213 protein-coding genes and 1 riboswitch (2 of these 214 running past the window's edge) are annotated in these 227811 nt (G+C 65.6%); of the genes, 80 read left to right on the top strand and 133 right to left on the bottom strand.

Annotation, left to right across the window (positions count from 1 at the left end):
- Nucleotides 1–327, bottom strand: partial view of an anthranilate phosphoribosyltransferase gene (gene trpD / locus AC6CHP_RS05785; protein ID WP_377192124.1) — the 5' portion only. Its footprint begins 729 nt before the window's first position; 327 of the gene's 1056 nt are visible here — the first part of the coding sequence; it begins with the start codon at nucleotides 325–327; the stop codon falls past the left edge of the window.
- A 148-nt stretch (nucleotides 328–475) separates the two neighbouring features.
- On the opposite strand from trpD, the gene ctaE reads away from it, so the two are divergent.
- From ctaE to qcrB, 4 genes are all read left to right on the top strand, one after another.
- The gene (gene ctaE, locus AC6CHP_RS05790) at nucleotides 476–1114 is read left to right on the top strand and encodes an aa3-type cytochrome oxidase subunit III (RefSeq protein ID WP_188729654.1); all 639 of its coding nucleotides are present in this window, start codon (nucleotides 476–478) and stop codon (nucleotides 1112–1114) included.
- Nucleotides 1115–1200: 86 nt separating this feature from the next.
- On the top strand, nucleotides 1201–1989 hold the full coding sequence (gene qcrC / locus AC6CHP_RS05795; protein ID WP_104190054.1) for a cytochrome bc1 complex diheme cytochrome c subunit: 789 nt from the start codon (nucleotides 1201–1203) through the stop codon (nucleotides 1987–1989).
- A gap of 96 nt (nucleotides 1990–2085) precedes the next feature.
- Complete coding sequence (qcrA, locus tag AC6CHP_RS05800) at nucleotides 2086–3159, top strand: cytochrome bc1 complex Rieske iron-sulfur subunit (protein ID WP_377192126.1); 1074 nt, start codon at nucleotides 2086–2088, stop codon at nucleotides 3157–3159.
- Nucleotides 3137–4807: a cytochrome bc1 complex cytochrome b subunit gene (qcrB, locus tag AC6CHP_RS05805; protein ID WP_104190056.1), complete on the top strand. Its 1671-nt coding sequence runs from the start codon at nucleotides 3137–3139 to the stop codon at nucleotides 4805–4807. The genes qcrA and qcrB overlap by 23 nt, the downstream gene beginning before the upstream one ends.
- Before the next feature lie 110 nt (nucleotides 4808–4917).
- Here qcrB and AC6CHP_RS05810 read toward each other — a convergent pair whose 3' ends face one another.
- Nucleotides 4918–5688: a GntR family transcriptional regulator gene (locus AC6CHP_RS05810; RefSeq protein WP_498228529.1), complete on the bottom strand. Its 771-nt coding sequence runs from the start codon at nucleotides 5686–5688 to the stop codon at nucleotides 4918–4920.
- A gap of 162 nt (nucleotides 5689–5850) precedes the next feature.
- Here AC6CHP_RS05810 and AC6CHP_RS05815 point away from each other — a divergent pair, with 162 nt between their 5' ends.
- Nucleotides 5851–6144: an HPr family phosphocarrier protein gene (locus tag AC6CHP_RS05815; RefSeq protein ID WP_188729646.1), complete on the top strand. Its 294-nt coding sequence runs from the start codon at nucleotides 5851–5853 to the stop codon at nucleotides 6142–6144.
- An 84-nt stretch (nucleotides 6145–6228) separates the two neighbouring features.
- Here AC6CHP_RS05815 and AC6CHP_RS05820 read toward each other — a convergent pair whose 3' ends face one another.
- The 5 genes from AC6CHP_RS05820 to AC6CHP_RS05840 form a co-directional block, all read right to left on the bottom strand.
- The gene (locus AC6CHP_RS05820; RefSeq protein ID WP_066275919.1) at nucleotides 6229–6630 is read right to left on the bottom strand and encodes a cytochrome c oxidase subunit 4; all 402 of its coding nucleotides are present in this window, start codon (nucleotides 6628–6630) and stop codon (nucleotides 6229–6231) included.
- A 2-nt stretch (nucleotides 6631–6632) separates the two neighbouring features.
- Nucleotides 6633–8354: an aa3-type cytochrome oxidase subunit I gene (gene ctaD / locus AC6CHP_RS05825; RefSeq protein WP_377192128.1), complete on the bottom strand. Its 1722-nt coding sequence runs from the start codon at nucleotides 8352–8354 to the stop codon at nucleotides 6633–6635.
- 10 nt (nucleotides 8355–8364) lie between these two features.
- Nucleotides 8365–9237: an aa3-type cytochrome oxidase subunit II gene (gene ctaC, locus AC6CHP_RS05830; protein ID WP_188729642.1), complete on the bottom strand. Its 873-nt coding sequence runs from the start codon at nucleotides 9235–9237 to the stop codon at nucleotides 8365–8367.
- 186 nt (nucleotides 9238–9423) lie between these two features.
- The gene (locus tag AC6CHP_RS05835) at nucleotides 9424–9813 is read right to left on the bottom strand and encodes a HesB/IscA family protein (RefSeq protein WP_066275924.1); all 390 of its coding nucleotides are present in this window, start codon (nucleotides 9811–9813) and stop codon (nucleotides 9424–9426) included.
- Between the two features lie 205 nt (nucleotides 9814–10018).
- Nucleotides 10019–11461 (bottom strand): dipeptidase, encoded by a 1443-nt coding sequence (locus AC6CHP_RS05840; protein WP_498228532.1) that lies wholly within the window; start codon nucleotides 11459–11461, stop codon nucleotides 10019–10021.
- Between the two features lie 93 nt (nucleotides 11462–11554).
- Here AC6CHP_RS05840 and AC6CHP_RS05845 point away from each other — a divergent pair, with 93 nt between their 5' ends.
- Entirely contained in the window at nucleotides 11555–12157 is a 603-nt protein-coding gene (locus AC6CHP_RS05845; protein ID WP_066275932.1) for a DUF3043 domain-containing protein, read from the top strand.
- Nucleotides 12158–12245: 88 nt separating this feature from the next.
- Here the strand turns inward: AC6CHP_RS05845 and AC6CHP_RS05850 are convergent, their stop codons facing one another.
- Entirely contained in the window at nucleotides 12246–13316 is a 1071-nt protein-coding gene (locus AC6CHP_RS05850; protein WP_498228534.1) for a quinone-dependent dihydroorotate dehydrogenase, read from the bottom strand.
- Between the two features lie 74 nt (nucleotides 13317–13390).
- Here AC6CHP_RS05850 and AC6CHP_RS05855 point away from each other — a divergent pair, with 74 nt between their 5' ends.
- Nucleotides 13391–14392: an alpha/beta hydrolase gene (locus tag AC6CHP_RS05855; protein WP_188729635.1), complete on the top strand. Its 1002-nt coding sequence runs from the start codon at nucleotides 13391–13393 to the stop codon at nucleotides 14390–14392.
- Nucleotides 14389–15420, top strand: coding sequence for an alpha/beta hydrolase (locus AC6CHP_RS05860; protein WP_498228536.1), 1032 nt, complete (start codon nucleotides 14389–14391; stop codon nucleotides 15418–15420). Before AC6CHP_RS05855 ends, AC6CHP_RS05860 begins: the two co-directional genes overlap by 4 nt.
- Before the next feature lie 50 nt (nucleotides 15421–15470).
- On the opposite strand, the gene AC6CHP_RS05865 is transcribed toward AC6CHP_RS05860, so the two are convergent.
- From AC6CHP_RS05865 to leuA, 3 genes are all read right to left on the bottom strand, one after another.
- Nucleotides 15471–16298: an isoprenyl transferase gene (locus tag AC6CHP_RS05865; RefSeq protein ID WP_104185887.1), complete on the bottom strand. Its 828-nt coding sequence runs from the start codon at nucleotides 16296–16298 to the stop codon at nucleotides 15471–15473.
- A gap of 2 nt (nucleotides 16299–16300) precedes the next feature.
- Entirely contained in the window at nucleotides 16301–17053 is a 753-nt protein-coding gene (recO, locus tag AC6CHP_RS05870) for a DNA repair protein RecO (protein ID WP_188729629.1), read from the bottom strand.
- 132 nt (nucleotides 17054–17185) lie between these two features.
- Complete coding sequence (gene leuA / locus AC6CHP_RS05875; RefSeq protein WP_188729627.1) at nucleotides 17186–18925, bottom strand: 2-isopropylmalate synthase; 1740 nt, start codon at nucleotides 18923–18925, stop codon at nucleotides 17186–17188.
- Nucleotides 18926–19177: 252 nt separating this feature from the next.
- On the opposite strand from leuA, the gene AC6CHP_RS05880 reads away from it, so the two are divergent.
- Nucleotides 19178–21130: a M13 family metallopeptidase gene (locus tag AC6CHP_RS05880; RefSeq protein WP_498228538.1), complete on the top strand. Its 1953-nt coding sequence runs from the start codon at nucleotides 19178–19180 to the stop codon at nucleotides 21128–21130.
- 86 nt (nucleotides 21131–21216) lie between these two features.
- On the opposite strand, the gene AC6CHP_RS05885 is transcribed toward AC6CHP_RS05880, so the two are convergent.
- The 5 genes from AC6CHP_RS05885 to AC6CHP_RS05905 form a co-directional block, all read right to left on the bottom strand.
- Nucleotides 21217–22668 carry an LCP family protein gene (locus tag AC6CHP_RS05885; protein ID WP_498228837.1) on the bottom strand — a complete coding sequence of 484 codons (1452 nt, stop codon included), beginning with the start codon at nucleotides 22666–22668 and terminating at the stop codon, nucleotides 21217–21219.
- Between the two features lie 216 nt (nucleotides 22669–22884).
- Nucleotides 22885–23844, bottom strand: a complete 960-nt coding sequence (era, locus tag AC6CHP_RS05890; protein ID WP_377192140.1) for a GTPase Era — start codon at nucleotides 23842–23844, stop codon at nucleotides 22885–22887.
- Nucleotides 23828–25159 carry a hemolysin family protein gene (locus AC6CHP_RS05895; protein WP_188729621.1) on the bottom strand — a complete coding sequence of 444 codons (1332 nt, stop codon included), beginning with the start codon at nucleotides 25157–25159 and terminating at the stop codon, nucleotides 23828–23830. Before AC6CHP_RS05895 ends, era begins: the two co-directional genes overlap by 17 nt.
- Entirely contained in the window at nucleotides 25156–25629 is a 474-nt protein-coding gene (gene ybeY / locus AC6CHP_RS05900) for an rRNA maturation RNase YbeY (RefSeq protein ID WP_174174373.1), read from the bottom strand. Before ybeY ends, AC6CHP_RS05895 begins: the two co-directional genes overlap by 4 nt.
- Nucleotides 25626–26714: a PhoH family protein gene (locus AC6CHP_RS05905; RefSeq protein WP_188729619.1), complete on the bottom strand. Its 1089-nt coding sequence runs from the start codon at nucleotides 26712–26714 to the stop codon at nucleotides 25626–25628. Before AC6CHP_RS05905 ends, ybeY begins: the two co-directional genes overlap by 4 nt.
- Before the next feature lie 369 nt (nucleotides 26715–27083).
- Here AC6CHP_RS05905 and AC6CHP_RS05910 point away from each other — a divergent pair, with 369 nt between their 5' ends.
- On the top strand, nucleotides 27084–28031 hold the full coding sequence (locus tag AC6CHP_RS05910) for a GerMN domain-containing protein (RefSeq protein ID WP_498228541.1): 948 nt from the start codon (nucleotides 27084–27086) through the stop codon (nucleotides 28029–28031).
- Nucleotides 28032–28058: 27 nt separating this feature from the next.
- On the opposite strand, the gene AC6CHP_RS05915 is transcribed toward AC6CHP_RS05910, so the two are convergent.
- From AC6CHP_RS05915 to hrcA, 3 genes are all read right to left on the bottom strand, one after another.
- The gene (locus tag AC6CHP_RS05915) at nucleotides 28059–28838 is read right to left on the bottom strand and encodes a 16S rRNA (uracil(1498)-N(3))-methyltransferase (protein ID WP_427117053.1); all 780 of its coding nucleotides are present in this window, start codon (nucleotides 28836–28838) and stop codon (nucleotides 28059–28061) included.
- Nucleotides 28839–28840: 2 nt separating this feature from the next.
- Nucleotides 28841–29968, bottom strand: a complete 1128-nt coding sequence (dnaJ, locus tag AC6CHP_RS05920; protein WP_188729614.1) for a molecular chaperone DnaJ — start codon at nucleotides 29966–29968, stop codon at nucleotides 28841–28843.
- 81 nt (nucleotides 29969–30049) lie between these two features.
- Entirely contained in the window at nucleotides 30050–31063 is a 1014-nt protein-coding gene (gene hrcA / locus AC6CHP_RS05925) for a heat-inducible transcriptional repressor HrcA (protein ID WP_377192148.1), read from the bottom strand.
- A 176-nt stretch (nucleotides 31064–31239) separates the two neighbouring features.
- Between hrcA and AC6CHP_RS05930 the strand changes: the two genes are divergently transcribed.
- Both AC6CHP_RS05930 and AC6CHP_RS05935 read left to right on the top strand, forming a co-directional pair.
- A complete protein-coding gene (locus AC6CHP_RS05930; protein ID WP_188729610.1) occupies nucleotides 31240–32088 on the top strand; it encodes a DUF3097 family protein in 849 nt (282 codons plus the stop codon).
- Nucleotides 32089–32242: 154 nt separating this feature from the next.
- Nucleotides 32243–32662 carry a DUF4870 domain-containing protein gene (locus tag AC6CHP_RS05935; RefSeq protein ID WP_188729608.1) on the top strand — a complete coding sequence of 140 codons (420 nt, stop codon included), beginning with the start codon at nucleotides 32243–32245 and terminating at the stop codon, nucleotides 32660–32662.
- 182 nt (nucleotides 32663–32844) lie between these two features.
- On the opposite strand, the gene hemW is transcribed toward AC6CHP_RS05935, so the two are convergent.
- Nucleotides 32845–34074 carry a radical SAM family heme chaperone HemW gene (gene hemW, locus AC6CHP_RS05940; protein ID WP_498228544.1) on the bottom strand — a complete coding sequence of 410 codons (1230 nt, stop codon included), beginning with the start codon at nucleotides 34072–34074 and terminating at the stop codon, nucleotides 32845–32847.
- A gap of 36 nt (nucleotides 34075–34110) precedes the next feature.
- Complete coding sequence (gene lepA / locus AC6CHP_RS05945; RefSeq protein ID WP_498228545.1) at nucleotides 34111–35964, bottom strand: translation elongation factor 4; 1854 nt, start codon at nucleotides 35962–35964, stop codon at nucleotides 34111–34113.
- 178 nt (nucleotides 35965–36142) lie between these two features.
- On the opposite strand from lepA, the gene AC6CHP_RS05950 reads away from it, so the two are divergent.
- Complete coding sequence (locus AC6CHP_RS05950; protein WP_498228547.1) at nucleotides 36143–36703, top strand: type II toxin-antitoxin system PemK/MazF family toxin; 561 nt, start codon at nucleotides 36143–36145, stop codon at nucleotides 36701–36703.
- A gap of 169 nt (nucleotides 36704–36872) precedes the next feature.
- Nucleotides 36873–37133 (top strand): 30S ribosomal protein S20, encoded by a 261-nt coding sequence (gene rpsT / locus AC6CHP_RS05955; RefSeq protein WP_011692086.1) that lies wholly within the window; start codon nucleotides 36873–36875, stop codon nucleotides 37131–37133.
- Nucleotides 37134–37325: 192 nt separating this feature from the next.
- Here the strand turns inward: rpsT and holA are convergent, their stop codons facing one another.
- From holA to AC6CHP_RS05975, 4 genes are all read right to left on the bottom strand, one after another.
- Nucleotides 37326–38342 carry a DNA polymerase III subunit delta gene (gene holA / locus AC6CHP_RS05960; protein ID WP_427117047.1) on the bottom strand — a complete coding sequence of 339 codons (1017 nt, stop codon included), beginning with the start codon at nucleotides 38340–38342 and terminating at the stop codon, nucleotides 37326–37328.
- Nucleotides 38276–40393 carry a ComEC/Rec2 family competence protein gene (locus AC6CHP_RS05965; RefSeq protein WP_498228549.1) on the bottom strand — a complete coding sequence of 706 codons (2118 nt, stop codon included), beginning with the start codon at nucleotides 40391–40393 and terminating at the stop codon, nucleotides 38276–38278. The genes holA and AC6CHP_RS05965 overlap by 67 nt, the downstream gene beginning before the upstream one ends.
- A 25-nt stretch (nucleotides 40394–40418) precedes the next feature.
- Entirely contained in the window at nucleotides 40419–41342 is a 924-nt protein-coding gene (locus tag AC6CHP_RS05970; RefSeq protein ID WP_498228551.1) for a ComEA family DNA-binding protein, read from the bottom strand.
- Between the two features lie 397 nt (nucleotides 41343–41739).
- Nucleotides 41740–42120: a hypothetical protein gene (locus AC6CHP_RS05975; RefSeq protein WP_498228553.1), complete on the bottom strand. Its 381-nt coding sequence runs from the start codon at nucleotides 42118–42120 to the stop codon at nucleotides 41740–41742.
- A gap of 237 nt (nucleotides 42121–42357) precedes the next feature.
- On the opposite strand from AC6CHP_RS05975, the gene AC6CHP_RS05980 reads away from it, so the two are divergent.
- The gene (locus AC6CHP_RS05980) at nucleotides 42358–42960 is read left to right on the top strand and encodes a nucleotidyltransferase domain-containing protein (protein WP_498228555.1); all 603 of its coding nucleotides are present in this window, start codon (nucleotides 42358–42360) and stop codon (nucleotides 42958–42960) included.
- A 60-nt stretch (nucleotides 42961–43020) separates the two neighbouring features.
- Here the strand turns inward: AC6CHP_RS05980 and AC6CHP_RS05985 are convergent, their stop codons facing one another.
- From AC6CHP_RS05985 to AC6CHP_RS06005, 5 genes are all read right to left on the bottom strand, one after another.
- Nucleotides 43021–44016 (bottom strand): DegV family protein, encoded by a 996-nt coding sequence (locus tag AC6CHP_RS05985; protein ID WP_498228557.1) that lies wholly within the window; start codon nucleotides 44014–44016, stop codon nucleotides 43021–43023.
- A gap of 56 nt (nucleotides 44017–44072) precedes the next feature.
- Entirely contained in the window at nucleotides 44073–46604 is a 2532-nt protein-coding gene (gene leuS, locus AC6CHP_RS05990) for a leucine--tRNA ligase (RefSeq protein ID WP_498228559.1), read from the bottom strand.
- Nucleotides 46605–46940: 336 nt separating this feature from the next.
- Nucleotides 46941–48455, bottom strand: coding sequence for a glycerol kinase GlpK (gene glpK / locus AC6CHP_RS05995; RefSeq protein ID WP_174174340.1), 1515 nt, complete (start codon nucleotides 48453–48455; stop codon nucleotides 46941–46943).
- Nucleotides 48456–48505: 50 nt separating this feature from the next.
- Nucleotides 48506–49255, bottom strand: a complete 750-nt coding sequence (locus AC6CHP_RS06000; protein ID WP_188729588.1) for an MIP/aquaporin family protein — start codon at nucleotides 49253–49255, stop codon at nucleotides 48506–48508.
- Between the two features lie 89 nt (nucleotides 49256–49344).
- A complete protein-coding gene (locus AC6CHP_RS06005; RefSeq protein WP_498228560.1) occupies nucleotides 49345–51174 on the bottom strand; it encodes a glycerol-3-phosphate dehydrogenase/oxidase in 1830 nt (609 codons plus the stop codon).
- Nucleotides 51175–51300: 126 nt separating this feature from the next.
- On the opposite strand from AC6CHP_RS06005, the gene AC6CHP_RS06010 reads away from it, so the two are divergent.
- From AC6CHP_RS06010 to AC6CHP_RS06025, 4 genes are read left to right on the top strand one after another with little or no spacing between them, the layout of a single operon-like run.
- Complete coding sequence (locus AC6CHP_RS06010) at nucleotides 51301–52275, top strand: sugar-binding transcriptional regulator (protein ID WP_188729583.1); 975 nt, start codon at nucleotides 51301–51303, stop codon at nucleotides 52273–52275.
- Between the two features lie 10 nt (nucleotides 52276–52285).
- Nucleotides 52286–53155, top strand: coding sequence for an aldo/keto reductase (locus AC6CHP_RS06015; RefSeq protein ID WP_188729581.1), 870 nt, complete (start codon nucleotides 52286–52288; stop codon nucleotides 53153–53155).
- Between the two features lie 10 nt (nucleotides 53156–53165).
- Nucleotides 53166–54092: an alpha/beta fold hydrolase gene (locus AC6CHP_RS06020; RefSeq protein WP_427117010.1), complete on the top strand. Its 927-nt coding sequence runs from the start codon at nucleotides 53166–53168 to the stop codon at nucleotides 54090–54092.
- Entirely contained in the window at nucleotides 54089–55171 is a 1083-nt protein-coding gene (locus tag AC6CHP_RS06025; protein ID WP_498228563.1) for a glycosyltransferase family 4 protein, read from the top strand. Before AC6CHP_RS06020 ends, AC6CHP_RS06025 begins: the two co-directional genes overlap by 4 nt.
- Nucleotides 55172–55180: 9 nt before the next feature.
- Here AC6CHP_RS06025 and AC6CHP_RS06030 read toward each other — a convergent pair whose 3' ends face one another.
- The 13 genes from AC6CHP_RS06030 to pyrR all read right to left on the bottom strand — a co-directional run bounded on the left by AC6CHP_RS06030 (nucleotide 55181) and on the right by pyrR (nucleotide 70364).
- Entirely contained in the window at nucleotides 55181–57289 is a 2109-nt protein-coding gene (locus AC6CHP_RS06030) for a primosomal protein N' (protein WP_498228564.1), read from the bottom strand.
- A gap of 181 nt (nucleotides 57290–57470) precedes the next feature.
- The gene (metK, locus tag AC6CHP_RS06035; protein WP_498228566.1) at nucleotides 57471–58706 is read right to left on the bottom strand and encodes a methionine adenosyltransferase; all 1236 of its coding nucleotides are present in this window, start codon (nucleotides 58704–58706) and stop codon (nucleotides 57471–57473) included.
- A gap of 86 nt (nucleotides 58707–58792) precedes the next feature.
- Nucleotides 58793–60034 (bottom strand): bifunctional phosphopantothenoylcysteine decarboxylase/phosphopantothenate--cysteine ligase CoaBC, encoded by a 1242-nt coding sequence (gene coaBC, locus AC6CHP_RS06040; RefSeq protein WP_498228568.1) that lies wholly within the window; start codon nucleotides 60032–60034, stop codon nucleotides 58793–58795.
- Between the two features lie 38 nt (nucleotides 60035–60072).
- Nucleotides 60073–60333: a DNA-directed RNA polymerase subunit omega gene (gene rpoZ / locus AC6CHP_RS06045; RefSeq protein ID WP_003800778.1), complete on the bottom strand. Its 261-nt coding sequence runs from the start codon at nucleotides 60331–60333 to the stop codon at nucleotides 60073–60075.
- A 15-nt stretch (nucleotides 60334–60348) separates the two neighbouring features.
- Nucleotides 60349–60945 carry a guanylate kinase gene (gene gmk / locus AC6CHP_RS06050; protein ID WP_104185918.1) on the bottom strand — a complete coding sequence of 199 codons (597 nt, stop codon included), beginning with the start codon at nucleotides 60943–60945 and terminating at the stop codon, nucleotides 60349–60351.
- 44 nt (nucleotides 60946–60989) lie between these two features.
- A complete protein-coding gene (gene mihF, locus AC6CHP_RS06055) occupies nucleotides 60990–61307 on the bottom strand; it encodes an integration host factor, actinobacterial type (protein ID WP_174174766.1) in 318 nt (105 codons plus the stop codon).
- Between the two features lie 110 nt (nucleotides 61308–61417).
- A complete protein-coding gene (gene pyrF / locus AC6CHP_RS06060; protein WP_498228570.1) occupies nucleotides 61418–62290 on the bottom strand; it encodes an orotidine-5'-phosphate decarboxylase in 873 nt (290 codons plus the stop codon).
- A complete protein-coding gene (gene carB, locus AC6CHP_RS06065) occupies nucleotides 62283–65597 on the bottom strand; it encodes a carbamoyl-phosphate synthase large subunit (protein WP_427117001.1) in 3315 nt (1104 codons plus the stop codon). The genes pyrF and carB overlap by 8 nt, the downstream gene beginning before the upstream one ends.
- On the bottom strand, nucleotides 65597–66883 hold the full coding sequence (gene carA / locus AC6CHP_RS06070; RefSeq protein ID WP_498228572.1) for a glutamine-hydrolyzing carbamoyl-phosphate synthase small subunit: 1287 nt from the start codon (nucleotides 66881–66883) through the stop codon (nucleotides 65597–65599). The genes carB and carA overlap by 1 nt, the downstream gene beginning before the upstream one ends.
- Before the next feature lie 4 nt (nucleotides 66884–66887).
- The gene (locus AC6CHP_RS06075; protein WP_498228573.1) at nucleotides 66888–67406 is read right to left on the bottom strand and encodes a PH-like domain-containing protein; all 519 of its coding nucleotides are present in this window, start codon (nucleotides 67404–67406) and stop codon (nucleotides 66888–66890) included.
- Nucleotides 67406–68755, bottom strand: coding sequence for a dihydroorotase (locus AC6CHP_RS06080; protein ID WP_427116999.1), 1350 nt, complete (start codon nucleotides 68753–68755; stop codon nucleotides 67406–67408). The genes AC6CHP_RS06075 and AC6CHP_RS06080 overlap by 1 nt, the downstream gene beginning before the upstream one ends.
- Complete coding sequence (locus AC6CHP_RS06085; protein WP_188729561.1) at nucleotides 68755–69780, bottom strand: aspartate carbamoyltransferase catalytic subunit; 1026 nt, start codon at nucleotides 69778–69780, stop codon at nucleotides 68755–68757. The genes AC6CHP_RS06080 and AC6CHP_RS06085 overlap by 1 nt, the downstream gene beginning before the upstream one ends.
- Nucleotides 69777–70364, bottom strand: coding sequence for a bifunctional pyr operon transcriptional regulator/uracil phosphoribosyltransferase PyrR (pyrR, locus tag AC6CHP_RS06090; protein ID WP_498228576.1), 588 nt, complete (start codon nucleotides 70362–70364; stop codon nucleotides 69777–69779). The genes AC6CHP_RS06085 and pyrR overlap by 4 nt, the downstream gene beginning before the upstream one ends.
- Nucleotides 70365–70541: 177 nt before the next feature.
- Here pyrR and AC6CHP_RS06095 point away from each other — a divergent pair, with 177 nt between their 5' ends.
- Entirely contained in the window at nucleotides 70542–71819 is a 1278-nt protein-coding gene (locus AC6CHP_RS06095) for a PrsW family intramembrane metalloprotease (RefSeq protein WP_498228578.1), read from the top strand.
- A 100-nt stretch (nucleotides 71820–71919) separates the two neighbouring features.
- On the opposite strand, the gene nusB is transcribed toward AC6CHP_RS06095, so the two are convergent.
- The 14 genes from nusB to AC6CHP_RS06165 all read right to left on the bottom strand — a co-directional run bounded on the left by nusB (nucleotide 71920) and on the right by AC6CHP_RS06165 (nucleotide 85386).
- The gene (gene nusB, locus AC6CHP_RS06100; RefSeq protein WP_066276198.1) at nucleotides 71920–72330 is read right to left on the bottom strand and encodes a transcription antitermination factor NusB; all 411 of its coding nucleotides are present in this window, start codon (nucleotides 72328–72330) and stop codon (nucleotides 71920–71922) included.
- A complete protein-coding gene (gene efp / locus AC6CHP_RS06105) occupies nucleotides 72330–72893 on the bottom strand; it encodes an elongation factor P (protein ID WP_066276200.1) in 564 nt (187 codons plus the stop codon). The genes nusB and efp overlap by 1 nt, the downstream gene beginning before the upstream one ends.
- A 190-nt stretch (nucleotides 72894–73083) precedes the next feature.
- Complete coding sequence (locus AC6CHP_RS06110; RefSeq protein ID WP_427116997.1) at nucleotides 73084–73602, bottom strand: tetratricopeptide repeat protein; 519 nt, start codon at nucleotides 73600–73602, stop codon at nucleotides 73084–73086.
- The gene (aroB, locus tag AC6CHP_RS06115; RefSeq protein WP_104185929.1) at nucleotides 73602–74693 is read right to left on the bottom strand and encodes a 3-dehydroquinate synthase; all 1092 of its coding nucleotides are present in this window, start codon (nucleotides 74691–74693) and stop codon (nucleotides 73602–73604) included. Before aroB ends, AC6CHP_RS06110 begins: the two co-directional genes overlap by 1 nt.
- On the bottom strand, nucleotides 74690–75256 hold the full coding sequence (locus tag AC6CHP_RS06120; RefSeq protein WP_188729558.1) for a shikimate kinase: 567 nt from the start codon (nucleotides 75254–75256) through the stop codon (nucleotides 74690–74692). Before AC6CHP_RS06120 ends, aroB begins: the two co-directional genes overlap by 4 nt.
- Entirely contained in the window at nucleotides 75257–76456 is a 1200-nt protein-coding gene (gene aroC / locus AC6CHP_RS06125; protein ID WP_427116995.1) for a chorismate synthase, read from the bottom strand. It lies immediately after the preceding gene.
- Nucleotides 76457–76482: 26 nt separating this feature from the next.
- The gene (locus AC6CHP_RS06130; protein WP_427116993.1) at nucleotides 76483–77343 is read right to left on the bottom strand and encodes a shikimate dehydrogenase; all 861 of its coding nucleotides are present in this window, start codon (nucleotides 77341–77343) and stop codon (nucleotides 76483–76485) included.
- A complete protein-coding gene (gene mltG, locus AC6CHP_RS06135) occupies nucleotides 77340–78962 on the bottom strand; it encodes an endolytic transglycosylase MltG (RefSeq protein ID WP_498228582.1) in 1623 nt (540 codons plus the stop codon). The genes AC6CHP_RS06130 and mltG overlap by 4 nt, the downstream gene beginning before the upstream one ends.
- Entirely contained in the window at nucleotides 78959–79555 is a 597-nt protein-coding gene (gene ruvX / locus AC6CHP_RS06140; RefSeq protein WP_498228583.1) for a Holliday junction resolvase RuvX, read from the bottom strand. Before ruvX ends, mltG begins: the two co-directional genes overlap by 4 nt.
- Before the next feature lie 7 nt (nucleotides 79556–79562).
- On the bottom strand, nucleotides 79563–82241 hold the full coding sequence (gene alaS / locus AC6CHP_RS06145; RefSeq protein ID WP_498228585.1) for an alanine--tRNA ligase: 2679 nt from the start codon (nucleotides 82239–82241) through the stop codon (nucleotides 79563–79565).
- 148 nt (nucleotides 82242–82389) lie between these two features.
- Complete coding sequence (locus tag AC6CHP_RS06150; RefSeq protein WP_229666262.1) at nucleotides 82390–82632, bottom strand: hypothetical protein; 243 nt, start codon at nucleotides 82630–82632, stop codon at nucleotides 82390–82392.
- A gap of 16 nt (nucleotides 82633–82648) precedes the next feature.
- Nucleotides 82649–83023: a DUF948 domain-containing protein gene (locus AC6CHP_RS06155; RefSeq protein ID WP_104185937.1), complete on the bottom strand. Its 375-nt coding sequence runs from the start codon at nucleotides 83021–83023 to the stop codon at nucleotides 82649–82651.
- A 146-nt stretch (nucleotides 83024–83169) separates the two neighbouring features.
- Nucleotides 83170–83796, bottom strand: a complete 627-nt coding sequence (gene rpsD / locus AC6CHP_RS06160) for a 30S ribosomal protein S4 (RefSeq protein WP_104185938.1) — start codon at nucleotides 83794–83796, stop codon at nucleotides 83170–83172.
- A gap of 171 nt (nucleotides 83797–83967) precedes the next feature.
- Nucleotides 83968–85386 (bottom strand): replication-associated recombination protein A, encoded by a 1419-nt coding sequence (locus AC6CHP_RS06165; RefSeq protein ID WP_498228588.1) that lies wholly within the window; start codon nucleotides 85384–85386, stop codon nucleotides 83968–83970.
- A 70-nt stretch (nucleotides 85387–85456) separates the two neighbouring features.
- On the opposite strand from AC6CHP_RS06165, the gene AC6CHP_RS06170 reads away from it, so the two are divergent.
- Nucleotides 85457–86125: an acVLRF1 family peptidyl-tRNA hydrolase gene (locus tag AC6CHP_RS06170; RefSeq protein WP_427116985.1), complete on the top strand. Its 669-nt coding sequence runs from the start codon at nucleotides 85457–85459 to the stop codon at nucleotides 86123–86125.
- Here the strand turns inward: AC6CHP_RS06170 and AC6CHP_RS06175 are convergent, their stop codons facing one another.
- Together AC6CHP_RS06175 and aspS are read right to left on the bottom strand one after the other, a co-directional pair.
- Entirely contained in the window at nucleotides 86126–86908 is a 783-nt protein-coding gene (locus tag AC6CHP_RS06175) for a GNAT family N-acetyltransferase (RefSeq protein ID WP_498228590.1), read from the bottom strand. It abuts the gene before it with no gap.
- Nucleotides 86909–86981: 73 nt separating this feature from the next.
- Nucleotides 86982–88763, bottom strand: a complete 1782-nt coding sequence (gene aspS, locus AC6CHP_RS06180) for an aspartate--tRNA ligase (protein ID WP_498228592.1) — start codon at nucleotides 88761–88763, stop codon at nucleotides 86982–86984.
- Nucleotides 88764–88872: 109 nt separating this feature from the next.
- Between aspS and AC6CHP_RS06185 the strand changes: the two genes are divergently transcribed.
- Nucleotides 88873–90123, top strand: a complete 1251-nt coding sequence (locus AC6CHP_RS06185; protein WP_498228594.1) for an APC family permease — start codon at nucleotides 88873–88875, stop codon at nucleotides 90121–90123.
- A 119-nt stretch (nucleotides 90124–90242) separates the two neighbouring features.
- Here AC6CHP_RS06185 and hisS read toward each other — a convergent pair whose 3' ends face one another.
- Nucleotides 90243–91607 (bottom strand): histidine--tRNA ligase, encoded by a 1365-nt coding sequence (hisS, locus tag AC6CHP_RS06190; protein ID WP_427116978.1) that lies wholly within the window; start codon nucleotides 91605–91607, stop codon nucleotides 90243–90245.
- A 233-nt stretch (nucleotides 91608–91840) separates the two neighbouring features.
- On the opposite strand from hisS, the gene AC6CHP_RS06195 reads away from it, so the two are divergent.
- The 3 genes from AC6CHP_RS06195 (at nucleotide 91841) to AC6CHP_RS06205 (ending at nucleotide 95189) form a co-directional block, all read left to right on the top strand.
- The gene (locus AC6CHP_RS06195; protein ID WP_427116976.1) at nucleotides 91841–92665 is read left to right on the top strand and encodes a peptidylprolyl isomerase; all 825 of its coding nucleotides are present in this window, start codon (nucleotides 91841–91843) and stop codon (nucleotides 92663–92665) included.
- A gap of 67 nt (nucleotides 92666–92732) precedes the next feature.
- Nucleotides 92733–94337, top strand: a complete 1605-nt coding sequence (locus AC6CHP_RS06200) for a DUF349 domain-containing protein (protein ID WP_498228596.1) — start codon at nucleotides 92733–92735, stop codon at nucleotides 94335–94337.
- A 123-nt stretch (nucleotides 94338–94460) separates the two neighbouring features.
- Nucleotides 94461–95189 (top strand): type IV toxin-antitoxin system AbiEi family antitoxin, encoded by a 729-nt coding sequence (locus tag AC6CHP_RS06205; RefSeq protein WP_188729530.1) that lies wholly within the window; start codon nucleotides 94461–94463, stop codon nucleotides 95187–95189.
- Here AC6CHP_RS06205 and AC6CHP_RS06210 read toward each other — a convergent pair.
- The 9 genes from AC6CHP_RS06210 to pdxT all read right to left on the bottom strand — a co-directional run bounded on the left by AC6CHP_RS06210 (nucleotide 95070) and on the right by pdxT (nucleotide 105037).
- The gene (locus AC6CHP_RS06210; RefSeq protein WP_174181106.1) at nucleotides 95070–97463 is read right to left on the bottom strand and encodes a RelA/SpoT family protein; all 2394 of its coding nucleotides are present in this window, start codon (nucleotides 97461–97463) and stop codon (nucleotides 95070–95072) included. The two genes, AC6CHP_RS06205 and AC6CHP_RS06210, sit on opposite strands and share 120 nt — an antisense overlap.
- 135 nt (nucleotides 97464–97598) lie before the next feature.
- A complete protein-coding gene (secF, locus tag AC6CHP_RS06215; RefSeq protein WP_188729529.1) occupies nucleotides 97599–98627 on the bottom strand; it encodes a protein translocase subunit SecF in 1029 nt (342 codons plus the stop codon).
- The gene (secD, locus tag AC6CHP_RS06220) at nucleotides 98627–100384 is read right to left on the bottom strand and encodes a protein translocase subunit SecD (RefSeq protein ID WP_104185949.1); all 1758 of its coding nucleotides are present in this window, start codon (nucleotides 100382–100384) and stop codon (nucleotides 98627–98629) included. Before secD ends, secF begins: the two co-directional genes overlap by 1 nt.
- A gap of 100 nt (nucleotides 100385–100484) precedes the next feature.
- Nucleotides 100485–100877, bottom strand: coding sequence for a preprotein translocase subunit YajC (gene yajC, locus AC6CHP_RS06225; protein ID WP_104186120.1), 393 nt, complete (start codon nucleotides 100875–100877; stop codon nucleotides 100485–100487).
- A gap of 288 nt (nucleotides 100878–101165) precedes the next feature.
- Nucleotides 101166–102221: a Holliday junction branch migration DNA helicase RuvB gene (gene ruvB, locus AC6CHP_RS06230; protein WP_174181112.1), complete on the bottom strand. Its 1056-nt coding sequence runs from the start codon at nucleotides 102219–102221 to the stop codon at nucleotides 101166–101168.
- Nucleotides 102214–102858, bottom strand: a complete 645-nt coding sequence (gene ruvA, locus AC6CHP_RS06235; RefSeq protein ID WP_174181114.1) for a Holliday junction branch migration protein RuvA — start codon at nucleotides 102856–102858, stop codon at nucleotides 102214–102216. Before ruvA ends, ruvB begins: the two co-directional genes overlap by 8 nt.
- A 90-nt stretch (nucleotides 102859–102948) precedes the next feature.
- Nucleotides 102949–103536 (bottom strand): crossover junction endodeoxyribonuclease RuvC, encoded by a 588-nt coding sequence (gene ruvC, locus AC6CHP_RS06240; RefSeq protein WP_188729528.1) that lies wholly within the window; start codon nucleotides 103534–103536, stop codon nucleotides 102949–102951.
- Nucleotides 103537–103567: 31 nt separating this feature from the next.
- A complete protein-coding gene (locus AC6CHP_RS06245; RefSeq protein ID WP_104185953.1) occupies nucleotides 103568–104323 on the bottom strand; it encodes a YebC/PmpR family DNA-binding transcriptional regulator in 756 nt (251 codons plus the stop codon).
- A 3-nt stretch (nucleotides 104324–104326) separates the two neighbouring features.
- Complete coding sequence (gene pdxT / locus AC6CHP_RS06250; protein WP_498228601.1) at nucleotides 104327–105037, bottom strand: pyridoxal 5'-phosphate synthase glutaminase subunit PdxT; 711 nt, start codon at nucleotides 105035–105037, stop codon at nucleotides 104327–104329.
- Between the two features lie 89 nt (nucleotides 105038–105126).
- Here pdxT and AC6CHP_RS06255 point away from each other — a divergent pair, with 89 nt between their 5' ends.
- From AC6CHP_RS06255 to AC6CHP_RS06265, 3 genes are all read left to right on the top strand, one after another.
- Nucleotides 105127–106419 (top strand): Mur ligase family protein, encoded by a 1293-nt coding sequence (locus AC6CHP_RS06255; protein WP_188729526.1) that lies wholly within the window; start codon nucleotides 105127–105129, stop codon nucleotides 106417–106419.
- Nucleotides 106416–107177, top strand: coding sequence for a type 1 glutamine amidotransferase (locus tag AC6CHP_RS06260; protein ID WP_188729525.1), 762 nt, complete (start codon nucleotides 106416–106418; stop codon nucleotides 107175–107177). Before AC6CHP_RS06255 ends, AC6CHP_RS06260 begins: the two co-directional genes overlap by 4 nt.
- Nucleotides 107178–107398: 221 nt before the next feature.
- Nucleotides 107399–109411, top strand: coding sequence for a M3 family metallopeptidase (locus tag AC6CHP_RS06265; protein ID WP_498228604.1), 2013 nt, complete (start codon nucleotides 107399–107401; stop codon nucleotides 109409–109411).
- A gap of 267 nt (nucleotides 109412–109678) precedes the next feature.
- Here the strand turns inward: AC6CHP_RS06265 and pdxS are convergent, their stop codons facing one another.
- The 6 genes from pdxS to AC6CHP_RS06295 all read right to left on the bottom strand — a co-directional run bounded on the left by pdxS (nucleotide 109679) and on the right by AC6CHP_RS06295 (nucleotide 117915).
- Nucleotides 109679–110605: a pyridoxal 5'-phosphate synthase lyase subunit PdxS gene (gene pdxS / locus AC6CHP_RS06270; RefSeq protein WP_190612426.1), complete on the bottom strand. Its 927-nt coding sequence runs from the start codon at nucleotides 110603–110605 to the stop codon at nucleotides 109679–109681.
- A gap of 145 nt (nucleotides 110606–110750) precedes the next feature.
- Nucleotides 110751–111374 carry a phosphatidylinositol phosphate synthase gene (gene pgsA / locus AC6CHP_RS06275; RefSeq protein ID WP_188729522.1) on the bottom strand — a complete coding sequence of 208 codons (624 nt, stop codon included), beginning with the start codon at nucleotides 111372–111374 and terminating at the stop codon, nucleotides 110751–110753.
- A complete protein-coding gene (locus tag AC6CHP_RS06280; protein ID WP_174181130.1) occupies nucleotides 111364–111951 on the bottom strand; it encodes an HIT family protein in 588 nt (195 codons plus the stop codon). Before AC6CHP_RS06280 ends, pgsA begins: the two co-directional genes overlap by 11 nt.
- Nucleotides 111952–111968: 17 nt before the next feature.
- Entirely contained in the window at nucleotides 111969–113978 is a 2010-nt protein-coding gene (gene thrS, locus AC6CHP_RS06285) for a threonine--tRNA ligase (RefSeq protein WP_188808815.1), read from the bottom strand.
- A gap of 116 nt (nucleotides 113979–114094) precedes the next feature.
- A complete protein-coding gene (locus AC6CHP_RS06290) occupies nucleotides 114095–117583 on the bottom strand; it encodes a DNA polymerase III subunit alpha (protein WP_498228607.1) in 3489 nt (1162 codons plus the stop codon).
- Nucleotides 117580–117915, bottom strand: a complete 336-nt coding sequence (locus AC6CHP_RS06295; RefSeq protein WP_427116963.1) for a DUF6504 family protein — start codon at nucleotides 117913–117915, stop codon at nucleotides 117580–117582. Before AC6CHP_RS06295 ends, AC6CHP_RS06290 begins: the two co-directional genes overlap by 4 nt.
- Before the next feature lie 161 nt (nucleotides 117916–118076).
- On the opposite strand from AC6CHP_RS06295, the gene AC6CHP_RS06300 reads away from it, so the two are divergent.
- Entirely contained in the window at nucleotides 118077–118466 is a 390-nt protein-coding gene (locus AC6CHP_RS06300) for a hypothetical protein (RefSeq protein WP_188729515.1), read from the top strand.
- A 20-nt stretch (nucleotides 118467–118486) separates the two neighbouring features.
- Here the strand turns inward: AC6CHP_RS06300 and AC6CHP_RS06305 are convergent, their stop codons facing one another.
- Nucleotides 118487–118807: a chorismate mutase gene (locus AC6CHP_RS06305; protein WP_066276294.1), complete on the bottom strand. Its 321-nt coding sequence runs from the start codon at nucleotides 118805–118807 to the stop codon at nucleotides 118487–118489.
- A 19-nt stretch (nucleotides 118808–118826) separates the two neighbouring features.
- On the opposite strand from AC6CHP_RS06305, the gene AC6CHP_RS06310 reads away from it, so the two are divergent.
- A complete protein-coding gene (locus AC6CHP_RS06310) occupies nucleotides 118827–119249 on the top strand; it encodes a VOC family protein (RefSeq protein WP_104185965.1) in 423 nt (140 codons plus the stop codon).
- 42 nt (nucleotides 119250–119291) lie between these two features.
- Here AC6CHP_RS06310 and AC6CHP_RS06315 read toward each other — a convergent pair whose 3' ends face one another.
- The gene (locus AC6CHP_RS06315; RefSeq protein ID WP_498228610.1) at nucleotides 119292–120053 is read right to left on the bottom strand and encodes an SOS response-associated peptidase; all 762 of its coding nucleotides are present in this window, start codon (nucleotides 120051–120053) and stop codon (nucleotides 119292–119294) included.
- A gap of 129 nt (nucleotides 120054–120182) precedes the next feature.
- Here AC6CHP_RS06315 and AC6CHP_RS06320 point away from each other — a divergent pair, with 129 nt between their 5' ends.
- On the top strand, nucleotides 120183–120440 hold the full coding sequence (locus tag AC6CHP_RS06320; protein ID WP_066276302.1) for a mycoredoxin: 258 nt from the start codon (nucleotides 120183–120185) through the stop codon (nucleotides 120438–120440).
- 132 nt (nucleotides 120441–120572) lie between these two features.
- Here AC6CHP_RS06320 and AC6CHP_RS06325 read toward each other — a convergent pair whose 3' ends face one another.
- Nucleotides 120573–121346, bottom strand: coding sequence for a lipoate--protein ligase family protein (locus AC6CHP_RS06325; protein ID WP_498228612.1), 774 nt, complete (start codon nucleotides 121344–121346; stop codon nucleotides 120573–120575).
- Between AC6CHP_RS06325 and AC6CHP_RS06330 the strand changes: the two genes are divergently transcribed.
- The gene (locus tag AC6CHP_RS06330; RefSeq protein WP_104185968.1) at nucleotides 121339–121731 is read left to right on the top strand and encodes a DUF2177 family protein; all 393 of its coding nucleotides are present in this window, start codon (nucleotides 121339–121341) and stop codon (nucleotides 121729–121731) included. The genes AC6CHP_RS06325 and AC6CHP_RS06330 overlap by 8 nt on opposite strands.
- A 49-nt stretch (nucleotides 121732–121780) precedes the next feature.
- Here the strand turns inward: AC6CHP_RS06330 and AC6CHP_RS06335 are convergent, their stop codons facing one another.
- The 3 genes from AC6CHP_RS06335 to AC6CHP_RS06345 form a co-directional block, all read right to left on the bottom strand.
- Complete coding sequence (locus AC6CHP_RS06335; RefSeq protein ID WP_498228614.1) at nucleotides 121781–123493, bottom strand: ABC1 kinase family protein; 1713 nt, start codon at nucleotides 123491–123493, stop codon at nucleotides 121781–121783.
- A 5-nt stretch (nucleotides 123494–123498) separates the two neighbouring features.
- A complete protein-coding gene (locus AC6CHP_RS06340) occupies nucleotides 123499–124038 on the bottom strand; it encodes a PadR family transcriptional regulator (RefSeq protein WP_188729508.1) in 540 nt (179 codons plus the stop codon).
- A gap of 785 nt (nucleotides 124039–124823) precedes the next feature.
- Nucleotides 124824–125627, bottom strand: a complete 804-nt coding sequence (locus AC6CHP_RS06345; RefSeq protein ID WP_188729506.1) for a thioesterase family protein — start codon at nucleotides 125625–125627, stop codon at nucleotides 124824–124826.
- Between the two features lie 184 nt (nucleotides 125628–125811).
- Here AC6CHP_RS06345 and AC6CHP_RS06350 point away from each other — a divergent pair, with 184 nt between their 5' ends.
- On the top strand, nucleotides 125812–126489 hold the full coding sequence (locus tag AC6CHP_RS06350; RefSeq protein WP_104185974.1) for an endonuclease/exonuclease/phosphatase family protein: 678 nt from the start codon (nucleotides 125812–125814) through the stop codon (nucleotides 126487–126489).
- On the opposite strand, the gene AC6CHP_RS06355 is transcribed toward AC6CHP_RS06350, so the two are convergent.
- Nucleotides 126486–126989, bottom strand: a complete 504-nt coding sequence (locus AC6CHP_RS06355; RefSeq protein ID WP_498228617.1) for an NUDIX domain-containing protein — start codon at nucleotides 126987–126989, stop codon at nucleotides 126486–126488. The two genes, AC6CHP_RS06350 and AC6CHP_RS06355, sit on opposite strands and share 4 nt — an antisense overlap.
- A gap of 55 nt (nucleotides 126990–127044) precedes the next feature.
- A complete protein-coding gene (locus AC6CHP_RS06360; protein WP_174181159.1) occupies nucleotides 127045–127242 on the bottom strand; it encodes a DUF1918 domain-containing protein in 198 nt (65 codons plus the stop codon).
- Nucleotides 127243–127380: 138 nt separating this feature from the next.
- Between AC6CHP_RS06360 and AC6CHP_RS06365 the strand changes: the two genes are divergently transcribed.
- Entirely contained in the window at nucleotides 127381–127887 is a 507-nt protein-coding gene (locus AC6CHP_RS06365; RefSeq protein ID WP_377195743.1) for a metallophosphoesterase family protein, read from the top strand.
- Between the two features lie 87 nt (nucleotides 127888–127974).
- Nucleotides 127975–128868 (top strand): glucose 1-dehydrogenase, encoded by an 894-nt coding sequence (locus tag AC6CHP_RS06370; protein ID WP_174181163.1) that lies wholly within the window; start codon nucleotides 127975–127977, stop codon nucleotides 128866–128868.
- 84 nt (nucleotides 128869–128952) lie between these two features.
- Here the strand turns inward: AC6CHP_RS06370 and AC6CHP_RS06375 are convergent, their stop codons facing one another.
- The 5 genes from AC6CHP_RS06375 to AC6CHP_RS06395 form a co-directional block, all read right to left on the bottom strand.
- Complete coding sequence (locus AC6CHP_RS06375) at nucleotides 128953–129396, bottom strand: DUF1810 domain-containing protein (RefSeq protein ID WP_188729500.1); 444 nt, start codon at nucleotides 129394–129396, stop codon at nucleotides 128953–128955.
- Nucleotides 129380–129949: a DNA alkylation repair protein gene (locus AC6CHP_RS06380; protein WP_188729498.1), complete on the bottom strand. Its 570-nt coding sequence runs from the start codon at nucleotides 129947–129949 to the stop codon at nucleotides 129380–129382. The genes AC6CHP_RS06375 and AC6CHP_RS06380 overlap by 17 nt, the downstream gene beginning before the upstream one ends.
- Nucleotides 129946–130305, bottom strand: coding sequence for a TraR/DksA family transcriptional regulator (locus AC6CHP_RS06385; protein WP_104185980.1), 360 nt, complete (start codon nucleotides 130303–130305; stop codon nucleotides 129946–129948). Before AC6CHP_RS06385 ends, AC6CHP_RS06380 begins: the two co-directional genes overlap by 4 nt.
- 19 nt (nucleotides 130306–130324) lie before the next feature.
- A complete protein-coding gene (locus AC6CHP_RS06390; RefSeq protein WP_498228622.1) occupies nucleotides 130325–131659 on the bottom strand; it encodes an aggregation-promoting factor C-terminal-like domain-containing protein in 1335 nt (444 codons plus the stop codon).
- Between the two features lie 106 nt (nucleotides 131660–131765).
- A complete protein-coding gene (locus tag AC6CHP_RS06395) occupies nucleotides 131766–132749 on the bottom strand; it encodes a dienelactone hydrolase family protein (RefSeq protein WP_188729494.1) in 984 nt (327 codons plus the stop codon).
- A 298-nt stretch (nucleotides 132750–133047) separates the two neighbouring features.
- Nucleotides 133048–133217, top strand: a riboswitch (cyclic di-AMP (ydaO/yuaA leader).
- A 3-nt stretch (nucleotides 133218–133220) separates the two neighbouring features.
- On the opposite strand from AC6CHP_RS06395, the gene AC6CHP_RS06400 reads away from it, so the two are divergent.
- Nucleotides 133221–134063 carry a LysM peptidoglycan-binding domain-containing protein gene (locus AC6CHP_RS06400; RefSeq protein WP_498228624.1) on the top strand — a complete coding sequence of 281 codons (843 nt, stop codon included), beginning with the start codon at nucleotides 133221–133223 and terminating at the stop codon, nucleotides 134061–134063.
- 143 nt (nucleotides 134064–134206) lie between these two features.
- On the opposite strand, the gene AC6CHP_RS06405 is transcribed toward AC6CHP_RS06400, so the two are convergent.
- The 4 genes from AC6CHP_RS06405 to AC6CHP_RS06420 all read right to left on the bottom strand — a co-directional run bounded on the left by AC6CHP_RS06405 (nucleotide 134207) and on the right by AC6CHP_RS06420 (nucleotide 138345).
- Nucleotides 134207–135682 (bottom strand): protein adenylyltransferase SelO, encoded by a 1476-nt coding sequence (locus AC6CHP_RS06405; RefSeq protein WP_498228626.1) that lies wholly within the window; start codon nucleotides 135680–135682, stop codon nucleotides 134207–134209.
- Nucleotides 135679–137121, bottom strand: coding sequence for an APC family permease (locus AC6CHP_RS06410; RefSeq protein WP_427116942.1), 1443 nt, complete (start codon nucleotides 137119–137121; stop codon nucleotides 135679–135681). The genes AC6CHP_RS06405 and AC6CHP_RS06410 overlap by 4 nt, the downstream gene beginning before the upstream one ends.
- A complete protein-coding gene (locus AC6CHP_RS06415) occupies nucleotides 137118–138095 on the bottom strand; it encodes a ribonuclease Z (RefSeq protein ID WP_427116940.1) in 978 nt (325 codons plus the stop codon). Before AC6CHP_RS06415 ends, AC6CHP_RS06410 begins: the two co-directional genes overlap by 4 nt.
- A 67-nt stretch (nucleotides 138096–138162) precedes the next feature.
- Nucleotides 138163–138345 (bottom strand): hypothetical protein, encoded by a 183-nt coding sequence (locus AC6CHP_RS06420; protein ID WP_188808790.1) that lies wholly within the window; start codon nucleotides 138343–138345, stop codon nucleotides 138163–138165.
- A 248-nt stretch (nucleotides 138346–138593) separates the two neighbouring features.
- Here AC6CHP_RS06420 and AC6CHP_RS06425 point away from each other — a divergent pair, with 248 nt between their 5' ends.
- Complete coding sequence (locus tag AC6CHP_RS06425) at nucleotides 138594–139796, top strand: globin domain-containing protein (RefSeq protein WP_498228629.1); 1203 nt, start codon at nucleotides 138594–138596, stop codon at nucleotides 139794–139796.
- 26 nt (nucleotides 139797–139822) lie between these two features.
- Here the strand turns inward: AC6CHP_RS06425 and AC6CHP_RS06430 are convergent, their stop codons facing one another.
- Together AC6CHP_RS06430 and AC6CHP_RS06435 are read right to left on the bottom strand one after the other, a co-directional pair.
- Nucleotides 139823–140074 carry an SHOCT domain-containing protein gene (locus AC6CHP_RS06430; RefSeq protein WP_498228839.1) on the bottom strand — a complete coding sequence of 84 codons (252 nt, stop codon included), beginning with the start codon at nucleotides 140072–140074 and terminating at the stop codon, nucleotides 139823–139825.
- A gap of 120 nt (nucleotides 140075–140194) precedes the next feature.
- A complete protein-coding gene (locus tag AC6CHP_RS06435) occupies nucleotides 140195–140488 on the bottom strand; it encodes a hypothetical protein (RefSeq protein ID WP_427116937.1) in 294 nt (97 codons plus the stop codon).
- 238 nt (nucleotides 140489–140726) lie between these two features.
- Between AC6CHP_RS06435 and AC6CHP_RS06440 the strand changes: the two genes are divergently transcribed.
- From AC6CHP_RS06440 to AC6CHP_RS06465, 6 genes are all read left to right on the top strand, one after another.
- Nucleotides 140727–141593 carry a universal stress protein gene (locus AC6CHP_RS06440; RefSeq protein WP_498228632.1) on the top strand — a complete coding sequence of 289 codons (867 nt, stop codon included), beginning with the start codon at nucleotides 140727–140729 and terminating at the stop codon, nucleotides 141591–141593.
- Between the two features lie 58 nt (nucleotides 141594–141651).
- Nucleotides 141652–143352: a DUF4389 domain-containing protein gene (locus tag AC6CHP_RS06445; protein WP_498228634.1), complete on the top strand. Its 1701-nt coding sequence runs from the start codon at nucleotides 141652–141654 to the stop codon at nucleotides 143350–143352.
- Between the two features lie 97 nt (nucleotides 143353–143449).
- The gene (locus AC6CHP_RS06450; protein ID WP_377194603.1) at nucleotides 143450–143899 is read left to right on the top strand and encodes a universal stress protein; all 450 of its coding nucleotides are present in this window, start codon (nucleotides 143450–143452) and stop codon (nucleotides 143897–143899) included.
- A 50-nt stretch (nucleotides 143900–143949) separates the two neighbouring features.
- Entirely contained in the window at nucleotides 143950–144981 is a 1032-nt protein-coding gene (locus AC6CHP_RS06455; protein ID WP_498228636.1) for a polysaccharide deacetylase family protein, read from the top strand.
- 17 nt (nucleotides 144982–144998) lie between these two features.
- Nucleotides 144999–147806 (top strand): HAD-IC family P-type ATPase, encoded by a 2808-nt coding sequence (locus AC6CHP_RS06460; protein WP_498228638.1) that lies wholly within the window; start codon nucleotides 144999–145001, stop codon nucleotides 147804–147806.
- A 270-nt stretch (nucleotides 147807–148076) separates the two neighbouring features.
- Nucleotides 148077–148607, top strand: coding sequence for a hemerythrin domain-containing protein (locus tag AC6CHP_RS06465; protein WP_498228640.1), 531 nt, complete (start codon nucleotides 148077–148079; stop codon nucleotides 148605–148607).
- Between the two features lie 10 nt (nucleotides 148608–148617).
- Here the strand turns inward: AC6CHP_RS06465 and AC6CHP_RS06470 are convergent, their stop codons facing one another.
- Nucleotides 148618–149100 (bottom strand): universal stress protein, encoded by a 483-nt coding sequence (locus AC6CHP_RS06470; RefSeq protein ID WP_188729475.1) that lies wholly within the window; start codon nucleotides 149098–149100, stop codon nucleotides 148618–148620.
- Nucleotides 149101–149422: 322 nt separating this feature from the next.
- Here AC6CHP_RS06470 and AC6CHP_RS06475 point away from each other — a divergent pair, with 322 nt between their 5' ends.
- Nucleotides 149423–150046 (top strand): response regulator, encoded by a 624-nt coding sequence (locus tag AC6CHP_RS06475; protein ID WP_188729474.1) that lies wholly within the window; start codon nucleotides 149423–149425, stop codon nucleotides 150044–150046.
- Nucleotides 150047–150112: 66 nt separating this feature from the next.
- Here the strand turns inward: AC6CHP_RS06475 and AC6CHP_RS06480 are convergent, their stop codons facing one another.
- The gene (locus tag AC6CHP_RS06480) at nucleotides 150113–151792 is read right to left on the bottom strand and encodes a GAF domain-containing sensor histidine kinase (RefSeq protein WP_188729472.1); all 1680 of its coding nucleotides are present in this window, start codon (nucleotides 151790–151792) and stop codon (nucleotides 150113–150115) included.
- 252 nt (nucleotides 151793–152044) lie between these two features.
- Between AC6CHP_RS06480 and AC6CHP_RS06485 the strand changes: the two genes are divergently transcribed.
- The 5 genes from AC6CHP_RS06485 to AC6CHP_RS06505 all read left to right on the top strand — a co-directional run bounded on the left by AC6CHP_RS06485 (nucleotide 152045) and on the right by AC6CHP_RS06505 (nucleotide 157525).
- Nucleotides 152045–152506, top strand: a complete 462-nt coding sequence (locus AC6CHP_RS06485; RefSeq protein WP_104185997.1) for a pyridoxamine 5'-phosphate oxidase family protein — start codon at nucleotides 152045–152047, stop codon at nucleotides 152504–152506.
- 55 nt (nucleotides 152507–152561) lie between these two features.
- Nucleotides 152562–153437 carry a universal stress protein gene (locus tag AC6CHP_RS06490; protein WP_188729468.1) on the top strand — a complete coding sequence of 292 codons (876 nt, stop codon included), beginning with the start codon at nucleotides 152562–152564 and terminating at the stop codon, nucleotides 153435–153437.
- A gap of 24 nt (nucleotides 153438–153461) precedes the next feature.
- Nucleotides 153462–155906, top strand: coding sequence for an HAD-IC family P-type ATPase (locus AC6CHP_RS06495; protein ID WP_498228644.1), 2445 nt, complete (start codon nucleotides 153462–153464; stop codon nucleotides 155904–155906).
- Between the two features lie 78 nt (nucleotides 155907–155984).
- Complete coding sequence (locus AC6CHP_RS06500; protein WP_498228646.1) at nucleotides 155985–156998, top strand: zinc-dependent alcohol dehydrogenase family protein; 1014 nt, start codon at nucleotides 155985–155987, stop codon at nucleotides 156996–156998.
- 104 nt (nucleotides 156999–157102) lie between these two features.
- A complete protein-coding gene (locus AC6CHP_RS06505; RefSeq protein ID WP_188729462.1) occupies nucleotides 157103–157525 on the top strand; it encodes an Hsp20/alpha crystallin family protein in 423 nt (140 codons plus the stop codon).
- A 95-nt stretch (nucleotides 157526–157620) separates the two neighbouring features.
- Here the strand turns inward: AC6CHP_RS06505 and AC6CHP_RS06510 are convergent, their stop codons facing one another.
- The 7 genes from AC6CHP_RS06510 to AC6CHP_RS06540 all read right to left on the bottom strand — a co-directional run bounded on the left by AC6CHP_RS06510 (nucleotide 157621) and on the right by AC6CHP_RS06540 (nucleotide 169993).
- The gene (locus tag AC6CHP_RS06510; protein ID WP_498228648.1) at nucleotides 157621–158646 is read right to left on the bottom strand and encodes an ATP-dependent 6-phosphofructokinase; all 1026 of its coding nucleotides are present in this window, start codon (nucleotides 158644–158646) and stop codon (nucleotides 157621–157623) included.
- On the bottom strand, nucleotides 158643–161879 hold the full coding sequence (locus AC6CHP_RS06515) for an HAD-IA family hydrolase (RefSeq protein WP_498228650.1): 3237 nt from the start codon (nucleotides 161877–161879) through the stop codon (nucleotides 158643–158645). Before AC6CHP_RS06515 ends, AC6CHP_RS06510 begins: the two co-directional genes overlap by 4 nt.
- A 42-nt stretch (nucleotides 161880–161921) precedes the next feature.
- Nucleotides 161922–164336 carry a phosphoenolpyruvate synthase gene (gene ppsA, locus AC6CHP_RS06520; protein WP_498228652.1) on the bottom strand — a complete coding sequence of 805 codons (2415 nt, stop codon included), beginning with the start codon at nucleotides 164334–164336 and terminating at the stop codon, nucleotides 161922–161924.
- A 140-nt stretch (nucleotides 164337–164476) separates the two neighbouring features.
- Nucleotides 164477–167026: a cation-translocating P-type ATPase gene (locus AC6CHP_RS06525; RefSeq protein ID WP_498228654.1), complete on the bottom strand. Its 2550-nt coding sequence runs from the start codon at nucleotides 167024–167026 to the stop codon at nucleotides 164477–164479.
- On the bottom strand, nucleotides 167023–167487 hold the full coding sequence (locus AC6CHP_RS06530) for a universal stress protein (RefSeq protein ID WP_498228656.1): 465 nt from the start codon (nucleotides 167485–167487) through the stop codon (nucleotides 167023–167025). Before AC6CHP_RS06530 ends, AC6CHP_RS06525 begins: the two co-directional genes overlap by 4 nt.
- Before the next feature lie 66 nt (nucleotides 167488–167553).
- On the bottom strand, nucleotides 167554–169374 hold the full coding sequence (locus tag AC6CHP_RS06535; RefSeq protein WP_498228841.1) for a heavy metal translocating P-type ATPase: 1821 nt from the start codon (nucleotides 169372–169374) through the stop codon (nucleotides 167554–167556).
- A 136-nt stretch (nucleotides 169375–169510) separates the two neighbouring features.
- Nucleotides 169511–169993: a pyridoxamine 5'-phosphate oxidase family protein gene (locus AC6CHP_RS06540; RefSeq protein WP_498228658.1), complete on the bottom strand. Its 483-nt coding sequence runs from the start codon at nucleotides 169991–169993 to the stop codon at nucleotides 169511–169513.
- Nucleotides 169994–170134: 141 nt separating this feature from the next.
- Between AC6CHP_RS06540 and AC6CHP_RS06545 the strand changes: the two genes are divergently transcribed.
- The 4 genes from AC6CHP_RS06545 (at nucleotide 170135) to AC6CHP_RS06560 (ending at nucleotide 172155) form a co-directional block, all read left to right on the top strand.
- Nucleotides 170135–170605, top strand: a complete 471-nt coding sequence (locus AC6CHP_RS06545) for a pyridoxamine 5'-phosphate oxidase family protein (RefSeq protein WP_188729448.1) — start codon at nucleotides 170135–170137, stop codon at nucleotides 170603–170605.
- Nucleotides 170606–170619: 14 nt separating this feature from the next.
- Nucleotides 170620–170991, top strand: a complete 372-nt coding sequence (locus AC6CHP_RS06550) for a DUF5655 domain-containing protein (protein WP_498228660.1) — start codon at nucleotides 170620–170622, stop codon at nucleotides 170989–170991.
- A gap of 88 nt (nucleotides 170992–171079) precedes the next feature.
- Nucleotides 171080–171550: a GyrI-like domain-containing protein gene (locus AC6CHP_RS06555; protein WP_498228662.1), complete on the top strand. Its 471-nt coding sequence runs from the start codon at nucleotides 171080–171082 to the stop codon at nucleotides 171548–171550.
- A gap of 23 nt (nucleotides 171551–171573) precedes the next feature.
- Complete coding sequence (locus AC6CHP_RS06560; RefSeq protein WP_498228664.1) at nucleotides 171574–172155, top strand: flavodoxin domain-containing protein; 582 nt, start codon at nucleotides 171574–171576, stop codon at nucleotides 172153–172155.
- Here AC6CHP_RS06560 and AC6CHP_RS06565 read toward each other — a convergent pair.
- Nucleotides 172152–172619, bottom strand: coding sequence for a DUF1003 domain-containing protein (locus tag AC6CHP_RS06565; protein ID WP_498228666.1), 468 nt, complete (start codon nucleotides 172617–172619; stop codon nucleotides 172152–172154). The genes AC6CHP_RS06560 and AC6CHP_RS06565 overlap by 4 nt on opposite strands.
- Before the next feature lie 174 nt (nucleotides 172620–172793).
- Between AC6CHP_RS06565 and AC6CHP_RS06570 the strand changes: the two genes are divergently transcribed.
- From AC6CHP_RS06570 to AC6CHP_RS06585, 4 genes are read left to right on the top strand one after another with little or no spacing between them, the layout of a single operon-like run.
- Complete coding sequence (locus AC6CHP_RS06570; protein WP_188729442.1) at nucleotides 172794–173066, top strand: YegP family protein; 273 nt, start codon at nucleotides 172794–172796, stop codon at nucleotides 173064–173066.
- 15 nt (nucleotides 173067–173081) lie between these two features.
- Nucleotides 173082–174044, top strand: coding sequence for an ABC transporter ATP-binding protein (locus AC6CHP_RS06575; protein WP_498228668.1), 963 nt, complete (start codon nucleotides 173082–173084; stop codon nucleotides 174042–174044).
- Nucleotides 174045–174063: 19 nt separating this feature from the next.
- Entirely contained in the window at nucleotides 174064–175218 is a 1155-nt protein-coding gene (locus AC6CHP_RS06580) for an ABC transporter permease (protein WP_498228670.1), read from the top strand.
- On the top strand, nucleotides 175215–176381 hold the full coding sequence (locus AC6CHP_RS06585; RefSeq protein ID WP_498228672.1) for an ABC transporter permease: 1167 nt from the start codon (nucleotides 175215–175217) through the stop codon (nucleotides 176379–176381). Before AC6CHP_RS06580 ends, AC6CHP_RS06585 begins: the two co-directional genes overlap by 4 nt.
- 49 nt (nucleotides 176382–176430) lie before the next feature.
- Here AC6CHP_RS06585 and AC6CHP_RS06590 read toward each other — a convergent pair whose 3' ends face one another.
- Nucleotides 176431–177891, bottom strand: a complete 1461-nt coding sequence (locus AC6CHP_RS06590) for a DUF5129 domain-containing protein (protein ID WP_498228843.1) — start codon at nucleotides 177889–177891, stop codon at nucleotides 176431–176433.
- Nucleotides 177892–177919: 28 nt separating this feature from the next.
- Nucleotides 177920–178690 carry an SDR family NAD(P)-dependent oxidoreductase gene (locus tag AC6CHP_RS06595; protein WP_498228674.1) on the bottom strand — a complete coding sequence of 257 codons (771 nt, stop codon included), beginning with the start codon at nucleotides 178688–178690 and terminating at the stop codon, nucleotides 177920–177922.
- A 154-nt stretch (nucleotides 178691–178844) separates the two neighbouring features.
- Between AC6CHP_RS06595 and AC6CHP_RS06600 the strand changes: the two genes are divergently transcribed.
- The 6 genes from AC6CHP_RS06600 (at nucleotide 178845) to AC6CHP_RS06625 (ending at nucleotide 183119) form a co-directional block, all read left to right on the top strand.
- A complete protein-coding gene (locus tag AC6CHP_RS06600; RefSeq protein WP_498228676.1) occupies nucleotides 178845–179717 on the top strand; it encodes a universal stress protein in 873 nt (290 codons plus the stop codon).
- A 41-nt stretch (nucleotides 179718–179758) separates the two neighbouring features.
- On the top strand, nucleotides 179759–180196 hold the full coding sequence (locus AC6CHP_RS06605) for a VOC family protein (RefSeq protein ID WP_498228678.1): 438 nt from the start codon (nucleotides 179759–179761) through the stop codon (nucleotides 180194–180196).
- Nucleotides 180197–180324: 128 nt separating this feature from the next.
- The gene (locus tag AC6CHP_RS06610; RefSeq protein WP_498228680.1) at nucleotides 180325–181380 is read left to right on the top strand and encodes a zinc-dependent alcohol dehydrogenase family protein; all 1056 of its coding nucleotides are present in this window, start codon (nucleotides 180325–180327) and stop codon (nucleotides 181378–181380) included.
- Nucleotides 181381–181453: 73 nt separating this feature from the next.
- Nucleotides 181454–181984 (top strand): hypothetical protein, encoded by a 531-nt coding sequence (locus AC6CHP_RS06615; RefSeq protein WP_498228682.1) that lies wholly within the window; start codon nucleotides 181454–181456, stop codon nucleotides 181982–181984.
- A complete protein-coding gene (locus AC6CHP_RS06620) occupies nucleotides 181981–182175 on the top strand; it encodes a hypothetical protein (RefSeq protein ID WP_188729425.1) in 195 nt (64 codons plus the stop codon). Before AC6CHP_RS06615 ends, AC6CHP_RS06620 begins: the two co-directional genes overlap by 4 nt.
- A 56-nt stretch (nucleotides 182176–182231) precedes the next feature.
- On the top strand, nucleotides 182232–183119 hold the full coding sequence (locus AC6CHP_RS06625; protein WP_498228684.1) for an HNH endonuclease: 888 nt from the start codon (nucleotides 182232–182234) through the stop codon (nucleotides 183117–183119).
- Here AC6CHP_RS06625 and AC6CHP_RS06630 read toward each other — a convergent pair.
- The gene (locus tag AC6CHP_RS06630; RefSeq protein WP_498228686.1) at nucleotides 183116–183838 is read right to left on the bottom strand and encodes a Pr6Pr family membrane protein; all 723 of its coding nucleotides are present in this window, start codon (nucleotides 183836–183838) and stop codon (nucleotides 183116–183118) included. The genes AC6CHP_RS06625 and AC6CHP_RS06630 overlap by 4 nt on opposite strands.
- 53 nt (nucleotides 183839–183891) lie before the next feature.
- Nucleotides 183892–184386 (bottom strand): hypothetical protein, encoded by a 495-nt coding sequence (locus AC6CHP_RS06635; protein ID WP_498228688.1) that lies wholly within the window; start codon nucleotides 184384–184386, stop codon nucleotides 183892–183894.
- Between the two features lie 238 nt (nucleotides 184387–184624).
- On the opposite strand from AC6CHP_RS06635, the gene AC6CHP_RS06640 reads away from it, so the two are divergent.
- From AC6CHP_RS06640 to AC6CHP_RS06660, 5 genes are all read left to right on the top strand, one after another.
- Nucleotides 184625–185647 (top strand): LacI family DNA-binding transcriptional regulator, encoded by a 1023-nt coding sequence (locus AC6CHP_RS06640; protein ID WP_498228690.1) that lies wholly within the window; start codon nucleotides 184625–184627, stop codon nucleotides 185645–185647.
- A 146-nt stretch (nucleotides 185648–185793) separates the two neighbouring features.
- Nucleotides 185794–187089, top strand: coding sequence for an extracellular solute-binding protein (locus tag AC6CHP_RS06645; protein WP_104186022.1), 1296 nt, complete (start codon nucleotides 185794–185796; stop codon nucleotides 187087–187089).
- A gap of 82 nt (nucleotides 187090–187171) precedes the next feature.
- Nucleotides 187172–188134, top strand: coding sequence for a carbohydrate ABC transporter permease (locus tag AC6CHP_RS06650; RefSeq protein ID WP_188729416.1), 963 nt, complete (start codon nucleotides 187172–187174; stop codon nucleotides 188132–188134).
- Nucleotides 188135–188180: 46 nt separating this feature from the next.
- Nucleotides 188181–189023, top strand: coding sequence for a carbohydrate ABC transporter permease (locus AC6CHP_RS06655; RefSeq protein ID WP_498228845.1), 843 nt, complete (start codon nucleotides 188181–188183; stop codon nucleotides 189021–189023).
- A gap of 2 nt (nucleotides 189024–189025) precedes the next feature.
- The gene (locus AC6CHP_RS06660) at nucleotides 189026–190576 is read left to right on the top strand and encodes a glycoside hydrolase family 32 protein (RefSeq protein ID WP_498228693.1); all 1551 of its coding nucleotides are present in this window, start codon (nucleotides 189026–189028) and stop codon (nucleotides 190574–190576) included.
- 38 nt (nucleotides 190577–190614) lie between these two features.
- On the opposite strand, the gene AC6CHP_RS06665 is transcribed toward AC6CHP_RS06660, so the two are convergent.
- Nucleotides 190615–191778 carry an alpha/beta hydrolase family protein gene (locus tag AC6CHP_RS06665; RefSeq protein WP_498228695.1) on the bottom strand — a complete coding sequence of 388 codons (1164 nt, stop codon included), beginning with the start codon at nucleotides 191776–191778 and terminating at the stop codon, nucleotides 190615–190617.
- A 118-nt stretch (nucleotides 191779–191896) separates the two neighbouring features.
- Between AC6CHP_RS06665 and AC6CHP_RS06670 the strand changes: the two genes are divergently transcribed.
- Complete coding sequence (locus AC6CHP_RS06670; RefSeq protein WP_498228697.1) at nucleotides 191897–193489, top strand: HNH endonuclease signature motif containing protein; 1593 nt, start codon at nucleotides 191897–191899, stop codon at nucleotides 193487–193489.
- A 140-nt stretch (nucleotides 193490–193629) separates the two neighbouring features.
- On the opposite strand, the gene AC6CHP_RS06675 is transcribed toward AC6CHP_RS06670, so the two are convergent.
- The 3 genes from AC6CHP_RS06675 to AC6CHP_RS06685 form a co-directional block, all read right to left on the bottom strand.
- Complete coding sequence (locus tag AC6CHP_RS06675; RefSeq protein WP_498228699.1) at nucleotides 193630–194094, bottom strand: SRPBCC family protein; 465 nt, start codon at nucleotides 194092–194094, stop codon at nucleotides 193630–193632.
- 197 nt (nucleotides 194095–194291) lie between these two features.
- Nucleotides 194292–195113 (bottom strand): nuclease-related domain-containing protein, encoded by an 822-nt coding sequence (locus AC6CHP_RS06680; protein ID WP_498228701.1) that lies wholly within the window; start codon nucleotides 195111–195113, stop codon nucleotides 194292–194294.
- Nucleotides 195114–195290: 177 nt separating this feature from the next.
- Nucleotides 195291–196112 carry a hypothetical protein gene (locus AC6CHP_RS06685; protein ID WP_498228703.1) on the bottom strand — a complete coding sequence of 274 codons (822 nt, stop codon included), beginning with the start codon at nucleotides 196110–196112 and terminating at the stop codon, nucleotides 195291–195293.
- 641 nt (nucleotides 196113–196753) lie between these two features.
- On the opposite strand from AC6CHP_RS06685, the gene AC6CHP_RS06690 reads away from it, so the two are divergent.
- Nucleotides 196754–197272 (top strand): hypothetical protein, encoded by a 519-nt coding sequence (locus AC6CHP_RS06690; RefSeq protein ID WP_318266463.1) that lies wholly within the window; start codon nucleotides 196754–196756, stop codon nucleotides 197270–197272.
- Here the strand turns inward: AC6CHP_RS06690 and AC6CHP_RS06695 are convergent.
- Together AC6CHP_RS06695 and AC6CHP_RS06700 are read right to left on the bottom strand one after the other, a co-directional pair.
- Nucleotides 197265–198131 (bottom strand): hypothetical protein, encoded by an 867-nt coding sequence (locus AC6CHP_RS06695; RefSeq protein WP_188729402.1) that lies wholly within the window; start codon nucleotides 198129–198131, stop codon nucleotides 197265–197267. The two genes, AC6CHP_RS06690 and AC6CHP_RS06695, sit on opposite strands and share 8 nt — an antisense overlap.
- On the bottom strand, nucleotides 198115–199881 hold the full coding sequence (locus AC6CHP_RS06700) for an NAD(P)/FAD-dependent oxidoreductase (RefSeq protein ID WP_498228705.1): 1767 nt from the start codon (nucleotides 199879–199881) through the stop codon (nucleotides 198115–198117). The genes AC6CHP_RS06695 and AC6CHP_RS06700 overlap by 17 nt, the downstream gene beginning before the upstream one ends.
- Nucleotides 199882–200035: 154 nt before the next feature.
- Between AC6CHP_RS06700 and AC6CHP_RS06705 the strand changes: the two genes are divergently transcribed.
- From AC6CHP_RS06705 to AC6CHP_RS06715, 3 genes are all read left to right on the top strand, one after another.
- Complete coding sequence (locus AC6CHP_RS06705; protein ID WP_498228847.1) at nucleotides 200036–200416, top strand: UBP-type zinc finger domain-containing protein; 381 nt, start codon at nucleotides 200036–200038, stop codon at nucleotides 200414–200416.
- Nucleotides 200417–200503: 87 nt separating this feature from the next.
- Nucleotides 200504–201709, top strand: a complete 1206-nt coding sequence (locus AC6CHP_RS06710) for a cytochrome P450 (RefSeq protein ID WP_498228707.1) — start codon at nucleotides 200504–200506, stop codon at nucleotides 201707–201709.
- A 141-nt stretch (nucleotides 201710–201850) separates the two neighbouring features.
- Nucleotides 201851–202255 carry a hypothetical protein gene (locus AC6CHP_RS06715; RefSeq protein WP_498228709.1) on the top strand — a complete coding sequence of 135 codons (405 nt, stop codon included), beginning with the start codon at nucleotides 201851–201853 and terminating at the stop codon, nucleotides 202253–202255.
- 74 nt (nucleotides 202256–202329) lie between these two features.
- On the opposite strand, the gene AC6CHP_RS06720 is transcribed toward AC6CHP_RS06715, so the two are convergent.
- A complete protein-coding gene (locus AC6CHP_RS06720; protein ID WP_229675296.1) occupies nucleotides 202330–202491 on the bottom strand; it encodes a hypothetical protein in 162 nt (53 codons plus the stop codon).
- A gap of 426 nt (nucleotides 202492–202917) precedes the next feature.
- Here AC6CHP_RS06720 and AC6CHP_RS06725 point away from each other — a divergent pair, with 426 nt between their 5' ends.
- From AC6CHP_RS06725 to AC6CHP_RS06740, 4 genes are all read left to right on the top strand, one after another.
- Entirely contained in the window at nucleotides 202918–203352 is a 435-nt protein-coding gene (locus AC6CHP_RS06725; protein ID WP_498228711.1) for a hypothetical protein, read from the top strand.
- A 143-nt stretch (nucleotides 203353–203495) separates the two neighbouring features.
- A complete protein-coding gene (locus tag AC6CHP_RS06730; RefSeq protein ID WP_174180232.1) occupies nucleotides 203496–204188 on the top strand; it encodes a histidine phosphatase family protein in 693 nt (230 codons plus the stop codon).
- A 24-nt stretch (nucleotides 204189–204212) separates the two neighbouring features.
- Nucleotides 204213–204767, top strand: a complete 555-nt coding sequence (locus AC6CHP_RS06735; RefSeq protein WP_498228713.1) for a DUF3090 domain-containing protein — start codon at nucleotides 204213–204215, stop codon at nucleotides 204765–204767.
- Nucleotides 204767–205534, top strand: coding sequence for an SCO1664 family protein (locus tag AC6CHP_RS06740; protein ID WP_498228715.1), 768 nt, complete (start codon nucleotides 204767–204769; stop codon nucleotides 205532–205534). The genes AC6CHP_RS06735 and AC6CHP_RS06740 overlap by 1 nt, the downstream gene beginning before the upstream one ends.
- A 642-nt stretch (nucleotides 205535–206176) precedes the next feature.
- Here AC6CHP_RS06740 and AC6CHP_RS06745 read toward each other — a convergent pair.
- From AC6CHP_RS06745 to AC6CHP_RS06780, 8 genes are all read right to left on the bottom strand, one after another.
- On the bottom strand, nucleotides 206177–207043 hold the full coding sequence (locus tag AC6CHP_RS06745) for a DUF6414 family protein (protein ID WP_498228717.1): 867 nt from the start codon (nucleotides 207041–207043) through the stop codon (nucleotides 206177–206179).
- A gap of 174 nt (nucleotides 207044–207217) precedes the next feature.
- Nucleotides 207218–208192 carry a class 1b ribonucleoside-diphosphate reductase subunit beta gene (gene nrdF, locus AC6CHP_RS06750; RefSeq protein ID WP_013601219.1) on the bottom strand — a complete coding sequence of 325 codons (975 nt, stop codon included), beginning with the start codon at nucleotides 208190–208192 and terminating at the stop codon, nucleotides 207218–207220.
- A 90-nt stretch (nucleotides 208193–208282) separates the two neighbouring features.
- Nucleotides 208283–210403 carry a class 1b ribonucleoside-diphosphate reductase subunit alpha gene (gene nrdE, locus AC6CHP_RS06755; protein ID WP_498228719.1) on the bottom strand — a complete coding sequence of 707 codons (2121 nt, stop codon included), beginning with the start codon at nucleotides 210401–210403 and terminating at the stop codon, nucleotides 208283–208285.
- Between the two features lie 20 nt (nucleotides 210404–210423).
- Entirely contained in the window at nucleotides 210424–210876 is a 453-nt protein-coding gene (nrdI, locus tag AC6CHP_RS06760) for a class Ib ribonucleoside-diphosphate reductase assembly flavoprotein NrdI (RefSeq protein WP_174180307.1), read from the bottom strand.
- A gap of 88 nt (nucleotides 210877–210964) precedes the next feature.
- Nucleotides 210965–211210, bottom strand: coding sequence for a glutaredoxin-like protein NrdH (gene nrdH / locus AC6CHP_RS06765; RefSeq protein WP_066276552.1), 246 nt, complete (start codon nucleotides 211208–211210; stop codon nucleotides 210965–210967).
- Between the two features lie 369 nt (nucleotides 211211–211579).
- Nucleotides 211580–212965, bottom strand: coding sequence for a class I SAM-dependent methyltransferase (locus tag AC6CHP_RS06770; RefSeq protein WP_498228721.1), 1386 nt, complete (start codon nucleotides 212963–212965; stop codon nucleotides 211580–211582).
- On the bottom strand, nucleotides 212962–213693 hold the full coding sequence (locus AC6CHP_RS06775; RefSeq protein WP_498228723.1) for a DUF1365 domain-containing protein: 732 nt from the start codon (nucleotides 213691–213693) through the stop codon (nucleotides 212962–212964). Before AC6CHP_RS06775 ends, AC6CHP_RS06770 begins: the two co-directional genes overlap by 4 nt.
- Entirely contained in the window at nucleotides 213690–215090 is a 1401-nt protein-coding gene (locus AC6CHP_RS06780) for an NAD(P)/FAD-dependent oxidoreductase (protein WP_498228725.1), read from the bottom strand. Before AC6CHP_RS06780 ends, AC6CHP_RS06775 begins: the two co-directional genes overlap by 4 nt.
- Before the next feature lie 119 nt (nucleotides 215091–215209).
- Between AC6CHP_RS06780 and AC6CHP_RS06785 the strand changes: the two genes are divergently transcribed.
- Nucleotides 215210–216127: a LysR family transcriptional regulator gene (locus tag AC6CHP_RS06785; protein ID WP_104186045.1), complete on the top strand. Its 918-nt coding sequence runs from the start codon at nucleotides 215210–215212 to the stop codon at nucleotides 216125–216127.
- A 45-nt stretch (nucleotides 216128–216172) separates the two neighbouring features.
- The gene (locus tag AC6CHP_RS06790; RefSeq protein ID WP_104186131.1) at nucleotides 216173–216679 is read left to right on the top strand and encodes a DUF2004 domain-containing protein; all 507 of its coding nucleotides are present in this window, start codon (nucleotides 216173–216175) and stop codon (nucleotides 216677–216679) included.
- Nucleotides 216680–216757: 78 nt separating this feature from the next.
- Here the strand turns inward: AC6CHP_RS06790 and metE are convergent, their stop codons facing one another.
- The 8 genes from metE to AC6CHP_RS06830 form a co-directional block, all read right to left on the bottom strand.
- Nucleotides 216758–219100 carry a 5-methyltetrahydropteroyltriglutamate--homocysteine S-methyltransferase gene (gene metE, locus AC6CHP_RS06795; protein ID WP_498228728.1) on the bottom strand — a complete coding sequence of 781 codons (2343 nt, stop codon included), beginning with the start codon at nucleotides 219098–219100 and terminating at the stop codon, nucleotides 216758–216760.
- A gap of 66 nt (nucleotides 219101–219166) precedes the next feature.
- Entirely contained in the window at nucleotides 219167–220129 is a 963-nt protein-coding gene (locus AC6CHP_RS06800) for a methylenetetrahydrofolate reductase (RefSeq protein ID WP_498228730.1), read from the bottom strand.
- A 323-nt stretch (nucleotides 220130–220452) separates the two neighbouring features.
- The gene (locus tag AC6CHP_RS06805; RefSeq protein ID WP_498228732.1) at nucleotides 220453–221232 is read right to left on the bottom strand and encodes a hypothetical protein; all 780 of its coding nucleotides are present in this window, start codon (nucleotides 221230–221232) and stop codon (nucleotides 220453–220455) included.
- Nucleotides 221229–222377, bottom strand: coding sequence for a VWA domain-containing protein (locus AC6CHP_RS06810; RefSeq protein WP_498228734.1), 1149 nt, complete (start codon nucleotides 222375–222377; stop codon nucleotides 221229–221231). The genes AC6CHP_RS06805 and AC6CHP_RS06810 overlap by 4 nt, the downstream gene beginning before the upstream one ends.
- On the bottom strand, nucleotides 222374–223363 hold the full coding sequence (locus tag AC6CHP_RS06815; protein ID WP_498228736.1) for a vWA domain-containing protein: 990 nt from the start codon (nucleotides 223361–223363) through the stop codon (nucleotides 222374–222376). Before AC6CHP_RS06815 ends, AC6CHP_RS06810 begins: the two co-directional genes overlap by 4 nt.
- Entirely contained in the window at nucleotides 223354–223824 is a 471-nt protein-coding gene (locus AC6CHP_RS06820) for a hypothetical protein (RefSeq protein WP_498228737.1), read from the bottom strand. Before AC6CHP_RS06820 ends, AC6CHP_RS06815 begins: the two co-directional genes overlap by 10 nt.
- Entirely contained in the window at nucleotides 223814–224713 is a 900-nt protein-coding gene (locus AC6CHP_RS06825; protein WP_498228739.1) for a DUF58 domain-containing protein, read from the bottom strand. The genes AC6CHP_RS06820 and AC6CHP_RS06825 overlap by 11 nt, the downstream gene beginning before the upstream one ends.
- A gap of 8 nt (nucleotides 224714–224721) precedes the next feature.
- On the bottom strand, nucleotides 224722–225729 hold the full coding sequence (locus AC6CHP_RS06830) for an AAA family ATPase (protein ID WP_498228741.1): 1008 nt from the start codon (nucleotides 225727–225729) through the stop codon (nucleotides 224722–224724).
- Between the two features lie 140 nt (nucleotides 225730–225869).
- Between AC6CHP_RS06830 and AC6CHP_RS06835 the strand changes: the two genes are divergently transcribed.
- Nucleotides 225870–226073, top strand: coding sequence for a hypothetical protein (locus tag AC6CHP_RS06835; RefSeq protein ID WP_188729352.1), 204 nt, complete (start codon nucleotides 225870–225872; stop codon nucleotides 226071–226073).
- 42 nt (nucleotides 226074–226115) lie between these two features.
- On the opposite strand, the gene AC6CHP_RS06840 is transcribed toward AC6CHP_RS06835, so the two are convergent.
- Nucleotides 226116–226991: a carbohydrate ABC transporter permease gene (locus AC6CHP_RS06840; protein WP_188729351.1), complete on the bottom strand. Its 876-nt coding sequence runs from the start codon at nucleotides 226989–226991 to the stop codon at nucleotides 226116–226118.
- Nucleotides 226988–227811: the 3' portion of a carbohydrate ABC transporter permease gene (locus tag AC6CHP_RS06845; protein ID WP_377194489.1), read on the bottom strand. The gene runs 58 nt beyond the window's last position; 824 of the gene's 882 nt are visible here — the last part of the coding sequence; its start codon lies off the right edge, out of view — the gene reads right to left on this strand; its stop codon occupies nucleotides 226988–226990. Before AC6CHP_RS06845 ends, AC6CHP_RS06840 begins: the two co-directional genes overlap by 4 nt.

Genomic DNA, 227811 nt, shown 5'->3' on the forward strand with positions numbered 1-227811 from the left:
AGCGACAAGGGCTGCCATTGTGGAGATATTCACCGTGTTTAACTGGTCTCCGCCGGTGCCCACTATGTCGAGTTTCTCGCCCGAAATACTGATTGGCTTAGCGTGCGAAAGCATGGCATCCACCAGGCCGGAGAGCTCGTCCACAGTCTCACCCTTGGCGCTGAGAGCTACGAGGAATCCTGCGATCTGCGCCGGCGTGGCCTCCCCGGACATGATGGTGTCCATCGCCCAGGACGTATTGTCAGCAGTAAGGTCCGCCCCGCTGATCAGTGCCGAGATCAGGCGGGGCCAAGAGTTGCCGGACGGTGCGGAAGCCTGTGAAGTCACCTCCTGATGCTATCGAGCGTTGGCGGGGACTGACCAATATGAACCCCTGCGGGAACTTTTCCGCGCGAATTCGCGTCTTTGTAGAAAAAGTCCCCTAAAAAGGCGGTTTGCGTTGGGCAGCACGGACTTTTACAGACATAATGTCTATGTGACATCTGCGACCCATGCCCCCAGTACCCCGGCGCACCCCACGCTGAACCGCCCCAACATGGTTTCCGTTGGAACCGTTGTGTGGCTGTCGAGTGAGTTGATGTTCTTCGCCGGTCTCTTCGCCATGTACTTCACACTGCGCTCCACAAGCGCACAGATGTGGGCGGACGAGACAGCCAAGCTCAACTTCCCCTTCGCGCTCGCCAACACGATCGTCCTCGTGGCCAGTTCATTCACTTGCCAGATGGGCGTCTTCGCTGCCGAGCGCCTGCAGCCGCGAAGGACCGGGGGTGTGTTCCAGTTCTCCCGTTGGGGTATGAACGAATGGTTCACCCTGACTTTCCTCATGGGTGCCTTCTTCGTCGCCGGTCAGGCTACCGAATACGCGATGTTGGTTTCTGAGCACGTATCGCTCTCCTCCAACGCCTACGGTTCCGCCTTCTACATGACCACCGGCTTCCACGGCCTGCACGTTATTGGCGGGCTCGTTGCCTTCCTGCTCATCATGGGCCGGTCTTTCGCCGCGAAGAAGTTCGGGCATTTCGAAGCGACTTCGGCGATTGTCACCTCGTACTACTGGCACTTCGTGGATGTCGTGTGGATCGGCCTCTTCCTGGTCATCTACGTACTCAAGTAGCCAGCTTTGATTCTTTTTCTACAAGAGGCAGAATTTCAGGTAGCGGCTCCCGGAGCCGGCGCAGGATCGAATAAAGGAACCACCACGTGAAGGCACTCTCACAAAAGCGGCGTCACCCACTTGCAGCAATAGCGCTGCTCCTGATGGGGCTCCTCATCACTGGTGGGCTCTACGCCGTGGCTACCACCGTCAACGAGGCCAAGGCTTCCACTACCTCCTACAGCGCCGATGACGTTGAAGAGGGCGGCAAGCTCTTCGCCGCCAACTGCGCGACGTGCCACGGCATGGGTGCCAGCGGCACCGACGCCGGTCCGTCGCTGGTCGGCGTTGGAGCAGCCTCTGTTGACTTCCAGGTGGGCACCGGCCGCATGCCGATGCAGATGAACGGTCCCCAGGCGATGAAGAAGCCGGTCCAGTTCAACGATGAGCAGACCAACCAGCTCTCAGCGTATGTCGCTTCCCTGGGCGCAGGCCCGGCGATTCCTGAAGAAGGCCTGCTTGACGAAGGCGGCGACGCCGCTGCCGGTGGCGAGCTCTTCCGCGTGAACTGCGCCATGTGCCACAACGCCGCCGCTGCCGGTGGCGCCCTGACGCGCGGTAAGTTTGCACCCGCCCTCGCAGATGTATCGGGCAAGCACATCTACGAGGCCATGGTGACGGGTCCCCAGAACATGCCCGTTTTCAGCGACTCCAACATCACCCCCGAAGACAAGCGCGACATCATCACCTTCCTGAAGCAGATCGAGACCACCGGTTCCCCGGGCGGTGCCGACCTTGGCTCGTTGGGCCCTGTAGCTGAAGGTTTGTTTGTATGGGTCGCCGGCCTTGGCGTCATCATCGCTTTCACGATCTGGTTGACCTCCCGGACATCCTGACATCCGCGCCACCGCACACTTCTGCTGATCCGTCAGCAGCTTGATATTAGAAACTAACCCGGTATCCGCCGGGACGAGAGAAGGATGAGGCGAATTATGGGCAACCATAGTGACGGCAGTCCGAACCACTCGGGCACCGTAGCTACGGCTGGTCAGAATGAGGTGGAGAAGTTCCAGGATCCTGGAATTCCTCCGCACCGTTTGCGCCTGGCTGACACGGACCCGAAGGCCGCAAAGCGGGCAGAACGGCAGGTCGCCTTACTATTTGGCATCTCTGTTGTTGGAACCCTGATCTTCCTGGTGGCGTACTTCGCCATTGACCTGGGAGCCGAAGACTCGAGCATTGCAGCCATCAGGCTCCAGAACATGCTGCTGGGGCTGGGAACCGCGTTCGCGATGCTCGGCATCGGCACCGGCATCGTCCACTGGGCCAAGGCCCTGATGCCGGACCACGAAGTTTCCGAGGAACGGCACGCGATCCGCTATGAGGAGGACCGCCAGGCGGCCGTCCGGATCGTTGACGACATCGTTGAGGAGACGGGCATCAAGCGCCGTCCCCTGATCCGGAACACGCTCCTGGGCGCGGTTGCCCTTGCACCGCTGCCGGCAGTTGCCATCTTCGGTGACCTCGGTCCGCGTCCCGACGACAAGCTTGCCCACACCCTGTGGGCACCCCAGGAGGGGAAGCTCAAGAGGCTGGCCCGCGACCCCGACGGAACGCCCATCAAGGCATCCGACGTCACGATCGGTTCGGCGTTCCACGTCATCCCCGAAGGCCTCAACGACCTCCATGAGGGGAAGCTCAACGAAAAGGCCAAGGCCGTTGTGCTGCTCATGCGCCTCGATCCGGCATCCCTGAACCCGTCCGAGGGCCGCGAGGACTGGGGATACAACGGAATCGTTGCCTACTCCAAGATCTGCACCCATGTCGGTTGCCCCGTTGCTCTGTATGAGCAGCAGACGCACCACCTGCTGTGCCCGTGCCACCAGTCCACCTTCGACCTCACTCAAGAGTGCAAGGTGATTTTCGGCCCGGCCAGCCGGCCTCTCCCCCAGCTGCCCATCGCGGTTGATGACGAGGGCTACTTGGTCGCCACCAGCGACTTCAAAGAACCTGTAGGACCAAGTTACTGGGAGCGTGATATGCATGAGCGCAGCATCGACAGCTGAGCCCGCTTTCGTCGCCAAAACCAAGACAGGCCGGGTTACCGACTTTGTCGACCAGCGTGTTGGCGGTTCCGGAATCCTCCGCGAATTCGGCCGTAAGGTCTTCCCGGACCACTGGTCCTTTATGTTCGGCGAAGTGGCGCTGTACTCCTTCGTCATCCTCCTGCTCTCCGGTACGTTCCTGACGTTCTTCTTTGATCCGTCCATGGCGGAGACGCACTATGACGGTTCTTACGTGCCGTTGAAGGGCGTGGAGATGTCCGTGGCGTACAGCTCGTCGCTGGATATTTCCTTTGACATCCGTGGCGGCCTGTTCATGCGCCAGGTCCACCACTGGGCGGCCCTTCTGTTCGTGGCTTCCATCGCCGTACACATGCTCAGGGTCTTCTTCACTGGAGCTTTCCGCAAGCCCCGCGAAATGAACTGGGTTGTGGGCGGGGTACTGCTCATCCTGGCCATGGCTGCCGGTTTCACCGGTTACTCCCTGCCGGATGACCTGCTCTCCGGCAACGGCCTGCGGATCATCGACGGTGTTATCAAGTCCATCCCGGTCATCGGTACCTACATCTCGTTCTTCCTCTTCGGCGGCGAGTTCCCGGGTACCGCCGTCATCGGCCGCCTCTACATGTTGCACATCCTGCTGGTGCCGGCCCTGATACTGCTGATGATCGTCCTCCACCTCTTCATGGTGGTGGTCCACAAGCACACCCAGTACCCCGGCCCCGGCCGCAACGACAACAATGTCGTGGGCTACCCGCTCGGACCTGTCTACGCTGCCAAGGCCGGTGGATTCTTCTTCATTGTGTTTGGCGTCCTGGCGCTCATGGCAGGCTTCTTCACGATCAACCCGATCTGGAACTACGGCCCCTACGATCCCTCCCCTGTGTCCGCCGGTACCCAGCCTGACTGGTACATCGGATTCGTGGACGGCGCCCTGCGCCTGATGCCGGGTACCTTCGGGGATTGGCAGGTGGAGCAGACCTGGCTTGGTTTTGTCTTCTCGTTCAACGTCCTGCTGCCCGCTTTGGTACCGGCCGGAATCCTGTTCACCGTGATGTTCATGTACCCGTGGATTGAACGCTGGATCACCAAGGATGACCGTGAGCACCACGTGCTGGACCGTCCCCGCAACGCCCCCACGCGGACTGCCATCGGCATGGCCGGCTTCGTCTGGTACTGCGTCATGTGGGCTGCAGCCGGCTCGGACCTCATTGCCACGCACTTCAGTGTTTCGCTCAACGATGTCACGTACTGGCTGCGGGCACTGTTCTTCATTGGCCCGATCATTGCCTTCATCGTGACCAAGCGCGTCGCCCTGGCCCTTCAGCGGAAGGACCGCGAAATCGCACTTCACGGACGGGAAACTGGACGCATCGTCCGGCTCCCGCACGGCGAGTTCATCGAGGTGCACGCACCACTGGACGAGTACAAGCGCTACAAGCTGGTTGGCTTCGAGTCCCCTGAGGTCCTCCCTGCCGTACCTAACGAACACGGCGTGGTGACCCGCAAGGAGAAGCGCCGCGCGTTCCTCTCAAAGTGGTTCTTCGAGGACCGCGTTGCCCCGGCCAGCCCCGCTGAGCTGGAAGCCGCCCACGGCCACGGCCATGAGGCAGTCGAGGCACCGGAATCAGCAAAGAGCCTGTCCCACTAGGTTGCGAAATCCACAATGAAGGCCCGGTCCACACGGACCGGGCCTTCATCTTTTAAGCTCGTGCCGGAAGCGAGAACATGGTTCGGGTGTTCCTCGACCGCCGGAGGCGCCTAATGGTTTCGGGCCCGGCGCGCTCCGGGCCGCTGCAGCGGAACCCACAGCTTGTATCTGTCAGCGCGGTAGTAGGACACGGAGTAGTCCACCATTGCCCGGGCAACAAAGGCGTGGCGTTGGATTTTCAGCAGGGGTGAGCCTACCTCCACGTTCAGCAGGCGGGCGGTGGAGGGTGATGCTGCCGTAGCCTCGATCATGTCCTCGCCCCACTCCATCACCAGGCCGAACTGTTCACTCAGGACGTTGTAGAGCGACGTGGGCGGTTCCCCGTCCAGCAGTCCCGGCACGCGGTGCGCGGGAATGAAGTTCTCGTCGACGCTCATCGGCTCACCGTCGGCCAGGAGCAGGCGGCGGAACCTTACCAGCGGCGTTCCCTCGTCCAACTGCAGTTCCCGGGCCAGGAAGGCACTCGCAGCGATTTGCTCAAAGCTCAGTACCTTTGCGGCCGGTACCATGCCGCGTCGCTGCATCTCTTCGCTGTACGACGTCAGTTTTACCTGGAGATCGAGCTTCGGCCTGCGGACGAAGGTCCCCAGGCCCACCACCCTCTCGATGACCTCCTCGCCAACCAGGGCGTCGATGGCCTGCCGTACAGTCATCCGTGCCAGGCCAAACCGCTCGGCAAGATCGCGCTCAGAGGGCAGGGCTGACCCGGGCGGACAGGACTGCGCTATGTAGGAGCGCAGGATTTCACGGAGCTGGACATAAATCGCTGTTCCACTGGTCCGGTCGATGTCGCCGGTGATGGCTGCCGCGCTAGAAGGCATGGCGGGTCTCCCCTGCATTAAGGTTCACCCTCCAATTTTAGGACAGGTCTAGACCAGTGCGGTGCATACGCCCTCCGCGTGGTGGAGCGGGACGCCGGGCGGCTATATTTGTCAGGAAATGTCATATGGCGGCGGTGGGCCGCCACAACAAAGGAGTCCCCCTTGCCAGTACATAAGGCCGTGGTCAAAGCCTCGGTGGGGCTGCATGCCCGTCCTGCCGCCGTCTTCGTACGGGCTGTTACCGAAACAGGCCTGCCGGTGACCATAGCCAAGGACGGTGCCGGGCACGTGGACGCACGCTCACTCCTCCAGGTGATGACGGCAGACTTCCAGCACGGCTGCGAGGTGGAGCTGGGCATCAGCGATGCCGCGCTGGACGGGGCACACAGCCGCCAGGCCGCTGAGGAGGCACTCCGTGTACTCAGCGACCTCCTGGAGTCGCAGGGCGCCGCCTGAGGCCCGCTGGAGACACGGAAACCAACGACGACGGGCCCCGCCTGAAGGTGGGGCCCGTCGTCGTTAGTTTGTGCTCAGGTGCTGCTAGTGGGCGTGGTCTCCGCGGCTGTACTCGTAGACCCAGCCGATCAGCGCTACAACGGCCATGCCGGCCGCGATGTAGACGATCCAGAAGCCTACGGCAAGTCCCAGGAAGCCCGTAGCGCAGGCCAGGCCCAGGAAGAGCGGCCACCAGCTCCAGGGGCTGAAGTGCCCCTGCTCGCCGGCACCTTCGTGGATCTCAGCGTCGCTGCGGTCCTCGGGACGGAGGCCTACGCGCTTGCCGGTGAACCCGAGGTATCCACCGATCATGCCGGCAAGGCCGCCCACGAGAAGGATGCCGAGGATGCCGACCCATTCGCCCCAGTTGGTGAGGAAACCGTACACCAGGGAGATCGGAACGAAGAAGAAAACTCCAGCACCAAAAATCCAGGATTCAATTTTCATTGTCAGTTGTCCCTCTGGTCGGCGTTTCCGAGCGTCTTGGCTGCGGGAGCGGGTGACTCAACGGTGTGGACCTGGCGAAGTTCAGGGTGGTGCAGGTCCAGCGCCGGCCGCTCCGAACGGATCCGGGGCAGGGAGGTGAAGTTGTGCCGCGGCGGCGGGCAGGACGTGGCCCACTCCAGCGAAGCACCGAAGCCCCACGGATCATCCACCTGCACCTTCTCGGCGCTGCGCCAGGTGATGTACACGTTCCAGAAGAACGGGATCAGCGATGCACCCAGAACAAACGAGGCAACCGTCGAGAACTGGTTCATCCAGGTGAAGTTGTCTTCCACGAGGTAGTCGGCGTAGCGGCGCGGCATGCCCTCAACACCCAGCCAGTGCTGGATCAGGAAGGTGCCGTGGAAACCCAGGAACAGGAGCCAGAAGTGGATCTTGCCAAGGCGCTCGTTCAGCATCTTGCCGGTGAACTTGGGCCACCAGAAGTAGAAGCCGGCGAACATTGCAAACACCACGGTGCCGAAGACCACGTAGTGGAAGTGGGCCACCACGAAGTAGGAATCGGAGACGTGGAAGTCCAGCGGCGGGGAGGCCAGGATGATGCCGGTCAGGCCGCCGAACAGGAACGTGACCAGGAAGCCGATGCTCCACAGCATGGGGGTCTCGAAGGTCAACGAACCACGCCACATGGTGCCGATCCAGTTGAAGAACTTCACGCCGGTGGGCACCGCGATCAGCATGGTCATGAACGCGAAGAACGGCAGCAGCACCGAGCCGGTGACGTACATGTGGTGCGCCCACACAGTCACGGAGAGTGCGGCAATGGCAATCGTTGCGTAAACCAGGCCCTTGTAGCCGAAGATCGGCTTGCGGCTGAACACCGGGAAGATCTCCGAGACGATGCCGAAGAACGGCAGGGCGATGATGTACACCTCGGGGTGGCCGAAGAACCAGAACAGGTGCTGCCAGAGGACTGCACCGCCGTTCTCCGGATCGAAGATGTGGGCACCGAAACGGCGGTCAGCGCCGAGCGCGAACAGGGCTGCGGCCAGCGGCGGGAAGGCCATCAGGACCAGGATGGCCGTGACGAGGATGTTCCAGGTGAAGATCGGCATCCGCCACATGGTCATGCCAGGGGCGCGCATGCAGATAACGGTGGTGATGAAGTTGACCGCACCAAGGATAGTCCCGAAGCCGGACAGTGCCAGGCCGAACACCCAGAGGTCTCCGCCGATGCCGGGGCTGAAGGTGGTGTTGGACAGCGGCGCATAGGCAAACCAGCCGAATGACGCTGCACCCTGGGGCGTGATGAAGCCCGACACCGCGATGGTGGAGCCGAAAAGGAAGAACCAGAAAGCCAGCGCATTCAGTCGCGGGAAGGCCACGTCAGGTGCGCCGATCTGCAGGGGCATGATGACATTCGCGAAGCCGGCAAACAGCGGCGTAGCGAACATCAGCAGCATCACGGTGCCGTGCATCGTGAAGAGCTGGTTGTACTGCTCCTTGGTCTGCAGGATCTGCATGCCCGGCTCGAACAGCTCAGCGCGGATGAGCAGTGCCATCACGCCGCCAAGGCAGAAGAACACGAAGGACGAGATCAGGTACATGTACCCGATGGTCTTGTGGTCGGTGGAGGTGATCCAGTTGACGACGATGCGTCCCTTGGACTTCGGAACCACGGGAGCTGGAAGGGCTCCGGTGGGTGCGGATTGAGTGTACGTAGCCACGTCGCTCCCCTTACTTAATTTCGTTCACGTTCGGGTTGCGGTCGTACTCGACGCCGAGGAGACCCGTGTTGCCTGCTTCGCGCAGTTCGTCCATGTGGGCCTGGAATTCGGATTCCGACACCACCTTGACGCGGAACAGCATTTCGGAGTGGTACTCGCCGCAGAGTTCGGCACACTTGCCGTCGTAGGTGCCCTCTTTAGTGGGGGTGAACCTGATGTAGTTGGTCTTGCCCGGGATCATGTCGCGCTTCTGGAGGAAGGCGGGAACCCAGAAGGAGTGGATGACGTCGCGTGCGTTGAGTTCGAGGTCAACCGACTTGTTCACGGGCAGGTACAGCGTGGGGAGCTGTTCCTTGTCGATGGTGTTGCCGGTGAGGTTGGTCTGCACGCCTGCTTCGTAGACGTCTTCTTCGATGACGTCGCCGGCCTTGTAGTTGAAGTCCCAGGCCCACTGTTTGCCGCGGACGTCAACAACGACGTCGGCGGGCTCTGAGCGGTTATCGATCGCCTGCTGGTCGCGGTCGGTGAAGTAGAAGAACACCACAACCATGAACAGCGGGATGGTCAGGTAAAAGACTTCCAGAGGGAGGTTGAAGCTGGTCTGCCGCGGGAACCCAACGGTGCCCTTGCGGCGGCGGTATGCGACCAGGCACCAGACGATCAGACCCCAGGTAATGATGCCCACAACCAGGGCGGCAATCCATGAGTTGACCCAGAGGTCCATGATGCGGTCGGTGTTGCTGGTGGTGCCACGTTCCGTGGGCAGCCACCCTTTCTCTACCTCTGGCGAACATCCGGTCAAAACCAACGCGCCGGCAATTGCCAAGCTTGTGATCGTTGTGATCGTTTTGCGTCGGCTGCCGGTTCGGTTCTGCGAACTCACAGACGGCCCTTCCTACTTGTTGCTGCTGTCCGGGAAGACTCGGCCGCCCCGGGCACACTAAAAGTTTTACTACTCGGTGTAGAGCTTACCGCTCCGCCGGGCGTTTCGCCCACATGTCGGCGCCGTGCCTCCGTACCGTTATTTTCGGCAGGTGGCCCGGCGCCGGCATCGGGCGAAATAACCGGCTTAGTGGAACGAATCCCCACAGGCGCAGGAGCCGCCGGCATTGGGGTTGTCGATGGTGAACCCCTGCTTGGAGATGGTGTCCTCGAAGTCAATGGAGGCACCACTGAGGTAGGGAACGCTCATCTTGTCCACAACAACTTCGACGCCGTCGTAGTCCCGGACTGCGTCTCCGTCCAGGAGCCGCTCATCGAAGTACAGCTGGTAGATCAGCCCGGAGCAGCCGCCGGGCTGCACAGCAACCCGGAGGCGCAGGTCCGTACGGCCTTCCTGCTCGAGAAGGCTGCGTACCTTCCCTGCGGCGACGTCAGTCAGTTTGACCTCGTGGACGGGCAGTTCATCGCTGGCCGTGCTGGTGGTACCGGTGCTGTTCTCATTTGTTGCGGTGCTCATGGGCCTACCTTCTTAGGACGGTCTGGCGGCGCCGCGCTGGCGGAGCCTGCCCCTACGGTTTCGGTATGGGCTATAGCTACATGCTACGCGGGGCGGACGTGTAGCTCTAACTCCTGAGGTAACCATGCAAGGTCCCCGCTTGTTCCCAGGGAAAGCCTTTAATCCGATCCGGAAGCGCTTCCGGCAGCTGCCCCGCGGGAAGACCCTAAAGCCCCTGTTCATTGATCCGGGCGAGGAGCAGCGCCTCGGCAAGGATGGCTTTGCGGAAGTCGCCCAGGTGCAGTGACTCATTGGCGCTGTGAGCCCGGGAGTCCGGGTCCTCTACCCCTGTCACGAGGATTTGCACGTCCGGGTACAGCTCCGTCAGGTCGGCGATGAAGGGGATGGAACCGCCTATGCCGGTTTCCACTGCCGGTACTCCCCAGGCCTCCCCCAGTGCCCACATCGCCAGCGAGGCCGCCGGTGAGGAAGTGTCGGTGAGGAACGGGTTTCCGCTCTCCCCCGGCGTGAAGGTCACCCGCGCACCGAACGGAGCGTTCGACTCCACATGCCTGCGCACCGCCTCCATCGCTTCTTCGGGAATCTGTCCCGGCGCCAGCCGAAGGCTGAACTTCGCCCGCGCGCGGGGCAGCAGCGTATTCGAGGCAGCGTCCACGGAAGGTGCGTCGAACCCGATGATGGACAGGGCGGGCTTGGTCCAGAGCCGCGAGGCGATACTCCCTGACCCGGCCAGCCGGACGCCGTCGAGCACTGATGCGTCAGCCCGGTAGTCCTCCTCCGGAAGGTCCACGGCGGCCGTGTCCCTTGCCAGCAGTCCCTCGATGGCAACGTTCCCTTCGTCATCGTGGAGCGTGGCGATGAGGCGGGAAAGCAGGGTGGGTGCATCCAGCACGGGCCCGCCGTACATGCCCGAGTGGACGGCGTGCTTGAGGACCTGGACTTCGATGGTGCCGTCCACGAGGCCGCGCAGGCTGGTGGTCAAGGCGGGAATGCCTACTTTCCAGTTGCTCGAATCGGCGACCACGATGACATCGGCGCGGAGCAGTTCACGGTTTTCCTCCAGGAATGACCGGAAGGTGGGCGATCCTGCTTCTTCCTCGCCCTCAAAGAAGAACGTCACGCCGAGGCCAAGCGCGCTGCCGAGGACCTCCGAAACTGCCGCATAGGCGGCAACGTGTGCCATGATCCCGGCTTTGTCATCCGCTGCGCCCCGCCCGTACAGGCGCCCGTCCTTCTCGACGGCGGTGAATGGTTCGGTCTCCCACAGCGCGGGATCCCCGGTGGGCTGGACGTCGTGGTGCGCGTAGAGGAGGATTGTCGGCATTCCGTCCGTGGCGGGCCTGCGGGCGACGACGGCGGGACCTCCCGGAGTGCCGTCCGGCTTGTTGCAGGCAAGGATCTGCACGTTGTCCAGGCCGGCGCCGCGCAGCAGTTCCGCTACGGCTTCGGCACTGCGTTCCAGGGGCCCGCGGTCAAAGCTTGGCCATGCAATGCCGGGGATGGCGACCAGCTCTTTAAGCCGTTCAACGGTAAGGGCGAAGGACCTGTCGATGGCGGCACGGAGGTCCGCCGTCGAGCTGTTTCCGGCGAAGCCAGGGTTTGGGTGGGCACTGGGATTCTGCGGCGTAGCCGTGGGCGATGACGTCATGGCAAAAACATTACCCGCGTCACATCCCCCGCCATGGGGCGCCGCGGGGGCCAGGCATCAAATCCGGGGCCTGCCGCAAGGTATTCTGTTCAGGTGTTCGGACGTAAAAAGGAAGCGCCCTCGGCGCAGCAAACAGTAGACCAACAGGCTGCAGAGGCGGCGGCGCGGGCCAACGGATTGAGCGGCAAGGGGGCCCCGACTCCCACCCGCAAGGCACAGGAAGCAGCCCGTAAGCGCCCGCTGGTCCCTGAGGACCGCAAGGCATCGAAAGCTGCCGAGCGCCAGGCCATCCAGGACCAGCGCCTCAAGATGCGCCAGGCGCTGGACACCGGCGACGAGAAATTCCTGCCCCTGCGTGACAAGGGCCCGCAGAAACGCTTCGCCCGTGATTACGTCGACGCGCGCTTCAGCCTGGGCGAATACCTGATGTTCGGTGCCCTGGTGTTCGTCCTAGTGTCGTTGGTGGTCCCGGCATCCAGCGACATGATGATTTACGTCCTGGGCGGGTTCTGGGTAATGTTCCTGGCCGTCTTCGTGGACGTGTTCATCCTGTCCCGCCAGCTCCGCAAGCGGCTGACCGCCAAGTTCGGCGAGGTGGAGCGCGGCACCGTCTGGTACGGCTCCATGCGGTCCCTGCAGTTCCGCAAACTCCGTCTTCCCAAGCCCCAGGTCAAGCGCGGGCAGTACCCCGCCTGACCAGCAACGGTCTTCATAAGCGCGAAACCCCGGCGGTCGATCCGCCGGGGTTTTGCGTTTAAAGGATGAGGGCGCCGCGCTCCGCCAGTCAGGACCGGCGCTTCCTCGCCAGTTCGCGGTTGATGCGTGCGGCCCAGAACGGCCCCTCATAGAGGAAAGCCGTGTAGCCCTGGACCAGTGTTGCCCCGGCGTCGAGCCTGTCCTGGACATCCTCCGCTGTTTCCACGCCGCCCACCGCCACCAGGGTGAGGGCGTCGCCCGTGACATCCTTCAGCCTGCGCAGCACCTCGAGGGATCGCTTCTTCAGCGGGGCGCCGGAGAGCCCGCCCGCACCGCACTTCTCCACCTGGTCCGCCGGCGAGGCCAAGCCGTCCCTGGCGATGGTGGTGTTGGTGGCGATGATGCCGTCCAGCTTGAGATCCAGCGCAAGGCGGGCGACGTCGTCGATATCCTCGTCGCTGAGGTCAGGTGCGATCTTCACGAGCAGGGGGACGTGGCGTCCGGCAGCCCGGTCAGCTTCTTCACCCACGGCGGCCAGCAGGGGACGGAGCGACTGCACATCCTGGAGCAGGCGCAGCCCGGGCGTGTTGGGCGAGCTTACGTTGACCACCAGGTAATCGGCGGCGGGTGCAAGGTTGCGGGCACTCACAAGATAGTCACCCACGGCGTCAGCCAGTTCCACTGCTTTGGTCTTGCCGATATTGACCCCGATGACGGGGCGCACGTCCGGGTGCCGGCGCTGCAGGGCGGCACGGGCAGCCTTGAGGCGCGGGGCCACCGCGGTTGCGCCGTCGTTGTTGAAGCCCATCCGGTTGATGACGGCGCGGTCCTGGACCAGGCGGAAGAGCCGCGGCTTCTCGTTGCCGGGCTGGGCCTGGCCGGTGATGGTACCCACTTCCACGTGGCCGAACCCGAGTTCGGTCAGAGCCTCGATGCCGTGCCCTTCCTTGTCGAATCCGGCAGCGAGCCCGAACGGGGACGGGAACGTTACGCCGAAAGCCGCGGTCTGGAGGGATGGTGCGGGGGCAGTGAGCTTTTCCAGGACCTTTCCCGCGCCGGAGCGGTGCGCCAGCCTGATGGCCTTGAACCCGATTTTGTGGGCGCGCTCGGCGTCCATCCATGAGAAGGCAAGCCTGAAGAATGTGGGGTAAACGCGCATGACTCTAGTTTTCCGCCTTGGAGGGCCCAGACCAAAATGAGCTGGCCGAACTGGGAGCGGATTAGCATGAAGCCATGGAGTGGCAGCAGGACATCCTGGGCGAGGGCTTCGAGTCGCACGCCTTCCAGGCCAGGGGCCCGGACGGCGTGGAACGCACGGCCACCCTTGTCCGCTTCCGTCCTGCAATGGCTGCGTTGCCTTCTTCCCCCGGACGCCGCCGGGTGGTCCTTTTCCTCCATGGCTGGAGCGATTATTTCTTCAACGTGGACCTCGCCCGCTTCTGGTCATCGGCCGGGTACCACTTCTACGCACTGGACATGCACAACCACGGACGGAGCCTGCGGCCGGAAACCCCGGGCGGCTATGTGTCGGACCTCGGGGATTATGACGCCGAAATCGACACGGCATGCCGGCTGATCGCCCAGGACGGGGCAGACCTGTCCCTCACCCTCATGGGGCATTCGACGGGAGGGCTGGTGGCCGTGCTCTGGGCAAGCCGGCATCCCGGCAAGGTGGCACGGCTGGTCCTCAACAGCCCCTGGCTGGAGATGCACGGCAGTTCACTGGTGCGGCGTGCCACGGCGGGCATGGTGGGACCCGTGGCCCGGTTCCGGCCCGAAGCCGTGCTCAGGCTGCCGGAGCGGGGCTTTTACTGGCGGACCATCAGCAGTTCGGCCGACGGAGAGTGGACGCTGGATGACCGCTACCGTCCCCCCATGGCTTTTCCCGTGCGGGCGGGCTGGCTCAGCGCCGTCCTGGCCGGGCATTCACGGGTGGCGCGGGGACTCAACATCGAGGTCCCCATCCTCGTCCTGCTCTCCAGCGGCAGCGCCAACGGGCTGTTCTGGTCTGAGGAGATGCGGCGGACGGATGCCGTCCTCGACGTCAACATCATTGCTGCCCGTGCCCTGACCCTGGGCCGGACCGTCACCGTGGAGCGGATCGACGGCGCCCTGCACGACGTGTTCCTCTCTCCCGCCGCCGTGCGCGCCGACGCGTACGCCAGGCTTGCGCGCTGGCTCCGGGCGTACGGGGACGGGGAGCCGGACCCATCCGGCAGCGGAGGCAGCGGATGACCGGCGCACAGGTGGGCAGGGATACGGACGCAGCCCTCTGGACTGCCGACATCCTGGGGCCGCGTTTCGAGCAGCGTGTCCTTCCCCTCGCCCCGGACGATGAGGGCGACGTCTGTGCAACGCTTGTCCGCTGCTTCGCCAGGGAGTCGGCGGCATTGCCGACGACGGCGGAGCAGCCTGCGGTTAACGCGGTGTTGTACGTCCACGGCTGGGCGGACTACTTCTTCCAGGGGGAGCTGGCGGAATACCTGACCGACGCCGGGTTCCCCTTCTACGCCGTGGACCTGCGCAAATTCGGCCGCAGCCTCCGGCCCTGGCAGACGCCGGGTTTCACTGATGACCTGGCGGTCTATGACGAGGACCTCGCCGCGGCCCTCGGGGCGATCAGGGAAGACCTCAAGGAACGCCTGGGCCCGGGAGTTGAACCCACTGTCCACGTTCTGGCCCACTCGCTGGGCGGGCTCATTACGGCGCTATGGGCTGACCGGAACCCGACGGCACTGGGCACCTTGATCCTGAATGCGCCGTGGCTGGAACTGCAGGGCAGCAGTATCATCCGCACCATCGCCATGCACCTGGTGGACCCGCTGTCCAGGGCCGACCCCCGGCGTCCCCTTTGGCTCCCGGAGATGCCCGGCTACTGGCAGAGCGTCAGCAGCGAGGCCCACGGCGAGTGGCACCTCGACCCCCTGTGGCGGCCCAGGGCATCATTCCCCATCAGGGCCGGCTGGGCCAAGGCGGTCCTTGCCGGCCATGCCGCGGTGGAGCGCCGGCTGGACATCCGGGCCCCGGCGCTGGTCCTGCTCTCGCACCGGACCCGCATCCAGATCGAGTGGTCGGCGGAGATGATGGAGGCCGACGCCGTAATCGACGTCGAGGAAACAGCCCACCGCGCGCTGCGCCTGGGACGGCGGGTGGCGGTCTTCCGCTATCCCGGCGCCATCCACGACGTCTTCCTTTCCCGCCGCGGCGTACGGGAGGAGGCCTGCCGGGACCTGGCAGCGTGGCTCAGGGCCTACTCCGCCTGAATGGCACCCCCTGCTTGACCCGCGGGCGCGCCGCCTGCGCTGCCTGAAGCCTAGGAACCCGCAGGTGCGGCCGCGTCCACTGCCCCGCCGTAGCGGCGGTCCCGCTGGGCGTACTCCTCCACTGCGGCCCAGAGCGTGCGCCGGTCGACGTCGGGCCACAGGGTGTCCATAAAGACGAACTCGGCGTAGGCGGACTGCCAGAGGAGGAAGTTGGACAGCCGCTGCTCCCCCGAGCTGCGGAGGAACAGGTCCACGTCCGGCAGGTCCGGCTCGTCGAGGTACTTCTGGATGGTCCGCTCGGTGATGGCACCGGGTTTGAGCCTGCCGGCGGCCACCTCGGCAGCGATGGCGGAGACGGCATCCGTGATCTCAGCCCGGCCGCCGTAATTAACACACATGGTCAACGTGCAAGTGCTGTTGCCCGCCGTGAATTCTTCCGCCTCTTCAAGCTCGCGGATGACCGAGCCCCACAGCCGCGGCCGCCGGCCGGACCACCGAACCCGGACGCCCCATTCGTCGAGCTGGTTCCTTTGCCGGCGCAGCACATCCTTGTTAAATCCCATCAGGAAGCGGACTTCCTCCGGGGACCGGCGCCAGTTCTCGGTGGAGAAGGCATACACGCTGACGTACTCGATGCCCAGCTCGATGGCACCTGCCATCACGTCCAGCAGCGCAGGCTCCCCGGCTTTGTGCCCTTCAATCCTCGGCAGGCCGCGCTGGTTGGCCCAGCGGCCGTTGCCGTCCATCACGATCGCCACATGGCGGGGAATGAATTCAGCCGGGATGGAGGGCGCAACGGCCCCGGACGGGTGCGGGTACGGGGCAACCACCGGGTGGGTGCGCTTCCGGGACACGGTGTTCTTTTTGCCGAGGGCCACTGTCAGCTACGCTCCACATGTTTGAGGGACTTCAGCACCCGTTCGAGGTGCCATTGCAGGTATGCGGCCACCAGGCCCGCGGCCTCTTTCCGGTGCAAGGGAAGGGAACCGTCCGCCGTTGCCCAGTCACCGGTCAGCAGCGCCGCCAGCAGTACCACAGTCTCCGGCGCCGGAGCCGGCGAACCAGGGGGCCGGCATCCGCTGCAGACCATTCCCCCCAGTGGAGCCGAAAATGCCGTGTGGGGGCCTGGCAGGCCGCACCGGGCACAGTCCGTGAAACTGGGCGCCCAGCCGCCGGTAGCCAATGCCCGCAAAAGATAGGAGTCGAGGATCAGTCCGGCAGCATGTTCATCCCTGCTGAGGGACGCCAGCGCGCCCACCAAAAGGTTGTACTGCGCCGTCCCCGCCTCGCCGTCCACGTCCGTCAGCTTCTCGGCCGTTTCGGTCATGGCAGCCGCCACCGTGTAACGGCCGTAGTCCGCGGCAATGTTCCCGCCGTAGGCGCCCTTGGCCACGGCCTGGGTCACGATGTCCAGGGTCTTGCCTGACACGAGCTGGAGGTCCGCCACCATAAACGGCTCGAGCCGCGCGCCGAACCGGCTGCTGGTGCGGCGGACTCCCTTGGCCACAGCCCGGACCTGGCCGTGGTGCTTGGTCAGCAGGGTGATGATCCGGTCCGCCTCGCCCAGCTTGTGGGTGCGCAGGACGACGGCGTCATCGCGGTACGCGCGCGAGGCGAAAGAGTGTTGGGCCACGCCTTCTATCCTCCCATTTTTGCCGGCACTGCCGTGCCGCGCACAGCGGTGCCGCGCACTGCCGTGCCGCGCACAGCGGTGCCGCGCACTGCCGTGCCGGCGGAAGCTTCCGGCGGCACGGCAGTGCAATGCTCAGGCCTGGGCGTCCCGGATGGCGCGGTTTACGGCGGAGATGACTGCCTTCAGGGAGGACATGCTGGTGTTGGCGTCGATGCCGACGCCCCAGAGCACCCGCTCCCCCACGGCGCATTCGACGTAGGCGGCTGCCATGGCGCTGCCGCCCTCGGAGAGCGCATGCTCGCTGTAGTCGAGCACGCGGACATCCACGCCGTCTTCCCCCAGGATGCCCAGCAGCGCAGCGATGGGACCGTTGCCGGTGCCCGTACGGCTGACCTGCTCCCCGTCAATGGTGAGGGAGGCATGCAGCGTCATGCCGCCGTCGTCGTCCGTTTCCGTCTTGACGGCACCCAGGGCGTAGCGGCCCCACTGGCCGTCAGTCTTGCCGGAGGGCAGGTACTCGTCCTGGAAGACCTGCCACAGCTGGGCACCGCTGACTTCGCCGCCCACCGTATCCGTACGCTTCTGGATGACGCCGGAGAATTCGATCTGGGCGCGGCGCGGCAGGTCCAGGCTGTGCTCGTTCTTGAGCAGGTACGCAACGCCACCCTTGCCGGACTGGGAGTTGACCCGGATCACGGCCTCGTAGCTGCGGCCCAGGTCCTTGGGGTCGACGGGCAGGTACGGGACCTGCCAGGTGAAGTCCGCAACGTCCTTGCCTGCCGCAGCGGCGTCCCGTTCGAGGGCTTCGAAGCCCTTCTTGATGGCGTCCTGGTGGGAACCGGAGAACGCCGTGAACACGAGGTCGCCGCCGTATGGTGAACGCTCGGGGACGGGCAGTTGGTTGCAGTACTCCACGGTCCGGCGGACGTCGTCGATATTGGAAAAGTCGATCATGGGGTCGATGCCCTGGACGAACATGTTCAGGCCCAGCGTCACCAGGTCAACGTTGCCGGTCCGCTCGCCGTTGCCAAACAGGCAGCCTTCAATCCGGTCCGCCCCGGCCATGTAGCCCAGTTCGGCGGCGGCAACGCCGGTTCCACGGTCGTTGTGGGGGTGCAGGGAAAGGATGATGCCTTCGCGCGGGTGCAGGTGGCGGCTCATCCACTCGATGGAGTCGGCGTAGACGTTGGGCGTTGCCATCTCCACGGTGGCGGGCAGGTTGATGATGACCTGGCGGTCCGCGGAGGCTTCGAAAACGTCGGCGACGGCGTTGCATACCCGCACCGCGTACTCCAGCTCGGTCCCGGTGAAGGACTCCGGGGAATACTCGTAGGTCACGTGCGTGTCCGCGAGGGTTTCCTCGTATTTCTTGCACAGCCGGGCGCCCTGGAGTGCGATGTCCAGGATTCCGTCCTCATCCTGGTTGAAGACCACGCGGCGCTGCAGCACGGAGGTGGAGTTGTAGAGGTGGACGATGGCCTGCTTGGCGCCCACCAGCGACTCGTAAGTGCGCTCGATCAGGTGCTCACGGGCCTGGGTCAGGACCTGGATGGTGACGTCGCCCGGGATGTGGTTGCCCTCGATCAGCTGGCGGACGAAGTCGAAGTCCGTCTGCGAAGCGGAGGGGAATCCGACCTCGATCTCCTTGTAGCCCATCCGGACGAGCAGGTCGAACATCTTCATCTTGCGCGCCGGGCTCATCGGATCGATCAGTGCCTGGTTGCCGTCGCGCAGGTCAACGGCGCACCAGCGGGGGGCCTTGGTAATGACCTTGTCCGGCCAGGTGCGGTCCGGCAGTTCAACCTTGATCTGGTCCTGGAACGGCGTGTAGCGGTGGGCAGGCATTCCTGAGGGCTTCTGTGCGTTTCGCATTACTATCGGGGCCTTTTCTGTGGTTCTACGTTGAAAGGGTGGCCGGGCAACACAAACTCCGCAGCGAGGGTGGGCCTTGCGCTAGATCGCGTCTGAGGCCTCGCCGCGGCAGCTAAGAAGAAGGAGCTCTGCACGCACCTTTTGAGAGTAACACGGGTGCGTAAGATGAAAGGGCACTACCGTCAGTAAAGTCCACCATGCAGACGCCGCGCGCTGTTTTCCTGCCGCCGCTCTCCATCAGAAGGAGTTTCAGTGCCCATTTCGGGGATCGACCTGTCCACCATTGATCACACGGTCCGGCCGCAGGATGACCTTTACCAGCACATCAACGGCGCATGGCTGAAGGCCACCGACATTCCCGATGACCGGCCGCTCGAGGGTACCTTCACCGCCCTCCGGGACGGTTCGGAGATCGCAGTCCGCGACATTATTGAAGAAGCCGCGGCCAAGGGCGCGGCCGCCAGTGGGATTGAACGGAAAATCGGGGACCTCTACACCAGTTTCATGGACGAGGCCGCTGTTGAAGCGAAGGGCCTTGAACCGATCCGCCAGCGCCTTGCGGAGGTGTCGGCCACCACCTCCGTGGCGGACCTCGTGTCGTTGGCAGGCCGGCTCTTCCGTGCCGATGTTGGCGGTCTCTTCTACATCTACCCTGCTCCGGATGCCGGGAACCCCGACCGGATTCTCCTGTACACAGGGCAGGGTGGCCTCGGCCTGCCCGACGAGTCCTACTACCGGGAAGACAAGTTCGCCCCGATGGTCACCGCCTATGCCGCGCACGTGAAGACGATGCTCGGCCTGGCGGGCGTTGCCGACGCGGCTGCAGCCGCCGGGCGTGTGGTTGCCCTGGAGACCAAGCTCGCGTCCCACCACTGGGACAACGTCACCCTTCGGGATCCGCAAAAGACGTACAACCTGAAGACGGCGGACGAGGCATCAGCGCTGTTCCCGCTGTTGGCCACCTGGTTCGAGGCCGCCGGCATTGATGCCGACAAGCGGCAGGAGATCGTCATGAGCACTCCTCCGTTTTTCGATGGCGCCGCTGCACTCCTTGAGTCCGAACCGCTGGCCCACTGGCAGGAATGGCTGGCGATGCGGGTGGTCAGTGCAGCAGCACCGTACCTTTCCTCGGCTTTCGTGGACGCCAGCTTCGCCTTTTACGGGACCACCATCAGCGGCACGCCCCGGAACAAGGACCGCTGGAAGCGCGGCGTGGCCGTCGTCGAAGCGGCTTTGGGCGAAGCTGTGGGGCAGATCTACGTGGCCCGGCACTTCCCCGAGACCCACAAGGCCAGGATGCAGGCTCTCGTCGCCAACCTGACAGAGGCGTACCGCCAGAGCATCACCGCAGTTGGCTGGATGGGTGACGCCACCAAGGCCGAGGCCCTCCGGAAGCTGGAGGGCTTCCGGGCGAAGATCGGGTATCCGGACCAGTGGATCGATTACTCCGCCGTAGAGATCGACCCCACTGAACTCCTGGGCAACGTTGAGCGTGCGCACAACGCCGATGTCGACCGGCACCTTGACGAGGTGGGCAAGCCGGTGGACCGCAACAAGTGGCTGATGACCCCGCAGACGGTCAACGCCTACTACCACCCCATGATGAACGAGATTGTGTTCCCGGCCGCGATCCTGCAGCCCCCGTTCTTCACGGCCGACGCCGATGACGCCGTGAACTACGGCGGTATCGGGGCCGTCATCGGGCATGAGATCGGCCATGGTTTTGATGACCAGGGATCCCAGTTCGACGGCGGCGGGGCGCTGCGGAACTGGTGGACGGAAGAGGACCGGCAGGCGTTCGAAAAGCTCACCGCGAAGCTGGTGGCCCAGTACGATGCGCTTTCGCCCTACGCGGCCCCTGGACATACCGTCAACGGGCGCCTCACCCTTGGTGAGAACATTGGCGACCTGGCAGGGCTGGCGATTGCCTACAAGGCATACCGCATCAGCCTGGACGGGAAGGAACCGGAGGTCCTGGACGGACTGACCGGGGAGCAGCGGTTCTTCGCTTCCTGGGCGGCGGGCTGGCGCCAGGTCATCCGGCCCGAGGAGGCCATCCGCCGACTTGCAACGGACCCGCACTCCCCCAACGAGTTCCGCACCAACGCCATTGCGAAAAACCTGGATGCCTTCCACGATGCCTTTGAGGTCTCGGAACAGGACGGCATGTGGATGCCTCCGGAGGAACGCGTCAGCATCTGGTAACCGGACATGAAGTGGGGCCCACCATCTGGTGGGCCCCACTTATCTCGTTGATCAGTTGTGTCCTGGCGTTCCCCTTGCGCCGGCGGTTAGCCCTGGACGATCAGCGCCGCGTTAGCCTGCTGGCAGGACGCATCCTTCGCAGTCTGGTTGACGATGTTCTCCGGGAGCGCGGCTGGAGCCCCGTACGTGACTCCGGTTGTGAAGTCGGTGCCCAGGTACACCTGGACTCCCGCGATGTTCGGGGCAGGCAGCATCTGTGCGGCCGGTATGCCGAGCACGGCGGCGACGTCCGCAGCCACGTCCGCGAAGTCCGTGCCGTAATAAACTACCGATTGCTCCACCGCTGTGGCCTCGAACTGCCCGGCCTGGGTGAAGCCGCCCGAGACCAGGGCCTGCACGATTTCCTGCGCGCGTCCCGGAACACCGGTGCCGTTGGCCACGGTGACGGGCTGAACGGCTTTGTCATAAGGCGGGAGCCCAGGTGCCGTCTCAGTGGGGGCTGCCGTGGGGGGTGCGGAGGTTTCCGAAGGGGACGGCGAAGGTGCCGTCGGATCAGTCAGATCGACGTCCTGCCGGAGGGCTGCGAACAGCTGGGAACCGGCGGGCTCGGCGATCTGCAGCCTGTTGGGGTCGGCCAGCGCCGGTGTGGTGGGCACAGCCACGAAGGCCACCTTGCTGATGTCGATGTCCTTGAGCCGGTTGCCGATGGTGAGCAGGCTGGGCACGGAGGCCAGCCCTTCATCCACGGTCAGGTTCTGGGTGACGACGTCGGCGATCTTGAGCATCCTGCCGGGATCGGACAGCGTGCCGTCGTCCTTGATCTTGCGGGTCAGGGAGGACAGGAAGCCCTGCTGGGCCTTGATCCGGCCCAAATCGCCGCCGTCGGCAAATGCGTGGCGCGTCCGCAAGAACGCGAGGGCCATTTCCCCCTGGACCGCCGACGTGCCCGCGGGCAGCCGAAGGCGTGAATCAGGATCGTAGACGGCGTCACTGATGCAGACCTCGACGCCGCCGACGGCGTTGGACAGTTCCTTCACGGCGGTGAAGTCGGCCATCATGAAGTGGTCCACTTCCAGGCCGGTCAGCTGGTTGACGGTGTCCACGGCGCAGCCTATGCCGGCTTCTGCCATGGCCTCGTTGATCATCACGCCGCTGCGGGCAGGGTAGACCTGGTTGGTTTCCTCATCCTTGCATTCGGGAAGGTCCACCAGCAGGTCGCGCGGAAAACTGATCACACTGACGCGCTTGTTGTCCTCCGAGATGTCCATCATCATCATGACGTCCGACTTGCCGTAGCCCCTGGAATCGTCCGCGGTGCCGTATTCGGCGTTTTCTCCGTCACGGGTGTCCGAGCCAAGGATCAGGATCTGCATCCGTCCGGTTGCGTCGCTCACCTGCTCGTTGTTGCCGCCGCCGGCGTTCAGCGGAGCCTTGGAAATATTGTTCTGAAGCCGAAGGAACCAGAAACCGGCGAATGCAATGCCGCCAATCATGGCAACGGAAACGATGGCGGTGACGACCTTCAGCCACACCGGCATGCCGCGCAGGGACCCAAGGTGGCGTGCGGCGCCAAGGGTGGCATCTCCCGCGTGCCGGGACACGGGTCCCCCGGTTGACACTTCAGCTCCGTCGTCGCGCTTGTCGCGGCCTAGCCCCACGTGGTGAACCTTCCTCTAAATTCGAAATCCGGCCCATTTTAGTGGTCCAGGCTGGGAAAATGCCGGGCGGCCCAACGGCCGCGCCTTGAAATGGGCCTAGAAGCCGAGCTTCACCAGCTGTTTCGGGTCCCGCTGCCAGTCCTTCGCCACCTTTACGTGGAGGTCCAGGTAGATGCGTGTACCCAGGAGCGCCTCGATGCCCTTGCGCGCATTGGTGCCCACCTCACGCAACCGGCTGCCGCCCTTGCCGATGATGATTGCTTTTTGGGAGGGACGCTCCACGTAAAGATTGACCCGTACGTCGAGCAGCGGGCTGTCTTCCGGCCGGTCCTCCCGGGGGACGATTTCCTCCACCACCACAGCGAGGGAGTGGGGCAGCTCATCCCGGACGCCTTCGAGGGCCGCTTCCCGGATAAGTTCCGCCACCATCACAGCTTCCGGCTCGTCGGTGAGTTCACCGTCCGGGTACAGCGGCGGCGACGGCGGCATGAGGCTGATGAGCACGTCAGCGACGGTGTCCACCTGGAAGCCGTCGGTCGCGGAGACGGGAACGATGTCCTTCCAGCCTTCCTCCCCCAGCACTTCCCGGCCCAGGGCGGCCACGGCCAGGAGCTGCTCCGTCAGGGCCTGGCGGTCCACGGTGTCGGCCTTGGTGACGATGGCGATCACGGGCTTGCGGCCCACGGCGGCCAGCTGGGCGGCGATGAACTTGTCCCCGGGGCCAATCTTTTCATTGGCGGGGAGGCAGAACCCAATCGCATCCACCTCGGCCAGCGTGTCCGCAACGAGGTCGTTCAGGCGCTTGCCCAGGAGGGTGCGGGGGCGGTGAAGCCCTGGCGTGTCCACCAGGATCAGCTGCGCGTCCTGCCGGTGGACGATGCCGCGGATGGTGTGCCGGGTGGTCTGGGGCTTGGCGGACGTGATGGCCACCTTCTTGCCCACCAGCGCATTGGTCAGGGTGGACTTGCCCGCGTTGGGCCGGCCTACCAGGACCGAGAACCCGGCGCGGAAACCGCCGAAATCGTCGTGGTTTTCGGCCTTATTTTTCTTGCTCACGTGAAACTCCCTGCTGGGTTGCTTCCGCCTCTTGGAAGAGGTCCTCAAGGTCAGTGTCTTCTTTTGCCACCCGCGCCGCAATGATATGGCTGACGCGGTTGCGGCGGCCTTCCAGCCGGTCGGCCCGCAGGGACACACCCTGCACATCCACCGTGCTTCCGACAATGGGTACGCGGCCCAGCGCTTTTGCGAGCAGGCCGCCAACGGTGTCCACTTCGTCATCATCCAGTTCGATGTCGAAGAGCTCGCCCAGGTCATCGATGCCCATGCGGGCGCTGACCCGGTAGGATCCGTCGCCGAGCTCGACGGCCTCGGCGCTTTCGGTGTCGTACTCGTCCACTATTTCACCCACGATTTCCTCGATGAGGTCTTCCAGCGTGACAAGTCCGGCAGTTCCGCCGTACTCGTCGATCACGATGGCAACGTGCGTGGACTCCTTCTGGAGCTCCCGGAGAAGGTCGCTGACGGGCTTCGATTCCGGTACGTACCGGACTTCCCGGGCGAGCGACTCCACCAGCGGCGGCTCCTCGTGGGGTGCCAGCTCGTGGATGACGGCGGCAACGTCCTTCAGGTAGATGATGCCAAGAATCTGGTCCGTGCTTTCGCCGATGACCGGAATCCTGGAGTAGCCGGAGCGGAGGAAGAGGGACATCGCCTGGCGCAGGCTGGATCCCGCTTCGATGGTGAGGATGTCCGTTCGCGGCACCATCACGGCGCGGACCAGCGTGTCACCGAAGTCGAAGACGGACTGGATCATTTCCGCTTCGGTGTCCTCGATCATGTCGGACTCGCTGGCGCGTTCCACCAGTTCACGGAATTCCTGCTCGCTGAAGAACGCCTCGTCCCCGCCGGGGGCGCCGGGGGCAGCCGTGCTGCCAAGCGTCACCAGCCAGCCTGGGATCGGCCCCAGGACCCAGGTCAGGAAGCGGATCATCGGAGCAGTGGAGCGGACAACGGCCGCCGAGTGGAGCCTGCCCAGCTGGCGCGGCGAAACACCCACGATGACAAAGCCCAGCAACGCCATGATGCCGGTTGCGGCAAGGCCTGCCAGCCACACGTTGTCCAGCAGGCTGTAGAGCAGCACGGCGACCGCAACGGCGGACGCCATCTCGAACCAGATACGCCAGAACCGCAGCGCCCTGATGTGCGCCACCGGGTGGGAGAGGATCTGCCGCAGGGCCGTCCCGCGGCTCTTCAGCAGGGCGTCTTCCGCGTCATGCCGCGGAATGAAGTTGAAGGCGGCCTCGGCCGCAGTCAATATGGCCGCAACAGCCAGGAAAGCCAAGGCCATTGCGACAAGGAGCAGAGGCGTCACTGGGTGGTCTCGGCGGGCGCTTCTTTGCCGGTGAAGCCGGACAGCAGCTCACGCTGGAGCCCGAACATCTCGGCCTTCTCCTCGGGTTCTGCATGGTCGTACCCCAGCAGGTGGAGGATACCGTGCGTGGTCAACAGGAGCATCTCGTCCTGCAGTGAGTGGCCGGCGTTCTTGGCCTGCACCCTGGCAACCTGCGGGCAGATGGCAATGTCACCGAGCATGCCCTGGGGGGTGGGACGGTCCGGCGTTCCGGGGGTCAGTTCGTCCATGGGAACGGAGAGGACATCAGTGGAACCGGGCTCGTCCATCAGCTCTATGTGAAGCTTCTCCATTGCGGGCTCGTCCACCAGCAGGACGGACAGTTCGGCCTGCGGGTGGATATACAGCTGCTCGAAGATGTACCGGGACAACGCCACGATTTCCGCTTCGTCCACCTGGACGCCGGACTCATTGTTGACCTCGATGCTCACGCGTGTTCCCCCCGCTTGGCGGCGCCCGCCGAATGTTTGACCCTGCTGCGCTGGGTTTCATCCCAGATGCTGTAGGCGTTGACGATGTCGCCTACCAGCCTGTGCCGGACGACGTCTGCCGCGTCCAGGACCGAGAAGCTGACGCCCTCGATGCCGTGGAGGATCTCCTCCACGATGCGGAGTCCGGAGCGGGTGCCGAAAGGCAGGTCAACCTGGGTGACGTCGCCGGTAACCACCATCTTGGATCCGAAGCCAAGCCGGGTCAGGAACATCTTCATCTGCTCCGGCGTGGTGTTCTGCGCCTCGTCAAGGATGATGAAGGCGTCATTGAGCGTCCGGCCGCGCATGTAGGCCAGGGGCGCCACTTCAATGGTGCCTGCCGCCATCAGCCGGGGGATGGACTCAGGGTCCATCATGTCGTGCAGGGCATCGTAGAGCGGGCGCAGGTATGGATCGATCTTGTCGCTCAGGGTCCCGGGGAGGAAGCCCAACCGCTCCCCCGCCTCAACGGCGGGACGGGTCAGGATGATGCGGCTGACCTCCTTTTGCTGCAGTGCCTGGACGGCCTTTGCCATCGCGAGGTATGTCTTGCCTGTGCCTGCCGGACCGATGCCGAAAATCACCGTGTTGGTGTCGATGGAGTCGACGTAGGTCTTCTGGTTCAGCGTCTTCGGGCGGATGGTTTTTCCACGGCTGGACAGGATGTCGTGGGTCAGGACGTCCACGGGGTTCTGCAGGGACTGGGTACGCAAGAGTGCCACAAGCTGCTGCAGCACCGCCGGGCTGATCACCGTACCGCGGGCTACCAGCCCGCGGACCTCGTGGAGGAGGCGCATGATGCGGGGAACGTCGCTGGCAGGCCCAGTGATGGAGAGCTCATTGCCGCGGACATGGAAGTTGACGGCCGGAAACTGTTCCTCGATGTACCGCAGTGCTTCATCGTGGCTGCCCAAGGACTGGACCATCTGGTCGGAGTTGTCGAAAAGGACTACCTCGGTACGGCTGCCGGGGAGGGAATGGGGAAATTCCCCCGCAGCGCCTTCTCCCGTGTTGAGCCGGCGCTTGCCATTCGCTGATTCAGTCATAGTGATGGCCCGCAGGCCCGTGTTCCCCTCAAAGTACCGGACAATTCCCGCTGCTGGCGGCCGGCGACAGTGCACTTGGACGATGGACCGGTTGCGCCTTGACCAGCGATCCCTCCATCTTACGCCAGGACAGCATCAACCTCTGAAAGGGGAAGGGCCGGGACAGCTCGGGAAACACGCGCAGCGCCGCCGGTTCCGCCATTAGGTATCAACTTCATATCGGCCTCATATCGTTCCCGTTGCAGTTCCGTCCGGAGGCCCGTATCCGGCCTTTCCGCTCCGGGCCCTGTGCCATGCTGGAAATCCAGCCACTGCTGGGACCGCCGCTTGGGGAGCGGCCCGCCATTCATGAAAGGACAGGCAACAAACGTGCCGGAATCTGCTGCGCCCCGCAGGGCAGGACGACGTGGCGGCATTGTGCGCCCTGGCGTCCTGGCAGTGATTCTGATGGCGGCTCCGCTCCTGACGGGCTGCCTGGCCGAGCCTGATCCCTCCCCCACCACCGCCCTGGGCTCCGGACCTGCTGCCGCCGGCACGGCGCCTTCCACGAGCGCGCCGCTCGAAACCACGCAGTCGTCCAACAAAGCGCCGGTCTACTGGATCGGCCGGAGCAACAGCAGCATCTTCCTTTACCGGGAATTCAGGGATGTGCCTGAACAGGAAAATCCAGTGACACGGGCCCTGCGGGCCATGATGTCGGACAAACCCCTGGACCCGGATTTCTTCACCCCCTGGCAGAATCCCGGCAAGCTGGCCACGTCCATCTCCGGCAAGGACGTCATCACGGTGGACGTGTCCGAGGACGCCTTCAACAGCAACCTTGACGCCGACATGGCCGGCCGCGCTGTCCAGCAGCTTGTGTATACGGCCACCGCCGCTGCCGCCAGTTCAGGGCTTATCGATTCCGGGCAGCAAATCCGCGTGCGGATCCTTGTGGACGGCCACACGGACTACGTTGCTTTAGGCCATATCCAGCTGGGTGACCTTATGACGAGGGCCGCCGGCATGGTGGCCCCTGTCTGGATCATTGATCCGCAGGAGAACACAGAGGTTGCCGCAGGGAGCGTCAAGATCACCGGCCGCAGCACCCTTTCCGGGGGCAAGCTCCGCTGGCAGATCCTGCGGGCGGAGGAGGACGGCACCAAGGTCCCGTTCCTGACTGGGGAAACGACGGCGGCCGTTGAGCCGGGCCAGGCAGGACTGTTTACGCTTGCCCTCACGCTGCCGGCCGGAGACTACGAGTTGAAGGTGGCCCAGGCCGGTACCGGCGATCAGCCGGACCAGAATGAGGACTCGCGGGCCTTCAACGTCCGGTAGCCTGTCGGTTGGGCCCGGCCGCGACATTCAGGGCGAGGGTGCGGTCCAGCGGCCCAGGACATCGCTGGCAAGCACGACGGCGGCCGGTCCGGCGGTTGATGAGCGCAGGACATGGTGCCCCAGCAGGGCGGTGACGGCGCCCTTTCCGCAGAGCCTGGTGACTTCCCTGGGGCTGATGCCGCCTTCCGGCCCAACGATCAGCAGCACCTCGCGCGGTTCCGTTCCGTCCGCTTCCCGCCAGGATTCCAGTACGGTGCGCAGGGGGCGGACGGCGTCCTCATGGAGGATGACCGCCAGCCCCGCGGCCTCCACGAGGACGGCCAGCGCGGCGGTGTCGACGGCGGGCCGCACCTCGGGGACCCACGCGCGGCGCGCCTGCTTGGCTGCCGCCGTCACCACCGACTGCCACTTCGCGTGGGCTTTCGCGGCGCGGTCGCCCTTCCACCGCACGATGGACCGTTCGGACTGCCAGGGTATGACGGCGTCAATCCCGAGTTCAGTGGCCGTTTCAATGGCGAGTTCATCCCGGTCGCCCTTGGCCAGGGCCTGCACCAGCACCAGCCTCGTGGCCGGCCGCTCCTCAACAGCCACGGAGGCGCACTCCACCTTGAGGCCTGCGGGTGACGCCGCAAGCACCCGTCCGCTCATCCGCGTCCCGGCGCCGTCAACGATGTCGACGGGCTCACCCGGGGCGAGGCGCTTGACCGTGACGGCGTGCCGCGCCTCGGTCCCTTCGAGGACAAAGGCCTGCCCCGCCGTCATGTGGTCGAGGGACCCGGACGGAGTGAAAAAGACAGGGTTGCTCACTGCTACAGGTTACCGAGCCTGTCCCGGAGCTTGGCGAACATGCCGCCGCTGGCTGCAAGCTTGCCCTCGGTGATCTGCTCACCGCGCATCTTGGCCAGCTGCCGCAGGAGCTCTTCCTGGGCGGCATCAAGCTTGGCGGGCGTCTCAACCTGGAGGTGGACCTTGAGGTCGCCGCGGCCGTAACCGCGCAGGTGGGTCACCCCAAGTCCACGAAGAGTGATGATCTCGCCGGACTGGGTCCCGGGCTTGACGTCGATTTCCTGTGGCCCGTCGAACGTTTCCAGGCTCACTTCGGTGCCCAGGGCAGCCGCCGTCATCGGGATGTGCAAGGTGGCGTGGAGATCGTCGCTGTCGCGCACATAAGTGGCGTCGTTGTTCACGCGGATCTCAACGTACAGGTCACCGGAAGGTCCGCCTGCCGGGCCTGCCTCGCCCTGGCCGGAAAGCTGGATCCGTGTTCCGGTGGCTACACCGGCGGGAACCTTGATGGTCAGCGAACGGCGGCTCCGGATGCGTCCCTGGCCGCTGCACTCGTTGCACGGGTCCTTGATGACCGTGCCGAAGCCCTCGCAGGTTCCGCACGGTGCTGCGGTCATGACCTGTCCCAGGATGGAACGGACGGCGCGCTGGACCTGGCCGCTGCCGCCGCAGATGTCGCAGCGCTCAGGATGGCTGCCGGGCTGGCAGCAGGAACCCTCGCAGGTTGGGCACGTGACGGCGGTGTCCACGTCGAGCTTCTTGTTCACACCGAAGACAGCGTCGCGGAGTTCGATCCGGACGCTGATGAGGGCGTCCTGCCCGCGCCGCACGCGGGAGGCCGGGCCGGTAGAACCCCCGGCACCAAAGAAGGTGTCGAAAATATCCTGGAAGGCGAAACCCTGGCCGGCGTATCCGCCGCCGCCGAAGCCGTTGTCCGTCCCGTTTTCGTTGCCCGTGGTGTCGTACACCCGGCGTTTCTGCGGATCCGACAGGACTTCGTAGGCGTGGGTCACTGCCTTGAAGCGGTCCGATGCGTCCTCACCCGGGTTGACGTCCGGGTGCAGGGTGCGTGCCAGCTTGCGGTAGGCCTTCTTGATCTCTTCTCCCGTGGCCTCCGGTGAGACTCCAAGGACGTCGTAGTGGCTGCTCAAAGTTCGTATCTCTTCCTTGTTGTACTGCCTGCAGTTGGACTGCTGGAAATGCTGTGGGTATCCGGTGGCCCGGGCTGGACCTCAGGGGCCCAAAATCCGGGAAAGGTAGCGGGCAACAGCCCTGACGGCGGCCATGGTGGTGGGGTAGTCCATCCGTGTTGGTCCCAGGATGCCGATCTTTGCTGCGCTGTCGGGGCCATAGCCGGTGGCCACAACCGATGCCTCGGCCAGTCCGTCATAGGGAATCTCGCGGCCAATGCTGACAGCCATCCCGCGGTGGTCCTGCGCCATCTCGCTCAGCAGTCGGAGCATGACCACCTGCTCCTCAAGGGCCTCCAGCACCGGGCCGATGCTGAGCGGGAAGTCCACGTTTGACCTCGCCAGGTTGGCGGTGCCCGCCATAACCATGCGTTCCTCGCGGCTGCTCTGCGCCAGGGCTTCCAGGCCGATAGCGAGGGCCTGGGCGGCCTGCCTTTGCCCCGGGGCGGCTGCGGCCACCACGGCGGGCAGGGACTGGGCGAGCTGGCTCAGCGGAGTTCCGGCAAGCGATCCGAGGAACCGGGCCCTGAGGCCCGCCAGGGCGTCGTCCCCCAGGTCCTGGCCGACGTCGATAACGCGCTGCTCCACCTTGCCGCTGTTGGCGATCAAAACCACCAGCACCTTCCGCGGGGCGAGGAGGACGAATTCGATATGCCGAACCAGGGCCCTGCTCAAGTGCGGGTACTGGACCACCGCAACCTGGTTGGTCAGCTGGGACAGTAACCGGACGGTCCGGTCCAGGACATCGTCCAGGTCATCCGATCCTTCCAGGAGGGACTGGATGGCGCGGCGTTCCGCCGGGGAGAGCGGCTTGACGGCTGAGATCTGGTCCACGAAGAGCCGGTATCCCTTGTCCGTGGGGATCCGCCCGGCGCTGGTGTGCGGAGCCGTGATCAGGCCCTCTTCCTCCAGGGCCGCCATGTCATTCCTGATGGTAGCGCTGGACACACCGAGATGATGGCGCTCCACCAGGGCTTTGGACCCCACGGGTTCACGGGAATGGACGTAGTCCTCCACGATGGCACGGAGTACTTCAAGTTTGCGTGGCTCGCTCACACTCCACCTCCATCCAGGGTTTGGGGCGACCGCGCCGCCCGCGCTGCGCCACCCATCGTTTAGCACTCGACATGCCCAAGTGCTAACAGTCTATTATGCCTCTCCCCGTTGCTAGCATTGGTACCGCTCCGGGCGAAATTCCGGACCTGTGATCGAGCGCTAGGCGGAGTGAATCAATGCAGTACCAGAACTGGGGTCCCCAGGACATGTCCGCTCCGTCAAAGGCTGCACTTCCTGAGGTGCATGTTGAACGGGGAATGGTGCTGGAGGATGTCCAGTCCGGCTGGGTGGGCGCGGTGACCCGCGTGGAGAAGTCCGGCGGCATGCACGTAGTGGCCCTGGAGGACAGGCGCGGCAAATCCAGGTCTTTCCGGCTGGGCTTCGGCTTCCTCCTCGAGGGGCAGGCCATAAAGCTGCTCCCGCCGGCGCCGCGCCAGGCGACAGCCGCTGCCGCCGGCAGGACAGCCTCAGGTTCGGTCCGGGTTGCCGGCCAGCGGGCGCAGGTCGCAAAGGCCAGCCGGATCTGGGTGGAGGGAAAGCACGACGCCGAACTGGTGGAAAAGGTCTGGGGAGACGACCTTAGGGTGGAAGGCATCGTCGTCGAACCCCTCCACGGCATCGACGACCTTGCCGCGGCGGTGGCCGAGTTCAGGCCCGGACCAGGCCGGCGCCTGGGAGTTTTGGTGGACCACCTGGTGCCCGACTCCAAGGAATCCCGCATTGCGGACGCCGTCATGGCCTCCCCGGGGGCGGCCGGGAACGTGCTGATCGTAGGCCACCCCTATGTGGACGTCTGGCAGGCGATCCGTCCGGCTGTCCTGGGCATCGAAAAATGGCCCGTGGTGCCGCGCGGGCAGGACTGGAAGACCGGCATCCTCGCCGCGTTCGGCTGGCCCCATGCCACCAAGGAAGACATCGGGCTTGGGTGGCAGAAGCTGCTGGGTGCGGTCCGCACCTACGCGGACCTGGAAGCCTCCCTGCTGGGGAGGGTGGAGGAAGTCATTGACTTCCTGACAGTGCCCTGACAGGCACCCCGTGCCGCTGTGCCTGTGAGCCCCAGGGCAGCTTCCGCGCCTCCAGCCAGTATTCTTGGTACTGCGGAACCTGCGATATTCGCAGCCCGGAGCAACCGATATGCATTCTTAGCCAGCACCATGGCACTTTCAGAAGGAACAGACTGTGGCAGAAAACGCACGCGATCACAGGGACACCCAGGGCGGCCAGGGCCGTTCGGAATACCATGGCGTTCCGGCGAATGCGCTGCCCCTGACAGCCAGCGAAGACCGGCAGTGGGCCACCATGGCCCACTTCGGCGGAATCCTGGGCTGCGTTCCGGCCCTGCTGATCTACCTGATCTTCCGGGACCGGGGCCCTTTCACGGCGCAGGAGTCAAAGGAGGCGCTGAACTTCAGCCTGCCGCCCACCATCGCCGCTGTGGTGGCGAATATCCTGGTGTTCGTTCCGGTGGTCGGCAACATCTTTGCCGTGATTGCCACCCTTATCTGGATTGCCCTGACCTGCTTCTCCGTGGCAGCCGGCATCCATGTCAACAAGGGACAGCCGCACCGCTACCAGTACAACCTTCGCTGGATTAAGTAGTCCCCGCCGGCTCCCAGCACTCGCAAGCTCGTGCCGGGGCCCTCGCCAGCGTGGGCCCACCGCCGGCTCCCAGCACTCGCAAGCTCGTGCCGGGGCCCTCGCCAGCGTGGGCCCACCGCCGGCTCCCAGCACTCGCACCCTGCAGGGGTGGCCCCAGCACGGGCGCCCTGGCCCCGCAACTGCTAGTTGGGCAGGACCCGGCGGACCACTGCGTCAGCCAGCAGCCTGCCCTTCAGCGTGAGGACCAGCTGGCCCGCGAAAGCGGCGGCAGGGTCCACCAGTCCTTCCGCGATCAGCCCGGCGACCTCGTGCCGTCCTGCGGCGCCGAGCGAGGCGATCTCGAGGCCCGAGTGGAGGCGGACCTCGAGCATCACCCGCTCCATATTCCGGGTTTCCGCATTTAGGGTTTCCCTCCCTGCTGCCGGCGACACTCCCTGTGCCAGGCGTCCGGCGTAGGCAGTGGGGTGTTTGACGTTCCACCAGCGGACACCGCCCACGTGAGAGTGCGCCCCCGGTCCGATCCCCCACCAGTCGTCGCCCCGCCAGTAGGCGAGGTTGTGGCGGCAGGCCTGTCCGGACGTGCGGGCCCAGTTACTGACTTCGTACCAGCCCAGGCCTGCCTTGGTGATCAGTTCATCGGCCAGCTCATACTTGTCGGCGTGGTCGTCGTCGTCGATCCCCGGCACTTCACCACGGCGGATCTGGGCGGCGAGCTTGGTCCCGTCCTCAATGATCAGCGCGTAGGCGCTGATGTGGTCCGGCTGGTAGGACAGCGCTGTCTCGAGGGAGTACCGCCAATCGTCCAGGGACTCCCCCGGCGTGCCGTAGATGAGGTCGAGGCTGACGGCCAGGCCGGCGTCCCGGGCCCACTGAACCACCTGCGGCACACGGCTGGGCGTGTGGGTACGGTCCAGGACCTTGAGGACGTGGGGGACGGCGGACTGCATGCCAAACGAAATCCGGGTGAACCCGGCATCTTTCAGGACGGCAAGGGACTCCGGGGTGACGGAGTCCGGGTTCGCCTCCGTGGTGACCTCGGCGCCCGCCTCGATCCCCCACTGGTCGATGGCGCGCCCCAGGATCAGGGCCAGGTCCTCCGCTGGGAGCAGGGTTGGCGTGCCGCCCCCGAAAAACACCGTGCTGAGCGGCCGCGCGGGGAGGCCGGATTCTGCAAGGACGCTGGCTGCCAGGGACACTTCCGAGGCCGCGGTGGCGGCATAGGCATCCTGGGAGGCGCCGCCGCCGAGCTCCGTGGCGGTATAGGTATTGAAGTCGCAGTAGCCGCAGCGGACGGCGCAGAACGGGATGTGTACATATAGCCCGAATGCCCGGTCCGCCGCACCGTCGGCTGCCTGGCCGGGCAGCAGACCGTCCGACGGCGCCGGGTCGCCAAGGGGAAGAACGCTAGGCACTGCAGGGTCCTCCCGCAGTGCCGGCCGCTGTAACCACTACTTCCTGGCCTTGTCCTTGGATTCGTCGGTGGTAAGCGCAGCGATGAAGGCTTCCTGGGGAACCTCGACGCGGCCCACCATCTTCATGCGCTTTTTGCCTTCCTTCTGCTTTTCCAGCAGTTTGCGCTTACGGGAGATGTCACCGCCGTAGCACTTGGCCAGGACGTCCTTGCGGATGGCGCGGATGCTTTCCCGCGCGATGATCCTGGAGCCGATCGCCGCCTGGATGGGCACCTCGAACTGCTGGCGGGGAATGAGCTCACGCAGCTTTGTGGTCATCATGACGCCGTACGCGTAGGCCTTGTCCCGGTGGGTGATGGCGGAGAAGGCATCCACCTGTTCGCCCTGGAGCATAATGTCCACCTTGACAAGGTCGGCCACCTGGTCGCCGTCGGCCTTCCAGTCCAGGGAACCGTAGCCGCGGGTCTTGGACTTCAGGATGTCGAAGAAGTCGAACACGATCTCGGCCAGCGGCAGGCGGTAGCGGATTTCAACCCGGTCCTCAGACAGGTAGTCCATACCGCCCATCACGCCGCGGCGGCTCTGGCAGAGCTCCATGATGGCTCCGACGAATTCGTTCGGGGCCAGGATGGTGGCGGCCACCATGGGCTCGCGGACCTCGGAGATCTTGCCGGAGGGGTATTCGCTGGGGTTGGTCACGTGGACCACCTTCTTGTCCTCCAGCGTGACCTCGTATTCCACGTTGGGAGCGGTGGAGATCAGGTCCAGGTTGTACTCGCGTTCCAGCCGCTCGCGGGTGATTTCAAGGTGGAGCAGGCCCAGGAAGCCAACGCGGAACCCGAAGCCCAGGGCCGCGGACGTTTCGGGCTCATAGACCAGGGCGGCGTCGTTGAGCATCAGCTTCTCCAGCGCATCGCGCAGCACCGGGTAGTCCGTGCCGTCCAGCGGATACAGGCCGGAGAAGACCATGGGCTTGGCATCCGCGTAGCCGGCGAGGGAGTCAGCGGCAGGCTTGGCAAGGTTGGTGACGGTGTCGCCCACCTTGGACAGGCGGACGTCCTTCACACCGGTGATGAGGTAGCCCACTTCGCCCACACCCAGGCCCTTGGAGGGCGTGGGTTCCGGGGAGCTCACCCCGATCTCGAGGAGTTCGTGGGTGGCCCGGGTGGACATCATCTGGATGCGTTCGCGGGGGTGCAGCATGCCGTCCACCACCCGGACGTAGGTGACCACGCCGCGGTAAGTGTCATACACCGAGTCGAAGATCATGGCGCGCGCAGGGGCATTGGCGTCGCCCTGGGGAGCCGGCAGGTCGCGGACGATCTTGTCCAGCAGCGCCTCGACGCCCATGCCGGTCTTGCCCGAAACGCGCAGGACGTCCTCCGGGTCTCCGCCGATCAGGCTGGCCAGCTCCGCCGCGTACTTCTCCGGCTGCGCTGCCGGGAGGTCGATCTTGTTCAGGACGGGGATGATCGTGAGGTTGTTTTCCATCGCCAGGTAGAGGTTGGCGAGGGTCTGGGCCTCGATGCCCTGGGCAGCGTCCACCAGGAGGATCGCCCCTTCACACGCTGCGAGAGAGCGGGAAACCTCATAGGTGAAGTCAACGTGTCCGGGCGTATCGATCATGTTCAGCGCGTAGCTGGTGCCGTCGAGTTCCCACGGCATACGGACCGCCTGGGACTTGATGGTGATGCCGCGTTCGCGCTCGATGTCCATCCGGTCCAGGTACTGGGCCTTCATGTCACGGGACTGGACCACACCGGTGAACTGCAGCATCCGGTCGGCAAGGGTGGACTTACCGTGGTCAATGTGCGCGATGATACAGAAATTCCGAATAATGGCCGGATCTGTCGCGGCGGGCACCGGTGCGGTGCGGGCCATGGGAGACACGCAGGGGTCCTTACTCTTGGCATTCACACGGCCATCGCCTGGGCGCGCCGTGGGCGGCCCGCGGACTGGCCGCACATTTTCAACCTCCAGTGTCCCACGTCAGGGCCTGCCACACCGCATCCTCAATGGAGCTGCCGCCGTCGCTCCTCCACGCGGGAGGCAGCTATAGGGTGGCTGGATGGTTTTCAATCTCCAGTCACTGCAGGACGCGGTCAGGACAGGCCTGCGAACACTCACAAGGGTGCGAAGGATTACTGGGGCAACCGACCGTCCCTCGCCGGGCCGGCCTGGACCGGCTTCCGGCAACGGCCAGGTTCAGGGCAGGTTAAACGCCGGCGCTGCCTACACCGGGGACTTCCACGGCGAATTCACCGTCAGGTATGCGGCCAGGCCAGATGGTGAACCGGATCCTGGGGAAGTGGAGTGGGCGTGGGTGCCGTACGAAGAAGACCACAGCCGCGGGAAAGACCGGCCGGTTCTGCTCGTGGGCCGCAACGGCGGGTACCTGCTCGGACTGATGCTAACCAGCAGGGACCGTGTTCCCGACTCTGCAGCATCAGCGGATTACGTGGACATCGGAGTAGGCGGCTGGGACCGTCAGGGCCGCCCCAGCGAGGCCCGGCTGGACCGCGTCATCCAGCTGCGCCCGGACGGCATCCGACGCGAGGGCGCCGTGCTTGACCGCAACCGGTTCGATCAGGTGGCGTCCTCCCTGCGCCGGCGACACGGCTGGGCCTAACCCTCGAAATGGCAAGAGTTGCCGCTGACCTGCTATTCTTTATAGCTGTGTGTCCGTGCAGGTCGACGGCCACTGATGGTTGGCCGCCATAGGTATCCCCACGCCGCTCAGTCAATGGCCAACCTGAAAGCCCTCTAGACCATTTCCGCATTAAAAAGAGAGTTCACACGTGGCGAATATCAAGTCCCAGAAGAAGCGCATCCTCACCAACGAGAAGGCACGCCTGCGCAACAACGCAGTCAAGTCCGAGCTGAAGACGGCCATCCGCGCCGTCAACACTGCCGTTGAGTCCACGGACAAGGATGCAGCTGCTGCTGCCCTGGTTGCTGCCAGCCGCAAGCTGGACAAGGCTGTTAGCAAGGGTGTTCTGCACAAGAACAACGCAGCAAACCGCAAGTCGGCGATCTCCAAGAAGGTCAACGCACTGTAAGGTTTCCAGTTCGTTTGAACTGATGGTTGTGGCCGGTACCTTCGGGTACCGGCCACACATCTTTAAGCCCGGCCCTACGCCTGAATCCTGGGCTTCTGCGCGGACCATGGCCGTTCGGGTCCAGGTGGGCGCACAGGCTGAGGACCTTCGCGGACGGGCACCCAGGGAGGATCCCGCAGGCCGGGTGACCGGTCAGCGGCCCTGGACGGACATGGCAATGACCGTGACCGCGTGCTCCACCGCATAGACAGGGTCGCGGGAAAGGCCTTTGACCTGCGCGTCGGCTTCGGCGGTGGCCTGGATGGACCGGACCAGCCCCTCCGGCGTCCATCTCCTGACATCCCGCTGCGCCTGCTCAACCAGCCAGGGCTGCATGCCGAGCTCCGCGGCTATCTGGGCGGAGGATCCGGATGCGCCGGCAACCCGCGCAACCGTTCGAAGCTTTGCGGCCAGCGCAGCCACCAGCGGTACGGGATCCGCTCCTGTGGCGAGGGCATGGCGGAGCGTGGACAGGGCCAAGGGAGCATTGCCCGCCATGGCAGCATCAGCCACCTTGAACGCTGTGGCCTCGATACGGCCGCCGTAGTAGCGGTCCACAATGTCCGAGGTAACGGTGGTTCCCGCATCGGCGATGAGCTGGCTGCACGCGGCGGCAAGTTCCGAAAGGTTGGCTCCCACCGCGTTGACCAGGGCCTGGACGGCGTCCTGCTCAATACGGCGGCCGCCGGCCTTGAATTCGGCCGCCACAAAGGCCACCTTGTCTGCGTCTTTCTTGAGCGGTTGGCAGTCCACCACGGGCCAGCCGCCCTTCTTTACGGCGTCCAGGAGTTTCTTGCCCCGGACTCCCCCGCCATGCCGGAGGACCAGGACCGCATCGGGTTCCGTGTGTTCCACGTACCGGAGAGCATCAGCGAGGAAAGCGTCGTTCATGGCCTCGACGGCCTCCACCTCAATGAGCTTGCTCTCCCCGAAAAGCGAGGGGCTGACCTGCATCAACAGGGTGCCTGGCTCATAGGCAGCCGCGTTGATGCGGCTGACCTCAACGTCCGGGGCGGCAGCCCGCACCTGCGCGCGGACGCGGTCCATCGCCCTGATGCCCAGATACTCTTCCGGGCCGCTGACCAGCACCACCGCTGCAGGTGCTACGTCCCGCCAGGTGGCTGCATTCGATGCCGGGGAACGGGTTGCTCGCTTCTGCGCAGCGGCCATCGTGGGTTCCTTCCGGAAAGATGTGTGGAGTATCCCAGCCTGCCACGTCCGGCCCCCTGCTCCAAGCCGGGGCCGGGCGGCCACACCGGCGTCCGCTTCGTCCCGGGCGCCGGCCGGAAGCCGTGGCGGCGGAGTGCCCGGACAGACCTCGTCTCCATGACTTCGATAAGCGAAACGAGACGCCCGTGGCAAGACAGGACCAGCCCGCCGGCCTGGCGGGGCCGGGCGATGGCCCACACTGTTCCGTAGGTCAGAACAGACAGGAACAGCATGGTCATCAGGCCGGGAATGCCTTCAGGCCATGGGAGCGATGCCCCTGGGAGCTGCGACGTGAACCTTGCCGTTGCGGCGACGCCGGAGCTGAAAGTTCCGGCCACTGCAATCAGGGCGGTTGCCGGCCACGGCGCCGGGACCACCAGGGGAACAGCTGCCGTCCCCAGCAGCGTCACAGGGGCCACCAGGGGTGAGGCGATGACATTTGCCAGCAGCGAGTAGGTGGAAAACTGGGGTTGCAGGAGCACGATCACGGGACCGCACAGCAGCTGCGCCGACAACGGGACAGCCACCGCCGCAGCCGCCCAGCGCGGAACGAACCCTGGCGTCCAATCGATGATGCGCCGGCCAAGGACAATGATCCCCAGGGTTGCCAGAACGGACAGGAGAAACCCGAAGCTGGAACCTAGTCCAGGATCCATCAGCAGCAGGCCGATCACCGCCAGGCAGAGGAAACTGAGGCCGCGTCCGGACCGGCCGCCGGCCAGCGACATGACAGCCACGGCGCCCATGAGGGCTGCCCGCAGGACGCTCGCGTCCGGCCCCACGAGGAGCACGAAGAGCCAGAGGCCGGCGCCGGCCAAGGCAGCAGCGGGAAGCCGTGGCAAGCGCAGGCTCCGGCAGGCCAACAGCAGGGCTCCAAGGACCAGGCTGCAGTTGGCGCCGCTCACGGCCGTCAGGTGCGTCATGCCCACCTCCTTCATGGCAGTCTCCAGGCCCTCGTCCAGCGCCGTCGTATCTCCCGTGACCATGCCCGGCAGCAGGCCGCGGGGATCGGGGGCGAGGAACGAGGACGCGGCCACGAACTGTTCCCGCAGTTCTTTGGCCGATCCCTCCAGGATTGGCACCCCGGTAGCCTGGCCTGGGCCTGAGGAGGCTGCGAGGATCGCAGCCTCCTCAGTTCCTTGCTCAGGCGGCCGGAGCTTTCCCGTTGCGCGGACCAGCTGGCCGGTCACCACAGTGCCCCAGTCGCCGCCGCCCATCACCACGAGCTGAGCCCTGGTCCGGAGCAGGACACCGCCGGTGCTGACATCGCGGGTCCAGACTGGTATCGACCAGCGTTCCGGCGTTCCCGCGTGGCCTGGTGCTGTGAGCGCGCGAGGGTTCCCGGCCACTTCGACGACTGCCACTACGGATTTTCCTGCCGCAACAGCCTCCGCCAGGGGCCCCTCGAACCGCTGGCTGGCTCCCGCGGCCGAGTGGGCGGCCGCGGCCGCTGCCAGGAAGAGTGCCGCCGCGCTGGTGGACAGGAAACTGCGCCGGCCGGAAGTGCGTTCTGTCCCTGGTGCCGTGCCGCGGCGTTGACCAGGTGGGCAGAGCTGACGGCTCCGGCATATCAAGAGCATTCCCGCAGCAGCAGAACCACAACAGAGTGCCGCCAGGGCCACCGGTTGCAGCCAAAGCCCGGCGATGCAGGCTGCCCACACTGCCACCGCAGGCACGGCGAGGCGCACGTCAGTGCGGCGGCGTTGCGCCTCGCCGCCGGGGGACGCGCCGTTCCCCAAACTGTCCGTCCCGGCCCCCTGCCAGGCTGAATCCCATACCCCGGACCACTGTTCATGGACCCGGTGCCGGAAGGTCGCGGCACCGTCGAGGCCCCGCCGTCGTCGTGGCTGTTTTGCGGGGCCCTCAGCCGTCCTGTTCCCGCCGTGCGGTGCGCTGCCTTCGGCGGACGCGGTGCTGCCCGCGGGTCCCGGCACGGCTGCGGGTCCCCTGACGGCAGACTCCACATACCGCTGCCAGGGACTCGTCGGCGGCTTCTCCCTGCGGCTACCCATTAGATACCGCCCTCACGTGGGCACCTCATACCGTCACCAGCGGCAGCAATGCTTCAAGCATCTTGGGCCCGACGCCGTCCACTGCGTCCAGCTCCTCGACGCTCTTGAAAGCCCCATGCTCCTTGCGCCAGTCCACGATGCGTTGGGCAAGCACCTGCCCGACTTTCGGCAACGTATCCAGTTCCTCCACACTGGCCGTGTTGAGGTTGATTTTCCCTCCCGCAGGGTTTCCGGTGTTGCCGGCATCGGCCCCACTGCCGCCGGGTTGCGGACCTCCGCCACCAGTACCTGCTGCAGGTAACTCCTCGCCTTCCCGCGGCACGTGGATCTTTTGGCCGTCCTCCACCACGACGGCCAGGTTCAGCCGGTCAAGGTCCGCGCCGGGGACTGCGCCTCCCGCGGCCGTGATGGCCTCGTGCACGCGGCTTCCCGCCGGCATTCGAACCACTCCGGGGCTGGTCACCGCGCCGGCGACGTGGATCACCACCGCAGCGGCGGTTTCAGCTGCCGCGTCCTCGACGCCCGGCCCGCTGCCGCCGGCCCCTTCGTTTCCCGCGGCGGCTTCGGTTGAAGGGCCAGCGGCAGGGTTTGAGGGGCTGACGCCGCTGAGTGGGAGGATCTCCGGCTGGCCCGCCGCCACCTGCCACCAGAACCACGCCGTGGCAGCAACAGCAAGGATGCCAAGAAGAACCGCCACGCGGGGGCCCAACCGCCAGCGGAGTGCCGGCCCCAGGGCCGTGGACGCGGTATCCGCGTCCTGTCCGGATCCCCCGGGCAACGCCGTGCCGGAAGTGTCCGGATCGCGGCCGCCTGCACCCTGGTACTCAAAGAGCTGATTCCCGTGGGCGTCCAGCAGCAGGCCGGACGGGGCCTCGCCGAGGGCTGCCTGCAGCCGGTTTCTGGCATGGCGCGCCGAGTGACCTGCTGTTCCAGCGTCCCGGCGTGACATAGCTTCACGCTATGGACCACTGGGCGGGGGCAACAGGGCAGCCACCTGTTATGTGGAAAGGCTGTCAGCCTAGGGACATCGCCCAGCCCAAGAGGTTTCCAGTAGGGTCACGCTGAAGGAGACGCAGCCGGGTTCAGCCCGGGTTAGCGCAACGTACCGGTTGAGATGCTGGACGACGGTGGCAAGGTCGTCGTTGTTACGGCACGAGAGCTGTCCGCTCACATGGACATCAGTCGCTGACACCAATACTCGTATTTCCCGGGCATCCCAATCCAGCCTTCCGGTGTTCAGCGATTCCCACAGCTTCCCTGCCGGATCGGTGGGTGGGCACCGGGCCATCCAGGTCCTGTGCTGGCGGTTCCTGGGCCGGAACTGCCTCCTGGACACAGGACTTTGCTCAGTCCTGCGCAGCCCCGGTCAACTTCCCGGATTGGGCAAGTGACCGGCGGATACCCACGATCCTGACGGCCACCCCCGTCAGTACCACGCCAATTCCCAGCGCCATCAAGATCCATACGGGTACCGAAGCGGCATCGATGTTCCGGTAGCACTCCGCCGCCAGCCCCGTAGTCCGCATCTGGATGTCGGCCTCTTCAGCAGCACTGCTCTGCGGAAGCAGCGGGCTGCCGCACAGCGGACCCACTGCCTTCATCCCGACAACAAAACTCAGGATGTGCAGGGCAAACCCGACGGCGATTGTCAGAATCCAGCCGCGCCGCTGGCTAAGCTCCTGGTTGATGTCCACGGTCGAATTTCCCGGCGAGTCCTGAACCTCCATGTTCAGAGCCTAATGGAAGTTCGCCACGGAGACGCCGTAGCGTATGTCCACAGGTCATTTCGGGAGGCGGTCCGGCATGGACGATTTGGGGTTCGTTGACCACGTGGCCGATCACCTGGCGGCTCTTCCCGGAGTTCTTGCGGTAACTCTCGGGGGTCCCGGGCGGCCGGCACCGATGGACCGTCCAGCGACTGGGATTTCGCCCTGTACTGCCGGGAACATTTTGATCCTGATGACTTGAGGAACATCGGCTGGCAGGGAACGGTTTCCGAGATTGGCGGCTGGGGCGGCGGAGTCTTCGACGGCGGGGCATGGCTGGAAATCGACGGCCGGAGCGTGGATATCCACTACCGGAACCTCGACGTTGTTGAGGATGAGCTGGCCGAGGCGCAGCACGGCAGGTTCCACATTGAGCCGCTTATGTTCCATCTGGCCGGGATTCCCAGCTATCTGGTCGTGGCCGAACTCGGCATCAACCGTGTCCTTCGCGGACATGTGCCGCAGCCGGAGTACCCGCAGGCCCTCCGCAGGACCGCCCCGAGCATCTGGATGAACCGGGCCCACATGACGCTCGGATACGCGCGCCGCGCATACGCCGCCAACGGGCACCTGACGGAACTGGCCGGCGCCCTGGCCATCTCCGCTGCGATGGCAGCACACGCCGTGATCGCCGCCCGGGGCGAGTGGGTCACCAACGAGAAGCGGCTCTTGGAGCGTGCCGGGCTGCGCCACATGGACGAGCTCATCTTTGCGCTGCACCGGGAGCCATCCGCCCTGGGGGAAACTATCGATCGGGCAATCCAGCTCTTCAACGATGCTTTCGCCGAAGCGGTGCCCTGATCCGCTTCGGCTCCGGCTCACACGGCGAAGCCGCCAGGGGCAAGCCTGAGCCAATGACCGCTACGAGGAAAGCGTTCCCGGAAACTTGCCGGTCTCCCCCGGTTCCTCCCCCACAATGACAGCCAGGACGCCAAGCCCTGCATGGGCAGCAAGAACGGCCGGAAGGGAACTTGCCTGGGCCGGGGGGCACAGCGGCAATGCGCGCGCCAACCGTTCGGCCAGGCTCTTAGCCTCTTCAGGATTCCCAAAGTGGTGGACGGCGAGCCGGACGGCAGGGGCCGGACGGGCACCGGCATCAGCGGCAACCAGCTCTTCCAGCCGGGCTACAGCCTTTGCGGCCGACCGGACCTTTTCCAGCGGTACGATCTTGCCGCCCTCCACCGCCAGGATGGGCTTGATGGCCAGCATGGTGCCCAGCAGCGATGCCGCGGCGCCGATGCGGCCCCCGCGCCGCAGCTGCTCCAGGCTGGGAACGTAGAAATACACTTTGGTCCGCGAAGCCTGCTCCGCCGCGGCAGCGGCAACGGCGGCCGCATCACCGCCGTCGGCCGCGGCCCGGACGGCCGCTTGGACCGCCATGCCCTGGGCCATTCCGACGGTCCGCGAATCGACTACCTCCACCGGGACGCCAACCCGGGCCGCTGCCAGACGGGCAGCATCCGCCGTACCGGACAGTTCACCGGAAATGTGGACAGACACCACGGCCTCGAAGCCCCGTTGCTGGGCCGAGCGGTAGGCCTGCTCGAACTGGCCGGGTGACGGCCGCGAGGTCTTTACGGACGTTCCGCTCGCCAGGGCCAGGGCGATGGTTTCGGAGATGTCATCCTCTCCCTCGCCGTAGATCTCATCCCCCACCATCACGGGCATGGGTATCACGGCCAGCCGCCCGTCACCGCTGAGACCGGCGGTCCAGTCAGCAGGCAGCGCCGCCGCGGAGTCGGTCACCACGGCAGTACGTACGACGGCGGCGGGCTGGCCTTCAGGGGCTTCCTGCCCGCGGCGGCGTGCCAGCAGGCGTGCACGGACCCAGGGCCAGGCGGCGTCACGGTCGGGCAAGGGGGCCTCCTGGGATAACAGCAGGCCGCCGGAGGGCTCCGGCGGCCTGGTCCGGCCTAGGCCGGAACGATGTTGACCAGTTTAGGGGCGCGGACAATGACGGTGCGGATGCCGCGGCCGTCGATGGCGCGCTGGACATTCTCTGAGGCCAGCGCCAGCTCCCGGAGCTCGTCCTCGGTCACGGAGGGGGGAACCTCCAGCCTGTCACGCACCTTGCCCTGAACCTGGACGACCGCGGTGACGGTGTCCTGCACCAGCAGGGACTCGTCGTGCGCCGGCCAGCCCGCATTGGCGACTGAGGCAGGGTGCCCCAGCACGTTCCACATGTCCTCAGCCGTGTAGGGGGCGAACAGGCTCAGGATCACGGCAACCGCCTCGGCCGCCTCGCGGACCGCAGGGTCCGTTCCGGCGCCGGGAGCTGAATTGATCGTCTTGCGGGTGGCGTTGACCAGTTCCATCAGCTTAGCCACCACCACGTTGAACTTGTTGGCGTCCAGGAGTTCGGCGGCGTCGGCAATGGTCCGGTGCGTGACGGAGCGCAGGGCGCGGTCGCCGGTGGTGACGTCGACGCCGGGAGCGCTGGCCACATCCTGGGCGAGGCGCCAGGCGCGGGCCAGGAACTTCGCAGAGCCCGACGGCGAGACGTCCGCCCAGTCGACGTCGTCCTCCGGCGGGGAGGCGAAGATCATGGTCAGGCGCACGGCGTCCACGCCGTACTTGTCCAGCTGCTCACCGAGGTCCACGCCATTGCCCAGCGATTTGCTCATCGCTTTGCCGCCGTTGAGGACCTGGCCCTGGTTGAGCAGTGCCGTGAAGGGCTCGTTGGCCTCGATCAGGCCGAGGTCGTTGATGACCTTGGTGAAGAACCGGGCGTACAGCAGGTGGAGGATGGCGTGTTCCACGCCGCCCACGTACTGGCCCACCGGCATCCAGTCGTTGATCTTCTGCGGATCGAAGGGACCATCGGTGTAGTGCGGAGAGACGAAGCGGAGGAAGTACCAGGACGAGTCCACAAAGGTGTCCATGGTGTCCGTATCGCGCTTGGCCGCCCCGTGGCAGGTGGGGCACTCGACGTTGACCCAAGCCTCGGCAGCGGCCAGGGGCGAGGTGCCCTTCGGCGAGAGGTCCTCACCGCGCAGGTCGGACGGCAGTGTGACGGGCAGCTGCTCGTCCGAGACGGGAACCTCGCCGCAGGACGGGCAGTGGATGATCGGGATGGGGGTACCCCAGAACCGCTGGCGGCTCAGCAGCCAGTCCCGCAGCCGGAAGTTGACGAACTTTTCGCCCGTGCCCTGCTGTTCCAGCATGGCGATCGCGGCCGGGATGGCTTCGGACTTGGGCAGGCCGTCGAGGTCGCCGGAGTTGATCAGGGTCCCCTCCCCTGCCGTGGCGGTGCCGGATGCGGCGGGGTCTTCCTCACCGGTATCCAGAACGGCCCGCACGGGCAGGTCGAACTTCCGGGCGAAGTCCAGGTCGCGCTGGTCGTGGGCGGGCACGGCCATGATGGCACCGGTGCCGTAGTCGGCCAGGACATAGTCCGCGGCCCACACCGGCAGCTTCTCGCCGTTCAGGGGGTTGACGGCGTACCGGCCGGTGAAGACGCCGGTCTTTTCGCGCTCGGTGGACTGGCGTTCGATTTCGGTGAGCGCCTTGACCTGTTCGCGGTAGTCGTCCAGGGCTGCGGCGTGCTCGTCGGTGACGAGCTCGACGGCGAGCGGCGCGTCTGCGGCCACGACAAAGAACGTTGCGCCGTACAGGGTGTCCGGGCGGGTGGTGAAGACCGTGACCTCCTTGGCGGGCTTGCCGCCGTCGGCCTCGATTACGAAGTTGACGTGCGCGCCCTCAGACCGTCCGATCCAGTTCTTCTGCATGGCCAGCACGCGCTCGGGCCAATGCCCCCGCAGCTGCTCCATGTCATCGAGCAGGCGGTCCGCGTACTCGGTGATCTTGAAATACCACTGGTTGAGGGACTTCTTGGTGACGGTGGTGCCGCACCGCTCGCAGGCCCCGTTGACAACCTGTTCGTTGGCCAGGACGGTCTGGTCCTTGGGGCACCAGTTGACCGGGGAGTTCTTCCGGTAGGCCAGGCCGCGCTCGTAGAACCGCTTGAACAGCCACTGCGTCCAGCGGTAGTACTCGGGGTCCGAGGTGTGCAGCCGCCGGGACCAGTCGGCAGAGATGGCGTAGCGCTTGAAGGACGCCGCCTGGGTGTCGATATTGGCGTAGGTCCACTCGCTGGGGTGGGCATTGCGCTTGATGGCGGCGTTCTCGGCGGGCAGGCCAAAGGAGTCCCAGCCGATCGGGTGGAGGACGTCATAGCCTTTCTGGCGCAGGTAGCGGGCTACGACGTCGCCCATGGCGAACGCTTCCGCGTGGCCCATGTGCAGGTCACCGGACGGGTAGGGGAACATGTCCAGCACGTAGCGGCGCTCGCGTGACCCGTCGTCGACGGGTGTGAAGACCTTGAGGTCTTCCCACACCTGCGGCCATCTGGCCTCCATCGCCGCGAAGCTGTAGGTGCCCTCCTCGGGCACGTCCGCTGACACTGTTGCTGCTGTTCCGGTCTCTGTCTCCGGCTGAACGCCCACTGCTGCCCTCTTCTGTTTCTGTTACGGCATCTGTGCTGCCATAACGGCCTGATCCCCCTGCTGCCACCGGGAAATGCTCCCGGACACACAAAAGCCCCTCGCCATGGAGGGGCTGCCGCACGCTATCCGTTGTTTCGGATACCGGGCGGCTGGCTAAGCAGAAGGATCGCACGCATGCAACCACTTTAGCGCACCCACAAAGTCTCCAGTCGCAAACGAGCGGCTTGAATAGACCGGCTCGGACATGCCGAGCTGTTAAGGGGGCCCGGGAGCGGCTTCGGGCGTCCGCGAAGCGGGCGGGGCCCCCTTAACAGCGAAGGCATAGGCTCGCCGGGTCTACTTCACGTCCTCGTCGACCCAGTCCATGGATTTGGTGACGGCCTTCTTCCACAGGCGCAGCTGGCGGTCCTGCTCCGCCTGGTCCATCTGCGGTTCCCAGCGCTTGTCCTCGGACCAGTTGGCCGAGCACTCCCCCAGGTCCTTCCAGAAGCCGACCGCCAGGCCGGCCGCGTAAGCCGCACCAAGGGCGGTGGTTTCCACAACCTTCGGCCGGATCACCGGAACGCCCAGGATGTCCGCCTGGAACTGCATCAGCGCATCATTGGCCACCATGCCGCCGTCGACCTTCAGTTCGGTGAGCGGAACGCCCGAGTCCGCGTTCACGGCGTCCAGCACCTCCCGGGTCTGGAAGGCGGTGGCTTCCAGCGCGGCGCGGGCGATGTGGTTCTTGTTCACGAACCGGGTCAGCCCAACGATCGCGCCGCGGGCATCCGAGCGCCAGTACGGTGCGAAGAGGCCGGAGAAGGCGGGAACGATGTACACGCCGCCGTTGTCCTTCACGGACGCGGCGAGGGTTTCCACTTCAGGCGCGCTGCTGATCATTCCCAGGTTGTCCCGCAGCCACTGGATGAGTGAGCCGGTGACGGCGATGGAGCCTTCCAGGGCGTAGTGCGGCGCAGCATCGCCGAGCTTGTAGCCCACAGTCGTCAGCAGCCCGTTCTTGGAATGGACAATCTCCTCGCCGGTGTTGAAGATGAGGAAGCAGCCCGTCCCGTACGTGTTCTTGGCCTCGCCGGCCTCGAAGGCAGCCTGGCCGAACGTGGCCGCCTGCTGGTCTCCGAGGATGCCCGCAACGGGAACTTCCCGCAGGAGCTGGGAGGTGTGCACGGTGCCGTACACCTCCGACGAGGACTTGATCTCCGGCATCATGGTCCGGGGAACACCGAAAATGCCAAGGATCTCGTCGTCCCATTGCAGGGTTTCCAGGTCCATGAACAGTGTGCGGGAGGCGTTGGTGACGTCGGTGACGTGGACTCCGCCGTTGACGCCGCCGGTCAGGTTCCACAGGACCCAGGAGTCGGTGTTGCCGAACACCAGGTCACCGGCTTCGGCCCTGGCGCGGGCGCCCTCCACGTTGTCGAGGATCCATTTGATCTTGGTGCCGGAGAAGTAGGTGGCCAGCGGCAGCCCCACTTTTTGCTTGAAACGGTCCGGCCCGCCGTCCTTGGCAAGCTGGTCCACAATGTCCTGCGTGCGGGTGTCCTGCCAGACGATGGCGTTGTAGACGGCCTCACCGGTGGTCTTGTCCCACACCACGGCAGTTTCGCGCTGGTTGGTGATGCCGACGGCGGCAATGTCGTGCCGTGTCAGGTTCGCCTTGGACAGTGCGGAGGCGATGACTTCCCGGGTGTTGTTCCAGATTTCGGCGGGGTTGTGCTCCACCCAGCCGGCCTGCGGGAAAATCTGTTCGTGTTCCATCTGCCCCGAGGACACGATGCTCCCGCTGTGGTCGAAGATGATGGCCCGGCTGCTGGTGGTTCCCTGGTCGATGGCGATTACGTACTGGTTCATGATGGACGTCCTTGTCTATATGGGTGTTTTGGGCAGTGTTTGGTAGTGGGTCAGGCTGCGGCGGTAACGATGATGGGCGCGAGGTTGGCCACGATGCCGGCAAGGGCACCGCCGACCAGCGGGCCCACCACCGGGATCCACGAGTAACCCCAGTCGCTGGAACCCTTGCCCTTGATGGGCAGCAGGGCGTGGGCAATGCGGGGACCGAGGTCGCGGGCCGGGTTGATGGCGTAACCGGTGGGGCCACCGAGGGAGACGCCGATGCCGACGACGAGCAGTGCGACGGCCAGCGGGCCCAGGCCTGAGGGGGTTCCGCCGAAGGTGAGGATGACGAATACCAGGACGAAGGTGCCGATGATCTCGGTGACCAGGTTCCAGGGGGTGGACCGGATGGCGGGCCCGGTTGAGAAGACGCCGAGCTTGCTGGCAACCTCGGGCTCCGCGTCAAAGTGCTGCTTGTATGCCAGCCAGCACACCACGGCACCGAGGAAGGCGCCCACCAGTTCGCCGCCGAAGTACGTCAGCGTCGAGGCGACGTCCACGGGCACGTCCGGCGCGTATTCGGTTTTTCCGTTGACCAGCAGCCCGAGCGTTACGGCGGGATTCAGGTGGGCACCGGATTTCGCGGCAACGAAGACGCCGGCGAAGACAGCGATGCCCCATCCCCAGGTGACCATCAGGAACCCACCGCTGTTGCCTTTTGTCCCCCGTAGGGCAACGTTGGCGACGACGCCGCAACCCAGGAGGGTGAGCATCGCCGTTCCGAATACTTCGGAAAGGAAAACTATTCCAAGAGACATCTTTGACTCCTTATTTTCTGATGGAGGTCCTTCGCGGGTTGAAGGACCGTGGGCCGGGGCGGGTTGCCGCCCCGGCCGGCAGCCGGGTGCTAGGCGACCAGGCTGTGGGTTTCTACACGGTGGAACCTTTGCAGCACGTCCTGCGCGTGCTTGATCTCTGCCGCCCGGACCGCGGCGTTCCAGCCAAGGGGAACCGCCAGCACATCTGCCACTTCGTTCAGCAGTTCGCCCGTCACCAGGCCCCTGAACGCCAGGGATGTCCGGCGGATGAGGACGTCCACCAGGTGCCCCACCTGCTCATGGGCCGCCATGAACTCAAGTTCACGCACGCTCAGTTCGCGGGTGGAGTGCAGCAGCCTGTCGGGTCCGGCATCGAGGTACTCCATGACATCCTGGGCACGGGTCCCGTACCTGGTCAGGAGTACCGCGGTACGGTCGGCGTCACGGCCGGAGGCCATGTGCTCCTTGATCCACTTCTGCACGCCGGGCTCATCAGCGGGAAAGCCTGCGCCGCCGCCGATGGGGAGCTGTGCGGTGGAGACTTTGCGGCCCATTCCGATCTCGGCCAGCACGTCGTTGGTCATGTGTTCGGCAAGGGCCCGGAAGGTGGTCCACTTGCCGCCTACCAGGCTCAGTACTACGGCGCCCTTTCCGTTCCCGTCCTGGACTGGTTCGCGGCGCTCGATGCGGTAGTCGCGGGAAACAAAGCCCGGCTGGGTGGCATCGTGGCGTGGCAGCGGCCGCACTCCTGAAAAGGTGTAGACGATCTGTTCACGCGTGACAGGTAGGTCCGGGAAGACGTGCCCGATCAACTCGAAGAAATACTCGATTTCCTCATCCGTGCAGACCGCATCCTCTGCCATATCCGCGTCCACATCAGTGGTGCCCACCAGGACCCGGTCCCCCATGGGGTAGATCAGGACGATCCGCCCGTCCGTGTGCTCGAAGAAGATTTCCCGGCCGCGGCAGGCTTCCAGGAGCGCAGGGTTGTCCAGCACAATGTGGGAGCCCTTGGTGCCGCCCATGAAGGTGGAGGCAGTTCCCATTGCTTCGTTGGTAAGGTCCACCCAGGCGCCGGTGGTGTTCACAATGACGTCTGCAGTGAAATCGAATTCCTCGCCCGTGAGTTCGTCCCGCAGCCGGACAGTGCTTCCCCTGCCGGTGCCCGGATTGGGCTTGCCGGTCATGGACTGCAGTGAAACGTAATTGCTGGCACGGGCCGTGTAGCCCTGGGCATTGCCCTCGCCCACGGCCGCCCGGCCGGCCTTCTCCCCATCCTGGAGGACGTCCAGGGTCAGGCGCTCCGGGTTGTGCACGGACGCGTCAAAGTAGGTGGCGGTGTACTTGACGTCCGGGCGGAGGGCGGGCAGTTCCGCGCGGGCCCGCCGGCCGCTGCGGAACTGGTGCCGCGGGACCGTGCCGCCGTCACGGGAGAACGAATCGTAGAGGCTGAGGCCGAGCTTGATAAGGAAGGCGCCACGTTCCTTGGGCTTGCCCTGCTGCTTGTGCGTCAGGAAGCGCAGGGGCGCGGACAGCACGCCGGAGAAGGTGCTGAAGATGGGGATGGTGGTCTGCAGCGGCTTCACGTAGTGCGGAGCGATGCGGAGCAGCCGGTTGCGCTCCACCACTGACTCCTGGACCAGGCGGAATTCGCCGTTTTCGAGGTAGCGGATGCCGCCGTGGATCATGTGGGAGGAGGCGCCGCTGGCTCCCTGGCAGTAGTCGCCGCGTTCCACGAGGGCAACGTCCACGCCCTGCAGCGCGAGGTCACGGAAAGTTCCTACACCGTTGATGCCGCCGCCTACCACCAGCACCTTTGCATGCGGGCGGCGCCGCAGATGGTGGACGGAACTGCGCTCAGCTCCCTGCTTCTCCGCAGGTGTTGCAGAAGGTCGGCCGGCTAAATCCTTGGGTCCCAAAACGACTCCCTTGGGCTTTGTGTGGCGCGGGCAACCCAGTGGGCGGGCCCGCCGTTCTCCACTATTGTTTGGACTAATGGAAAATGGAGTCAAGCACTATGCACAAATGTGCACGAGGGAGCGGAAATGGACCCATCAAGGCACTCTGACGCGCTGCGGGCTGCACAAATGTATTACCTGCAGGACCTGACCATGGATGCGATAGCCCGGGAACTCCGGACCTCCAGATCCACCGTGTCCCGGCTCCTGTCCTCGGCACGCGAATCCGGTCTGGTGCAGATCCAGATCCGCAATCCGCTGGACACCGGCCCGGAGCTTGAAGGCAGGATCAGGCAGCGCTATGGCGTGGATGTCCACGTGGTGCCGGTCCTGGAAACACTGAATGAAGCCGAAACGCTGGACCGCGTGGCCATGCAGGCCGCGCGCACCATCGGGCCCGTGGTGGACTCCAACGCAATCATCGGGGTGGCCTGGGGATCCACCCTGAGCGCCGTCAGCCGCCACCTCACCCGCAAGATCACCCACGACAGTGTCATCGTGCAGTTGAACGGCGCGGGCAACATGCACACCACGGGCATTACGTACGCCAGCGACATCATGCGGCGGTTCGGAAGCGCCTACGGGGCCAGGGTGGAACAGTTCCCCGTGCCGGCTTTTTTTGATCATGCCGCCACAAAAACCGCCATGTGGAATGAGCGCAGCGTGCAACGGATCCTGGAACTCCAGGCGAAGATGAGCATCGCCATCTTCGGCGTGGGTTCCGTGGATGCGGACTACCCCAGCCACGTCTACGCCGGGGGGTACCTGGACGAGATGGACCTGAATATCCTGGCCACGTCCGACGTGGTGGGTGACGTTGCCACCGTCTTTTTCCGGGGCGACGGATCCTCCGACGGAATCATCCTCAACGAAAGGTCCACGGGCCCGGCCTTGGCAGAACTGCGTCAGGTCCGGCGGAGGATCTGCGTGGTGTCCGGGGTGTCCAAGATCAAGGGGCTCCGCGGTGCCCTGGCCGCCGGCCTGGCCACCGACCTGATCCTGGATGAGGCCACAGCGCGGCGCCTGGTGGATTACGAGGGCCTCCCGGGGGCTAATGGGTAGAGTCGTGGCTATGAGAACCTCACCGCGGCTCAGCCTGAACAACGGCGTGCTGATCCACCAACTCGGTTTTGGACTGTACAAGGTCCCGGCCGGTGACGCAGAAGGGCTCGTTGCCACCGCGCTCGCCGCCGGCTACCGCCATTTCGACACCGCCGCCATGTACGGCAACGAAACCGGCGTGGCCCGCGGGATCAGTTCCCAGCTGGGCGGGGATGCCGTCAGCGGCGGGTCGGGTGAACTTTTCCCGGCCTTGTCCAGGGAGGACGTGTTCGTCACCACCAAGGTGTGGAACGACCATCACGGCTACGACTCCACGCTGCGGGCCTTTGACGACTCCATGGTCAACCTTGGCCTCGATTACGTGGACATGTACCTCATCCACTGGCCCTGCGCCAGGCGCGGGCTTTTTCCCGATACGTACCGGGCCTTGGAGACCCTGTACCGGGAAGGGAAAGTCCGGGCCATCGGCGTCAGCAACTTCCAGCCCTCACATCTTGACCGGCTGCTCCAAACGGCAGAGGTGGTTCCCGCCGTCAACCAGATCGAGCTGCACCCGTGGCTGCAGCAGGCGGAACTGCGCACGCTGCATGACGGGCTGGGCATCAGGACGGAGGCCTGGAGCCCCCTGGGCCGCGGCCAGGTCCTCGCAGATCCCGTGGTCCACGCCTGCGCCGCTGAACACGGCAAGACCCCTGCCCAGGTGATCCTGCGCTGGCACATGCAACTGGGCAACATCGCCATCCCCAAGGCCAGCACGGAGTCGCGCATCCGGGAAAACCTCAACGTCTTCGACTTCGAGCTCTCGGACCGGGACATGACTGCGCTGGCAGGGCTCGACCGGGGGCACCGCACCGGCTCGCACCCCGACCACGTCAACTAAGGCCGCACAAATGACCACAGCACACCCCGGGCCTGCCTCGCCCGCCTACTTCAGCCACGGACTTGCGGCCCGCACGTCGTCCTCGTCGGTGGAGATCGACGGCGGCAAGGTGGCCTTCTGGACCTACGAACCGCTTCATGCCGGCCCGGAAACGCGGACCATCCTGGTAATCCATGGCTTCCGCGGAGACCATCACGGACTCCTGCGCGTGGCGGACCAGCTTCCCGACATGCGCATCATCATGCCGGACCTGCCCGGATTCGGTAATTCGGAAGCGTTCACGTCCGGCCGGCATTCGGTGGAGCGGTACGGCTCGTTCATCACCGGATTCATGGCAGCCCTCGGCCTGGGCCCGGAAACGGTCCTGCTGGGCCATTCCTTCGGCTCCATCATTGCCGCGCACTTCGTGGCCGGCCATCCGGGAGCCGTCAACCCACTGATCCTCATCAACCCGATCGCCGCACCGGCCCTCGAGGGTCCGAAGGGTGTGATGACCCGGCTCGCGGTCCTCTACTACCGGCTTGCCGCGCGCCTTCCCCGGCAGCTGGGACTGGCTTTGCTGCGGAGCCCGCTGATTGTCAGGGTCATGAGTGAAACCATGGCCAAGACGGCCGACAGGGACCTGCGCCGTTTCATCCACGACCAGCACAATGCCTACTTCAGCGCTTTCGCCAGCCGTGACAGCCTCCTTGAGTCCTTTACCGCGTCGGTCAGCAGCCACGTGGCCGAGGTGGCCGGCAGGCTCACCCTTCCGGTACTGCTGATCGCCGGTGAAAAGGACGAGATCGCCGTGCTCCCCGACCAGCGCCGGCTGGCTGCGCTGCTGCCGGACGGCGAACTCAAGGTGATTCCCGGCGTCGGACACCTGATCCATTACGAAACCCCCGAACCGGCAGCCTCGTTCATCCGCAGCTTCCTGAAGGACCACCCCGCGTGAAGATTGTCATCGACGCACGTTTTACCCGGACCGACCACCACGACGGCATCAGCCGCTACGGGGCAAGCCTGATCGCAGCCACCGCGAAGATCGCGGACGTTTCGATGCTTGTCTCGGACGTCCGGCAGCTCCCCCTGCTCCCGGATGTCCCCTACACGCTGATCAGCAGCCCGTTGTCGCCGAGGGAACTGTTTGTGGCGCGCACCATTAACAGGCTGGGCGCTGACGTGGTGGTGTGCCCGATGCAGACCATGGGCACCTGGGGCCGCAAGTACGGCCTGGTCCTGACGCTCCACGACCTCATCTACTACGAACACCCCGCCCCGCCGGGATTCCTGCCCGCACCGGTACGGCTCTTGTGGCGGCTCTACCACAAGGCTTTTTGGCCCCAGCGCCTGCTCCTCAACCGGGCCGACACCGTAGCCACCATCAGCCGCACCACTGAAGCGCTGATCGCAAAGTACCGATTGACCCGCCGTCCCGTACGGATCATCAGCAACGCCCCCCAGCCGGAGCAGGAGCATGGGCCCCGGCCCGCTGACGCCGGTGCAGACCGCGCGCTCGTGTACATGGGCTCTTTCATGCCGTACAAAAACGTGGAAACCATGGTGTCGGGTATGACGGGCCTGCCCGGCTACACGCTCCACCTGCTCAGCCGCATCACACCCCAACGCCGCGCGGAACTGGAACGACTGGTTCCTCCAGGAGCGCACGTGGTGTTCCACAACGGCGTCACGGACGAGGAGTATCACGCGTTCCTGCGCTCGGCTGCGGCGCTGGTCAGCCTGTCCCGGGCTGAAGGCTACGGTCTTCCCCTGGTGGAGGCCATGGCGCTCGGCACCCCGGTTATTGCCAGCGACATCCCCATCTTCCGGGAAGTCGGCGGGGACGCCGCCCTCTACGTTGACCCGGAGTCCCCCGAACAGTTTGCCCATGCCGTGCACACACTCCAGGACAATGGGCACTGGGAGGAATTGTCGCGGCGCTGCGTTGCGCGTGCACGGGAGTTCACCTGGGACGAGTCGGCCCGCCAGCTGGTGGATGTGGCACACGAGATCATGGTCCGGCGCCGGCGCTAGGGGACCGCCCTAAAGGACGTCGACGCCGTCCAGCCGGAGCTGGAAGGGTTCGCTGGAGCGTTTCGCGGCGACCGCGGCCCTGGTGACCCTCAGGACGCGGGTGACGGCCGCAGCCTGTCCATAGGGGAAGAAGAGCAGGGTGCGCACATCCTCCGCTGAACGGCGGGGCGACGGCGGACCGCTGAGCACCACGGGTGCGGGTCCGGCGGCCCGCAACGTGATCCCCCCGGAGGCAAGTTCCGCTGCCACGGCACCGGTGTAATGTTCGACGGCGGCGCGAGGCCCGGTGACGGAGGCGATGCGGACCGCGGGCGGAAGCTGCAGTTCCATCCGCAGGGAAAGTTCCCGCTCCGCATAACCGGCGGGATCCCAGCGGAGCAGTGCACCCACGGCAGCCGTATCCGCGGCCGTGACCACCACCAGGCCGCCGTCCGCGGCTGGACGCACCAGCGCGGCCGCGTTGAACCACCGCCGCACGGTATCCTCGCCGGCGCGCAGGGTCTCCCGACGCAGGAGTGAATCACCGTCCAGGAGCAGTGCAGCTGCGTATCCCCCGTCGGCCACCGGTTCGGCACCCACCGTGGCCACCACCAGCGCCTTGCCCGGACCCACCGCAGCCTTTACCTGGTCTCCCGAGGAAGTAACGACGGTCTTCCCGGGAAAGGCGCGGCCGAGTTCCTCGGCTGTCCTGATGACTCCGGTAGCACCCTTGCGCAGGCGCCTGCCGCCGCAGTGCACGCAGTGCCAGTCCGGCGCCGGGGTGGAGCACCAGCGGCATTGGGGCATGGCGGACGTGCCGCTGGCGCCTGCCACGGCCAGCGGTCCCTGGCAACTGCCGCAGCGCGCCGGCTCGCGGCACATCTCACAGGCCAGCGACGGCGCGTAACCGGCGCGGGCCACCTGGACCAGGACCGGTCCGCGCTCCAGGCCTTCCTTGGCGGCCCGCCACGCGGCGCCGGGCAGGCGGGCAATCCTGGCCAGCGGATCCCGCTCCTGCTCAAAGCTGTCAGCAGTATTGACGATGCGGGGAACAGTCCTCCGGACGTCACGGCGGCCGGCTTCTACCGCACGTGCCCACCCCGCCCCTACCAGCCGCTGGGCTTCCGTGCTGCGGGAGTGGCCTGCAAGGAGGCAGGCGGCATCCTCCTGTTCGGCCCGCAGGAGCAGCACCTCGCGCGCGTGCGCGTAAGGGGCGCGTTGCTCGATGTGGAGGTCGTCGCCGTCGTCCCAGCAGGCCACCAGGCCCAGGTCCCGGACCGGGGCAAAAGCTGCCGACCTGGTGCCGATGGCAACCCGGGCAGTCCCCGCCAGGAGCCGGAGGAAATTCCGGTAGCGCGGGGTGGGACCGTCATCTGCAGTCAGCCGGGCAACTGCGTCTTCGGGCAGCAGGCCGTGGAGCGCCTCTTCAAGGCGGTCAAGGTCGCGGTAATCGGGCACCACCACCACCGCGCCGCGCCCTGAAGCGTACGCAGCAGCCACGGCTTCCGCCAGCAACTGGGGCCATCCACCCGGACCAAATCCCTGCAGCGGGTTCAGCACGGCCCTGGGCGAACCGCCACCGGCCAAGTGATGCAGGAAGGCTTGGCCGTTATGGTACGCGGCCCAGGCACCCGGCAGGGCGCCCTGCGCGGGGAGCGCCTGCAGGGCCGTGGCCTCGTGCGGTTCTGCCTGGTCCGGGACTGCCTGCCCCTCCGGCTCCGCTGACGCCAACTCCTTTTCCAGCCTGGCCACCCTGGGCGGAACGGCGACGCGGAGGACATCGCTGACCGCCCCGGCGTAGCGTGCGGCGACGGAGGAAACCAGCTCCCGGACGGCAGGCGTCAGCACGGACACCGGGGACACAACCTTCGCCAACGGCACCAGGGTGTGTCCGGCGTCGGATTCCGCCACGCGTTCCATCAGAAACCCGTTGAGGTCCTGGCCGTTGAACTTGACCTTGACCCTGACGCCCGGCCTGGCGGCATGGTCGAGGGTGTCCGGAACCCCGTAATCGAAGAGCCGGTCCAGGTGCGGCAGGGAGGATTCCACCAGCACCCTGGCCACGGGCAGGTGCCTGGCCAGCTGCGGCCCGGCGGGCCGTGCGGTGGCCGGAAAGCCCTGCAGCAGGGACGGCTGCACGGCATCGGGGAGGTCCAGGGACGCCTGGACAGGCCTGTCAGCAGCGATGGCAGTAACCTCCCTTCGGCTCCCGGATGGACAAGTTCAGCCAATCACAGGGCACTGACATGTTGCCGGAGGCACAATACAGGCAAAGACACAGGCAAAGGTTCAGGCCGGAAGCGGGCCTGCAGCCCCGGGCCTAGGCGTTGAAGAACGCCTTCAGGTCATCTACGCGGTCCAGGCGCTCCCAGGTGAAGTCCGGCTCATCGCGGCCAAAGTGGCCGTGGGCGGCGGTCTTGGCGTAGATGGGCCGTTTCAGGTCCAGTGCGTCGATGATGGCGCGGGGGCGCAGGTCGAAAATCTCCGCGATGGCGGCGCTGATGCGGGCAGGATCAACCGTCTCCGTGCCGAATGTTTCCACGTAGGTGCCCACCGGACGGGCCTGGCCGATGGCGTAGGCGATCTGGATTTCTGCGCGCTTGGCCAGCCCTGCGGCCACCACATTCTTGGCAACCCAGCGCATGGCGTACGCGGCGGAGCGGTCCACCTTGGACGGGTCCTTGCCCGAGAAGGCCCCGCCGCCGTGCCGGGCCATGCCGCCGTAGGTGTCAACGATGATCTTGCGACCGGTCAGGCCTGCGTCGCCCACGGGACCGCCGATGACGAACTCGCCGGCGGGGTTGAGGATGTTGCGCACGCGGGAGAGGTCGAGGTTGGCCCCTGCAAGCACCGGCTTGATGACGACGGCAGCGAGGTCCGCGCGGAGCTGGTCCAGGCTTGCGCCTTCGGCGTGCTGGCTGCTGATGACCACGGTTTCCACGGAGACCGGGACATCCTTGTCGTAGCCGACCGTCACCTGGGTCTTGCCGTCGGGGCGGAGGTAGGCCAGTTCGCCCGATTTGCGGACTTCGGTGAGCCGCTCGGACAGCCGGTGCGCCAGCCAGATGGGCACCGGCATGTAGGAGGGAGTTTCGTCGCTGGCGTAGCCGAACATCAGGCCCTGGTCGCCGGCGCCCTGGAGATCGTAGTCGTCCTCCTGCCGCCCTTCGCGGGCTTCCAGCGAGTTGAACACGCCGCCGGCGATGTCGTTGGACTGCTGGCCGATGGACACGGACACGCCACAGCGGGCGCCATCGAAACCGTTGGCCGAGGAATCGTAGCCGATGCCCAGGATGGTCTCGCGCACGATCTGGGGGATCTCGACGTAGGCATCAGTGGTGACCTCGCCTGCAACGTGGACCAGGCCTGTGGTGGCCATGGTTTCCACCGCTACCCGCGATTCCGGGTCCGCAGCCAGCAGCGCATCCAGGATGGCGTCACTGATCTGGTCGCAGATCTTGTCCGGATGGCCCTCGGTAACCGACTCGGAAGTGAAGAGCCGAAGCGCGTTGGGCGTGGCCCCGGACGTGTGGGGAAGGTGCAGCGGTAAAGTCACTCAACTACCTTACTGGTTGGAATACGGACACCCGCCAGGAGACATCAGGAGATGTCTTCGTGCTAAGCAGACGTGGCCTGAAACACTCAGGCGCGGGGCGAAACGGAATTCAGTTCGCCGGAGATCCGGCTGATGATGGCTGCCGAGACGTCCGTTTTGGTCCCGGACGCCTCCTGTGGTTCGGAGCCGGAGCGGGCCAGGATGACCACCGAATTGGTGTCCTGCCCGAAGACCTTGTCCGTTCCCACGTGGTTGACCACCAGGAGGTCGCAGCCCTTGCGCTGCAACTTCGCCCGGGCATGCGCCAGGACGTCACCGTCGTTGTCCCCGGTCTCGGCCGCGAATCCGACAATCAGCTGCTGCCGCCTGCCCGGGGCAGCGCTGTTCCGGAGTTCCACAAGTTCGTGCAGGATGTCCGGGTTGCGGACCAGCGTGATGACGGGATCGTCCCGGTCGTCGCGCTTCTTGATCTTGGTGTCGGAGACGGCCGCGGGACGGAAATCGGCCACCGCCGCAGACATGATGACGACGTCGGAGTCAGCCGCCGCCGCAAGGGCAGCTTCCCGCAGCTGCAGGGCCGTTTCCACCGGCACAACCTCGACGCCGGCCGGCGGGGGAACGTCCATGTGGGCTGCCAGCAGGCGGACGGTCGCGCCGGCGTTCCGGGCTGCGACTGCCAAGGCGACTCCCTGCTTCCCGGAGGACCTGTTGCCCAGGAAGCGGACCGGATCCAGGGGTTCGCGGGTTCCGCCGGCGCTGATGGTGACGGTGCGTCCGGCCAGCGGCAGCTGGAAATCCGACTGCCCCCGCACCAGGGCCATGGCGGCGTCAAAGATGGCTTCCGGTTCGGGGAGCCTGCCCGGCCCGAAATCGGCGCCCGTAAGCCTGCCGCTGGCGGGTTCGAGGACGGCCGCACCACGGCTGCGCAGGGTTTCGACGTTGGCCCGGGTTGCCGCGTGCTGCCACATTTCAGTGTGCATGGCGGGGGCGAACAGGACAGGGCCGCGGGCCATCAGCAGGGTATTCGTCAGCAGGTCCCCGGCCTGTCCGGTGGCTGCCTTGGCCAGGAGGTCAGCGGTGGCCGGGGCGATGACGATCAGGTCAGCCTCGTGGCCCAGCCGGACGTGGTTGACCTGGTGGACGTCATCGAAGACGCTGTTGCTGACCGGATTTCCGGACAGCGCCTCCCACGTGGCAGTGCCAACGAACCGGGTGGACGCCTCGGTGGGGACCACCGTGACGTTGTGGCCGGCTTCAGTAAAAAGCCGGAGGAGCGATGCCACCTTGTAGGCGGCAATCCCTCCCCCGACTCCGAGGACTATGCGCACGTGACCTCCGTCAACAGCAAGTCAGTTCGGCGGCAGTTTTACTCTGCAGCTTCGATCGGCGTGGAAACCAGCTTGCCTTCGTTGATCTCGCGCAGGGCGATCGACAGCGACTTCTCGTTCAGCTTGGTGTCAACCAGCGGGCCGACGTATTCGAAAAGGCCCTCGTGCAGCTGGGCGTAGTAAGCGTTGATCTGACGAGCACGCTTGGCACCGAAAATCACTAGGCCGTACTTGGAATCGGCTGCCTCGAGCAGCGAATCGATCGGCGGGTTGATGATGCCTTCAAGGTTCGTGGACACGAATTCTCCAAAGTTCTAGCGGGCTGACGGTTCCGGCGCTCCATGCGGGTGCGGGGTCAGCCCCATGAGTGAAACAAGCTCGTCCGCTGCCCGGCGAACGTCGTCATTGATGACGGTGTAGTCGAACTCCGGTTCAGCAGCAAGTTCCAGTTTAGCGGTTTCCAGCCGGCGCTGCTGTTCCTCCGGGGTTTCCGTGCCGCGGCCCACCAGCCGGCGGACCATTTCGTCCCAGCTGGGCGGGGCCAGGAAGACAAACTGCGCATCCGGAACGGCGGCTTTCACCTGCCGGGCACCCTGCAGGTCGATTTCCAGGAGCACGGACCGGCCCTCGGCGATGGCCTGGTCCACGGTGCTTTTCAGGGTCCCGTACGTGTTCTGCCCATGGACTACGGCCCATTCCAGGAGCTCGCCGTCAGCGACAAGCTGCTCGAACTCCTCCTTGGACTTGAAGAAGTAGTGGACGCCGTCCTGTTCGCCGGGGCGGGGCGCGCGGGTGGTGGCGGACACGGACAGCCACACCTCGGGATAGTTGTCGCGGATGTAAGTGGACACGGTGCCTTTGCCAACAGCCGTCGGACCAGCGAGGACTGTCAGTCCAGGTTTCTTGCTCACGTATTCCTTTGCCGGGGTTTGGGGTGGGCGGGCTTCGGCCCGCCCTAACTCTCGTCTATAAAATCTACCAGCGCGCGGCGCTGGTGGATGCCCAGGCCGCGGACCCTGCGGGACGCCGCTATCCCCAGCTGGTCCATGATGGCCGCGGCCCGCACCTTGCCGATGCCGGGAAGGGCCTCAAGGAGTTCGGAGACCCTCATGCGTGCCAGGGCCTCGTCCTGCAGCGCGGAGCTGATGATGTCCGCGGCAGACCTCTCGCCGTTCTTGAGGCTTTCCTTGGCCGCCGCACGGGTGGCCCTGGCTGCTGCTGCCTTGTTCAGGGCCTCAGCCCGTTCCGATGCGGATAACGGCCGCAGGACCATGGTGCACACCCCCGGATTCGGTGGACGGGTCCAGGGGCGACCGCCCTTGGACCTGTCCTGAAACTACCCTTTGGTGCTGCCCGAATCAATGCATCCGCTGAAACGGACCACTATTCGCCGCGGAGTCCGTCCAGGGTCCGTTGCGCCGCGTCCCGCAGGCCGCCCTGCTCCGGCCCGGCGGACAGGATGTCCCTGCTCGAGGTGCCGAGGACCTGCGGGTAGGCGGCGCCGAACGTGGCGCGGAGGTCTGCAGGCGTGGCCCCCTGCGCTCCAAGGCCCGGGGCCAGGAGCGGTCCGCGCACATCGGCCAGGTCAAGGTCCAGTTCGGACAGGGCCGACCCCACGGTTGCACCCACAACCAGGCCTACGGAGCCGAGGCTCCCCTGGTAGCGGCGGTTCTCCGCCGCAGCCGACTGCGTGATCCTGCGGGCCACGGAATCCGCTCCCCCGACGTGCTGGACGGAAGCGCCCTCGGGGTTGGACGTGAGCGCGAGGACGAAGACGCCACGGCCGGTCCGGGCTGCCAGGTCCAGCGCGGGGCGCAGTGACTCGAAGCCAAGGTAGGGGCTAAGCGTTACCGAGTCCGCCGCGAGGGGGGAATCGTCCCGGAGCCAGGCGTCGGCATAGGCCGCCATGGTGGAGCCGATGTCACCGCGCTTGGCGTCGGCGATGGTGAGGACCTTCTCGTCGCGGGCTTCGGCAAGAAGCTCTTCAAGGACAGCCATCCCGGCGGAGCCATGGCGTTCGTACAGCGCCACCTGGGGCTTGATGGCGGCAGCGAGGGAACCCACGGCCTCCAAAACTGTCAGCGAAAAGCGCCTCAGCCCGGCGGCGTCGTCGTCCAGCCCCCAGTTCCTCAGCAAGGCAGGGTGCGGGTCGATGCCCACGCACAGGGGGCCGCGGGCAGCCATGGCGGCCCCCAGCCGGGAGCCGAAAGACTCCCGGCCGGGTGCTTCAGCGGACGGCACTGCCTGCTCAGGCATGCTGCAGGGCCGCCTTCTGGGATTCAGCCAGGGATGCGGCGTGCTCCTGCAGGCTGGTGACGGACCATTCGTAGGTCCGCATCGCCTCGATGGCCTGCACGGCGGCGTTGAACTCGGCCACCGTGGTGATGCAGGGAATGCCGATGGAGGTGGCCGCTGCCCGCAGTTCGTAGCCGTCGCTGCGGGCCTCCCCGCCGGACGGGGTGTTGAAGACCATGTCGATCTCGCCGGCGATGACGAGGTCTGCGATGGTGCCTTCGCCCTCGGCGCTGCTGCCTTCTGCCACCTTGCGGACAGGGGTGGCCTGGATGCCGTTGCGGCGCAGGACGTCCGCGGTGCCGCCGGTGGACACGATTTCGAAGCCCAGGTCGGAGAGCCTCTTGACGCCCATGATCACGGAGCGCTTGTCGCGGTTGGCCACGGAGACAAAGATCTTGCCCTCGGTGGGCAGCGCGTTGTTGGCGGCTGCCTGGCTCTTGGCGAACGCGGTGTCGAAGTGCTTGTCGATTCCCATGACCTCGCCGGTGGAGCGCATTTCCGGGCCGAGCAGGGAGTCAACCACCTTGCCCTCCAGGGTGCGGAAGCGGCTGAACGGCAGGACGGCCTCCTTGACGGACACCGGGGCATCCAGCGGAAGCGTGGACCCGTCGCCCACCTCGGGCAGCATCTTGTAGGCGCTGCGGAGCTGTCCGATGGTCACGCCGGTGCCGATCAGGGCAGCCGCTTTGGCCATCTGCACACCGGTCGCCTTGGAGACGAACGGCACGGTGCGGGACGCGCGGGGGTTTGCCTCCAGGACGTACAGGACGTCGGAGGCCAGGGCGAACTGGATGTTGATAAGACCGCGGACGCCCACGCCTTCGGCAATGGCGCGCGTCGCCGTCCGTACCCGCTCCAGCACGTTGGTGCCCAGGGTGATGGGCGGCAGGACGCAGGCGGAGTCGCCGGAGTGGATGCCGGCTTCCTCGATGTGCTCCATGATGCCGCCCAGGTACATGTCGGTGCCGTCGAAGAGGGCGTCCACGTCGATTTCGACGGCGTCCTCCAGGAAGCGGTCGATCAGCACCGGGTGGTCCGGGGTGATCTCCGTGGCGTTGGCGATGTAGCGGGACAGGTTGGGCTCGTCGTAGACGATCTCCATGCCGCGGCCGCCCAGCACGTAGGACGGGCGGACCAGGACCGGATAGCCGATTTCGTCGGCAATCTTCTTGGCGTCCTCGAAGGACACGGCGGTGCCGTTCTTCGGGGAGATCAGGCCCGCCTTGTCCAGGACGCGGGAGAACGCGCCGCGGTGCTCGGCGAGGTCGATGGCCTCCGGGGACGTTCCGAGGATGGGGACACCGGCATCCGCCAGCTGCTGGGCCAGCTTCAGCGGGGTCTGGCCGCCGAGCTGGACGAAGACGCCCATCACGCCGCCGGTGCGTTCCTCCGCCGCGATGACCTCCAGCACGTCCTCGAGCGTCAGGGGCTCGAAGTAGAGGCGGGTGGAGATGTCGTAGTCGGTGGAGACGGTCTCCGGGTTGCAGTTGACCATCACCGTCTCGTACCCGGCCTTGCGCAGCGCCATGGAGGCGTGGACGCAGGAGTAGTCGAACTCGATGCCCTGGCCGATCCGGTTGGGGCCGGAACCGAGGATCAGGATGGACGGCTTGGAGTGCAGCGCAACCTCGTCTTCCTCGTCGTACGCCGAGTAGTGGTACGGCGTGTAGGCGGCGAATTCCGCCGCGCAGGTGTCCACGGTCTTGTAGACCGGACGGATGCCCAGGGCCTGGCGGACGCCGCGGACCACGGCTTCGGGGTTGTGCGTGAGGGCGCCGATCTGCTCATCGGAGAAGCCGTGGCGCTTGGCGCGCTTCAGCATCTCAGCCGTCAGCGCACCGGCCTGGCGGATTTCGCGGGAGATCTCATTGAGCAGCTGGAGCTGGTCCAGGAACCAGGGATCGATCTTGGTGGCCTCGAAGAGGTCCTCCACGCTGGCGCCGCCCAGGAGTGCGCGCTGGACCTGGTGCAGGCGTTGGGTGGTGGGGCGCTTTGCCTTCTCGATGAGCTCCGGCACTTCCCATTCGGGGACGGAGCTGAAGTCCAGCTGCGAGCCCTTCTGCTCCAGGGAGCGCAGGGCCTTCTGCAGGGCTTCGGTGAAGTTGCGGCCCATGGCCATGGCCTCACCCACCGACTTCATGGTGGTGGTCAGCGTGTTGTCCGCAGCCGGGAACTTCTCGAACGCGAACCGCGGAACCTTGACCACAACGTAGTCCAGGGTGGGTTCGAAGGACGCCGGGGTCTTCTGCGTGATGTCGTTGGGGATCTCGTCCAGCGTGTAGCCCAGGGAGAGCTTGGTGGCGATCTTGGCGATGGCAAAGCCGGTGGCCTTGGACGCCAGCGCCGAGGAACGGGAGACGCGGGGGTTCATTTCGATGACCACCACGCGGCCGGTGGCGGGGTCGATGGCGAACTGGATGTTGCAGCCGCCGGTGTCCACGCCCACTTCACGGATGACGGCGATGGAGATGTCGCGCAGGCGCTGGTATTCGCGGTCGGTGAGGGTGAGGGCCGGTGCCACCGTGATGGAGTCGCCGGTGTGGACGCCGACGGGATCGAAGTTCTCGATGGAGCAGACCACCACGACGTTGTCGTTCTTGTCCCGCATCATCTCGAGTTCGTACTCCTTCCAGCCGAGGATGCTCTCTTCGAGCAGCACCTCGCTGGTGGGGCTGTACTGCAGGCCCTGGCCCACGATGCGGCGGAGGTCGTCCTCGTTGTACGCGAGGCCGGAGCCCAGGCCGCCCATGGTGAAGGAGGGCCGGACCACCATGGGGTAACCGAGGTCCTCGGCGGCTTTCAATGCCTCGTCCATGGTGTGGATGATGTGGCTGCGGGCGGACTCGGCGCCGCAGCGCTCCACCACGCCCTTGAACTTTTCGCGGTCCTCCCCGAGCTCAATGGCGGCGATGTTGGCCCCGATGAGTTCCACGTTGTACTTCTCGAGCACACCGTTCTTATCCAGGGCGATGGCGGTGTTCAGCGCGGTCTGTCCGCCCAGGGTAGGCAGGACGGCGTCCGGGCGTTCCTTGGCGATGATCTTCTCCACCACCTCGGGGGTGATGGGTTCGATGTAGGTGGCGTCGGCGAACTCGGGGTCGGTCATGATGGTGGCCGGGTTGGAGTTGACCAGGATGACCCGCAGGCCTTCCTCTTTGAGGACGCGCAGCGCCTGGGTCCCGGAGTAGTCGAACTCGGCGGCCTGGCCGATGACGATCGGGCCGGAACCAATGACGAGGACGCTCTTGAGATCTGTACGTTTCGGCATTACTTCTTGTCCTCAGTCTTGTTGTCGGAATTATTCGGCGTTGCCGCGCTGGCGGGGTGCGCGGCGTCCACGGGCTCCTTGGACAGGTTCGCGGTCCTGCCGTCCCGGGTGCCCTCCATCAGCTCGATGAAGCGGTCGAACAGGTAGGCGGCGTCGTGCGGGCCGGCCGCGGCCTCGGGGTGGTACTGCACGGAGAAAGCGGGGATGTCCAGGCAGGCGAGCCCTTCCACGACGTCGTCGTTCAGGCTGACGTGGCTGACCTCCACGCGACCGTACCGTTCCTCCGGAGCCTGCGTGGCGCCGTCGAGCGGTGCGTCCACGGCAAAGCCATGGTTCTGGGAGGTGATCTCCACCTTGCCGGTGCGGCGGTCCATGACGGGCTGGTTGATGCCGCGGTGGCCGTAGCGGAGCTTGTAGGTGCCGAAGCCCAGTGCGCGGCCCAGGATCTGGTTGCCGAAGCAGATGCCGAAGTAGGGCAGCTTCTCGTCCAGGACGGAGCGGAGCAGCTTGACCTGGGCGTCTGCCGTGGCGGGGTCGCCGGGGCCGTTGGACATAAAGAAGCCATCGGGGTTGACGGCCTTCACGTCCTCCAGCGTGGCGGTGGCGGGCAGCACGTGGACGCGAACGCCGCGCTCGGCGAAGCGGACCGGAGTCATGGCCTTGATGCCAAGGTCGATCGCCGCGATGGTGAACCGGGGGTCGCCTTCCCAGCCGTGGTCCTTCGGCTCCACCACGTAGACCTCGTCAACGCTGACTTCCTCGGCCAGCCGGGAGCCCTCCATGGGGGCGCTGGCCAGGACGGCGTCGACCAGTTCCTTGTCCGTGGCCTGGGCGGCCTCCCCGGAGAAGATGCCGGCGCGCATGGTCTTGTGCTCGCGCAGGTGCCGGGTGATCGCGCGGGTATCCACGCCCTGGATCCCGACGATTCCCTGCTCCACCAGTTCGTCGTCCAGTGAGCGCTCGGAGCGCCAGTTGGAGGGTCGGCGGGCAGCGTCGCGGACAATGTATCCCGCGACCCAGATGCGGCGGGACTCGGCGTCCTCGCTGTTCACACCGGTGTTGCCGATGTGGGGTGCCGTCTGGACCACGAGCTGGCGTGCGTACGAGGGGTCCGTGATGGTTTCCTGGTAGCCGGTCATGCCGGTGGCGAAGACTGCTTCTCCGAGGGCGGTTCCGGTGGCGCCGTAGCTGCTTCCGCGGAAAATGCGGCCGTCCTCGAGCACCAGCGCAGCCGGAGCTGCCACTGGAGCGGAAACTGGGGCGTTTACTGCTGTGTTTGTTGTCACTGTCTTACTTTCCACTGTTGGCGTCAGCCGCCGGGGCTGAAGAAATCAATTCCTGAAGTGCTTCGAAGAGCCGGTCCTTGGCCGCCGCACGGCGGGTGCGGAAGCCGGAGTCCAGTTCGTGGCTGCCGTGTACCCAGGACAGGACCAGGAGTCCGTCCTTTTCCACGAATTTACCTGCCATGCCGCTGTCCTGCCGGACGCCGGTGAGTGATGCGGCCGGGATGTAGAGGGCGGGAGCGCCCGACCGGTCGAAAAGGACGCCGTGCGGATACACCTCGAGGGTTGAGGTGGTCCTGATCCCCAGGCCGTGCACCGCGATCCGGTCCAGCCAGTCGCCGGCGGTGGTGGTGGCCACGTACTGCCCTTCCGCACCGGCGGTCGGCTCGCCAGGTTCGGCGGGCACGGGAGGCAGCTGGCCGACGTCGGACTGGCGGCGGAGCCTGCTGCGCCAGCCGATGGCGAGGAGGACAAACACGACGGCGATGATCGCCAGCATCGCCAGTCCCGGAAGGATTTTCTCCATCAGGCGACGCCTGCGGTTGCGTCGGCGTAGGGGTACGGCGTGTTGAGTTCACCGTCGAGGACAGTGGGGTGCCCCTTGAAGAAGGTGGCCACCACCCTGCCGGGCAGTTCCCTTCCCTTGAACGGCGAATTCCGGCCCATGGTTGCCATGCTGAACGGATCGACAGTCCAGCGGGCAGCCGGATCCACCAGGATGACGTTCGCGGGCTCCCCCGCCTCCAGCGGCCGGCCCTGGTCAGCCAGCCGGCCGATCTTCGCCGCAGCGGTGGAGGTGACGCGGGCGAAGTCCGCCCACGTCATGAGGCCGGTTTCGATCATGGTGTGCTGGACCACGGAGAGGGCGGTTTCCAGCCCCGTCATACCCATGGCCGCCTGCGCCCACTCGCATTCCTTGTGCTCGCTGGGGTGCGGGGCGTGGTCGGTACCCACGACGTCGATGGTGCCGTCCGCCAGGCCGGCGCGCAGCGCCTGGACGTCAGCGTCGGTGCGCAGCGGCGGGTTGACCTTGAAGACGGGGTCGTAGCTGCGGACCAGGTCATCGGTCAGCAGCAGGTGGTGCGGCGTCACCTCAGCCGTGACGTTGATCCCCCGCTCCTTGGCCCAGCGGATGATTTCCACGGAGCCGGCGGTGGAGACGTGGCAGACGTGCAGCCGGGAACCAACGTGCTGCGCCAGCAGGACGTCGCGGGCAATGATGCTTTCCTCCGCCACGGCGGGCCAGCCTGCGAGGCCGAGTACAGCGGACACCTCGCCCTCGTTCATCTGGGCGCCGGCAGTAAGGCGCGGCTCCTGCGCGTGCTGGGCCACCACGCCGTCGAACGCCTTGACGTATTCCAGCGCACGGCGCATCAGCACGGGATCGTGGACGCAGATGCCGTCGTCGGAGAACATCCGGACGCGTGCGCGGGAATCGGCCATGGCCCCCAGCTCGGCCAGCTGCTCGCCCGCCAGGCCCACGGTGACCGCACCGACCGGCCGCACGTCCACCCAGCCGGCTGCCCGGCCGAGGGTATAAACCTGCTCCACAACGCCCGCAGTGTCTGCCACGGGCGTGCTGTTGGCCATGGCATGCACGGCGGTGTAGCCGCCCAGGGCCGCTGCGCGGGTACCCGTCTCCACGGTTTCGGCGTCCTCGCGGCCGGGCTCGCGGAGGTGCGTGTGCACGTCCACCATGCCGGGCAGCGCCACCAGGCCGGTAGCGTCGATGACGGTGACGTCGTTGGCCCTGCCTTCCGTATTGAGGCCGGTTCCGGTTTCGGCGATGACGCCGTCGCGGATCAGCAGGTCCGCCGGTTCGCCGCCCAGGATCGAGGCGCCGCGGATCAGGTAGGTTCCGGTGTTGGCTGCCATCAGTTGCTCTCCTTGGTGGAATGGGTGCCGGCGTACGCCAGGGCTGGGGTGGCGGCTGGTTCCCGGGTGTCTCCCGAAAGCAGCAGGTAGAGGGCGGCCATCCGCACCGAGACGCCGTTGCGGACCTGGGCCAGCACGGTGGATCGGGGTGAGTCTGCGGCAGCCGCGGAAATCTCCAGGCCACGGTTCATGGGGCCCGGGTGCATGATGATGGTGTCCTTCATGCCCAGCGTGTCCAGGGCTTTCAGGCGGTTGTCATCGAATCCCCACCGCCGGGAGTACTCACGGGTACTGGGGAAGAAGGATGCGTTCATGCGTTCGCCCTGGACCCGCAGCATCATCACGGCGTCGACGCCCTGCTCGAGCGTTTCGTCCATGTTGTAGCTGACCTTGCAGGGCCACTTTTCGACGCCGATGGGCAGCAGCGTGGGCGGGGCCACCAGGGTCACTTCCGCCCCGAGCGTACGGAGCAGCCAGACGTTGGAACGGGCCACCCTGGAGTGCAGGACGTCCCCGGCGATGGCAACCCGCATGCCCTTGAGGTCCGCACCTTCGGAACCGGTACCGGCCAGGCGCGCCCAGTGCCTGCGCATGGTGAACGCATCCAGCAGGGCCTGGGTGGGGTGTTCGTGCGTGCCGTCGCCGGCGTTGATCACGGCAGCGTCAATCCAGTCCGTGGCTGCGAGGCGGTGCGGTGCGCCTGAGGCCCAGTGACGGATGACGACGGCGTCCGCTCCCATGGCGGACAGCGTCTGGGCGGTGTCCTTCAGGGACTCACCCTTGGACACCGAGGAGCCTTTGGCCGCGAAGTTGATGACATCCGCACTAAGCCGCTTGGCGGCGGCTTCGAAGGAGATCCGGGTGCGGGTGGAGTCCTCGAAGAAGAGGTTCACCACGGTGCGGCCGCGGAGCGCCGGGAGCTTCTTGACCTCGCGGTCGCCTACCGCTGCCATCTCCTCGGCGGTGTCCAGGATACGGATCGCATTGGCGAGGCTGAGGTTCTCGGTGGAGAGCAGGTGCTTCATGAACGGCCCTCGATAACTACCTCGTTGACCGGCGTGCCGCCAGGGGCTGTGTCGGTCTCAGCCAGCCGGACCCGGACCTTTTCTGCCGACGATGTGGGCAGGTTCTTGCCCACGTGGTCGGCCCGGATGGGGAGTTCGCGGTGGCCGCGGTCGATCAGCACAGCGAGCCGGACGATGCGCGGACGGCCGAGGTCGACGAGCGCGTCAAGGGCGGCGCGGATGGTGCGGCCGGAGTACAGGACGTCGTCAATGAGGACAACCACCTTGTTGTCGATGCCCGTCCGGGGCAGCTTGGTGGGGTACGGCGGCCTGGTCCCCTGGTGGGAGAGGTCATCACGGAACATCGTGACATCCAGCTGGCCAACGATGGCGGCGGCGTCAACGCTGCTGTCCGCGGCGGCGATTTTTTCGGCGAGGCGCGATGCCAGCGGGTATCCGCGGCGCGGGATGCCCAGCAGGACGAGGTCCTGCGAACCCTTATTGGCTTCAAGGATCTCATGGGCGATACGAGTGAGGGCCCGGTCAATGTCCGCCTGGCTGAGGACAACCCTGGCTGGAACCGGTGCGCTGGTGACAGAAGTCAACGCTCGTCTCCCCTTTCCCCGCCTCACAGGACGGAATTAAAAAAGGATCATGTGCGTTTCAAAATTACCACACGGGTTTCCGGGTGCCCGTGCCGGGAGGACGCGGTACTGATCACACTGCACCGGCCCGGCGCCGCTGTCCTTGGAGGCGCAGCGGCCCGCACCTAGGCTGTCGTTATGCCGACGAATCCGCGACACCCTGCCTCCGGGCCGCCCGACGATCCCAGGCTGCGGGGAACTGCGCCGCTCCCGGGCGAAGCCAACCCCAGCTGGATGGGGCATGTGGAGCCCGGGAACTACCGTCCGGCGCCGGGACACGTGGGCAGGCCCGTGGACACGGTAGTGCCGCCGCAGGTCCAGGGAGCCGTGATGAAGGCCGGCCGGTCGCGCAGCGGCCTGGTGGGGTTGACGGTTGGTGGGAGCACCCTTGCCTTTCTCAGCCTGTTCCTGGTGGTCCCGTTCCTGCTGTCCAACACCGGGCCGGCCGGGTTCCTGGTGGGATTCCTCGCGTCCCTGGTTCCGCTCTCAGTGGTTCTCCTGGCCGTGCACATCATTGACAAGTGGGAACCTGAACCGAAGCGGCTGCTCTTCTTCGCGTTTACCTGGGGCGCTGCGGTATCCATTGCAGTAACCCTGCTGATCCAGCCGTTCTTTGTCCTGGCGTTCCAGTTTTCCGACGGGGCCGACCTCCAGGCCTACATGGCCACGGTGCAGGCCCCCATCGTGGAGGAGTTCGCAAAGTCACTGGGGCTGCTGATACTCCTCCTGATGGCAAGGAAGCACTTTGACGGACCGGTGGATGGCGTGGTGTTTGCGTTCACCATCGCAGGGGGTTTTGCCTTCACGGAGAACATCCTGTACTTCGGCCGGGCCGTTGCGGAGTCCGCGGATCCCGCCGGCGACTTTGCCCAGGTCTTCTTCCTCCGCGGCGTCATGTCGCCTTTTGCGCACGCCATCTTCACCGGCACCACGGGCCTGGTGATGGGGTTCGCGGCCCGGCGCTGGCATGCGGGTGCCTCGGTGGCAGCCTTCTTCGTGGGGCTGCTGCCGGCCATGTTCCTGCACAACCGCTGGAACAGCATGGGGCAGGGCTTCCTGGCGGAGTACCTCATGGTCCAGGTGCCCATCTTTTTCTTCGCCATTGGCGGCATCATCCTGTTGCGGGTGGCGGAGAAACGCCTGACCCGGCAGCGCCTGCTGGAGTACTCATCCGCCGGCTGGTTCACGCCGGCCGAGGTGGAGCTGATGGCCACCCTGGGCGGCCGGCGCACTGCCCTGAACTGGGCTGGGAACTACGGCAGGAAACGGCAGATGAGGGAATTCCTGAAAGCCGCCACCCGGCTGGCCAACACCCGCCAGCGCATCCTGAGCGGCCGCGACGTCCAGCTGCACCAGGCTGAGGAGCGGCAGCAGCTGCAGCGCATCCTGGCCCTGCGGGCCGCCGTCGCACACTGAACAGGCCGAAAGCCCCGCCATGCGGGCCTTAACGGCAGAAGGACCGGCCTCCACATCCGTGGCGGCCGGTCCTTCTGGTGTTGCTGTAGGTTGGTGATGCTCAGGCGAGCAGCGACGGCTTCAGCTGCTGCAGGCGGCCCAGCAGGCCGTTGATGAACTGCGGTGATTCGTCAGTGGACAGGGTCTTCGCCAGTGCCACAGCTTCGCTGACCGCGACGCCGTCAGGGACGTCGTCGTTGTACAGGAGCTCCCACGTGCCGATGCGCAGGATAATGCGGTCCACGGAGGGCATCCGCTCCAGGCTCCAGCCCTGGGAGTACGTTTCCAGGAACTCGTCGATGGCTGCCTGGTGGGAGACAACGCCCTCAACGATTTCGATGGTGTACGGGTTTACCACCTGGTCAGTCTTTTCGCGCCGCGAGCGGATCACGTCAAAAGCCGAAACCGAGCGCTGCTCGGCTTCGAAGAGAACATCCAGTGCCCTGTTGCGGGCTTTACCGCGGGCGCTCACTACTCGGTGACCCGGCCCAGGTAGCTGCCATCGCGGGTGTCCACCTTGACCTTGGTGTTGTTCTCGATGAACAGCGGCACCTGGATCTCGTAGCCCGTTTCCAGGGTTGCGGGCTTGGTGCCGGCGGAGGAGCGGTCGCCCTGCAGGCCCGGCTCGGTGTAGGTGATCTCGAGGACAACGCTTGGGGGCAGTTCGATGTAGAGCGGATTGCCCTCGTGGATGGCGATGTTGACCATCTGGTTTTCGAGCATGAAGTTGGTGGCGTCGCCCACGGTAGCGCCGGAGACCGTGATCTGGTCGTAGTCGGAGGTGTCCATGAACACGAAGTCCGCACCGTCCTGGTACAGGTACTGGTAGTCGCGGCGGTCCACGGTGGCGGTCTCGATCTTGAGCCCGGCGTTGAACGTCTTGTCCACGACCTTGCCGGACATCACGTTGCGCATCTTGGTGCGGACGAACGCACCGCCCTTGCCAGGCTTGACGTGCTGGAATTCGATGATGTTCCAGAGCTGGCCCTCAAGCTTAAGGACCGTTCCGTTCTTGATGTCGTTAGTGGTTGCCACTGTTTCCTCTGGTTTCTCTGTCTGGTCGCGTTGTCAGACGTTGTATGCCGGGCAGACAGGCCAAACGGACTGCCAGCGCGTGTTTGTCAAAAATCGGGGAGTTAAAAATTCAAGAACCATTCTACCGGTAAATTCCGGGCACCCTTCGGCCCAGCCCCCAAGCCGCACTCCAGCCGGGCCGCAGGCAGCGTCAGCAGGCGAGCTCCAGCACGTCCCTCGCACGCTGCAGCGCCACTGTGGACGAGTAGATTTGGGCAGCATCAGCGGACTGTGCAACCCGGAGGTCCAGTGCGCGTGCAAAGGATTCGACTGCTGCGGACATCTGCCCGGCGCTGTATTGGGTCTTGCCCAGGAACTGCCACACGAGGGCCTCGCGCGGTGTTCCGTGAACCTCGGCCAGGAGCTGGCGGAACAGCTCGACAGCCCGGTCCAGCCGGTTGGAGACGCGAAGGACTTCAGCTTCGAAGGCACGCAGCCGGAAGGATTCGGGGTCCTTGAAACGTGCTTCGGCGAGCAGTTCGGCGGCCTCGGACGCGTGTCCTTCCACCAGGAGCACGAAGATGTGGTCAGCGGGATCCGTGGATACCGCCAGTGCCTCGCGGCAGGAGTTCTGGTTCACGATTTCCGGCAGCAGCGATTCGGGGTTGATCCGAATCCCCGGGAAACCCGCATCCGGCCAGTCAGCTGTTCCTCCCATGTCGCCCTGCATCAGGAAGCAATTTCCTGGTAGGCCGCAAACAGCAGCGAGGTGTCCGGGACATCGAGGATCCCCGGTTTGGCCACGCCGTCCAGGACGACGAACCGCAGCAGGTCCCCGCGGGACTTCTTGTCCCGGCGCATCCCGTCCAGCAGACCCTGCCAGCGGTCCCGCCGGTACGTGACCGGCAGCCCCAGGCTCTCAAGGATGCTCCGGTGACGGTCGGCGTCGGCATCGCTGAGGCGCCCCACACTGCGGGCAAGTTCGGCGGCGAACATCATGCCCACCGAAACGGCCGCACCGTGGCGCCAGGAGTACCGCTCAACCAGTTCGATGGCGTGGCCCAGGGTGTGCCCGTAGTTCAGGATTTCCCGCAGCCCGGATTCCTTCAGGTCCTCCGAAACCACCTTGGCCTTGACGGCGATGGCACGTTCGATCAGTTCCCGCAGGACGTCGGACTGGGGATCCGCCACCGCCGCAGGGTCCTTTTCCACGAGGTCGAGGATGGCGGGATCAGCGATGAAACCGCACTTGATGACTTCCGCCATGCCGGAGATCATCTCGTTTCGCGGCAGCGTTTCCAGGGTGTCCAGGTCAGCCAGCACCGCGGCCGGAGGGTGGAAGGCGCCCACAAGGTTCTTGCCCTCGGCGGTGTTGATTCCGGTCTTCCCGCCCACGGACGCGTCCACCATGCCGAGTAGGCTGGTGGGCATGTGGATGACCTTGACGCCGCGCAGCCAGGTGGCGGCGACGAAGCCGGCGAGGTCTGTTACCGCGCCTCCCCCGACGGCCACAATGGCGTCGGAGCGGGTGAAGTCGTTCTGCCCAAGGACCTGCCAGCAGAAGGCGGCCACCTGGATGTGCTTGCCTTCTTCGGCGTCCGGAATCTCCGCGGTCAGGGAGGTGAATCCGGCTGCTGCGAGTTCGTCCCGGACCGTGTCACCGGTCAGCCGCAGCGCACGCGGGTGGATGACGAGCACGCGGCGGACGCGTTCCCCCAGCAATCCGGGAAGGTCACCGAGCAGCCCCCGGCCGACGACGACGTCGTAGTTCTCAGCGGCGGAACCGCCGGTGACGCTGATGACTGTTGATTCGGTGCTCACTTTTCAACTTCCTGTTTGGCAGCTGCGTAATCGCGCAGTGCTGCTTCGAGCCGGCCGCCCAGCTCGGAAACCGAGCCGTGGCGCACGTCCAGGGTGATGTCGGCAAGCCGCTCATAGACCGGCCTGCGGGTGGCGAACATGGCCGTCCAGCGGCCCATTGCGTCCCCGGCCAGCAGCGGGCGCCCGGAGTTGCGGGCAATGCGGCCGGCGACCGTTTGTGCGTCGCATTCGAGGTATACAACGGTGCAGCGGCTAATAAGCTGCTGCGTTCCGGAGTCCAGCACCGCACCTCCGCCCAGGGAGATGACGGTGACGGTATCGTCGGCCGCTTCGACGACGGCGGCCACGGTCCGTGCTTCGATCTCACGGAACGCGTGCTCGCCACGGCCGGCAAAAATGTCCGCAATGGATCCGTGCCCTGCAACGATAACAGCGTCCGTGTCCACAAAGGGAACTCCGAGCTGGAGCGCCAGTTGCTGCCCTATAGCCGATTTTCCGACCGCCATCGGCCCGATCAGGACGATGGGACGCCCTGCGGGTCCGGTTTTGCTGCGATGGGGCACTTACTGGCCGATCGAGTCCAGGGACGCCGGAATGTTGTCCAGGTAACCCTTGATGTTGCGTGCGGTTTCGGCCACCGAGTCACCGCCGAACTTCTCGGTGACGGCCTCGGCCAGCACCAGGGCCACCATGGCTTCGGCCACTACGCCGGCAGCGGGGACAGCACACACGTCCGAACGCTGGTGGTGCGCCTTGGCGGGCTCACCCGTGCTGACGTCGATGGTCTTCAAGGCGCGCGGGACGGTGGCGATGGGCTTCATGGCGGCGCGGACACGCAGGACGTCGCCGATGCTCATGCCGCCTTCGATGCCGCCGGCACGGTTGCTGGTCCGGACGATCCGGCCGCCGGCGTCCCTGACGATTTCGTCGTGGGCGGCGGAGCCGCGGCGCGACGCGGTCAGGAATCCGTCGCCGACTTCCACGCCCTTGATGGCCTGGATTCCCATCAGGGCCGCGGCAAGGCGGGAATCCAGCCGCCGGTCCCAGTGGACGTAGCTGCCCAGTCCCGGCGGGAGCCCGTAGGCAAGGACCTCCACTACGCCGCCCAGGGTTTCGCCTTCCTTGTGCGCCGCATCAACCTCCGCCACCATGGCGTCCGAGGTTTCCCGGTCGAAGCAGCGCAGGGGGTCGGCATCAAGCGCAAGGACGTCGGACGGCACGGGCAGCGGACGCCCTTCGGGAACCGTGACGCTGGCGATGCTGACGGTGTGGCTGACCAGCTCGATGCCGAGGTGCTTGAGGAACTGCGCAGCCACGGTGCCCATGGCCACCCGTGTTGCTGTTTCGCGTGCGCTGGCGCGCTCCAGGACGGGGCGGGCCTCGTCAAAGCCGTACTTCTGCATGCCGGTGAAGTCGGCGTGGCCGGGCCGGGGACGGGTCAACGGCGCGTTCCGGGCCTGGTCAGCAAGAATTTCCGGATCCACGGGGTCGGCAGACATGATCTGCTCCCACTTGGGCCATTCGGTGTTTCCCACCTGGATGGCCACGGGTCCGCCCTGCGTCAGGCCGTGGCGGACGCCGCCCAGAATGGTCACAACGTCCTGTTCGAACTTCATGCGTGCTCCGCGTCCGTAGCCGAGGCGGCGGCGGGCCAGCGAGTCTGCGATATGCCCGCTCGTGATTTCCACACCGGCGGGGACGCCTTCAATAATTCCCATCAGAGCCGGACCATGGGATTCACCGGCAGTCAACCAACGCAACATAATTTCCATCCTGCCACGTATGGCGGTCACAACGCCCGTCGGGGAAGGCCGACTGCGTCACACATCACATCTATGACAGCTGCGTTAACGTCTTCGTCCCGGCGGGTGAATAGGCGCACCTGCTCCACCGCCTGGTACAGGAGCATTTCCAGTCCGGGCACCACGGTTCCGCCCCCGGCCTGCCACACGGAGGCCAGCAGGCTGGGCCACGGATCATAGGCGACGTCCAGCAGGACTCCGGGCAGGCTGGTCTTGAGGGAAGCCAGTTCAGCCGCCAGTCCGTCCGCTGCACGCGGCGGGAGGGTGGAAATGACGACGTCGGCCTCTGCCGTGGGACGGGCCGCCTCCGCCAGGGTGCGGATCTCCAAGGAGACGTCCAGGCTGTCCGCAGCGGCGCGGACATCGGCGGTCCGGGACGTATCCCGGACAAAGACCTTGGCCTGGCTGGCACCGAGGTCCTTGAGTGCCGCGACTGCCGAGGCTGCAGTTCCCCCTCCCCCAAGGATCACAGCGGCCGGGGCCGCGCCGGCACCCGCGTGCTGCAGTGCATTGACGATGCCGGCAACGTCGGTGTTGGAGCCAATGGTTCGCCGGGTGCCACCGTGCTCCTCAAACGAGACGGTGTTGACGACGCCAAGGGTCCTGGCCACGCCGCGGACTTCGTCCACCTGCCCGAGCATCGCCGTCTTCAAGGGCATTGTGACGGAGAGGCCGCGCCAGCCCGGCTGATCGCGGATCTGCCCCATCAGGGACGGCAGCAGCAGCTCCGTGACGTCGATTGCCGTGTAGCTGATCCCGATCCCCAGCTGGCTGTAGGCAGCCAGATGCAGTGCCGGCGACTTCGAGTGGCTTATCGGATGGCCCAGGACGGCAGCCCGAAGGCTCACGTGCAACGTCCGACGTTGGCCGTGCACCAGGCGTTGTACTGCTCCACGTAGGTGTTGTGCTCGGCGAGCGTCCTGGAGAACTTGGTTTCCTTGGTGTCCAGGTTGATGGTCACCCAGTACAGGTAGTCGTTGGTCTTGGGCCTGGCGGCAGCGTCGATCGCAGTCTTTCCCGGGGATCCGATGGGTCCCGGCGGCAGGCCCGGATTCGCATAGGTGTTGTACGGGTTGGACTTGTCCTGGCGCTGTTCGTCAGTGAAGTTGTAGCTCTTGGTGCCCAGGCCGTAGGTCACGGCCGAGTCCACCTGCAGGAAACCTCCGGTCTGGTCGTTGGGCTTGAGCCGGTTGTAGATGGCACCTGCCACGTCCCCGTACTCCGCCTGGCCACCCTCGGCCTGGACGATGCTGGCGACGATTACGGCCTCGTACTGCTTGGCTGGGTCCGTGATGCCCTGCGACACAAGTTCGTCAGTTGTGATCTTGACCAGGGACTGGAGGATGTCCTTTGCCGGAGTGCCAAGGGGGAAGCGGTGCTCCCCCGGGGCCAGGTACCCCTCGAGGTTTTTGGCGTTGGCCGGAAGACCGAACTGGGCCGGCTCGTTGCTGAGGGCCTGCAGGTTCTGGACGGAGATTCCGGATCCCTGTGAGATCGCCTGCAGGGACTCACCGATGCGCAATCCGGCGCTGAGAGCGAAGTAGATGACTTTTTCCTGGTCCTTGCCCAGGAGGACATTCACGGCGTCGGAATTCTTCATCTCCGACTTGAACGTGTAGTCACCCGGGGAAAGGATGCCGCCGGATGCGCTGAAGCTCTGGAGGAACGTATCGGCATTTGCCACCACACCCTCGCTTTCCAGCTTGGAGGCAATGGAACGGGTGCCTTCACCGTTTTCGACTGTGACAACCACTTCGCCCGAACCAGGCCCCGGAAAGTCGCTGGGCTTGTCGCTGCCAAGCAGCGGCTTGAGGAACTGCGCTCCGACGGCGACAGCCGTGACAAAAACGGCAAGGGTCAGGAACAGCGCCAGGAGGCGCCGGCGCCGGCGCACCTTCTTCGACGGCTTGGCCACTACGGTTGCTGCGGCCGAAGCAGGAAGGAGTTCATGGTGGTGCGCACCGTCGTCGTGCCCCTCTTCGTAGTGGGTCCCGTCGTCGTGCCCGCCCCCATAGTGCGTTCCGTCATAGTGTCCATCGTGCTGGTGCACGCCGGCCGCATAGCCGTGCCCGTCTGCGTAGCCGGGTTCTTCGTAGTGGGGTTCGTCGCTGTAATGCGCGCCCGCCGCGTGCTGATGACCTGCAAGGGCTGGTTCGTGGTGATCGTCCTGGATGGACGGCGGGGTGGCGGGAGCAGCCGGAATCAGGGGCTCTTCCACCCGGTCCTGCGGTGCCGGTTCTTCACGCAATGCTTCATCCTGACGCCGGGGGTCTGCTTCTGCGGCCGCGGGGGGTTCCGCGGGCAGCGGTGGAATGTCGTGGCCGGTCTCGTAGGCCTGTTCCGGAACGGCATCGTGGCCTCCGGCGTTGAGGGTCTTTTCCCGTTCGCGGAGTTCCTTGCGGGTTAGCGGCCTTCCTGCCCCCGCGTCCAGAGGGTTGGAAGAGTCGTCAATGTTGGCAGGGCTCACTGGTGCCTTCCATTATCTGAAGATCGGTCCGTATCGCCGGGTGTGGCGGGCACCGTTTCCGGCCCGCTGCCTCCCATGTCCACGGAAGGGGGTGGCGCCGTCACGCGTGAGCCGACGTCCGCTCCCCTGGCTTTCTGCATGTCGATGGCGTGCTGAAGGATACCTGCCGCCGCGACCTGATCAACTACTTTACGGTGGTTCCTGCTGCTCATGCCAGCTTCGTGCAGGCTCCGGTGGGCGCTGACACTGCTCAGCCGTTCATCCACCAGGTTCACCGGCACCGCCAGGTCCCGGGCAGCGAGCTCGCCAACCAGCAGGTGGGCGTAGTCCGTGGCCATCATGGCAGAGGCCCGTTCCTCACCCTTCATGGTGCGTGGCAGGCCCACAAAAACCTGGACGGCACCGAGTTCCTGCACCAGGCTGGCAATGACCCGGACGTCTGAATTCTTCCTGGCGTTACGGTCCAGTGTCTTGTAGGGCGTCGCCAGGATGGAATCGCGGTCGCAGATGGCAACCCCCACCCGGACGGTGCCGACGTCCACCCCCAGTTTGATGCCCTGGGGGTAGTCGCCGGCAGCAGCAGGATCGGTCATCGGAGGATTAGCGCCGCGAAATGGCGTCGACGACGGCGGAGAGGGCCTGGCCTACCTGGCCGGCGTCGGTTCCGCCGCCCTGGGCGACGTCGTCCTTTCCGCCGCCGCCACCACCGAGGATCCCTGCGGCGAGGCGCACCAGGGCTCCTGCCTTGACACCGGCTTCCCGGGCGGCCTCGTTGGTGGCCACCAGGATGACGGGGCGGTCGTTGGCGACGCCGGCCACGGCCACGGCCGCGGGTGCGGAGCCGAGGCGGTTCCGAAGGTCCAGGGCAAGGCCGCGCAGGTCGTCAGCGCCGCTGACCTGTCCTGCGTCGTGGGCGATGACACTGACTCCGGAGGCATCCTTGGCGCTGCTGACCAGCTGGGCCGCAGCCCCAGCCAGCTGTTCCTTGCGGAGGCGGTCCAGTTCCTTCTCTGTCGCCTTGAGCTTTGCCAGCGTGGCGGCGATCCGGTCTGCAAGCTGGCCGGAGGGAACCTTCAGCATGTCGGTGAGCTCGGTGACCAGGGCGCGCTCGGCCGCCAGGTGGCGGAAAGCGTCCATGCCCACGAAGGCCTCCACACGCCGGTTTCCCGACCCGACGGACTGCTCGCCCAGCAGGGAAAGGCTGCCGATCAGGGACGTGTTGGAAACATGGGTGCCGCCGCAAAGCTCGCGCGACCAGGCGCCGTCGATCTCAACAACCCGGACTTCACTGCCGTAGTTCTCGCCAAAGAGCGCCATGGCGCCCAGTGCCTTGGCCTCAGCCAGGCCCATGACCTTGGTTTCCACCCGGAAGTTGTTCCGGATGGCCAGGTTGGAGACTTCCTCGATCTCGGACCGCGTGGCCGTGCTCAGCCCCTCGCCCCAGGCGAAGTCGAAGCGCAGGTAGCCGGCCTTGTTGTAGGAGCCGCGCTGGGTGGCTTCCGGGCCAAGGATCTGGTGGAGCGCGGCGTGCACAATGTGCGTGCCGGTGTGGGCTTGTTCAGCGGCGTGCCGGCGTTCGCGGTCGACGGCGGCACGGACCAGCGAGTCGGCCCCGATTTCGCCTTCGCGGACGATCGCCTTGTGCACGCTCAGGCCCTTGAGGGGGCGCTGGACGTCGAGCACCTCGACAACGAACCCGTCACCGGTGATCAGGCCGGTATCGGCGGCCTGGCCGCCTGCTTCGGCGTAGAAGGGCGTTTCGGAGAGTACCAGTTCGATTTCATCGCCAGTGGAAGCCTGATGGACCGCATGGCCGCCGGTGAGGATGCCGCGGACGCGGGACTCGCCGTCGAGCTCGGTGTAGCCGGTGAAGACCGTCTCACCCTGGGCCAGGATGTCCTGGAAGGCGCTGAGGTCCGCGTGGCCGCCCTTCTTGCCCTTGGCATCGGCCTGGGCGCGCTGGCGCTGTTCCTGCATGAGGCTGCGGAAGGCGGCCTCATCCACGTTGAGCCCTGCTTCCTCGGCCATTTCCAGGGTCAGGTCGATGGGGAAACCATAGGTGTCGTGCAGTGCGAAGGCGTCGGCCCCGGACAGCGGCTTGTTGGCGGCCTTGGATTCCTTGACGGCGTCCTCGAGGCGTGCGGTTCCGGAGGCGATGGTCCGCAGGAAGGCCTTCTCTTCGGCGTACGCGATGCGGCTGATCCGGGCGAAGTCCGTGTCCACTACGGGGTAGACGCCCTTCATGGCATCGCGTGATGCGGGAAGGAGTTCGGGCAGGCAGGCCTGTTCAACACCGAGGAGGCGCATGGAACGGACGGCACGGCGGATGAGCCGGCGCAGGACATAGCCGCGGCCCTCGTTGGAGGGGGTCACGCCGTCGGAGATCAGCATCAGGGCTGACCGGATGTGGTCGGCGACCACACGCATGCGGACGTCGTCCGTGTGGTGGGGGTCTTCGTCGGTCTCGGCGGATGTGTATTCCTTGCCGGAGAGCTCGGCAGCCTTGTCGATGACGGGGCGGACCTGGTCCGTCTCGTACATGTTCTCGACACCCTGCAGGATCATGGCCAGGCGTTCCATGCCCAGGCCGGTGTCGATGTTGCGCTTGGGCAGTTCGCCGACGACGTCGAAGTCTTCCTTCGAGCGGACGTTCTCGATCTGGTACTGCATGAACACAAGGTTCCAGATTTCGATGTAGCGGGTCTCGTCAGCCAGCGGGCCGCCCTCAACACCGTACTGGGGGCCGCGGTCGTAGTAGATCTCGGAGCAGGGACCGGCGGGACCGGGCTGCCCGGTGTGCCAGTAGTTGTCCGACTTGCCCATCTTCTGGATGCGCTCGGCTGGAACACCGGTGTTCTTAAGCCACAGGTCCTTGGCTTCGTCGTCCTCTTCGTAGACCGTCACCCAGAGCCGCTCGGGCGCCAGGCCGTAGCCGCCGTCGTCAACGCCCGTGGTCAGCAGCTCCCAGGCGAACTTGATGGCGTCTTCCTTGAAGTAGTCGCCGAAGGAAAAGTTGCCGCACATCTGGAAGAACGTTCCGTGGCGGGCAGTCTTGCCCACTTCCTCGATGTCACCGGTACGGATGCACTTCTGCACGCTGACGGCGCGCGAGTAGGGTGCTTCCTCCCTGGCGGTCAGGTAGGGAATGAACGGCACCATGCCGGCAACCGTGAACAGCAGCGAGGGGTCGCTGGAGACCAGCGATGCGGACGGAACCGCGGTGTGGCCCTTGCTGACAAAAAAGTCCATCCAGCGCTTTGTGATCTCCTGCGACTTCATGAGCTGTGTACTTACCCTTCTTGCTCCGCGCACTGTGCGTCGCGGAGGTTCATTCGCTGGGCGGCCCGTTGTGTACGGTGACCGCCGGTATGGTTCTAACGTGTGGCGCCTGCCCGGTTCCAACGTGCGGTGCCGGTCAGCAGGGTGGTCAGCGGCGGACCAGGTCTGCCGATTCGACGCCGAGGGCGGAGCGCAGGTCGGTTTCCCGCTCCCGCATTCCGGCGCGGACGGCGTCGGCAAAGTCGTAGACACCGTCGGCAAGGCGGTTCACGGAACGGTTGAGGCCCTCCGGGCCCAACGTCGACTGCATGCTGGCCTGCACCTCGGTCACCTTGCGGAAAGCGATCACTCCGATCGCCACGCCGATTCCCATCCAGATAAATCGTTTCATTCTCTTCTCCCGGAATCTAGCGGCTGCGGCGGCCGGCGGCAGGCTTCTTGCGCCCGGCCAGCGCGGAACGGACACCGTAGCTGAAGGCTGCCACCTTGATCAGCGGCGACCCCACGGTGGCGGCCACAAGGGAGGACAGGGCGGAAAGGTTTGCGGACGCGTCCGAAACGTTGGACGAGATGCCGTCCACTTTCTTCAGCTGCTGGTTGGTGGTGGAGACGGTGGCGGTGACTTCGTCCATAAGCGGCGTGGCGCCGTCGCTCAGGGACCGTATGGAAGTCCGGACCTCGTCCAGGACGCGGCCCAGCTTAAGGATGGGCACGGCGAGCAGCAGTACCAGGACTGCAAACACCCCGGCAGCGATCAGGCCGGCAATATCGCCACCAGACATAGACGTTCATCTCCTCGAAATTCTGTGGTTCGGTTGCATCCCGGCGGGTGCGCGTGAAACGCATTCCGCAGATGTCCCCAAAGTACCTTACATACAAAGAAGCCCGCGGCGCTTGCCACGGGCTTCTTTGGATACGCTGCTGGAATTTAGCGTGCGTAGAATTCGACGACCAACTGCTCTTCGCAGGTCACGGGGACCTCGGAGCGCTTGGGGCGACGGACCAGGCGGGCCTGGAGAGCTTCCAGCTTGACGTCCAGGTAGGCCGGGACGGCAGGCAGGACGTCGCGGTGGGCGCCGGCTGCTGCAACCTGGAGCGGAACCATGGTTTCGCTGCGGGTGTGGACGTGGACCAGCTGGCCCTCGCCGACGCGGAACGACGGGCGGTCAACGCGGACGCCGTCAACCATGATGTGGCGGTGCACAACCAGCTGGCGGGCCTGGGCGATGGTGCGGGCGAAGCCGGCACGCAGGACCAGGGCGTCAAGGCGCATCTCGAGCAGCTCGATGAGGTTCTCACCGGTCAGGCCCTTGGTGCGGCGGGCTTCTTCGAAGGCACGGGTCATCTGTGCTTCGCGGATGCCGTACTGGGCGCGCAGGCGCTGCTTTTCGCGCAGGCGTACGGCGTAGTCGGAGTCCTGCTTCTTGCGGGCACGGCCATGCTCACCGGGGCCGTACGGGCGGCGCTCCATGTACTTGGCGGCCTTGGGGGTCAGAGCGATGCCGAGGGACCGCGAGAGGCGGGCCTGACGGCGAGCACGAGTGTTGTTAGCCACTTGTGTCCTTCCAATATCTGCGGTGTGTCAGTGTTACTGGCCTCCACGATGGAGAGCATCGGCCAACCGCTGCCTTTTGCTACTGGGCACAGGGCATAACCTTCTCAACATGAAATTGGGGAGATTGTGCGTCCGTGCCTTGCCAGACAAACATCTACCTTACCACGGCAGTCACTTGCCCCGGACGATCCTGCGCAGCCGCTCCAGCCGCGGGGCAATGTCCCGCTCAGCGCCGTTGGCCGTGGGCTGGTAGTAGTCCTTCCCCACCAGGTCATCCGGCGGGTATTGCTGTGGTGCAACGCCGTGCGGGGCGTCGTGGGCGTATTTGTAGCCAAGGCCGTGCCCCAGTTGCTTGGACCCCGGGTAGTGGGCGTCCCTCAGGTGGGCCGGAATGCCGTTCCCCAACCCTGCCCGAACATCGGCAATGGCCTTGTTGATGCCCATATAGGCGGCGTTGGACTTGGGGGCCGTGGCCAGGTGCACCACGGCTTCGGCCAGGATGATCCGGCCCTCAGGCATTCCGATCAGCTGCACCGCCTGCGCCGCGGCCACGGCCGTCTGCAGCGCCGTGGGATCCGCCATCCCGACGTCTTCGGCGGCTGAGATCACGATCCGCCGGGCGATGAAGCGCGGGTCCTCCCCCGCCTCCAGCATGCGGGCCAAATAGTGCAGGGCGGCGTCGACGTCGGAGCCGCGGATGGACTTGATGAAGGCGCTGATGACGTCATAGTGCTGGTCACCGGCACGGTCGTACCGGACGGCGGCAACGTCCAGGGCACGCTCGGTGTGTTTCAGTTCGACGGCGACGGGCCCGTCCCCGGCATCGTCGGCATCCCCGAACGCAACGCCGGCGGCTGCCTCCAATGCCGTCAGGGCACGGCGTGCATCGCCTCCGGAAAGCCGTACGAGGTGGTCGAGTGCTTCCTCGCTGAGGCCCACCTTCCCGTTCAGTCCGCGCGGATCGGCAACGGCGCGCTGGATCAGTCCTTCAATGTCAGCGTCCGTCAGGGGACGGAGCGTCAGCAGCAGCGAGCGGGAGAGCAGCGGTGACACCACGGAAAACGATGGATTCTCGGTGGTGGCGGCGACCAGCACCACCCAGCGGTTTTCGACGCCCGGCAGCAGGGCGTCCTGTTGGGCCTTGTTGAAGCGGTGGATCTCGTCCAGGAACAGGACGGTGGTGGTCTTGTAGAGGTCGCGGGCCGTCAGGGCCTCGTCCATGACGCGCCGTACGTCCTTGACGCCGGCAGTAATGGCGGAGAGCTCCACGAACTTCCTGCCCCGTCCGCGGGCAATGACGTGGGCGAGGGTCGTTTTGCCGGTTCCCGGGGGGCCCCAAAGGATGAGCGAGGTGGGGCCGGCAGGGCCTGTTGTGTCTGCGCCGGCTCCGGCGGCCAACTGGCGCAGGGGCGAACCCTGTCCCAGGAGGTGCTGCTGGCCTACCACCTCGTCAAGGGTGCGCGGACGCATCCGGACGGCGAGCGGGCCCCGGGGGGAAGCGTTGGCCCCTGGCCCTGCGGTCCGGCCGGGGTCAACGGAGGCGTCGTCGTCATCATCATTGCCGCGGCCGTGCCCGAAGAGATCTTCCACATAGATAGGCTACTTCCAGTTCACTTCCGGATTTTCCCGGGAGTCCGGCAAGCCAGTAAAGGAACGCCCCATGTCCGCACGCACCACCGGCGGAGCCCGGCCGGCCTCCATGCGCACGGCATTCATTCCCGGCAGCCGGCTGGCCGGATGGGCGGAAAGGTTTGGCGCGGCGCACGGTGGGTACCAGGTGACGGATGACGACGACGGCCTCCGCCTTCGGGCCGCGGACGGCGCCGAAGCCCTCCTGCAGCCTCCCTGGCCGGCCGACGGGCGGCCCGGCCGGGGCGCGGACGCGCTTGAACGGCTTGCCTCCCTGGCGTCGCAGCCGCGGCGGCTGGGCCTGCTGCTGGCCAGGCGCGGAGGCTACGGGGTGGCGGTGGTCAGTGAGGGGCAAGTCCTCGCGTCGAAGGTGGGATCCACGTATGTGCAGTCCCGGACGGCCGCGGGCGGACAGTCGCAGCAGCGGTTCGCCCGGCGGCGGAACAACCAGGCCGACGCCCTGGTGGAGGCTGTTGCGGAACAGGCCGCACGCATCTTCGGCGGTGAACCTTTTGAGTACGTGGTTCCCGGGGGCGACAGGGCCCTGGCGGGCCTTGTCCTCCAGCACCCTGCCCTGAAGGGCTTTGCCGCCATGCCCCGGCTGGCCTACCTTGACGTCCCGGATCCCAAGGCAGCAGTGCTGCGTAAAGCGGCCGCGGATTCGTGTGCCGTGCGGATCCAGGTCACCGACGCCTCCTAGTCAGCAGCCTGTCAGCGCCCGGCGGGGCCGTTCCTGGCGGTAGATATAGCGGCCCGCTTCCTCGAACCCCGCCTGCTGGTAGAGCTGCCGGGCGGCGGAGTTGGCAGCTGTGACCAGCAGCCAGAAACTTTCCACATGGCGCGCGGCCCCTTCGGACTGGAGCGCCTGGAGCACTGCTGTGGCGTAGCCCCGCCTGCGGTGAGCGGGCGACGTGGCCATGCAATAGATTCCTCCCGTGGCGCCCACCAGGGCGAGGCGCCCGACGGCGGCCGGGACGCCGTCGTCGTCCCTGGCGAGGGCATACAGCGCTGGGCACCCCGTTACGATCAAGCGCGCTGTCTCCCGCGCCTGGCCACCGCCCCGGCCGTCAACGCTCCACCAAAGGTGCAGCCACTCCTCGTCAGGCGCATCAAGGATCTCCACCCCGGCGACCGCCGGGCGAACGCCCTGGGAACCGGCAGGCCGCGACATGATCAGCGTTTCGGACTGCCGCGTGAAGCCCTGGGCGTCCAGGATGCCATTCAGCCCGGAGTTGGCGGCTGTGTCCGCTACCTGGAAGATCAAGGGAAGACGCCGCATCCGGTACCACCGCGCAGCCTCCACCAAAGCCTCCTGCGGCTTGGGCGCGGGGTCCCGCGGCCACACCGAGTTGGCCCGCTGCGTGACACCGTCCGCAGCCCGGAGGACCCACTCCCACAGGTCGTGGCGATCGGGGGCGGGCCAGGCGGCATCCATGAGCGCTTCGTAGGCGCGGGCGGGTTGGCTCGCACGGTTGAGCGCCATGGGGACTCCTTCTTTGCGGACAGACGTGAAGGCCCCCCTTTGCAGGAGGGCCTTCAGGTCAAACGGATACTGCCTACTTGCCCTCTTCCGGCTTCTTGGCCTCAGGCTTGAAGTCAACACCGGCTTCCTTGCGCTGCTGCGGCGTGATGGGAGCCGGGGCCGCGGTCAGGGGGTCGTAGCCGTTGCCGGTCTTGGGGAAGGCGATGACGTCGCGGATCGAATCCACGCCGGACAGCAGCGCCACCACGCGGTCCCAGCCGAAAGCGATGCCGCCGTGCGGAGGCGCACCGAATTTGAAGCCTTCGAGCAGGAAGCCGAACTTCTCCTGCGCGTCCTGGTGGGAGAGGCCCATGACCTCGAAGACCCGTTCCTGGACATCGCCCTGGTGGATACGGATGGAGCCGCCGCCGATTTCGTTGCCATTGCAGACGATGTCGTAGGCGTACGCCAGCGCTGATTCGGGGTCCGTATCGAAGCTGTCCATGTACTCGGGCTTGGGGGACGTGAACGCGTGGTGCACTGCGGTCCACTGGCCGGCGCCAACAGCCACGTCGCCGGAGGCCACAGCTGCGGCGGCCGGCTCGAACATCGGCGCGTCCACCACCCAGCAGAAGGCCCAGTCATCCGCGTTGATCAGGCCGGTGCGGTGGCCGATCTCAACACGGGCAGCACCCAGCAGTGCGCGCGCGGAGGACTTGTCCCCGGCGGCGAAGAAAATGCAGTCGCCCGGCTTTGCCCCCACGGCATCCGCCAGGCCTGCACGTTCTGCCTCGGTGAGGTTCTTGGCCACGGGCCCGGCCAGCTCGCCGTCTTCCTTGAAGAGGACGTAGGCCAATCCCTTGTGCCCGCGCTGCTTGGCGAACTCCTGCCAGCCATCCAGGGTCCGGCGCGGCTGCGAGGCGCCGCCCGGCATCACCACGGCACCGACGTAGGGGGCCTTGAACACACCGAAGTTGGTGTCCTTGAAGAATTCAGTCAGCTCCGTAAGCTCCACGCCGAAACGGAGGTCCGGCTTGTCCGAGCCGAAGCGTGCCATGGCGTCGTGGTACGTGATGCGCTGGATGGGCGTCGGAATCTCGACGTCGATGAGCTTCCACAGTGCCTTGACGATGTTCTCGCCCAGGGCAATGATGTCGTCCTGCTCAACGAAGCTCGCTTCGATGTCCAGCTGGGTGAACTCCGGCTGGCGGTCCGCGCGGAAATCCTCGTCGCGGTAGCAGCGGGCAATCTGGTAGTACTTCTCGAAGCCGCCCACCTGCAGGAGCTGCTTGAACAGCTGGGGTGACTGCGGCAGCGCGTACCAGGAGCCCGGCGCCAGGCGTGCCGGCACAACGAAGTCACGGGCGCCCTCGGGCGTTGACCGCGTCAGCGTCGGGGTCTCAACTTCAACGAAGCCGTCCTGGTGCAGCAGTTCACGGGCCACGCGGTTGGCTTCGGAGCGCAGGCGCAGGTTGCGGGCGGGGCCGGGACGGCGGAGGTCCAGGTAGCGGTGCTTCAGGCGTGCTTCCTCCCCCACCTCAACGTGTTCGTCGATCTGGAACGGGAGGGGGTCGGACGTGTTGAGGATGGTGACCTTTTCGGCCATGACCTCGATCTCGCCGGTGGCCAGGGCGGGGTTCTCGTTGCCCTCGGGCCGCTTGGAAACGGTGCCGATGACCTGCAGGACATACTCGTTGCGCAGCCCGTGGAAGACTTCTTCCTCGCGGACCACCACCTGTGCCACACCGGAAGCATCACGCAGGTCCACGAAGGCCACACCACCGTGATCACGGCGGCGGCCCACCCAGCCGGCCAGGGTTACGGTTTGTCCAATGTGCTCGGAACGAAGGGATCCGAGGTCATGTGTGCGCAGCACAGCACGCCTTTCTGCGGGGTTACGGCGGGAAGTCGATCGGGAAGTTAAATAGGATCGTTACGGGAACAATCCCGTACGAGTTTACCCGCTGCAAAGGGACTGCCACCGCATGAGCGCACACCCGCAACTTGAACGCAGGCTCGGCACGTTTGACGCCACAGCCATCGGACTCGGCTCAATGCTGGGCGCCGGGGTGTTCGTTGTCTTCGCGCCGGCGGCCGCGCTGGCGGGCCAGCTGCTGGCCCTGTCGGTGGTCATCGCGGGGGCGGTTGCCTACTGCAACGCGGTGGCGTCGGCCGCCCTCGCCGCAAAGTACCCCACCAGCGGCGGGACGTACGTCTACGGCCGCAAGCAGCTTGGCGAATGGCCGGGATTCCTTGCCGGCTGGGGATTTGTCACAGGAAAGACTGCATCCTGCGCCGCGATGGCGCTGACGTTCGGCAGCTATGCCTGGCCCGGCTACGCAGTGCCGGCGGCCGTGGCGGCCGTGGTTGTGCTCACCGGCGTCAACCTGCTGGGCATCACCCGCACTGCCCTGCTCACGCGGATCCTGCTGTGCATCGTTCTGGCCACCCTCGCCTTCGTCGCTGTGGCCGCAGCCGTGGGGCCCCACCCCGGCCCCGGCGCGGGCGGGCCCGCGGACGGCTCTTCCCTGGGCGGGGTGCTGCCGGCGGCCGGGCTGATGTTCTTCGCCTTTGCCGGCTACGCCCGGATCGCCACATTGGGCGAGGAGGTCAAGGATCCTGCCCGGGCCATCCCGCGCGCAATCCTCGCCGCCCTGGCCGCTGCGTTCGCCATCTACCTGACCCTTTCGCTGCTCCTGCTGAACCACCTACCCGGCGGACAGCTCGCGGCCACACGGACGCCGCTGCTGGACGCGGTGCTGGAGTCGCGGTTCCAGGGAGGTGCATTACTGGTGCAGGTGGGAGCCGCCGCTGCCTGCCTGGGAGCCCTGCTGGCACTGATCACGGGTGTTGGCCGCACCACGCTGGCCATGGCACGGGAACGCGACCTGCCGGCGCCCCTGGCGAAGGTGGGGGGAAAGCACACCGTGCCGTATGTGGCGGAACTGGTGGTGGCCGCCGTCGTCATCCTGCTTCTGCTCACCACTGACGTTATGACGGTGGTGGGCTTCTCCAGCTTTGGCGTGCTGATGTACTACGCCGTGGCCAACGCCTCTGCATACACCCTGGCGGCACATCCAGGCTACGCACCCAAGTGGCTGAACGCCGTCGGCTTCGCAGCCTGCCTGCTGCTGGCCTTCACCCTGCCGCCGGCGTCGGTCCTGACGATGGCGGCGGTGCTGGCAGCCGGCGTAGCGGGGCGGTGGCTGGTCCTGCGGCTGCGGCTGCGGCATTAGCGCGTCCCGACCGCGTGGAGCGGGTCCGTCAGGTCCGCCCACACGCCGTGAGCGGACCTATCGACGGCGGGTCTGTGCCACAGTGCCCCACGACGGCGGCACCTGGCGCCGCCCGGCAGCTAAACGGCTGCTGCAGCCGGCTCTGCCGCCGTGGACACCTGCACTGCCAGATCTTCGGCCGGCGGCGTCCAGGTCTCCGGGGCTGCGACTACCTGCTCGCCGGTCCGGATGTCCTTGACCTGGTGCGTACCGTCGTCGTCGGTGAACCAGACAAACGGGATGCCGCGCCGGTCAGCGAACTTGATCTGCTTGCCGAACTTTTCCGCCTTCGCTGCCACTTCGGTGGGAATGCCGCGGCTGCGCAGCTGGGCGGCAACGTCCTGCGCAGCGTCCCAGCTGTCATCGTGCGTCAGGGCCACAAGCACGGCAGTGGGAACCGACCGTGAGGCCTTGGCCAGGTCCTGGCTCAGGATGCGGGACACCAGCCGGGTGACGCCGATCGAAAGTCCCACGCCCGGGAACTTCCGGTTTCCTTTCGACGCCAGCGCGTCATACCGGCCGCCGGAGCAGATGGAACCCAGCTGTTCGTGGCCGACCAGGACGGTTTCCACCACTGTTCCGGTGTAATAGTCCAGGCCGCGGGCAATGCTGAGGTCAGCCACCACCTTGCCCGGGGCACGCTGGACGGCCGCGTCAATGACCTGTTCAAGCTCGCTGAGGCCCTCGTCCAGCAGATCATTAGTGACACCCAACGCCCGGACCTGGGCCACGAACGAAGAGTCCTCGGTGCGGATTCCGGCCAGCTGCAGGGCTTTCTGTGCCTGGTCGTCGGTGGCACCCAGTTCAGACTTCAACAGTTCCGCTACTTTCGCGGGCCCGATCTTTTCGAGTTTGTCGATGCTCCGCAGCACGCCGGCCGTGTCATCCAGGCCAATGCCGCGGTAGAAGCCCTCGGCGAGCTTCCTGTTGTTGATGCGGAGGCGGAAGTCCGGAATGGGGAGGGCGCTGAGCGCCTCGGCGATCACCAGCGCGATCTCGACGTCGTAGCGGAAGGGCAGCTCGCCGTCGCCCACCACGTCGATGTCAGCCTGGGTGAATTCGCGGGCCCGGCCTTCCTGCGGGCGTTCGCCGCGCCACACCTTCTGGATCTGGTAGCGCCGGAAGGGGAACGCCAGGTAGCCGGCGTTTTCGACGACGTAACGGGCAAAGGGAACAGTCAGGTCGAAGTGCAGGGCAAGTGCGTGCGGGTCGGCTTTGCCCTTCGCCTCGCCCTCGTCCTCCTGGAGGCGGCTGAGCCCGTACACCTCTTTGTCGATCTCCCCTTTGCGCAGCAGCTGGCCGACAGTTTCCACGGCCCGCGTTTCAATGGAGGAGAATCCGTGCAGCTCGAACACCCGGCGCAGCGTATCCAACACATGAAGCTCCACCAGCCGCTCCTCGGGAAGCCACTCGGGGAATCCGGACAGGGAGGCGGTGCGTGCCATGGTGGAGTTTCTCCTCTTGGTGAACGGCGGCAGGGACGTGCGCGGCAATCGGCCCGAAACGGGCGTACGACGGCGGCAGTCCAGCCAGTCATGCATAAACTATGTGCGGCAGTCAGTTTATGTCGTCTTCCGCCGGCATCTCTAATGCGGCGGACCGGCAGGCCCGGCGGCCAAACACCTGCGCAGGCGGCCTACGGCCATGCCGTGCAGCAGCCCGACTATGAGGAGGACCCTTGGCGGCCAGTTCACGCAGTGCCCGCGAAACCAAACGGCGCATTCAGCAGATGGAAGCCAAGCGGGCCATGCGGCGGGACCAGGAAGGCCGGCGAAAGCGCGACAATCTCATCGCCGCCGGCGCCGGGGCAGCCGCCGTTGTCCTCGCCGTCGTACTCCAACTCACTGCCTTTGCCGGCAATCCCTCCGAGGACGAGTACGCTGCCGCAGAGGCTGGACTGAGCAGCCCGTCCCCGTCGGCGTCGCCCGAGCCGTCCGCAAGCCCGTCCGCGCAGGCAACCAACGGCCCCAACATCCCCGCCGCGGACACCGCCGCCGGCCAGACCTTCACCGGCGAGCTCGTCCTGAACGGCAGCCCGCTGGGCGTGGAGCTGAACGGGACGGATGCTCCGCAGGCAACCGCGGTCTTCAAGTCGCTCAGCGACGAGGGCTATTTTGGCGGCAAGACCTGCCACCGCCTGACCACCGGGGACACCTTCGGCGTCCTGCAATGCGGCTCCCCTACAGGTGACGGCCAGGGAGACCCTGACTACACCTGGGGTCCGTTGGAGAACACGCCCGAGGACGGCACCTATCCGGCCGGCACCATCGCAGTGGCCCGTACAGGAAACAACGCGTACGGCAACGGCACCCAGTTCTTCATTGTCTATAAAGACACGGTCATCCCGGCGGACAGCGCCGGCGGCTACACCGTGGTTGGGAAGGTGACATCGGGGCTGGACGTGGTGGCCAACCTGGCTGCCGCCGGAATCACGCCGGGCAGCAGCGACACGGACGGCGCGCCCGTTGAACCAGTCACGATAGACTCGTTTTCTCTGAAGTAGGAAGCCCGGCCGGCACGGCCGCGGTGCAGTACGTGAGTATTTCCCTCCAAGCGAAAGACTTTTAGCGGTGACAGACAGTCAGAAATCCGACGAAACAGCAACAGACCTGACCGAAACGGCGGCCTCCGCCGCCGACGGCGCAGGAACTGAAGCAGCCGGCACCCCAGCAGTGGAAGCTCCTGAAACCGGGGCAGCCGCAGAAGAACCCGCCGCAAGCGAGGCAGATCCTTCCGCTCCCGCGGACGACACTCCCGCTGATGACGATTCCGCACCTGCCCCCGCACCGGCAACTGCACCAGCACCCACACCGGCTCCTTCCCCCCGGTCAGCAGCTCCGTCCCCGGCCGCGTTCGCTTCCCGCCCGAAACCTGCAGCTGCCGCTCCGGCGGCAGCGGCTGTTCCGGCAGTTCCTGCCACCTCCCTGGCCGAAGCCTCAAAGTGGGGCCGGGTTGAAGGCGACGGGCATGTGTTCCTCACCATTGACGGCAGCGAGCACGCCGTAGGGCAGTACCCGGGCGTGAGCGACGACGAAGCCCTCGCCTACTTTGCGCGCAAATATGACGACGTCGTGGCACAGATTGTGCTGCTCGAACAGCGCGTCAGCTCCAAGGCCCCCAGCACGGACATGCAGAAAACCGTCACCCACCTGCGCGAGCAGCTTGCGGAGCGGAACATGGTGGGCGACCTGCGGGCAGCCGAGGCGCGGCTGGACAAGCTTGCTGAGCAGATCGGCGAGCTGGAGAAAGCCGAAAAAGCCGAGCACGACGCCGTCCGCGCGTCCGAACTGGCAGCGCGCGAGGCAATTGTTGCCGAAGCTGAGCAGATCTCCGGCCAGGACCCCGCACAGACACAGTGGAAGACCTCCAGCGCCCGCATGAACGAACTCTTCGAGAGCTGGAAGACAGCGCAGAAGAGCGGCGTGCGCCTTGGCCGCAGCAACGAAGACGCCCTGTGGAAGAGGTTCCGGGCAGCGCGCACCGTTTTCGACCGCCACCGCCGCGCCTACTTCTCCCAGCTGGACAGCAACAACTCCGCGGCCAAGTCCGCCAAGGAAAAGCTGATCGCCGAGGCTGAAGCACTGTCCACCTCCACCGACTGGGGTTTTGCCGCCGGCGAGTACCGCAGGCTGATGGACCAGTGGAAGGCATCACCGCGTGCCAGCCGCAAGGACGACGACGCACTCTGGGCCCGTTTTCGCGCGGCACAGGATGTGTTCTTCACGAACCGCCAGGCCGCCAACGAAGAGATTGACCAGGAATACGCTGCCAACCTCACCGTCAAGGAGGCCCTCCTGCTGGAGGCAAACGCCATCCTTCCGGTCAAGGACCTGGCCGCGGCCAAGAAGGCACTGCAGTCCGTCCGTGACCGGTGGGAAGAAGCAGGCAAGGTCCCGCGCGGCGACATGGGCCGCGTCGAAGCCGGGCTGCGCAAGGTTGAGGATGCAGTCCGGAACGCTGAGGAAGAGCAGTGGCAGCGCTCCAACCCGGAGCGGAAGGCGCGCACCAACAGTGCCCTGTCCCAGCTGGAATCCGCAATCGCAAGCCTTCAGGACGATCTTGCCAAGGCGGAGAAAACCGGTGACCAGCGCAAGATCAAGGCCGCCCAGGAAGCCCTTGAGGCACGCCAAGCTTGGCTCGACCAGATCCAGCGCTCGGCCAGCGAACTCTCATAAGCCACCACGTTCTCGCTCGTCCGCCAGCCCCACAGGCCGGCGTCTGGGACAGGCCCGGTCCGGTTATCCACATAACCGGACCGGGCCTGTTCCTGTTAAGGGCCTGCGCGGCAGGATGGACGAATGGCGATTCCATCGGCTCCTCCGGGCACTGACCATCCGGCCGCAGCAGAGGCAGCAACACAACGTTTCCCGGAACTGTATGTTCCGGAGATGCCCTTCGCCATGCCCGAACTGCAGGCCCTCGCCGCGGACGGACTCCTGGACAGGCTTCACCACCGCGGCTATACACTGCCCGGAGTCGCCGCGTCCCCGCAGCTGCGTGCACGGGCGGCGGCGGGCGCTGTGCCGCCGTCGGTCAGGCAGAGGGTGGTTGCCGGCCGTATGACAGCAGCCTGGATCTACGGCTGCGCGGCGGAGCCGGACAGGCTTGCGCTGCTGGTGGACGCCAAACGAAGGGTTTCAAGCCTCCGGAACACCCGGGGCTGCACCCTGCACGAGGTGAAGCTTGGCCCGTTCGACGTTGTCAGCCTTGGCGGCCTGATGGTCTCCAGCCCGCTGCGGACCGCCCTGGACATTGCCCTGCACGTGGACGCGGGCAGGGCCATCCCCGCATTGGAAAGCCTGCTGGCGCGCCCGCAAAAGGACGTGCGCCTGCGCCTGCTCGTCCTGGCCATAGAGGCGACGCCGCGCGTGCCCCACAAGCGGGCCGCCCTGGAAAAACTCGCCGCGCTAGCTCCGGCGCTTGTTGCCGGTGGTCCGGTACACGTCGAACACGCCGTCGATCCTGCGGACAGCGCTGAGGACGTGGCTCAGGTACTTGGGGTCACCCATTTCGAAGGCAAACTTTGAGATCGCCACCCGGTCCGTGGAGGTGTGCACGCTGGCTGCCAGGATGTTCACATGGTTCTCGGACAGGACGCGGGTGACGTCGGACAGCAGCGACTTTCGGTCCAGCGCTTCCACCTGGATCTCGACCAGGAAGACGCTGGACTGCGTTGGCGCCCACTCCACGTCGACGATGCGGTCGGGCTGGTCCTTGAGGTCCGAGATGTTGGTGCAGTCCGTCCTGTGCACGGAGACGCCCGAGCCCCTGGTCACAAAACCGAGGATCGGGTCGGGGGGCACGGGCGTGCAGCAGCGGGCCAGCTTGACCCAGACGTCGCCGACACCCCGGACCACCACACCGGAATCGGAGAAACGGGCTTTGGTGACCTGGGTGGGGATGCTGACTTCGGCGATGTCGTCGTCGGCGCTCTCGTTGCCCCCGAGGCTTTCGACCAGCTTTTCCATGACCGATTGGGCGGACGTATGCCCGTCGCCCACTCCGGCGTAGAGTCCCGAAATGTCAACGTACTTGAACTCTTCTGCTACGGCGGCCAGGGCCTCGTGGGTCATCAGCCGCTGCAGCGGGAGGTTCTGCTTCCGCATTGCACGGGTCAGCAGTTCCTTGCCGCGGTCAATCGCCTCTTCCCGGCGTTCCTTGCTGAACCACTGGCGGATCTTGTTCCGTGCCCGGGCGCTCTTGACGAAGTGCTGCCAGTCCTGGCTGGGCCCGGCGCCTTCGGCCTTGGAAGTGAAGATCTCCACCCAGTCGCCGTGGTTGAGTTCGCTGTTGAGCGGAACCAGTTTTCCGTTGACCCGGGCACCGATGGTCCGGTGGCCCACTTCGGTATGGACTGCGTATGCGAAGTCCACGGGTGTGGAACCTGCGGGCAGCGCCATGACTTCGCCCTTGGGGGTGAAGACGAAAACTTCCCGCGCGTTGATCTCGAAGCGGAGAGAGTCCAGGAACTCACCCGGATCCGAGGTTTCCTGCTGCCAGTCCACCAGGGACCGCAACCAGCCCATGTCGCCGTCGCGGGGGCTTCCGGGACCAACCGCGGTCCGGTTGGGCTGGTCCTTGTACTTCCAGTGCGCAGCCACGCCGTACTCGGCACGGCGGTGCATCTCATGGGTGCGGATCTGGATTTCCACCGGCTTGCCGCCGGGGCCGATGACCGTGGTGTGCAGCGACTGGTACATGTTGAACTTGGGCATCGCGATGTAGTCCTTGAACCTGCCGGGCAGCGGGTTCCAGCGCGAATGCATGGTGCCGAGGGCGGCGTAGCAGTCACGGACGGAGTCCACCAGGACACGGACACCCATGAGGTCGTTGATGTCGTCGAAATCCTTATCGCGGACGATCATCTTCTGGTAGATGGAGTAGTAGTGCTTGGGACGGCCGGTGATGGTGGCCTTGATCTTGGCGGTACGGAGGTCTTCGGTGATCTGGTCGCGGATGACGCTCAGGCTCTTCTCCCGCTCGGGGGTCCTGTCCCCCACCATCCGGACAATCTCTTCGTAAACCTTCGGGTAGAGCGCAGCGAAGGAGAGATCCTCGAGCTCCCACTTGATGGTGTTCATACCCAGCCTGTGCGCCAGGGGGGCAAAGATCTCCAGCGTTTCCCGTGCCTTCCGGGCGGACGATTCAGCGGAAACAAACCGCCAGGTCCGGGCGTTGTGCAGCCGGTCCGCCAGTTTGATCATCAGGACACGGATGTCCTTGGCCATGGCCACAACCATTTTGCGGACAGTCTCGGACTGGGCAGCCTCACCGAAGCTGACCTTGTCCAGCTTGGTCACGCCGTCTACGAGCATGGCCACTTCGGGGCCGAAATCCCGTTTCAAGTCGGCGAGTGTGTAGGGCGTGTCCTCCACAGTGTCGTGCAGCAGGGCCGCGGCCAGCGTGGTTCCGCTCAGCCCAAGTTCAGCGAGGATGGTGGCCACGGCCACGGGATGCGTGATGTACGGATCGCCGCTCTTGCGCTTCTGCCCGCGGTGGCTTTGTTCGGCAACGTCGAAGGCCCGCTGGATGAGGTCGAAGTCCTCTTTGGGGTTGTTGGCCCGGACGGTCCTCAGCAGGGGCTCGAGGATGGGTGAGTACGTCGCCGTGCTGCGCCCTGTCAGCCGGGCGAGCCTGGACCGGGTGCGCTCCCTGCGGCCGGGAAAGGTGGGCCGGGACCCGGAGTTGTCGACCGGAACCAGCGGGCCTGGGCGCGCGGACGAGGCCACCCCGGCCTGCGTACCGTTGGCAGCACCCTTGTCACCCTGTGCCGCTGGCGCTGACGCCGAACGCTCTTCCAATGAAGTACCCCTCACCACCGTTTTAATTACTTCAGTCTATTCCCCGCGGCGGTGAGAATTATAACCAGCGCCTTAAACACGGACGGGCCGGCCGGCGTCAGTCTCCTGACGCCGGCCGGCCCGTGAGTGCGCGGGTTATGCGGGGGCTGTTTCCACGGCTGAGGAGCCGGACCCGGACCCTGTGCCGGCACCAGCACGCCGGTGCTCAACCCGCTTCGCCTGCCTCACGAGGTCGGGCTCGTTCTGGCGCAGCCAGGCATACATCGGGGCTGCCACGAAGATGGTGGCCGCCGTGCCGATCAGGATCCCGACAAACAGTGCCAGGGAAAGGTCGCGCAGCGTACCTGCCCCCAGCAGCCCGGCACCGATGAACAGAATCGCTCCCACGGGGAGGATCGCCACCATCATCGTGTTGATTGACCTGACGAGCGTCTGGTTCACGGCGAGGTTGACCTCCTCGGCGAACGTGCGGCGGGTGGACGCGTCCAGGTCGGCGGTGTTCTCGCGGATCTTGTCGAAGACCACCACCGTGTCATACAGGGAGTAGCTGAGCACGGTCAGGAACCCGATGATTGCCGACGGAGTGACCTCAAAGTCGCTGAGGGCGTAAACGCCTGCGGTGATGAACATTGTCACCGCCATGCCCGCGATGGCAGAGAGGGACATCTTCCACGTGCGGAAGTAGAGTGCCATCAGCACTGCGGCGAGGAGCACGAACACCACCAGGCCGATCAGGGCCTGCTTGGTGACGTCGGCGCCCCAGGTGGGTCCGACGAACGTCGAGGTCACCTCATTGTCGGTGACGCCGTACGCGCTTGTGAGTCCCTCCTTGATGCGGAGCGTCTCATCGTCGGTCAGTTTGTCCGTCTGGATCCGCATGGTGGTGCCGGCAACGTTCGCCACGCGCGGCACGCTGCCCTGAACCACGTCGGTTACGGCCTTCTCCCCCAGGGCCGCATCCGTGGTCTGCACGTTGGAGACGGTGAATTCGGATCCGCCGCGGAACTCGATGCCGAGGTTGAAGCCGCCCTTGGCCAGCGGAATGATGATGGACAGGACAACAGCCACCGCCGCGATGATGAACCAGAGTTTCTTGGCCCCCACAAAGTTGTAGGAGCGCTTTCCGGTGTAGAGCTCGTTGCCGAAGTTGGCGAAGCCTGACATTACTTGTTCTCCTTCGCTGAGGACTTCGAGGAGCCCGCGAGCTGCTCCTGCTTCTCCGCCAGGCGGCGTTCGGCGATGGTCATCCTGCGTTCCGCTTCGGCGGCCGCACCGGCGTTCTTGGTCCGGACCGCCGCAGGCTTGTCTGCCGGGGTCCGGACGCGGCCTGCACCGCGGTACAGCGGAACGGCTCCAAGCCGTTTCGGATCAAGGCCGGACAGCCGGTGGCCCTCGCCGAAGAACCGCGTGCGCGCCAACATCTGCAGCGTCGGGTGCGTAAACATGAACACCACGATGAGGTCAGCGATAGCGGTCAGGCCCAGCGTGAACGCAAATCCGCGAACGTTGCCCACGGCCACGAAGTAAAGGACCAGCGCGGCCAGCAGGTTGACGGCCTTGGACGCCAGCACGGTCCGTTTGGCCCGCTTCCAGCCGTTTTCGACGGCGGAGACCAGGCCCCGCCCCTCACGGAGCTCGTCCCGGATCCGCTCGAAGTAAACGATGAAGGAGTCCGCCGTCTGGCCGATTGCCACGATGAGGCCCGCCACGCCGGCCAGGGACAGCCGGTAGTTTTCCGTCCAGCCCAGAATGGCGATGGCGAGATACGTCAGGAGGCCCGCGACCACCAGTGAGGCGATGGTCACCAAGCCGAGCGCCCGGTACTGGAACAGTGAGTAGACCACCACCAGCAGGAGACCGATGATGCCCGCCAGAAGGCCCATGCGCAGCTGCTCACCGCCGAGAGTGGCCGAAATCTGCTGCTCGCTCTGGATCTCGAAGCTGATGGGCAGGGCACCGAAGCGGAGCTGGTCGGACAGGGCCTTGGCACTTTGCTCGGTGAACCCGCCGGTGATCTGCGGGCGGCCGTCGGTGATGACGGCAAGGGACCGGGGCGCGGAGATGACCTGGTCATCCAGCACAATGGCGAACTGCGCCTTGGGGTCGTTGCCGGCGTCGCCGCCAGCGGCAACGTAGAACTGGTTCAGGCGTTCGGTAACCTCTTTGAACCTGGCCGTGCCTTCGTCGTCGAACTGGATGTTGACTGCCCAGTCGTTGGTAACGGCACCCTGTGCGCCCTGCTGGAGCTGGAAGGAGGACGTAACGATGTTGCTGCCCTTGACCTCCACGGGACCCAGGATGTACTTGATCGCAGGGTTCGTGTCTGAAGCCGGCTCGCAGGTCACCAACGGCTTGGCCGGATCTGAGCGTTCCCGCTCGTCCTGGGCCGGGTTGTCGCAGTCCAGGGTCTCAAACTCGCGGTAGATCTCCGGAGTGATCCAGTTGATGTCGCTGCTGTTGGCGGGTTCCGCCGTCGGCTTGGGCAGCTGGTCCTCAGGCGCCCGCTGCTCTTCGGGGACGGGAGCCCCGGCACCGGCGAGCAGCACCGGCCGGAAGTTCATGTCCGCGGAGGCCTGGATCAGGTCGCGCGTCTGGCTGGAGGGCGTGCCGGGAAGGCTGACCACCACATTGCGCCCGGACTGGGTGCTGATCTCTGCTTCGGCAACACCTGAACCGTCAACGCGCTGGCGGATGATCGCCACGGCCTGGTTAAGCTGTTCCTCGTTGATGTCCGAACCGCCCTCGACCTTCGGCGCCAGGATCATCTGGGTGCCGCCTTCGAGGTCGAGCGCCAGCTTGGGCGCCCAGCTTGCCTGCCCGGCGAGGGTGCCGCCGGCCAGGACGGCAGTGAGTGTGGCGAGGAGTACACCGAGCCAGACCAGGACCCTGAGGCCTGGTTTATTGGGGCCAGTTCGTGCCATTGTCGATCTTTCTCTTATTCACGGAGGAACCGCCGGTGCCTGCTGATGCTTGCACCGGCGGTGGTCCGCAGCGGTAGAGGTGTTGTGGAAGCAGCGGGGACTAGTTGTCCTTCTTGCCCTCGTCATTGAGGCGCTTCAGGGTTTCTTCCGGGGTCTCGGCTGCAGCGGGGGTGTTTCCGCTTTCCGCGGCGGTCAGGGAGGAGGCATCATCCGGCACTTCAGTCGCAGCGGGTACCCCGGCTGCGGGTTCGATGATCTTGGTGACTGCCTGGCGGTGCACGGTGGCCAGGTTGCCCGGGGAGAGCTCCAGGGTGACCTTGTTTTCTTCGTCGTCGATGTCGACGATGCGGCCGAACAGGCCAAAGCTGGTCATGACCTCAACGCCGGGGGCGAACTGCGACTGAAGCGTTGCCTGCTGCTGCTGGGTCTTCTTGTTGCGGCGGAACATCATGAAGATGAAGATGCCGAGCATCACGAACAGCAGGATCGACATGATGTCGATGCCGCCGCCGGGCTGGGTAGTGGTGGTCTGGGCAGTGATGTGTCCGAACACGGGGAAGTTCCATTCTGTACTTGCATTGAGCTGTACTTGCATTGAGCCGGTTGACAGCGCCGTCCGCTTTGAACGAGTGGCCTGGCGAAGCTGCTTGCCATCCATCCGCGGGCTGCCGGTAGTGCTGTCCGCGGGAACAAAGACCCGAACGTGCCGAGCGTCATACCAGTCTAAAGGGAAAAGCTGAACGGAGCCTGCTATTGGTATTAGGGGCCAGTCAGCCCGGGCTCAGGCGTCCTCTTCAGCCGGCTCAAACAGGTCCAGTTGCTCCTGGGCAAAGACACCCGACGGAATGGCATAGCCAAGGTGGGTCCAGGCAGGAGCCATGGCAATCCGGCCACGCGGGGTGCGGCCCAGCAGTCCCTCTCGGACCAGGAAAGGCTCAGCCACGGTTTCCACGGTTTCGGTCTCTTCACCGACGGCGATGGCCAGCGTGGAGAGCCCCACCGGCCCGCCGCCAAACTTGGTGATCAGGGCTTCGAGGACTGCGCGGTCAAGGCGGTCCAGGCCCTTTTTGTCCACCTCGTACATGTCCAGCGCGGCGGACGCCGCCCTGGCGTCGATCTGGTCGATTCCGTGGACCAAGGCCCAGTCCCGGACACGCCGCAACAGCCGGTTGGCGATGCGGGGAGTGCCGCGGGAGCGCCCGGCGATTTCGGAGAACCCGGCCGAGTTGACCTTGAGGTCCAGCAGGCCGGCGGAGCGGCGCAGCACAAGTTCCAGCTCCGGCACGGAGTAGAACTCCAGGTGGCCGGTAAAGCCGAACCGGTCCCGGAGGGGTCCCGGCAGCAGGCCCGCGCGGGTGGTGGCGCCCACCAGGGTAAAGGGCGGGAGTTCGAGCGGGATTGCCGTGGCACCGGCGCCCTTGCCCACCACGATGTCTACCCGGAAGTCCTCCATGGCCATGTACAGCATCTCTTCAGCCGGCCTGGACATCCGGTGGATTTCGTCAAGGAACAGGACCTCGCCCTCGGAAAGGGAGGAAAGAATGGCTGCGAGGTCCCCCGCGTGCTGGATGGCCGGGCCGCTGCTGATCCGCAGGGGCGCATTCATTTCGGACGCAACGATCATGGCGAGGGTTGTCTTGCCCAGCCCTGGCGGGCCGGAGAAGAGCACATGGTCCGCGCTGCGCCCGCGCATCCGGGAGGCCTGGAGCACCAGGGACAGCTGTTTCCGCACCCGGTGCTGGCCCACGAAGTCGTCCAGGTTCTTGGGCCGGAGCGCGGCCTCGATGGCCCGCTCTTCAGGCTCCTCCCCCGCGGCCACCAGTGACGGTTCAGCCACGGCTGCCTACGCGGTTGCCGGCCCGGGCACCGTCCTGCCCCAGCCACCGGAGCGTCGTCCGCAGGATCTCCGGCACGTTGCCGCGGAACGAGACCTCGGGATCGTCCGCCAGTGCTTTGTCGATGCTGGAGGAGGCGTCCTTTTCGGACCAGCCCAGGCTCGTCATGGCGGCCACCACCTGCGGTTTCCAGGCGGCCTCGGCCGGAGTGGACGCCGCTGCCGTGCCCGCCGTGCCGTGCGGAACCAGCTTTCCCGCCAGCTCCAGCACAATCCGCCCTGCGACTTTGGGACCGATGCCGGGAACTTTCGTGAACGTCTTGCTGTCCCCGGTGTGCGCGGCCACCCGGATCGCCTCCGGCTCGTGGACCGCCAGGACTGCCAGGGCAAGGCGCGGCCCAACCCCGCTCACACTGAGGAGGACATCGAAAACCTCCCGCTCGTCGTCGGACGCGAAACCAAAGAGCGTGAGCGAATCCTCCCGGACGATCAGGGAGGTGAAAAGCTGGCCTTCCTCGCCGGTGCGCAGCCTGCTGAGGGTCTGGGGCGTGGCGTTGACGCTCATGCCCGCCCCGTTGAGGTCAATCACGGCAGTGGAAAGACCCACATGCGCTACCGTTCCGCGAAGGAAACTGATCAAGGCCTGGCTCCTGGTGTCTTGCCGGGCTCCAGGGAGCAGGACCGGCTATCCGAACATATCTACGAATACCCTAGCAAGCGGGCAGGACATTCACCGGGCGCGGCGCGCCTTTGCTTCGGCTTCCGCCCATGCCCGCTGGGCCGGGGTCAGGGACGAGCTGCCCGGGCCGGTCGTGGCTGCACCCTTGTTGGCAGTGCCGCTGCCTGACCGCCAGGCGTGGGTGATGGCCAGCGCCAGGGCGTCTGCGGCGTCCGCAGGCCGCGGCGGTGTGTCCAGGCGCAGGATCTTGGTGACGAGCTTGGTCACCGCGTCCTTGTTCGAGGACCCGCTGCCGGTGACTGCGGCTTTGACTTCCGACGGCGTGTGCAGCGCCACCGGGATCCCCCGCCGGGCCGCTGCGGCGATGACCACCCCGGACGCCTGGGCCACGCCCATCACTGTACTGACGTTGAGCTGGGAAAAGACCCGTTCGACGGCGAGGACGTGCGGCTCGTGGCGGTCAAGCCATTCGTCGATGGCGAGGGCGATCACCAGCAGCCGCTGGTCCAGGCTGTCCTCGGGCGACGTTCCCACCACACCATAGGCAACCATGGTGGCCTGCCTGTTCCGCTCGACGTCAACAACGCCGATCCCGCAACGGGTCAGTCCGGGATCCACGCCCAGGACGCGCAGCGTCACAGGTGTAAACGCCCGGCAGGCAGGCGGAGCGTCACTCAGAGTCCAGGGCGGCCTGGACGTCGTCGCTGAGGTCGGCGTTGCTGTAGACGTTCTGGACGTCGTCGAGGTCCTCCAGGGCGTCAACGAGCTTCATGAACTTCTTTGCGGCTTCCAGGTCCAGCGGCACTTCCATGGACGGAACGAATTCCGCCTCATCGGTGTCGTACTCGATGCCTGCGTCCTTCAGGGCGTCGCGAACGGCCTGGAGGTCCTTGGGGTCCGAGTGGATCTCAAAGGTGTCGCCATTGTCCTTGACTTCCTCGGCACCGGCGTCCAGGACAGCCATCAGGACGTCGTCCTCGGTCAGGTCCTTCTTGGGCAGGGTCACTACGCCCTTGCGGCTGAACAGATAGCTCACCGACCCGGGATCGGCGATGGTTCCGCCGTTGCGGGAGATGGCAAGGCGCACCTCCGAGGCAGCACGGTTCTTGTTGTCCGTAAGGCACTCGATAAGCAGCGCGGAACCCTGCGGTCCGCGGCATTCGTACATGATCTCGGTGTAGTCGACCACTTCACCGGTGAGCCCGGCCCCGCGCTTGATGGCACGATCGATGTTGTCTGCCGGAACGGAGGTTTTCTTGGCCTTGGTGACGGCGAGTTCCAGGCCCGGGTTGCCCTGCAGGTCCGGGCCGCCCATGCGCGCAGCAACTTCGATGTTCTTGATCAGCTTGGCAAACGACTTGGCGCGGCGGCTGTCGAGGATGGCCTTCTTGTGCTTGGTCGTTGCCCATTTGGAGTGGCCTGACATGCTTTACGCTTCTCCTCTGATCATGCGGATAAAAAGTTCGTGTACGCGTTTCTCCCCAGTCACTTCCGGGTGGAAGGAGGTGGCCAGCAGGTGGCCGGAACGCACTGCAACAATTCTAACTGTCCCCGGCAGCGGTACGGCGTGGGACGCGTGCTCCGGGTCGGCGGGCTCCACCTGGGCGAGGATTTCGACGCCGGGACCAACGCGTTCCACCCACGGCCCGCGGATGAAGACGGCATGGACAGGTGCAACACCGGAGGCGGTGGCGCTGAAATCCAGGCCCTTGAAGTCAAGGTCTGTTTCGAAGGACTCGCGCTGCCGGCCGAAGGCGTTGCGGCGGACGGTGATGTCCAGTCCCCCAAACGTCTGCTGCGGAGCCCCGGACAGGTCCGTCGCGGGATCGGCAATGTCGTTGGCAAGGAGGATCATCCCAGCACATGATCCATAGACCGGCAGGCCTCCGGCGATGCGTTCCCGCAGCGGTTCGGCCAGTTCGAAGGCCCGGGCAAGTTTGTCGATGGCGGTGGATTCGCCGCCGGGGATGATGAGCCCGTCCAGGCCGTCGAGTTCCTTGGGCCGGCGGATGCCCACGGCCTCGGCGCCGGCGGCTTCGATGGCCCGCAGGTGCTCGCGGAAGTCGCCCTGGAGCGCCAGCACGCCGATCCTTAGGCCTGAACCCGGGCGCGCGGAAGCAGCCGGAAGGGAATTTGTCATCCATCCAGCATACGGGTTCGCCCTCTGCGGGGACCGGCAGGTGCGGCGCCGACGGCGGTTGCATGCCGTTGCTGGGATATATTCAAAACATGCTCTACTTCAGTGTTCCGCTCGGCAAACTGGTCCGCCGGGTGTCCCGGCTTCGGGGCGGCGGGTCCGCCCTGCCCGGGCTGGTGGTTGAAAAAATCGACCCCGGCTTCATGCGGCGGACACTCAGCACCCTCCCCCACGGCGTGGCGGTGGTCAGCGGCACCAACGGCAAAACCACCACCACCAAAATGGTGGTGGAACTGCTGGAAAGCCAGGGCTTGCGGGTCTTTACCAACCGCACTGGGAGCAACTTCACCCGCGGCGTGGCTGCCGCCCTGCTTGGCGAGGTGGACTGGCGCGGCCGGCTGGATGCGGACGTTGCCGTGCTGGAACTGGACGAAGCCCACGCCGTGCATTTCGTCAACAGTGTCCCGCCGCGCTACTGCCTCTTGCTCAACGTCCTCCGCGACCAGCTGGACCGGTTCGGCGAAATCGACAAGACGGCCCAGCTCCTCCAGCACATCGCGGCGAAGACCACCGGAACGGTGGTGCTGAACCGCGAAGACCCCAGGGTTGCCCGGATTGCCGAATCGCTCACCGGACAGGACGTCAAGTACTTTGGTCTGGACGATTCGCTCCTGAGCACCTTCCCCAACGACGACGACATGCGGACCGCTCCAGGAAGTCCCGCTCCGGCGGGACTGCCGGAGAAGCCTGCCGCCGACGTCGTACTTCGCAAGGTCGGCGCGGACACCGCTGAGTTTGAGTACGACGGCGCCACTGTCACCACGGGGATGAAGCTGCGGGGTGTATACAACATTTTTAATGCGGCAGCTGCGCTGACGCTGGCGCGCAGCATCTGCGGCAGCGGCGCCGCCACGGCCAACCATGACACCCTCCTCGAGGCGCTGTCCCGCGTGGCTCCTGCCTTCGGACGAGGGGAAAGCCTCACCGTGGACGGCCAGCCCCTGGACCTGGTCCTGGTCAAGAATCCCAGCGGCTTCCGGCTGGGCCTGAAGTCGTTCCCTGCAGGCGGCTATGCCACCATGATCGCCATCAATGACAACTATGCGGACGGCCGGGACATGTCCTGGCTGTGGGACGTGGAATTCGAGTCCCTGCGCGAAGGCGGGGTTGACCAGCTCACCGGCTCACGGGCCTACGACATGGCACTGCGGCTGCAATATGACGACGTCCGCATCGGCAACGTGGAGCCGGACATCACTCCGGCGCTGGCGGCCTTCATCAGGGAAGCCCAGGGAAAGCCCAAGCGCATCTTCTGCACATACACGGCCATGCTGGCGATCCGCCGCGAGCTATCCAAAATCACCACTGTGGAGGTTGTCTCTTGAGCCAGGCAGGCACGGATCCCGCAACGGAAAACTCCGCGGGCAAGGGGACCCTCCGGGTGGTGCAGCTGTACCCCCGCGACATGAACATCTACGGCGACTGGGGCAATGCCCTGGTCCTGCAGCGGCGCATCAGCTGGCACGGCTACACCCCGGAGCTGCTCGAGTACAACGTGGGTGATCCGTTCCCTGAAGACGTGGACATCATTGTGGGCGGCGGCGGCCAGGACAGCGGCCAGCTGGTCATCCAGGACGACCTCCAGGCCCGGGCGGGGGTGCTGAAGGACCTTGCCGAGGACGGTGCGCCGATGCTTGTCATCTGCGGGCTTTACCAGCTCTTCGGACATTTCTTCAAGACCCGTACCGGCGCCGTCATCCCGGGCATCGGCATCCTCGATGTCGAGACACACGGCACTGAGGAGCGGCTGATTGGCAACGTCAAGGTTGCCACACCGGAGTTCGGGGAAGTGCTCGGCTACGAGAACCACAGCGGGCAGACAACCCTGGGCAGCGGCGTGCGGCCTTTGGGCTCCACCCCGAAGGGTATGGGCAACAACAGCAGCGACGGCAACGAGGGTGCCCGCTACCGCAATATCGTGGCCAGCTACCTGCACGGCTCGCTCCTGCCCAAGAACCCGGCCATTGCGGACTTCCTGATCCGCACGGCAGCTGAGCGCAAGTACGGCAGATTTGTTCCTGGCCACCCCGATGACAGCTACGCGGAGCTGGCACGGGAACACGCAGCACGCCGTCCGCGCTGACCCAGGCCCGGTCCATGGGTCTGCACCTTCCGGAAGCTGCCGGCCGAACTGCGGCCGCGCCAAAAGATCCGCATTGTTGACCGGACTGCCGGGACCGGTGCCAACCGGAGCAGTCCATCCTGACGCAGCCGCCGGCCCGCCCTGCATAAGGGAATTCCAGGGGGCGGTCCATGGCGTGGCTCACATTGAGAAGCGTGGCCTGCTGTGAAAGGTTTTACTTCATGACCAACCCCCTTATGGCACCCAGTCCCCTGCCCTATGGAATTCCGCCCTTCGCGTCGATCACCACCGCCGATTATGAAGCCGCCGTCCGCGGTGGCCTCCAAGAGCACCTGGCTGAGATCCAGGCGATCGTTGATGACCCTGCCCCTGCCACTTTCGAGAACACGGCAGTGGCGATGGAACGCTCCGACAGGCTTCTGGACCGCGCCGCTGCGTCCTTCTTCACGCTCGTATCGGCCGATGCATCCCCGGAGATCCGGGACCTGGAAACGGCGCTGTCACCGCTGCTCTCTGCGCATCAGGACGACGTATTCCTCAACCGGGCACTGTACGAACGCTTCGCCGCCATCGACACCGCCGGCTGCGATGCCGAGTCCGGGCGGCTTGTTGAGGAGTACCTGAAGGAATTCCGGCAGTCCGGCATCCAGCTGGAAGGCCCTGCCCGGGAAAGGCTCAAGGAGGTTAACGCCGAGCTCTCCCGCCTGGGCACCGAATTTGGACAGCGCGTGAAGGAAGGAATGAAATCCGCTGCCTTGCTGCTGGATCACGCAGGCGAGCTGGCAGGACTGCCGGCCGATGATATTGCCGCCGCCGCGGAGGCTGCCCGCACGGCCGGCCATGACGGCAAGTTCCTGCTGACACTGATCCAGCCGACCAACCAGCCTGCCCTGTCCGCCCTCGAGAACCGCGGGGTTCGCCGTCGGCTGTTTGAAGCGTCCGTGGCCCGGGGCAGCGGGGGCGGCAGCCTCAACGTGCTGGATTTGGCCACATCAATGGCCCGGCTCCGCGCCGAGAAAGCGGCGCTTCTGGGCTTCGCCAACTACGCCGAACTGGTGGTTGACCGGCAGACAGCCCCGGACTTCGGAGCGGTCCAGTCCATGCTGAACCGCATGGCACCGGCAGCGGTGCGGAACGCCGACGCCGAAGCCGCGGCACTGGCAGAGGCCGCGGGCCATCCGCTGGAGGCCTGGGACTGGGCCTTCTACTCCGCCAAGGTCCGGCGGGAACGCTACGACGTTGATGAACAGGCCCTCCGTCCCTATTTCGAGCTGGACCGGGTTCTGACCGACGGGGTCTTCTTTGCCGCAACTTCCCTCTTCGGCATCACATTCCGCGAGCGGAAGGACCTTGCCGGCTACCACCCCGACGTCCGCATCTGGGAGGTCCGCGACGAGGACGGCATGGGGCTCGGGCTGTTCCTGGGTGACTATTACACCCGTGAGTCCAAGCGGGGTGGCGCCTGGATGAACTCCCTCGTTGAACAGTCTGCGCTGCTGGGAACAAAGCCGGTGGTCATCAACAACCTGAACATCTCCAAGCCGCCTGCGGGTGAACCGACGCTCCTGACGCTGGACGAGCTGCGGACCACCTTCCATGAGTTCGGCCACGCCCTGCACGGGCTGCTGTCCAACGTGACCTATCCCCGGTTTTCCGGAACTTCAGTACCCCGCGACTTCGTGGAATACCCGTCCCAGGTCAACGAAATGTGGATTACGTGGCCCGACGTGCTGCACAACTATGCGCGCCATCATGTGACGGGCGAGCCGCTTCCGCAGGAGGTCGTCTCGCAACTGGACGCCTCACGGCTGTGGGGTGAAGGCTTTGCCACCACCGAGTATCTGGGAGCAGCGCTGCTGGACCTGGCGTGGCACGTCCTGGACGGCAGCGGGGTTCCGGAGGATGCTGTTGCGTTTGAAGACAAGGCCCTGGCCGCCGCCGGCATCGCCCACGCCTTGATTCCGCCGCGCTACCGGACGGGCTATTTCCAGCATGTCTTTGCCGGTGCGGGGTATGCGGCCGGCTACTACTCCTACATCTGGAGCGAGGTCCTGGATGCCGAGACGGTGGACTGGTTCACCGAGAACGGCGGACTCACCCGGGCCAACGGCAACCGTTTCCGCCAGGAGCTCCTCTCCCGGGGTAACAGCCGCGACCCGCTGGAATCATTCCGCATCCTCCGCGGCCGCGAAGCCACGCTGGAACCCCTGCTGAAACGCCGCGGCCTGGAGTAACCCACATCGATTGCTCCGTACCTGCCGTTCTGAGGCCTGATAACGACATTTACGGAGCATTCGATTTAAGAAAACGACGCCGGTCCCCCACCAGAGAAAGGTGAGGAACCGGCGTCGTCAGTTACAACAACAGCAAGGCGACGGGCGGTGCGGTCCGGCAGCGCGCGTAAAAGGGGCCCCGTGTCCCGGCTCGCCGCGAAGCGGCCTTAGCGGGACACGGGGAATAGCGCGCAGAGGATCAGCGCCGCCAGGCGCGAACCAGAGAAATTACCAGCCGCGCTCGGCAAGGCGGTGGGGCTGGGGGATCTCGTCGACGTTGATGCCCACCATGGCCTCGCCCAGGCCGCGGGAGGCCTTGGCGATGACGTCGGGGTCGTCGAAGAAGGTGGTGGCCTTCACGACGGCGGCGGCGCGCTGGGCGGGGTTGCCGGACTTGAAGATACCGGAACCAACGAACACGCCGTCAGCGCCGAGCTGCATCATCATGGCGGCGTCAGCCGGAGTGGCGATGCCGCCGGCGGTGAACAGCACCACCGGAAGCTTGCCGGCAGCGGCAACTTCCTTGACCAGTTCGTACGGGGCCTGCAGTTCCTTGGCCGCAACGTACAACTCGTCCTCGGGCAGGGCGGCGAGCTTGGCAATCTCGGAGCGGATCTGGCGCATGTGCCCGGTGGCGTTGGAGACATCGCCGGTGCCGGCCTCGCCCTTGGAACGGATCATCGCCGCGCCCTCGTTGATGCGGCGCAGCGCCTCACCCAGGTTGGTGGCACCGCAGACGAAGGGAACCTTGAAGTTCCACTTGTCGATGTGGTTGATGTAGTCGGCCGGGGTCAGGACCTCGGACTCGTCAATGTAGTCCACGCCGAGGGACTGCAGGACCTGCGCCTCGACGAAGTGGCCGATCCGGGCCTTGGCCATAACCGGCACGGAGACGGCGTCGATGATCTTGTCGATCATATCGGGATCGGACATGCGGGACACGCCGCCCTGGGCGCGGATATCGGCCGGAACGCGTTCCAGCGCCATCACAGCAACGGCACCGGCGTCTTCGGCGATGCGGGCCTGCTCGACGTTGACGACGTCCATGATGACGCCGCCCTTGAGCATCTCAGCCATGCCCCGCTTTACGCGGTTGCTGCCCGTGACGCTGTTCGCGGACGTACCGGCCTCGCTGCTTACATCAGGTGTAGACACAAAAACCCCTATGGGTAGATAGATGACCTTCGCCGGTCGTGCAGGGCGGCACGGAGATGCCACGTGTACACACACCGGGTTGCCGGATCCATTGACCGGGCAGTCCTAATACTAGTCTCACCGCGGCCGGCCGGCTTAATTCGCGTTAATCGGCCGGTGACGGTTCCGCGAGGGCCTGGCGGCGTACCGAGACCACACGCTGGACCACCGTGATGAAGCTGGCCACGGCAAGGAGCAAAAGCGTCACCAGCAGGACCACCTCCGGTAGTCCCAGGCCAGTGAAACCGGTGACAACCAGCACCGAAACGAGGCGTTCCGCCCGTTCCGCGATGCCGGTATTGGCCGTGAATCCCAACGACTCCGCCTTGGCGCGGGCATAGGAAACCACCATGCCCAGGACAAGGCACACCACGGCAGACACTGCGATGGGGACGTTGGCCCCGCCGGTGAAGAACCAGACAGCCAGGCCGGCGAACAGCGCGCCGTCGGCAATCCGGTCGAGGGTGGAGTCAAGGAAGTTCCCCCAGCGGCTGCCCACCTCCCGCATCCTGGCCATGATTCCGTCCAGGACGTCGGAGAAGATGAACGCCGTGATGAACAGAGTTCCCCACCACAGCTGGCCGAGCGGGTAGAACACCAGAGCGCCCACCACCACTCCGGCGGTGCCGATGACCGTTACGGCATCCGGCGAAATTCCGATTTTGAGGAGCCAGCGGGCAAGCGGGGTGAACAGCGCGGTGAAGAATCCGCGCGCGTGCCTATTCAGCATCCGTCTCCCCGGGCCAGGCGTCGGCCACCTGCTGGCGGACCTCGTCGAGGGTCTGCGTGATGGCCTTGGTCTGGGCGATGATGGGGAAGAAGTTCCCGTCGCCGCCCCACCGGGGAACAATATGCTGGTGCAGGTGCGCGGCGATGCCGGCACCGCCAACAACCCCCTGGTTCATGCCCAGATTGAATCCGCCCGGATTTGCCACTTTCCGCAGCACCCGCATGGCCGTCTGCGTGAGGTCCGCAAACTCCGCCGTCTCATCGAGTGTCAGGTCGGTGTAGTCCGGGATGTGCCGGTAGGGGCACACCAGGAGGTGCCCGGGGTTGTAGGGAAACAGGTTGAGCACCACGTAGCAGGTCTTTCCGCGGTGGACGATGAGTGCTTCCTCGTCAGTCCGTCCGGGGCCGATGCAGAAGGGGCAGTCGTTTTCGTTCTTGAACTGGTGCTGCCCGCCCTTGATGTACGCCATGCGGTGCGGAGTCCACAGGCGCTGGAACGCGTCCGGGACACCGGCGAGGTCAAAGTCGTCGGTAACGCCGGCATCTCCTGGATACCCTGCGCCTGTGTTCTCCTGCACGGTGCTGTTCCGTTCCGCTAGCTGGTCCGGTTTCGGACGGCTTCCGTGATCCGCTTGACGGCCTCTGCCACAGGCACGCCGTTGTCCTGGCTTCCATCGCGGAAGCGGAACGAGACGGCGCCTGCTTCGGCATCGTCACCGCCGGCAATGAGCACGAACGGAATCTTGTCCTTGCTGGCCGTGCGGATCTTCTTGGGGAACCGGTCCGAAGAGGTGTCCACTTCCGCGCGGATGCCTGCTGCCTTCAGCTGGTCCACGACGTCGAACATGTACTCGTTGAAGGTCTCCGCCACCGGAATGCCCACCACCTGGACCGGTGCCAGCCATGCGGGGAAGGCGCCGGCGTAGTGCTCGGTGAGCACGCCCATGAAGCGCTCGATCGATCCGAACAGGGCCCGGTGGATCATCACGGGCCGCTGGCGGCTGCCGTCAGCGGCCTGGAATTCGAGTTCGAACCGTTCGGGCAGGTTGAAGTCCAGCTGGATGGTGGACATCTGCCAGGTGCGGCCAAGGGCGTCCTTCGCCTGCACGGAGATCTTGGGGCCGTAGAAGGCGGCCCCGCCCGGATCAGCGACCAGTTCCAGGCCGGATTCCTCAGCAACCTCGGAGAGGGTACGCGTGGCTTCTTCCCAGGCGGCGTCCTCGCCGACGAACTTCTCCGGGTCCTTGGTGGAGAGCTCAAGGTAGAAGTCGTTCAGGCCGTAATCTTTCAGGAGGTCGAGAACGAACGTCAGAGTCTTGGTGAGTTCGTCCTTCATCTGCTCGCGGGTGCAGTAGATGTGGGCGTCGTCCTGTGTCATGCCGCGGACACGGGTCAGGCCGTGCACCACGCCGGACTTTTCGTAGCGGTAGACAGCGCCGAATTCGAAGAGCCGCAGCGGCAGCTCCCGGTAGGACCGTCCCCGCGAACGGAAGATCAGGTTGTGCATGGGGCAGTTCATCGGCTTCAGGTAGTAGTCCTGGGCAGGCTTCCGGACTGTACCGTCTGCGTTGAGTTCCTCATCCACGCGCATGGCCGGGAACATGCCGTCCTTGTACCAGTCCAGGTGCCCTGAGACCTCGTACAGATGCCCCTTGGTGATGTGCGGGGTGTAGACGAACTCGTAGCCGGCTTCGACGTGGCGCTGCCGGGAGTAGTCCTCCATCTCCTTGCGGATGATGCCGCCCTTGGGGTGGAAGACGGGGAGGCCTGAGCCGAGTTCATCCGGGAAGGAAAAGAGGTCCAGTTCCGAGCCGAGCTTGCGGTGGTCGCGGCGTTCTGCCTCTGCGATGCGTTCCTGGTAGGCCTTGAGGGCGTCCTTGGTGGGCCAGGCCGTGCCGTAGATGCGCTGCAACTGCTGGTTCTTCTGGTTACCCAGCCAGTACGCGGAGGACGAACGGGTGAGGGCAAAGGCGTTGGAGATGAGCTTGGTGTTGGGCAGGTGCGGGCCGCGGCAGAGATCGCACCAGACGGTGGTCCCTTCCTTGCGCTCAACGTTGTCGTAAATAGTGATGTCGCCTGCGCCGACCTCGACGTTCACGCCTTCGCCGGCCTCTGCAGCCTCGTTTTTCTTGCCCAGCAGTTCGAGCTTGTAGGGCTCGTTCTTCATGGCTTCGCGGGCTTCGTCCTCGTTGACGACGCGGCGGACGAACTTCTGGTTCTGGTTGATGATTTTTTGCATCATCTTCTCGAGGGTCTTGAGGTCCTCGGGAGTGAACGGTTCGGCGACATCGAAGTCGAAGTAGAACCCGTCAGTGATGTACGGGCCGATGCCCAGCTTGGCGTCAGGACGCAGCTGCTGGACAGCCTGGGCCATGACGTGGGCGGTGGAGTGGCGGAGGACGTTGAGGCCGTCAGGAGAGTCAATGGTGACGCCTTCGACGTCGGCGCCTTCCGGGAGCTCCTGGTCAAGGTCCTTCAGTTCGCCGTTGACTCGGGCTACAACAACATCACGGCGCTCAAAGAAGAGTTCCGCACCGGTTGTCCCGGTAGTCACCTTGGTCTCTTCGCCATCGACGAGAAGGGTGATCTGCTGGGCATCTGACACGGGTGTCTCCTATTCAAAGTTAAGGCTTCATAGCTTGTGGCATACGGGGACCACAGCCAGCCATCGTCAATGCTATCGGTTCCGCTGGGGCCCGACCAACGCGGCGCACGGAAGGGTCAGCCGCTGAATCCCGTGATGGCGAGGCTCCTGGTGATTCCGTCCAGGGGGTGCCGTACCTCCGGTTCCTGCGGACGGGAATCCGGTAACGGCAGGCTCTCTGTCCTGCCAAGGTCCCAGGCCATGCTGGCGCTCAGGCTGATTCCCCGTGGCCCGGTCCGCCTGGTGGTCCCGCGGATCAGCAGCAGCCTGGTGCCGAAAAGGAGCATTCCTGCTTTTTCCTGGGCTTCGTGGAAAAAGACCGAATCTATGCAGCCGGTGCCGTCGTCGATACTAATGAAGACCACCCGCCTCCCACCCCGCATGGGCGGCGTCTGGGTTGCCACCCGCACCCCGGCCACCAGGACTTCGGTCCCGTTGCGCAGGCCAAGGAGTTTGTCCGCCGTGATGACGCCCAGCCTGTCCAGCATGGGCCGGTGGCTGTCCATCAGGTGGCTGCTGACGTCAACTGCCATCAGGTCCAGTTCGGCACGGACGTTTTCCACCAGGGAAGGCGCCGGCAGTCCCGGCTTAACATTGCGAAGCTCAACATCACCCAGGGGAAGGGACAGCTGCCCCTCAAGGACTTCCACGCCTTTCCGCCCGCTGCCGGAACCCTGGAGCTGCTGCAGGTGGTGGACAAGGTCGGCCCGGTTGGCCGTGCCGCCCGCCTCACGGTGAAGCGAATCAAATGCCCCCAGCTGGGCCAATCTCTTGATGTTGGGCTTGCTGACCCGGGACCGTGCCCTCAGGTCCGCCAGGGAGTAATAGGGCTGGCCCGCAACGATCCGCTTGAGTTCCGTTGCGGACAGCCCGTAGATGCCGTTGAGGCTCAGCCTGATACCCAGTTTGCCTGCGTCCTTGCCGGCTTCAATCCTTTCCACCCGGTATTCGCCCTTGCTGCGGTTAATGTCCAGGGGAAGGATGGGGATGCCAAGCCGCCGGGCTTCCGCGACCAGCAGCCTCTTGGGGTACATGCCAGGATCGTGCTCCCACAGCCCGGCAAGGAATGCTTCAGGATGATGGGCCTTCAGCCAGGCAGACTGGTAGGTGGGCACGGCAAAGGCCGCGCCGTGGGCTTTGCAGAATCCGAAGCTTCCGAAGGCCTTCAGCGTTCCCCAGACGTTGTCCACTACCTCCGGCTGGTACCCCTTCTTCCTGGCCGCTTTGCGGAAGAATTCCTCCACACCCAGTTCGAGTGCCTCGTTTCCCAGGGCGCGGCGGAATTCGTCGGCCCGGGCCAGGCCGCATCCGGTCATGACATCAAAGGTCCGCAGTATCTGTTCGTGGAAGACGGTGACGCCATGGGTTTCCGCCAGCACCGGTTTCAGGTCCGGATGCGGATAGACCTCCGGCGCGAAGCCGTGACGGTGTTCCAGGAAGGGCCGGACCATGTCCGACTTCATGGGGCCCGGGCGGAACAGGGAGATATCGATGATGAGGTCGTTGAACTCCCGGGGGGCCATCTTGCCGATCAGTTCCCGCTGGCCGGGTGATTCAATCTGGAAACAGCCCAGGGTGTGAGTGCTTCTGATGAGTTCAAATGTGGCCTTGTCATCAAGGGGAACGGCGTTCAGGTCGATATTGCCATTCTCCGCAATGTAGTCAGGACCGCTTCCGCCCGGACCGGACGGATGACGGCCGGCGGCCACCACCTCCTCCTTGGACGTGTGGATGCGGATGACTTCACGGACGGCAAACGCCATGGCGCTCTGCATGCGCACTCCCAGGACGTCCAGCTTGAGCATGCCCATGGGATCCATGTCGTGCTTATCGAACTGGCTCATGGGCAGGCCCAGCCCGCTGGGCTGCACCGGGGTGCGGTCCAGGAGGGTGGCGTCACCAAGGATGACGCCACACGGATGCATGGAAATATGGCGGGGCAGCCGGTCAAGCCGCTCCGTCAGGTCAACCAGCAGGTCAAGCTGCTGGTTGCCGTCCATTTCCCGTTGTTCCACCCGGCCGGCGAATTCCCGGAGTTCAGGTTTTTCCTGCAGGGCCTCGCGGAATTTCCGGGCAGAAAAACGCCACAGCTGCTTGGCGATCTCCCCCACCTCGTCGCCGTCCATCCCCAGTGCCATACCGGCGTCCCGCACGGCACCCCTGGCCCGGTAGCCGTTCTGCATGCTCATCAGGGTGACCCGCTCGGACCCGAAACGCTTGAAAATGCGGTGGTAGACGTTGTGCCGCTCAGCGCTTTCAACGTCAATATCGATGTCCGGAAGGGTGGCCCGGTCCCGCGACAGGAACCGTTCAAAGATGAGGTCGTGCTGCAGGGGGTTCACCTGGCTGACATCAATCAGGTAATTGACCAGGCTGGAGGCGCCTGATCCCCTGGCTGCCGCACGTACCCCCATCTCCTGGATCATGCGTGACACCTCGGCAACTGTCAGGAAATAGGACGAAAAGCCGAGGTTGCGGATGATGCCCAGTTCATGGTCGAGCCGGGAAAGCATCTTCTCTCCGGCAGCACCGGTGATCCCCGGAAAACGCCGGCTGATACCTGCCTGGCACCGCTGCACCAGTTCAACGTGTGGATCCTGGCTGATCCCAATGACTGAGGCTTCGGGCACAACCGGCTGCTTCCAGCCCATGTCCGTTTCCGGATCTATCCGGCAGCGGTCCGCGAGCGCCTCGGTCTGTGCCATCAGCTGTTTCAGGTCCGCGGCGCCATATCCTGCCGCTGAAATGATCTCCTTGCCCAGCCGGAGCATTTCCGGGGCGGATTTCAGCCACCCCTGCCCGGTTGGCTGCAGCAGCGGTTCATCCGCAAGTTCGGGAAGGGATTTCAGGGTGCGGGCTGAGTCGAGCACATCGGCGGTGGGGGCGCCGTCTGCTGCGCAGTACCTGACGGCGTTGGTCAGGACAGCAGGAATATGATGCTCTTCGGCAAGCTTGAGCATCCTGACGGCGTGGGCGGTACTCAGCGGCTTTCCCGGGGCGCTGAGCTGGGACACGATCTCGGCCACCAGCGTGCCTGGGGGCATTGCATCCAGCCATTGCTTGAAAAGGGTGCGGGGGCGAAGGTAACGTCGCCCTCCCATGGCCCGTCCGACGTCGGAATCAGGCCCCAGCAGGACAGTCAATACCGGCTTGAGGGTTTGCGGATCGAGGGTGCGGGATGCCAGCTCGGCCCGGGTGACGGCTATTGGGACAGTTCCCCCGGCTTTTCCCGTGGTGCGGGCGTGGGCGTCGGAAATCAGCCTGCAGAGGGCGCGGTAGCCTGCCCCGTTGTTGTAGCCCCGGGCCAGTACCACCACCCTGCCCGCCAGCTGCGTGCGGTGGTCGCCGTCGTCGTCAAATACCGCAAGGTCAACGCCAACGATGGGATCGATGCCTGCTGCCATGCAAGCCTTGAGGTGCTTGATGGTCCCGTACAGCCCGTCCCTGTCCGTACAGGCGAGCCCGGTTGCGCCGTCAGCGGCGGCAGCCTGCGCCAGTTCCTCGGGCCAGGAAACGCCATAGTGGGCGCTGAATGCGGTGGAAACGTGAAGATGGGTGAAACTCATGCTGTCCTGGGCCGGAGTGCGTCATGGATGCGCAGGAGCCGCCACCGGCCGCTGCGGATATGCCGGGTGAGGTCAAGGGTCAGCGGCTCTTCCGCGGCTTCTGCACCCCGCACCGGGGCGGAAGGCAACACCTGGACGCGCCAGATCTCATGGTCCACCACTCCGGGTCCGCTGCCAAGCGGTGCGCGTGTTTCTTCAGCCCACCATTGCCGGCGTTCGTACCAGCGCAGCGGTTCCGTGCAGACGGTATAGGACTGTCCAGCCCACAGCAGGCCACGGGGTTCGCCGTCCGCAGTGCAGTCGACGTCCACGGATTCGCTGAACATACCCATGGCGCCTCCCGGAGTGGATGTAGCTGAAAGTATTCGAACACATATTCGAATATTGCCAGTCTACCCCTGCTCCGAACGGGAGCATAGATGGGCTGCGGGAGGTACAAAGAGATTGCACGGGAAGGGTGGACGGACCGATCGGCAGGGAGCAGGATTGTGCCATGAAAACCCAAGACGCACTTCTGAAGCAGGCAAGCATCACAGCCCAGGATTCCACCGTGGTGGCCACGTTCGATATAGACGGCACCATCCCGGATTCGGGCGCCTATGTGGTGGGGCTGATGGGGGCCACCCCCGACTATTCCTCGCAGCGGAGGCTGTGTATTGAGTTCATGAACGGGAAGGCCATTGCCTTCTATTCTTTTAATCGCGAACAGGGAGTCGAGGAGGACTACGACCTGTCCGGGGTAACCCATTCAGAGAACACCATCACCGGCAGCTTTCCCCTTGCCGCCCTGAACGGCCTGGGCAAGGGGCACGTCATGTCAGCCTTCAGCGAGGCGGAGGGCAGGGAGTACCAGCATGGCGTCCCCGTGGAGGAGCACCTGTAACCACGCCCGTGGGCGGGAGGTCAGCTGTTCTCTTTATGGACCTTCAGTTCCAGTTCGATGAACCCGGAGATCATGGCGCGGTACGTGGACTCGACGATGTCCGGGTCAATGTCCTTCTTTTCCGCGGCTGAGCGGACGTGCTCAATGATCCGCTCCACCCGGCCGGGCGCACGGACCTCGGCGTCGTCGCCCTTGAGCGTCCCGGCAATCCGGATCAGCCGTTCGCGGCGGGCGATGAGGGTGACGATCTGTTCATCCACTTCGTCAACAGCAACCCGGACGGCAGCGAGCTGTTCCTTGTCGGCCAAAGCATCTCTATCGTTTCCTTGAATTGTCGCCATCGTCTGACAGTATCGAAGCATGCAGCCAAGAGTCGACTTCATTTCGCTGGGCGTCCGCAGTGTTGCCGCGTCCCGGGCCTTCTACGTTGACGGTCTTGGTTGGCCCGTGCACCGTGAACTTCCCGGCGACGTGGTGTTCATCCAGGTGAACCACGGGCTGGTGCTGTCCCTGTGGGATGTGCGCCAGATGCAGGCAGACGCCGGCGTCACGGCCTCCGGAGCTGTCCCCTGCATCACGCTGAGCCACAACCTTCCCGGAACGGAGGACGTGGACCGCGTCATGGAGGAGGCCGCCGCCGCGGGGGCGGAAATCATCGCCGAGCCCATCACCCAGCCATGGGGAGGCTACAGCGGCTACTTTGCGGACCCGGACGGTTTCCGCTGGGAGGTGGCGTACAACCCCACCTGGGCAGTGGACGACGACGGCGCGGTCACCGTTTAGCACTCCCCACGGTTTCGTCCGGGCTGCTCAAAGAGCCGGCTGCTAGAAGAGTGCTTCAACGGGCCGGATCAGTTCCGGCCCGTTATTCCTGACGTTGCCGACCTCTTTCCCTACGGATTCCACCTGCCAGTCAGCGGCCACGTCCTTGACCCCTGCCCGTACCAGGTCCACGAGTCCGGCCGGATCGTCGGCCTGGGGGTCCAGCCAGGCCTGCATCGTGGCTCTGTCCATGGGTAGGGGCACCCGGTCATGGAGTTCCGTGAGTTTTCCAAACACCGTGGACTCGCTGCCCGGCGGGGGCGTGTCCGTGGTCAGGATGGACGTTGAGAGAAGCCACCCGCCCGGCTCCCCTGCCGGCCAGGTGGGATCCTTCCACCACTCATAGAGACCCGCGAACACCAAACCATGGCCAGCGCCCGGGTGCACGTAGTAGGGCTGCTTGGACTTTCCCGGCCCCTGCTTCCATTCGTAATAACCGTCAGCCGGGACTGCGCACCGGCGTGACTGCATGGCTTTCCGGAACGCCGGCTTCTCAAGGACGGACTCGCTGCGGGCATTAATCATCCGGGAGCCGATGCCGGGATCCTTGGCCCAGGACGGGACCAGTCCCCAGCGGGCGACGTGGAGCTGGCGGACGTGTTTGTTCCCCGACTCGCCATCCACCAGGCGTTCCAGGACGATGGGAACCGCGTCCGTCGGCGCCACATTCCACGACGGCGGGATGCTGACCTCGTCCTCAAGCTCGGCGTCGAAATCGGCAAGGAGGTCCCCCACGGCGCGTGCCATTACGTAACGTCCACACATGGCTCCAGCATGCCATCGGCGGCAGGAGCTGTCATCCACGGAGGCCCTGCGGGCCCGGAAGCGGGGAATACCGGACTGCACGCTACCGTTACAGGAACGAAACCGTTATCAAGCACAGAGGAGAGCTCCGTGGACTTCACTCCCGAATCCGGCACTATCACCATGTTTTCCACCACCTGGTGCGGCTACTGCAACCGGCTGAAGAAGCAACTTGATGCCCAGGGCATCGGCTACACCGAGATCAACATCGAGGAAGTGGAAGGCACCGCCGAACTCGTGGAGCAGCTGAACGGTGGAAACCAGACCGTCCCGACTGTCCTCTTCCCGGACGGCACCGCCGCCACGAACCCTTCCGCTGCCGAGGTCAAGCAGCGGCTCGCAGCCTAGCTGGCACGCCGCCCCGGCCGGGAACCCCGCAACTGAACGGGGACTCCTGACCTGGGCCCCGGACAAACAGAACGGGACCAACATTTCCCAATGTTGGTCCCGTTTTGCTTGCCTGGCAGTCGATGGCGCGGGTTATGCCCCAAGGCTGCTGAACGAAGCGGTTTCGAGGGTGGCATGGTCCGCGTACACGGAAAGAAGGGCCTCCTCCACCGCTGAGACGTCCACACCAGGTACAAGGTCGTCCACCGCCCCTGCCGTGGCAGGGTCCCAGTCCAGCCCCAGGGCGGCGTAGCTGTCGGTCAGCACTTTGCGGATCGGCGCCGAGTTTTCCACCACGATCACCGAACTGAACAGCCAGCCGCCGGCCACCACGCGCTGGGCGGTGCCCACCAGTTTCACCCGGTGTGCGCCGTCAGCCGGGTCCGTGCCGTGCACGCTGAACTCACCGGGGCAGTATTCCCCGGGAATCTCGCCCACGGCCGCCTGCACGCCGACCCGGCGGAGGGCGTCCGCAAAAAGCTCCCCGAAGTACCCGAACCTGGTCTTGGAACCGGCGATGGCATCCGGATCGGGTTCAATGTGGTCCACCACCAGGGTTCCCTGGTGATAGGCGGCCGCCCGGCCTCCTGCCCGGCGGACCAGGGGTTCGAAACCGTTGGCACGGCACGCCTGCGCGGCGGCGTCGAATCCCGGCAGGCGGGTGTCGCGCTGGCCGAACGCGACCGTGGGTGCGGGCCGGTACAGCCGCAGCGTGGGACCGATGTCGCCGCTTTTGGCCCTGGCCAGCAGTTCCAGGCCGAACTCCAGGTCCCGGGCGGCGCCCAGCGTCTTTTCCTGCCGCACCACTGTCAGGGTGCGGGGCCCCGGGCCGCCGTCGTTCATATTGCTAAGCTCCCTTATGGTCATTCTGCAATTCCTCGTTGTCGCCGCCGCCTTCGCAGCGATCGACGCCATCTGGCTCAAGCTGATGAACCCCTTTTACCGCAGCCACATCGGCGAACTGCTGGCGGACAAACCACACCTAGGTTACGCCGTGGCGTTCTACGTCATTTACATCGCCGGAATTGTGTTTTTTGCCCTGCGGCCCGCGCTCGACGGCGGCAGCTGGCTGGCTGCCCTGGGTTACGGTGCGGCGCTGGGCGCCTTCGCCTACGCCACCTATGACCTCACCAACGCAGCCACCCTGAAAGTGTGGCCGCTGCAGCTGATTGTCGTGGACATGCTGTGGGGCGCTGTGCTGACAGGCCTGTCAACACTCGCGGGCTGGCTGGTTTTCCACGCCCGGACCTGAGGCTCGCGCCGGCGGCGCCGGAAACGGCTGCCGCCTGGCCACGTCCCTGTCAGAGGCCGCGCCGGCCTGCCCACAGGCCGTGCAACAGCGGGACTACTGAACCGGCCATAAGGATGCCGCCCAGGACGGCTTCGTCAGCCCGCACGATGGCGCCGGCGATGAGCAGGGCGGCGAACACCAGGGCAGAAGCAGAGCGCCGGGTGGAGCGGTCCAGCCGGGCGATGTGCCGTTCTAGACGTGGATTGGCGACGGCGAGGGAGCCTTCCTCGAGCCGTCCGGCCAGCGCATCCAGGCGTTTTGGCAGGCGCAGCGCGGTTGCCGCGGCGTCGAAGGCCTGCTGTGCCACGTCCTCCACGATATTGCCGCGCTCGTCGCGCAGGAGCCGGGCAGCATACGGTTCCACGGAATCCCAGAGGTTGAAGCGCTCATCGAGCGAGGAGCACACCCCCGAGGTCAGCGACATCGCCCGAATGATGAGCAGGAAATTTTCCGGGAGCTGGAACGGCAGCGAGCGGACAACGTCGCCGAATTCCACTGCAAAGTCACGGAACTCCCTCGGATCCACCTCCCGGAGCTCGGCGAATCCCATTCCGCCGAAGCGGGCGAAGAGGTGCGTCATGGCGCGTTCCATCTCCACCGTGTCGGCTGACGGCGCCAGCACACCGACGTCGTTGATCGCCGCCACCAGCCCCCTGCCGTCGCGCGCGGCGGCCGCAATCAGCAACTTCCGGAGTCCGCTGCGGGTGGAGGATGTAATTTCGCCCATCATGCCGAAGTCGATGAACGTCAGCTTCCACGGACGGTCGCCGGCCGCCGCGGTAACGGGAGTGACGAAGATATTCCCCGGGTGGGGGTCGGCGTGGAAGAAGCCGTTGGTGAACAACTGGTCGAACATGACGGCGGCGAACACCGGAGCCACCTCGGCCGGGTCGATGCCCGCCGCCCGGAGTGCCCCGGCCTCCGTGATTTTGATGGCCGTGACGTCTTCAAGGGTGAGCACGCGGCGGGTGCTCCGCTCCCAAGCTATGCCGGGCACGCAGACCCTTCCGTCGTCGGAAAAATCGGCGGCGAAGCGTTCGGAGTTTGCCGCCTCGTGCAGGTAATCGATCTCCTCGAAACTGGTCTGCGCAAACTCCTCCACCAGGGCTGGCATATTGGCGCGGCTGGATACCAGGCGAATGCGGCTGAGCCAGCCGCCTACCTTGCGCAGGGCTGCAAGGTCGACGTCGACAATCGCGTCCATGCCCGGACGCTGCACCTTGAGCACCACATCGGTGAACCCGGTGTCGGCCGCATCCGTTGCACGAAGGCGTGCCCGGTGCGCCTGCCCCAGCGACGCGGCAGCGATCGGTACCTCCTCCACGAAAGCGAACACCTGGTCCAGCGGAGCGCCCAACTCCTCCTCGGCCAAGGCGCGGATCGAAGGAAACGGAACGGGCGGCACCTCGTCCTGGAGTCCCTCAAGCTCCCTGGTGATCTCCGGCGGCAGAATATCGAGCCTGGAGGAAAGGAACTGTCCCACCTTGATCATCAAACCGCCCAGCTCCACGGCCAGGCCATGGAAGCGCCGGGCGAAACGCTGCATCCTCCGCGGCCGCGTACGCTCCGCGACCCGGGCAAGTCCTATCCGTGGGAGGAACAGTTCATACCACCACGTCACCGCCAGATTCCAGGCGGCAAAGCGCAGGATCCGGCGGTAGCGGGCACGGGTGTCCCCGGCGCCCGCGGCCGAAGCGGCACGATGCAGGCGGACAGACGCCACCCGGGTCAATCCTGGGCGAGGATCGCGTAGAGCCGGCGCCGTGCGTCGTCGAGCACTGCCACGGCCTGCTGCACCTGGTCCGGCGAGCCCGTGCGGCCCACCTGTGCTGCAGCCTGCGCGAGCTCCACCCCCGCTTTGGGCAGGGATCCAAACCCGCCGGAGTGGGAACCCGGCGAGTCCCAAGGCGTTGCCCCGTGGTCCTGCGCAACTTCCTCCCGGCCGGCCTCGGTCAGCGAATAGATCTTGCGGCCGTTGGACTCCTCGGCGCTGATGGTGCCCTCGTCCGCGAGCAGTTGCAGGGTGGGGTAGACGGAACCGGCACTCGGCTTCCAGCTGCCGCCGCTGCGCTCCTCGATCTCGCGGATGATCTGGTAGCCGTGCATCGGCCGCTCAGCAAGAAGCGCCAGCACTGCAGACCGCACCTCGCCCTTGCCGGCACGGGTTCCAGCGCGTTTTTCGAACCGTGAACGCAGCTCCTCGACGGCCTGCCACATGCCGTCGATGTTGCTCCCGCCGAATCCGGCTGCCGGGTATGAACCACGCATGATGATCTCCTCTGTAAACCGCCAACGATATACAACGATACTCAACGATACATCCATTAGACCCGCAGGAGTTGCCGCTATATGGCGGTGTTCTGGGAACGCTGAGAGGTGCTTCGGATCGGTGACCGGAGTCCGTGTGGGTCCCGTATCCCTAGAGTTTCGAGGCGGAGGTTTCGAGGCACCGAGGGCGCAGGAGTGTGGGGCGCTACAACTACCTGCACGTCGTCTTCGTAGAGAACCTTCCCGGATCATTCGAGTGAAGCACCTGCCAGCCGACGCCATGACGGCCAAGAAGATCCGTGCAGAACTCCACTCCTGCGATTAGATCCGTGGCTGTGCGCTTGAACCAGGATTGCGCTAAAGGTTTGATTGCTCAGTCGTAAATCAGCTTGTCCACCGTTGAAGGGTCGGTGTACGCGGAATCGAACTGATCATTCGCTTTTTATGCCCCCGCTCCTGACCCGTCATGGCCCGCAAACTTCATCATCATTATCGACACCGCAGCGGGCCAGGTCGTCGAGGACCTTCTTGTTGACGAGAGGGGCGTCCCACTCGACGAGAAACGGACGGCCCCTCGACGCCACCGCCGGGTAAGGAGACCTAACAGCGGCCTACCTCAGCAGGGCGTTTTACAGTCAAAAAGCAACTCCGGCAGCCACCGTCGCATTTCCTTAGAGTTTGGGAATGTCCCCCGCAGCCTTCCGGCGTACCAGCATCCCTGACCAGGCCAGGTAGCGCTTCGAGAGGACCGCCACCACTGCCGCGCTCCACACCCGGCGGTCCCGTCAGGTCTTTCTCAGTGTGAGGATCTGCTCCGCGCGCCCGAACGGCCCCTGGAGGTCGTGCAGGACGGTGGAGGTCAGGCCTATCCCGTCCCCGCCGAACGAGACAGCGTTGTCCAGGCCCAGCCACTCCCCTTCGGGCCGGCGGTACATGTGGATCTGCAGGTCAAGGTTGGGAAACGAGTAACTGTCCTTCCCGGGCGGCACCCTGGCCGCGATGCCGTTGGCCGTGTCCACCATGCCCATGAGCCTGGCCAGGGCACCGCTGTCCGCGCGGTCCGTCAGGGGATGTTCCGTACGGAGCCAGACCTTTCCGGCCCCGGGCCGGTGCCCTTCCGCCACGCGCATTTCCAGCGAGCGGATGAAGCCGCCGGGCCACACGGACGCTCCGTCATACGGCTTGCAGTCTTCCGGACCTGGAATGGGGGTGTCCTCGATGGCAGCCACCGGCGTTGTATCGCTGGTGGCCAGCCGCCAGGCGGTGGCGCGGATGGCGGTCCGGCCGCCCGCCACGAGCTCGGCCTGCAGGAGCTCGATGGTTTTTCCGGGCCGGAGGGTGGTGGCAGCGATCTGGAATTCGCCGCCCGGGATGAGGCCGAGGATCTCGTAGCTGATCCGCGCCATCCGCATGTCCGGCCGCGGGTCATGGCGTTCCAGGCTGTCCGCCAGCAGGCCCGACGCCGGCGCCATGTGCTGCTCGTGGACGTTCCAGGCACCCTGGGCATGGATGGTGGAACGGAAACGCCCACCGCCCAGGTTCAGGTAGTAGAAGTTTCCTTCAGCCAGTTCAGGCAGCTCTGCGGTCAACGTTGGCCCCTTTGGAGTTCCAGTGAATCGGCCTTAACTCTATCCGCGACGGGTACCCCGCCTGCGCCGGACCCCGGCACGGCATTTCGCCCAAAGGGACGCGGCGAAATGTTGGCCCCTGGCAGGACCCATCCGACTAGACTCAGGAACTGGTCCTGTCAGCAACCCTCTGAAGAGGTGTTCCATGCGCGTCATCAGCTACAACCTCCGCAAGCACAAGGCGAGCGGCGAACTCCTCGCCCTGGCGCGGAACCACGACATTGATGCGCTCTGCCTCCAGGAGGTGGATTCCAGCGATCTTCCGGAAACCCTGGGCCCGCTGCATCTGGCGGATGCCACCAAGGGCAACCGGCTGGGGCTGGCCATCTACTACCGCACCAGCCGCTTCACCGCCCTGGACACCCAGTCCTTCGCCCTGAAGAAGTCGATGCATGACCGCGTCCTGGCCCCGGCCCATGAGCGGCTGATCGGCACCCGGGTCATGGACAACGAAACGCAGCATGAACTGGTGATCGGCTCGTTCCACGCTGCCCCGCTCACCGCGTCCAACTCGCTCCGGCGAAAGCAGATCCACGCGGCCCATGCGGAGCTGCTGAGTATGGGCAAAGGCCTGATGACCCTGATGGTGGGCGATTTCAACTACCCGTTCTTCACCAAGAACCTGGACCTGCATATGAAAAACTCCGGCTATGCACTCTCCCTGAGCAACCGCCGCACCTACACCCGGTACAAGGTGTTCAAGGGCCACTTCGATTTCGCGACGTCGCTGGGCCTGGATATCGAAAGCGTGGAGACCCTGCCGCGGGGCAACTCAGATCACCTCCCCATCCTGGTCAAGGCGGAGTACGGCCCGGACTACTAGGACTCGAGCCTTGCACGGAGGTCCGGCCAGGACGCTTCGAATCCGGGGTGCAGTTCCATGCCGGCCACCTCGGGTAGCGGCACCCACCGGAGTTCCAGGCTTTCGGGATCGCTGATCACGGGGTCAAACGCCTCCCGCACCAGCACCACAACCGTGGTGTAGCTCCAATACCCCACGTCCAGCAGGGACGTGAAGATCACCTCCACATTGTCCGCGGGCACGGCGGCTTCCTCATAGGCTTCCCGGAGCGCGCCGGTGACGGCCTCCTCACCCTCATGGAGTGCGCCGCCGGGCAGCCCCCACGTTCCGCCGTTGTGGCTCCACACAGCCCGGTGCTGCAGCAGCACCCCCTTGCCGGGATCGTAGGCCAGCACCCCGGCCGCGCCGAAACGCCCCCAGAAGCGCCCGCGGCTACCCTCGACCCACGCGTCGCCGGGGTCCCTGGGACCGGTACGGACGGGAGGGGCGGAGGACGCGGTGGACGCCGGAAAGTGATCCATCGCTCCAGTCTGACAGGTGGAACGGGTGGGCTGCACCTGCCGTCCGCTGCCCCGGTCAGGCCTGGTTCGCCGTACCGCGCTCGACGGCGAAATCACCGCCGGGGTACATGATGGTCTCGTGTCCGTCATCAAAACGGACACGGTAAGGCGGCGCTCCGCCCTGGCCGCGCACCTCAAGAATCACTCCATGCCGGTCTGCCGCCCCCACAGTCCTGCCGTGCACGATGATGCGGTCGCCCTGCGTTGCCTCCATGGCACTCACCTCCGAGCCCAGAGTACGACTGGCTGCCCGCCGGGAAAAGGGCTTACGGTAACACCCGCCGCGAGGGTCCGCAGGAGGAGGCAAAAGGCCGGTCCTCGGCAAGCCGGCCGGCATGGCAGGATCTTTCCCATGCCGCTGAATCTCGTCCTGGTCGCCGATACCCACATCCCCAAACGCGCGCGTGACCTTCCTGCACAGGTGTGGTCCGCCGTCGAAAGCGCCGACGTGGTCTTTCATGCCGGCGACTGGGTGTCCGCGACCCACTTGGAAGAGTTCCGGCGGCGGAGCCGCCTGCTGGTGGGCGTCTATGGAAACAATGACGGACCGGAACTGCGCCGGAGCCTTCCGGAAACGGCGGAGATCACGCTGGAAGGCGTCCGCTTTGCCATGGTGCACGAGACCGGCCAGGCCAAGGGGCGTGAAGCCAGGTGCGAGGTCCAGTACCCGGAGGCGGACGTGCTGATTTTCGGCCACAGCCATATCCCGTGGGACACCACCACCCCGCGCGGGCTGCGGCTCCTGAACCCGGGCTCGCCCACTGACCGCCGCCGGCAGCCGGCCTGCACGTTCATGACCGCCACGGTGGATTCCGGAAAGCTGGGGGACGTCCGGCTGCACGAAGTCCTCCGGGATTGACCGGGTTTGGCAAGGGAGGCATCAGGTGCCTAGGCTTGGAACGGTAAGCATGCTTAGCTTTTGTCATCCGAGCACCAGGAGGACCACATGACAGACCAGTACACCTTCCGCAATCCGGTCACCGCGTACGAAAAGATCTCACCGCCAAAGCAGCACCAGCCCGAGCCGGGACTGGATGCGGAGCTGGCACCCAAGGCCGACCTTGGCGAGGAGACCTACCGCGGTACCGGCAGGCTGGAAGGGCGCAAGGCGATCGTCACCGGCGCGGACTCAGGCATCGGTGCAGCAACGGCCATTGCCTTCGCCCGGGAGGGGGCCGACGTCGTTCTCTCCTACCTTCCGGAGGAAGAAGAGGATGCCGCCCGCATTGCGGGCCTCATCGAGGCCGCCGGGCGCAAGGCCATCAAGGTCCCCGGTGACCTCAAGGACGCGTCCGTGTGCCGCGACGTGGTGGACACTGCCGTGGCGGTGCTGGGCAGCATCGACATCCTGGTCAACAACGCCGGGAAGCAGGTGGCGCAGGAGGACCTCGCCGACATCACGGATGAGCAGTTCGACCACACACTGAAGACCAATGTGTACGCGATGTTCTGGCTGACCAAGGCAGCACTCCCCCATATGCCGGCCGGGTCAACAATTATCAACACCACGTCCATCCAGGCCTACAGCCCGTCCCCGACGCTGGTGGATTACGCCACCACCAAGGCCAGCATCAACAACTTCACGAAGGGCCTGGCGCAGCAGCTGGCGCCCAAGGGCATCCGCGTCAATGCGGTGGCGCCGGGTCCCATCTGGACCCCGCTGCAGGTCAGCAGCGGCCAGCCGAAGGAGGAGCTGCCGGAGTTCGGGCAGTCGACGCCGCTGGGCCGGGCAGGCCAGCCGGCGGAGCTCGCCCCCGCCTACGTCTTCCTCGCCTCACCGGAATCCAGCTATGTTGTGGGCGAAACGCTGAACGTCAACGGCGGCAGCCCCACGCCGTAGCCCCGGGCTGTACCGGAAAGATACCGACGGCGGTGCCCCGCCTGATGCGCGGGGCACCGCCGTCGGCCTCTTATTTCCTGGCCCCTACTTCTCGTCCTGGTCTGCAAGCAGCTCGTCAGTGGCGGCGTCGGGCTGTCCATCGAAGAACTGGGCCAGGACCGTTTTGAATACCGTTTCCCCCGGGGCTGCCCGGAGGAACAACGTCATGGAGGAGTGCAGCTTCCGGGCGTCAATGCTCCCGAAGATGTCCTCCGCCGGGCCGCCTGAGTGATTGGTGACGGCCAGGGCGGACTCGAGCAGCCGTGGGCCGAGCACCGGGTGGGCCAGATACTCCCGTGCTTCAGCCAGGGAGCCGATGGCGTACCGTCGAGACATTTCGCTGTGGCCCAGGCCCGCGAACTGCGGAAAGATGAACCACATCCAGTGGCCGGATTTCCGGCCCAGCTGCAGTTCCGCCAACGCCTGGCCGTATGTGCCGCCGCTGTCCTGGGCGGCGACGAACCGGTCAAGGTTATAGGGATCGTTCATGGGTGTCTCCTTGTGGTGGGGCTTCGGGGGCGGCTTGCTGGTCAATAAAGGCGGCGGCGGTGCGCAGCTGGCTGTCGGAGTCCGTCCGCCACCGGGCCAGGACCACGGCTGCGCGCTGCCGGTCCCGCCCGCCGAGCCCCGCCAGGAACGGCGCCACGACGTCGGACAGCAGCGGCTCCACCAGTTCCCGGGTCCCAGCAGACCGCAGGAAGCCCTCAATACGGGTCAGGTCCGAGTGGCGCAGGAGTGCCCTGGTGGATTGGAGCAGCACAACAGCGGCGAGCCTGCGCTCAAAAACGGCTCGGGAACCGGGCCTGGGCTGGCCCCAGAGGGCGGACGCCAGCTGGACAACGGCGTCGTGGTCGAGGTCCTTGTATTTCCGGAGGGCGTCGCGGACGGTTCCCCGGACTGCGCCCACCGAGGAGCCGTAGGAGGCCAGCTGCCCGCCCAGCCTGTCCTCGACGTCGTCCGCCCGGTACCAGGCGCCCTCATTCTGCAGGGTGCGATCAACGAAGCCTGCAGCAGCGGACACCCGGTCCAGGGTGCTGCTCATTGGCCGCGGCCCGCCGATGCGTGGCGGATACAGAACGGGGTCCACGGCCGTGCCTCCAGCCTGCCTTCGGCGATGGCTTCCCCGCACACAGCACAGGTCCCGTATGTACCGGCGGCAATCCTGGCCAGGGCGGCGTCCACTTGGTCCAGCCCTGCGCTGCTTTGCTTCAGCAGGGCGGACGCCTGGGACAGCTCGAAAGCGATGGTGGAGCCTTCCGGGTCATGTTCGTCGTCCACATTCGAATCCTGGCGCGCCGAGTTGGCGGAGGCGATGTCTGCGCGCAGGGCCGGCAGGAGGGCCACCTTCCGCTCCCGTTCCTCCTCAAGAAGGATCCGGAAGCGTTCATAGTCAGGCATGGGAAAAGCCTACGCGGGGTCAGTACCAGTTCTTTGCCATGGAGTGGTTCCAGGCGGCGCAGGGCGAGCCGTACCGCTCCCGGATGTAGCCCAGCCCCCAGTCGATCTGCGTCCGGTAGCTGGTAAGCCAGTCGGCACCAGCACTGGAGTACTTGCCTGGCGGCAGGGCCTGCGCGATTCCGTAGGCGCCCGAATAGGGGTTGGTGGCGGTGGTCAGCCAGTTCGATTCCTTGGTCCACAGCTGGGCCAGGCAGAGGAACTGGTCCTGGCCCCAGCCGTGGGCGCCCAACCTGGTGGAGGCGTAGCTTTTAGCTCCTGCCGGGTTATTCACCGCGCCGCCGGGGAGGGAAGGCACGACGACGGGCGGCGGGCTTGGCGGCGCAGGGGGCGGGCTGGCCGGGGCAGGGTTTGTCGGAGCCGGGTCCGCCGGAGCCGGATTGACGGGCGCGGGGGCTGGGCCGCCGGGCTGGGGCGCTTCCGGAGCCGCGGGCCCGGCGGCGGGCAGCGGTGCGGGCCGGGCAGCCGCGTCGGCCTGCCGGCGGGACTGTCCTTCAGCCGCGGCGCGTTTGGCCGCCTGGGATGCCTCGTAGGCGGCCAGCGCCGCCTGGCCCTGCCGGTAGGCGTTCTCCACCTCCGCCGTCGTGCCTTTGAGCGACGCCAGCTGCGCCGTTAGCTGCCCGCTGCGTTGCTTTTCCTCCGCCGCCTGGCGGGTCACGGCGTCCTGGGCGGACCGGGCCTCCGTGAGCCTGGCTTCGGCTTCAAGGGACAGCCGCCCGCGCTCATCCTTCGCAGCCTGTTCCTGGGCCGCCAGCGCAGCAGCGATCTTTCCTGCGACCGACGCCTTGTGCACGAGTGCGGCGGTCTTGTCCCCCACGATCTGCACCACGTTGAGCCCGTGCACGGTGTTGCTCTGGACGGCGTCGAGGGCAACAAAGAACCCCATGTTCGTACCGCCGGTTTTGTATGACTGGGCCGCCAGCGCACCGAGCTCTTTCCTGTGCTGGACAAGGTCAAAGTGAGCCTGCTCGGTCTGTGCCGCCAGGACTTCCACCTTGGCAGATGCAGCCTGCAAAGCCGCGTCCGTCACCGCGTACTCCGCTGCTGCCTGCACCGCGGCGGAGCCTGCGGCCTCGGACTGGTCCTGAAGGGCGGACAGTAAGCCACCTATCCTGGCAATTTCCGCGGTCTTTTTGGCCTCGCTCTCCTTCGCGTCCTGCACCTCCTCCCAGGACGGGAAATCGCCGGGCGGGACCTCCGCAGCACCCGCCGGCGTAAGCCATAGGGTTCCCACCAGCGCAAATGAAAGAAGCGCCGCGGCGAGCCGCGCCCTGGGTTTGGTAACGAACCGGCACATAGTCGGGAAGCCTACCGCCTTCACCCTCAGGTTGAAGGCGGACGTTTCTACATCGTTATGGACCGAAGGCAGTTACGTTGACGGAAAGGGCAGAAGTGCCGGCCTCTTACAAATGCTGGCCGAACCAGGCAAGGGTGTCATTCCACGCGGCCGTCGCCTGGGCTTCGTTGTAGCGGTCGCCGGTGTCGTTATGGAAGGCATGGTCCACGCCGGGGTAGACCGTGAGCTGGTGGACAACACCGGAGGCTGCCAGCGCATCCTTGAGCGCAGGCATTGGCCCGGTGATGCGTTGATCGAGTTCAGCGTAGACCCCGAATACGGCCGCCTTGATGTCCGGTACTTTGGCCAGGTCGGGGGCGGGTCCATAGAACGCCGCAGTTGCCTTCAAGCCGTCCAGTTCGGCGGCCGCCTGCCAGGTGATGCCGCCGCCGAAGCAGTAGCCGGTCATGGCGACGCGGCCGCCGTCCACGAAGTCCTGGGCCTGGAGGTACTCCAGTGCTGCCGCAAAGTCGGCCACGTGCCGCTGGGCGCCGGCCTGGGTGAGGGCGCCGGGTACGGCGTCGCGGTCCATGCCGGCCGTCCCACCTTCACGGCTGAGCAGGTCAAGCGCCAGGGCGGCATACCCCTCCTTCGCGAACCGGCGGGCCACGTCTTCGATGTGGGGCGTCAGCCCGCGGTTCTCATGGCAGATCAACACGGCAGGAGCGCGCCCTTCCTGCTCGGGCCTGGCCAGGTAGGCACTGACGGAGGCGCCGCCGGACGGAAACTGGACGGACGCCGTCGTCAATCCTGGCGCACCCTCAGGGACAGAGAGCGGGCTTTTAGCCCCGGGCACCGCTCCCGACCCCGCAGTCCCGGCAGCGGACGTCGGGGACGTCGGGGACGGTTCCGGGGTGGGCATGGGGTCGGTGCTCCGCGGCACCTCGCTGGGGGTACAACCCACCAGCAGCATCGCCGCCGACGCCGCCGCCATGCTGCCGGTAATGAAAGCAACCCGCCGGGTAAAGGTCCGCTGGCTCAGCGCGCCGGACCGGTAGTCGTCAAAGAATTCCTCAATCAGGTACTTCTCATACTTGCCAAGCTGCGTCACAGTGCCTCCTCGGGGTGACGAACATACTCCTCCCCCAGCCACCTCCGGACAAGGTTCAGCGGCGATCTTTGCCCGTCCTTTATCGCTTTGTGATAAACATCATGCCCTGCAAAATCGGCGCGCCTGCACTTCGCCCCGGGGGCGCTGTGGCACGCGAAATCCAGTCGATAGCCAAACCGAGAGAATCGCCTCGCATGTTATCCAAATGTGACAATGGGTGCTAAGTCGGGTTATGGTCTTCAAGTGTCCCTCCCAGACGGGACATTCCCCGTCAGAATGCCGAGCCCTGCCACTGACCCGGGAACCAACGCTTTCCAGCTGGCAGGGACGGGGGAACCAAGTTTCCGCGGCCTTTAAAGGTCTTGGGGTTAAGTCGATAGCGCGTCCGTTCCATTCGGAGGTGTTACCGGCCGGGTATCTCCAACCCGAACCCGACAGCTCACCCCGCAGGCATGGGAGAGGCGATCAACTGTGTCAAAAAATTCCACCACTGCCCGTCACCGCGCAACGCCGGCCCGCTCCATCGCGATCGAAGGGCTGGCTGTTTCGGCCAAGTCCCTGGGCCGTCCGGCTCTGGCCGTAGCAGCAGCCTCCGGCATTGCCTTCGGCGTAGGCGCCCCGGCCCACGCCGGTGTGAACGGTCCGGACACCACCGAGACCGCTAGCGTCCAGGCTTCGGCCGCCCCTGTGGCAGCAGTCGCAGCCCCCGCCGCAGCAGCCGGCAACGTCCACACGGTTGTATCGGGCGACACCCTTGGTGCCATTGCGTCGATGCACGGTGTCAGCCTGAATGACGTCCTGTCAGCCAACGGGCTTTCCGTCTCCACGATCATCTACCCCGGTGACCAGATCCAGATTCCCGCCGCGGGATCCGCCCCGGCCGCAGCCTACGTTGCACCGGCTGCAGCACCGGCACCGGCTCCGGTCCAGACCGCTGCTGTTACTACCCCGGCTAACACGGGAATGAACATGTCCTACGCATCAGCACCGGTTGCAGCCACGGGCAGCGGCGCCGGAGCGGCCATCCTTGCCAACGCCTACGGCCAGGTGGGCCAGATCCAGGACTGCACCGCCATGGTGGAGAAAGCCCTGCGCACGGTCGGCAAGTCGGTCGGCGACCTTGCCCCGGGCCAGTTCTACCAGTACGGCACCACCGTGGGCACCCCCGCTCCCGGTGACCTGGTGATCACCGCCGGCCACGTGGGCGTCTACGCCGGCGACGGCCAGGTTGTCAGCGGCGGCGTGAACGGCAACCAGACCGCCGTTCACTCCATCAGCTGGCTCAGCGGCGCTTCCTTCGTCCGCGTGGCATAGTCACCACGGACACAGACGCAGCTGGCCCGTAAGGGCCAGGCCACTCCAGATAAAGGCGGCAGCCGGGTTCTCCCGGCTGCCGCCTTTGTCGTGCTTCCACGGTTGTCATTCTTGATCCGTCCGGAGGCCAGCGCCGCCCCGGGTCAGGTACCGCAGAAGGTCCGGTAGGTGCCGAAGTCCTCCGGCGGCCCCTCGGTGTAGCGCTCCAGCCCCGGGCGTTCATGGAACGGGGCCCTCACCACTTCCAGGAAACGGTCGAATGGGCCCATATCCCCCTCCGTGGCGGCCGCCAGCGCTTCCTCCACCAGGTGGTTCCGGGGAATGTACACCGGGTTGACGCTGTCCATCAGCCCGGCGTCGGGCTTCAGGCCGGCCCAGCGCCCAGCCCAGGCATCAAACGCGGCGAGATCCAGGACCATGCCCCGCGCCGGCCTGGCATCACCCCTGGCGGCCTGGCCAAGGCTCCGGAAGAACTGTGTGTAATCGACAGGTCCGTCCTTCAGCAGGGCGATCACCCCGTCCACCAGTTCCGATGCCTCGTCCCCCTCCTTGCTTCCGGCCGGCCCGCCGTTGATGCCAAGCTTTGCCTTCATGCCGTTGAACCAGGCATCGCTGTACTGGCTGCGGAACTTCCCCAGCGCCTCCACTGCGGGGGCGACTGCCTGTTCCTGGTCCTCGTGGAAGAGCGGCAGCATGGCCTCCGCCAGCCGCGCCAGGTTCCACTCAGCCACCACCGGCTGGTTGGCGTAGGCGTAGCGGCCGCCGACGTCAATGGAGCTGTACACGGCCCCGGGATTGAAAGCGTCCATGAAGGCGCAGGGGCCGTAGTCGATGGTTTCGCCGGAAATGGTCATGTTGTCCGTGTTCATGACGCCGTGCACAAACCCCACCAGCATCCACCGGGCCACCAGCCCGGCCTGGGCGGCCACCACCGAGGCGAACAGTTCCAGGTAGGGATGTTCAGCTTGGGCTGCGTCCGGGTAGTGCCTGCTGATGGCATGGTCCGCCAGCCGGCGGAGGAGCTCCATGTTGTCCGTGGCCCGGGCATATTGGAAGCTGCCCACCCGGAGATGGCTGCTGGCCACCCGGGCCAGGACGGCGCCGGGCAACATGGTGTCCCGCCGCACCGGGCGTCCTGTGGCCACAACGGCAAGGGCCCGGGTGGTGGGGATGTTCAAGGCGTGCATTGCCTCGCTCACAAGGTATTCCCGCAGCATGGGGCCGACGACGGCGCGGCCGTCGCCAGCCCGGGCGAAGGGTGTGCGGCCGGAGCCTTTGAGATGCACGTCCCGCCGGCGCCCGCCAACGTCCACCAGTTCGCCGAGCAGGAGCGCCCGGCCGTCGCCGAGCAGCGGTGAGTAGCCGCCGAACTGGTGCCCGGCGTATGCCTGGGCAACCGGGGTGGCCCCAGCCGGGACGTGGTTTCCCAGGAGCAGCCGCACGCCTTCGGGGCTTTTCAGGTATTCAGGGGCAAGTCCCAGCTCGCCGGCCAGGGCATCGTTGAGAACCAGGAGCCCTGGTTCGGGCGCTTCCTCGGCCTGCCACGGAACGGCGAGTTCCGGGAGTTCACTGGCGAAAAGTCCTTCGAAGGTGACAGTTGATTCTGCTGCTGCAGTCATAAATCAACCCTATCGCCGTCGTTCGTCCTGCGGTTGATCATCCAGGTGATAAGCCACAGGATGACTCCAATGGCCATCAGTCCGCCGGCGATCTGGTACTGGATGATGTTCCTGCCCACCCATGGTCCGGCAAGGAATGCGCACAGGGCGGCGGCAACGAGCGGGAGCTGGCCCGGGGACGTGAAGAACACCTTGCGGTGGGGATCCCGTTTGCGGCGCAGCACCACGCAGGCCACGTTGACCACCGTGAAAACGCACAGCAGCAGGAAGGCGGTGGTGCCCGAAAGGTTCGCCACAATGTTGCTTTCGGGATCACTGGTGACATACAGGATGAGGCCCAGTGCCAGGACAGTGGAGAAGGCAATTCCCGCCCATGGGGTGCGCCGGACGGGAAGGACCTTGCCCAGCTGGCGGGGCAGGACATGCTGGCGGGCCATGCCGTAAATCAGCCGGCTGGCCATCAGCATGTTAATGAGGGCCGTATTGGCGACTGCGAAGACTGCCAGGAAGGGAAAGACCCTGTCGATCGGGAAGTCCGGTGAGCCCTTGTGGACCACTTCCAGCAGGGCCGCGCCCTCAGCTTCCCGGATGCCCTCGAGTTCGGTGGGCGTGAGGACGCTCACCACGGACACCGCCACCAGCATGTAGAGCAGGACTGCTATGCCCAGGCCGGTGAGCATGGTGCGGGGAAAGATTTTCTCGGGGTTCTGGGTCTCTTCCACCATGTTGACCGAGTCCTCGAAGCCCACCATGGCAAAAAACGCGATGGAGGTGGCTGCGGTGACGGCCAGGAAGAGTCCTTTGTCCTGGGAGTCGTTGAAGACAAAGATCTCGCCCGGGTTTCCGGTCCCCTGGGCCATGACAAAGAACCCGACGCCGATCACAATGCACAGTGCGGCCATCTCCACCACCGTGAGCACCACATTGAACTTGACGCTCTCCCCCACCCCACGCAAGTTGATGGCCGCCAGGAGGATCATGAATCCAAGGGCAACCGCGGTGATCACGCCCTGACCGGGGTTGCCCATCCAGCCGTTGATCTCAAGGCCGCCAAAGAAGTTCTGGGCCAGGACATTCGCAGAGGTGGACGCACTGGTGATTCCGGAGCAGACGACCGCAAAAGCCACCAGGAAGGTGACGAAGTGGATCCCGAACGCCTTATGCGTGTACAGCGCGGCGCCCGCCGCCTGTGGATACTGCGTAACCAGTTCAAGGTAGGAGAAGGCGGTGAGCGTGGCCACCACGAAGGCCAGCAGGAACGGCAGCCAGACGATTCCCCCCACGGTGCCGGCCATGGTTCCGGTCACCGCGTAGACGCCGGCGCCGAGGATGTCCCCCACGATGAACAGCAGGAGGAGCTTGGGTCCCAGCACTCTCTTGAGCGTGGGCTCCTTGCCATGCGCGGTAACGTCTGACACTTCTTCTGAAGCTGCACTCATGAGTGACCTCCCTGGCTGACTGGGCTGAATGACGGGTTTGGCATCGATGCCGTGACCGGCCCGCGCTGCAGCGCGGCGCCTGGGGACCAGCGCCGCCGCCGCGGGAAGCCGATACGCTGCAGGTCCTCTGCGGCGATGACCGCAGCAGTACCCGCACGGGCGCGCGCCTGGGCCGAGAGCAGTGTGGCGTCGCCGCCGTACCGTGCGGAGAAGTGCGTGAGCACCAAAGTGCGGGCCCCGGCATGTGCCGCCAGCTCGCCCGCCTGCCCTGCTGTGAGGTGGCGGTACTGGCCGGCCAGCCCGGCGTCGTCGTCGGCGAAGGTCGACTCGGCGACGAGGAGGTCGACGCCGTCGGCCAGTTCTTCTGCGCCCCGGCAGGGCGCCGTGTCCATCACGAAGGCGAAACGCTGGCCCGGCCGGGCGGCGCTGACGTCATCAAGCCGCACCCCTGCCAGGCTCCCTTGGCGCTGCAGGCGCCCTGTGTCCGGCCCGGAGATCCCTGCCGCCTGCAGGCGTTCCGGCAGCAGGGTCCGGCCGTCCGGTTCGACCAACCGGTAGCCGTAGGTTTCTATGCGGTGCTTGAGGGGCTGGACTTCCAGGCCGTCAGCCACCGGTCCGCCCTCTCCGTGCGGGTGCAGCCTGAGGTCCACACCCGGTGTGCTGACGGACACAAGCGCCCGGACCACGTCCCCGCCGGAGGAGGGGAAGTGGAGATGGACCGGGTGGGGCACGGCGTCGAGGGCCATGCGCGAGAGCACCCCCGGCAGCCCGAAGCAATGGTCACCGTGAACGTGTGTGAGGCAGATGCGGGTGATCATGTTCGCTGACACCCCGGCATGGATCATTTGGCGTTGCGTTCCCTCGCCCGGATCGAAAAGCAGGCCCTCGCCGTCCCAGCGCAGGAGGTAGCCGTTGTGGTTCCGGGTCCGGGTGGGGACCTGGGACGCGGTGCCGAGGACGACGAGCTGGCGCATTGTTATTAAGGGCCAAAAAGCAGGTGCCGGAAGATCCGGTACCTGCTTTGTTGGTTGCGGCGGCGGCTTAGCGCCGCCGGAGCATTCCCATGATCCTGCCGGCTACGCCGCCCGGCCTTGCACCTGCGGCACCCGTGGTGCCGGGCGTCCGGCCGGTTGCATTCAGCCCGGTCCCGCGGGCAGTCCCGCCGGTCCCCGTCCTGCCAGCGAATCGTCCAGCGGCATTTTTGATCATGCTTCCCAAGTTCATGTGAAACTCCTTCAGTAGTGATCCTGCCAACCGATATTCATCAGCCTGCTTATGATTTTAGCCTAGTTTGGCCGCAGGTCGAGGGGATTGGCCAAACATCCCCGCCCTTAAATGAAGTCCGCAGCCCGGCCCGGGAGTTGGGAAATAGGGGCGGTCGCCCCTATCGGGGGGCTGGAGCGGCTGCTAAATTGGCACGCCTCAGGCCATCTCCCCCCGCCAGGTGACCCGTTTTCCGGAAGGTAACCATCATGCTCTCAGACACTTCCCTCCCCGTGATCAAGGCAACACTGCCCGTGGTCGGCGATAATATCCAGGAGATCGCCAAGCGGTTCTACCAGCACATGTTCGAGGCCCGGCCGGACCTGCTGGACGGCCTGTTCAACCGGGGAAACCAGGCCGACGGCCGGCAGCAACAGGCGCTGGCCGGATCCATCGCAGCGTTCGCCCGGTACCTCGTGGAGAAACCAGACCAGCTGCCTGACCACCTGCTGTCCAGGGTTGCCCACAAGCATGTCTCGCTGGGACTAAGCCCCGACCAGTACCAGATCGTTCACGAGCACCTGTTCTGGGCCATTGTTGATGTGCTCGGCGAGGCTGTAACGCCGGACGTGGCCGCTGCATGGGACGAGGTTTACTGGCTGATGGGCAACATGTTGATCAACCAGGAACGGGGCCTGTACAACGCTGTGCACTTGTCGCCGGAGACCATCTGGCGCACCTGGCGGGTGGCTGAGCGTATACAGGAGACGGACGACGTCGTCACTTTCGTTGTGGAGCGCGTCGACGAGAGGGAGGTGAAGCCTTCCCTGCCGGGACAGTACGTGACCATCAAGATGCGCATGAAGGACGGCGTCCACCAGCCGCGGCAGTACAGCCTTACCCGCGCCGACGACGGCAAGCACCGGCACTTCGCCGTCAAGCGGGTGCACGGCCAGGGAACTCCCGACGGCGAAATGTCCAACCTCCTGCACAACGACGTCAAAGTAGGCGACGAGGTGGTGCTCTCAGCCCCCTTCGGGGATGTAGTGCTGGAGTACACGGACAGGCCGGTGGTCATGGCCAGTGCGGGGACCGGGGTGACGCCGATGGCCGGCATGCTCTCGCACCTGGTGAAAGCCGGGAGCCAGCGCCAGGTAATGCTCCTGCATGCTGACGACAGCCCGGATTCCTTTCCCCTGCGCCGGCAGGTCGCGCAGGACCTGGAACTGCTGTCCGACGGCACCATGCACACCTGGTTCCTCAACCGTGACCAGGACTCCGACGCGTCCAGCTTTACCGGATTCATGGACGTAAACGCCGTCGAACTCCCGCTCGACGCCGAGTACTATCTCTGCGGCCCGCTGCCCTTCCTCCAGTCCGTGCGGAGCAGCCTCATTACCAAGGGAGTTCCGCCCAAGGACATCCAGTACGAGGTGTTTGGTCCGGACCTCTGGCAGGCCGACTTCCAGTAGGGAAACGGCACCGTGACGCCGGGTGCCTAGGCTCCGCGGGCGCGGCGGAGCGCCGCCAGCCGCGAAGTGTATTCCGTCTCGTCTATGTCGCCGCGGGCGAATCGTTCGGCAAGCAGGTCCTCCGCCGCGCTTCCACCGGGTCCGGTGCTCCCGCGGTGTCCCGAGGACATAGAGCGGGCGAAAAGGACAAGGGCAGCGATGATTGCGCCCCAGAACAGGATGAAGCTCACCAGCATCAGGACGAAACCCCAGGCGCCCATGTTCCCGTCCCAGTACATCACCGCTGCTCCTCCGCCCCGCTGCCGGCCTTTGCTCGACTATCTCCGCAGAGGGCCGTGCGGGGCCAGAGTCTTTCGTCCCCTGGATTCCCCCGTCCGGCTTACGTGCTTTCCTGCTCGTCAGCGCTCCAAATCGTCGGGTTCGAATTCGCTGAGCGGTGACCCGCCGAAGGTTTCCTCATCATCACTGGCCGCGGCTTCGCCAAACTCGGCATCGGCAACAGTTTCATCCTGGATCAGCGGATCCTCCTGCCAGCGGTCCGGATTGTTCTCCGCCGCGCCAGGGTAGCTGTCCGGCTCGCCGTGTACAGGGTCTAGTTCAAGGGAGGAAGCCGCGCCGGGGGTCTCATCAAGGAGCACGTCGTCATCCTGGACAACTTCAAGCCCCTCCTCGGGAAGGTTCTGTTCCGTCATGGTGATGCCTTTCTCGTGAACCGCTGGAGTAACAATAGTAAGCATACTGACCACATGGTGTCGTTGCTGACGTCCCCGCAACTGAGCCACCAGGAGCCTGCGCCGGGTTCCTCGGATTGGCACATCACTTGAAAGCGTCCACGCCGGGATTTTGCCGTGACCTTTGGCCCTATATCTGCCGTCGTCGTGGCGCCAGTCTTGTAAGTGACCACGCCCGCGCGAACCAGGAGATCCGGCCATGACAACTCGTAAACCGATCGCGGCAGCCACCAACGACTCACCGCAGAGCCAAGCGGCGGTGCTGTGGGCTGCACGCCGGGCGGAGCGGGCCGGTCTGCCCCTGGTGATCCTTCATGTTGTGGACGACAGGTGGGTGGCGGAGCCGTACCCATGGATCGGCGTCATGGAAGAGGCCGGGGACCAGCTCCTGCAGACGGCGGCCGGACGCGTCCGGGACGCGTTCCCCATCACCATTACCACCCGGCTCCTCACCGGGAGCATAGGACGTTCGCTTGCGAAGTACTCGGCCAAGGCGTCCATGCTGGTCATCGGCTCGGGCACCGGCCACCTGGGCGGTTCGCTGGCCGACCGGGCCCTCCAGGTTGCTGCATCTTCAAAGGTTCCGGTGGCTGTGGTGGGAACGCAGGACCTGGAGGGCCGCTCCGGCGTGGTGGTGGGTGTTGACGGTTCAAAGGAAGCTACGCAGGCTGTGGCCTTCGCCGCAGCCGAGGCAGACCGGGAAGGTGAGGAGCTGACCGTGGTGTATGCCATCATCGCCCCGGACCGGGTGGAGGATGCCGGCCTGACATCCACCAGCCTTGCCGAGCTCATTGCCGAAGAGGAGCGCCTTGTCCTGGCGGAGACAGTGGCCGGGCTCAAGGAAGACTATCCAGGCCTGCAGGTACACCAGGTCCTGGAAACCGAAAAGGGTCCAGTTGAAGCCCTGGTGGATGCCGCCATGAACGCCAGGATGCTTGTGGTGGGCAACCGCGGCCGGGGCGCAATCCAACGGCTCCTTCTGGGATCAACGGCCCATGGCGTACTCCGGCACCTGCCATGTCCTACCGTCATTACCCGGATCCAGGCCAGCAAGAACAAGAACTAGGCCGGACCCGGCCTTCCGCTCATTATTATCCCCTCCTCCTACGTTCCGGGTTGGCACCATGAAGAAGACTGCTTCAGTAATAATGCTCATCCTCGGGATCCTCATCTCGATGGTTGGCCTCGCCACTTTAGCCGGAGGTGCGGTGGCCTCGGTGGTGGGATCCGCACAGGGAGACGGATACCTCACGTCAGGCACAGCCCGCCTGGCCGTTGGGTCCCACGCCCTGACCTCACCCCGGCTTGATGCCGTCGGCGAGGGAATCCCGCCGCGCCTGCCTTTCGACGTCGGGACGCTGAGGCTGCGGGCGACGTCCGCGGACCCAGGCAAGGAGATCTTCATAGGCGTTGCCCCGCAGGACGACGTTGAGCGGTACCTTTCGGGCGTGCATCATTCGGAACTGCTTGAAGTGGACAGCCGGCCCTTCCGGGCCGAATACCGTGACATTCCCGGCACCGGCACCCCCGCACCGCCTGCAGAGCAGGCGTTCTGGAGCACGTCCGCCTCCGGCCCCGGCGAGCAGGAGCTCACGTGGGACCTGGCCGCCGGCAGCTGGGCAATAGTCATCATGAACGCCGATGGCAGCCTTGGCGTGGATGCCGAGGTGCAGGCGGGCTTCCGCTCCGATCTGATCATGCCGGCGGCCACAGGGTTGCTGGTGGGAGGGGCCGTTGCGCTGGCCATCGGAATCCCCCTGCTGGTCCTGGGCGCCATAGGGCTCGGCCGGCACGCGCGGCAGCATCCCCGCGGGCCTGCCGCACCGCCGCCCGGGTACGGACGCCCAACAGGTTACGGGCCGGGATATGGCACACAGCCGGGCTACGCCGCTGGGTATAGCCCACCGCCTGGCAACGCGGCCGGGTCTGCCCCAATCCCCGGACAGGAACCGCCGCCCGGGTATGCAGGAGGAGTGCCTGGGGCATCAGCCCCCGGCAGCCAAGGAGCGCCGGGCGTGCCGGGAGCCGCGGTCCAGGGAGTTCAGCCGCTGCCCCTCCCCGTCGCCGCAGACCGCGCGGACCGCGCCCCTTATCCCGCCCGCCTCTTTGGTGACCTTGACCCTGCCCTGTCCCGGGCGATGTGGCTGGTCAAGTGGTTCCTGGCCATCCCGCACTTCATCGTGCTGGTCTTCCTGTGGTTTGCGTTCCTCGTGACCACGATTGTGGCAGGCTTCGCCATCCTGTTCACCGGCCGCTACCCCCGGCCCCTGTTCGACTTCAACGTAGGAGTTCTGCGCTGGAACTGGCGGGTGGCGTTCTACGCCTACGCCGCCGCAGGCACGGACCGTTACCCGCCCTTCACCCTGGCACACACCGACTATCCGGCGGACTTCGAAGTGGACTACCCCGAGCGGCTCTCCCGCGGACTGGTCCTGGTGAAGTGGTGGCTCCTGTCCCTCCCGCATCTGCTGATCATCGCAGCACTGTCCGGCGCCACATGGACATGGGAAACGGAAACCACTGATCTGGGCACCACCTACGAGCGAGCAACAGGCCCGTCCCTGCTGGGCCTGCTCGTCCTGGTGGCCGTGGTGGCCTTGCTGTTCACCGGAAGGTACCAGCGGCCGCTGTTCGATTTCATCCTCGGCATCAACCGCTGGATCTACCGCGTGCTGGCCTATACCGCCCTGATGCGCGATGAATACCCGCCGTTCCGGCTTGACCAGGGCCCCGCCGACGTTCCGCCCGCGGTATCGGGACCAGGTCACCAGGACCCGCCACGCCAGGAACCACCCGTGCAGGAGCCACCAGCGACTCTCCCATAAACTGCCGGGAACCCCTGCAGTGACTTTCGGCCCTACCTCCCGCTGTCCTGCCGGGACATCATAACGATGGACCACACGGGTCACCTGAGGAGCTGAGATGAGTACTGCTGGAGCACCATTTGCCCGGATCCTTGTGGGCGTCGACGGCTCGGAGCCGTCCATCGAGGCTTTGCGGCAGGCCCAGCGCCTGGCAACGCCGCTGGGCGCGAAGGTCATGGCCAACGCTTATTGGGATTACCCGCAGGTTTACGCGGGCTACGTGATGATGGGCATCGAAGGTTTCGAGGAGCGCGCCGGGGAAATCCTCGATGAGGCGGTCCAAACAGCGTTCGGTGACGAAACGCCGTCCAACGTTGTTCCCACGCTGGTCCGCGGCCATCCGCGCGAATCGCTGATCGAAGCAAGCCGGGACGCGGACATGGTGGTGGTGGGACGGCGCGGGCACGGCGGTTTCGGCGGGCTGCTGCTGGGCTCGGTCAGCTCAGCCCTGGTGGCCCATGCCCACTGCCCGGTACTGGTGGTCCACACTCCGGATGAAAAGTCCTAGGGCATTCCGGAGGAGGTCCACATGGCCGGGACCACGGCAGGCGCAGACCGTTGACGGAGCCGCTGCAAAGTGACGCACGACGGCGGATGGCGGCAGCCGCCGTCGTGCTCGCCCTGCTTGTCCTCGCCATCGTTCTTGCCGTCTTTCTGCGGGAACCGGCTGGAAGTCCTCCGCAGCCGGCGGCGCCCTCCACCTCTCCGGGCGCGTCCACCAGCCCCAGTCCCGGTCCGGCGGCCTCCAGCGCCTCTCCCTCCACAGCCCAGCCCGGCACAGCCCAGCCCTCCCCATCCCAGCCCGTGGGGGGATCAACGGAAACACCGGAGGCAGGGCAGGATCCTGTCCAGCCACCCGTCACTGTGCCGCCCGTCCCGGTCCCGCCGCCGTCCGTGTCGGTAGCCGGGCCCGGCCCTGCGCCGGATCCTGCGCCGCCGGCGGCGCCGTTCCCTTCAGCGCTCCTGAACCAGGACCTCACGGTCATCCCGAATGCGGGCCGAGTGGTGGCGCTGACTTTTGATGCCGGCGCCAACGCGGCAGGACTGCCAAAAATCCTGTCCACCCTGTCAGCCAAGGGGGTCACGGGCACGTTCTTCCTGACCGGCAACTGGGTGGAGGCCAACCCCGGCGGGGTGGGGCAGATTGTCTCCGCGGGGCACCGGGTGGCCAACCACTCCATGACCCATCCGGGTTTCACCGGGCTGGACGGCACGCAGATTGCCCAGCAGGTCCGGGGAGCGGAACAAACCATCCTGGCGGCCGGAGGCGATCCGCGCCCGCTGTTCCGCTTCCCCTTCGGTGAACGGGATGCCCGCACCATTGCCGAAGTCAACAGCCTCGGCTACGTTGCGGTCCGGTGGACCGTGGACACCCTGGGGTGGAAGGGCACCAGTGGCGGCGCTACAGCCCAGACGGTCGCGGACCGCACGCTGGCCGCCCTGCAGCCAGGCGAAATTGTCCTGATGCACATCGGTTCGAATCCTGACGACGGTTCCACCCTTGATGCCGACGCCCTGCCCAACATCATCGACCGGATCAGCGCCGCAGGGTACGGCTTCGCCACCCTTGACGCGCTGCTGGCCCCCTAGGACCGGAAGGGCCAGTCATGGAAATGACCAGGCAGGCGAGATCCACCGGCAGGCGTCCTGCTGCGGCAGCCAGCGGAACGGCTGACCCCGCTCACCACGGACTCCCCCTGCATGAGGTGGTCCTGCTGCTGGGGACGGACCACGTCCAGGGCCTCGCATCCGCGGAGGTGGCCAGCCGGCAGGTCCAGTTCGGCGCCAACGTCCTTCCGCGTTCACGCGGCGGGGGGATCTTCCGGAAACTCGCGCGGCAGTTCAACAATCCGCTGGTGTACGTGCTGCTGGCCGCGGCAGCCGTCACGTTGTTCCTTGGTGAGTACCTGGATTCGGGCGTCATCCTGGCCGTCGTCCTGGTCAACACGGTGATTGGCTTTGTCCAGGAAGTCCGGGCAGAGGCTGCCCTGGATGCTCTCCACTCCCTGGTCCGCACGCGTGCAGTGGTGGTCAGGGATGGGCAACGGCTGGAGGTGCCCTCGGAGGATCTGGTTCCAGGAGACCTGGTCCTGCTCGAGGCCGGCGACAAGGTCCCGGCGGACCTTCGGCTGGTCCGGCTGTCCGGCCTGCGGGCGGACGAATCCGCACTGACAGGCGAGTCCGAAGCAGTGGCAAAGGACGAGGTGGTGCTTCCCCCGACAACACCGGTGGCGGACCGCCGGAACATGGTCTACAGCGGCACCCTGGTGACGGCCGGCACTGGCGCCGGGGTCGTCGTCGCCATCGGCGGCGAGACGGAGCTCGGTGAGATCCATCGGCTGATGGGAGCGGTCCAGCCGGTAGCCACCCCCCTGACCCAAAAGCTGGCGCGCTTCAGCATGACGCTGACGGTGGCCATCCTTGCCCTGGCCGCCGTGACCTTCCTTGCCGGCGTGGCACGCGGCCAGGAGCCCGCCCAAATGTTTACAGCCGCCGTCGCGCTGGCAGTGGGGGCAATCCCCGAAGGCCTTCCCGCGGCAGTCACCGTAACGCTCGCCATCGGCGTCCGCCGGATGGCACGGCGCCGCGCGGTGGTGCGCCGGCTGCCGGTTGTTGAGACGTTGGGCAGCACAACGGTCATCTGTTCTGACAAGACCGGCACGTTTACCGAAAACCAGATGACGGTGCGGGGCCTCTGGACTCCGGCCGGCTCCTACGACGTGACAGGCTCGGGCTACGGCCCGGAGGGGCGTATCCTTCCCGCAGGCGCGGGTGCAGGTGCGGCTGTCCAGGGCGTCGTGGAAGCGGCTGGTGGGGCGGCGACGGCGGCGCAGGACGTTGCGCTGCACTGGTCCCTCCTGGCGGGCGGCGCCTGCAATGACGCGAAGGTGGTCAGGGAAGGGGATGTCTGGCAGGTCCAGGGGGATCCCACGGAGGCGGCGATGCTGGTGGCCGCCGGGAAGGGCGGCGTGGACATTGCGCAGTTCCTCGACGCCACTCCGCGCCGCAGCGCGCTGCCCTTCACGTCCGAGCGCCTGTACATGGCCACCCTCCACTCCCCGCGGTTCCCGGACGGAAGCGGCACCGGGAAGGACACCGTGCTGGTGAAGGGCGCCGTGGAACGGGTGCTGGAGCTGTGCGCCTGGCAAATGGACAGCCACGGCGCCAACGGGCATCTCAACAAGCAGGCAGTCCTGGAGGTTGCGCACCAGTTTGCCGGCACGGGACTGAGGGTCCTGGCGACCGCCACGATGCACTTGCCTGCCGGTACCGTCCTCTCGGAGGCAAACCTGCAGGGGCAGATGACGCTGACAGGGCTCCAGGCGATGTTCGATCCGCCGCGGGAGGCGGCAGCGGCGGCAGTCCGTGCCTGCCACCAGGCCGGAGTGGCCGTCAAGATGATCACCGGGGACCACGTGGGAACGGCCGCCACCATCGCCGAGGCCGTGGGCATCACCGCGGACCGGGCGGACGGGACAGCACTGACTGGAGCGGAGCTGGACGCGATTCCCGCAGACCAGCTGCCGGATGCGGTGGAGCGGGCAACCGTCTTCGCGCGGGTATCCCCCGAGCAGAAGCTCCGCCTCATCGGTGCACTCCAGTCCCGGGGACACGTGGCTGCCATGACGGGCGACGGCGTTAACGATGCACCGGCCCTCCGCCAGGCGAACGTAGGGATCGCCATGGGCCGGTCGGGGACGGAAGTGGCCAAGGAGGCCTCGGACATCGTCCTCACCGACGACGACTTCGCCACGATTGAGGCAGCTGTAGAGGAAGGCAGGAACGTCTTTGACAACCTGACCAAATTCATCGTTTGGACCCTGCCCACCAACATGGGGGAAGGCCTGGTGATCCTCGTGGCGATCCTGGCCGGAGCAACGTTGCCCGTCCTGCCCACGCAGATTCTCTGGATCAACATGACCACCGCTGTGTGCCTGGGCCTGATGCTGGCCTTCGAACCGAAGGAGCCGGGCCTTATGTCCCGCCCTCCGCGGGCCCCCGGCCGGCCACTCCTGACCTGGGCCCTCACGTTCCGGATCCTGCTGGTCTCCGCCCTGCTCGTGGCAGGCACCTGGTGGATATTCGAACTTGAACTGGCCAGTGGAGCGTCCCTCGCCGAGGCCCGGACCGCGGCGGTGAACGTCTTTGTGGCAGTGGAATTGTTCTACCTCTTCAGCTGCCGTTCCCTCACGCGGTCTGTCTGGCGGATAGGCTTCTTCAGCAACCGCTGGGTCATACTGGGCGTCATGGTCCAGGCGGCCGGCCAGTTGGCCATCACCTACTCACCGGTGATGAACGGGCTCTTCCACACGGCCCCCATCGGTGTGGACACGTGGCTGCGGATCCTGGGCATCGCCGTGCTGGATTCACTCGTTGTCGCCGTGGACAAGCGCTTCCGGCGCCACGCGTTCTAGGCAGGTCCAGCAGTCCAGGACCTTTGCCGCACCAGGGCCATGCGAGGAATCCCAGGATCTCGCCACAGCCCACCCGCACCACCCAACGGGCAAGGAACGTGTTTCTGTGCGTCGCAACGGATCCCTCGGCAGCCACCCTCCCGAAGTAGGGGACCAATGGCTCTGCCACCCGCCCGGCCCCGCTGCCCATACTTAACGCCACGAGCAGGCGGGACGCTGCCGGCACGCTGCACGCACCGGGCTGCAAACCCTTGGGAAGGGGAAGGGACCATGAACCAGGGCAAGGACGATGCCGCCGAAGCAGCAGCACTCCAGGCTGTTGAACGACATCATGCGCACATGCTCAAACACCTCAACGGGCTTGTGGCCCTCCTGATGGAAGCCGTGGAGGCACGTGCCGCTGTTGCCCAAGATACAGCGCAGGCCACTCTCCTGGACTGGTGCGACACCCACCTGATCCCCCATGCCCTCGCCGAAGAAGGCCCTATGTACGGTGGACCGCACGCCACACCCGAGGGAAGGCTCCTGGTGGAGGGGATGCTTGCCGAGCACCGCGTGATAGTCGATCTCGTGGAGGAACTGCGAACCTCCAGCGGACTTGCCGCAGCCGTGGCCGGCTCTGCCATCCAGCGGTTGTTCGCCCTGCACCTGGACAAGGAAAACCGCCTGCTGATGCCCTTCATTGTCCAGTCCCCGGATATGTCCCTTGCCGAGTCAGTGCGGGGACTTCACGAACTGACCGGAGAAGGCGCGGGTCACCACGGCGGAACGCACGACGGCGGCGCCGCGCACCATCGCTGATAAGCCGGTCTTACTGCCCGTCGTCGCTTTTCCGTGCGTGGCTTCCCCTTTTTCCGTGCGTGGCTTCCTCCGGGGCGTGGACCACCAGGACCGGGCAGTGGGCGTGGCTGACGCACGCCGAGCTCACCGAGCCCAGCACCAGGCTGCCGTGACCGCGCCGCCCCACGATGAGGAGGGATGCTTTCCGGCTACCCTCTATCAATTGCTCGCTGGCTTTCCCCCGTACCAGCCGCGGCTGGACGAATGCCGGCACTTCCGGGCCGAAAGCGTCCGCAAGGGCCTGCTCCAGTGACTGCTTGGCGGCGTATTCGAAGCCCTCAATGCCCACCACGAGGTAGAGCCCATAGCCGGGAGGCACGTCCCAGCATGCCCAGGCTTCCACCGTTGCTCCGAGGGGCCCGGCCAATGACCCGGCTGTGCGAAGGGCCGCGATCGAGGCGTCGGAACCGTCCACGCCTACAACAATCCTGGGGTGCCGCTCGGGGGCGTCCATGTGGCTCCGATCTGTTGGGTCTGCTCCCAGACTGTACAGGGTCCGGGCAACGGGATAGGGCCTAAAGTCACCGGCCGGCCGGCCGGGGCGCCGGGCCGGTGGCGGACAGCCGCCGGTGGTGGGGGCGGCAGATATATGATCAGGACTCCAGACTTTGGTCCCTTCCAGCGGGTCCGCGCGGAAGGAAAGATGGGACTAAGCCCCTGGCACGGGCTGGCCGGCACAGCAGTGCAGGCATAGTCCTTAAGACAATTGGGAGCATAGGGTGCAAAGGCTTGAGTCAGGCTCGCACGGGGCCGCAGATCCCCAGGAGCCGCTTCGCGTGTTCATTCTCGATGACCACGAGCTTGTCCGGCAGGGACTGAAGGACCTGCTGGAGGGCGAAGGATTCGAGGTGGTCGGGGAAAGCGGATCCGCGGCGGAGGCTACACGCCGTATTCCGGCGCTGCAGCCGGACATCGCGATCCTGGACGGACGGCTCCCGGACGGCACCGGCATCGAGGTATGCCGGGACGTGCGCTCGCTGGACCCCCGCCTGCATTGCCTGATCCTGACAAGCTACGACGACGAGCAGGCCATCCGCGGCGCCGTCCTGGCAGGAGCCTCCGGGTACGTCCTCAAGCAGATCAGGAGCGACGACCTCCTCGCCGGAATCCGGAGGGCCGCTGCCGGCGAGTCCCTGTTTGAGCCCGGAGTCAGGGAGCGGATCATCGCCGGGCTTTCCAAGACCCAGACAGACCCGCGGCTGGATGCGCTCAGTGCCCAGGAGAAGAAGGTCCTGACGCTGATCGGGCAGGGCATGACAAACCGCCAGATCGGCGAGGAACTCTTCCTGGCCGAGAAAACGGTGAAGAACTACGTTTCATCCATCCTCGCGAAGCTGGGCTTCGAGCGGAGGACACAGGCCGCCGTGTACGTCACGCGGAACAGCCAGGACGGGCAATAGCCTGCCCCACGGGCCCGCAGCTGCCGGTCATGGCAGCAGTTCAGGGCGGGCCGCTTTCCGGTTCTGTCACAGGCGCTGGGCGGTCCACGTGATCCGGGTGCCCTCCCCCGGCGCGCTCCGGATGGTGCAGCTGCCGCCCAGCATTTCTGCCCGGTGCCGCATATTGGCCAGGCCACTCACTTGTGCGGGTTCGTCAAAACCGCACCCGTTATCCTGGATCACCAGTTCAACCTGGCGTGGGGTTACGGACACGGCAACGCGGATCTCCTTGGCACCGGAGTGGCGGGCGGCATTGCTGAGTCCTTCGGAAAGAACGGACAGCACATGGCCGGCAACGTTCTCCCGCACTGCGTCCACGGGGCCGGTAAAAGCCACTTTCGGTTCTACGGCATAGCTGCGGGAGTTGTCCTGGACCACGCCCAGGATACGGCTCGTCAGGGGGTCATGGTTTTCCTCACCGGTCCGAAGGGAGTAGATGGTGTCCCTCAGCTTCCGGATGGTGTCGTCCAGTTCGGACGTGACCGTGGCAATCCGTTCGTGCGCTATGGGGTCAAGGGTGTAGCGGCGCAGGCTCTGGATACTCAATCCGGAGGCGAAAAGCCGCTGGATGACAAGATCGTGCAGGTCCCGGGCAATCCGCTCCCGGTCCGTGAACAGAAGGTTCTGTTCACGGAGCGCATGGACCCGCGCGAGGTCGAGTGCCAGCCCGACCCTGCTCCCGAAAATCGAGCTGGATTCCGCTTCGGCCTGGCTGTAGGCAATTGATCCCTGCGGACGGGCGAGCAGCAGCACGCCGTTCTCGCTGTTGCTGTGGCCGATGGCGCACACCAGCACCGACCCCAGCTTTTCCGCCACCTGGTCACCAAACACCTGCTGGGGATCACGCACCACGCGGGACTCCCCCGTCTCGATGACCTTGGAGACGGCATCAGAAGCACCGATTTCCTGCCCCGCCTGCAGGCCCTGGACGCCCAGGGACGACCTGCACCGCAGGACCCCGTCACCGGCCGGGACAGCAATCACGGCAAGCGCAGAGTCTGAGACCCGCAAGGCAGTTTCGGCCACCAGGTCCAGGTTGTCCGAGTCCCCGGGATGCGGCGCCATGATCAGCCGGCTGCTCAGTTCCATCCCCGCCTCCAGCCATTTCTGGCGACGCTTGCTGTCCTCGAACAGGCGGGCATTCTGGATGGCCACACCGGCAGCGGCGGCGAGGGCCACGGCAAGGTCTTCATCCTCCGGTGTGAAGTCCTGCCCGCCGTCCTTCTCGGTCAGGTAGAGGTTCCCATACACCTCGTCGCGGACACGGACCGGCACCCCAAGAAAGGTGTTCATCGGTGGATGGTTGGGGGGAAAGCCTGACGCCATGGGATGCCGGCCGAGGTCGTGGAGCCTCAGTGGCCGGGGCTCCCGGATCAGGTGTCCCAGGACGCCGTGTCCCGTAGGCAAGTCGCCAATGGACCTGATGTCTTCTTCATCGACTCCAACGGTGATGAAGTGGCTCAGGCTGCGGTCCTCCGCGATCACCCCCATCGCGCCGTACTTCGCACCCACAAGTTCACATGCCGACCGGACAAGACGGTCCAGCACGGCTTCAAGGCTCAGATCCTGGGCCAGGGCGACGACGGCGGCGAGCAGGCCGTTCATCCGCTCCTGGGTTTGCAGCAGCTCATCTGCGCGGGCAACGAAGTCCCGGAGGAGATCTTCGGCCCGTTCCTTCATGGGAGAACTCCACGGCTCAGTGCTCATGTCTCGCCTCCTGTGACAAGTGCCTGCGTCGTTGCAGGCCCTCAGCGGTGTTGCGCGCGTCCGGGAAGTGGTTCCCCCGGCAACGCCGCTCCAGCCTGAGTACGAAGCGACGTCCCGGCACCAGTCTAGGAGAGTAAGTCAAGGTCTGAAATGCCCCATTATGGGAACGCCGGATATCAGCTGCCGCCGGGACCGGCTGCAGTAGGACCTTCTTCCCTATCCCCGTCCCGCTCGGCGGCCTAGGCTACGGCCATGGACACAGCTGCAACAGAACCGGAACCCGAAAACCTTGGAGTGCATGACTGCTGGAGGTACCTGCGGTCAACCTCCGTGTGCAGGATGGCCTTCACCCGCGGCGACACGGTGGAGATCTTCCCGGTCAACTTTGTGCCCAGCAACGGCACCCTGCTGATTCGCACAGGCCCGGGAACGAAGATGGATGCAGTGGCCGGCCGCAAGGCAGTGTCCCTGGAAGCCGACGGGCTGAACCAGTACGGCACCATTGCCTGGAGCGTGGTGGTGAAGGGGCACGCTGCCGTAGTGGACGACGACGAAGACTTCCAGGATGCCTCAGACGCAGGTCTGTCTCCCTGGCAGGCAGGCCCAAAGGAAAGCCTTATCCGCGTGACGCCTGAGGAAATCACCGGGAGGAAATTCGTCATCGCCCCGCCAACCCGGTGGTGGGCCCCGCAGGAACCGGCCGGCAGGGCCTGAACCCCTGTCCGGCATGAGAAACCGCCAGCAACAGCAGATTCACGGAAGGTCACCCATGGACGCACACAAGCCCGTCGCCGTCGGCATCGCCGACTCCCCTCCTTCCAAGGCCGCACTGCTGTGGGCAGCGGCCCGCGCCCGCCGGCAAAAGGTGCCGTTGGCAATCCTTCATGTCCTCGACGACCGCTGGATGGCGGGCGAAAGGATTGAAGCCCTCCCCTACATCGACGTCCTGCGCAAGTCTGCGATGGACATGCTGGAAGAAGCCGGAGAAACGGTGCGCAGCGCAGAACCGGACCTGCAGGTTTCCCATGAACTGCTGGAAGGAAGCGTTGGGGCATCCCTTGGCAAGTACTCGGAGAACGCCTCGATGCTGGTCCTGGGCAGCAGCGGCCACTCCCGCGGTGCGCTGACCGACCGGGCCCTCCAGGCAGCTGCAACGGCCGAATGCCCGGTGGCCGTGATCGGGACAGGGCAGGGCAGTGGGCACGGTGTGGTGGTGGGCGTGGACGGGTCGAGGGAGTCCACGCAGGCCGTTGCTTTCGCGGCGGCCGAGGCTGATGCACTGGGCGAGGAACTCACCGTCCTGTACGCGTTCACTGGCCCCAACCGCTGGATCAGAGCGGGCCTGCCGTCCAGCAGCTTCGCTGGACATGTGGAGGAAGAGGAACAGGTTGTCCTGGCCGAGACTGTGGCCGGACTCCGCCAGGACTACCCCGGCCTTGTAGTGCACGGAGTCCTGGAAACAGTCTTGGAACCTGCAGATGCCCTGGTCCGCGCAGCCGCGGACGCCAGGATGCTGGTCCTGGGCAGCCGGGGCAGGGGAAGCTTCGGCAGGCTCCTGCTCGGGTCGACGGCGCACGGCGTCCTGACCCAGCCACCCTGCCCCACGGTCATCACCCGGCTGAAGAAGTCCCGGCATGACACATGACGGGCGGGCCCTGCGCTCCACGTGATGTTTGAAGCAGAGGAAAGCACCGGGCGGCACGTGGCTTCCGGCGCCTCCGCGGGACAGCCGGGGCTGGACGGACTCAGCTCCGCCGAGGTCCTGGCCCGGACCAACGCGGGACAGATCAACAGCATCCCGGGAGCGACAAGCCGCAGTGCGTGGGACATTGTCCGGGCGAACGTCCTGACCCTTTTCAACGCCATCGTGGCGGCCTGCTTTGTCCTGCTGCTGGTGCTGGGCCAGTGGCGGGATGCACTCTTTGGCTTCTCGGCGCTGGGGAACTCCCTGATCGGAATCATCCAGGAATACCGCGCCAAGCAGTCCCTGGACAGGCTGGCCATTCTCCACGCGGCACAGAGCAGGGTCATCCGGGACGGCAGCCCCCGGCTGGTCCCGGCGGAGGCCCTGGTTCCGGATGACATCGTCCTCCTCAGCGCCGGGGAACAGGTGGCCGCTGACGTGCGGCTCCTGGACGGCGGGTACGTGGAGGCGGATGAATCCTTTTTGACCGGTGAGTCAGCGCCCGTGTCCAAGCAACCGGGAGCCGCGCTCCTGTCCGGGTCACTGATCATGGCCGGCAGCGGGCGGGCGGTGGTGGTCCGGGTAGGGCCGGATACGTTCGCCTACAAACTGACTGCCGAAGCCAGGCGGTTCGCCCTGGTCACGTCCGAGATACGCTCCGGCCTGGACAAGGTGCTGCGCGTCATCACCTGGCTGCTCCTGCCCACTGCCGTCCTGGTTACCCACGCCCAGGTCCAAAACGCCGGCGGCTGGGAGGCCGCCTTCAGCTCCGGCCAGTGGATACCTGCCGCGGTGGGACTTGTGGCCAGCATCATGTCCATGATTCCCCTTGGCCTGGTCCTGCTCACCAGCGTGGCTTTTGCGGTGGGCGGGGTCCGGCTTGCCGGCCACATGGTCCTGGTCCAGGAGCTTGCGGCCGTTGAAGTACTTGCACGTGTGGATGTCCTGTGCCTGGACAAGACCGGGACCTTGTCCTCCGGCGCCATGACATTCGACGCCGTGCACGGCGCCGGCGCCCCACCGGCCGAGGGGTGGCGGAAGGCCCTTGAATGGTTCGGCGCCAAGGAGGAAGCCAGTACCACCGCCAAGTCCATCGGCGACGCTTTTCCCGCAGCCGACGTTTTGCCCGAAGCGTCATCCGTGCCGTTCACCTCGGCCTTGAAATGGAGCTTAGTGACGTTCCCGCCGGGCTCGCAGGCCGCCGGAACCTGGGTACTTGGGGCCCCGGATTTCGTACTGGCGGAATTGCCATCCGACGCCCCCGCCCGCCGGAGCGCCGCGGCGCTGGCCTCCACCGGCCTGCGGACGCTGGCACTCGCCCACATGCCCGGGCCCCTGCCGGTATCGGAGCAGGACGGCGCACTGCCCGCGGGCCTCGTTCCGGTGGTGCTGCTGACCTTTCGCGAGGATATCCGGAAGGAAGCACCAGCGACCCTTGCCTATTTCCGGCAACAGGGGGTGGCCTTGAAGATCATCTCCGGTGACGACCCCCGCACGGTGGCAGTGCTCGCGCGCACGGTGGGCCTGGGCCCGGGCGGGGCCTACGACGCCAGGAAACTGCCAACTGACCCGTTGCTGCTGGAGGAAGCGGTGGAGACGCATCACGTTTTTGGAAGCGTGACGCCGTCCCAGAAGAGGGACATGGTTCAGGCGCTGAAGCGGGGCGGGCACACGGTGGCCATGACCGGCGACGGGGTCAACGACGTCCTGGCACTCAAGGAAGCCGATCTGGGCATCGCCATGGACACAGCGTCACCGGCCACCAAGGCGGTAGCCCGGCTTATCCTCCTGGACGGGCGCTTCGACAGGTTGCCGGCGGTGGTTGCCGAGGGCCGCAGGGCCATCAGCAACATCGAGCGGGTTTCCATGGTGTTCCTCAGCAAAACCGTCTACATCACCGTCATCTCGTTGACGTTTGCCCTGCTCCTGTGGCCCTTTCCGTTCCTTCCGCGCCAGATGTCCGTCCTTGACGGACTGACCATTGGGCTGCCGGCATTCTTCCTGGCACTGCAACCCAGCGCGCAGCGTTATGAGGCCGGATTCCTGAAACGCTCCCTGGCCTACTCGGTGCCGGCCGGAGTGTGCGTCGCCCTGTGTGTGCTGGCTGTCAGCATGTACGCGCGTTTCGCTGCACCTGGCAGCGCCGAGGCCACGCAGTCTGCCGCCGTCATCACCTTGGCCCTGGTGGCCTCCTGGATCCTCGTGACCGCATCCCGGCCCCTCACCTGGACGAAGACCCTCATCCTGGCGGGCATGTACGCGGGCCTGGCGCTGCTGTTCACCGTGCCCCCGGCAAAAGAGTTCTTCCGCCTGGACTGGCCGCCCACGGACCTCCTGGCCGCTTCGGTCACGGTGGCCGTGGGCGGCAGCATCATCATCGAAGCAATCCGGTACGTCCAGCGGCGCCTGGCCGGCCGCTCAGCAGACTGAAGACCAGGGTGACCTTCGGCTCTGGGAGGCACAGCGAAGCTGGGCCATTGTTAACTAACCCGGCAGAAGGAGGAAAAGGTGCTCGCTTGGTGGGTGGGCCAGCCCGGCCCCATGTCCACCCGTCCCCTGGTCAGGGGCCTCCGCGAAGACCCCAGGCCCGCGGCCAATGAACTCCTGGTGGACGTGAGTGTCTGCGGAATCTGCCGGACCGACCTCCATCTGGCCGAAGGGGACCTGCAACCACGCCGTCCCGGGGTTGTCCCGGGCCACGAGGCGGTGGGCGTGGTGGTGGAAACCGGCCCGGGCGCCCACCGGTTCGCGCCGGGCGACAGGGTAGGCGTCGCGTGGCTGGGCGGCGTCTGCGGAACGTGCACGTATTGCCGCCGGGGTGACGAGAACCTGTGCTCGGCGCCCGTCTTCACCGGATGGGACAAGGACGGCGGCTACGCCCAAAAACTCACTGTCTCCCAGGATTTTGCCTATCTCATTCCGGAGGTGTTCAGCGACGAACAGGCAGCACCGCTGCTGTGCTCAGGCATCATTGGCTACCGTGCGCTGCAACGCGCCAACCTGCCGGCCGGGGGGCGCCTTGGTATCTACGGTTTCGGCAGTTCCGCGCACCTGACCGCGCAGATGGCGGTCTACCAGGGGGCATCCGTTTTTGTCATGACCCGGTCTGAGGAGGCCCGGGCCCTTGCCCGGGACCTGGGAGCTGAATATGCCGGCGGCGCGTATGACAAGCCACCGGTGCCGCTTGATTCCGCGATTCTTTTCGCCCCGGTGGGCGACCTGGTGCCGGCCGCGCTCGCCGCCCTTGACCGCGGCGGCACACTTGCGATTGCCGGTATCCACCTCACCGACGTACCAGCACTGAACTATGAGGACCACCTGTTCTACGAGCGCCAGGTCCGCAGCGTGACAGCCAATACACGCGCTGACGGGCGTGAGTTCCTTGCGCTCGCGGCCCGGATCCCGCTGGCACCCACCACCACCGCCTACCCGTTCGATGCCGCGGACACGGCCCTTGGTGATCTCGCTGCGGACAGGGTTACCGGTTCTGCCGTCCTGCGGGTCCGCCCGGAAAAAGCGTGAAGCCTAGGGTGGGACCTTGGACTCTGGAACAGCACCTGCAGTGGGCGGATGGTGTTAATGCCGGGTGATGCGTCAGCCCGGCTCACAATGAGCAGGAGGCAACAATGACTGACCTGATGAAGTGGTTTGATTCCCGCCGTTCCCCCATGGATGTGATCGAAAGGCTCTTCGAAGGAGAGATGGGGTCGTCCGCAATCCGGGTTGAGGAAATGGTGGATGGCAACACCTTGGTGGTGCGGGCGGAGCTGCCCGGAATCGATCCGGAAAAGGATGTGGACGTGACCGTGACCGACGGCGTCCTGTCCATCAAGGCCGAGCGGCAGGAGAAGACGGAACACAAGGACAAGGACAGCTACCGGTCCGAATTCCGCTACGGTTCTTTCGTCCGGCGGCTCCCCCTCCCCAGTGGGGTGCAGCAGGGTGACGTCACCGCCTCCTACAAGGACGGCGTCCTGGAAGTCCGCGCTCCCCTTCCGGACCAGCAAGAGGTGGCTTCCGCATCGAAGATCCCGATCAGCAGAGGCTGACGGTTTGTGCCTGGTCCTCCGGGGCCAGGCACGGTCACGCCACGTCGCGCCACCCAGGTGTCCTGCAGCCAAGTGTCGCGTCAGCACCGGTGCCCTCAGCCGAACAGGACTGCCGCCTCCTTGTACCGGGCCTCGGGAACCACCTTCAGGCTTCCGAGCGCAAGCTCGAGGCCCACGGTGACGATGTCCGTGCCGCGGAGGGACACCATGGTCCCCCACGAGCCATTCGCCGCCGCATCGATGGCCGCCAGCCCCAGCCGCGTGGCAAGGACGCGGTCATAGGCCGTGGGCTCTCCACCGCGCTGGATGTGGCCCAGGACGGTGGCCCGGGTTTCTATCCCGGTGCTCTGCTGCAGCTGTTGTTCCAATAGCCGGCCGATGCCCCCAAGGCGGGGCCGGCCAAAGGTATCGAGCCCACGGGGCGCATACGGTGATTCCTGCCCCTCCGGTGCAAAAGCCTCGGCCACCACCACCAGGGGCGCCCGCCCGCGGTCCCGTGCTGACAGCACCCACGTGGAGATCTGGTCCAGTGACACCGGATGTTCCGGGATGAGGATGGCGTGGGCGCCCGAGGCCATCCCCGAGTGAAGGGCGATCCAGCCGGCATTCCGGCCCATGACCTCGGCGATCATGCACCGGTGGTGCGACTCCCCCGTGGTCCTCAGCCTGTCAATGGCTTCAGTGGCTGTCTGGACGGCCGAATCAAACCCAAACGTATAGTCCGTCGCACCGAGATCGTTATCGATGGTCTTGGGAACACCCACCACGTTGACGCCCTGGTCGCAGAGTTCCTTCGCTGCGGCGAGCGTCCCCTCACCGCCAATGGCGATCAGGCCCATCAGGCCGTTGCGCCGCAGGCTTTCCCGCACCGCGTCGGTTCCGCCACGTTCCAGCGGATTGGTGCGGGATGTTCCCAGGATGGTTCCGCCGAGCCGGGACATGCCGCGGACGCTCCGCCGGGGCAAAGGAACCACATCCTGTTCCAGGACTCCCCGCCAACCGTCGCGGAACCCCACGAACCCGTATCCATGGACAACCTCACCACCCAGCACGGCGCCTCGGATTACTGCATTGACGCCTGGGCAGTCCCCGCCGCTTGTCAGGATTCCGAGTTTCTTCATGACGCGGCCGGTCCCTCCACCGGCATGGGCAGCCGGAATGTCCTGACCTGGCCGGCGGCGAGCGCAGCCTTCCTGCCGTTGACGCGCACGCTGATGGGTTCAGCGTCCCCGTCCGCCGAGGCAATCCTCATGCGCCCGTCCTTCAATTCGACGTTCAGGAAATGCCCGCGGTACCGGACCCTGAAGGCGACGGACCGGAGGCCGGTGGGCAGGTTGGGAGCAAAGACGAGTGTGTCGCCGCTGAGCCTCAGTCCGGCGAAACTGCGCTGGATGACGTCGATGCTTCCCGCCATGGCCCCCAGGTGGATGCCCGTGCGTGTTGTGCCGTGCTGGGTATCGTCGAGGTCGGCGTCGAGCGCTTCCCGGAAGCTGTCCCAGGCACGGTCGGCGTCCAGCGCGGCAAGGACGGAAGCGTGGGCAACCCGGCTCAAGGTGGACCCGTGGGCAGTCCGTGCCAGGTAATACTCGATGGTCCGGTTCAACTGGTCGCCCGTCAACGCGTATCCCAGTTCCTGGAGCAGGGCGATCACCCCTTCATGGCCCAGCAGGTAGGGCAGCATCAGGACATCGGCCTGTTTGGCAAGCTTGTACCGGTTGGTTTCGTCACCTTCGGCTTCCAGGATCAGGTCGAGCCGCTCGATGCTGTCATAGGTTTCCCGGTACCGTTCCCAGTCGAGTTCCTCGAGCTCCTCGTACCCGGCAAACTGGCTGATGACGCCGTCCGTGTGGAACGGGATGAACATGGCCCTGCCCACCTGCTCCCAGCCGGCTGCCTCCTCACCGGTGATGCCAAGCCTTTCCATCAGGCCGGCGAGTTCGTTCCCGTGGAAGATGCCCATGATCTCCGCAGCCCTAAGGCAGACCCAGGCAGCCATGGCGTTGGTGTAGGCGTTGTCGTCCAGTCCGGGATCCGTGCGGCCCGGATATCCCGTGTGGTATTCATCTGGCCCGACGACGCCGCGGATGTGGTACCGCCCGGTGTCCTGGCTGTGCCCGGCCCGCGATGCGAAGAACCGGGCAACCTCGACCACCAGTTCGGCGCCCTTGCGGAGCAGCCAAGCTTTGTCGCGGGTGGCCTGGAAATACTGCCAGACGTTGAAGGCCACAGCCAGTCCCGAATGCAACTGCATGTACGAGTGGTCCTTCACCCACCTGCCGGATCTGTCGTTGTAGAGCCACTTGGGTGTTTCTTCCGTACCGTCGCTCCCGCTTTGCCAGGGAAACTGCGCCCCGGAGAGGCCCTGGACCGCTGCCGCGTGGCGGGCTGCCGGAAGCCTCCGCCACCGGTATTCGATGAGGGACCGGGCTACATCCGGCGTCCTGGTGGTCAGGAGCGGCAGGACAAACAATTCGTCCCAGAAGACATGGCCGCGGTAGCCCTCGCCGTGGAGCCCCCGGGCAGTGACCCCGGCGTCGAGTTCCGCCGTGTGGCGCGTGAGGGTCTGCAGCAGATGGAAGATGTGGAGGTTGAGGACAAGACGCACCTGAACCGGAGCCTCGATGTCCACCAGGAACGGATGGAGTTCGCTTCGCCAGGCGTCCTGGTGTGCGGTCATGAGGGCGTCGATGTCCCCGCCTGCGCGGGCCAGCACGGCCACGGCGGCTGAGGCCGGCGAGGCGATCGCCCGGTCGCGGGATGTCGCCACAGCGACGGTCTTGTTGATTCTTGCTGCAGCTCCGTCTGCGAGGGCCACTCGGAATGTCATGAAGTGGAAGGGGCCGATGCTGCCGGGCTTCCCTGCGCCTGTCCCACCGGGGCCTGTCCCGCCGGGGCCCGTTCCGCCGGCGCCTGCTCCCCCGGACACACTCGTCCGGAATGCCACGGCTACCCGGATCAGGCTCTGGGTCGTCTCGGCCTCGACCACGGAAACGTCGTCCGGAGCAGGCTGCTTGAAGCTGCCGCCGTCCATGGTCCGGTCAACAAGGTGAACCCCCGGGCTGGAGGCCGGTTCGGGGACATTCGAGTTGGTGACGCCCGTGGTGACGCCGCTGCGCACTTCCACGGCACCGCTCCAGCCCAAGGGCGTGATCTTCGTTTCAAGGCCCAGCAGGTGGGGTTCAGCCATGGACACGAACCTGGTCTGGACAATTTCCATCCGCTTTTTGTCCGCGGCCTGGAGCAGGAGCCGCCGTTCCAGGACCGCACGTTGGAGATCAAGGGTGCGGCGCTCGCGGATAACCGCCAGGCCTCCTTCCGACCACCACTGCCCGTCCGCCAGCCGCAGGTCCAGGGGAAGGCAGTCAGGCGCGTTGACCATGTGTTCTTCCACGAGTACTTCGCCGGCGACTTCGGCGGCCAGGCGGTTGAAGACGCCCGCCAGGTACATGCCGGCATACCGGATGCTTCCACCGCCCTCCGGGGATGCGCCCCGGACGGCCAGGTAGCCATTGCCAAGGGTGGTCAGCGCCTCCCGGTGGCCCTCGTGTCCTGCATCGAAGCCCTCATAGACAAGCTGCCAGGGATCGCCAAGGACAAGGCCCAGATCCAGTTCGCGGACGTCATTGAGGACTGTGCCGGCACCGGCGGCTTCGAGCTCCCGCCGCGTTCCGGTGCGGTCGATGCCCACCACCAGGCCGAACCCGCCCCGGTGCGCTGCGAGGACCCCTGCCACCGAATCCTCGATGACCACGGAGTGGGAAGGCGATACCCCAAGGCGGAACGCGGCCGCCAGGAAGACGTCAGGGGCGGGCTTCCCCCGGAGGCCCAAATTGGCTGCAGCAGTCCCGTCCAGGATCACGCCGAAAAGATCCGGAATGCCGGCGGCGTCCAGGACCGAGGACGCATTGCGGCTGGACGTGACCACCCCGGTGGGGACTCCGGCGTCGGAAAGCCTCTGCAGCAGTTGCACCGTTCCCGGGTAGCTCTGGACGCCGTCCCGCTTAAGCCGCTCCTGGAAGAGCCGGTTCTTCAGTGCACCGAGGCCGAATGCGGTCCAGGTGCCGGGCTCATCCCCGTCAGACCCTTTTTCGACTTTGACCCCCCGTGAAGCAAGGAACTTTAAGACGCCTTCCTCCCGGGGAAGGCCGTCGATGTAGGTGCGGTAGTCAACTTTGGAAAGGGGTGAACGGTCGGCAGTGTCCGGCACCCTGAGGTCCTGCAGGATCTGTTCGAAGGCCTCCCGCCAGGCCGCCTGATGGACCATTGCCGTGTTGGTCACCACCCCGTCCAGATCGAAAATGACGGCGTCAAAGGGCGGCCTCGCGGCTGCGGCAGTGGGTGATGGCGCGGTCATATGACAGGGATACCAGCAGGCCGTCCGCCGTTGACAGTGCCGTTAGGCCTGTCTGGCCAGCCGCTGCTCGGCTGCGGCGATGACGGGCAGGGTCTTCACGTAGGTGTCCGGGTTCAGCGAGATGGAATCTATGCCGCGGGCGACCAGGAATTCGGCAAGATCCGGGTGGTTGCTTGGCCCCTGCCCGCAGATTCCGATCTTGATGCCCGCGGCGTGCGCCTTGTCGATGGCCTGGGCAATTATCGCGCTGACGGCAGGGTCCCTCTCATCGAACAGCCCGGCAAGCTGTTCGGAATCGCGGTCCACCCCCAGCACCAGTTGGGTCAGGTCGTTGGAGCCGATGGAGAACCCGTCGAAGCGTTCGGCGAACTGCTCGGCCAAGACGACGTTCGAGGGTATTTCACACATCATGTAGAGCTGCAGCCCGGCACTGCCCTGCACCAGTCCCTGGCCGGCCATCGCTTCGATGACCAGGTCTGCTTCCCGGACGGTCCGGCAGAACGGGACCATAACGATGATGTTGGCGAACCCCACTTCTTCGCGTACCCGTTTGAGGGCCCTGCATTCGAGGGCGAAGCCTTCCCGGTAGTGATCGCTGTAGTAGCGCGAAGCTCCGCGGAAGCCCAGCATGGGGTTCTCCTCCGGACGTTCAAAAAACCCTCCGCCGATCAGGTGGCTGTACTCGTTGCTTTTGAAATCGCTGAGCCGGACGATCACCGGTTTGGGGTGGAAGGGCGCCGCTATCTTGGCGATCCCAGTGGCCAGCACGTCAACAAAGTACTCCGTGGGGTCGCCGTAGCCCCTGGTGAGCTTCCGGATGAGCGCGGCTTCCTCCGGATCTGTCACTCTTTCAGGGTGGACCAGTGCCATGGGATGGATGCGGATGAGGTTGTTGATGATGAATTCCATCCTCGCGAGGCCCACTCCCGCCGCCGGCAGCCGCCACCATTTGAAGGCCGCGGCAGGACTGCCGATGTTCACCATCACGTCAGTGCGGGTGGCGGGAAGGGCCTCGAGGTCCACTTCTTCCACGCCGAACTCCAGCAGCCCCTCATAGACGCGGCCTTCCTCGCCTTCGGCGCAGGACAGGGTGATGGGGGCGCCATCAGGCACTGCTTCCGTAGCATTCCGGGTTCCGACGACGGCGGGCACGCCGAGTTCCCGGCTGACGATCGCCGCGTGGCTGGTGGGGCCGCCGTGGTCAGTGACGATGCCGGCTGCCCGCTTCATGACCGGGACCCAGTCCGGGTCCGTCATCCTGGTCACCAGCACGGAACCGTCCACGAAGGATTCGATGTCTTTTGCGTCCCGGATGACGCAGGCCTGACCGGCCGCGATGGCATCCCCAATGGCCGCCCCCGCGGTCAGCAGCCGCCCCTGCTGCCGGAGATGGTAAGTCCGGAATGACGTGCTGCTGCGCTGGGCCTGCACCGTTTCCGGCCTGGCCTGCACCATGAACAGTTCGCCCGTCACGCCGTCTTTGGCCCACTCCATGTCCATGGGCCGCCCGTAGTGGTCTTCCACGGCCTTGGCCCAGCGCGCCAGCAGAACCACTTCGTCGTCGGACAGCACCAGGGACTCCTGCTCCCGTTCGGTGGTCTCCACCATCCGGGTCCGCGCGTTGCCCCCGTGGCTGTAGACCATTTTGCGTTCCTTGGCGCCCCGTTCCCTCTCGATCACGGGGCTGAAGCGCTCGTCGGCAAGCAGCGGCTTGAACACCTGGTATTTGTCCGGATTGATGGTCCCCTGGACAACGGTCTCCCCGAGGCCCCACGCTGCGCTGATAAGCACGGCCTCCGGGAAGCCGGACTCGGTGTCAATGGAGAACATGACCCCGGAGGCGCCGAGGTCCGAGCGGACCATGCGCTGGACGCCCACGGACAGGGCCACGTCGAGGTGGTCGTAGCCCTTCATTTCGCGGTAGCTGATGGCCCTGTCCGTAAACAGCGAGGCATAGCAGTTCCGGCACGCCTCGAGGACGGCGCGCTCACCCGCCACATTGAGGAATGTCTCCTGCTGGCCCGCGAAGCTGGCGTCCGGCAGGTCCTCGGCCGTGGCGCTGCTGCGGACTGCGACGGACACCTCGCGTTGGCCGGCCCGGCGGGAAAGGAGCCGGTATCGCTCCTGGATCGCCTCGCCGATGCTGTCCGGGAACGTTGCTGACAGGAACAGCTCCCGGATTGCCGCCCCCGCCTGGCGCAGCGTTGCGCGTCCGGCCCGGTACTCCTCGATGTATGTCCTGATGCGCGGCTCCAGGGCGTTGGAAGCCAGGAAGGCGCGGTAGGCGCCGGCGGTGGTGGCAAACCCGTCGGGAACCCTCACGCCGGCGGACTGCAGGGAGCGGCTCAACTCGCCCAAAGACGCGTTTTTTCCTCCCACGGACGCGATGTCCCCGATCCCGGTGTCCTCGAACCACTTGACGTGGACATCGGCCGGGGATGTTGCGGGAGCAGTCATGCCTTGATTCTGGGCCGTGCCCGAAGGGCCGGGCAGAGTCTTTGGTCCCAAGCAGCCGCATGTCCAAGGACTGGACTCCCTCCCAACCCCGAGGGACAGACCACAGGGACGGGACCACGGGCGGGGATCACACGCCGGGGTCACCGGGCGCTGCGGCCCCTGAAGCCCTTATAGGCCCAGTCCGCCGCCAGGACCGCCGGGACGGCCAGGGCGGCAACGAACAAACCGGACGCCGGCGGCGGTGCCTGGCCCAGCAGGGCGGCGAGCTGCGGCAGGTACAGGCAGCCTGCAAGCACGGCCAGTTCAGCCAGGACAGCCCACGCCAGGAGCTTGTTCGAGCCCCACCCCAGCCTCCACGGCGGCACGGTGGCACTCCGGCAGGCGTAGGCGTTGGCCAGCTGGCCCAAGACCACCGCTGTGAAGGCAGCCCCTGACGCGGCCATGAGGAGCCCGGGATCCGGCGCCTCGCCCCGGGTCCAGCCGCCGCCGAAAAGGACAACGGAGAACGCGGTCATTTCAACAAGGGCCTCCACCGGGTCCAGCACGCAGAAGACCCGCACCATCAGCTGCCGGTCCATCAGGTGCCGCCGCTCCGGGGGCCGGGACAGCACCCGCTTGCCGGGCGGCTCGGCACCCAGGGCCAGGGCAGGAAGCAGGTCGGTACCGATGTCCAAGGCAAGGATCTGCAGGACGCCCAGCGCAAGCGGGAACTGGCCGCCCGAGAGGGCCCAGACCACAAAGGGGGTCAGCTCCGCCACATTGTCGGTGAGGTGGTAGGTGAGGAACCGGTGGATGTTGGAGTAGGTGGCCCGGCCCTGCTCGATAGCTGCCACGATGGTCGCGAAGTGGTCGTCAAGGAGCACCAGGTCGGCCGCTTCGCGGGCAACGTCGGTACCGCTCAACCCCATGGCCACCCCAATATCAGCCTCACGGAGGGCCGGCCCGTCGTTGACGCCGTCGCCAGTCATGGCCACCACATGGCCCCGGGACTGCAGGGCTTTGGCAACCCGGAGTTTCTGCTCCGGGGACACCCTGCTCACCACTACCCCGTCCCGGTCCAGGAGCGCCCCCAGCAGCTGTTCATCCCCGGGAAGGTCCGAGCCCTCCAGGACGAATTCCGGTACCCCCATCAGCCCGATTTCACGGGCAATTGACGCTGCGGTCGCAGGATGGTCGCCGGTGATCATGGCCAGTTTGAGTCCGGCCTTGCGGGCAGTCCGGATGACGTCGCCCACGTCCGGCCGCGGCGGATCATGGAGCCCGATCAGTCCCAGCAGCTCCATGCCGCATTCGATGTCCCCGGCGGGGCGGGACTCCCAGTCGGCGGACGGCCCATCGAGCCGCCGCCGCGCCACGGCCAGGACACGGAGCCCGCGGGAGGCCATGGCCTGGACCTGGTCCGCCACCGGGCCGTCGACGTCGCTGCACAGCGGAAGGACGGCCTCGGGAGCGCCCTTGCAGAAAAGGTCGTGCCCCACGATCGCCGACTCCCGCCGTCGTGAAGGATCAAAGGCGAAGCGGCGCGAAGGCGCCATGCGGGCACCTGCCACGCCCAGCCGCCGCGCCAGCACGTCGATGGCGGCTTCCATGGGGTCGCCCAATGCCCGCCATTGCCCGTCATGCAGTTCGGCCCGCCCCTGCGAGGCGGCGAGCGCCGCGAGCGCCGTTTCCGCGGCTCTCTCCTGCCCGTCCCCCTGGACGGTGCCCTCCGGGTTGTATCCCTCGCCCGCTATGTGGACCGAACCGCCGGATGTGAAAACTTCGACGGCGTTCATCCTGTTCTGGGTGAGGGTTCCGGTCTTGTCGGTGCAGATGAAGGTGGTGGAGCCGAGGGTTTCCACAGCCTCGAGGTTGCGGACCAGTGCGTTGCGGGAGGCCATGCGCTGCGCCCCCATTGCCAGCGACAGCGTCACGGTGGGCAGCAGGCCCTCGGGGACAAGCGCGACGGCGACGCCGATGGCGAACAGGAAGGAATCGCGCCATTCGATCCCCACCAGCAGGGACACGAGGAAGAACAGGGCCGCGATCCCCAGGGCAACGGATGCCACCACCCGGACTATCCGGCGCAGCTCCAGGGACAGCGGGGTAGGCGGGGGAACCGCGCCGCTGGTGAGGGCGGAGATCCCGGCCAGCCGTGTCCGGGCACCGGTGGCCGTGACAGTGGCCTCGGCGTCGCCGTTGACCAGGAACGTGCCGGCCCAGGCGGAGTCACCGCCCGTTTTAGGCACCGGATCGCTTTCGCCGGTCAGCATCGACTCGTCCACGGCGCAGGCTTGCGCCGTGGACAGGAGGACGTCTGCGGGGATGCGGTCGCCGGCGGTCAGGAGCACGGTGTCGGAGACCACCAGTTCACTGGCGTGGACTTTCCGGACGCGTCCGTCCCGCCGCACCATGACGTCAGCCGGCAGCAGCCCCCGCAACCTGGCCGCGGCGTGCTGGGCCCGTTCCTGCTGGATATGGGCAAAGACCCCGTTGACAAGAACGACGACGATGATCGCCACGCCCAGTTGCGGCAGGTCGGCGAGGAAGGCCAGGGCTGCCGCGCACCACAGCATGAGGGCAAAGAAGTGCGTCAGCTCCCCCCAGAGTTTCCGCCACTGCGGTACGGGCTCCTCGGCAGGGAGAAGGTTCGGTCCTGCCTGCTTCAGGAGTTCTGCAGCCTGGCCCGAGGTCAGGCCCGCCGCCGTCATGGCACGTCGTCCGCCTCCTGGCCCACCAGGAGCACCGGGCACGCGGAATGCGCTGCGCAGGCCTTGCTGACCGATCCCATGGACGTGCCGAGGAATCCGCCCTCACCGTGCCGGCCGACAACCAGCAGCTGCGCCCGCTGGCTCTCTTCCACGAGGACTTTGCCGGGCGGCCCGAACTTGACGGTGACGTCGATGTTCTGCGGCCGGTCCCCGGTGAATGCCCGGCCCAGGGCGTCCTCAACCAGGCGGCTGGCGGTGTCCTCCAGCCTCGCCGTCAAGGGATGCTCGGCGTTTTCGAGGTGGGCCACCACCAGGTAATCGGGCATGCCGATGCAGGTGATGACCTCCAGCCGCGCACCCAGGCGTGCGGCGAGGGTTCCGGCGTACCGCAGGGCGGCGGAGGAATATTCGGAACCGTCGACGCCCACGATCACAGGCTTGGACACTGTTTCTGCGTTCATACCCACCACATTCGCCACTGCCGGCGGAGTGCGGAAGGGCCGAAGGTCATGCCGGGGCCTGCCGGATCAGCCCCGGCCCGGGGGTTTCCGCGGCCGGGCCCCGTGCAGCGCCCTCAGCCCGTTCAGGATGGTGGCAAGGTCCACGAGTTCCTGCAGGAGGGCACCGGTGACTGCAGGTATGTAGCCCGTCATGGCCACGGCCATCAGGCCGATGCTCAGGCCTATTCCTGTCCAGATACTCACCAGGGCCACCGCTACCGTGCGCTTCCCGATTTCGACCGCCACGGCCACCTTGGACAGGTCGTCGAGCATGATCACGACGTCCGCCGACTCACTCGCGGCGGTGGCACCCTTTGCCCCCATGGCGATGCCCACGTCCGCGGCTGCCAGGACGGGGGCGTCATTGACGCCGTCGCCCACCATGATGACGGGGCGCTCCCGGACGGCTGCCACCGCGTTGACCTTGTCCTCCGGCAGGCAGTCAGCCTGCACATTCCGGATACCGGCTTCCTCGGCGATGTGCGCCGCAGTTCCGTGGGCGTCGCCGGTCAGCAGCATGGTGTGCCGGACCCCCAGCCGGTGCAGCCGGGCAAGGGTCTCGCCTGCGTCGGTGCGCAGCGGGTCTTTCATGATCAGGGCTCCGGCATAGCTCCCGTTGACGGCGACATAGATGGCCAGTTGGCCGCTCTGCAATGCAGCTTCCCGGAAGCCTGCGGATGAGTTCCGGACCAGCCCCGCCTTGCCCACCACCACACTGTCCCCGCCGCATATGGCTTCCACGCCCTGGGTGGCATGTTCTGTGGCCCGGGTGACGGGGAGGAGCTCAAGGTTGTGCCGGGCGGCGGCTTCGATGACCGAGGCAGCCAGGACATGCGAGGAGTACTGCTCGGCTGAGGCGGCGAGCTGCAGGATCCGCCCGGCGTCCACCGCAGCACGTGCTCCTGTTCCCTGGTCCTGGGCAACCTGGACCTTGTCCAGCACGGGGCGCCCTGAGGTCAGCGTTCCGGTCTTGTCGAAGACCGCCGTCCTGGCTTTGGCCAGCTGCTCCAGGGTCCCGGAGTTCTTGATGATGATGCCCCTGTGGGCTGCCTGGCTGGTGCCGGCGAGGAACGCCACGGGCGCGGCGATCAGGAGCGGGCAGGGTGTTGCCACCACCAGGACCTGGGCGATGCGCACGGGATCCCCGGACAGGGCCCAGGCGGTTCCGGCCATGAGGATCGCCAGCGCGGTAAAGGGAACTGCGTACCGGTCGGCCAGGCGGACCACCGGGGCCCGGCTGGACGCCGCCTCCTCCACCAGGGCGATGATGCGGCTGTACTGTGAATCCTTGGCTGTGGCGGCCGCCCGCATCCTGATGGCCGTCTCGCCGTTGACGGAGCCGCTGAGCAGGGCGTCCCCCCGGACCCGCTCCACGGGCAGGCTCTCCCCCGTCAGCGACGATTCATCCAGGCTTGCGGCGTCGGACAGGAGCTCCCCGTCCACCGGAACCAGCTCGGAGGGGCGCACCACCAGCACATCGCCGGGAACAACCTCGCCCACGGGTGTTTCCTCCAGGACTGATCCGGCAGCCTCGCGGTGGGCGAAGCGGGGAGCCCTGTCCAGCAGGGACTTCAGTTCACGCGCTGCCCGTCCCTGGGCGAAGATTTCGAGCGCTTCCCCGCCGGACAGCATGAGGATCACCACAAGGGCGGCTAGGTACTCACCCACCCACACGGTGCTGGCAATCGCCATCAGCGCCAGGATGTCGATCCCCCAGCGGCCCTCGCGGAGCGAGCGGAACATTGCCACCGCACGGATGACGGCGACGGCGGCGGCGTAAACAGACGCGCCGAGCCGGGCAGGCTGTTCCAGTCCGGACTGCAGCATGATTCCGGTGACGGCCAGCATCAGGCACGTCAGTGCCACCAGGGGGTACTGACGGATCAGCGCGGAGGCCCGGCCGGGGAGCGACGTGCCGGGCTCTTCGGGGCCGGCCTCCGGCTGCGGCGGTACGGGGGTGCCGGGCGGGGCTGCCGGCTTTCCCTCAGGCAAGGCCCGCCTGCGTCGGAACGTCCAGATGGCTCCACCAGGTCAGCGGGGAGGTGACGGTGAAGCGCCGGCCGCTTACCGCCGTCGGAATGATCCGCACGAAGTGGTCCTTGTGGCCTGCCTGCCAGGGGAACAGGGTGAGGCCGGGACCGGTCATCAGCTCCGGTGAGGGCTCAAGGACCTCGGCGTGGCCCTTCACAAGGACGCTCCAGGCGGTTCGTTTGTCCTGGCCAGTGCCGTCCGCTTCAAGCGCGACGGCAGTGGGCTGGGCCGCGGCGTGGAGCTTCGTCCCTTCTCCGGTGCGGAAGATCACGGATCCGTGATCCACCTTGTAGTTCACGGGGAAGATCTCCGGATGGCCGTCCACCAGGACGGCCAGGTGGCCCACCGAAACCCCGCGCAGGAGATCCCAGCAGTCGTTGGTGCCCAGGACTTCCACTGCGGATGGGGCGTCCCGTTCCGGTGAGTTATTGCGCATACAGCTGAAAATACTGCCGCCCCGCCGGGACCGCTAGGGCATTTAGGCCCGGGCCCGCCCCCGGAAACGGCCAGGGGCGGCGGCCAGGTCAAAGGTCTTTGGGCCCTGTCAGGGATGTGGCCCGCACCTTAGGATCTTGGCATGACCGACAAGAAAATCGCTCCTGAAGCAGAAATCCTCGAGTCCGATGAGTGCTGGAGACTGCTGGAACAAACGAGTATTGGACGGCTTGGCGTCGTCGTCGACGGACAGCCCGACGTGTTCCCGGTGAGTTTCAAGCGCGACGGCGAGGGCCTGGTCTTCCGGACGGGCAGCGGAACAAAGCTGCAGGCCATTGAAGCGAACTCGATGGTTGCCCTGGAGGCGGACAGCGTGAGTGCCGAGTTTGGCCTGGCCTGGAGTGTTGTGGTCAAAGGCGAGGCTGTCCAGGACGACGCCGCGTCCCCCGCCCTGAACGAGACACGCCGGGGGCTCTTTCCCTGGCAGGGCGTTGGGCAGGACCACCTCATCAGGATCATTCCGCAGTCAGTGACGGGCCGGAGGTTCACCCTGTCAGCCACCGGCACCTGGCAGACACCGTTGAACGAAGCCACCCGCGCAGGGCTCGAGTAGCCACAGCCGTTCCGGTGGAGGGCGGCGAGCCCTGGACTGTTGACCGCTTTTTTGAGGGTGACGGCACTGCCCGTGACATCTACGGGGCGGCAGAACGCATGGCGTCCGGCTTCGGACCCATAACGGTCCGTGTGTCCAAGAGCCAGGTCTCGTTCCGCCGCCGCAGGGGCTTTGCGTATCTCTGGCGCCCGGGCATGTATATCAGGTCCATGGTTCCTGTTGTGCTGTCGCTGGCGCTTCCCCATGAGATCGGCTCGCCCCGCTTCAAGGAGACAGCGCACCCTGCCCCCGGGATCTGGATGCATCACCTTGAGCTTTTGGACAGCAGCCAACTCGACGGCGAGGTGGAGCAATGGATGCGCCAGGCCTATGAGGCTGCCGGCTGAGTGCGCGGGCCAAAACCGCCCCGCGGGCCGGACAGCTTAGAGTCCTAAGGCCCTGTCAGGCCCGCTGCCAACGGCGCAGGCTGGAGCTATGAATGACTCTGGCGCGCACCCCAGGAAAGTCCACCTCGCTGAGCAGCCGGTCGCCGTCGTGCGTGAACGCGTCCGGATGGACGCGCTGACGGACTTCTTCGGCAGGGCCTTCGGGACGGTCATGGCAGCAGCCCAGAAGCAGGGTGCGGCCCCCGCGGGCCCTCCTTTCGCGCTTTACCGAGGAAAGCCCAGCGAGACCGTTGACGTGGAAGCCGGCTTTCCCATGGCCGGGGACTTCAGTGACGCCGATGGAGTGGCCGGCGGGACGCTGCCGGAAACTGACGCCCTTGAGGCCATGCATATCGGGCCCTATGACACGCTGGAAAACACATACAACGCGGTCCTTGGCCAGATGCAGGCGGAAGGCCTCACCCCGGGGGACGTTATGTGGGAGTACTACCTGAGCGACCCCGAAACGGAACCCGACCCCGCAAAGTGGCAGACACGGGTCATCTGGCCCTTCGCGTGACTGCCCCGGCCCCAGGAGGTCCGGTGAGAATCCTTGTTGCGTACGCAACCCGCCATGGTGCAACGGCCGGCATAGCCGAACGCATCGCCTCCCGTCTCTCCGCGGACGGTATCCCGGCAGAGGCTCATTCGGTGACCGACGTGGACGACGTTGCTTTGTACGACGCCGTGGTGCTGGGCGGCGCCGCCTACATGGCGCACTGGTTGAAGGACGCCACAACCTTTGCCAAACGGCACCAGCAGGAACTGCAGAACCGGAAGGTGTGGCTTTTCAGCAGCGGCCCGCTCGGAAACGACGCCGTCGACAAGAACGGCGAAGATGTCCTGCAAAGTGCGCGGCCTAAGGAGTTTTCGGAACTTCAGACGCTGCTCCAGCCCAGCGGTGAAGAAGTATTTTTTGGTGCGTGGAACCCGGATACTCCACCGGTCGGCATCGGCGAGCGCCTGATCCGGCTCGCTCCGGCGTCCAGGGAAGCACTGCCGGCGGGTGACTTCCGCAATTGGGACGCCGTCGATGCCTGGGCTGACCACATAGCTGCCGAACTGAAATCAGGCAGCGAGCCCACACCGGGTTCCGGCGCACCAGGACCTGCCCAGGCGGGCTAACTGCCGCCGTCTGCCTGCCGCGGCGCACCAGGCTGCAGGACCCCGGGCTGCGGGACAGCAGGCTTCCCAAGCATGGCCCGGAGCTCCTCCAGCATTTCGAACTGCTGGATATTGATGGCCATCAGCCGGTCCAGCTCTGACTTTGACTGCACATCGGTCTCGTAGTCGTGGCGTGCCATCGCCGCCGCAATGGCGTCCTGGCGTTTGGCGGCAATCAGCAGGATGGCGCCCTGGAGTCCGGCAAGCATCGAGAGGAAAAGGTTGAGGAGTGTGTAGGGATAGGGGTCCCAGGCTGCTGCTGCCAGGACATACGTGTTGTACCCGGCCCACGCCGCCATGGCGGCGAGGAACAGACCCACAAAAGTCCAGCTGCCCATGCCGTTGCGGAGGACGTCAGCCGCCCGCTCACCCCGGCTCAGGCCCTCCTTGTGCCGCGCATGCCACGTACTTCTTCGCTCGCTCATGTGCCTAGGGTATGCGGCCTCCGCGGTCCCCGCTGGACTGATGTGCGGACAGACCTTGGCGGGGTTGACCCCCGGCGAACACCCATAACGGGACCTTGGCCCCTAATGGATTGCCTCGTCCTCTGGCACGGTGGACAGAGGCCGGATGCAAGACCATCGAGGGAGAGCACATTTATGGCGGGAACGTTCGAGCTGTTTGCCGATGAGGATGCGCGGATCAGGTTCAGGCTTGTCGCGCCGGACGGAACCGTGCTGGCGGTGTCCGGACAGTACCCGGACAAATACCAGGCTGCCGCGGCCATTGAGGATGTCCGCGAGTGCGCCGGAACGGGTTTGATCAGTGACCTCGCTCCGTCATCCAACCTTGCAAGGACCAGGACGCCCAAGCGTGCGCACCACGTCCGCCCGCGCCTTGCCGGCAAGGCAAACTCGCTCGGTGCCGCTTAGAAATCCGTTCGGCCAGTGACGGCAGACGTTCGGATGCAGAGGACCCAGGTCCTGGGTGTAAAAGGCCTGGTCAAGCGCTATGGCGACCATACCGTCGTCGACGATGTCTCCTTCCATATCGGGGCCGGTGAAACGTACGGGCTGCTTGGTCCCAACGGCGCAGGCAAGACCACCATCATTTCCATGGTCTCCGGGCTCATTCCCGCCGACACGGGATCCATCGAGCTGGCCGGTTCGGCCATGACGCCGGCGAGCACTCGGCTGAAAAGCCACATCGGCCTGGTCCCCCAGGATCTTGCCATCTACCCGGACCTGACGGCGAAGGAGAACCTCCAGTTCTTTGGCCGGCTCCAGGGACTGAGTGGCCGGGACCTGAAGGCCCGCACCGGGGAGGTCCTTGACCTCATCGGCCTTGCGGACCGGGCGGGCGAGCAGACCAAGAAGTTTTCGGGCGGGATGAAGCGCCGGCTGAATATCGGCATCGGACTGCTGCACCGGCCCACCCTGCTGATCCTGGACGAACCAACGGTGGGGGTGGACCCCCAGTCCCGGAACTCGATTTTGGAATCGGTGGAGGCGCTTGCCACGGAGGGGATGGCGGTTCTCTATACCACCCATTACATGGAAGAGGCGGAACGGCTGTGCGACCGGATCGCCATCATCGACGAAGGCCGGATCCAGGCGGAGGGCACCAGGGGCGAACTGGTGGAGCTGACCGGCGGGGTGGACCGCATCGACCTGCACGGGAGCGGAAACACCGGTGCAGCTGCCTCGGCGCTGCGGCGGCTTCCAGGGGTAAAGCATGTCGACGGCGGCGCGTCAGGTTTGACGCTCACGGTGCACAACGGCCCGGGCCTCCTGGCCCCTGTTGTGGCCGAAGCGGGCGGAGCGGGGATGGCGTTGTCCTCCGTGGAAATCGTCCGGCCCGACCTTGAATCCGTCTTCCTGCACCTGACCGGCAAAGCCCTGCGGGACTGACGTGCGCGGGCTGTGGACGATGGTCGCCAATGACCTCCGGCAGCGGATCCGGGACAAATCCGTCTTCATCTTCTCCCTCGTTGTCCCTCTCGCGCTCATGGGAGTCCTGAACCTGTCCTTCGGCGGCTTCGATACCGGGAACGTCGACCTGAAGCCCGCCGTCGTCGTTGCCAGCTCGGAGGACAGCGGGCAGCTCGGTGACGCTCTGTTGGAAGCGGTGGACTCACTGCCCATCATGGACGTGACCGTCCGAAAGGTCGCTGCCAGCGATGTCAGCCGGGAAACCAAGGACACGGGAGCTGAGCTTGGCATCATCCTCCCGGCTGACTTTACGACGGCGGTGACGTCCGGGCAGGCGCTCTCGGTCCAGGTGGTTGAAGGGGATGCGGCCGGCATTGAAACCGACGTCCTGATTTCCGTGGTGGACGGGCTCCTGGGGCAGTTCGCGGCAGGCACCGAGGCTGCCGAGGCGGGCGAAAGTGCCGGACTCCCCCACGATGTCCTGGGCGGACTTGCCCAGCAGGCTGCGGCCGGGACGCCTGCCCTGACCTTGTCGGAAGGCCAGGCGTCCGCTGGGCAGCTGTCGCTCAAGGGAACGCTGGTGGCGGGGCAAACCGGGCTCTTCCTGCTCTTCACCGTCGGCTTCGGGGTCCTGGGGCTGCTGGCCGAACGGGAGGAGGGCACACTGTCCAGGCTGCAATCCACCCCTGTGGCTCCTGGCACGATTATCACGGCCAAGGCCCTTGTCGGATTCATTCTTGGCGTGGTGGCCACTGCGATACTGCTGGCTGCAGGAAGCATACTGTTCGGCGTCTCCTTCGGTTCACCGGCGGTGGTGGCGCTCCTGGTCCTGGCTGTGGCCGCGTCGGCCACGAGCCTGACGTTCATCGTTGCCCGCCTTGTCCGCAGCGCCGAACAGGCCAACATCGCCCAGTCCATCCTGGCCATGGTGCTGGGTATCGCCGGCGGCGCCTTCTTTCCGATTGAAGCCTCGGGGTTCCTGGCCACGCTGATGGACCTGAACCCGATTGCCGCCTTCATCCGCGGCCTTGGCGTCACAGCAGGCGGAGGCGGAGTGACGGACGTGGCCGTCCCCCTTGCCGTGATGCTGGGCTTCGCCACCGTGGCCACCCTGGCATCCCGGGTGCTCCCGGACAGGGGTGCCCGGGCATGAGAAGCATCCTTGGAATCGCCGTCGTCGAAGTCAGGCTCTTCCTGCGGGACAGGTCCAATATCTTCTTTGTCTTCATCTTTCCCCTCCTGCTGATCCTGCTGCTGGGCTCCCAGTTCGGTGCCAACAGCGGCCAGGCACGCGTTGTCCTGTCCGGTGGTTCAGGCACAGAGTTGTCGAAGGTCCTTTCGGAGCAATTGAAGGAAGACGGTGTCCAGGTGTCCTCCGCCGGAGCCGGGGCGGCGCGGGACCAGCTCAGCCGTGGAAGGGCTGATGTCGGAATCTTCATCAGCGACGACGACTCCGCGGCTTTCGCGGCCGGCCAACCGGCGGACCTTGAGGTGCTGACTGCGTCGCAGTCAGCCGCGCAGGCGGTGCTCCAGGAGGTGCGGGCCTCCGTCCAGGCCGTCAGCACGGACCGAAGGCAACAGTCCCTTCTCGAATCAGCCGGAGTCGGTGCGCCCGAAGCTTTGGCGGCGCTGGAGCAGGCGAGGGAATCGGTGGAACGGCCCAGGGTGGAGCTGGTGGACACCAACGACGTCACGCAGGTCTTCCAGGGGCTGGGCCGGTTCGACCTGGGTGCCGCGCAGCAGCTCCTGCTGTTTGTCTTCCTGAGCTCCCTCACGGGTGCCGCCACCCTGATCAAGGCCCGGCGTTTAGGAGTCATAGCGCGCGTCATGACGGGCCCCGTTTCAAGCTGGCAGGCGCTCGCAGGCCAGGCGCTGGGACGGTTTGGCATTGCGGCCGTCCAGGGCGGTTACATCATGCTGGGAACGGCGCTGCTGTTCGGCGTTGACTGGGGAAATCCCCTGCTGGCGGGGTTGGTTTTGGCGTTCTTCTGCGCGGTCTCGGCCGCAGCGGCGATGGTAATCGGCTCGCTGATGGATAACGACGCCGCCGCGTCCGGCGTGGGGGTGGGGCTGGGTTTGGTGCTGGCTGGGTTGGGCGGCTCCATGGTGCCCCCGGAGTTCTTCTCCGAGACGCTGCAGGCTGTCTCCCGGGTGACGCCACACCGCTGGGCGTACGACGCTTTCGCGTCTATCCAACGGCACGACGGCACCCTGGCGGATATCCTTCCGCAGCTCGGCGTCCTCGCCGCAATGGCGCTGGCACTGCTCGCGCTCGGGTCATTCCTGCTGCAGCGGAGCCTCAGCCGGGCACTGTAGTTTCTGGTGCCTGACCCGTTCCACGATGATGTCCGGCGGGAAGCCCGGACTAGAAACTGGATGAACTGCCCGAACCGGAGAAGCTTCCGCCGCTGCTTCCATAACCGGTGGTGCTGCCGCCTCCGCCCCGGGCGGAGCTGACGCTGCTGACTCCCGTGTTGAGGCCGGAGTTGAAGGTGGCCACGGAGAAGAAGTGGTAGGACGGGTATACGGTGCCCAGGATGCTGGGCTCGTAGCTGCGCCGCCTTTTGTGGTTGAGTCCGTCCTGGGCCGCCTGCATCTCCTTGCGCATCAGCTGCGCCTCGCGTTCGCTCTTCGCGAATCCCTCGATGACTGTCTGGGCATGGTTTTCCAGCAGCACGGCCAGCCGGGACCGGGCGTCGTAGAGGCGGTCGAGCGCCTTTTCGGGGCTGATCTTCTCTTCGGCCAGCTCCGCCGTCCAGCGTTCGATGTCCCGGTGGCTCTGGTCCCGGAAGGACCGCAGGGCCGCCGCGGTGGCCGAGTCCCCCTGCCCGTGGCGCTTGGTGAGGAGTTGCTCCAGCCCGGCGAGATCCTTGCGGAAGGGTGCGAGTTGGCGGTCCCAAGCCGTAGGCCACGTGCCGGCCTTGTTGAGGAGGGCGTTGGTGTCGGCGATGACATCGTCCAGAGCGTCGAGCTCGGAGGCCGCGTCTGCGTATTCCCGGGCAAGCTTGAGGTGCCTTCGGCGGCCCAGGTCGCGGCTGGACAGCGCATGCACCTTGTTGGAGAGCTGGCTGGCGGTGTTGTACCGGTTGAGGAAAGTGCGGTGCTTCTCGAGGACGTGGCCTCCGTACCGGGAGGCTTCGGGAATGGTGCCCGCGTTCAGCTCTGTCACCTCAAGGTCCATGCTGACGTTGGCGTAGCTTTGGTCACCGCGCTCAATCTCTTTACGGCTGGAGGATCTGGTGACGGCCCGCACAGTGATCCAGGCGGCCGCGCCCAGGGCTGCAGTTCCGGCGGTTACCCAGGCGGTGATCAGGAACGCCGCGGACAGGTACCACGGCTGGTTGATGAGCTCGGCCGCACGGCGAACCCCCGCCACGGTTCCGTCCGTCCACTGCGCGTCACGGAGGAGATCCTTCGCCGCGTCCTGGATGTCGTTCCGCTGCTCAAGGGACACCTTCCGGTCCTCGCCCATGTAGGTTCCAACGTGACGGCCCACCGGATCAAGGGCGAAAATGAAGAGCCCATCAGCCCACTTCTGCCCGTCCGCGCTGATCCACTCGGGATGCTCGCTCCGGGCAAACCTGAGGACTTCTTCGTTGAGGTTGTCCTCGGTACTGCCGTTGTACGTGTAGATGACAACCCGCGTGGGCTCGTAGAAGTCAATCCCCTCCAGTGCCGGTACAAGCTGGTTCCGGTCCAGAACCCCGGCAGTGTCCTCCACCTGCACGGACACCGGCGGATCGGCGAAAGCGGCGGCCGCTCCGGCCGGTAATAACGCTGCCAGGACCAGCAGCAGGCCCACGAGCCTGTGCACTGCGGTGTTCATCGAAGACATCCAGCTGCTCCTTGCACGCTCAGACGGCGTTCCATCCGTTGTCGGATGGAAGTACCAAGCCGTTGATGTTGGAGCCGTCCCTGCTGAGCAGGAAGGTTATCCCGGCGGCGACTTCCCCGGCTTCCGCGATGGGCGGCACATTTGCCTGGAGCAGGGGGCCAAGGACCTCGGCGCCGAGCTGGGACTTGAACTCTGCATGGATGTTGGTTTTAGTGCCGCCGGGGGCTACTGCATTGACCCGGATCCCGCGGCGGCCGTACATGACCGCTGAGCTGCGGGTCAGGCCGATCAGGGCGTGTTTGGAGACGGTGTAGGCAGCACCTGCCGCCGACCCGCGCAGGCCCGCTTCGGAGGAGACGTTCACAATTGCGCCGTACCCCGCCGTCAGCATCACCGGCACCACGGCCCTTGTGAGGCGCATGACGGCAGTCAGGTTGACGTCCAGCACCCGCTCCCACGTGCCGTCGTCGAGCTCATGCACGGGCTGGAAGCTGTCCATGATGCCTGCCACGTTGGCCAGCGCGTCGATGCGTCCGCCGGCGGCAGCCACCACGCCCTGCACCGCGTCCTCTTTGCTGATGTCACCGGCAACCGGTACGAAACCGAGCTCCGAGTAGTCGGCTGCAAGCTTGTCCAGGCCTTCCCCGCTCAAGTCGCTTGCGATGACCCGGCCGCCCTCACGGGCAACACGCAGGGCAGTTGCACGTCCTATCCCGGATGCGGCACCGGTGACAATAACTGTCTGGCCCTCGAACCGGCCCGGCGTGATGTTTTCCTGCCACACAGCCATGCGGTGCTCCTCAATCCTCAGCATGTGTTGCTTACCGCTGCTGTGTGGTGCTCTGCTTGGTTGAGCGGGTACACAGGAACCCACGCCACCAGCATGCAGTCCCAGAAGAAGCCACCACAGGGCCGAAAGTCCCCTGACCAGGAGCGCAGAAGCTATGCAGGATTCAAGGTCCATCGTTGCCGGCTATGACGGTTCGGCTGAAGCTGCAACCGCCATCCACTGGGCGGCGGAACAGGCGCAGCTGCGGAACCGCACCCTTCTTGTGGTGCACTGCTCCATCTGGCCGCTGCTGACCAGGAACCTCGGCCCGGTTCCTGGTGTTGCGGACAGCGGGCTGGAGCGGGCGGCGCAGGCAATTCTCGAGGAGGGCATCAGCCGTGCCGAGGCGGCGGCACCCGGGCTGAAGGTTGAAGGCACCCTGTTGCATGGATTGCCCGCATCGTATCTTGCCGAGATCTCTTCCGGCGAGGAGATGATCGTCGTCGGCAGCCGGGGCCTGGGCGGGTTCCTGGGACTCCTGGTGGGATCCGTAAGCCTGGAGCTGGCGGCCACCGCAACGTGTCCGATAGCAGTGATTAGGCCTGATCTCCACCCCGGCGGGCCCGTCGTCGTCGCGGTGGACGGAACGGGGTCCCCCACTGCGCTTGAGGACGCCTGTGAACTCGCCTCTGCCTGGCAGGCGAGCCTCACCGTGGTCCATGTCCACCACACGCCGCCCGGGTACGGGCATCGCGGGATGCCTGACGCCGAGGCTGCCGCCAGGGAGGTCCTCGGTTCCGCCATTGGCCGTGCCCGCACCCTCGCCCCTACAGTTGCAGTGGACGGAAAGGTGCTCACCGATACCTCAGTCGCCCATGCCATCCTCAAAGCGTCGGAAGGTGCACGAATGCTGGTTGTGGGCACCAAGGGCCAAGGGCTCCTCAGGGAAACGATAGGTTCCACCGCCCATGCTGTCCTGCACCACGCACGTGGCCCGGTCCTCATCTCACGCCGCGGCACAACCGCCCGCATCAGGGGAGAACAATAAGGCCACTGGAGCTGGTGGCTCGGCCTTGGTAGCTTCAACGCATGGCCATCAAGTTCGAGAACGTCGGCATCGCCGTCCGCGACATTGAAGCAGCAATTGCCTTCTTTACCGACCTCGGGCTCACGGTCGTCGGCCGCGATACGGTCAGCGGCGAGTGGACGGATACGGCCGTCGGGCTTGATGGCAACCACGCCAGGATTGCCATGCTCCAGACCCCGGACGGCCGTGGTCAACTTGAGCTTTTCGAATACATCCACCCCGAAGCGAACCAGACCAATCCAACCCGCCCCAACGACATTGGCATGCACCGCGTGGCCTTCTCGGTGGACAACCTGGACACAACCCTTGAGGCAGCCGCGAAGCACGGATGCCATCCGCTGCGCGGCGTGGCGACCTACGGCGACGCCTATAAGCTCACGTACCTCCGCGGCCCCAGCGGAATCATCGTGATGCTCGCCGAGAAACTGCAGAAAGACTGACACCCGCGGACGGCACAATCCTGGCCACCGGGACCTAGGACCCTTATCGATCCCGGCACCCTCCTCCATCCTTGAGGTTGACGCAGCAGTCCGGGATCAACCCGATCGCCGACCAACAAGGAGCAGTCATGAAGGCCATTGTCTACGGCGGGCCCGGGAAAAAATCCTGGACCGATGTGCCGGACCCGTCGATCATCAATCCCAGCGACGCCATCGTCAAGGTGGACACCACCACCATCTGCGGAACAGACCTGCACATCCTCAAGGGTGATGTCCCTGCAGTCCAGGAGGGACGGATCCTGGGCCACGAAGGCGTGGGAACCATCACCGAAGTGGGGGCCTCCGTCACCACACTGAAACCTGGCGACAGGGTGATCATTTCCTGCATCAAGTCCTGCGGCCACTGCGCCAACTGCAAGACCGGGCTCTATTCCCATTGCCTCGGGGACGAAGGCGCATCAGGAATCGGCTGGGTCTTTGGCCACCTCATCGACGGCACCCAAGCCGAATACGTCCGCGTTCCCTATGCGGAAAACTCCCTTCATCTCCTCCCTGAGGGGGTTACGGACGAACAGGCCGTCATGCTCTCGGACATCCTCCCCACGGGCTTCGAAATCGGGGTCCAGTACGGCCGCGTGAAGCCCGGGGACACGGTGGCTGTAGTGGGAGCGGGCCCGGTGGGGCTGGCAGCGATTGCCACTGCGGGCCTCTACGGGGCGGCCACCATCATCGCCTTAGACCTTGACCGGAACCGCCTGGAGCAATCCCGCGCGTTCGGGGCTACACACGTTGTCCTGTCAGGCGATTCCGACTGGAAAGACCAAGTGCTGTCCCAGACGGACGGGCAGGGCGTGGATGTTGCCATCGAGGCCGTGGGCATTCCCGCCACCTTCGGTATGTGCACCGAGATTGTCCGGCCCGGCGGCACAGTTGCCAACGTTGGCGTGCACGGCAAACCGGTGGAACTGCACCTGGAGAACCTCTGGATCCAGAACATCAACATCAGCATGGGCCTGGTAAACGCCAACACAACGCCCATGCTGCTGAAACTTGTTGCGCAGAAGAAGCTGCCCGCAGAAAAGTTTGCCACACACCATTTCCGCTTCGAGCAGTTCATGGACGCGTACGACACTTTCGCCCGGGCCGCGGAGACCAACGCACTGAAGGTGGTCATCACCGCCTGACGGTCGCTTCCAGATGGGCACGGCGCGGGGCGTCCGCCCGGCTGACAGCCACACCGCCGCCTATGCTGGTCCAGTGACCCCTGACCCCACCCCAAGCCCGCTCGACGTCGTCGTCCATTCGGGACCGGCTGACTGGTGGGTCATCCTTGCCGGCCTGGGTCCCCTGGCCGTCCTCATCGCTGCACTGCTGGCGTTTTATATCAATTGGCGCACGCTTAAACAGCGCACTGCTGCCGATGCCACTGCGCTGGAGCAGAAGCGGGAGGCGGATGCCCATACACTGCTGCAAAAGACCGAAGCGGACAGCCGCGCGGAATGGTGGCGCCGGACGCAGTGGGCGCTGGACCGGGCACTGGACCAGGACGAAGGAACGAAGGCGCTGGGGCTGGCAACACTGGAAGTCCTGGCACGCAGCGAGCTCGCCCGCACCGAAGAGCTTGAGTTGTTCGACATCGCCTGGAAGAGCGTGTGGGGCGATGAAAACGCGGACGACGACGGGCAGGGCACCGAGACGGACCAGGAGACGGCGTTCGTGGACGCCGGTGGCAGCATAGGCGAGAATGGAACCACGGGTGAAGACACTACCAAGGAGGTTGGACCATGAGCGCAGCATCGTCTGAACACCGGTTCGTCCATACTCCGCGGAGCGCCGCCGCCAAACCGGCTCCGAAGAAAGCCACCCCTGCCGAGCATCGCGTCCAGGTGGCTGCTGCCAGGCTGCGCGTCACGCTCGACCAGCGCCTCGGCCGCGAAACACCGGCCAGGACCAAGGCGCTGGCCAAGGAACCCATCTAGGTTCCGTTCTGCAGGCTGTAGAGGCCAACACACATGCGTGCTGGATTGGGTGAGTGATGGCTGCAGTAATTCTTGGATGGAACCCAAGCGGATCCAACCCCTGGGACTACCATGCCGCCGTCGGGCTTGTGGCGGAGTCCGGCAGGTTCCTGCGGCGCTGGAGTGCTGACCGGCCACTCAGCGTTCCCGCAGGGAGTGAAGCCTGGCTCTTCGTCCAGGGCAGCAGCGACGCCGGCACTGGGCTGATCGGCCACGGGATGGTGGTGTCCGAGCCGTACCAGGTGCAGTCCGGGGACGACGGCGCCGTGGCCTGGCACGCCAGCGTGCTGTTCGACGCACTGCTCCCCCTCGGTGAGCAGATCCGTCAGGACGCTCTCCGCGCAGCAGTCCCCGGGATTCCCTGGAGTGAGGCACTGATCCGCGGGGGCGTTACCGTTCCCGGTCACGCGGAGCCCGGCCTCCGCCACCTCTGGCGGGACCTCGGGCCGGCGGCAACCGGTCCTCCACACGTTGTTTCAGGCGCCCTACCGCCGGACGCCGTCAGCACTATTGACGTGAACCGCCATGAGCGGAACCCTGACGCACGCCGGGTGTGCTTGGCGTTCCATGGAACGTCCTGCGCTGCCTGCGGTTTTTCCTTCGAAGCCTTTGATGGCGACGCCGGCTCCGGGTCTCTTGACGTGCACCACGTGGTGCCGCCGGAGCTGCTTGGGAGCGGGTACCAGCTGGACCCCGTAGCCGACCTCGTGCCGCTGTGCCCCAACTGCCACGCCCTGGCACACCGCAGTGCCGGCCCGCCGCGCACCGTGTCCGAGCTCCGGCACATCATGTCCGCCTCCGGCCACCTGAGGGGCCAGGTGGTCAGCGACCTTGCCCTCCAGGCCCAGGAGGATGCGAGGAGAATTCTGGAAGGACCACCTGTTCACCGGCAGCCCCGGGATTAGGTTGCCGGGCCTTCGCGCCGCAGTCGTCCAAGGGCTAGTGCGGCGCGCGCGTTGCCGGCAAGATGCACCAGGGCCGCGATCACCAGGAAAGCCACCAGGACCTGGGCTATGGACGCCAGGGCAGCAGGCCAGCCGCCCTCAAGCGTGGGATCCAGGAAATCGTATACGTACCAGCCGTCGATCGAACCCCGGACCCAGGAAAAGATGAGGAAGGCCACCGGGTACGCAAGCCACGCCAAAGGCCGCCACCAAGGACCGCGCACCGTCCTCGTGACCAGGAGCCAGTCGAGGAGAACATACAGCGGAGCCAGGCGGTGGTGTGCCATCTGCGGCCAGTACAGGTCCCAGCTCCACCATGGTTCCTCCGGCGGCGCCACGAGGACAATGTAGATAAGTCCCGTCATCACCAGGTAGAGCACAAAGGCGCCGAAGAGGTGGTCCCACCAACGCGGGAGCCTGGCCGCCGGCCATGCCGCCGATGCGATCAGCAGGAGCCCGAGGCCGAGGTTCGCCTGGACGGTGAATTCCGAATACAACTGAAAGCTGTCGACGTCGTTGCCCGGCAGGGTTGCGTCATAGGTCTTCTGCACGAGTGCGGCGAGCACGAACGCGCCCACCAGCAGCCGGACCGCCCTGACCCACGGGCTGTTCGGGTGCAGGGCGCTGGCCGGGTCGCGGTGATGCTCCTCCAGGGGAACCAACTTGCGTGCGCTGCTCATTCGCAAAGTGTCGCACGCCAGGGACGTCCCTGCGCAGGGCACAAAGACCGCTGTCAGCTGCTTTCACCCGACGGGCCCCGCATTCCGCTATAGGCCGTGGCGGCGCCCGCCAGGAATATGAGGACAGCGAGGTACACCGGGCCGAGGTGTCCAAGCGTTGCCAGGCCCCAGGGGTAATGCGCCGGGACAGAGATTGCGAGGCTGACTGCCGTAACGGTGACGGTGGCGGCGAAGGCCCACCGTTCCCCCCGCCGCACCCCGAACCAGGACAAGGCTGCAATTGCCAGCCCGGTGGCAGCGATGAAGCCGCTCAGCGCAATGTGCAGATGGCTGATGTAGTGATACAGCTGGGGGCTGAACGCCAGGACCTCCGCCCTGCCTTTGTCCACCTCTTCGGGACCGATGCCCAGCTCCAGGAAGGCGCCCGAGAAGTTGAGAGCCAGGAAGGCTGCGGCGTACCCCACGAAGGCCAGCCCGGCAAGCGCCATCAGGGCTGCTCCGGCCCGGAGCCGGAACTGCTTTGCGGAAGTAGTTTGGATGGCAGGCACAGCCGCCACCCCCTCTCTGGTTCACGTTCTTCTTTGATGAGAGTCCCCTCTTCCACGCCTGTCAAGGGAACTTTTCCGGGAAGCGGCGGGCTGATTAACCCCTCAGAAGAAAGCCCCTGTTCCCCGTCTGCACGAAATAACCGGCAGTGGAATCCGCAAGAAAGCTTGACGGCTGCAAAACGTTTTGCATATAGTGATGCAAGCAACATACAAAACGTTTTGCAAAGGAACGAAGTCAATGGCGACAAAGGTAAACATCAGGGACGTGGCCAAGGCCGCAGGCGTCTCCGTGACCACTGTGTCGCATGCCCTGAGCGAAGCGCACAGCTCCCGGGTCAACGCCCGGACCGTGGAGCACATCAAGGCCGTGGCCGGCGACCTCGGCTACGCCCCTAACCGGCTGGCAAGCGGGCTGCGCAACCAGCGCTCCCAGATCCTGGGCCTCGTCAGCGACGAAATCACCACCACCCCTTTTGCCGGCGCGATGATCCAGGGCGCACAGGATGCCGCTTCCGAACACGGCCACCTGCTGATGGTGGTCAACTCCGGCCTGGACAACGAACTTGAACGCCAGGAAATCCGGGCACTGCAGCAGCACCAGGTGGACGGCATCATCTACGCCCGCATGTTCAACCAGCAGGTATCCGTCCCGGAGGAGCTCCAGGCCGTGCCCACCATCGTACTGGATGCCACCTCGGACAACCCCGGGCTGTCCTCCGTGGTGCCGGACGAGTTCGGCGCCGGTGACTCTGCCGCCGAGCTGCTGGTCACGGCGGGGCACCGCACTATCGCCATGATCAACAACGAGGACGACATCCCCGCTGCCCACGGGCGGCTCGCCGGATTCCGGGCAGGCCTGGACCGCCACGGACGGCAGCTGCCGGCGGAGCTCCTTGTTGCGGGCCATCCCAGCACAGCGGGCGGGCGGGAAGCGGCGCTGGACCTGCTGTCAAGGACGGAGCGTCCCACCGCACTGTTCTGCTTCAGCGACCAGATGGCCATGGGGGCCTACCAGGCGGCCGGCCACCTTGGCCTGAAAATCCCGGATGACCTCTCGATTGTGGGCGTGGACAACCTCGAGCTCATCGCGGACGCCCTCTGGCCGGGGCTGTCCACCATGGCACTCCCCCATTACGAGATGGGCCGCTGGGCTGTCCTGAAGCTCCTTAACGAGCTTGAGAACCCCGGCACAGCCCGGGTCCATGAAAAGATCGCCTGCCCGCTGGTGGAGCGGGGCTCCGTTGCTCCACCCAGGAACTGAGCGGCAGCAGAACTGATCCGGCGCAAGCGGCCGGTCAGGCTCCATCCTGAATTACCCCGAAAAAACGGGAACGCAGCCGTTGCAGCGGCCGCGTTCCCTGCAGGACCCTCATCAATCCCCCGCTGTCCAAGCAGAAAGACCGACCCATGAACAAGAAGCTCACCAGGATCCTGGCGACCAGCATAGCCGCTGCCGCCCTCACTGCCACCCTCGCCGGCTGCGGCAAGGGCAGTTCCTCGTCCACCACCGAAGGCTCCACAGAGATCACCATGTGGACCCACGCCGCCGGAAACCCGGCCGAACTGGCGGCGACCCAGTCGATCGTGGACTCCTATAACAACAGCAGCGGCGCGAAGGCGCAAATCAAGGTGCAGGCTTTCCCGCAGGAGTCCTACAACGATTCCGTTGTTGGGGCCGCGTCAGCCGGCAATCTTCCCTGCATTGTGGACATTGACGGGCCTAACGTTCCCAACTGGGCGTGGGCCGAGTACCTGACGCCACTGAAGCTATCCGCGGACCTTTCCAAGAACCTCCCCAGCACCGTTGCCACGTGGGAGGGCGAGACTTATGCGGTTGGGTACGGCGACGTCGCTTTGTCCATGTTTGCCCGCAAATCTGATCTCGCTGCGGCGGGCGTCCGTGCCGCCACCATTGAGAAGCCATGGACGAAGGAGGAGTTCCAGGACGCGCTGACCAAGCTCAAGGCGCTGGGCAAGTGGGATTACCCGTTGGACATGGGTACTGCCGGAACGGGTGAGTGGCTGCCGTATGCGTACTCGCCGTTCCTCCAGTCCTTCGGCGGAGACCTGATCGACCGCGATGATTACCAGTCGGCTGACGGAGCCCTCAATGGTGACAAGGCTGTCGAGTGGGCCAAGTGGTTCCGCGGCCTGGCGGACCAGGGCTTCATGGCGACGAAGAGCGGGAAAGATTCCACCCAGGACTTCCTGAACAACAAGAGCGGCCTTCTCTACACCGGTTCCTGGGCAGGGGACACGGCCCGGGAGGCCCTGGGAGATGAGCTGGTGGTGATGCCCACGGTGGACCTGGGCAACGGTCCCAAGATCGGCGGAGCCTCCTGGCAGTGGGGCGTCACCAGCGGCTGCAACAATACGGATGCCGCAATGGACTACCTGTCCTATTCCCTTCAGCCGGAAAACGTGGCTGCCGTCATCAAGGCAACGGGAGGCATCCCCGCCACTGATGAAGCCGCGGCCCTGATTCCCGCGTTCGCCGAGGGTGGTGCCAACCGTATCTTCATGGAGTTCTCCCGCGAGTACGCCGTGTTGCGGCCTGAGACTCCGGCCTACCCGTTCATCGCTACCGAATACGGCAAGGCTGTCCAGGACATCCTGGCCGGCGCGGATCCCAAGGCAGCCCTGGACAAGGCGGTCAAGGCGATTGACGCCAACATCAAGTCCAACGGCGGCTACAAGAGCTAGCCAGCTGCCGAACGGTACGACGACGGCGGCGTGCAACCCGCCGTCGTCGTACCCCCGGCCCTGACTGTCAACGGAGAATCCCATGACAACAACCCAGCTTCCCCCTACTCCTGGCCGCCGCGTGGCGGCCCCGGCCCCGGCCGCACCGCCCAACAAACCCCATCGCAGGCCGCGCTACCTGCGCGAGCAGCTCAGCGGGTGGGCAATGATCGCCCCCGCGGCAGCCCTGCTGCTGCTCTTTGTCTTCCTCCCGGCGATCCTGGGCTTTGGCCTGGCATTCACTAATGCACGCCTTGTGTCGCCGCGGCCCGTTGAGTTTGTCGGTACGGACAATTTCGTCCGGCTCTTCACGGATCCCACGTTTTGGCGGGCGCTGCTGAACGTCAGCTACTTCGCGGTTGTGGTGGTGCCCGTCCAGTCAGGCCTGGCCCTCGCTATGGCGCTACTGATCAACAAGAAGTTCCGCGGCGTCAACTTCTTCCGCACCCTGTACTTCCTGCCCGTGGTGACGTCCATGGTGGTGGTGTCGCTGCTATGGCTGTTCATGTATCGCAAGGATGGGCTCATTAATGAGTTCCTGTCCGCGGCCAGCTTCGGCCTGATCGACGGCCCGGACTGGCTCAACAACCCCGCCACCGCCATGCCGGCCATCATCATCCTGTCCATCTGGCAGGCCGCCGGCTTCCACATGATCATCTGGCTCGCCGGCCTGCAGAGCATCTCCGGCGAACTGTACGAGGCAGCCCAGCTGGACGGAGCCAGCCGCTGGCACCAGTTCCGCTACGTGACCTGGCCGGGCCTCAAGCACACCCGCACACTGATTCTGGTGACCATCACCATCCAGGCACTCGGGCTCTTCGACCAGGTCAGCGTCATGACCCAGGGCGGGCCGCTCGATTCCACCACCACCATCATTTTCGAGGCGGTGCGCTCCGGCTTCAAGCAGCAGGAAACCTCCTACGCCTCGGCCATCTCCCTCGTATTCTTCGTCCTGGTGCTGCTGATCTCCGCAGTGCAGCGCTACCTGACCCGAGAGAAGGACTGACGTGAAGCAGACTCTCAAGTCCAACCGTCTCAGCATCGCAGGGACCATGGCGGTACGGATCCTGTTCGCCGTCGCCGCCGCTTTCCCCATCGTTTTCATGCTGGTGTCCTCGCTCAAGCCGGACCAGCAGATCTTCGGTGACATGTCCTCCGTGGCAGCGTTCCTGCCCATCGGCAACATCTCCTTCGACAACTACGCAGCCGTGTTCGACCGGGTGCCCGCCGCCCGCTTCCTGATGAACTCCATCGGAATATCCGCGATCACAGTGGTGCTGGGTATTTTCGTCAACAGCCTTTGCGCGTTCGCCCTGTCCCGCATGCAGGTCCGCGGGAAGAAGATTGTGTTCACCGCGATCCTCGCCACGCTGATTGTGCCTTTCCAGACCCTGGCCCTGCCGCTGGTGTGGTGGGTCAACCAGCTCCCCTACTTTGAACTGAACGGTTTCAGCCTCGAATTCTCCAAGGGCTGGCTGGACACGTACCAGGTCCAGATCATCCCGTTCATCGCCAACGCCTTCTCCATCTACCTGTTCCACCAGTACTTCGAGTCCATTCCCAAGGAGCTGGACGAGGCCGCGCGCATCGACGGCGCCGGCTGGTTCAAGATCTACCGCCAGGTGGTTATGCCGCTGTCCGGCCCGGCCACCGCCACCGTGGCGATCCTGACCTTCCTCCCTGCCTGGAACTCCTACCTCTGGCCGCTGATGGTGGTCCAGTCCGAGGAACTGCGTCCGGTGATGATCGGCATCCAGTACTTCTTCCAGCTGAACGTCTCGTGGGGCGAGGTGATGGCATACGCTTCCCTCATCACCGTTCCGGTGGTGGTGCTCTTCATCGCCTTCCAGCGTTCGTTCGTCAACAGCATCGCCTCCAGCGGCGTGAAGGGCTGACCATGTATTCACGGACGACGGCGCCAGGCGCACCTCCCGCCACCACCGCACGTGCCGCCGCACCTGCCCGTGCCGCCGCGGACCCTTACCGGCCGGAGTTCCACTTCACCGCCGAACGCAACTGGCTGAACGATCCCAACGGGCTGGTGTACCTCAACGGCACCTACCACCTCTTCTACCAGCACAACCCGTTCGGCCCGGACTGGGGCAACATGTCCTGGGGTCACGCCACCTCCCCGGACCTGCTCCACTGGGACGAGCAGCCGGTGGCCATTCCGTGCGACGAGCACGAGGCCATCTTCTCCGGCTCGGCGGTGTTCGACGAGCACAACACCAGTGGCCTCGGCACCGCCGGGAATCCTCCGCTGGTTGCCATCTACACCAGCGCCTACAGTGACCCCTCACCGTTGGCCGGCCGGCAGGCCCAGTCGCTCGCCTACAGCCTCGACGAGGGGACTACCTGGACAAAGTACTCCGGCAATCCCGTCCTGGACCGCGCGTCCGCGGACTTCCGGGATCCCAAGGTTTTTTGGTACGACGGCGCTGCGGGCAGTTACTGGGTGATGGCCGCCGTTGAGGCGGTGGAACGCCAGGTGGTGCTGTACAAGTCGGCCGACCTGACGAACTGGCAGTACCTGAGCACCTTTGGCCCGGCCAACGCCACCGGCGGAGTCTGGGAGTGCCCGGACCTCTTCGAGCTGCCCGTGGACGGCAACCCCGGTGAAACCAAGTGGGTCCTCATCGTCAACATCAATCCGGGCGGCATCGCCGGCGGCTCCGCCGGGCAGTACTTCCTGGGCGCGTTCGACGGCGTGGAGTTCCGTTCCGAGTCGACGGTTACGGAGGGCTTCCAACAGGACGGCAGCCGGATGCGCGAGTACGGCTGGCTCGACTGGGGCCGCGACTACTACGCCGCGGTCTCCTTCAGCGGGGTCGCCTACGGCCGGCGGATCATGATCGGCTGGATGAACAACTGGGACTATGCCGGCTCCACCCCCACCGGCGGGTGGCGCAGTGCGATGTCGCTGCCGCGGGAGGTCTCGCTGGCGAGGCTGGACGGGAAAATGGTGCTTCGGCAAACGCCCGTTGACCCGTTTGCCGGGCAGGAATTCCCAAGCTTCAGCCTGGGTCCGCAGGCCCTGGCATCTGGCGTTCAGGAGCTGCCGGTGGCAGCAGCCGTTGCCCGTATTGTCGTCGAGTTCGAGCCGGGTGCAGCAACCTGTGTGGGGCTGGTGGTCCGGGCGGGCGCAGCCGAACGTACCGTCATCAGCTACGACGTTGCGGACGGCGTCCTTCGCCTGGACCGGCGGAAGTCGGGACGGGCAGATTTCCATGCGGCCTTCCCTTCCGTCGAAGCCGTCGCCGTGCCGCTGCGGGATGGCCGCCTTCGACTGTCTGTCCATCTGGACCGCTGCTCCGTGGAGGTCTTTGCCCAGGACGGGCTCGCCACCATCACGGACCTCGTGTTCCCTGCGGAGGCGAGCACGGCCCTGGCGGTCTTCGCGGAAGGTGGGGGCGCGCACCTCGTGGCGCTCGACGTCGTCGGACGCTAACGCTGGCAGGTGGTCCCGGCGTTCGGGACCATTCCTCCTCAGGCTGGGGACGTTTCGGCTGAGCCCGTGTCGGCAGCCTGCAGCCAGGTGGTGAGCACCGCGCACGCGAGCTCGAGGTTCCCCATCTGGCAGTGCTGGTCGGCGTTCTCAGCCCGGGTGAACACGCGTGTGGTGACGCTTCGGGCCGCCACGAGCGCCCTAGCTTGTGCCCTGGCCAGCGCTGGCGGTTGGAAGGCGTCGTTTTCACCAACCATCAACAGCACGTCCTGGTTCACCCGGCCGCTGCCCAGGTGGGTGGCGTTCATGCCCACAAACCATTCGGCGACGTCCACCGGGTCATCGCTGTTGAGCATGTACAGGACCTGGTCCACCACAACACGCAGGGTGGGAAACAGCCGGGCCCGGGTCCGCACGCTCCAGCGCATGAAGCCGCGGTGCCGCACCATCCCGCGTACCGGGCCGCGCGCCACGCGAGGGAGCCTGTAAAGCCAGTCGTACACCGGCGGCCAGGCCACCACCCGGTGGATCCGGGGCTCGCGGCCTGCGGCACGCAATGCCCAGTACCCACCCATCGAGATGCCCACCAGGGCGGCCAGGTCGAGCCGGAAGTGGTCCAGCACCGCCCCGACGGGCTTCTCCCAGTCGTGGTCGAAGGTGAGCCCGTTCAACGTCCGGGCACCGCCTTGGCCCGGGCCCTCGAAGGCAATCACCTGGAAACCTGCGGCCGCGATCCGCTGGCAGATGGGGAAGAACTCCTCGATCAGGGAGTCGAACCCACCGTGCAGCAGCACCGTCCCGCCGTTTCGTGGGCCTGACGCCGGAAGCGAATAGGCCGGCAGCGACGCCCCGCCGTAGGGGATGTTGTGACGTGTCAGTCCAGCACCGAATGCCGTGTCGAAGAGCTGCAGGTAGCGGCGGTAGCGGGCTGTTTTCTCCACTGACCTTGGCGGCGTGAAGAACTCCGCGATCCTCGCGTAACCCGCCGCCTGCCGGTGCCGGTCCTCTGCTGCGGCCCGGTTGGACAAGGTCTCGAACACGGCGGCACAGTCATCCATCCCCCGCACCTGTGTGGCGGCGCTGAGCAGCTCATCCCGATCCACAAATCCCAGGGCATGGGCGCGGTTGAGTTGGTAGTTGATGAAGGCCCGCCGGTGGAACCGTTCGAATCCCACCGGCAGGGCAACAAGCTCTGGATCGCTCACATCGCGATCGTACTCTTGCGCTGATGGACGGCGCAGTAGGAGGCGGCGCTTCGCTGTGCTATTTCCCGGCTGCCCGATGCCAAACGTCATTGTCAGACCCCCTTGCGATGATGGGTTTATGGGCAGGGAAGCGGTGGCGAGGGCGTTTGCGGATATCAGGGCCGCCTTTGCCGTGCTTAACGCGGAGGTGGACGGGTGTGGTTCGGAGCCGTTCTCGGCCGCTGATCCGTTGGCCGGGCTGGCGGATGGGAGCCTGGACATCCTTGCCGGCGCGGCGGCTGTGGAGGCCGGCGTGGCGGGCCTGAAGGCCCGAGCTGCCATGAAGTACGCCTGCACCGCCCATGCCCTGGCCCCTCCCGGGATGCCGGTGCAGGCGCAGGAAATGGCTGTGGCCGCCGAGGTCGGGTGCGTGCTGGCCATCGGGCCGCGGGCCGCCAGCGCGTTCCTGGCCGTATCCCACGCCCTGACCACCACCTTGCCGCTGACCCTCGCGGCCCTGCAGGCCGGCACGATCTCGTGGCAGCACGCCCGGGGCATGGCGGACGAGGCAGCCACCCTCGATGCCGCCGGCGCCGCCGCCCTGGAGGCCCACTTCCTGGACCCGGACACACCACGGCCGGCCTCCGCGGCGACGATCGGGGAGATGCCCGCCTACCGGTTCAGGCACAAGGCCCGGACCTGGCGCGAACGCCACCACCCCGAATCGATCGAGAAACGCCATACCAAGGCCGTGGCGGACCGGCGGGTCGAATACGCACCTGACCAGGACGGCATGGCCTGGCTCACCGCCTACCTCCCCGCCCACCAGGCAATGGCAGGCTGGAACCGGCTCAACGCCCTCGCCCGCGCCGCACAAGGACCCCACGAACCCCGCACCCTCACCCAACTCCGCGCCGACCACTTCGCCGAAGCCATCCTCACCAGCGGCACCGGACACACAGACTCCACCCACGGGAGAGCCGACAGTCCCAGCGTCCCTGCAGACACCAGCCCCGGTGCAGGTGCCGGAACGGATCCCACCGGGCTGTCGTCGCCGATCCGGGCGCAGGTTCTCGTCACCGTGCCGGTCCTCACCCTCATGGGCCAGACCGACGAGCCAGCCATGCTCGACGGGTACGGACCCATCCCGCCCTCCATGGCGAGGGACCTGGTCGCCAACGGGGCCGATTCGTTCCACCGGGTCCTGGTCGATCCGCGGAACGGGACCCCGCTGGAGATCGGGCGGACCAGCTACCGGGTCACCAAAGCCATGCGGAACTGGCTCCGGCTGCGGGACGGCACCTGCCCCTTCCCCGGCTGCAGCAACAGCTCTTTGGACAATGAGGCAGACCACCTCCTCGCCTGGCACAACCGCGGAACCACCGGCATCAGCAACCTCGGACAACCCTGCCCGAAACACCACAAACTCCGGCACACCACCGGCTGGACACCAACACCAGCCACCAAAAACCAACCACCCGGCTGGACCTCACCCACCGGCCGCCACTACAAAAGCGAACACCAAGACTGGGAACCACCCCACTGGCCCCAATCTGTCCTGTCGGCCATGCCCGCGCACCTGAAACCCCGGGAGCGCCGCAACGGGCAAGAGCATCAACCGAAGCCCTACCCGCTCATGCCCGCTGAGCCCGGCGGCCACGCGGACTATTTGTACATTCCACGGTCCCCAGGAGAAGAAAGCCTGCACCGCTTCCTCTACGGCGGCTCCTGACCGCTGCGCAGCTCCCTGCCTTCGGCTCCCCTGCAGGGGATTCCGCGATTGACCGCGGCTTGTCGGGCTGCAGACGGCCGGTCAGGCTTGCCCGGGCGGGGAACGGGAAGCGGCTCAACAGCCGGTTCTAGCTGGGGCTTTCAAGGCGCTGATTCAGCCCGATCGCGGAGGTTCAGCAGCATCTTGCGCATCATCCAGAAGTCGCCGAACTCAAGCAACAGGGAGAAGGCGATGGTGGGCGAGAGCCACCGGTACCGCGAGCGCACACGGCTGATCAGTCGCGTTGAGCCGTCCGAAAGGGGGTCGAGCTGCCACGTCCAGGTGGTGTCACCGGGCGTACCCCAGATCATCGACTTCGGTGCGTCGATCTCCTGGACTGGCATGCCATGCTTGCCGTCGGGACTCATGGGCACAATGTCTCCCACGGCGAGGTCCTGAAGTTCGGGGATGATGCGCCGGGCGCTTGGACGGCCCAGGTTGTCGAGGATGTCGTAGCTGTACCAGCCGGCCCGGGTGAGTCCGGCCTGGACCAGCCACGGCCAGATCCGCTCCGGAGGGGCGCCAACCGTGACCGCTCGCGTGGCGTTGAACGTTGGTCCGGGCACGAGGTCATCTCCGGGCAAAGCACGCGAGACCTCTTCCGGCGTCGCGCCAGTGGAGCTGCCACGGACGCACGTACCGGGCATAAGTGGTGACCGCAGCGGCAGCTGTGAGCACGATGCCCAAACGCCTGTGGAACCGCATCACCCCAGTTTGCGCGTCACTCCCCTGCCAGGTCCAGAGGCCAAACGTCACGGCCGATTCAGCGACCGCCAAGGCCCTGGAGGATTGCTGCGCCCCATTGCGCGCTGTTAGCCAGGACCACAAAACCGACTGCCGGAACGCTCAACGCCCAGGCTGCCTGCCGCCGTCGTGCTTGTTCAACCATCATCCGGAGGGCAGTGAAGCTGTCCTGAAGGGCCGGCAGTTCGCCTGCGGCAAGAGGCTTCCGGGACCAGGTCCCCGGCCGGACGGCCGCCGACGCGATCTGGGCCACTTGCTCCGTGCCCAGGACGGGCTGGCTCCGGCGCAGCCAGGAAAGGAGCCGTGCGTCCGTCACCACGGCCACGCGCTCGGGCCGCGCTTTGATGGTCAGGCTCTTCGGTTGGACGATGACCACGACGCCGGTCACCTCGACGGGGAAGCCAGCAGCGGAGCCCAGAAGTTTTGCTGCCCGGGCAGCTTCATACGCAGCGCTACGAATGTGGTGGGTCCTCTTTCCCGCAACCAGGAGTGCCCGCCCTGCCACCCAGACGGGCTGGCCGGAGTGGTTCTTGGTGTTCAGGGTGAACACTCCCGCCGGCCCCACCAGCACGTGGTCAATATCCGAGGAACCCGTACCCACCGGCACGGCATGCAAGACCAGCCACTCGGGACCCAGCCCTTCAAGAATCCGTCCGACGGCGATTTCGCCGAGAGCCCCCTTGTACCAGGGCATGCTCTCCGGACTGAGTGGGCTGGCACCAAACACCCGCTGCAGCCAGCTACGGCGCGGAACGCGGCTTTGCACCGCCATCAACTCTTCGAGCACTGCCTGCCCGGGAACCCGCTCCCGCAGCAGCTGTGGCATGGCATCAGGGCTCATGGTCGTCTCCAAACTTTCGGATGCTGGACAGCGTAGATCGGGGAGAGTTCGGAAAACAGCGGCGGAGGGCCCTGTTTCGGAATGCTTCCGGAATATTTGCCCAACGTTGAGCCCTTCTTGCGGAAACACGGAATCTGGTGCTTCGTCCAGCGCTTCGCACCCCCGTGGCACATCCTTCTAAGGCAGACCGTCCACCGCGTCGAGCCCGCGCCGGGCGACGACGTACCCCCAGAGCAACAGCGCGTGGGGACGGGTTCCCCGCCAGCTCAAGGGGACAGAAGCGCCGTCCCGCTCCACAACGGTGGCTGACCAGCGGCGGCGGACCAGCCCGGGCCGGCGGAGGCGGAGATTGGTGAGGGAGGCATAAGGGATCCAACGCCCTGCGTGCTGCTTGGCGAGTCTGACGGCTCGCGCCGGCGTCACGGTGGCGCGCTGAAAGCGAGGATTCTCGCCCTGGTCCAACGGACCGTGCGGGATGGTTCCGGCGGGCAGGATAAGGATGCCGTTCATGTTGACCCACACCTGAACCCGCCGGCCACCGCTGGCGGCGTCCCCGCAAACCAGCCGGCACAGGTCATCGTCCTCTTCAGGTTCCACCGGCTGCGTCGAACGGGACGTAGTGGTTGAGGCGTCCAGGTGGACTTCGCCTCCAGCCGGAACATCCTGCTGGTCCGCGACACAGGGGTCATGCGCCCTCACGTTGGCAGCTGCGACAGCCTGCATCACGGCCGCGCGCAATCCATCGGCGCACAACCGGGGCGCATCAACGGCGAACACCTCGCGATCGAGCTGGACAACCGAGCGGACGCCAGCCTGCCGGCCCAGGAGTTCTGCCAGATCGTCATGGTCGCGGCGAACAAACAGGCCGACTTCATCGCCGAGTCCCACCTGCCAGCCGTGGCCGGCAATCTCGGGCTCGGCGTCGGGATCAACATCGATCCAGTCCGCCAGCTCCGCTGCACCAACGGGTCCCAGATCCTCCCCTGCGCCGTAAGGCATAAGGAGTCCCAAACGCCGGACAACATCAGCGGTGTGAACAGTACAGTCATGGTTGTTCAGTCGGTGTTGCACCAGCAGGCTCCCCCAGGATTAGTGCGGGCCAGGACCGGGACCGCCCTAAGGGCGGGCATCGGTACTCTTCCTGGGTCCGCAGCGACATGTCATCGAATCAGCCGGTCTCGAAGTGAGTTCGATAGTAAGTCATTTCGCCTGGGGCGAGGCCGGCCCCGGACCAAAAGGTTGATCCTGTACTTGGGCACGTTGCCGTGCGGCATCCGCACCGCTGGCGGCCATGTCAGTTCCAAAAGGACCTTGGGCTCTGGGTGCCGGGCCCGGCCGGGTCGTAGTGTCAGGGCAACCAAAATTTCCGTGGCGGCGTCCACAGCTTCCTTAAGGTACCCGGACACCACCTACTTCAGGAGACAGTTAAGATGCTTTCGCTTCGAAGCGCGGACCACCACGGATCGGCCCGCACTCCTGGGAATTGGGTTCCGCGGGCCATCGGGACCGCAGTGTCTGTCGGTGTCCTTACCCACGTCGTGCTGCCCCGTCTTTTAGGTAGGTGGGGTGCTGCCGGGTACGAGGCGGGTATGCCGCTACCAGGCGATAACCTGATCCCAGAGCCCGACTCCGTGCAGACCATGGCAGTGACCATCTCCGCGCCGCCTGCCCAAGTATGGCCCTGGCTGGTGCAGATGGGGGTTGACCGGGCTGGACTGTACTCATATACGTGGGTTGAGAACGGGCTGCTCCATTTGGGCGTAACCAACGCGGATCGGATCCACCCGGAGTGGCAGGACCTTGCAGTCGGTGACACCATCGCCTTCACGCCCGCCCACTACCCCGGAGGGCGCATGGGGCCCCGGGTAGTGGAGCTGGAGAGCGGCCGGCACCTCGTCCTCGACGCAAGCCCCGGCGCGCCGGCGGGCACGGTTACCGGCACGTGGCAGTTCATCCTCCACGAAGCGGACGACGGCGGGACGCGGCTGCTGCTGCGGACACGCACCGGTCCGGGGCGGCCGGCAGGACTGCGCTTCATGGACTTCCTGCTTCAGCCGGGTTATTTGGTCATGGATCGCGCGATGCTGTTGGGCATCAAGCAGCGCGCTGAGCGGCAGGCGAAGAAGGATCAAGCGTTTGCGGAAAGCCCGCTCAGCTAATTTCGGCCTGCGCTCCGGGCGATCGGGATAGAGCGAGTGCCCATCCACCGGCGGTTCCAATGGCCAGCAGCACGGTGACGAAGCCGATGGCCGGTGCGCTCGGCCATGCCAGGGCGCCGCCATACCGCAGCAGGGCAAGCGCCTGCAGAATGACGAAGGCAACCGAGGTCAGGGCCACGGGGCGTACGGTGCGGAGGTCGGCGCTGGACTGGCCCTGCGCAGCCGACCATCCCAGGCCGACCAGCCACGCTCCGACCGCCCTCGCCGTGAGCTCGGACAGTGTCCAGGGCCACCACGTGGCGGCATAAGCGGGTATTGCCAGAAGCGCCACACCGAAGCACAGCAGTACCCCGGCGATCCCCACCATGAGCAGCCGTAGCGCAGGGGGCAGCACCGGCCGACCCGCCGTCACGGACGTTGGGGCAGGACGCCGGGAGCGGATCTGCATCCAGCTGACCACGAGCATCGCCACGGGCACCATGGCATAGATCGCCAGCCACGCCCAAGTGGCTATCTGGGCCAGTGCGCCATTTTCTGGCGAGAGGTGGAAGCGATCCAGATGAAGCAGGGTGACCCCAAGAGTCAGCGTCGTGAAGACGAACACGGGCCAGACTGCCAGCCTCGCTGACTCCCAACTCGCTGAGCGGGCGCCCGTCACCTCCAGGCCGGCGGCCGACCAGTATGCCGCCCCGAGGAAGACGGCGGTCATGGGCGGATTGACTGTCCATGCGAACCATTCCGCAGTTCGCAGCGGAAACACGAACAGCACGAGCCCGGCAAGAAACACGAGGAATGCAGCAACGTAGAGCAACAGCCTCATCGCCGGGATCAACGGTGTGGCCTCAGTTGAAGCGGACATCTCCGGGCAGCTCCTCGGGTACGGCAGCATCACCTGGGGCAGGGGGCGAAGCAGGCAGGGGGTGCTCGGCCAGGTAGGTATGGAGCATAGAGACCACGGTGGCGCCGTCCCCCACGGCGGTAGCCACCCTTTTGATGGAACCGGCCCGCACGTCGCCGATCGCAAAGATGCCGGGCATGCTGGTTTCCAGGGCCAGCGGATGCCTGCCGGGCATGACGGACGCGGCGTCATGAACATCCCGGTTGGCGCCAGTGCGGAGGAAGCCTGCCTGGTCACGCTCTACGGTGTCGGGCAGCCAGGAGGTCCGCGGCACCGAACCGATGAGCACAAATAAACCGCCGGCTTCGATCTCCTCACCCGGCGTTGCGTCGGGGGCGCCGGGTGCGGCGACCTTGACCGAGGCAAGGAATCCGTCCCGGTCGCGTGCGCCCACGATCACGGTGCCATAGCGGATCGCAACGTTCCTGGTGGCCTCCAGCTGGGAGATGAGGTATTCCGACATGCTCACCGACAGGGTGGGTCCACGCACCAGCAGCGTCACCTTCTTCGCGAACTTCGCAAGGTGCAGGACCGCCTGTCCGGCCGAGTTGCCGCCCCCCACAACGCAGACGTTCTTTCCGGCCATCGACGGCGCCTCGGAGACTGTGGCCCCGTAGAAGACGCCCCTGCCCACCAGATCCTCTATCTGGGGTATCCCGAGGCGGCGGTAGTCCACTCCGGTGGCCACCACCACTGTGCGGCACCGCACCACGCTGCCATCGGAAATCGACACAGCGTACAGTGCTCCGTCCGGGGCGAGGCCTTCCACCTTCCGCAAGAACAGGAAGTCGGTGCCCAAAGTCCAGGCCTGGTGAAACGAGCGGTAGGCCAGATGGGCGCCACTGACACCGCGGGAGAAGCCAGGGTAGTTGCGGATCAAGGAGCTGGTGCCGGCCTGGCCCCCCACAGCCTCTCCCTCAACCACCATGGTGGCGAGGCCCTCCGAGGAGGCATAGACGGCGGTCGCAAGACCGGAGGGACCGGCTCCAACCACCACCACATCGAAAATCTTGTCCGGTGGAGGCGGTCGCGTCACCCCCATCGCTTCGGCAATCTCCAGGTCAGTTGGGTTCTGCAGGACAATTGGTGACGCAGTGAACTCCAGCACCAGGACCGGCAGCATGGGGTCACGCAGGCCAAGGCTCTCCAGCGTCCGTTCCGCCGTCTCGGACCCCACAGGATGGAAGCCCACCGGGATGTGGTTTCGGCTCAGGGAATCGCGCAGCGAATGGGTCCTCCCGTCGCCAACCTCCCCGATCAGCCGGACCGCCTCGAACCCGACCCCCTGGGCCAGGTGCCAGTCATCAAGGGCGTCAGTGATCGCCCCATGGAATTCTTCGTCGCGCGAGCGTTCGGGTCGTATGATCAGCAGCTCCGCGTGCCCCTGCCCGATCGCACGGAATACGGTGGGCGCGCTGGCGAAGTCACCCCATGTCACCACAACTGCACGCTTTGCGGCCGGGTGAAAGCCATAGGCACGACGCAGGAAATCGAGCCCACCGCGGTCAGCTGGCCCGTAACACCCGAGTATGAGCGCGACCGGGCGGTTCCAGCGCCGGAGCCCCTCAAGCACCGCCCGCCCGTGGGCGTGCCCCTCGCAGGCCACCACCTCATAGTCGGCACCGTAGCGCCGGCGTAACTCATCTCCGAGAATGCGCCGGGACTCCGAGTCTGAGGTGGCAATCAGCATGATCGGAACCGAGTGATCCATGGCCGCCGTCTTTCCGGTTCAATGGTTCGGTGGCGCTCACGATACTCGCGCTGGGACAGTGCAGACAAGGGCGCGGAGATTCTGCCAGAATGGCTCCCGACAGGGCCGCCGGGATGACCTGAGCAGGACCGGAGTGATGGACATGGAATACCCCTTGGAGGACCGCCCAATTGCGGGGATCAACCTTGCCGCCACACCCAGTGGAACGGGATGCCTGGAGTGCCTCGGCGGTGACGGCCCGGGATGGTGGCTGCATCTTCGCCGCTGCGCACAGTGCGGACACATCGGATGCTGCGATTCATCTCCGTCCCAGCATGCCAGTGCCCACGCGCAAAAAGCCGGTCACCCCGTCGTGAGGTCCTTTGAACCCGGGGAGGACTGGTTCTACGAGCACACCACGAAGAAATTCTTCCGTGGCCCAAGGCTTCCGGACCCTCAGTCCAGGCCACCGGAGCAGCCCTCACCTGCACCGGCGGACAAGGTACCGGCAGACTGGCGGGAGCGCCTGCACCCAGTAGGTAGCGATCCGGAGTAAACCGGGCCAACTCCAGCTAATGACCCGGAAGCTGGCAGTGGCTAAAATCAGGGTTCAACGCTCCAACTGGCTGAGGGCACGGCGTCCGTGGAGCCGAAGAGTCCCAGGCGAGCAGAGAGGCCAGCCATGGATTTCAGTGCGTCCCCTGAATATCAGCTCAACCCTTTCCCCTACTACGAACGCATGCAGGAAACTGCCCCCGTCTATTACGACGAACAGTCTGGCAGTTGGCACGTCTTCCGGTACGACGACGTTCAGCGGGCTTTGTCCGAATATGCCACCTTCTCGTCGCACATGGGAGGTGATGATGCATCGGGGACCGGCCAACTGTTTTCCTCGAGCCTGATCGCCACCGATCCTCCAAGGCACCGGCAGCTGCGCTCCCTGGTTACCCAGGCGTTCACTCCCAAGGCCGTGGATGCGCTGGCTCCCCGCATCGCCGGGCTCACGGACGAGCTGCTGGAGGGGATCGCGGACCGCGGCAGCGCGGACCTGATCAAGGAGTTGGCCTACCCGTTGCCTGTCATAGTGATCTCTGAACTCATGGGAATCCCCCCGCAGGACCGTGAGCGCTTCAAACGGTGGTCGGATGTGATTGTCAGCCAAACGCGGACCGGTTCGGCCAGTGAGAATCACACCGCAGCGCACATGGAGATGACGGAGTACTTCCTGGCCTTGATCGACGAACGCAGGAGCCGCCCGGGCCAGGACCTGATCAGCACCCTGCTGGCAGCGGAGATTGACGGCCAAAAACTGACGGTGCCCGAACTGCTCGGTTTTTGCGCTTTGCTGCTTGTCGCAGGCAATGAAACCACCACCAATCTGATCGGCAACGCAGTTCTGTGCCTGTCCGAGAACCCCGGCACCATGGACCGCCTGATAAGGGAACCCGCTCTGCTGCCCCAGACCATCGAAGAGGTGCTGCGTTTTCGATCGCCGGTCCAGTCCATGTATCGAATGACTGTCGCGGAGGCAGCCTTGGGAGACGAAGTTATTCCTGTCGGCGCACCGGTCGTGGCCTGGATAGGCTCCGCCAACCGCGACGAGAGGCAGTTCCAGCGGCCTGCCGAGTTCGATGTTGATCGCGGCCACAACCGGCACCTGGCATTCGGCCACGGCATACACTTCTGCCTCGGCGCGCCGCTGGCCCGGCTAGAGGCCAGGATCGTCCTGGAAGCACTGCTGGCCCGTTTGCCCGGGCTTTCCCTGGAACAGGGCGTTCACCTGGAACGAATGGACAGCACCATTGTCTATGGGGTGAAGGCACTCCTGGTGAGTTGGCAGCCGGCCTGACCGGCAAGACTTGGTGCGACTATGGCGGCGAGGGACAGGCGGCAGGTGGTTGCGCTTGCCGCGTGCTCGTTAATGACCCTGATGGGGTGCTCTTATGACTACCCTGAGCCGGAGTATCCGCCAGCAAGTGGCACTGATCCATTGAACAAGCCAACCTCTGCCCCGGATGCGTCGGCCGTGTCCCCGCCGGTGTACGTTGACCCGCTGGTCCTGGAGCGGGAGGTCAAGAACTATGGTGAGCTGGACCGGCTCCTCAAGGCAGTGCCGGGACCCGCCATTCTTTTTGAGGAGGGGCCATTGGATGGCCCGGTCAGGGGCTTTGGAGCAATGGAGAAGGTGCCGGCGGCCGGACAGTACACCGTCACCGCAGCCTGTGTTGGTGCATCAGGCGCCAAGGTTTCCGTTGGCCAGGAGCATCCGGGTGCGCCCTTTCAGCCTCTGGAGCTGGCGCTGGATTGTGCCGGGTCCACTTCGAAAGTCATTGAACTCGAGCAGGGCTACATTTTCGCGCACCTGGATCTTCCCGGGCCCGGTGATACTCCGTAGACGGGGGCAGTTGGCGGGGTCCGCGTGACAGGCCCCCTTGCCGCAGCAGAAGGCGGACGATAACGTCCCACTGCTCACCCCGGCTGGTCCTCAAGGGACGAGATGATACTGCCGCAGCCCTGGAAGAACATCCGGCGGCCAAGACCGCCGTCGGCCCAGATCCAGACAATGGAGTGGTCGCCCGTCATGGCATCCACGACGCCCGTGCCGGACAGGCCGGCGTCCAGGAAGCTCACCCTCTCCCCTACAGTGAACCGCGGATGCCGGGTCCTCTTCCGGCGCAGCCTCGAGTGGGAGGTTCCGGCTACCACTGGAGGACGCCTGTTGGCTGGGAGGTGAACACGTTCATGAAATTCCTTGGGTCGCGGGCGGTTCTGCCAGCTCATTACAACCCTGCCCGCTGCTCCCAGGTCACGCATACACGTGGTGAAGCCACAGTATCCGTATTGGTGGGACGCTGCACCGGGAACGCTTGTTTTTCGAATGTGACCGGACAACACCTTCCAGCCATAGACTGCATCCATGAAAACGGGTTGGGGGATCCCGGGAGTTGGGGGATTCTCACTTTCGTCCTCGGTCCGGTACCGGGCCGTATCACCCTCCGTGCCCTTCGTGGCCAGAAGGTAGGCTCATTGGACATGGAGCCTGAGGGGGCAGCGCCAATGAAGTACCACCACATCACTGCCGCGACACTCGCAGCGGCACTCCTGCTGACCGGCTGCACTTCGGCGCCGACGATCAGCGCGCTGGAATCTCCAGCCACAGCGAAAGACCAGCTTCCTGCCGGCGTCACCATCTGGCCGGAGGATGAAATTCCTGCCAGCAGTGTGAGGTTCCTGGTCGACCACGATGGGATCAGGTACTTCGGTGCGAAAAGCGCGGATGGCCGGCGGGCGTGCGTGGCCGCACTTCCCGAGGACAGCCACGCCATCTGGGTCGCGGGCTGCTCGGATGTGAGGGACGACCGCGAAATCGTCCATGTGGGCGGCACAGGTGTTTCGGAGACTGTCCTGGTATCCGACGGATTCGACGTCGACAACCTCACAGGTGATGGGTGGAAGGCGATTCACAAGAACATCGTCATTGCCGCACCCTAAACCCGCACCGGCGCAGCATTGTGGGTTATGCCTTAGCCCAGTAGCACCCGACGCCCTTTGCTAAACTGATAGGGGCAAGGTGGCCGGCCGATTTCCACCCGCTGGGTGCACACTGCCATCGAGCCGGTGGATAGGCTGGGTGGATGGCGACAGTTATCCTTGTGCGGCACGGACGCACCACAGCCAATGCCACCGGACTGCTGGCCGGGCGGGCCGCCGGTGTCAGCCTGGACCAGACCGGGCGCGAGCAGGCGGCTTTGACCGGAGAGCGGCTCGCGGCGGTACCCGTCGTTGGGGTGGTTTCGAGCCCTCTCGAGCGTTGCCAGCAGACCGCCCAGCTCATCCTCGACCGCCAGGCCGGCACTCCGTACGCGCCGGTGGAACCCGACCTTACCGAGTGCGATTACGGCCAGTGGCAGGGCCGCATGCTCAGTGACCTCGCAACCGAAGATCTGTGGTCGGCCGTGCAATCCCAGCCGTCCGCCGTCGTCTTTCCCGGCGGTGAATCCATGGCCGGGATGCAGGCTCGGGCGGTGGCCGCCATTCGCCGCCACGATGCCGCCTTCGAAGCCGAGTACGGGCCAGGAGCCGTATGGGTGGCGGTGAGCCACGGTGACGTCATCAAATCAATCATTGCCGACGCACTGGGCATGCACCTGGACCTGTTCCAGCGGATTAACGTGGGCCCGGCCTCCGTATCGATCGTGCGCTACAGCGCCACAAGGCCAAGCGTTTACGCGACCAACACCGAGGCCGGGGATCTGTCCTGGCTGTCGAATGGTGTCCACTCCACCGACGCGCCGGTAGGCGGCGGTGCAGGGCATCAGGCGCCATGAGGCGCCTGTGCCTAAAATGCTCTTATGCCTACACGTGTTCATGAGTTCGACTGGCCTGATCGGGTAGTCGTCGGCACCATTGGCCCTCCGGGGGCACGGACGTTCTACCTGCAGGTGCGGGCAGGGAATCAGACGGTCAGTATCGCCATGGAGAAGCAGCAGTCGGCCCTGCTCGCGGAGAAGATCGACGAAATCCTCGACCAGCTTCTCACCATTGACGGCAACCCTCACAGCGTTCCCACCAGCACTCCCATTGAACTGGTTGACAATGACCAGCTCGAGGCCGTTCACGAGCAGTTCCGGACCGGCGCCATGAGCTTAGGCTGGGACCCGACAACGGCCCAAGTCGTGTTCGAGGCCTACCCCATCTCCGATGTCGACGCTGATAACGACGACGAACCGCTTGATGAGGATGACGCCGACGTGCCCGAAATGCTGCTGGTACGGATGCCGGTCGGCACCGCCCGCGCATTCGCCAAGCGCACGCGGGAGGTTGTGGGGGCCGGGCGTCCTGCGTGCCCGCTGTGTGGTTACCCCGTAGACGCCGACGGGCACGTCTGCACCCTGCCCGAAGCCTGATGCCGGCGCCTGACCTGGTGACAGCCGAGCTGACGCTCACTGGGCGCATCACGACGGCGTCGAATGCCACCTTCCTGGGCAGCATCGGCGACACGGCGGTTGTCTATAAGCCGATTGCCGGGGAGAAACCGCTGTGGGATTTTCCCGACGGCGTCCTTGCCCACCGGGAGGTTGCCGCCTATCTGGTCTCGGAGGTCCTCGGCTGGAACGTGGTGCCCCGCACCTGGCTGCGCGATGGTCCGTTAGGCGAAGGGATGGTGCAGCTGTGGCAGGAGAAAGCCCCCGACCAGAACGCGGTGGACCTCGTTGCGTCGGACGACGTACCGGAGAACGGTTGGAAACACGTCCTCGAGGGTCAGGATGACACCGGACGGATGGTCGCCCTCATCCACGAGGACTCTCCGGCGCTTAGGCGCATGGCGGTGTTCGACGTCGTCGTCAACAATGCCGACCGCAAAGGCGACCACATCCTTGCCATGACGGACGGACACCGGCACGGCGTGGACCACGGACTTACCTTCCACCGTGACCACAAGCTGCGCACGGTGCTATGGGGGTGGCTGGGGGACGCCCTGACCGCCGAGGAACTAGAGGGCATCGACCGCGTCAGCGGAGGATTGGACGGTGAGCTGGGCCGAAACCTGGCTGACCTGCTCAGCGCCGAAGAAATTGCGTCGCTCGCTGCGCGCTGTGCCCGGCTGCGCACGGCGGGTCGGTTCCCCGCTCCACGCGGTCAGATGTCGGCGGTGCCCTGGCCGCTGTTTTGAGCAGGAACCGCAGCTTCTGCAAAACAGGGCACTAAAGAGGCCCGAACCCGCGAATCCCGCGAGTCCGGGCCATGACCAGCCCTCAGAGCGGGGCCTCAAACAGGAACTCTGTGAGTTGCAGGTCCATGTGGAAGAGACTTTCAACAAGGAACGGCCCCATCATGCCGAGCCGTTAGCTTCCGAGAAGGCGATTACGTCCCGTTCATTTGGAAGTTTGCGGCGCAAGCAACCGCTGGTTGAGCTGCAAGGCAGTGGCCTGTATGCGTATCGGATGTTCAGAGTGCATACGTCTTGAGGACCGGGGAGTCAGTAAAGCTCCTCGTGCTGGCGGACCTCGCCGCGCCTCTGGGCAACTTTCATGGCCACCCGAACTGCTTTAACCCGGATGTAGTTGAACGTCCTCACGACTTCTCCCGGCACCCACGCCGTCTTCGAACTTCGAACATAGAGTCAGTGGCCCCGGAGGCTCGCCGACCGCCAACACCCCGGGATAAAGGAGTTTGTCCCGGACGATGCCCGATTCGATCCACTACGCTCTTTGCGGGCTATGGTGATCATGGAGGATCATTCACCCGAAGGAGAGATGATTCTGCACTGCGCCGATTTCCTACCACAGTCCGCTTTCTCGATCGAAACACTTGTCTATCGGAAGACAGCTATAGGGCTAAGGACGAGCGCGGGGCCTTTCACTGATGCATCGTCGGCAGAAACTTGAACGCCCATAGCCTTTGATGAATCCTCAAAGTTTCCAACAACGCTCTTCAAAGTGTTCAGCTCAAGTGGCGTTATTGGCGCATCTGTCAGCATTCGAACGGCCGGCCACTCGTCCTCGGCGCCCAGCACCTGTTCCACCTGTGCCACCACCGTGTAGATTCCTTCCAGCCTTCCGATGGGACCTATTCGCCAAATTTCCTTCATGTTCATTGCCACAGGAGGACCCGACATACCTTCAGGTACAGCAGCAACCATCGTTTCGTCCGAATCGCCCATCATCTGGTTCATGACATTTCGTGCCTGCCGGATCTCCGGCATTTTCTCCTTGGGTTGGCTGAATACGTTGCCTTTAGCCTCAGCCATGCCGGCATACCATTTGTACAGACGCACGATGGTCTCCAAGCCAGAAAGTTCAAGTCCCCCGCGGAATTCGACGGTGTCTCCTGGTTCCACGTCGCGTAACGCATCGGGACCCCAACCAGTGAACTTTCCTATTCCGTTTCGAGAAGTCATGGTTTCATACCACGCTTCAAATATCGAAAACCTAGTTCGAGTGCGACGGACTGTCTCTTCAAGTTCACTTGCGCTTGATTTGTCAGCTTTCAAGTCCGCCTTGGCTGGGCCCCACCCCGCAGCAAAACTTCCACCAAAACCGCCGCGTGAGCTCTGATTTACTTTGGAGAGCACTTCGTCAATTTTCCCGGCTTCGATTGCCGAAAGACTATTCGTGACGGTCTCATCGTCCAGATACACGAACCCCTTATGCAGCCGTTCCTTCGGCCGTTGATAAACCACGTATTTTCCTAACTTTCGCTGATACGACGAGAGAACAAGGCATGTCTGGTACATCCAACCGTCTTCAACGGGTGGCGTTTGCAGACGGGATTCGGGCACGAGGACTCAACAGCTCAGCCCTCCCACGTTCATGCGCGGGAGGGCTGAGCTGAAGGAGGAAGACGGAAGATGAGACTAGAAGTCCCAGTCCTCGTCTTCGGTGTTGACGGCCTTGCCGATCACGTAGGACGATCCGGACCCCGAGAAGAAGTCATGGTTCTCGTCAGCGTTGGGCGACAGTGCCGAGAGGATGGCCGGGTTCACATCGGTGACGGACGCCGGGAACATCGCCTCGTAGCCCAAGTTCATCAGGGCCTTGTTGGCGTTGTAGTGCAGGAACTTCTTGACGTCCTCCGCCAGGCCAACACCGTCATAAAGATCGTGCGTGTACTGGACCTCGTTCTCGTACAGCTCGAACAGCAGTTCGAAGGTGTAGTCCTTGATCTCCTGGCGGCGCTCCGGGGACACAGCCTCCAGCCCACGCTGGAACTTGTAGCCGATGTAGTAGCCGTGCACTGCCTCGTCGCGGATGATCAGGCGGATCAGGTCAGCGGTGTTCGTCAGCTTGGCGCGTGAGGACCAGTACATGGGCAGGTAGAAGCCCGAGTAGAACAGGAAGCTCTCCAGCAGCGTGGAGGCCACCTTCCGCTTCAGGGGGTCGTCACCCTGGTAGTAGTCCATCACGATCTGCGCCTTCTTCTGAAGGTTCTCGTTCTCGGTGGACCAGCGGAACGCCTCGTCGATCTCCTTGGTGGAGGCCAGCGTGGAGAAGATCGAGGAATAGCTCTTGGCGTGCACCGACTCCATGAACGCGATGTTCGTGTAGACGGCTTCCTCGTGCGGGGTCAGCGCATCCGGGATCAGGGAAACGGCACCAACGGTGCCCTGGATGGTGTCCAGCAGGGTCAGGCCCGTGAACACGCGCATGGTGAGCTGCTGCTCCGCCGGCGTCAGCGTGTTCCAGGACTGGACGTCGTTGGACAGCGGCACCTTCTCCGGCAGCCAGAAGTTGTTGACCAGGCGGTTCCAGACGTCCACGTCCTTGTCGTCCTGGATGCGGTTCCAGTTGATGGCCTCGACGTGGCTAAGCAGCTTGACCTTCTCGGTCATGTCATCCCCTAAGCGTTGGGTGGGTTTCACTAAGTTAAAGCGTACGACGGCGGGCGGGCGCCCGCCGTCGTACTGTCGCGTTGGTTGAAGCTACAGCATGCAGCTGACGCAGCCCTCAACCTCGGTCCCTTCCAGCGCGAGCTGGCGGAGACGGATGTAGTAAATGGTCTTGATGCCCTTCTTCCAGGCGTAGATCTGGGCCTTGTTGATGTCGCGCGTGGTGGCGGTGTCCTTGAAGAACAGCGTCAGGGACAGGCCCTGGTCCACGTGCTGCGTTGCAGCGGCGTAGGTGTCGATGACCTTCTCGTAGCCGATCTCGTACGCGTCCTGGTAGTACTCCAGGTTGTCGTTGGTGAGGTACGGCGCCGGGTAGTACACGCGGCCCAGCTTGCCTTCCTTGCGGATCTCGATCTTGGACGCCACCGGGTGGATCGAGGAGGTGGAGTTGTTGATGTAGGAGATCGAGCCGGTGGGCGGAACAGCCTGCAGGTTCTGGTTGTAGATGCCGTGCTCCATGACCGAGGCCTTCAGCGCCAGCCAGTCAGCCTGCGTGGGGATGTGCACGTTCTTGAACAGCTCCGCAACCTTCTCGGTCTGCGGCACCCATTCCTGCTCCGTGTACTTGTCGAAGAACTCGCCGGAGGCGTACTTGGACTTCTCGAAGCCGCCGAAGGTCTGGCCGGTCTCGATGGCCAGCAGGTTGGACGCGCGGACGGCGTGGTACACCACCGAGTAGAAGTAGATGTTGGTGAAATCCAGGCCCTCGTCGGAACCGTAGTGCACCCGCTCACGGGCCAGGTAGCCGTGGAGGTTCATCTGGCCCAGGCCGATGGCGTGGCTCTGGTCGTTGCCCTTGGCGATGGACGGCACCGAGGTGATGTTGGACATGTCGGACACCGCCGAGAGGGACCGGATGGCAGTCTCGATGGTCAGGCCGAAGTCCGGGCTGTCCATGGTCTTCGCGATGTTCAGCGAGCCCAGGTTGCAGGAGATGTCCTTGCCGGTGTCGTCGTAGGACAGGTCATCGTTGTACGTGGTGGGCTGGGAGACCTGGAGGATCTCGGAGCACAGGTTGGACATGATGATCTTGCCGTCGATCGGGTTGGCCCGGTTCACGGTGTCCTCGAACATGATGTACGGATAGCCGGATTCGAACTGGATCTCGGCGAGGGTCTGGAAGAACTCGCGCGCCTTGATCTTGGTCTTCTTGATCCGGGAGTCGTCCACCATCTCGTAGTACTTCTCGGTGACCGAGACGTCGGAGAACGGCATGCCGTAGACGCGTTCGACGTCGTACGGGGAGAACAGGTACATGTCCTCGTCCCTCTTGGCCAGCTCGAACGTGATGTCCGGGATGACGACGCCGAGCGAGAGGGTCTTGATGCGGATCTTCTCGTCCGCGTTCTCGCGCTTGGTGTCCAGGAACCGGTAGATGTCCGGGTGGTGGGCGTGCAGGTACACAGCTCCCGCACCCTGGCGGGCACCGAGCTGGTTGGCGTAGGAGAAGCTGTCTTCGAGGAGCTTCATCACGGGGATGACGCCGGAGGACTGGTTCTCGATCTGCTTGATGGGTGCGCCCACCTCGCGGATGTTGGTCAGCGCGAAGGCCACGCCGCCGCCGCGCTTGGACAGCTGCAGGGCGGAGTTGATGGAGCGGCCGATCGACTCCATGTTGTCTTCGATGCGGAGCAGGAAGCAGGAGACCAGCTCGCCGCGCTGCTTCTTGCCGGCGTTCAGGAAGGTGGGTGTGGCCGGCTGGAAGCGGCCCTCGATGATCTCATCCACCATCTGCAGGGCAAGCTGCTCGTTGCCGCGGGCCAGGTGCAGGGCAACCATGCAGACGCGGTCCTCGTAGCGCTCCAGGAAACGCTTGCCGTCGAACGTCTTCAGCGTGTAGGACGTGTAGAACTTGAACGCGCCCAGGAAGGTTTCGAAGCGGAACTTCTTCTTGTAGGCGCGGTTGAACAGCTCACGGATGAAGTTCATCGTGTACTGGTCCAGGGTTTCACGCTCGTAGTAGTCGTTCTTGACCAGGTACTCGAGCTTCTCTTCCAGGTCATGGAAGAACACGGTGTTGTTGTTGACGTGCTGCAGGAAGTACTGGTGCGCAGCCTCACGGTCGGCCTCGAACTGGATCTCGCCGTTGGGGCCGTACAGGTTCAGCATCGCGTTGAGCTCGTGGTAGCCCAGGCCCTTGTACGCTGCGGGCATCTCGGGCTTCTTGGCCCTGGTTACTTCTGTGTCTGCGACAGTCGTGTCCAAAACGTGTCCAATCCATTGTTTACGCGGGCCACGTCTTCTGGCGTGCCCATTAATTCGAAGCGGTAGAGGTGCGGCACTCCGCACTTGGCGGCGATGATGTCCCCCGCCATGCAGTAGTTGTCCCCGAAGTTGGTGTTGCCGGCCCCAATGACTCCGCGCAGTAGTTCCCTGTTCTGCGGGTTGTTCAGGAACCGGATGACCTGCTTGGGAACAGAACCCTCTCCCCCGGTGCCTCCATAGGTGGGCACCACCAGCACGAACGGCCGGGTGGCGAGGAGGGGGGCTTCCTTGGCTAAGAGCGGGATCCGGGCCACCTCACGGCCAAGCTTCGAGACAAAGCGGCTGGTGTTCTCGGATGCCGAGGAAAAGTAGATGAGCCGGCTGCCGGTGACTACCGGCGGGACCGGCCCGGAAGAATCCACACGCTGAGCCGCGTGGAAATTCTGGACTGCTGGTGCTGCCGTTGAAGTCACCTCGGCTGGTTGTTGATTGCCGGCAGGGAAAGAGTCCCTATGCCACAGAGGAAACGGCGGAGAGAGCCAGTTCCTCGATCTTGTCCGGGCGGAAACCTGACCAGTGGTCCTGGTCCGTGACCACAACGGGGGCCTGCATGTAGCCCAGTGACTTCAGGCGCTCGAGGGCCTCGGCGTCCTGGGAGATGTCAACGCTCTGGTAGGTGATGCCCTTTTTGTCGAGCGCCCGGTAGGTGGCGTTGCACTGAACACAAGCAGGCTTTGTGTAAACCGTTACGGTCATGGTTCCTGTCCCCTTTTCTGGAAAACTTGCTGGTCCGGTGTCCCCGCCCAAGCTGTACCTAGATACTACATCTAGTGCAGACGCCTCTTTGGAACCCCAAGATGATGTATTACAAGTATGTCATTTAATGCACTTTTAATCCACAGGCAGGTACCCCCAAAATGTCCGGAATCCCGCTGTTTTTGGAGACGGAGTCCACACCCTGTGGAGTACTTAGCCACAATTTTCCCCCAGCGTGTCGGGGAAACGGCGGCGTGTCGCGCAGCCCCGGGCAGCCGCACGGGACACCAAAAAGGGGCCCCGACGTGACCTTCGGAACCCCTCATGGTGATGAAACGCACGGCGGCGGCAGCCGCCCGGCCGCAGCGGCTAGAGCTGCACCTCCCGGCGGTCCAGGACAACCTGCTGCACGTCCAGGTAGCCGGACTGGAAGCCTGCCCGCGAGTAGCACAGGTAGAACAGCCACATCCGCTGGAAGACCGAATCGAAGCCCAGCTCCTCTACCTCCTGCGAGCGCGAAAGGAACCGTTCCTCCCACAGCCGCAGGGTGGCGGCGTAGTGGTCCCCCATGCCCATCCGTTCACGCACCCGCAGGGTGGTGTGCTGCTGGGTGACGCCCTCGATGGCGCGGACAGAGGGAAGGAAGCCGCCGGGGAAAATGTACTTGTGGACCCAGGTGTAGGCGTTCCGGGTGGCGAGCATGCGGCCATGCGGCATGGTGATCGCCTGGATGGCCACCTTCCCGCCGGGTGCCAGCACCCGGTCGATGGTCTGGAAGTAGATGGGCCAGTACTCGTACCCCACGGCCTCGATCATCTCCACCGAGACCACGGCGTCGTATTCGCCCTCAACGGCCCGGTAGTCCTGCAGGGCCACGGTGACCTTGTCCGCGTAGCCGGCAGCCGCAATGCGTTCCTGTGCAAGGGCCTGCTGTTCACTGGAAAGGGTGACGCTGTAGACGGTGGCGCCGCGGGCCGCTGCCCGCAGTGCCAGCTCACCCCAGCCGGTGCCGATTTCCAGGAGCCTGGTGCCTGCCCCGACGCCGGCCTTGTCCAGCAGCCTGTCGATCTTCGCCTGCTGCGCTTCCGCCAGCGCCTCCCAGCCGACGGAAGCCAGGGGCCCCGAGGTCAGCGGAAACAGGGCCGACGAGTAGCTCATGGTGGAGTCGAGGAAGTTGGAGAACAGCTCGTTGGACAGGTCGTAGTGCCGCGAGATGTTGCTGCGCGTGTTCTGCTCGGCGTTCCGTTCCTGCCGGGGCGTTCGCGGCAGGTACAGCGCGCGCAGCTTCTGCAGCGGCGTGGGAATGAGCGTGTCCACCGACGCGGCAAAGACCTCCAGGACTCCTGCGAGGTCGCTGGCTTCCCAGTCCCCCGCCATGAAGGACTCGCCCAGTCCGATCAGTCCGTTGTCGCCGATCCGGGCTTCAAACGCCTCCGGCCGCACCATGGTCATCACCGGCGCGTCCGGGCCGCCCGTGCCCAGCACGGTGCCGTTGGGGTACTCCACGCGGAGGGGCAGCCGCTTGACCGCCCCCTTGAAGAGGAGGCCGGCGGCCTTGCCGGCCACCGCGGCTTTGGCGCCCGACGGCGGCTGCGCAACTTCCGGCCACAGGTCCGGATCGATGGTGGCTGGAGAGGCCGGCACCCCCGTTGCGGTCCAGGCCGCGGCGTAGGGCGTGGGAGCATCCTCGAGAGTCCTGCGCTGCGCCTTGCCTTCGGCGGATGCAGTTGCCTGGTTGTCGTCCGTCATTGTCATTGAACTGCCTCCTGTGAGGGGTGGTGTGGTCGGGCGACGACCGGCAGGCGTCTTGCCCAGAGTGTAATGCCCTGCACCCTGATGAGTGCGGAAACCAGAAGTGGCGCGGCGGGCACGGCAACGGCCGCCGCCAGGATGTTCCGGACCGTGGCGGGCCGGCGCGTGCCGTCCATCGAGGCCACGAAAGGCCGGTGGCCCTCGCGCTCCAGCACGATGGACACCCCCAGCTTCTCCCCCGGTGCGGGCAGCTTCATGCGGTACTGCCCGTCCACATCGTTGAACGGTGACACGTAAAACGCCTTCGGCACCGAAGCACGCCCCGCCGCGTCCGTCAGCAGCAGGTAGCAGTGGCGCTCCCCGTAGGTGTTGTGGACTTCGGCCACCACGCACTCAAGTTCGCCGCTGGTCCGGTAGCACCAGAACAGCGTGAGGGGGTTGAAAACATAGCCGAAAACCCTGGCGCTGGTCAGCATGTGGATCGCGCCGCCGTCGGGCTCCATGCCCTGGGTGCGCAGGAACCGCTCCACGTTGCTCCGGATGCTGGACCCGGGGTCCCCCAGATGGTCACCGGACCGGAAAACGGCGAGCGGCCGGAGCATGAACGGAAGGCGGGGCAGGTGGTCCACGTCCACGAACCAGGAGTAGCTGCGGTACGTGAACGCGTTCTTCACCGGCGTGCGGCGCACATGCGAAATGGCTGTGCGGTAGATCGCTGCCTCAATGGTCATGCCGGCTCAGCCGCGGAAAGCAGCTCCCGTTCCCCGCCGTCCCGGGAATCAGCCCGGTCAGCAGCCTGGGCGGCCAGCCAGGAGCGGCCCAGCGCCGCGGCCGCCCGCACCCCGGAGAGTGCGCCGTCCTCATGGAATCCCCAGCCCAGGTAGGCGCCGGCGTACGCGATCCTGTTGTCGCTGAGCCCGGCGATCGCCTGCTGGGCCCGCAGCGATTCAGGCGTGTACTGCGGGTGCTCGTACACCATCCGCTCCAGGACCCGGTCCTCCGCGATCAGCTCCGATTCCCCCAGGCTCACGAGGTACGGCTTGCTGTCCGCCGGGCTGAGCCGCTGCAGCCGGGTGAGGTCGTAGCTGACAAGGACTTTGTCCGGCCGGGCTTCGCAGGAGGGCAGGCGGTAGTTCCAGGACGCCCTGGCGTTGTCCGCGGAGGGCAGGACGGCCGGGTCCTGGTGGAAGACTGTGTGGTTGACCGAGTAGGGCATGCCGCCCAGTGCCTCCTTCTCTGCCGGGGTGGCGTCGGCGAGGAACCCCAGTGCCTGGGCCGGGTGGGTGGCGATGACGACGGCGGTGAAGTCTTCCTGCCCGTGTGCAGTGGTGATCTGCACGCCGTCGGGATGGCGCCGGATGGCGGTCACGGGGGTGTTGAGCCGGACGTCCGTCAGCGTGGCGGCCAGTTTTTCGACGTACCTGGCGGAACCGCCGGTGACGGTACGCCACTGCGGGGAGCCCTTGACGCCCAGCAGGCCGTGATGGCCCAGGAAGGTGAAAAGGTACCGTGCCGGGTAGGCCAGCGCGGTGGTGGGGTCGCAGGACCACACGGCACTGACCACCGGGGTCATGAAGTGCGAAACAAAGTAGGGGCTGAACTTCTCGCGTTCCAGGAACTCGCCGAGGGTGGGTTCGGGAACCTCGAGATCCGAGGTGGCCGGGGAAACCGGTGCCGTCTCCAGCAGCGCCCGCGCCTTGCGGTAGAAGCGGGTCACTTCCAGCAGCATCAACAGGTAGCGGCCACGCAGCAGGCTTGAGGGACGGGCGATGATTCCGCGTCCGCCCTCGCGGGCGCCTGCATATTCCAGCCCGCAGCCGTCACACCGGATGGACATGCTCATCTCGGAGTCCTGCGTCTCCACCCCGAGTTCCGCAAAGAGCCGCAGCAGCGTGGGATAGGTCCGCGTGTTGTGGACAATGAAGCCGGTATCCACGCCGATGGTGGAGCCGTCCGCCTGCGGCATGTCGTGCGTGTGCGCGTGACCTCCCAGCCGGGAATCCGCTTCGAACAGCGTGACGTCGTCCTGCCTGTTGAGGACGTAGGCTGCGGTCAGGCCGGCCACGCCGCTGCCGATGACGGCCACCCGCCGTCGCCCGCCTCCGGTTACTGCTGGGTCAGGTGACAATGCATGCTCCTCTGCTGGACATTTGCCAATGTTAGAGGGCAATTCGGCACCGCCGCGGCAACGGATGGGTGCCGCGCGCTGAACTTCTTCGGGGCGGGACGGCGGAGTACTGTGGGCAGGTGGTAAACCCGGTACACCTGAAGACCCTCCTGGAGGTCACCCGGCTCGGCTCCTTTGCGGCCGCGGCCGCCACGTTGGGCTACACGGCATCAGCCGTCTCCCAACAGATGTCCGCCCTGGAACGGGACACCGGCGTCGTCCTGTTCCAGCGCTCGGCACGCAGCGTGGTGCCTACGGAAGCCGCCGTCGTCATGACCCGGCACGCCGCCAAGGTACTCACGGACATCGAGGCGCTGATGGCTGCCGCCTCCAAGACCCAGGACTCGGCCAACCAGGAACTGCGGCTGGGGATCTTTCCCAGCCTGGCCACGTACGTCCTGCCGCGGATCCTGAAGAACCCGGCGTGGAAGAACCTGGGAATCGACCTTAAAGTGTCCGTCGCTGAACCCGGGCAGACCATCCAGGGGCTGCGCACCGGCGGCGAATTGGACCTCGCCGTGGTTTTCCAGGTGGGGCAGACGGGCTTCGCGTGGCCCAATACCATCAACCGGCAATGGATCGGCGACGACGACTTCCGGGTGGTGCTGCCCGCCGGCTGGGGCTTCCGCAGTGACGCAAAGGTTGCCGCCGACCACCTCTCCGAAATGCCGTGGATCATGCACCATCCGGGAACCAGCGACGCCATGGTGATAGAGCGGCTCTTCGCCGGTTGCAACCTGCACCCGCGCGTGGTGGCCCACAGCGACGATTTCCACGCCAGCCTGGAGATGGCGGCCGCAGGACTGGGGGCGGCCCTGGTTCCGGAACTCGCGCTGCGGAACAAGCCGGCCGGCGTTGTGGTGCTGGACGTTCCGGAGATCCGGCTGGCCAGGAACGTCTTTGCACTCATCATCAATGACAGGAAAACCGCGCGGGTCCAGCTCTTCGTGGACCTCCTGGCCGAGACGCTTGCCGGAATGCGCACGGCCGTGAATTAGGCCTGAATGCTGGAATGCTCCGCTGTTCAGGTCTATGTTGAAACTATGAGCAAGGTAGCGAGCCGGCACTTTGGAGAGATCGAACTCAACCACGGCAAGGATCACTTAGTGGCCGCGAAGCACGAGCTTCGCGGGCATCCGCTGGAACTCGACCTCAACATCACGGCGCACGACCACTTCGATGAAGCCGCCCTCCGGAAGGTGGACTACCGCCTGCGGTTCCTGCCCGAACTCGTGGACGAGGTCCGGGACATGATCGCCGAGGAGCTGGAGCAGGAAGGCACCAGCCCCCAGGAATACCTGCACTTCCACTGCAACGCCCTCAAGGACGAACACCTGCAAAAAGTCTTCGGCGTGACCGACCGCAGCCAGCTCACCAACGAAGTCTTCCTCAAAGCCCTGAAGCTTGGCCACGTGGGCATCTATCCCGGCCAGCCCGAGCGCTACTTCGTCCTGGACTTCACCCTGGGCGAGCACTTCACCGATGAGGTGCTGGTGGCGTCAGCCGACGAGGACGGCGTGGTGGACGACGAGATCGTCTGGGAGTCCTGAACTCTGCTTAAGGAACGACGGCGGCCGGTCACCTGAGATTCCCAGGTTACCGACCGCCGTCGTAACTATTGGTGTTGGCTATTTGGCCGCTTCCAGCAGGTTGGCGCGGACCGCCTGGGTTGCCTTGACCAGGTTCCGCAGGGAATCCTCGGTCTCGGCGTAGCCGCGGGTCTTCAGGCCGCAGTCCGGGTTCACCCACAGCTGGCGGGAGGGTACGTGCTTGACGGCGGTGGCCAGCAGTTCGGTCACCTCCGCCTCACCCGGGACACGCGGTGAGTGGATGTCGTAGACGCCCGGGCCAACGCCGCGGCCGAAGCCGTGGGACTCGAGGTCGTGGACAACCTCCATGCGGGACCTGGCGGCCTCGATGGACGTGACGTCCGCATCCAGTCCGTCGATCGCGTCGATGATCACGCCGAACTCGGAGTAGCAGAGGTGGGTGTGGATCTGGGTGGCGTCGGCAGCACCGGCGGTGGCCAGGCGGAAGGAGTCCACGGACCACTTCAGGTAGCCGGCGTGGTCAGCCTTGCGCAGCGGAAGGAGTTCGCGCAGTGCAGGCTCGTCCACCTGGATGACCTTGATGCCGGCAGCTTCGAGGTCTGCGATTTCATCACGCAGGGCCAGGCCCACCTGGTTGGCGGTCTCGCCCAGGGGCTGGTCGTCGCGGACGAAGGACCAGGCCAGGATGGTGACCGGACCGGTGAGCATGCCCTTCATCGGCTTGCTGGTCAGGGACTGCGCGTACTTGGCCCACTCAACCGTGATGGGCGCACTGCGGGTGACGTCGCCCCACAGGATGGACGGACGGGTGCAGCGGGATCCGTAGGACTGGACCCAGCCGTGGACGGTGACGTCGAAGCCCTCCAGGTTCTCGGCGAAGTACTGGACCATGTCGTTGCGCTCGGGCTCGCCGTGCACCAGGACGTCGTAGCCAAGCTCTTCCTGCAGCTGGACAACCCGCTTGATCTCGTCCTTCATGAGCTTTTCGTACTGCCCGTCGGTGAGGTCGCCCTTGTTGTTGCGGGCGCGCGCCGACCTGATCTCGGAGGTCTGGGGGAAGGAGCCGATGGTGGTGGTGGGCAGCGGCGGCAGGTGCAGCGCTTCTTCCTGGGCGGCTTCGCGGACTTCGTAGGCTGAGCGGGTGAAGTCGGCTGCGGTCAGCGCCTCGGTGCGTGCACGGACGTCGGAGCGGCGCACGCCTTCCGCGGTGGCCCGGGAGGCGATGACGGCCGTTGCCTCATCGATGGCCGCCCGGGCGGAGGCGGGATCGGCCAGGTAGGACGCGAGGGTCTTCACCTCGACGGCCTTCTGGTCCGAGAACGCCAGCCAGCTGCGGAGCTGCTCGGAGAGCTGGGTTTCCTCGGCAACATCGTGCGGGACGTGCTGGGTGGAGGTGGAGGTGGAGACGGCAACCTTGCCGGCTGCTGCCTTCAGTGCGTCCAGCTTGGCGGCCGATGCGGCGAGGTCGTTGCGCCAGATGTTGTGGCCGTCCACGACGCCGGCAACCAGGGTCTTGTTGCCCAGGCCTGCGAGTGCCGCGGCGGAGGGAACAGTGCCCTTGAAGACATCGATGTGGAGGGCGTCGATGTTGGTGGCGGCGAGGGTGCCGAGCTGGCCGTCCAGCGATCCGTACGGTGTTGAGACGAGGATCTGCGGGCGGTTGGCCGCCGAGGAGAGGACCTCGTAGGCGCGGGCCACGGCGGCCTCGACCTCGCCGGCCGGGGTGTCCTGGTCCACCACCAGGGCGGGCTCGTCGAGCTGGACCCAGCTGGCACCCGCGGCGGAGAGCTTCTCCACGAGCTGGACGTAGACGGGCAGGATGTCCTCGAGGCGGGACAGCGGCGCGAACCCGGCGGGGGCGCCGTCCGACGCCTTGGACAGGAGCAAGTAGGTGACGGGGCCCACGATGTACGGGCGGGTCTCGACGCCGTTGGCCAGTGCGAACGCGAACTCGTCAACCTTGGCGGTGGAGGCGAGGGTGAACTCGGTCTCCGGGCCGATCTCCGGGACCAGGTAGTGGTAGTTGGTGTCGAACCACTTGGTCATTTCGAGCGGCTGCTGGTCCCTGGTGCCGCGGGCCAGGGTGAAGTAGCCGTCAATGTCCAGCTGGCCCTTGTCATTGAGGAGCTTGCCGAAACGGGCGGGGACAGCGCCGAGGTGGGCGGTGGTGTCCAGGACCTGGTCGTAGTAGGAGAAGGTGCCCGGCACTGCGGCCGGTTCGGTGAGGCCGCGTTCCTGCAGGCGCTTGGCGATGGCCAGCTGGATGTCCTTGGCGGCGGAGTCCAGAGCGGCCGCGTCGATCTTTCCTGCCCAGTAGGCTTCGACGGCCTTCTTGAGCTCGCGGCGGCGGCCGATGCGCGGGTAGCCCAGGAGGGATGCAGCCGGGAACGGAGTGTAGTTGGGCGTGGTGTTTTTAGACATGGGAAATCCTAAGAGTTGGGTACAGGTCCGCCGTGGGCGGAAAGATTCAGTGCAGGAAGGCGTGCGTCAGCTGGCGAGCTGGCGGGCAGCTGCATCCGGGCGGATGCCGGAATGCGTACGCCGCGGAAGGGCCAGCTTGTCCAGCAGCTCCAAGGCACTCTGGTGCTCATTGAAGGTGTAGATGTGGATGCCGGGTGCGCCGGCCTGCAGGGCTGCGTTGGCAAGGTCCACCGTGGCATCGACACCAATGCGGAGGCGTTCGATGTCATTGTCCGCTGAGGCCAGGCGCTCCAGCAGCTCGGGAGCGGGCTCCACGCCGGTCAGTTCGCCGAGGCGCCTGACGCGCCGGAGGCTGGTGAGGGGCATGACTCCAGGGATGATCGGGATGGTGACCCCTGCACGGCGTGCCCTGATGAGGAGGTCCGCGTACTGGTCAGTGTGGAAGAAGACCTGCGTGATGGCGAAGTCCGCGCCGGAACGCTGCTTGGCAAGCAGCACCTCGACGTCGTGCTCCTCGCTGGGCGACTCCGGGTGGCGGGTGGGGTACGCCGCCACGCCTACCGCGATCTTTCCGGCGCAGAGCAGTGCCGAACGGCGCTGCTCGACGCGGCGGATCAGCTCGATCAGGTCCTGGGCGTACCGGAGCGAACCGGCAACCGGCGCCGCGCCGTCCTTGGGCAGGTCGCCGCGGAGCGCCAGTATCCCGCGCACCCCGGTGTCCAGCAGTTCACCGATGATTCCCGCCAGTTCCTGGGGCGTGTTGCCGACGCACGTCAGGTGCGCCAGCGGCCGGAGGGTGGTTTCCAGCAGGAGCCGGTTGATGAGTTCGACGGCGGTGTCCCGGTTTGAGCCGCTCGCACCATAGGTGACGGACACGTAGTCAGGTGCGGTGGTTTCGAGTTCCCGGATGGTGGTCCAGAGGGTTTCCGCGGCTGCCGGCGACCGGGGCGGGAACAGCTCGTAGGAGAGCGCCACCGGAGCGGTGTCGGAGAGATTCGGGTGTGTGTCAATAAGGCTTGGTGGAGACATTTGCATCCTTGGCTTTGGGCCATTGGGGGCTGCCGTCGAATGCGACGGCGGACCGGCAATGAATTTGAGTTTGGGGAACACGGAAGAACTCCACAGGACGCAGCCGCGACTGTTACGCCTGGATTGAAGTTCTCCGTGAGCAAATGTCAGGCCCACATGGGGGCACCCACACCCTCCAGAAGGAGGATCGCTGACACGTTACCTCGGTAACTTGTATAAGACTCTATGAGGGACAGGTACCGCTTTCAAGTTGGCTCCCGAATTAAGACGCAGTTTTACGGCCTGCAGCTCGTCCCCACGGAATTTTGTTTCGCGCCGGTACGCTACCACGGCCGGCTGGTGCCGGCAGAGTCGCCGGAGCCGTCCAGGTAGTCCTCCCTTTCGCGGCCGCTGTTGCGCTCACGCTGGGCCTGCCGGGCACTGTCTTCCAGTTGTTCGAGCTTGCGTTGCTGCGCGGAATCCTCGCTGCCCTCGCCGGGGCTTTCCTCCGGCCCGGTTTCCTGGGCCGGCTCCTGGTCCTGCACCTGCTCCTGCTCCTGCTCCTGGCGGGTGTCAGCGAGTTTCTCCTGCAACCGCACTTCCGCTCCGGCCAGCCTGTCCCCCGTATCCGCCGGAAGGTGTTCGGAAAAACAGTCGTCCGGCGCCGCCGCGACGGCGGCGAGCGCCTCCTCGAACAGGACGGCGGCCGCTGCCGGGTCCTCCGCACCGAGCTTTTCGTCGCCCAGCCGCTCAATGGCCAGGACGAGGTTCACCCTGATGACACAGGCCTCGGCTGATCCGGATTGCCGTGGAGGGACGAGTGCCAGCGCTTCCTCGAACCGGAGCCGGGCGGCTGCGAAGTCCCCTGCAAGGACGTCGGCGCCCCCGGCCGCGAGGGGCGCCTTGTGCGGCTCGATGAGGTTCACGACGTGGAGTGCTTCCGCCGCGGACCGGACCGATGCGGCGTCGTTCGCTTCATAGGCGCCGGCAGCCCGTGCTCCCAGCAGGCCAAGGCTCAGGAGTTTGGCCGCAACACAGACCATGAGGATCACGGGTATGGCCGACCAGGCCAGGAGGCGCCGCCTTGCCGTCCGCCGGTCCATGCCATGCCTGGCGGACGTCACCGGATAACCCCCTTGCCAGCGCTGGATTTTTGGACGCCGGAGCGCCCGGCAGCACCCGGAGCGGCGCGTGCAGAAGCGGCGCGTGAAGAAGGGGCCAACGGAATGCTGCGGAGTTCGCGGGACTGCCGAAGGAGCAGGACCAGCTCCCAAAGGCCCAGGACAAAGGCGCCTGCTGCCGGGATCCAGTAAAGCTCGGTCCGTGCGGCCAGGGAGCCGTCCTGGCCGGCGTTGGTGAGGGCGCCGGCGTCCAAGGCGGCGGGGCGGGCGTCCTGCAGCATCGGCGCGGCGGGGTCCCCGGCTGACCGGTGTACGTAGGGGACGCCCAGTTGCCCCGCGATCTGCTGGAGCCGGCCACCATCAATCCTAGAAAGTGCATACCCGGCGCCGTCACCGCTGCTGTCCCGGAGATAGGGGGCGTCACCACCTGGTGTGGACCCGTCGTCGTACTCCTCCCCGGTGTTCTCCCGCATCCTGCCACCGCCCGCAGTGCCGTAGCCCAGCACCGCTCCCCCGGCCACCAGGCCGTTCTCGAGATCCATCGGCACCGGAGCTTTTGCGCTGGTCTGTTCGCCGTCGCCGAGGTAGAACACAAGCCGGGGCCGCCCGGGGTGGCTCTGCCTGGCAAGGCTCAGGCGTTCGGAAAGCACCTCGCGGGCCGCCGTGATGCTGCTTCCCTTGGCATAGGCGGTCACCTGAGGCTCGAGGACGGACGTGATGGTATCCAGCGCCAGCGTGTCGGTGGTCAGGGGCATCCGGATGTGGGCCGCGGTGTCGAAGGTGATGACCGAGAACCGGGCACCCGGCAATTCTTCGGCGATGGCCGCGATGTCCTTCCGTACCCCCGCCATCCGTGGTTCCGCGTTGCCGTAGTCCTCCGCCACCATGCTGGTGGTGGTGTCCACCACGAAGAACACGTTCAGGTCGGCCGTTGCCGCCTGGGCCGTTCCTCCCGGCAGCCCCGGGCGCAGCGAAGCCCCCACCAGCAACAGGACCAGCATGGCGTGCCGGACCCCGGCGCGGCGGCCCGCCCTTCCGCGCTGATGCCGGCTGTTCCCAGGCCTGCGGAGCTGCCATACCAGGACGGCCACGGCGGCAGCGATGAGGGGAAGAAGCAGCCACCAGGGCAGCACCGGCTGGAGGGTCATGGCCGCAACCGCCAGCCGGCAACCGCGAGGACCAGTCCGGACAGGAGGGCAGCGGCCAACGGAAGGCCCGGCTCATCGGAGACGACAGCCCGCGGGGCGCCGCGGAGCGCTGTTTTCTCCGTTTTCTCGACGCCCCGCACCACTCCCGGCACGGCCTCGGGGTTGTCCAGCGCATAGTAGGCCCCGCCGGTGGACTCTGCCGCGGCCCGCAACTGCGCCCCTGGCTGGTCCGGGCCGGCGCCGTAGTCGAGGTCCCCCGGATTGAGCGCGTAGACGTGCACCGCCCTGGCTCTTGCGAGGCCTGCGGCTTCGCCAAGGGTCATGATGGGCTCCCCGGAGAGGAAGTTGTCCGTCGCCAGGACCACGGACCGCGAACGCTGCGGCTGGCCGGCGGTGCGCGGGAAGCTGTTGAGGCAGGATGCCAGGCCGTCCCCGATCAGGGAGGAGCCCCGGCCGCTCCACGTTCCGTCCAGGAATCCGGAACTGCCGGGCTCGCCGTCGAACGCGTCCCGGGCCAGCTCCAACTGCTCCCGGGCGTAGTGGTAGTCGTCGGTCAGCGGAAATACCTGGATGGCCGTGCTGTCAAAGATGGTGAGGCCGATCCGTTCTCCATCGAACTCCGCGGCGAGTTCGGCGAAGACATCCACCACCGCGGCGTCGGCACTGCTCATGGAACCCGAGGTGTCCAGGCACAGCATGATGTCCCGGTTGTGCTGTTCGGGCCGCGTGGTTGTCACCCCGACGGGCCGGGCTGCTGCCACCGCCGTGGAGGCGAGCAACGCGGCGCAGGCGATCAGGGCGACCGCAAGCCAGCGGCGGTGCCGCCGCAGCGCGGCCTGGTATTCCGGGAGGAGGGTGAGCCGGTCCGCATGCGCCACCGGCCGTCGTCGTGCGTTGGCTGTGCTGTCTGTCCGCCTGGCGACCCACCAGGCTGCGCCTGCCGCCACCGCGGCGGGGGGAAGCAGCCACCACCACATCAGTTCCATGCCTGCACCGCCCTTCGGGCTGCGGCAGCGGACGAGGCTACGGAAGGAACGGGGTCGGGGCCGAACGCGGCCGGGTACAGCGCACCGACGGCGGCCGCAGCCGCGGGAAGGGGATGCCCGGCCAGGTCCGACTGCGTCATGCGGGGCGCGTCCACTCCGGTGGCGTCGCGGACGAATTTCCTCAGCAGGAGGCTGATTTCCTGGTGCGAGCCGCGGGCACTCCGCGTTCCGGCGGCGGCGTCCCGTTCCACATCGTCGATCCGCTGCAGGTACGCGGCTTTGAGTGCTGCCAGGTCCGTCAGGCGGGCAGGACGGTGGACGGCGTGCGCTTCCCGCGGCCTCCGTGTAGCTGCCAGCACAAAGACATACCAGGCGGCCACCAGGACCAGCAGCGCCACGCCGGCCCACATCCATTCCGGGCCATACTGCAGGGGGCCGTAGAACCCGGAGTCAGCCTGCACGACGGTGCCTTTCCAGGAGAGCGAACAGCGCGGTCACCACGTCCCGGCTGCACGCCACTTCGCCCTCCGTGATGCCGGCCTGGCGCAGCATGGCTTTCCGGCCGGTGTCGCGTTCGGCGACGGCGGTGGCATAGGCGGAGGCAACGGCCGGGTCCCGGGCGAGGTGTGCAAGGAGCGGGTAGGAGCCGGAGACGCTGTAGGAGTCCGGAACCTGGTCCGGCGGCAGGAGGGGTTCGTCCGGGACGAGCCCGGCGTCCCGGACGGTGAGCCAGAGGATCTCGTGCTGGGCCTGGAGGCGGCGGAGCAGCTGACTGGTGGCCGGGCTTGCCGCCAGTTCATCGGCGACGACGAACAGCAGGTTGCGGCCTTTGATGGTCCGCGCAACGTGGTCCAACTGGACCTCGATCCTGCTGGGCGCGGCGTCCAGTGTTGCCGCAGAATCCACCCGCCGGAGGAGGCGTTCAAGGTGGGCCTCGCCGCCCTTGGCGGGCAACGCCGTCGTGCCCGCGGAATCGCCGGACACCAGCCCCACCACGTCGCCGTGCCGGTGGGCAAGGTACCCCATAACGCCCAGGGCCATCACCGCGATGTCCTTTTTTGTTTCTCCGCTGCGGGCCGCAGCGGCCATGTTGCGGCCCGTGTCGGTGACCAGGAGCACTGTCTGCCGGCGGACCGCCACGTAGCGCCTGATCAGCGGTGAACCGTGCCGTGCGGATGCCTTCCAGTCAATGTCGCGGACCTCGTCCCCCGGGATGTAGGCGCGGAGGTCATCGAAGTCCAGGCTGCGGCCGCGGAACACCGAGCCGTACTCGCCGTCAAGCATGCCGCGGGCTTTGCGGTGGGCGAAGATGGCCATGTCCGACTTCACCCGCTGGAGGAGGCTGGTCATGCAGGGCCTCAGGGCGTCTGGACGGCAGCGACGACGGCGTCAATCACCGTTTCCACCCGCACTTGTTCCGCCACTGCGTCGAAGTTCAGGATCAGGCGGTGGCGCAGCACCCGGTGGGCCAGCGTTTTGACGTCCTCGGGAATGACGTGGTCCCTGCCGTTCAGCAGTGCCACTGCACGGGCGGCCTGGCTGAAGGCGATGCTGGCCCGGGGGCTCGCGCCGAACTCGATGAAGCCGGCCAGCCGGGAGTCGATGTACTGGTGGGCGTTCCTGGTGACGAAGACCAGCCCCACGATGTAATTGATGACGGCGGGATCGATGTAGACATGCCGGACCAGTTCCTGGGCGGCGGTGACGGCCTCCAGGGAGGCGGCGGCGGCGGGCACCTGCTCCGGCGTGTACACCCCGGCATCGATGCGCCGGATGATCTCGGCTTCCTCCGCGGGGGACGGATAGTCCAGCACGTCCTTGAGCATGAAACGGTCCATCTGGGCTTCCGGCAGCTGGTAGGTGCCTTCCTGCTCGATGGGGTTCTGGGTGGCCAGGACCAGGAAGGGCGAGGGCAGCCGGTACTCCTGGCCGCCAATGGAGGTCTGGCGTTCCTGCATTGCCTCAAGCATGGCGCTCTGCGTTTTGGCGCTGGAACGGTTGATTTCGTCCAGGAGCACAATGTTGGCGTGGACCGGTCCCAGCTGCGTGACGAACGTGCCGTTGGCGGCATCGTAGATCTGGGTTCCCACAATGTCGCTGGGCAGCAGGTCCGGGGTGCACTGGATCCGCCGGAAGTCGGCGCTCACTGCCTCTGCAACGGCCTGCGCGGCCGTGGTCTTGGCAAGGCCCGGGACGCTTTCCAGGAGGATATGCCCGCCGGTCAGCAGTCCCACCAGCAGCGATTCACGCAGCCGGGCCTGCCCCACAACCTTCGCGTCAAAGCTGCCGGCAATATTCGCCGCCACCTGCTGTGCCCGGGCCAGTTCCGAGGGTTCGATTCTCGCGGACGCACTGGTCGAAAGCACTGGATTTTCCCCCTGGTGGCTGAACTGGGCGTGGCTGCCGGCCGGCTGCACTCCGCCCGCCATCCTATCCAAGACCGCTCCGGCATTTTGGACAATGGGGACCCCTCCCCATCAGCCGTTGCCAGGTCTATCCTTTTGCCATGAGCGAGCTTCCAGCCAGTTACAAGGAGTTTCTCGCCGACAAAAGCGAGATGTTCATCAGCACCGTCAAGCCCGTCCTGCAGCAGTCCGCTGCGGACAAGCTTCATGGAGTACGGGTCACGTACAACCCGGGTGCCACCGGCCACCAGGCCCACCTCGACGAGACCCTTCCGTTCGGTGTGGTCCTGGAGGACATCGACTGAAACCGTTCCTCCTGCCCGTCCGGCTGCGGCAGCAAAGCCCGTTCAGCCCCGCACCGCTCCGGACAGGGCAAAGGAACCGCTGCCGCCCCTCGCCACGATGACGTAGAGAACCAGCACCGGCAGCGAATACAGAATGGAGAATGCGGCCAGCTGGCCGTAGGCCACTGCACCATGCTGTCCGAAGAAGCTGAAGATGGACACCGCCGCGGGCTGCCGTGCCTCCGAGAGGAGCAGCACGAATGGGACGAAGAAGTTTCCCCAGGCCTGGATGAACACAAAAATGAACACCACCCCCAGCCCCTGCTTCATCAGCGGCAGGACAATGGTCCGCAGTGCCGTCATCCGCGATGCACCATCCACCCAGGCTGCTTCTTCCAGCGACACCGGCACGCCCTCCATGAAGTTCCGGGTCATCCAGATGGCCATGGGCAAGGTGGTGGTGGCCATAAAGAAGATGGTGGCAGTCATCGAGTCAAGCAGTTCAAGCTGGACGAAGAGCCCATACACGGGGACCATGATCGCCGTGATGGGCAGGCAGGTCCCAAAGAGGACGGTGTACATGAAGGGCCGGTTGAACCTGGACCGGTAGCGGGACAGCGGGTAGGCCGCCAGTACAGCGGCCACAACGGTGACCGTGGCCGTCCCCCCGGACAGCAGCACACTGTTCCATAAGGGCCGGAGCAGCAACTCCGGCGTCAGCACTGCGGCGAAGTTGCCCAGGCCGGCCCGGTCCGGAAGCTTCAGCTCATGCCCGGCTTCGGCGTCCAGCGAAGCCAGGATGAGCCAGAGCAGGGGCAGCAGAAAGCAGGCGCCGATCAGAAGCAGCACCAGGTCAGCCGGGGTGCTGCTGGCGTGGCGCCGTCTGGGCGCGGCGGGCCGGAGCGGAAGGCTGCCCAGCGTCCTGGCGGGGGCGGTCATGGCCGGGGCTCCCGGAGCAGCCGCACGTATGCCAGTCCAAAGACGGCGCCGATCAGGATCAGCACCGAAGCCACGGCTGTCCCGTACCCGATATCCCCGAACTTGAAGGCCTCCTGGTAGGCAAGGACAGGCAGGGTGGTGCTGGCGTTGGCGGGCCCGCCCGCCGTCATCACCCAGACGAGCGTAAAGACGGCGAGGGTCTGCAGCGTGATCAGCATCAGGTTGGTGGTGATGCTCCCCCGGATCATCGGCAACGTTATGAACGCGAACCGCTGCCAGCCGTGGGCTCCATCCATCTGGGCCGCCTCGGTCACCTCCGCCGGAACCTCATTCAATGCGGCCCGGTACACCAGCATGGAAAAGGCTGTCCCCCGCCACACGTTGGCGAGCATCACGGCCACCATGGGAAAGGCGTACAGCCACTCCTGCCGGACAAGTCCCAGGCCGCCCAGCAGCTGGTTCAGGGTCCCGTCCCCACTGAAGTACGCATAGGCGGCGAAGGCGGCCACGATTTCCGGCAGCACCCAGGCGGCCACTACGGTGGTGCCGACGACGGCGGACACCAGCGGCCGTGCCCGCCGCATCAGCACGGCCAGCGCGAGGCCCAGCAAGTTCTGCCCGAGCACCGCCGAACCCGCCACGAACACCACCGTGAGGAGGACGGAGAGCGGGAACACGGGATCCGTCAGCAGCCGCTGGTAGTTCTCCAGCCCCACCCATGAGGGATTGCGGGCACTGCGGCCGGTAAGGCCGGCGTCAGTCAGGGATGCGTGGAAGGCCCAGAGCACGGGGCCCGCCAGGAAGACAAGGAGGAGCAGGA

It is taken from the genome of Pseudarthrobacter sp. GQ63 (genome assembly GCF_059758765.1).

What these genes read in the sequence shown, in the direction of transcription:
- AC6CHP_RS06265 (WP_498228604.1), top strand. Translation starts at nt 107,399, where the DNA reads ATGACCAACCCCCTTATGGCACCCAGTCCCCTGCCCTATGGAATTCCG.
- AC6CHP_RS06380 (WP_188729498.1), bottom strand. Translation starts at nt 129,949, where the DNA reads ATGAGCAGCACCCTGGACCGGGTGTCCGCTGCTGCAGGCTTCGTTGAT.
- alaS (WP_498228585.1), bottom strand. Translation starts at nt 82,241, where the DNA reads ATGAAGTCGCAGGAGATCACAAAGCGCTGGATGGACTTTTTTGTCAGC.
- AC6CHP_RS06590 (WP_498228843.1), bottom strand. Translation starts at nt 177,891, where the DNA reads ATGAACACCGCAGTGCACAGGCTCGTGGGCCTGCTGCTGGTCCTGGCA.
- AC6CHP_RS06800 (WP_498228730.1), bottom strand. Translation starts at nt 220,129, where the DNA reads ATGTCTCCACCAAGCCTTATTGACACACACCCGAATCTCTCCGACACC.
- AC6CHP_RS06625 (WP_498228684.1), top strand. Translation starts at nt 182,232, where the DNA reads ATGGCTGCAGTAATTCTTGGATGGAACCCAAGCGGATCCAACCCCTGG.
- AC6CHP_RS06015 (WP_188729581.1), top strand. Translation starts at nt 52,286, where the DNA reads ATGAGAACCTCACCGCGGCTCAGCCTGAACAACGGCGTGCTGATCCAC.
- AC6CHP_RS06150 (WP_229666262.1), bottom strand. Translation starts at nt 82,632, where the DNA reads ATGAAACGATTTATCTGGATGGGAATCGGCGTGGCGATCGGAGTGATC.
- AC6CHP_RS06425 (WP_498228629.1), top strand. Translation starts at nt 138,594, where the DNA reads ATGCTCTCAGACACTTCCCTCCCCGTGATCAAGGCAACACTGCCCGTG.
- mihF (WP_174174766.1), bottom strand. Translation starts at nt 61,307, where the DNA reads ATGGTCCTGCGGCCGTTATCCGCATCGGAACGGGCTGAGGCCCTGAAC.
- AC6CHP_RS06010 (WP_188729583.1), top strand. Translation starts at nt 51,301, where the DNA reads ATGGACCCATCAAGGCACTCTGACGCGCTGCGGGCTGCACAAATGTAT.
- holA (WP_427117047.1), bottom strand. Translation starts at nt 38,342, where the DNA reads ATGGCCGCTGCGCAGAAGCGAGCAACCCGTTCCCCGGCATCGAATGCA.
- AC6CHP_RS06660 (WP_498228693.1), top strand. Translation starts at nt 189,026, where the DNA reads ATGTATTCACGGACGACGGCGCCAGGCGCACCTCCCGCCACCACCGCA.
- qcrA (WP_377192126.1), top strand. Translation starts at nt 2,086, where the DNA reads ATGGGCAACCATAGTGACGGCAGTCCGAACCACTCGGGCACCGTAGCT.
- AC6CHP_RS06420 (WP_188808790.1), bottom strand. Translation starts at nt 138,345, where the DNA reads ATGAACTTGGGAAGCATGATCAAAAATGCCGCTGGACGATTCGCTGGC.
- AC6CHP_RS06185 (WP_498228594.1), top strand. Translation starts at nt 88,873, where the DNA reads ATGAGCGCACACCCGCAACTTGAACGCAGGCTCGGCACGTTTGACGCC.
- AC6CHP_RS06565 (WP_498228666.1), bottom strand. Translation starts at nt 172,619, where the DNA reads ATGAGCGAGCGAAGAAGTACGTGGCATGCGCGGCACAAGGAGGGCCTG.
- aroC (WP_427116995.1), bottom strand. Translation starts at nt 76,456, where the DNA reads ATGTTGCGTTGGTTGACTGCCGGTGAATCCCATGGTCCGGCTCTGATG.
- AC6CHP_RS06315 (WP_498228610.1), bottom strand. Translation starts at nt 120,053, where the DNA reads ATGTGTGGACGTTACGTAATGGCACGCGCCGTGGGGGACCTCCTTGCC.
- AC6CHP_RS06095 (WP_498228578.1), top strand. Translation starts at nt 70,542, where the DNA reads ATGCCGACGAATCCGCGACACCCTGCCTCCGGGCCGCCCGACGATCCC.
- AC6CHP_RS06690 (WP_318266463.1), top strand. Translation starts at nt 196,754, where the DNA reads ATGGCAGTGACCATCTCCGCGCCGCCTGCCCAAGTATGGCCCTGGCTG.
- qcrB (WP_104190056.1), top strand. Translation starts at nt 3,137, where the DNA reads ATGAGCGCAGCATCGACAGCTGAGCCCGCTTTCGTCGCCAAAACCAAG.
- AC6CHP_RS05905 (WP_188729619.1), bottom strand. Translation starts at nt 26,714, where the DNA reads ATGACTGAATCAGCGAATGGCAAGCGCCGGCTCAACACGGGAGAAGGC.
- AC6CHP_RS06735 (WP_498228713.1), top strand. Translation starts at nt 204,213, where the DNA reads ATGCCTACACGTGTTCATGAGTTCGACTGGCCTGATCGGGTAGTCGTC.
- AC6CHP_RS06535 (WP_498228841.1), bottom strand. Translation starts at nt 169,374, where the DNA reads ATGCTGGCCGTCACCGGAATCATGCTGCAGTCCGGACTGGAACAGCCT.
- AC6CHP_RS06835 (WP_188729352.1), top strand. Translation starts at nt 225,870, where the DNA reads ATGAGCGAGCTTCCAGCCAGTTACAAGGAGTTTCTCGCCGACAAAAGC.
- AC6CHP_RS06685 (WP_498228703.1), bottom strand. Translation starts at nt 196,112, where the DNA reads ATGCCTTACGGCGCAGGGGAGGATCTGGGACCCGTTGGTGCAGCGGAG.
- AC6CHP_RS05885 (WP_498228837.1), bottom strand. Translation starts at nt 22,668, where the DNA reads ATGCCGGTGTGGCTGAAGGTCGTCACCGCCATCGTTTCCGTTGCCATG.
- AC6CHP_RS06740 (WP_498228715.1), top strand. Translation starts at nt 204,767, where the DNA reads ATGCCGGCGCCTGACCTGGTGACAGCCGAGCTGACGCTCACTGGGCGC.
- AC6CHP_RS05810 (WP_498228529.1), bottom strand. Translation starts at nt 5,688, where the DNA reads ATGCCTTCTAGCGCGGCAGCCATCACCGGCGACATCGACCGGACCAGT.
- AC6CHP_RS06110 (WP_427116997.1), bottom strand. Translation starts at nt 73,602, where the DNA reads ATGCAGGGCGACATGGGAGGAACAGCTGACTGGCCGGATGCGGGTTTC.
- AC6CHP_RS05930 (WP_188729610.1), top strand. Translation starts at nt 31,240, where the DNA reads ATGCAGTACCAGAACTGGGGTCCCCAGGACATGTCCGCTCCGTCAAAG.
- AC6CHP_RS06545 (WP_188729448.1), top strand. Translation starts at nt 170,135, where the DNA reads ATGACCGACAAGAAAATCGCTCCTGAAGCAGAAATCCTCGAGTCCGAT.
- AC6CHP_RS06595 (WP_498228674.1), bottom strand. Translation starts at nt 178,690, where the DNA reads ATGGCTGTGTGGCAGGAAAACATCACGCCGGGCCGGTTCGAGGGCCAG.
- pdxT (WP_498228601.1), bottom strand. Translation starts at nt 105,037, where the DNA reads ATGACAAATTCCCTTCCGGCTGCTTCCGCGCGCCCGGGTTCAGGCCTA.
- AC6CHP_RS06300 (WP_188729515.1), top strand. Translation starts at nt 118,077, where the DNA reads ATGAAAACCCAAGACGCACTTCTGAAGCAGGCAAGCATCACAGCCCAG.
- AC6CHP_RS06340 (WP_188729508.1), bottom strand. Translation starts at nt 124,038, where the DNA reads ATGCGTGGTTCATACCCGGCAGCCGGATTCGGCGGGAGCAACATCGAC.
- AC6CHP_RS06605 (WP_498228678.1), top strand. Translation starts at nt 179,759, where the DNA reads ATGGCCATCAAGTTCGAGAACGTCGGCATCGCCGTCCGCGACATTGAA.
- AC6CHP_RS06445 (WP_498228634.1), top strand. Translation starts at nt 141,652, where the DNA reads ATGAAGAAGACTGCTTCAGTAATAATGCTCATCCTCGGGATCCTCATC.
- carB (WP_427117001.1), bottom strand. Translation starts at nt 65,597, where the DNA reads ATGCCGAAACGTACAGATCTCAAGAGCGTCCTCGTCATTGGTTCCGGC.
- AC6CHP_RS06510 (WP_498228648.1), bottom strand. Translation starts at nt 158,646, where the DNA reads ATGAAGAAACTCGGAATCCTGACAAGCGGCGGGGACTGCCCAGGCGTC.
- AC6CHP_RS06415 (WP_427116940.1), bottom strand. Translation starts at nt 138,095, where the DNA reads ATGCGCCAGCTCGTCGTCCTCGGCACCGCGTCCCAGGTCCCCACCCGG.
- AC6CHP_RS06430 (WP_498228839.1), bottom strand. Translation starts at nt 140,074, where the DNA reads ATGTACTGGGACGGGAACATGGGCGCCTGGGGTTTCGTCCTGATGCTG.
- leuA (WP_188729627.1), bottom strand. Translation starts at nt 18,925, where the DNA reads ATGCGAAACGCACAGAAGCCCTCAGGAATGCCTGCCCACCGCTACACG.
- AC6CHP_RS06155 (WP_104185937.1), bottom strand. Translation starts at nt 83,023, where the DNA reads ATGTCTGGTGGCGATATTGCCGGCCTGATCGCTGCCGGGGTGTTTGCA.
- AC6CHP_RS06080 (WP_427116999.1), bottom strand. Translation starts at nt 68,755, where the DNA reads ATGGCAGCCAACACCGGAACCTACCTGATCCGCGGCGCCTCGATCCTG.
- secD (WP_104185949.1), bottom strand. Translation starts at nt 100,384, where the DNA reads ATGGCACGAACTGGCCCCAATAAACCAGGCCTCAGGGTCCTGGTCTGG.
- AC6CHP_RS06730 (WP_174180232.1), top strand. Translation starts at nt 203,496, where the DNA reads ATGGCGACAGTTATCCTTGTGCGGCACGGACGCACCACAGCCAATGCC.
- AC6CHP_RS06610 (WP_498228680.1), top strand. Translation starts at nt 180,325, where the DNA reads ATGAAGGCCATTGTCTACGGCGGGCCCGGGAAAAAATCCTGGACCGAT.
- AC6CHP_RS06495 (WP_498228644.1), top strand. Translation starts at nt 153,462, where the DNA reads ATGTTTGAAGCAGAGGAAAGCACCGGGCGGCACGTGGCTTCCGGCGCC.
- metE (WP_498228728.1), bottom strand. Translation starts at nt 219,100, where the DNA reads ATGTCTAAAAACACCACGCCCAACTACACTCCGTTCCCGGCTGCATCC.
- AC6CHP_RS06790 (WP_104186131.1), top strand. Translation starts at nt 216,173, where the DNA reads ATGAGCAAGGTAGCGAGCCGGCACTTTGGAGAGATCGAACTCAACCAC.
- AC6CHP_RS06620 (WP_188729425.1), top strand. Translation starts at nt 181,981, where the DNA reads ATGAGCGCAGCATCGTCTGAACACCGGTTCGTCCATACTCCGCGGAGC.
- AC6CHP_RS06840 (WP_188729351.1), bottom strand. Translation starts at nt 226,991, where the DNA reads ATGACCGCCCCCGCCAGGACGCTGGGCAGCCTTCCGCTCCGGCCCGCC.
- pgsA (WP_188729522.1), bottom strand. Translation starts at nt 111,374, where the DNA reads ATGCTGAATAGGCACGCGCGCGGATTCTTCACCGCGCTGTTCACCCCG.
- AC6CHP_RS06585 (WP_498228672.1), top strand. Translation starts at nt 175,215, where the DNA reads ATGAGAAGCATCCTTGGAATCGCCGTCGTCGAAGTCAGGCTCTTCCTG.
- AC6CHP_RS06770 (WP_498228721.1), bottom strand. Translation starts at nt 212,965, where the DNA reads ATGACAATGACGGACGACAACCAGGCAACTGCATCCGCCGAAGGCAAG.
- AC6CHP_RS06020 (WP_427117010.1), top strand. Translation starts at nt 53,166, where the DNA reads ATGACCACAGCACACCCCGGGCCTGCCTCGCCCGCCTACTTCAGCCAC.
- AC6CHP_RS06295 (WP_427116963.1), bottom strand. Translation starts at nt 117,915, where the DNA reads ATGGGTATGTTCAGCGAATCCGTGGACGTCGACTGCACTGCGGACGGC.
- AC6CHP_RS06825 (WP_498228739.1), bottom strand. Translation starts at nt 224,713, where the DNA reads ATGACCAGCCTCCTCCAGCGGGTGAAGTCGGACATGGCCATCTTCGCC.
- AC6CHP_RS06435 (WP_427116937.1), bottom strand. Translation starts at nt 140,488, where the DNA reads ATGACGGAACAGAACCTTCCCGAGGAGGGGCTTGAAGTTGTCCAGGAT.
- AC6CHP_RS06680 (WP_498228701.1), bottom strand. Translation starts at nt 195,113, where the DNA reads ATGAGCCCTGATGCCATGCCACAGCTGCTGCGGGAGCGGGTTCCCGGG.
- AC6CHP_RS06640 (WP_498228690.1), top strand. Translation starts at nt 184,625, where the DNA reads ATGGCGACAAAGGTAAACATCAGGGACGTGGCCAAGGCCGCAGGCGTC.
- AC6CHP_RS05855 (WP_188729635.1), top strand. Translation starts at nt 13,391, where the DNA reads ATGGAGTGGCAGCAGGACATCCTGGGCGAGGGCTTCGAGTCGCACGCC.
- AC6CHP_RS06555 (WP_498228662.1), top strand. Translation starts at nt 171,080, where the DNA reads ATGAATGACTCTGGCGCGCACCCCAGGAAAGTCCACCTCGCTGAGCAG.
- AC6CHP_RS06375 (WP_188729500.1), bottom strand. Translation starts at nt 129,396, where the DNA reads ATGAACGATCCCTATAACCTTGACCGGTTCGTCGCCGCCCAGGACAGC.
- AC6CHP_RS06385 (WP_104185980.1), bottom strand. Translation starts at nt 130,305, where the DNA reads ATGCCTGACTATGAACGCTTCCGGATCCTTCTTGAGGAGGAACGGGAG.
- ruvX (WP_498228583.1), bottom strand. Translation starts at nt 79,555, where the DNA reads ATGACCGATCCTGCTGCTGCCGGCGACTACCCCCAGGGCATCAAACTG.
- AC6CHP_RS06000 (WP_188729588.1), bottom strand. Translation starts at nt 49,255, where the DNA reads ATGTCTCTTGGAATAGTTTTCCTTTCCGAAGTATTCGGAACGGCGATG.
- AC6CHP_RS05850 (WP_498228534.1), bottom strand. Translation starts at nt 13,316, where the DNA reads ATGCGCGTTTACCCCACATTCTTCAGGCTTGCCTTCTCATGGATGGAC.
- AC6CHP_RS05860 (WP_498228536.1), top strand. Translation starts at nt 14,389, where the DNA reads ATGACCGGCGCACAGGTGGGCAGGGATACGGACGCAGCCCTCTGGACT.
- pyrF (WP_498228570.1), bottom strand. Translation starts at nt 62,290, where the DNA reads ATGCCTGAGCAGGCAGTGCCGTCCGCTGAAGCACCCGGCCGGGAGTCT.
- AC6CHP_RS06170 (WP_427116985.1), top strand. Translation starts at nt 85,457, where the DNA reads ATGTCCGCACGCACCACCGGCGGAGCCCGGCCGGCCTCCATGCGCACG.
- AC6CHP_RS06775 (WP_498228723.1), bottom strand. Translation starts at nt 213,693, where the DNA reads ATGACCATTGAGGCAGCGATCTACCGCACAGCCATTTCGCATGTGCGC.
- AC6CHP_RS06650 (WP_188729416.1), top strand. Translation starts at nt 187,172, where the DNA reads ATGACAACAACCCAGCTTCCCCCTACTCCTGGCCGCCGCGTGGCGGCC.
- AC6CHP_RS05965 (WP_498228549.1), bottom strand. Translation starts at nt 40,393, where the DNA reads ATGGGTAGCCGCAGGGAGAAGCCGCCGACGAGTCCCTGGCAGCGGTAT.
- AC6CHP_RS06450 (WP_377194603.1), top strand. Translation starts at nt 143,450, where the DNA reads ATGAGTACTGCTGGAGCACCATTTGCCCGGATCCTTGTGGGCGTCGAC.
- AC6CHP_RS05975 (WP_498228553.1), bottom strand. Translation starts at nt 42,120, where the DNA reads ATGGAGGTTCAGGACTCGCCGGGAAATTCGACCGTGGACATCAACCAG.
- AC6CHP_RS06085 (WP_188729561.1), bottom strand. Translation starts at nt 69,780, where the DNA reads ATGAAGCACCTGCTCTCCACCGAGAACCTCAGCCTCGCCAATGCGATC.
- AC6CHP_RS05950 (WP_498228547.1), top strand. Translation starts at nt 36,143, where the DNA reads ATGGTTTTCAATCTCCAGTCACTGCAGGACGCGGTCAGGACAGGCCTG.
- AC6CHP_RS06670 (WP_498228697.1), top strand. Translation starts at nt 191,897, where the DNA reads ATGGGCAGGGAAGCGGTGGCGAGGGCGTTTGCGGATATCAGGGCCGCC.
- AC6CHP_RS06460 (WP_498228638.1), top strand. Translation starts at nt 144,999, where the DNA reads ATGGAAATGACCAGGCAGGCGAGATCCACCGGCAGGCGTCCTGCTGCG.
- AC6CHP_RS06245 (WP_104185953.1), bottom strand. Translation starts at nt 104,323, where the DNA reads ATGTCAGGCCACTCCAAATGGGCAACGACCAAGCACAAGAAGGCCATC.
- AC6CHP_RS06490 (WP_188729468.1), top strand. Translation starts at nt 152,562, where the DNA reads ATGGACGCACACAAGCCCGTCGCCGTCGGCATCGCCGACTCCCCTCCT.
- AC6CHP_RS06410 (WP_427116942.1), bottom strand. Translation starts at nt 137,121, where the DNA reads ATGAGTGCAGCTTCAGAAGAAGTGTCAGACGTTACCGCGCATGGCAAG.
- secF (WP_188729529.1), bottom strand. Translation starts at nt 98,627, where the DNA reads ATGTCAGGCTTCGCCAACTTCGGCAACGAGCTCTACACCGGAAAGCGC.
- yajC (WP_104186120.1), bottom strand. Translation starts at nt 100,877, where the DNA reads ATGTCGATCCTGCTGTTCGTGATGCTCGGCATCTTCATCTTCATGATG.
- AC6CHP_RS06570 (WP_188729442.1), top strand. Translation starts at nt 172,794, where the DNA reads ATGGCGGGAACGTTCGAGCTGTTTGCCGATGAGGATGCGCGGATCAGG.
- AC6CHP_RS06580 (WP_498228670.1), top strand. Translation starts at nt 174,064, where the DNA reads ATGGTCGCCAATGACCTCCGGCAGCGGATCCGGGACAAATCCGTCTTC.
- AC6CHP_RS06365 (WP_377195743.1), top strand. Translation starts at nt 127,381, where the DNA reads ATGCCGCTGAATCTCGTCCTGGTCGCCGATACCCACATCCCCAAACGC.
- nrdF (WP_013601219.1), bottom strand. Translation starts at nt 208,192, where the DNA reads ATGACCGAGAAGGTCAAGCTGCTTAGCCACGTCGAGGCCATCAACTGG.
- AC6CHP_RS06350 (WP_104185974.1), top strand. Translation starts at nt 125,812, where the DNA reads ATGCGCGTCATCAGCTACAACCTCCGCAAGCACAAGGCGAGCGGCGAA.
- nrdE (WP_498228719.1), bottom strand. Translation starts at nt 210,403, where the DNA reads ATGCCCGCAGCGTACAAGGGCCTGGGCTACCACGAGCTCAACGCGATG.
- AC6CHP_RS06370 (WP_174181163.1), top strand. Translation starts at nt 127,975, where the DNA reads ATGACAGACCAGTACACCTTCCGCAATCCGGTCACCGCGTACGAAAAG.
- AC6CHP_RS06390 (WP_498228622.1), bottom strand. Translation starts at nt 131,659, where the DNA reads ATGTGCCGGTTCGTTACCAAACCCAGGGCGCGGCTCGCCGCGGCGCTT.
- hisS (WP_427116978.1), bottom strand. Translation starts at nt 91,607, where the DNA reads ATGGCACGCACCGCCTCCCTGTCCGGATTCCCCGAGTGGCTTCCCGAG.
- AC6CHP_RS06515 (WP_498228650.1), bottom strand. Translation starts at nt 161,879, where the DNA reads ATGACCGCGCCATCACCCACTGCCGCAGCCGCGAGGCCGCCCTTTGAC.
- AC6CHP_RS06530 (WP_498228656.1), bottom strand. Translation starts at nt 167,487, where the DNA reads ATGAACGCAGAAACAGTGTCCAAGCCTGTGATCGTGGGCGTCGACGGT.
- AC6CHP_RS06175 (WP_498228590.1), bottom strand. Translation starts at nt 86,908, where the DNA reads ATGGCGCTCAACCGTGCGAGCCAACCCGCCCGCGCCTACGAAGCGCTC.
- AC6CHP_RS06305 (WP_066276294.1), bottom strand. Translation starts at nt 118,807, where the DNA reads ATGGCGACAATTCAAGGAAACGATAGAGATGCTTTGGCCGACAAGGAA.
- AC6CHP_RS06815 (WP_498228736.1), bottom strand. Translation starts at nt 223,363, where the DNA reads ATGGAACTGATGTGGTGGTGGCTGCTTCCCCCCGCCGCGGTGGCGGCA.
- AC6CHP_RS06290 (WP_498228607.1), bottom strand. Translation starts at nt 117,583, where the DNA reads ATGAGTTTCACCCATCTTCACGTTTCCACCGCATTCAGCGCCCACTAT.
- AC6CHP_RS05970 (WP_498228551.1), bottom strand. Translation starts at nt 41,342, where the DNA reads ATGTCACGCCGGGACGCTGGAACAGCAGGTCACTCGGCGCGCCATGCC.
- AC6CHP_RS06505 (WP_188729462.1), top strand. Translation starts at nt 157,103, where the DNA reads ATGACTGACCTGATGAAGTGGTTTGATTCCCGCCGTTCCCCCATGGAT.
- AC6CHP_RS06310 (WP_104185965.1), top strand. Translation starts at nt 118,827, where the DNA reads ATGCAGCCAAGAGTCGACTTCATTTCGCTGGGCGTCCGCAGTGTTGCC.
- AC6CHP_RS06355 (WP_498228617.1), bottom strand. Translation starts at nt 126,989, where the DNA reads ATGGATCACTTTCCGGCGTCCACCGCGTCCTCCGCCCCTCCCGTCCGT.
- AC6CHP_RS06440 (WP_498228632.1), top strand. Translation starts at nt 140,727, where the DNA reads ATGACAACTCGTAAACCGATCGCGGCAGCCACCAACGACTCACCGCAG.
- AC6CHP_RS06630 (WP_498228686.1), bottom strand. Translation starts at nt 183,838, where the DNA reads ATGAGCAGCGCACGCAAGTTGGTTCCCCTGGAGGAGCATCACCGCGAC.
- AC6CHP_RS06480 (WP_188729472.1), bottom strand. Translation starts at nt 151,792, where the DNA reads ATGAGCACTGAGCCGTGGAGTTCTCCCATGAAGGAACGGGCCGAAGAT.
- glpK (WP_174174340.1), bottom strand. Translation starts at nt 48,455, where the DNA reads ATGAACCAGTACGTAATCGCCATCGACCAGGGAACCACCAGCAGCCGG.
- AC6CHP_RS06700 (WP_498228705.1), bottom strand. Translation starts at nt 199,881, where the DNA reads ATGGATCACTCGGTTCCGATCATGCTGATTGCCACCTCAGACTCGGAG.
- AC6CHP_RS05835 (WP_066275924.1), bottom strand. Translation starts at nt 9,813, where the DNA reads ATGAGCACCGCAACAAATGAGAACAGCACCGGTACCACCAGCACGGCC.
- AC6CHP_RS06330 (WP_104185968.1), top strand. Translation starts at nt 121,339, where the DNA reads ATGGTCATTCTGCAATTCCTCGTTGTCGCCGCCGCCTTCGCAGCGATC.
- AC6CHP_RS06525 (WP_498228654.1), bottom strand. Translation starts at nt 167,026, where the DNA reads ATGACGGCGGCGGGCCTGACCTCGGGCCAGGCTGCAGAACTCCTGAAG.
- nrdH (WP_066276552.1), bottom strand. Translation starts at nt 211,210, where the DNA reads ATGACCGTAACGGTTTACACAAAGCCTGCTTGTGTTCAGTGCAACGCC.
- AC6CHP_RS06645 (WP_104186022.1), top strand. Translation starts at nt 185,794, where the DNA reads ATGAACAAGAAGCTCACCAGGATCCTGGCGACCAGCATAGCCGCTGCC.
- AC6CHP_RS06485 (WP_104185997.1), top strand. Translation starts at nt 152,045, where the DNA reads ATGGACACAGCTGCAACAGAACCGGAACCCGAAAACCTTGGAGTGCAT.
- AC6CHP_RS06810 (WP_498228734.1), bottom strand. Translation starts at nt 222,377, where the DNA reads ATGACCCTCCAGCCGGTGCTGCCCTGGTGGCTGCTTCTTCCCCTCATC.
- AC6CHP_RS05820 (WP_066275919.1), bottom strand. Translation starts at nt 6,630, where the DNA reads ATGAAAATTGAATCCTGGATTTTTGGTGCTGGAGTTTTCTTCTTCGTT.
- AC6CHP_RS06075 (WP_498228573.1), bottom strand. Translation starts at nt 67,406, where the DNA reads ATGGAGAAAATCCTTCCGGGACTGGCGATGCTGGCGATCATCGCCGTC.
- AC6CHP_RS06465 (WP_498228640.1), top strand. Translation starts at nt 148,077, where the DNA reads ATGAACCAGGGCAAGGACGATGCCGCCGAAGCAGCAGCACTCCAGGCT.
- AC6CHP_RS06470 (WP_188729475.1), bottom strand. Translation starts at nt 149,100, where the DNA reads ATGGACGCCCCCGAGCGGCACCCCAGGATTGTTGTAGGCGTGGACGGT.
- AC6CHP_RS06325 (WP_498228612.1), bottom strand. Translation starts at nt 121,346, where the DNA reads ATGACCATAAGGGAGCTTAGCAATATGAACGACGGCGGCCCGGGGCCC.
- AC6CHP_RS06600 (WP_498228676.1), top strand. Translation starts at nt 178,845, where the DNA reads ATGCAGGATTCAAGGTCCATCGTTGCCGGCTATGACGGTTCGGCTGAA.
- AC6CHP_RS06695 (WP_188729402.1), bottom strand. Translation starts at nt 198,131, where the DNA reads ATGTCCGCTTCAACTGAGGCCACACCGTTGATCCCGGCGATGAGGCTG.
- AC6CHP_RS06255 (WP_188729526.1), top strand. Translation starts at nt 105,127, where the DNA reads ATGCTCTACTTCAGTGTTCCGCTCGGCAAACTGGTCCGCCGGGTGTCC.
- AC6CHP_RS06725 (WP_498228711.1), top strand. Translation starts at nt 202,918, where the DNA reads ATGAAGTACCACCACATCACTGCCGCGACACTCGCAGCGGCACTCCTG.
- AC6CHP_RS06540 (WP_498228658.1), bottom strand. Translation starts at nt 169,993, where the DNA reads ATGCGCAATAACTCACCGGAACGGGACGCCCCATCCGCAGTGGAAGTC.
- AC6CHP_RS06205 (WP_188729530.1), top strand. Translation starts at nt 94,461, where the DNA reads ATGGCGATTCCATCGGCTCCTCCGGGCACTGACCATCCGGCCGCAGCA.
- AC6CHP_RS06360 (WP_174181159.1), bottom strand. Translation starts at nt 127,242, where the DNA reads ATGGAGGCAACGCAGGGCGACCGCATCATCGTGCACGGCAGGACTGTG.
- AC6CHP_RS06405 (WP_498228626.1), bottom strand. Translation starts at nt 135,682, where the DNA reads ATGACTGCAGCAGCAGAATCAACTGTCACCTTCGAAGGACTTTTCGCC.
- AC6CHP_RS06655 (WP_498228845.1), top strand. Translation starts at nt 188,181, where the DNA reads ATGGCGGTACGGATCCTGTTCGCCGTCGCCGCCGCTTTCCCCATCGTT.
- AC6CHP_RS05840 (WP_498228532.1), bottom strand. Translation starts at nt 11,461, where the DNA reads ATGACGTCATCGCCCACGGCTACGCCGCAGAATCCCAGTGCCCACCCA.
- ppsA (WP_498228652.1), bottom strand. Translation starts at nt 164,336, where the DNA reads ATGACTGCTCCCGCAACATCCCCGGCCGATGTCCACGTCAAGTGGTTC.